This is a genomic window from Microbacterium pullorum (genome assembly GCF_014836535.1).
GTDB lineage: Bacteria > Actinomycetota > Actinomycetes > Actinomycetales > Microbacteriaceae > Microbacterium > Microbacterium pullorum.
In genome coordinates, this window is sequence record NZ_JACSQP010000005.1 from 115,343 (window position 1) to 341,449 (window position 226,107).

The window sequence follows — 226,107 nt, forward strand, 5'->3', positions numbered from 1 at the left end:
AGTACCTCGTCGAATCGAACAAAGCCGTCGCGGGTGATCAGGTTCCCAACCAGATCAGCGCGCAGGGCAAGCACGTCATCGTGATCGGCGGCGGTGACACCGGCGCCGACTGCATCGGCACCGCACACCGCCAGGGCGCACTGAGCGTGACCAACCTCGCCATCGGCGTGCAGCCGCCCACCGCCCGCCCCGACCACCAGCCGTGGCCCATGACGCCGACGATCTTCGAAGTCACCTCGGCGCACGAAGAGGGTGGCGAACGCGCCTACCTCGCCTCGACGGTCGAGTTCCTCGGCAACGACGTGGGAGAGGTGCGTGCCCTCCGCGTCGCCGAGACGGAGTTCGTCGACGGTCGCCGTGTGCCCAAGAGCGGCACGGAGCGCGAGATCCCCGCCGACCTCGTGCTCATCGCGATGGGCTTCACCGGTCCGGAACGCACCGCACTCGAGACGCAGCTGCAGGCGCAGTTCACGCCACGCGGCATCCTCACCCGCGACGACGAATATCAGGCGACACACCCGGGCGTCTTCGTCGCCGGTGATGCCGGGCGTGGTCAGTCGCTCATCGTGTGGGCGATCGCCGAAGGCCGAGCTGCGGCCGCCTCGGTCGACCGTCACCTCATGGGCTCGACCGAGCTTCCTGCTTTCGTACGGCCCACTGACATCGCCATCGGGCTGCAGCCCGCGTAGGCTTGACCCGACGGCACTCGACCGCCATCCCCCAAAGACCGGAGCACATCACACGATGAGACGAGCGAAAATCGTCGCCACTCTCGGCCCCGCCACGTCGTCTTACGAGATGGTCCGCGCGATCATCGACGCGGGCGTGGACGTAGCCCGATTCAACCTGAGCCACGGCGACTACTCGGTGCACGAGAACAACTTCGCCAACGTGCGCAAGGCAGCACAGGACGCCGGCCGTGCCGTCGCCGCGCTGGTGGATCTCCAGGGCCCCAAGATCCGTCTCGGCAAGTTCGCCGACGGGCCTCATGACCTCGCCGTGGGCGACGTCTTCAAGATCACCGCCGAAGACATCGTGGGCACCAAGGAGATCGTTTCGACGACCTTCAAGGGGCTTCCCGACGACGTCAAGCCGGGCGACTTCCTGCTGATCGACGACGGCAAGGTGCGCGTCGAGGTCACGAGCGTCGACGGCCCCGTCGTCACGACGAAGGTCATCGTGGGCGGGCCGGTGTCCAACAACAAGGGCATCAACCTGCCGGGTGTCGCCGTCAACGTCCCGGCACTGTCGGAGAAGGACGAAGCCGACCTCCGCTGGGGTCTGCGCGCCGGCGCCGACCTCATCGCCCTGTCGTTCGTGCGCAGCGCGCAGGACGTGCAGCGCGTCCACGTGATCATGGCTGAAGAGGGCCGCCGCGTCCCCGTCATCGCCAAGATCGAGAAGCCGCAGGCCGTGGACAACCTCGAGGAGATCATCGACGCCTTCGACGGCATCATGGTCGCCCGCGGTGACCTGGGCGTCGAGCTGCCGCTCGAGGCCGTGCCGATCGTGCAGAAGCGCGCCGTGGAGCTGTGCCGTCGCATGGCCAAGCCCGTCATCGTCGCGACGCAGATGCTCGAGTCGATGATCAACAACCCGGTGCCCACCCGTGCCGAGACCAGCGACGTCGCCAACGCGGTGCTCGACGGTGCCGACGCGGTCATGCTCTCGGGCGAGACCAGCGTGGGCGACTACCCGGTCGTCGTCGTGCAGACGATGGCGCGCATCATCGAGTCCACCGAGGAGCACGGGCTCGAGCGCATCGCACCGCTGAACACCCGGCCCCGCACACAGGGCGGCGCCATCACCCTCGCGGCGATGGAGGTGGCCGAGTTCGTCGAGGCCAAGTACGTCTGCATCTTCACGGAGTCCGGCGACACGGCGCGGCGCATGTCGCGGTTGCGTCCGAAGTTCCCGATGATCGCGTTCGCCCCCGACCCGTCGATCCGGCGGCGCATGGCGATCACGTGGGGCGTGCAGTCGACCCTCGTCGAGCACGTGGCCCACACGGACCTCATGTTCATGCAGGTCGACGACTACCTGCTCTCCAACAACCTGGCCGAGGTGGGTGACCGCGTCGTGGTGATCTCCGGATCGCCTCCCGGAATCATCGGGTCGACCAACGACATCCGCATCCACAAGGTGGGCGACGCCGTGCACGGCAAGGCGCCGATCTACAAGGCCGAGCTCTAAGGCCGGATGCGAACAGAAGAGGGATGCCGCGGTGCGGCATCCCTCTTCTGTCGTTTCTGTACCGGTGGTGGGAGTCGAACCCACACGTCCGAAGACAACCGAGTTTGAGTCGGTCGCGTCTGCCATTCCGCCACACCGGCAGGGTGACTCAACGACGATACCGCAGGGAACCGCGTCGGCTGTCCTAGAATGGTGTTGTGACTGAGCTCGACGAAACCGCCACCCCCATGGCCACAGCCCCCCGACGCGTCGTCGTCGCCGAGGATGAGTCGCTGATCCGCCTCGACATCGTCGAGATCCTCCGCGACAACGGATTCGATGTCGTGGGCGAGGCCGGTGACGGCGAGACGGCCGTTCAGCTGGCGACGGAGCTGCGACCCGACCTGGTGATCATGGACGTGAAGATGCCCGTCCTCGACGGCATCTCCGCCGCCGAGAAGCTCAGCAAGGCGCACATCGCGCCGGTCGTGCTGCTGACGGCGTTCAGCCAGAAGGAGCTCGTCGAGCGCGCGACCGAGGCCGGCGCGCTGGCCTACGTCGTGAAGCCCTTCACCCCCAACGACCTGCTGCCGGCGATCGAGATCGCCCTGGCACGCTACGAGCAGATCATCACGCTCGAAGCCGAGGTCGCCGACATGGTCGAGCGCTTCGAGACCCGCAAGCTCGTCGACCGGGCCAAGGGTCTGCTCAACGAGAAGATGGGCCTCAGCGAGCCCGAGGCGTTCCGCTGGATCCAGAAGGCATCGATGGACCGCCGCCTCACGATGCAGGACGTCGCCAAGGCGATCATCGAGCAGCTGGCCCCCAAGAAGTAACCACACACCACTATTCGGCTGAGACCCCTCGCATCGCGGGGGGTCTCAGCCGTTTTGTGGTTTCTCGGGCGGCGGATGCCGCGGGGCGGTCAGCGGTCCTTGATGAGGTTCGTGATGCGCACGGTCGAGCAGCGCCGCCCGGACTCGTCGGTGACGACGATCTCGTGCACCGTCATCGAGCGGCCGAGGTGGATGGGGGTGCAGACCCCGGTCACCAGCCCGCCGGTGGCTGCGCGGGTGTGGGTGGCGTTGATGTCGGTGCCCACCGCCAGGCGTCCCTCGCCGGCGTGCAGGTTCGCCGCCATCGAGCCGAGCGACTCACCCAGCACGACGTAGGCACCACCGTGGAGCAGCCCCACAGGCTGCGTGTTGCCTTCGACGGGCATGGTGGCGACGCAGCGCTCGATGGTGAACTCGGTGAATTCGATGCCCATCTTCTCTGCCAAGGCGCCCATGCCGCGGCGGGCGACCCACTCGAGTCCGTTCTCGGTCACGGCATCCTGCTTCGTCATATCCTGCTCTCGGTTCGGGCTGTCCCACCCGCTCGTTAGGCTGGATGGGTGACGGATGCCGCAAAGCCTACCCTTCTGATCGTCGACGGCCACTCGCTGGCATACCGGGCGTTCTTCGCCCTCCCGGTCGACAACTTCACCACCAAGGACGGCCAGCACACCAACGGTGTCTACGGCTTCCTTTCGATGTTCGTGAACCTGCTGAAGGCGGAGAAGCCCACGCACGTCGCCGTCGCCTTCGACACGTCGCGGCAGTCGTTCCGCACCCGCGAGTACGCCGAGTACAAGGCGAACCGCTCCGAGTCGCCGGCGGAGTTCAAGGGGCAGATCCCACTGCTGCAGGACTGCCTGGCGGCGATGAACATCACGGTGCTGCAGAAAGAGGACTTCGAGGCCGACGACATCCTCGCCACCCTCGCCACCGAGGGGTCGGCAGCGGGATTCGAGGTGCTGGTGTGCTCGGGGGACCGCGACACCATCCAGCTCGTCAACGACGACATCACGCTGCTGTACCCGAGTGTGCAGGGTGTGTCACAGCTCAAGCGCTACGACCCCGCCGCCGTCATGGAGAAGTACGGTGTGCCGCCGGAGAACTACCCCGACATCGCCGCGCTCGTGGGCGAGACCAGCGACAACCTGCCGGGTGTGCCGAAGGTGGGGGAGAAGACCGCCGTGAAGTGGCTCACCCAGTACGGCTCGCTCGACGAACTGCTGGAGCGCTCGGGCGAGATCAAGGGCGTCGTGGGCGGCAACCTGCGCGATCATCTCGACGACGTACGCCGCAACCGCCGGCTCAACCGCCTGCTGCGTGACGTGGAGCTCCCCGTCACGCCCGACGACCTCGCGGTCAAGCCGATCGACGCCCAGGCCGTGCGCGACATCTTCGCCCGGCTCGAATTCCGCACCCTGCTGCCGCGAGTGTTCGAAGCGGCCGGCGCGATCGACCCGGGTCCCGGGCCCGATGCCGCTCCCGCCGTCGCCGCGCCCACCCCTGCGCAGCCCGATGCCGCGGGGCTGACTGCGTGGCTCGGCGAGGCAGAAGGCGAAGTCGCGGTGACGGTGGCCGTGAGCGGCGGGCTGCCCGAACGCGTCGGGCTCGCTACCGCCGATGCCGCGGTCGAAGTCGACTGGACCGACGAGACCGGCGCCGTACTGTCGGGCTGGTTTGCCTCGGCCACACCGAAGGTGTTCTCCGACGCCAAACCTCAGATCAAGGCGCTCCGCCGCGCGGGGGTCGTCGTCGACGCGCTGGTATTCGATGCGATCATCGCCGGCTGGCTGCTGCGCCCGAGCTTCCCCGACAAGAGCCTGGCCGACCTCGTCGACCGCTACCTCGGCGAGAAGCTGCCCGAGGCCGACCCCAGCCAGCTCGTCCCAGAGACCGAGGGGGCGACCCCCGGGCAGGTGGCGTGGTTCACACTGCGCGTGGCCGATGCGCTACGCGAGGAACTGCCCGAGGGCGTGGCATCCGTGCTCACCGACATCGAGCTGCCCACCCTCATCACCCTCGCCGACATGGAGCTGGCCGGTGTGAGCGTCTCGCACGAGAAGCTGTCGGGCTTCTCTACCGAGCTCGCCGAGCGTGCCGACGCCATCGCCCAGCAGGCCTACGCCACCATCGAGCGAGAGGTGAACCTCGGCTCGCCCAAGCAGCTGCAGGAGGTGCTGTTCGAGCAGCTGCAGCTGCCGAAGACCCGCAAGACCAAGACCGGGTACTCCACCGATGCCGCGGTGCTGGCCGATCTGCAGGAATCCCACCCGCACCCCTTCCTCGACCAGCTGCTGCAGCACCGCGAGGCCACGAAGCTGCGCCAGATCATCGAATCCCTCGACACCGCGATCGCCGCGGACGGCCGCATCCACACGACCTACGTGCAGACCGGCAGCCAGACCGGGCGCCTGTCGAGCACCGACCCCAACCTGCAGAACATCCCGATCCGCACCACCGAGAGCCGCCGCATCCGCGCCGCGTTCCAAGTGGGCGAGGGGTACGAGACGCTGCTCACGGCGGACTACTCACAGATCGAGATGCGCATCATGGCGCATCTGTCGGGTGACCCGGGGCTCATCGAGGCGTTCAACTCCGGTGAGGACCTGCACCGCTTCGTCGGCGCCCGCGTGTTCGGCGTCACGCCGGAGGAGGTCACCTCCGCGATGCGCACGAAGGTGAAGGCCATGTCGTACGGCCTCGTCTACGGTCTGTCGGCGTTCGGCCTGTCCAAGCAGCTGCGCATCGAGCAGTCCGAAGCCAAGGGCCTCATGCTGGAGTACTTCGCCCGCTTCGGCGCCGTGCGCGACTACCTGCGCTCCTCGGTCGAGCAGGCGAAGATCGACGGCTACACCGAGACGATCTTCGGTCGCCGGCGCCCGTTCCCCGACCTGTCCAGCCCCAACCGGGTGCTGCGCGAGAACGCCGAGCGGGCGGCGCTGAACGCCCCCATCCAGGGGAGCGCGGCCGACATCATGAAGATCGCGCTGTTCCGCATCCACGCGGAGTTCGCCCAGCAGCAGCTGCGCTCGCGCGTGCTGCTGCAGATCCACGACGAACTGGTCGTCGAGGTGGCGCCGGGGGAGTGGGACGCTGCGGAACGCATCGTGCGCGAGCGCATGGGCGACGCCGCCGACCTCTCGGTGCCGCTCGACGTGCAGATCGGCCGCGGCGCCGACTGGGACGAAGCCGGGCACTGAGCGGCGTCGCGCTTCGCGTCGGCGCGCGCGGGTTCTAGGCTCGAAGGATGACTGACACCTCTCGTCCCACGACCCCGATCGATGCGATCGCGGACGCCTGGGTGGACACCGCCGCCGAGCTGTCCCCGATCCTGGCGACCTACATCGGGCGCACCGAGCACAACGGGCGCTTCGACGACCTGTCACCGGCCGGTGCCGACCGTGCCGCAGAGGCCGCGCGGCAGACCCTCGCGGCGCTGGAGTCGGCAGAGCCCGTCGACGAGATCGACGCCGTCACGAAGGAAGACCTCACCCGCGAGCTGCGTCTTGACCTGGAGCTGCACGAGGCGAAGGCCCACCTGCGCGACCTCAACGTCATCGCCTCGCCCGCGCAGGACCTGCGCTCCGCGTTCGACCTCATGCCCACCGACACCGTCGAGGACTGGGGCGTCGTCTCAGAACGGCTCCGCGCCCTCCCCGCCGCGCTCTCGGGGTACATCGAGACGTTGCGCGAAGGCATCGCACAGGGCGTCGTGCCCGCGCGTCGCCAGGTGCTCGAAGTGGTCACGCAGATCGGCCGCTACACCAGCGATGTGGGCTTCTTCGCCGGCTTCGCTGCCGAAGCCGCGCCCGCCGAGGGGCACCTCCCGGCATCGCTCGCGCGCGACCTGACCGACAACAGCAACGCCGCCCGTGTCGCCTACGACGAATTGGCGTCGTTCCTGGCCACCGAGCTCGCCCCCGAGGCGTCCGAGACGGATGCCGTGGGCCGTGAGCTCTATGCGCTGCACTCCCGTCGCTTCCTGGGGGCCGAGATCGACCTCGACGAGACCTACGAGTGGGGCATCGAGGAGCTCGCCCGCATGGTGGCAGAGCAGGAGACGATCGCCCAGCAGATCTCTCCCGGCGCCACGGTCGAAGAGGCCGTCGCCCTGCTCGAGGCCGATCCGTCCCGTCAGCTGCAGGGCACCGAGGTGCTGCAGCGCTGGATGCAGGAGACCAGCGACCGCGCCGTCGAGGAGCTCGGCCGCACCCACTTCGACATCGCGGAGCCGATCCGCCGGCTCGAGTGCATGATCGCGCCCACGAACGAGGGCGGCATCTACTACACCGGCCCCACCGACGATTTCTCCCGCCCCGGCCGCATGTGGTGGTCGGTGCCCGAGGGCGTGGACACCTTCGACACGTGGCGCGAGCTCACGACCGTGTACCACGAAGGCGTTCCGGGTCACCACCTGCAGATCGCGCAGGCGGTGTACAACCGCGCGCAGCTGAACTCGTGGCGGCGTCTCCTCGCGGGGACGAGCGGTCACGCCGAGGGGTGGGCGCTGTATGCCGAGCGCCTCATGGAGCAGCTGGGCTATCTCGACGATCCGGCCGACCGCCTCGGCATGCTCGACGGCCAGCGTATGCGCGCCGCCCGCGTGGTGCTCGACATCGGCGTGCACCTGCAGAAGCCGCGCCTGGACGGCACCGGCACGTGGGACTACGACTACGCGTTGGAGTTCATGCGCCGCAACGTCAACATGCCCGACGAGTTCGTGCGCTTCGAGGTGAACCGCTACTTCGGGTGGCCGGGTCAGGCGCCCGCGTACAAGGTGGGTCAGCGCATCTGGGAGCAGCTGCGCGACGAGGTCGCCGAGCGCGAGGGTGCGGACTTCTCCATCAAGGCGTTCCACAAGCGGGCGCTGGACATCGGCGGTGTCGGACTCGACACCCTGCGCACCGCGCTGCAGGGCTGAGACCGGTTCAGCGACGGGGAGCGTCGCGGAGAAGCTCCACGACCTCCTCGTCGCTGGTCTGTCGGAAGTCGTCGTAGCACGATCCGACGGCCCAGAAGTCCCGCACCGGGTTCGGGCAGACCCACTCGTCAGCGGCATCCGTCGGCGGCCGCCAGTGCGCCGGCGCGACGGGGACCGCCAGCACGACGTGCTCCGCCCCCGCGGCCCGCACGGCGCGGCAGGCGGCGGTCGCCGTCGCGCCGGTGGCCACGCCGTCGTCCACGACGATCGCCGTGCGACCAGCGAGGTCGAGGCCGACGAGACCGTAGCGCACCGCCCGCCGCTGCAGCTCGGCGCGTTCCCGGCGCTCCACCTCGGCCAGTTGCGCGGCGCTCACCCAGCGTGGGTCCGTCGCCTCGTCGTTGAGTACGCGCACGTCCTGCGCGATGGCCCCCGCGGCCACCTCGGCGTGCGAGGGGATGCCGAGCTTGCGCACCGCGACCGCCGTGAGCGGCAGGGCGAGCGCGCGCGCGACCGCGGCGGCCACCAGGACTCCGCCCCGCGGAATCCCCACCACGACCGCCTCGGTGCCGCGCCATGGTGCGAGGGCCGCCGCCAGAGCGACGCCCGCCGCGACCCGGTCGGCGTAGACCGTCATCCCTTCACCGTACGCTCGAGGCATCCGCGAGGGAATGCGCGTGGCCCGTCCCCTGTTTCATGCGAATGAATGGAAAGGAGCCGCGATGACCGGCACGGCACTGCAACTCGGACTCGACACGTTCGGCGACATCACCCGGGGACCGGACGGAGAGCTGCTCAGCGCGGCCCAGACCATCCGTCACCTCGTCGACCAGGCGGTACTCGCCGACGAACTGGGGCTGGCCGCCTTCAACGTGGGGGAGCACCATCGCCGCGAGTTCGCCGTCTCGAGCCCCGAGGTCGTGCTCGCCGCCATCGCGGCGCGCACCCGCGGCATCCGGCTCGGCACCGCCGTCACCGTGCTCTCCAGCGATGACCCGGTGCGGGTGTTCGAGCGGTTCGCGACGCTCGACGCGCTGTCGTCGGGGCGTGCCGAAGTCATCCTCGGTCGCGGCTCGTTCATCGAGTCGTTCCCGCTGTTCGGCTTCGACCTGGCCGACTACGAGGTGCTGTTCGAAGAGAAGCTCGCGCTGTTCTCCGAGCTACTCACCGAGCGCCCGGTCACCTGGCAGGGGACGACACGGGCGGCGCTGACCGACGCCGATGTGTTCCCGAAGACCGAGAACGGACTCACCGCGTGGGTCGGCGTGGGCGGCAGCCCCGAGTCGGTCGTGCGCACGGCCCGCTACGGCTACGGCCTCATGCTCGCGATCATCGGCGGCCCGGCTCACCGGTTCCGCCCGTTCGTCGACCTGTTCCACCGCTCGCTCGAGGGCTTCGGCCACGACACCCGCCCGGTGGGCGTGCACTCTCCCGGTTACATCGCCGACACCGACCAGCAGGCGTGGGACGAGGCGTACGAGCACTTCGCCGCCATGAACAACACCATCGGCCGCGAACGCGGCTGGCCGCCCTACAACCGGCTGCGCTTCCAGCACGACGTCGGCCCGGAGGGGTCGACGTACGTCGGATCTCCCGAGACCGTCGCCCGCAAGATCGTCGACACCGTCACGACGCTCGGCGCCGACAGATTCGACCTGAAGTACTCCACGGGCACGCTGCCGCACGAGAAGATGATGCGCTCGATCGAGCTGTACGGCTCCACCGTCGCCCCGCTCGTGCACGACATGCTCGCGTCGCGCTGATCCGGCACGGCGACCGCTCCCGGCATCCGTACGATGACGGTATGCCTGAAGCCGCCACCGCACCCGCGAACGCGCCCGACACCACGTCGGAACGCCTGGACCGCCTGCCGTTCACGAAGCGCCACCTGCGGGTGCTGACGGGGTCCGGCATCGGCTGGGCGCTGGATGCCATGGACGTCGGGCTCATCTCGTTCATCATCGCGGCGCTGGCCGCGGAATGGTCGCTGCAGCCGCACGAGACGGCGTGGATCGCCTCGATCGGCTTCGTCGGCATGGCGATCGGGGCGAGTCTGGGCGGGCTCCTGGCCGATCGGTTCGGGCGACGGCAGGTGTTCGCGCTGACCCTGCTGGTCTACGGCATCGCCACCGGTGCGAGCGCGCTCGTGGGTGGCCTCGCACTGCTGCTCGTGCTGCGGTTCTTCGTGGGCCTCGGCCTCGGCGCCGAGCTGCCGGTCGCCAGCACGTACGTCAGCGAGTTCGCTCCGGCGCGCATGCGCGGCCGACTCATCGTGATCCTCGAGGCGTTCTGGGCCGTCGGGTGGACCGCCGCCGCCCTCATCGGCTACTTCGTGGTGCCGTCGTCGGACGACGGCTGGCGGTGGGCGTTCGCGCTGGGCGCGATCCCGGCGGTGTACGCCCTCATCGTGCGGTGGGGGCTGCCCGAATCCGCGCGCTGGCTCGAGCGACGGGGACGCACCGCCGACGCCGACGCGGTGACCCGCTCGTTCGAGGATGCCGCGGGCGTCGCCGCGGTGCCCTCGGCCGCGGGCGGGGCATCCGGCGGCGCGGGCGCCGCGGTCGCGCCGACCGCGCCACCCGCAGCCGTGCGCTCCCGCGACCGCCTCGCCGCGCTGTGGTCGACGGAGTTCCGCATGCGCACCGCGTGCCTGTGGCTGGTGTGGTTCTGCGTGAACTTCTCCTACTACGGGGCATTCATCTGGATCCCCACGATCCTCGTCGCCCAGGGCTACGACCTCGTGCGCTCGTTCGGATTCACCCTCATCATCACGCTCGCCCAGTTGCCGGGCTACGCGGTCGCTGCATGGCTGATCGAAGTGTGGGGGCGGCGCCCCACCCTCTCGGTGTTCCTCGTCGGCTCCGCCGTCGCCGCGGTGTTCTTCGGCACGGCGACGGGCGAGGGTCAGATCATCGCCGCCGGCATGGCACTGTCGTTCTTCAACCTCGGCGCCTGGGGCGCGCTCTACGCCGTGACCCCGGAGATGTACCCCACGTCGCTGCGTGCCACCGGGTCGGGCTGGGCGGCCGGCGTCGGCCGCATCGCGTCGATCGTCGCCCCGCTCACGGTGCCGGCGCTGCTGGCCGGCGGGGGAGCACCGCTGCTGTTCGTCATCTTCGCGGGGTTCTTCGCCCTCGCCGCCGCCGCCACGTGGGGGCTCGCCGACCGGCGGGGCCAGGCGCTCGACGACAGGTGACCGACGCGTAGGCTGTCCCGGTGGCATCCGTTCGTTACGTCGCCCTCGGCGACAGCTTCACCGAGGGCATCGGCGACGACCTGCCCGACGGCCGTGAACGCGGCTGGGCCGACCTGGTCGCGCAGGGGTGGGCCGATGACACCGGCGCACCCATCGAGTACGCCAACCTCGCCGTCCGCAGCAAGCTGATCGCGCCGATCATCGCCGAGCAGCTCGAAGCCGCGCTCGCGCTTCGTCCCACCCACCTGTCGTTCAACGGCGGGGGCAACGACATGCTGCGCCCCCGCACCTCCATCTCGCAGATCGTGGATGCCTTCTCGCACGTGCTGCGCCGCTGCGACGAGGAAGGCGTGACGCTCATCCTGCTGTCGGGCGCCAACCCGTCGGGGCAGCTGCCGCTCAGTCGCGTCATCCAGCGCCGCGGCGACCTGCTGTCGGCCGCGGTCGCGCAGCGCATATGTGAGCGACCCGACGTGGTCACGGCCTTCAACTGGCCCGACCGCGAGCTCTCGACGCCGCCGTACTGGTCCCAGGACCGTCTGCACATGAATGCCCGCGGTCACCACCGCGTGGCGGCCCGCGTGCTCGACGCGCTGGGCCTCGCCGTGCCGGCGGGCTGGTGGTCGCTGCCGGAACTCCCCGCCGCGGGCCTGCGCGGCGCGGCCTACTACCGCACGCACGTCGGGCCGTGGGTGCGCCGCCGGCTCACCGGCACGTCATCGGGCGACGGTCGCGAGCCGAAGCATCCCACCTGGGTGCGGATCGACCCTCGTCAGGGCCGCACCGAGTAGACCAGTTCGGCGAACTGCCCATTGCGGCGCGCGTCGACGAGCGACAGCCGGTCGGAACCGAGGCGGCGGGGGAGCAACGGTTTACCCGCGCCGAGCGTCGCAGGTGCGATCGACACACGGATCTCATCGAGCAGCCCGGCGTCGGCGAACTGCCCCGCGAGGTCGCCGCCGCCGACGACCCACACATCGAGGTCGCCCGCGGCGTCGCGGATCTCCGCCCAGGTGTCGGTGACGGCGCCCGAGGCGAAGCGCACGTCGGCGCCGGCGACGGTGGGCAGCTGCCGTGTCGTGAACACCCAGGTGGGTCGCGGCCCGTAGAACGACGGCCACTTGTCAGGGTGCGCGATGAGGTCCTCGTGCTCGAGCACCCACTCGTAGGTCGACGAGCCCTGCACGAGCACGCCGATGCCGTCGAGGAAGGCGTGGAAGTCGGCATCCCCACCCTCACCGCCGGGGACCGCGAAGAGCCAGTCCAACGAATCGGACTCGTCTGCGAGGTAGCCGTCGAGCGTCGTCGCCGTGTAGAAGATCACGCGTGCCATGCGCGCCACGCTATCGCTGACCGCCGGCACGGCACAGTCGGGGCCAGGGTGTCAACCCCTCCCATCGCAGCGACGTGTCACGAGAGGATTCCGGAGCTACCCGAACCGAAAGGAATCATCATGAGCATCGGAGCCGGAATCGCGCTCTTCGTCATCGGAGCGATCCTCGTCTTCGCGGTCAACTTCGAGGTGGAGTGGGTCAACCTCGACATGATCGGCTACATCCTGATGGGCGCGGGGGCACTCGTGTTCCTCATCGGCATCGTGCTGGTGGTGCGCCGTCGGTCCACCGAGACCGTCTCGCGCACCGCCGTCGACCCCGCTGCCGGCGAGCAGGTCACGCGCCGTTCGACGACCACTTCGGGCGACGACACCATCTGAATCCGTGCGGGCCGCACGGCCCGCACGCTGAGCGACGCACGACCGGTGCCGCCGCGACCGACGCTAGAGTCCTGGAGTGAAGGATCTCGAAATGGCGCGGATCGCCGGCGGCACCGTCATGCTGCACGACGGCCGACGCGAACGTCGCTGGCAGGTCTCGCTCGAGCCGTTCGAGATCGGCGTGTATCCGCTCACGCAGGAGCAGCTCGGGGAGCTGCTGGGTGAGCCGGCGCCGCACCCGCGGCGACCGGCGAGCGATATGAGCTGGTTGCGGGCGGCGCGGGTGTGCAACGCGGCATCCGAGTGGGAGGGTCTGGACCCCGCCTACACGTTCGACGGCGAAGAGGTCACCTGGCACGTCGACTCCGACGGCTACCGGCTGCCGACCGAGGCGGAGTGGGAGTTCGCGTGCCGCGCGGGGTCGACCGGCGCCCACTACGGACCCCTCGACCAGGTGGCGTGGACCGCCGCCGACGGCGGCACGGCGCCCCATGATGTCGGCGGGAAGCTCCCGAACCTCAACGGCCTGTTCGACACGCTCGGCAACGTCTGGGAGTGGTGCTGGGATCTGCTGGATCCCGCCCGCTACGGCGACTACCGGGTGTTCCGCGGCGGCGGCTTCGCCGACGATGCCTGGAGCGTGCGGGCATCCACCCGCCGCGGGGGAGCACCGCGCATGCATCACGACGACGTCGGGGTGCGTCTCGCACGCGGCGGTTTCGACGCCGTCGATGCCGCGCAGGGCTGGTCGGCCGCCGCCGACCGCGAGCGCGCGATGGGGGACGACCCCCGCCCCGCCGGCTGGACCCCGCGCCGCTGACCGCTGACCCGGTTGGCCAGGTGGCCCGGTGACCGCTGGCCCGCTGACCCGGCGGCCCGGTGGCCCGGTGGCCCGGCGGCCCGGTGACCGCTGCCCACTGACCGCTGGCCGCTGGCCGCTGTCCCGCCCGCCGTCGGGCGCCGCCGTTCCCTTCCGCGCCCACACCCGACGGAATTCAGGCTGTGCCTCGAATCCGGCCGGTTCGGACCCGCGGGCAGGCTGCCAGCCTGAATTCCGACAGCCGCACCGCGCCGCGGCCCGCCGGCCACCCCGTCGGAGTTCAGGCTGCGCGGCGGACGGCCGCGCGCGACGTGCCGGCCACCCCGTCGGAATTCAGGCTGCGCGGCGGCCCGCCGCCCGCGACGCGCCGGCACCGAGGTCACAGCCTGAATTCCGACCGGGTGGCGCGGGACCGCCAGCCGGGGTGTGCCAGCATGGGCGCCATGACAGCAGTCACCGTGCGGCCGATGACACCGGCCGAGTACGAGCAGTGGCAGGCCGCCCTCGCGACGGAGTACGCCGCCGAGCAGGTCGCCGCCGGGCGTTGGGCGGCGGACGGCGCGGTGCAGCGCGCCCTCGACGAGAACGCGCGGCTGCTGCCGCAGGGCCTGGAGACGCCGCGCACGCTTCTGCTCACCGCGGTGGATGCCGCGGGCGTGCCGGTCGGCCGCGCCTGGGTCGCCCTCGACCACCCCCGCGACGCACCCGACGTCGCGTTCCTGTACGACATCGAGATCGCCGAGCCCCACCGCGGCCAGGGCTACGGCCGCGCCCTGCTCGCCGCCGTGGAGCATGCCACCCGGGAGACCGGCGTCGGGGCGCTCGAGCTCAACGTGTTCGGCAGCAACACCACCGCGATCGGACTGTACGACTCCGCCGGCTACGACGTGGTGACCCAGCAGATGCGCAAAGCCCTCTGACCAACGCAGGCACACCGCCCGACCCACACTCGACAGGGCAGCCACAGCCCACGCACCCGCGGTGCCGAAGCCCGCGGCGCGCTCGGGCACGCGAGACCAGTGAGAGTCCGGGCCCGCAACCGGCGGCCGATCTGCTCCGAGCGGTGAAGCGCCGTCGCGATCGCCTTCGTGGCCGCTGTCAGCTGCCACGGGGGCCGCTGCGCCGCGTCGTCCTGAGCCGACGGCGCGCCGCCCTCACGGCACGACGACGTCGACGGACATCCCCACCTCGGCGCTCAATTCCTGCAGCCCGGCGAGCCCGAACCCCTGGACCGGGCCCTGCACGCCGACGGCAGCGGGAGCGGATGCCCGCAGTCGCTCCGCCGCCCTCGCCACGAGTTCGGCGGTGAGCGTGTACGGGCTGGGGCCGGAGAGGTGCGCCTCGGCCACCATCGCGCCGGTCGCGTCACTCGCGGTCGCCACGACGCGGGTGCGGGTGCGGGCGCGCGTCGCGGCGTCGGGTCCGGGGGAGGAGCCGCCACCGGAGCCGGCGATCCGCTCGATCAGCCGGCGCCCCACCGGAACCCTGCCGATGCCACGGGCGACCCGGGTGACCGCCGGCATCAGCCGCGCGGTGCGGGGGAACCAGCCGTTGTAGTCCTCGACGGTGCGCACCGTCGGGTACAGCGCCGGCAGGAAGAGCACCTCGGTCCCTGAGACGAGGATGCCGGTACTCCGCGAGCCGCGCAGGTTGAACGTGTGCGTGCTCCCGGCAGTCCGGTCCTGCTGCAGTCGACCGTCGCGCCAGACGGGGCTCGGCTGCAGGATGCCGGCGGCGAGGGTGGCCCGCGTGCCCTTGCTGAGACCGCCGCGCAGTGATCCGGCGGCGAAATAGCCGATGCGCAGGGTCGTGGCATCCGACCCGGCGCGTTCCAGGGCGAGGGCACCGGCGAGCATCCCTGGCACGTAGTCGTAGCCGAAAGCGGGCAGCATGACGATGCCGGCAGCACGGGCGGCGGCATCGTGACGGTTCTGCAACCCCTGCACGAAGCCCACCTCGCCGGTCGTGTCGAGATAGTGCGCACGCGCGCGCACGGCGGCCTCGGCACCGGCCCAGCCCACCTTCTCGAACGGCCCCACGGTACTGATCAGCACGTCGCCGGGGGAGAGGATGCCGGCGACGGCGGCAGCGTCGGTCGCGTCGACCACCTGCGTGGGCATGCCCGCATGGCGCGCCGAAGCCGCCGCGAGCTTCTGCGGGTTGCGTCCGGCGAGCACGGCTGAGACGCCCCGGCTCGCAAGCGCCTCGACGATCAAGTCGCCGGTGTAGCCGGTCGCTCCCAGCACCACGATCTTCGGGGGCATCGTCTCTCCTCGCTCGGTGTGCCGGTCATCCTCGCAGACCACCGACCCCAGGCGCGGACCGCACGCTCAGGGGGCCTGACTTACGCTGGATGAATGAGTACCCACATTGCCGCCGCCCCCGGGCAGATCGCCCCCATCGTGCTGTTCCCCGGCGACCCGTTGCGCGCGAAGTGGATCGCCGAAACCTTCCTCGAGGGCGCCGAGCTGTACAGCCAGACGCGCGGGATGCTCGGTTACACGGGCACCTGGCAGGGCACGCGCGTCTCGGTACAGGGGTCGGGCATGGGTCAGCCCTCGATGGCGATCTACGCCAACGAGATGTTCGAGGCGTACGACGTGCAGACCGTCGTGCGGGTCGGCTCGTGCGGAGCACTCACCGAGAACCTCGCGATGCGCGACATCATCATCGCCAACGGTGCGTGCACCGACTCCGGCATCAACCGCATCCGCTTCCACGGGCTCGACTACGCACCGGTCGCCGACTTCTCACTGCTGCGCGCGGCGGTCGAGGCGAGTGAACGGGAGCCGGTGGCATCCGCCGTTCATGTCGGACTGCTGCTGTCGAGTGACCAGTTCTACAGCACGCGGCCCGAGCTCAACGAGCCGTTCGTGCGGCACGGTGTGCTCGGCGTCGAGATGGAGACGAGTGGCCTGTACACGCTGGCGGCCTACTACGGACGCCGCGCGCTGAGCATCTGCACCGTGTCTGACAACCTCGTCACGGGCGAGGAGACGACCGCTCAGGAGCGCGAGCAGACGTTCGGCGACATGATCCGCATCGCCCTGCAGGCCGCAACCGCCTGAGCGCGGCGCGGCGTCACGCGACAGCGGGCGGCACGGTGATGCGCATCACGGTCTTGCGCTTGCCGATATCGCGCTCGAAGGTGAAGCCCGCCTTCTCGAACATGGCCCGCGTACCGTTGTGCAGAAAAGAGGACGACGTCTTCTTGTCGGGCACGAGCTCGTTCGGGAACGAGACCACCTCGCCGCCACCGGCCTGCGCGATCAACGCGAGTGCGCCGTCCAGCGCCTCGCGGGCGACTCCGGAGCGCCGGTGGTCGCGGTCGACGAAGAAGCAGGTGATGCGCAACGGCGCCTGGTGCGCCTCGCCGGCGTCGAACTCTTTGCGGTGGTAGATGCCGGGGAGCTCGTGCGGGCTGCCGTACTCGCACCACGCGATGGCCGCGTCACCGTCGAAGACCAGCGCGGCATGCGCGACGCCCTCGGTCACGAGGCGTTGCTTGAACGTCGGCCCATCGTACTCCCGCTTGATCGTCTGTTCCGTGTCGCCGTGGAAGTACGAGCAGTAGCATCCGCCCCACACGCCGTTGTGTTTCTGCGCGAGCGCCAGCCAAGCCGGGAAGGTCTCGGGCGTGAGGGCCTTGATGTCGTGCGACGTCGTCATGGTCGCCTCCTGACGTGGGTGGTGGTGCTGTCAGTGTGCCCGTGGGCTCCGACACCAGCCAGACCACCACCCACATCGGCGGCGACGAGGTCGCGTCAGAAGGCGACGAACCGCACGGTGTTGCCCCACGGGTCGGCCGCGACGACGGTGTCGTCGTGCACGTCATGGGCGACGCCGGCATCCGCCAGGCGGGCAGCGACGGCATCGAGGTCGGATGCCGCGGGCACGGCGACCGTGAGGCTGCGCAGCCCCGCGGCGGAGTCGTCGCGTGCACCCGCTCCGGCACTCTGCCAGGTGTTCGTCGCGAGGTGGTGGTGGTACCCGCCCGCGGAGTAGAACAGCGCACCCTCGGACTCGGCCGTCACGTCGAACCCGAGCACGTCGGCGTAGAAGGCGCGTGCCTCTTGCAGGTCACCGACGCGCAGGTGCACATGTCCCATCGTCGCCGCGCCGGATGCGTCGCCGTCGAGATGCTCCTGCATGAAGGCGTTCGGATCCAGCGGCGCGCTGCCCATGGTCACCTGACCGTCTTCCCACACCCACTCATCGGCCGGACGGTCCATGTAGAGCTCCACGCCGTTTCCTTCGGGGTCCCCGACGTAGAACGCGAGGCTCACCGAGTGATCGGCGCTGCCTTGGAAAGACTGCGGCGCGACCTGGGCGACCCGCATCAGGGTCTGCGCGAGCGAGGGGGCGTCTGCGTAGAGAATCGCTGAGTGATACAGCCCCGCGGCGCGAGGATCGTCGGCGCTGCTCGCCGTGGCATCCAGGCGAATGAGGGGTGCGTCGAGACCGAGCCAGACCGAGCCCTCCGACTCCTGCATCACGTCGAGCCCGATCACGTCGCGGTAGTACGCCGTCATCGTGTCGAGGTCTTGCACCGTGAGTTCGACGACACCCAACTGCGTATCGGACGGCAGCACTCCCGAGCCCGCCGCGGGGTCACCGGAGCCGGCTGACCCCTCAGCGTCGGCACGGTCGGCCAGGAACCATGCGGTGCCGCCGACGATGATGAGTATGGCGGCGAGGATGGCGCCGCCGAGGATCCAGCGTTTCCCGGGGGAGGGCGACGAAGTCGAATGAGTCACACCAATGATAAGCGCATTCAAATGCATATGATTCCCCGCAGGGCGGGACTGACCGCAGCGCCAGCCCGGTCGCTAGGGTGGCGCCATGCCTTCGGTGACGGACTGGATCTCGAGCATCGGCTCTCTGGTGGGCGCCCTGACCGGCGTGGGCGCGCTGGTCGTCGCCGTCCTCAGCTATCGCAAGTCGACGAGGGCGCTGGCCGCCGACGCGCAGACCAGGGGAGCGGTCGCCTCGACCGTGGACGCGGTCGAGGCGTTGGGGCTGGCGGGAGGTTTCAACACCCGACCGGGCGGCCCGGGCTATGCCCTCCGCCCGGAAGAACCCGATCGCGAGCAGGCGGAAGCGTACGAGGCCGCGTTGCAGGCGGCTCGACGCGGACTCGGGCCCGCCTAGGACCCGGCGCGGGGCTCACCGGGCGGGCGCGTCGCCGGCCGGACGATCGACGGGGGAGTCGGTGCGCCGCTGACGCCGGGAACGCCACGCGCGCCACGCACCGGTGCACCAGAGCGCCCAGATCACGAGCAGAGGCTGAAAGAGCAGGCGGATGCCGCGGGAGAGATCGGTGTCCAGCCCGAAGGCATCCGTGCCGCTGACGAACTGTTCGACGTTTCCGGGGAAGATCGCCACGAAGAACGCCGCGGTGACCCACCCGACCAGCACGCGCTGCCGCGCCCAGACCAGCAGCGCGAGCCCCAGCGCGATCTCGACGACCCCTGACGCGAGCACCACGAAGTCGACCGGCAGGGGGAGCCACGCGGGGACCTGCGCGACGAAGGACGCGCGCGCGAACGTGAGATGCCCGATGCCTGTGAACAGGAGAAAGGCACCCAGCACCCAGCGGGCGATCGCGCGCGGGACGCTCACACCCGCGCGCCCGCCGGCGCGTGGGGCGGACCCGCGATCGGCGCGATCTGGGTTTCCACTCATGTCCTGTCCTGTCCTGTCGATTCGGGCGATATCAGGCTGGTGCGGCCAACATATGCCGTGAGCTAGGGAAGAGGGAGGGGCCGCGGCCGTTGACGTTGATCTCGCTGGCGGTCGACGTTGCTTCCTCCACAGGTGGATGCCGGCGTGAGTTATCCACAATCCTTCTTTTGGCCTGGGGTTTGCCTGCGGTGAATGTCGGTGGCCCTCGTCAGAATAGGGGGTATGAACAAGCCGCCGGCAGCCACCACGAGGCGCGATACGCGCTCGCGTGGTGCGGTGCTGGGGGAGTTGGAGCGCACCCGGGCGGGGATCGCGGCGCTGCAGGCCGAGGAGTTGGGGTTGCTGGCGCGTGCGGATGCGATCGCGGCGGAGCACACGGCGCGGGTGCCGTCTGGGGCGGGCCGGGAGCGGGAGATCCCGTTGCAGGAGATGGCCGCCGAGGTCGCCGCCGTGCTGCGCCGCTCGGATCGGGTGATCCAGGATCGGCTGCATGACGCGACCGTCCTGGTGACCGGGTTCACCGCGACCGTCGCCGCGCTGCGGGCCGGGATCATCGACGCCGCGCACGTGCGGCTGATTCAGGATGCCGGCGCCCGCATCACCGACCCCGACGCCCGAGCCCGGTTCGAACAAGCCGCGCTGGTGGTCTGCGAGCGGGAGACCCCCGGACGGGCGAAACCGATCATCGCGATGATCGCGCAGAAACTGCACCCCGTGCCCCTCGAGGAGCGGCACGCCGAGGCCGCCGCCGGGCGGCGGGTATGGGTGCGGGATTTGGACGACGGGATGGCGGAACTCGCCGCGGCGCTGCCAGCCGCGCTGGCATACGCGATCCACGACCGCCTCACCCAACACGCCCGCGAGGTCGCGGCTGCCCGGCACGCCGGGCGAGCCGCGGAGCCTGCAGCGTCCGACCCTCCGCCGACGGCGTCGGCGGGCGCTGACCCAGCGGGCACCGACGCCGCGGGCACCGATACCCGTACCGCCGACCAGATGCGCGCGGATGTCCTCACCGACCTGCTGCTCACCGGGCATGCCAGCTCCCCGATCTCCTCCGCCAGCACCCCCGGTGCGCGGGCGATCACCGCGCGGGTGCAGATCGTCATCCCCGCCGCGACCCTCACCGGCGAAGGCACCGCACCGGCCGAACTCCTCGGATACGGACCCATCGACCCCGACACCGCCCGCCGACTCGCCGGCACCGCCGACCTCTGGGAACGCGTCTTCACCTCACCTACCACCGGCGCCGTCCAACACGTCGACACCTACCGACCCAACCGGGCACAACGCCGACACCTCGACACCCGCGACGAACACTGCCGATTCCCCGGCTGCCGCCGACCCGTCCACTACTGCGACCACGACCACACCATCGACCACGCCAGGGGCGGGGCGACCGCCGTCTGCAACCTCGCCAACCTCTGCGTCCGCCACCACACCCTCAAACACGCCAGCGCCTGGACGGTCATCCAGAAACCCCGCGGCATCCTCGAATGGACCAGCCCCACCGGCCGGACCTACACCGACATCCCCAGACGCGTCCTCGAATTCACCGCCCTGGCCGCCGCCGAAGCCCCACCACCGTTCTGAGCACGAGTGCGCGTCTCAGTCTCGAACGGCGTGGCTCGTCGCCATGGTTCGTCCGGACGTCGTAGGCAGATCCGGGGGAGCAGTGAGCTGACCCGGCTGCGAAGACGGCATCACCCTCAACGTGGTGGCGAACACCTGACTGGATAGCGGGGTTATCTAGGGGCGGGTGTATTCAGAGGTGGGTGTCTTCAGTAGACGTGCCTGCAGTTGCCGCAGCGGCGTGCACCTAGGTTGACGTGGCTCCCCCGCGGAATCGAGAGGGCCGGCTGACTACCCGTCCGAAGTGCTCGCACCGCCCGGCATCTCAATCGCCACTAGTCGGTGGCCCCACTAGTTCGGCTTTCCAGCCAGAGGTGCTTTCGAGGTACACGGTTAGTTGGCCTTCGACACCTCGAGCCGGGTACCGGCCTTCATAGAGGGGAACCCAGCCATGGTCCTCGCAATTCTCGAAGATCTCGAGCAGCAGTTGATCAGTTGGTACGTTGAGCGCGACGTGATTCATTCCGGCGTTACGTCGGTTGAGGCTACCGGAAGTAAGTGCGGGTGCCTCTGTGAGGACAATGTAGACAGACTTCGCATTCCAAGCGCGGCCCCCCGACCAAGGCTCGCTCGGCTCCCATCCGATCGCGCTGAGGAGCCAGTCCCACTCAGGGATGTCCGTTTCGACGTCGTTGACCCACAACTCGAGATGATGGATCACGGGTGCCCCCCGCTACTTTTGCTGAGGTCTTTCTGGAAGCGCGTGACGATCTGTGCGGGTGTCAGCGGAATCGCCGCGGGTGCGTCATCTTGGATTGCCGTCGATATGACCGCCAGTCGCAGGCCTGGTTCTGAAAGCCAGTTGGAGATCGTGTGTGGCGACGAAGTGTCGAATCGTCGCGAGACGGAGATGCCGCAACCCTTGGACACCTTGACGATGTCAGTTACCGACGCTGTCGCGGACCTTTGGCCACCAGTCGTTGCATAGGAGCCATTGTCGAGGATGATTAGCTTCAGATTCTTAGGCGAATGACTCGCTGCCGTTGATAGAGTCCCCAGGGCCATGAGTATTCCTCCGTCTCCTTCGATCGCGATGACTGTCTGCGAGTTTGCAAGACTGAGTCCGAGAGCGAACGGAATGACCCCACCCATTGACCCGAGCATATAGAAGTTGTTCGGCGCATCGGCCTGGTTGAACATCGTCGTGGACGTGTTCCCGAGATGCGTTACGAAAAGCGCCTCGGGATTGAGGTTACGAAGAGCGGGGAGGAGTGTGCGCGGGTCAAGCATCGCGAGCTCCGTAAAGGACGACAAGCGGCCCGGTGGCCCACGTTCGGTCATCCGTGACGGAGTGCGCGAGGCCGACTATCTTCGTGGGGTCATCGCAGTGTCGCGTGGGAACTCCCAGAGACGCGCAGATCTGTTTAGTGGCCCGCCCGAAGGGCATCTGGGCGGGGTTCTCATCGGAGACGCCGCCGCGGAGCGTCACCACGATGGGGACTCGCAGGCTGTATGCCATGAGTAACGATCCGAGCGTGTTGAGCGAGTTCGCGAAGCCGGAGTTCTGCATCATCACCAGGGGCTGTCCGCCACCAATATGGATACCCGCGGCGATCGCGAGCGCTTCGTCCTCCCGCGAGGCGATGATGCTGTTGCTCGGATCTAGCGGAAAGGAAAGCCCCGTGAGGATGGAGGAGGGCACGTATACGTAGCGATCGATCATGCTGAGCTCACGATCTGCTGAGCTAACCTCGGGTGGATCTGACCGAGACGCTCGGAGACGATCGTCTCAGTGGTCGAAAGTCGGCGCGCGAGATCGCCGACCGCGACCGTCATTTCAGCCTCGGCTGGCTGACGCTCAAACCACACATCGTTGACCTGCAGCACGCCCTTGTTGGTTTTCACGTCGGCACGGCCGCGGATCGCATTGTTCGCGAGCAGCAAGAGCGTGTAATAGCCGTATGTTCGATTGGCGGGAGGCTTGTAGGCCTCGAACCGATAATCAATGTTGAACAGCCACTTGAGCCGAGGACGATGCCACACCAGATTGTCGAATGGATTGACCAACACTGGCGACGCCGCGATCGTCGGTTCTGCGCCGGCCAGGGGAGAGACCCACAGCGAGCCCTCAACGCTAGGCAGTTGAACTCGCTCGAACTCGAGGTCCAGCAAGACCTGTTCGACCTGGGCCTCGCGGAGTCGTAGGTAGTCTGCAACATCCTGCGTCGTTCCGATCCCCAGACATGTCAAGGCGTCTCGGACGACGCGTTTGAGCCCGTCGCCCGGGGAAAGCTCTGCACGCAGCAGATCAGCTGGGATGGCGCGCTCCGGGAGATCGAAGACGCGATTCCAGTTTGTTCGTCGGACACAGACCACGTCGCCGGTCCACACCATGTGCTCCAGCGCTTCCTTCACTGGCCCCCAGGACCAGCCGCTCCCGGGGGCTTGTGCCCCCCGAAGTGCTTTCATAGTGAGCGGTCCTTCGGTATCCAACCGATGCAGTATGTCGCGCCGCATAGAGTCAGAGGGCGCCCAGTCGAGGTGTTGGTCGCGTATGGCATCGCGCCGGAAGCCCCAGTTCGGCCAGGTGTCGATCGCCGCGAGAGACGCGGCGTGGATCGGGGCTTCGAAAACCATGGGTCTCTCAGAGTTCCAGAGATCGCGATCGACCTCAGACCCAGAATGTTCAGTCAGCCGAGTGGAGAGTGTCATTGCGTGAGCGCGACCGGCCACTGTTATCGAGTCGAGCTGGATGACCCCCAGGTGACGAACAGCGGCATCGACCGTTGCAAGGCGCGCTCCGATCCCGGACGCGTGCACGGCTAGCGCGCGTGCATCGACGAGCGACTCTATGGTCATGCTGATTGCCGACGTCGACGAAGGTACGCCACGGTGAACATCGTGATCAGAAGAACCCCGCATGCTACGACGGAAGCGCTGATCACGAGACGGGAGGTTTGCCAATCCTGGTTCGCGACCGCTCCGCCGATCGCGATGGCCATGGCGCCGTTCGCGAGATCCGTGCTCGCTCCAAGCCAGAGGTTCGCTTCGTGGCGATACTGATGTTCGACATCACGATCGACCAAGAGGTACGCATTGATGTAAAGCGGAGTCACCGCGAGCCCGCCCAGTGCGAGCAGGGCGCACAGAACGATGAGGTTGTCGGCGAAGGCCACGAATGTCACCGGCGCCAGGAACGCGAGAGTCAGGAGGGCGTACTTGGTCCACAGGGTTGCAGACCAGTTCACGGTGGCATAGAGCATCCCGCCGATGACTCCGCCGACGCTGATCATCGCGAGAACGATACCTGCGAGCCCTACCTCGCCGAGGGCTGTCGCGTACGCCGGCGCGTAGACATCGATTCCACCGAAGACGAAGCCCATACCAATCAGCGGTGCGAGGATCGCGAGCAGCTTTCGGGACGCCAATGCGCCGAGGATCCGGGATCCGCGAACATCGAAATCGTATCCTTCGAGGTCGTTCACCTTGCTGCCGTCGATACGACGGAAGAAGTGCACTAGATAGAGAGCCCCTACGAGCGCGGTTAGCATCGCTGCCGCGGTGTACGCCCAGATTCCGCCCAACACAGTGAGCGCGAGGCCGGCGAGGAGCGGACCGGCGATGAAGGACGCCTCTTCGATGATCGAATCTGCGGAGTGAACAGCTTTGAGTTTCTCCGGATCGCCTTCAACGATCCGCGTCCATTCCACACGGATTGCAGCGTTGATCGGTGGTGCAGAAAGGCTCGAGACGACAACCAGCGAGAGCGTGAGGGGCCATGGTGCAGCGAACTGGATTGAGGCGACGATAGCGAATAGTCCGAGAGTCGACAGGACTGTCATCGGTACGAGGGCGCGGCGTGCGCCCACTGTGTCGACGATTCTGCCTCTCAGGGGAGCGGCCACCGCCAGAAGGATGGTGTAGACGCCGTCGATAATTGCGGCCAACAGGAACCCGTATTGGTCGGCCAGCGCGATGAGGAGAGCGAGTGGCACGGCGGCTGCTGCGATTCTCGCCAGCGCCGCGACGACGAGTAGGGACCTCACACCGGGGGCCCAAACAGTCTCTCCCAACGTCTTCACTGGTTCACGGACGCTCAATAGACGGCTTTCGCTTGTAGGGAATCGCCGTGGAGGAGGACGATCCTCGCGACAACGTCTCCGCGGGAGATTGTCAGAGGCCGAGTCGGTTCGCAGGCGAGGCTGAAACCCTGAGCATGAGCCATCGCTCGCTCACCGATCACACCGAGCGGGACCTCAAGTCCGTGCACGCCGGCGGGGAACGTCGCCAGGAAGTATGGTGACGTCCCGCTGAGTGGTGGAGTTTCTCAACACGTGCGAGATCAGCTGATTGGGATTATGCCGCGGTCAGTTCGGGGATCGCTACCTCCTCGGTTTCGGTGTTCAGGAGCTTCATGGAGTGCTCGCTGAAGTAGCGGCGGTCGGCGCCGTCCCACTCGTCGTGTTGCTCGATCAGGACGTGCCCGGCCAGGCGCAACAGCGCGGCGGGGTTGGGGAAGGTGCCGACCACGTCGGTGCGGCGCTTGATCTCCTTGTTGACCCGCTCGAGGGGGTTCGTGGACCAGATCTGACGCCAGTGCGGGTAGGGGAACTCCGCGAAGGCGAGCAGGTCGGTGCGGGCGGTCTCGAGCATCTCCGCGATCTTCGGGTGTGACCGGGTGAGCATCCGCACGACCTCATCGAACTGGGCGTAGACGTGTTCCGGGTCCGGTTGGGTGAAGATGGTGCGGATGATCGACGCGACCATCGGCCCGGCCGTCTTCGGCACGTTCGCGAGCACGTTGCGCATGAAGTGAACCCGACACCGCTGCCAGCTGGAGCCTTGGAACACGGTCTCGACTGCGGCGATCAGCCCGGTGTGAGCGTCGGAGATCACCAGCTTCACCCCGTCCAGCCCGCGGGCCTTCAGAGAGCGCAGGAACGTCGTCCAAAACGGTTGCGACTCGGTGTCTCCAACCTCGAAGCCGAGCACCTCGCGCCGCCCGTCCGCGGCGACGCCGACCGCGACGACCACAGCCTGGGAGACCACCCGCCGGCCAACGCGGGCTTTGCAGTACGTCGCGTCGAGGAACACGTACGGGTAGGTGGTATCGGCGAGCGGTCGGTCCCGGAACGCGGCGACGTCCTCGTCCAGGTTCGCGCAGATCCGCGACACCTCGCTCTTGGAGATCCCCGTGTCGGCGCCGAGCGCTTTCACGAGATCGTCGACCTTGCGCGTGCTCACGCCGTGGACGTATGCCTCCATTACGACCGCGAACAGTGCTTGATCGACCCTCCGGCGGCGTTCCAGCAGCGACGGGAAAAACGAACCCTGCCGCAGTTTCGGGATCCGCAACTCCAGCTCCCCGGCCGTGGTGGTGAGGGTGCGCAGCCGGGTCCCGTTGCGCTGCGTCACCCGATCCGGGGTGCGCTCAAACGGAGCAGCACCGATGAACGCGGCCGCTTCCGCGTCGATCAGCTCCTGATAGAGCGTCTCGGTCGCGACCCGGATCCGGTCGGTGACGTCAGTGAGTTTCAGTTCCCCGAGGAGCTCGAGGAGGGCAGACTGGTCTAGAGCCATCGTGCGTTGTGTCCTTCTGTGAGTAGCTTTGATCGGTTCTCACTGACCATCGCACGGTGGCTCACCAACGTCTACGACGCCGGCGCCACCGCCGAGAACTACACCACTCCAGGGGACGTCACCGGAAGTATCCCTTCGGAACCTCCACGGACCATCCAAGGTGCCACTCGATCGTCCCGCGACCATTGGGAAGGAACATCGCCTGCCAGCCGGTCTCAGCGCGGAAGTCATACATTTGTAACCACGAACCGTTTGTGGTCGCGACCCAACCCGTTTCGCGGGACACACCTCATCGGATGCAAATCTTGCATAAGAGATGCAAATTCTGCAAGTCCGTGTCCAAGAACCGCAGATCAGATGGACATCTAACTGGGGTGAATCCTCGGAGGACCGCGGACGGTGGCGTGCGCGATGCTTGTGAAATCACCTGGTCAAGGTTGAATCGGCGCCCTCCGAGCGAGTTATCAGGGAGGGTGTATCTGCAAAAACTGCGAGTACACCCGATACGGATTGACATAATGTGCATTATCGGCGTTCACTGATTCACCTGCCTTCGCCCGTTCCGCGAGGAGCTCGGGCTCGCTCACGCCGACTGGAGCTCCCCAGCGCTCACCAACGAACGCGTTGTTCGTCGCGACATCGACGTCTTCATCGAAGGAGTGTCGGTGACGGGTGCGCAGATCGACACCGATCCCTTCGTCTACGCGCTCGGCGCCAGACTGCCGAGTGGCGGAATCCTGAGTGCAGTCATTCCTCGGGAGCATCTCCCGTACGTCACGCTCGAGTTCCGCATTCGCCGCTGACCGCCTGATCACAGCCGCGCCTCAGCGGGGCGGGATCAGCCCTCGGCGCGAGGATCCCGACGGGCGAACGGCCCGGGCTCGTCGGCGTCGTCCACGCCTTCCCGCTCGGCGGCCCGCACGGCGATCGGCGGGACACCCAGAATGAGCGCCACGAGCTTTCCCCACCAGCCCGACCTGCCTGCCGTCGCCTCAGCCACACCAGCTTTTTCGCCGTCCATTCGCCGAAAAGCTAGCACGGTCGCGGCGTCCGAGCGCGGCGGCCACCCCTAGGCTCATAGCGTGCTGGATGTCGCCACCGGATTCGTCGTCGTCGGCGTCGCGATCCTGATCGGCTACATCATCGGCCGCATCGACCTGCTCGGCCCGCACGGGCGTCACGTGCTCAACCGGCTCACGTTCTTCGTCCTGTCGCCGTTCCTGCTGTTCGTGGTGCTGGCGCAGGCCGACGTGCAGACGCTCTTCTCGGCACTGCTGCCGGTCTCGGCGATCGCCGCAGTCGCGGTGATCGCGCTCCAGGCGGTGTTCTCGCGGTTCGTGTGGCATCGCTCGGCCGGCGAGACGACCATCGCGGCACTGTCGGCCGGACAGGTCAACTCCAACAACATGGGCATCCCGCTGTCGCTGTACCTGCTCGGCAGTGCCGCCTTCCCGGCGCCGGTGATCCTGCTGCAGCTGCTCATTTTCACGCCGATCTCGATGGCGATCCTCGATGCCGCGACCAGCGGCCAGCGCTCCGCACGCCGCATCCTGCGCCGCACGGCGACCAATCCGATCGTGATCGGCTCCGTGCTCGGCGTCGCGGTGTCGCTCAGCGGCTGGGATCTGCCGTCGTTGCTCCTCGATCCGGCGCAGTCGGTGGCGAACGCCTGCGTGCCGGTTCTGCTCATCAGCTACGGAATGTCGCTGCACGGTCAGCGCGTGCTCGGCACGGCGGGCCGACGACGCGACATCATCCTCGCCACGGGCCTCAAGCTGCTCGTGATGCCGGTGATCGCGTGGGCCACAGCGGCGCTTGTGTTTCACCTCTCCCCCGCCGAGATCCTCATCGTAACGGTGCTCGCCGCGCTCCCCACGGCGCAGAACATCTTCACCTACTCGCAGCACTACGACGTCGGGGAAACGATTTCCCGCGACACGATCTTCCTCACCACCGTCGGCTGCGTGCCCGTTCTGCTGATCGTCATTCTCCTTCTGGGATAGCCCACGCCGCCGTGTCGACTCCCCCACTCGTCATCCGCGGGGGCTATGATGGCGCCGTCCTCACAGGGGATTCTCAGAAAGGACAGACCATGACCACCGAATCCATCGACAGGCCGGTTATCAACGGCATCCGCACGACCCTCGGCATCAGCGGTGTGCTCGCTCTGCTCCTGGGCATCCTCATCCTCGTCTGGCCGGATCGCACCGCCATGGTCGCCGTCGCGATCGTCGCGGTGTACGCGATCGCCGCGGGCCTCGTCTACGCGGGACTCGGCATCTTCAGTGCACAGAAGGGCGGCTGGGCACGCATCGGCCACATCGTGCTCGGCGTGCTGTTCATCATCGCGGGCATCGTGGCGTTCATCAATCTGCCCGCCGCGACCGCCTGGTTCGGCGTCTTCGTCGGCGTGCTGGTCGGCATCATGTGGATCATCGAGGGCATCGTCTCACTCACGACCCTCGAACTGGCGGCCTCCAAGGGCTGGACGATCTTCTTCGCCATCCTCTCGATCGTCGCCGGCATCGTGCTGCTGTTCGCGCCGCTGTGGGGAGCGGTGACGCTCTGGTGGCTGCTGGGCATCTCGGCGATCGTCCTCGGCATCGTGCAGATCATCCGCGCGTTCAGCTTCGGCAAGTAGCCCACACCTGCAAACGACGAAGGGCCCCGGATATCCGGGGCCCTTCGTCATGCGTGCGGTAGGGGTCACTCCCCCGCGAAGGCGCTGGTGTCGCCGATCAGACGGGTGTTGTCAGCGGGCACGTCCTCGACCGCCGCGCGGGCGACCTCGGCGGCGAACTCCGACACGTTGTAGAGCTTGCCGGCCGACTCACGACGCGAGGCGATCGCGCCGGGGTTGGCCCGCTCCAGCAGGGTCGCCGTGATCGTGCCCTCGATCATGTCGCCGGAGACGACGACGAAGCCGATGCCGCGCTCGTCGAGGTCGCCGACGCGCTCGCGCAAGGCATCCTCGCCGGCGCGCTTGGACAGCGCGACGACCTCGTACTCGGCCATCGTGGGTGTGGTGCGGATGAAGTGCGCCTGGTGGCTGGTGACGAAAACGACGCGCGAGCCGTCGTGCAGCAGCGGCAGCGCCGCCTCGAGCACGCCCACCTGCGCGTCGCGGTTGAGCTTCAGCGCGTAGTCCTCTGCCATGCCCGACTCCATGCCTCCGGATGCATTGAGCACGAGGATGTCGAGCCCGCCGAACGCGCTCTTCACCTCGGCGAACATCGCGGCGACGGCGTCGGCATCGGTGAGATCGGCGCCGACGACGAGCACCTCCACGCCGAGCTCGCGCAGCTGGGCGGCGAGCTTCTCGGCACGCGGGGCCTTGTTGCGGAAGTTGATGACGACGTTCGCGCCGGCTTCGGCGAAATAGCGCACGGTGTCGGCGCCGATGCCGCGCGACGAACCGGTGACGAGGGCCGTCTTTCCGGTGAGTGAACCGGCGGGCAGGATCTGTGACATGGGGGCGGAGCTCCTGTTCGGGGCCCGAAGCGGGCATCGCCCGGGCGCTCCGAGCCTATCAACCGTGCGTCGGCCGACCGGTGTTAGTGTTCCGTCAACAGACCGATGGAGGGGCGGGGATGCTGCCAGATCTCACGCAGTACCTGTGGATCGCGTGGATCGTGCTCGCCCTGCTGTTCATCATCATCGAGCTCGTGACCCTCGAGTTCACGTTCCTCATGCTCGGGGCCGGCACGCTCATCGGCGGTCTCGGGGTGAACCTGCTCGGCGGCCCCTGGTGGCTGCAGGTGGCCGCGGCCGCCGCCGTCTCGGCGCTGCTGCTGTTCACGATCCGACCCCTGCTCCTGCGCCTGCTGCATCGCGGCAAGCAACGCGCGCTCACCAACGTCGATGCCCTCTACGGCATGGGTGCGCGCGTCGTGGCGCCCTTCGTCGACGATCTGGGGGCTGTGCGACTCGACAACGGCGAGACGTGGACGGCGCGGCTGAGCCCCGACGCACCTGCCGTCGACATCGGCGCCCGGGTTCGGGTCGTCACCGTGCTCGGCTCCGCGGTCGAAGTGACCGCCTCACCTCTACCGGAAAGGACCTCGGACGATGGTTGATGTCGGAGCGTTCGTCGGACAGATCTTCGTGATCGTCCTGCTCGTGGTGCTCGCGATCTTCGTGGTCGTGGTGATCTTCCGCTCCATCCGCATCATCCCGCAGGCATACGCCGGGGTCGTGGAGCGTCTCGGCCGTTACCAGCGCACCCTGAGCCCGGGCCTGAACCTGCTCGTGCCGTTCGTGGACCGGCTGCGTCCGCTCGTGGACATGCGCGAGCAGGTGGTGTCGTTCCCGCCGCAGCCGGTGATCACCGAGGACAACCTCGTCGTCTCGATCGACACCGTCGTCTACTTCCAGGTGACCGACGCCCGTGCGGCGACGTACGAGATCGCGAACTACCTCGGGGCCGTCGAACAGCTCACCACCACGACGCTGCGCAACGTGGTCGGCGGGCTCAATCTCGAAGAGGCCCTCACCAGCCGCGACAACATCAACAGCCAGCTGCGCATCGTGCTCGATGAGGCCACCGGCAAGTGGGGGCTGCGCGTCTCGCGCGTGGAGTTGAAAGCCATCGACCCGCCGGTGTCGATCCAGGACTCGATGGAGAAGCAGATGCGCGCCGAGCGGGAACGCCGCGCGACCATCCTCACCGCCGAGGGCTCCAAGCAAGCCCAGATCCTCGAGGCCGAGGGACGCCGCCAGGGTGAGATCCTGCGCGCCGAGGGTGACAAGCAGGCCGCGGTGCTCCGCGCCCAGGGTGAGGCCGAGGCGATCGAGACGGTCTTCCAGGCCATCCACCGGGGAGACGCCGACGAGAAGCTGCTGGCGTACCAGTACCTGCAGACCCTGCCGAAGATCGCCGACAGCGCCTCCAACAAGCTCTGGATCATCCCGAGCGAGTTCACCGAGGCACTCAAAGGCGTGAGCGGTGCCTTCGCGGCGAAGGCGACGGATGCCGCGGCGCGCCGCCCCGGCAACCCCACCGCACCGTGAGTCACCCGTGGTTCGCGCGGCCGCGGCCGCGCGTACTCGCCCACCGCGGGCTGCTGCCCGCCGATGCCGACGGAATCGCCGAGAACAGCTTCGCCGCCGTCGCGGCCGCCCACGCCGCCGGCGCGGCCTACGTCGAATCCGACTGCCATCTCACCTCCGACGGCGAGGTGGTCCTCTTCCACGACGCCGACCTCTCCCGGGTGACCGGCGATCCGCGCCCGGTGGCCGAGGTCCCCCTGGTCGAACTCGAACGGCTCATGGGCGCACGAGGCGGCCTCATCACGCTCCGCCAGGCGCTCGAGGCCTTCCCCGACCTGCGCTTCAACCTCGACGTCAAGGCTCAGGCGGCCGCTGTGCCCGTGGGACGCATCGTGGCCCGGCACGCCGAGCGGGTGCTGCTGGCGAGCTTCTCCGATGCGCGCCGGCGAACGGCACTCGATGCCGCCGAGCGCTTCGGTCGCGGCATCCGTCCCGCCACCTCGGCCGGCACGGCCACGATCGGCCGCACGCTGTCGGCACTGGCGGTGCGCTCGATGCCGCTCGTGCGCCGGGCGCTCGCCGGCGTAGACGCGCTGCAGGTGCCGGAGCGCCAGGGTCGGGTGCGCGTGGTCACGCCGCGGCTCATCGAGGCCGCGCACGCCTGCGGAGTAGAGGTGCACGTCTGGACCGTGAACGACGCACCGCACATGACGCGACTGCTCGATCTGGGGGTCGATGGGATCGTCACCGACCGCGCAGATGTGGCGTTGCGCCTGGTCGCCGAGCGACGCTGAGACCCCACGCGCACTCGGCTGAGGATCGGCTGTGAATGGCTTCCCTCGCGCGCCCGTTCGGAGTATGCGCACAGGTCACAGCGTTATACCTGTACAGGCGACGAGAGGACCACACAATGGCAGACCGCAGTTTGCGCGGCATCCGACTCGGCGCGTCCAGCTTGCAGAGCGAGGACGGCGTCGTGTTCCATGACCGCACCACACACACATACGTGTGCACCACGTGCGGAAAAGAGACCACCCTGCCCTTCGCGGTCGACGCCGAGGCGCCGGAGACCTGGGAATGCCGCACCTGCGGCGCCGAGGCTCTGCTGCGCGTCGGCGACAAGACCGTCGAGGTCGATCACAGCGGTGACAAGATCCCGCGCACGCACTGGGACATGCTGCTGGAGCGCCGCACCCTCCCCGAACTCGAGGAGCTTCTGGAGGACCGTCTCGCGTTCATCCGGGAGCGTCGCGGTGCCGGCCAGGACGTGACCGCGGCCAAGAAGAGCGCCTGACGCGCTGACCCACGTCGAGACGCCGGCCCCTCAGGGGGTCGGCGTCTTCGTCGTTGCCGCGGCACGGCGCCGGCGCGCCAGGTGCGCACCGGCGAGGAGCGCGAGGGCGAGGATGCTGCCCCAGCCGAGCACGAGCTTCACCGCGGCGCCCACGATGACGGCGGGCGTGAGGCCGGTGCGCAAGGGCACATCGGTCACCATGGCTCCGGCCACACCGGCCGGCAGCCCGTCGATGACGGAGCCATCGGGGGCGATCACCTGACTGGTGCCCACGGTGGAGAGGTTCACGACCGAGCGACCCGTCTCGATGGCACGCATGCGCGCGAAAGCGAGCTGCTGCAGATTCTCGTCGGTGTCGCGGAAGTCGGCGTTGTTGGTCTGCAGCATGTACACCTGGGCGCCGTCGCGGGCTCCCTCCCAGATGACGTCGTCGTAGATCACGTCGAAGCAGATCGCCAGGCCCACACCGACCCCGTCGACGTCGAACAGCGGCGGATTGGTCCCGGGGGTGTACTCCCGCTGGATCAGCCCCACGAGATCGGGTGCGATCGCTTCGAAGAACCACCGATCGGGCACGTACTCCCCCATCGGCACCGGATTGCGCTTGTCGTGGAGGGCGACCGGGTTGTCCTCGCCGGGCAGCCACAGCATCGAGGTGTTGTACCCCGCCTCGTCGCGGGTGGTCGCCGCATTGACGATGAGCGGCGCGTCGAGCCTGCGCGCGAGCCGGTCGAGCACGACGGCGACCGAGGTGTTCTGCAGCGGGTCGGCGTCGATGCCGCCCTCGGGCCACAGCAGCACGTCGAGGTCTTCGTCCAGCAGCGGCTCGGTGGCATCCAGCTGCGACTGCAGCACGGCGTAGGGCTCGCGCTCGTCGAAGTAGCCGGTGGGACCGTTGCCCTGCACCGCGCCGACCCGCATCGTGCCGGCGGGCGTGGTGGGGAACGCGGGGGTCAGCAGCAGCACGACGATCGCCACGACGCTCGGCAACACTGTGCGCCATGCCCGCCAGCGCCCCAGGCGCACCCACTCGATGACGGCGGCCACGGCGAAGACCATGAGGAAGGTGAGCCCGGCCACACCCAGCCACGAGGCGATGTGGGCCAGCGGGCTCTCGGACTGACTCATCCCCAACCGCGCCCAGGGGAACCCGGTGTAAGGCCAGGAGCCCATGAACAGCTCCCGGGCGGTCCAGAGCCCCGCGACGAGGGCGGGGAGTGCCAGCAGCCGCCCCCACGTGCCACCGCGCAGCTGCGGCATCCACCGGTACGCGAGCATGATCGGCACCGATCCGACCGCCCAGAAGATCGTCTCGAGGCCCGCGAGGGCGAACCAGGGCACGGCCCCGAGATAGCGGGTGATCCAGACGATGTGGGTGAAGTAGAACGAGGCGCCGAACACCGCACCCACCAGCAGCGCGCCGCCGCCGGAGCGGCCGATGAGCGCGAGCAGCGAGAAGGCGACACCGACGAAGGCCAGCGGCCACCACCCGATGTCGGGATAGGCGAGATCGAGTACCGGTCCGCCCACGAGCGCGGCCAGCAGCGCCACCCACAACGGCAGCAAGGGGCGCGGCAACGGCGCGTGGCGGCGGCGGGCGCTCATACGCCGCTGTAGGCGACGATGCCGCGCCGCACCGCGTCGAGTGCCTTGCGCGCCGTCGTCGCGACCGGCGCGTCGGCGACGAGCGACAGCTGGTCGAGCAGGTCGATGGTCTGCTTCGCCCACCGCACGAAGTCGCCGGCGGCGAGGTCTGCCTCGGTCAGCACGCGGTCGAGCATGCCCCCGCGCGCCCACGTGTGCATCGCCTGGGCGAGGCCCGTGGCCACAGGTTCGGTGCCGGGCAGGTGGTGCTCGCGCTCCAGGTCATCCAGCTGCGCCCACAGCAGCTGGGTCTCGGTCAGCGCCGACCGGAACGCGCCGCGCGGCAGGCCGTACTCCCCCGGGCCTTCGGAGTCGCGACGCGGTTCGTAGACCAGACAGCAGGCGAGGGCGGCGAGCGAGGCGGCATCCAGGTTCTTCCAGATGCCGCGGCGCAGCGCTTCGGCCACGAGCAGGTCGCGGTCGCCGTAGATGCGGCGCATCGTGCGGCCGGCGGCGGTGAGGGTGGTCTTGCCCGCCGGGTCGACCTCGACGTAGTCCAGGGCCGTCAGCACGTCCACGACGCGGTCGAACACCCGCGCGACCGTGCCGGTGCGCGTCTGGATCTCGCGCCGCATCTTGTCGGTGCGGCGCTTGAGCTTGTAGTAGCGCTCACCCCAGCGCGCGTGGTGCTCGCGGTCGGGGCAGCTGTGGCACGGATGCCGCTGCAGGCGTCGGCGCAACGACTCCATCTCCTGCTGTCGCTGGCGACGGAGCTTTGCCGGCGCGGTGCGATCGGCGCGGCCCAGCTTCTCGAGGTCAGTGAGCTCGCGGCGCAGCCCCGCGTACTCGACGAAGTCGCCGCGGTCGCACGTCTGCGCCTTCCGATAGCCGGCAAGCGATTCCTCGGCCTCCCGCACCTGCCGAGCCAGGCCCACCACCGAGCGGTCGGCCTGGAACTGGGCGAAGGAGGACTCCAGGATCTCGCGGGCCTCGGCGCGGCCGAACCGGTCGATGAGGTTCACCGCCATGTTGTAGGTGGGCCGGAAGCTGGAGTTGAGCGGGTAGGTGCGGCGTGAGGCGAGGGCGGCGACCGCCTGCGGGTCGACGCTCTCAGTCCACTGGATGACCGCGTGGCCCTCGACGTCGATGCCGCGACGGCCGGCGCGTCCGGTGAGCTGGGTGTACTCCCCCGACGTGATCGCCACCCGCGCCTCGCCGTTGAACTTCTCGAGCTTCTCCAGCACGACGGTGCGGGCCGGCATGTTGATGCCGAGGGCGAGCGTCTCGGTCGCGAAGACGACCTTCACGAGTTTGCGCCGGAAGAGTTCTTCGACCACTTCTTTGAAGGTCGGCAGCATGCCGGCGTGGTGCGCCGCGATGCCGCGCTCGAGGTTCTCGCGCCACTCCCAGAACCCCAGCACGCCGAGGTCCTCATCATCGAGCGTGTGCGTGCGCTCCTCGACGACGCGGCGGATCTCGGCGCGTTCGTCGGCATCGGTCAGCCGCAGCCCCGACCGGCGCACCTGCTGCACGGCGCCGTCGCAGCCGGCGCGGCTGAAGATGAAGAAGATGGCCGGCAGCAGGTTTGCGCGCTGCAGCAGCTGCACGACCTGGGGGCGGTCCAGCCTCTCGACCCGCTGCACGTTGCCGGGGCGCACGGGGCGTCGCCCGCCGCGCTGCGGCCGACGACGGGTGGGCTCGTACCCGCCGTGTCGCGCGCTGTTCATCGACTGCGCGCGGCGGTTCTCCTCGAACGTGGCACCCTTGGCGGAGCGGATGCGCATGAGCTCCTGGTTGACCTGCGCGGTGGCGATGCCCGCGCGGTCGTCGAACAGCGGCAGCAGGTCGCCGCGCACGAGCATGTGCTGCTCCAGCGGCACGGGCCTGGTCTCGGAGACGATCACCTCGGTGTCGCCGCGCACCGTGTCGAGCCAGTCGCCGAACTCCTCGGCGTTGGACACCGTGGCCGACAGCGACACCAGGCGCACGCTCGGCGGCAGGTGGATGATGACCTCTTCCCACACCGCGCCGCGGAAGCGGTCGGCCAGGTAGTGCACCTCGTCCATCACGACGAAGCGCAGGCCCCGCAGCGCCGGCGAATCGGCGTAGAGCATGTTTCGCAGCACCTCGGTGGTCATCACGACCACGCGCGCGTTGCCGTTGATGTTGGTGTCGCCGGTGAGCAGGCCCACCTCGTCCTCGCCGTACACCTCCTGGAGCTCGCGGAACTTCTGGTTCGACAGCGCCTTCATCGGAGTCGTGTAGAACGCCTTGTCGCCGGGCTCACGCATCGCCAGATGCACCGCGAACTCGCCGACGATCGTCTTGCCGGCGCCGGTGGGCGCGGCAACCAGAACGCTGCGCCCGTCTTCGAGGGCGTGGCATCCCGCGATCTGGAACGGATCGAGGGTGAACCGCTGCGCCTCGGCGAAGTCGGTGGTCAGCGGATGCCGGCGCGCCTCGTCGGCAGCGGCGAACCGGTCTGCCGGGCTCAGCGCACTCACAGCACGGACCCCGGGGACAGCAGCGCCGCTTCGCGCTTGCGACGGCGACGGTCGAACAGCAGCGAGAGACCCGCTGCGGCGAAGAACAGCACGACCAGGATGCCGGCCAGCAGCAGCATGCTGACGGCGTCGGCGGCGGGCGTGGCGATGGCCGCGAAGATCGTCGCGATCAGCACGGCGGCGCGCCAGCCCTTGAGGATCGCGCGGCCCGACATGATGCCGGCGATGTTGAGTGCGACGAGGAACACCGGAAGCACGAACGAGATGCCGATGACGATCATCAGCTTGAAGACGAAGTCGTAATACTCCGCGGCGTTGTAGAAGTTGACCCCGCCCTCGGGCGTGAACGACCACATCACCTCGATGACGTGCGGAACGACGAGCATGCCGACGTAACAGCCGGCGAAGAACAGCGGAATGGCGGCCGCGACGAAGCCGACGGTGTAGCGGATCTCCTTGCGCGTGAGCCCCGGCATGATGAACGCCCAGACCTGCCAGAGCCACACCGGCGCCGACAGGAACAGACCGATCGAGAACGCGATCCGCATGCGCAGGTCGAACGCCGAGGTCACGGTGCCGAAGTTGAGCGCCGAGAAGTCGTCGCCGCGCTGCTCGGCGATCACGCGGATGGGTCCCGTGATCCACTCGATGACGGGGCCCGTCACGAAGAACGCGACCACCATGCCCACGACCAGGGCGGCGGCGGCGATCATCAGACGTCGACGCAGCTCCAGCAGGTGGGCCCCGAGGGACATCCGCTTCTCGCGGCGTGGCGGGTCGGGCTCATCGACCCGCTGCTGTTCGGCCGTGGCCACCTCGGGCTACGGCTTTGGTTCGGAGGGCCCGCTGGTGCTGTCGGGAACCGTGGGGGAAGCGGTGGAATTGGCGGTGCCGGCGGCAGGAGGCGTCGCGGCGGCGGCAGGAGTCGTCGCGGCGGTGGCGCCGTCCTCTTCCTTCATCGCCTTCATCTCACCCTTGAAGACGCGCGCCGACTGGCCGACGCTCTTCGCCAGTGCGGGAAGCTTCGCTGCGCCGAACAGAAGCAGAATGACCGCGAGGATGATCAGCAGGTGCGGCCATCCGAATGCGTTGCCCATGGAGGTCTCCTCGGATCGGGGTTCGAAACAGTCTAACCCGGTGGGGTGCGGGGCGGTTCAGCGGTACTGCGCGAGTCCGGCAGCCGCCCACGCGGCCGTTGCGCGCCGCGCCACGGCGGGCGCGAGCACCTCCACGTCACCGCCGAGGCGGGCGGCCAGGCGCTTGAGGCTCTGTTCGTCGGCGACCCGCATGGTCGCGGTCTCGCAATCACCCTCGGCGGCGATGTCGGCACGGGCGAGGTAGTCGCCCAGCAGCGGCGCGATCTGGCGCGGGTACCGCACGCGCGCCGTGACGTCGCCCGCACCCGGTTCGAACAGGTCGGGCACGGGTTCGCCGCCATGGGAGATGGGGATGCCGGTGGGGCCGACGTCGCTGACGCGCTCGAGATGGAAGGTGCGCATACCCTGGCGCAGGTGGCACCATCCCTGCAGGTACCACTGGCCGTCGGCGATGTGCACCTTGACCGGATCCACCGTGCGGGTGGTGGGCGCGGCATCCGGGGCCTGGTAGGTGAACGACACCGCCACTCCTTCGCGGAGCGCGTCGGCGACGGTCACGCGCACGTCGTCGACGGGACCGGGGGCGACGATGACGTCGGCGGGGGCGCTGGCTGCTCCCCGGGCGAGCTTGGTGAGCAGGCTCTGCACGACGCCGCGGTCGCCGACGCCGGGCAGCGTCGCGGTCAGCTGCAGACCCGCCAGCAGCGCGGCTGCCTCGCGGGCGGTGAGTCGGGGCGAGCGCTCGAGCCCGACCGAGTTGGTGATGACGATGAGGTCGCGTTCGTCCAGCAGATCCCAGTCGATGTCGAACAGGTCGTTGGGCAGCTGCCAGTAGCCGCCCTCGCCGGGGCGACCGATGACAGTGAGCTTCTGCACCATCTCGCGCATCTGCTCGGGGGTCACCTCGAACTCGTCGGCGGCTTCGGCGACCGACACCTCGCCCTTGCCGAGGAGGTACGGCACGAGTTGCAGGATGAGGGCGGCGCGCTCGGTGGCGTGCAGCGGCCGGGCGGCGCTCATGCGGGCTCCCCGTCATGGTCGGCGTGGAGTGCGAGGGTGGCCTGCAGCCGGCGGATGACCTCATCGCGCAGCGCCGCCGGCTCGACGACCCGCACCTCAGGACCGTAGGAGGCCAGCTCGTCGGCGAGCACGTGCACGTCGACGTAGGGCACGAAGATGCCCTGCTCGGCAGGCTGAGCGCGGCGGCGCAGCCGCAGCGAGGCCTCGGTGCCGGGGTTCACCTCCAGCAGCGCCCGCTGGCGGGCGGCGAGTTCATCGAGCCCCGCGACGGCGCGGTCGCCGGCACCGTCGCGCAGGGCGGGGTCGAACGTCTCCCGGGTGATGGTGACGTCGCCGACGATGCGCGAGAGCAGAAAGGTGCGCTCGGCATGCTGATCGAGATCGAACCCGAACACATGCCAGCGCGACTCGTAGTCGACCAGCGCGAGCGGGCGGATGCGACGGACGAGCGGTCGCTCCTCCCCCGGTTTCAGGTAGGGGAATGACACGACCCGTGACTGCTCCATCGCCCGTTGCAGCGGGGCGAAGGCGGGGGTGCGCACGCTCAGCCGCGGTGAGAACCCCAGGATGGGCTCGTCGACGTCGTTGCCGAGCGCGCGGATCTTGCGCAGGCCGCTGCGGGCCTCGGCCGACAGCGACCGTTCGCTCCACACGCCGCCGGCCACCGCGAGCACGGCGAGTTCGGCGGGCGTGAAGGAGATGTCCTCGGGCAGGCCGTACTCGTCGTTGGGCACCCGGTAGCGCGCCTCGCGCAGATCATCGGGGTCGGCGTAGTCGCCGATCGTCTCGATCGGCACGCCGAGCCCGCGCAGGCTCTCCTTGTCGCGCTCGAACATCTTCTCCAGCGCGTCCTTGGACGCACCGGACTCGGACTGCTCCCGGTAACCCGCGACGGACGCGAGGATCGTGTCCTTGGTCAGTCCCTGATCGGTCGCCATGAGGGCGACCAGCAGGTTGACCAGGCGCTCCTCGGGCGCGCTGCGGGTCGGGGCGGCCATTGCAGCTACTCAGCCACCTCGTCGAGACCGAGGATGTCGATCACGAAGACGAGCGTCGCGCCCGGCGGCACGGCACCTTGGCCGGCATCGCCGTAAGCCTGGTCGGGCGGGATCACCGCGAGGATCTGCGAGCCGACGGTCTGGCCTTCGAGCGCCGCCGCGAAACCGGGCACCACCTGGTCCAGTGACAGCGCCGCCGACGTGCCGGCCTCCCAGGTCGAGTCGAACACTTCGCGCTCGTCCCAGGTGACGCCGGTGTAGTGCAGGCGCACGGACTGGTCGCCCGTGACGACCGGACCGTCGCCCTTCTTCAGCACCTGCACGACCAGTTCGTCGGGTGCGTCGGCGTCGGGGATGATGACGCCCGGCGTCCCGTCGGGCGCGAGCACGACGCTGGGCATGCCGCGACGGTCGTTGTACTGGTCGGCACCGTCGGCCTTGGCCAGGTACACCTTCTGCAGGTCGATGACGAACACGGCGGAATCGCCCTCGCCGAGCCCGAGGCTCGCTGCGGCCTCCGGGGCGAGGTCCTCGGGCGCGACGGCGCCGGCGATGAGCGAACCCTCGGTCGCGCAGTCGAGCATGGTCGCGATGCCGGCGTAGAACTCGCCCCACTGCGACACCGGCGCGACCTGGGTGCCGCTCTGGACGAGCGTCTCGCCCGTGGTGCCGTTGACGATGGTGATGTCGAAGACGACGTCCTGCGCGTCGGAGGTGACGGTGGGCCCCTCCCCGACGGTGAGGTCTTCGAACACGGTCTCGTCCACGCGCACGGGAGCGGACAGCTCCACGGTGTCGCCGGAGACGGTGATCAGGTCGAGGACGGACGCGTCGGAGACGGCGCGCTCGCACGACGCCTCGGTCGATGCGGGCGAACAGCCGACGAGGGCCAGAGTGGATATGCCGACGACGGCGGCGATTGCGGGGATCCTGCGCACCGGTACAGCCTAATCGGTGGCGGCGTCGGTCTCTGTCGCTGCGGCGATGCGCGCGCCGTCGGCGATGCGCTGGGCCTCGCGCACGCGCTTTCGCAGGTTCTTGTCGGTGATCTCGCGATCTCCGACCGCGCCGGGGGTCCAGATCTCCACGTCCTCGTCGGCGTAGCTGGGTTTCTTCAGCGCGCGCTTGCGCACATCGGGCGGCACCGCGCCCGGCGCCAGACGCCGTGCGGTGAGCAAGAACCCGGTGTGGGCGACCATGCGGTGGTCGGGGCGCACCGCGAGCCCCTCGACGTGCCAGCCGCGCACCATCGTCTCGTTGGCCTCGGGGTCGGTGAACAGGCCTGTGCCGCGGATGAACTCCGCCACCCGGCTCAACTGCGTCGCAGTGGCGACGTAGCAGAGCACCACCCCACCGGGGGTGAGCGCGTCGGCGACGGCATCGATGCACTCCCACGGAGCGAGCATGTCGAGCACGACCCGGTCGACGGATGCCGGGGCCACGGCGCCCGGCAGCGACTCGACGAGATCGCCCACGACGACTTCCCAGTTCGCCGGCGGGGTGCCCAGATACGTCTCGACGTTGGCGCGGGCGACCTCCGCGAACTCCTCGCGACGCTCGAACGACACCAGGCGCCCGGTGGCGCCGATGGCGCGCAGCAGCCACAGCGACAGCGCGCCCGACCCGACGCCGGCTTCGACGACCGTCGCCCCGGGGAAGATGTCGGCCGACGCGAGGATCTGCGCGGCATCCTTCGGGTAGACGATCGCCGCACCACGCGGCATCGACATGACGAAATCGCGCAGCAGCGGCCGCAGGGCCAGATACTCGTGTCCACCGCTGCCGGTGACGACGGAGCCGTCGGGGAGCCCCACCAGTTGCGCATGACGCAGCACGCCGTGGTGGGTGTGCAGCTCACCCTTCTCGCGGAGGGTGATGGTGTGCAGGCGGCCCTTGGGACCGGTCAGCTGCACCCGGTCGCCGTAGCGGAACGGGCCGGTGGGACGGGTGAGATCGACGGTCATGACGACTCCTTCGGGCGGTGGTCGGCATGGAGTCGGGTGAGGTCGGCAGCGGTGCGGCCTTCGAGGGTGGGCCAGAGCGCATGCGCGCCGACCCCCGTGAGGGACACCATGAGCGGGACGCCCAGGCTCGTCGCCCCCGAGGCGATCGCCGAGCGCAGCCCGTTGGGCGAGTCCTCGATGGCGACGACTTCGGACGGCTGCACCCCGAGCGCCTCGCATGCCTGCAGATACGGATCGGGGAAGGGCTTGGGGCGGATGGCGTCGTCACCGGCGATGATCACATCGAACGCCTCGAACGGGATCTGCGCCACGACGGTCTCGGCCATGCGGCGCAGCGACATCGTCACCAGCCCCGTCTTGATCCCGGCTTCGCGGAGGCTCTCGAGGAGCTCGCGGGCGCCGGGGCGGAACGGGTTGCCGAGATCGCGCAGCTGCGTCATCACCTGGGAGGTGAGGTGGTCGACGATGGCGTCTTCCTGCATGCGCACACCGGCGTCCTGCAGGATGCGGGCGGAGTCGTGCAGGCCGAGGCCCACCAGCCCCAGCGCCTGCTCGTGCGTCCAGGTGCCCCCGTAGCTCTCCACGAGCGGCGTCTCGGCGGCCATCCAGTACGGCTCGGTGTCGACCAGGGTGCCGTCCATGTCCCACAGCACGGCACGAAGGGTGGGAACGGGGGCTGTCACCTCCCCATGGTACCGAGGCGGCCGGCGCCCCCCGCCCGCCCCGGCAGCACGCGGCCTATCCTGGGAAGGACGAAGGGAGTCGTGTGGAGGGACTGGGACGCCGCGTTCTCGTGGCGGCATTCGACGGATGGAACGATGCCGGCGAGGCCGCATCGGCAGCCGCCGCACTGCTGCGCGAGGAAGGATCGTACGAGCCGGTCTTCTCCGTCGACCCCGAACTGTACTTCGACTACCAGTACACCCGGCCGCAGATCCGCTTCGACGCCGAAGGCCGCCGCGTGCTGACCTGGCCGGAGACGACACTGTGGCGGCCGGCGCGACGCTCGCGCGGCACGCAGCTGTGGCTGCTGACCGGCGTGGAGCCGGCGCGGGCGTGGCAGGCGTTCGCGGGCGAGATCATCGACGTGGCGCTGCGCGAGGACATCACCGGCCTCGTCTCCCTCGGCTCGATGATGTCGGATGTGCCCCACACCCGCCCCATCTCGGTGTTCGCGGGCAGCCACAACGAAGAGCTGCGCGCCAAGCTCGAGCTGGAGAAGTCCACCTACGAGGGCCCCGTCGGCATCCTGAGCGTGCTCGACCAGGCAGCGGATGCCGCCGGCATCCCCGCCGCGTCGCTGTGGGCGAACGTGCCGCACTACGTCGCCGGGCACACCCCGTCACCCAAGGCGACGCTCGCACTGCTGGACAAGCTCGAAGACCTCACCGGGGCACGCGTGCCGCGTGGACAGCTGGCGGCCGAGGCCGCCGCGTGGGAGGCGACGATCGACGCCGCGGCGGCGGACGACGAGGAGATGACCGAGTACATCCGCCAGCTCGAGCACACCCGGGACACGTGGGACTCCCCCGAAGCGTCCGGAGACGCGATCGCGCAGGAGTTCGAGAAGTACCTGCGCCGCGGCGGCGACGGCCCGAGCAAGCCCGGACGCGACGACCCGCCGCGGCGCTGACCTGCCGGGTCAGGGCTGCAGCACGCCCATCGACAGCAGCACGATCAGCACCGTGCCCAGCGCGATGCGGTAGATCACGAACGGCAGGAAGCTGCGCTTGGAGATCCAGTTCATGAAGAACGCGATCACACCGAGGGCGACCGCGAAGGCGATGACGGTGGCCACGAGCGTCTCGGGCAGACTGAACGGTCCCTGCACGTCCCAGCTCTTGAACAGCTGGTAGAAGCCGCTGCCGAAGACGGCGGGGATCGCCAGCAGGAACGCGTAGCGGGCGGCATCCGCCCGCTTGTAGCCGAGGAAGAGCCCCATCGTGATGGTGCCGCCCGAGCGTGAGACACCGGGGACGAGCGCGAGGGCCTGCGCGAACCCGAACGCCACGCCGTGCCCGACGGTGAGGTCCTTCAGCTCGCGGCGCTTGGCGCCCACCATGTCGGCGATGCCCAGCAGCACGCCGAAGACGATGAGCATGATGGCGACGATCCACATCGAGCGGAACACGGTCTCGATCTGGTCCTGGAAGAGCAGCCCCAGCACGACGATCGGGATGCTGCCGATGATGATCAGCCACCCCATGCGGGCATCGGGGTCGTTGCGGGGCGCCTTGCCCACGAGCGAGCGGAACCACTGCCCGATGATGCGCACGATGTCGCGCCAGAAGAACACCACGACGGCGGCCTCGGTGCCGATCTGGGTGATGGCGGTGAACGCCGCTCCCGGGTCCTCAGCACCCGGGAGGAGCTCCCCCAGGATGCGCAGGTGGGCACTGGAGGACACCGGGAGGAACTCGGTGAGCCCCTGCACCAGGCCCAGGATGATGGCCTCGAAGAAATGCATGCGCGCCTTTCGGTGACTGCGTCAGTAGCTGCGGAGGAGGTCCGTGAGCACGGCCTGCCCGAACACCAGGGCATCGAGGGGCACGCGTTCGTCGACCCCGTGGAACATACCGGTGAAATCGAGATCGGCCGGCAGGCGCAGCGGTGCGAACCCGTAGCCGGCGATGCCGAGGTACGCGAGCGCCTTGTTGTCGGTGCCGCCGCCCATGAGATACGGGATGACGGGGACACCCGGGTCATGGCGGCCGAGGGCTGCGACCATCTCGGTGACGAGGTCACCCGCGAAGGGGACCTCGAGCCCGATGTCGCGGTGGACGATCTCGATCTCGACGTCGGCGCCCACGATCGCGGCGATGTCGGCCAGCACGGCGTCTTCGGTGCCGGGGATCGTGCGCACGTCGATGAGCGCCTCCGCCGTGTCGGGGATGACGTTGTGCTTGTAGCCCGCGGTCAGCCCGGTCGGGTTGGTCGTGGTGCGGAAGGTCGATCGCAGGAAGCCGGCGGCGGCGCCGAAGCGCTCGGCGACGGCATCCGGATGCTGTGGGTCGCCGCCGACGAGGCGGGCGAGGCCCTCGACGAGCCGGCGGGACGTCTCGGTCATCGCCACCGGCCAGGCGGTGCGCCCGAGCGCGGCGACGGCCTCGGCGAGGCGGGTGACGGCGTTGTCGGGGTGCAGGCTGCTGCCGTGCGCTGCGCGGCCGCGGGCGCGCAAGCGGATCCACAGCAGGGCCTTCTCTCCCGTCTGCAGCAGGTAGGCGCGGCGGTCGCCGGAGGCGATCGAGTAGCCGCCGACTTCGCTGATGGCCTCGGTCGCGCCGGCGAACCACTCGGGGTGGTTCTGCACGACCGGCGCGGACCCCTCCACCCCACCGTTCTCCTCGTCGGCGAAGAAGGCCACGATGATGTCGCGGGCGGGCTGCTCGCCTGAGCGCAGCAGATCGGCGACGGACGTGAGGATCATGGCATCCATGTCCTTCATGTCCACCGCACCCCGGCCCCACAGCATGCCGTCGCGGATCTCGCCGGCGAACGGGTCGACGCTCCAGTCCTCGGCGACGGCGGGCACGACGTCGAGGTGACCGTGCAGCACGAGGGCGGGCTTGTCGCGGTCGCGGCCCGGCACGCGGGCCATGAGGCTCGTGCGGCGCGGAACGGGCTCGTAGTACTCGGGCTCGAGGCCGAGGGTCTCGAGGTAGGCGCCGACGTACTCGGCGGCCTCGCGCTCGCCGCGGGCGTCGCCTCCCCCGAAGTTCGACGTGTCGAACCGGATGAGGTCGCGGGCGATGCGCACGACCTCGGGCAGGTCGGCTTCGGACTCGGGCATGCGAACTACGCTACCGCCGTCGCGGACCGTCGCCGTGCGGTGCTGGTTCGAAGTCGCCCCGCGATCATGCTAGGCTCGACCCTCGGTTGCGAAAGCAATTTTCACCCAATGCGCGGGTGGCGGAATAGGTAGACGCGCTAGCTTGAGGTGCTAGTGCCCGTATAGGGCGTGGGGGTTCAAGTCCCCCCTCGCGCACAGTGAAGAAGGCCCCCGGAAGGGGGCCTTCTTTCGTTTCCGGGTGGTTTGCGGCATCCGCCACGCGTTCGCGCCGTGCGGGGGCGCCGCCCTGGTGCCCGATTCGGGGCGCGCACTGGGCACCGGGCCCCCCGACACCCCGGTTCGGGGCGCGTCCTGGGTACCAAACCCACGGATGCCGCGGTTCGGGGCGCGTACTGGGCAACGAGCGGCCGCGGGGCTACGCCACCGACACCCCGAACACCAGACCGAGAGCGTACGTGATCGCGGCGGCGCCCAGACCGATCGCGAGCTGACGCAGCGCGCGGCGCAGCGGCGGGCCACCCGACAGCACGCCCACCATCGCGCCGGTGGCCAGCAGCGCGATGCCGACGAGCGCGAGCGCGAGCACGACGGCGGCGACGCCCTCGAGCCCGAAGATCCACGGCAGCACCGGGATGACGGCGCCGGAGGCGAAGAACAGGAAGCTCGACGTCGCCGCGCCCCACGCCCCACCGACGACGTCGTGCTCCTCCACGGGATCGACCGGGCGCCGGTAGGGCTGCGAGCGATCCGCGGCGCGCGCTGCCTCAACGACGCGGCGGGCGCGAACCAGGGCCTCGTCGGCGCCCATCCCCCGGGCGCGGTACACCAGCGCCATCTCGTTGGCGTCGAGATCGAGGTCGGGCAGCGACGCGTCGACGAAGTCGCTGTGCCCGGTGGACTCCAGCATCTCTCGCTGGGAGCGCACCGACACGAACTCCCCCGCCGCCATCGAGAGCGCACCGGCGAGCAACCCAGCCAGGCCGCTGAGCAGCACGAAGGGTGCGCCGACACCGGTCGCGCCGATGCCCATCACGAGCGCGAGGTTCGACACCAGGCCGTCGTTCGCCCCGAATACGGCAGCGCGGAACGTTCCCGACAGCCGCCGTCGGCCGCGGGCGGCGAGCCCACGCACCACCTCGTGGTGCACCTTCTCGTCGGCGACCATGGCGGGCGTGGCATACGGCTCGTTGTCGTAGGGCGAACGCGCCTCGGCGTTCTGCGCCAGCGCGAGCACGAAGATCATGCCGAACCGCCGTGCCATCCAGCCGAGCAGACGGGTGTCGAGGCTCGGCTGCGGCAGCCGCTTCGGCTCGCCGCCCAGCAGGCCCACCCAGTGCGCCTCGTGTCGCCCTTCGGCGTCGGCGAGTTCCCGCAGGATCTCCCGCTCCTCCCCCGTGCGCCGCGCCGCCAGGTTGCGGTAGACACGGGCCTCGGCACGCTCGTCGACGAGGTACTGCGCCCACCGCCGTCGATCTCGTGGGGTGGGGTGGGCGACGGGCGCGCTCATCGTTCCTCCGGTGGGAGTGGTGCTCAAAGGGGACCTCTCCACGGTACTGACGCCACTCACGCCGATCCGCCCGAAACCAGTGATTGCCAGTATTTCGGGGTTCCGAAGCGCGCGCACGCCGAAGCGGCGGATGCCGCGAACCGGCGCCCTACGAGTGCACGCGGCGGCGCAGCAGCTCGATGCGCGCCTGCAGTTGGGCGACGGTCGCGTGCGAGACGGCGGGGCCGCCGCAGAGGCGTCGGAGCTCGGCGTGCACGACCCCGTGCGGCTCGCCGCTCTGCCGTGCGTAGACGCCGACGAGGCTGTTGAGCAGCTGCCGCTGCTCCTTGAGCGTGCGGTGCAGCGCCGGGGGAAGAGTCGTCGCGGCATCGCTGCCGGTGGCATCCGCCTGCTGGGCCTCGCCGGTCTCGCGCACCTTGCGATGCCGTGACTGACGGGCCTGGCGCTGCATGAGCAGCTCGTGCACGTGTTCGGGCTCGAGAAGACCCGGGAGTCCCAGGAACTCCTCCTCCTCGGGCGTGCCGGGAACGGCGAGCTGGCCGAACTCCTTGCCGTCGAACAGCACCCGGTCGAAGTGGGCGACCGACCCGAGCGCCTGGTAGCTGAACTCCTCGGTGAGCGCGTCGGACGCCTTGTCCTCGCGCTCGGCCTCGGCCAGCAGGGTGTCTTCGAGCCCGTCGTCGTCGCCGGCCTCGCGGTCGAGCGCGTGGTCGCGCTCGCGCTCCATCTCGTTCGCCAGGGCGAGCAGCTGCGGCACGTGCGGGAGGAACACGCTCGCCGACTCGCCGCGACGACGGGCGCGCACGAAGCGCCCGATCGCCTGCGCGAAGAACAACGGCGTCGAGGCGCTCGTGGCGTACACCCCGACCGACAGCCGGGGGACGTCGACGCCTTCTGACACCATGCGCACCGCCACCATCCAGCGCGAGGTGCCGTTGGCGAACTCCTCGATGCGACCGGACGCGGCGGGGTCGTCCGAGAGCACCACGGTCGTCGGCTCCCCCGTGATCTCCTTCAGAATCGCGGCGTATGCGCGCGCCGCCGTCTGGTCCGTCGCGATGACGAGGCCACCGGCATCCGGCACCTCCTGCCGCACCTCGCTGAGACGGCGGTCGGCGCTGCGCAGCACCGCGGGGATCCAGTCGCCCTGCGGGTCGAGCGCCGTGCGCCACGCCTGGGAGTTGATGTCCTTGGTGTTGTCCTGACCCAGGTGTGCTTCGTACTCGTCGCCGGTCTTGGTGCGCCAGCGCATCTGTCCGGCGTAGACGAGGAAGAGCACCGGGCGCACGACGCCGTCGGCGAGGGCGCGCCCGTAGCCGTAGTTGTAATCGGTGCGGGAGAGCCGGATGCCTTTCTCGTTCGGGTGGTATTCCACGAACGGAATGGGCGCGGTGTCACTGCGGAACGGCGTACCCGACAGCAGCAGTCGGCGCGTCGCACGCTGGTAGGCCTCGCGCAGCGCGTCACCCCAGCTGAGGGCGTCGCCGCCGTGGTGCACCTCGTCGAGGATCACCAGCGTGCGGGCATCCTCGGTGAGCCGCTGGTGCACGGATGCCTTCACCGCGACCTGCGCGTACGTCACCGCGACGCCGTGATAGTGCCGGGCCGGCGCGACGTGGCGGTTGCTGAAGTTCGGGTCGAGCCGGATGGACACGCGCGCCGCGGCATCCGCCCACTGGGTCTTGAGGTGCTCGGTCGGGGCGACCACGACGATGCGGTCCACCACGCGGCGACGTAGCAGCTCGGTGGCCAGACGCAGGGCGAACGTCGTCTTTCCGGCGCCCGGCGTTGCGGCGGCGAGGAAGTCGCGGGGTCCCTTGCCGACCCCGTCGGGCCCGTCCATCGCGAAGTACTGGTCCAGCGCTTCGGCCTGCCAGGCACGCAGTCGCTGAGCCGTTCCCCAGGGGGCTCGCTGCGGGAACGCCGGCGACAGGTGCTCGGCAGCGAAACTGCCGAAATGCTCCTGCTGCTGCTCATCCACGACGGTCCAGCCTAAGTCAGTCCGCGAAGGGCTAACCTCGGAGTCGGTCACAAAGCCGAGGAGGAATCATGCGGCCCGACGATCCCAACCCCGAAGATCAGCATCTCGCCCACATCCCGCACCCCGTCACCCACCCCTGGCGGCGGATGGTGTCGATCGGGGATTCCTTCACCGAAGGCATCGGCGATCCCGACCCGTCCTCCCCCGGCGGCCACCGTGGCTGGGCCGACCGCGTCGCCGAGGTGCTGGGCTCGCACGTCGACGATTTCGCCTACGCGAACCTCGCCGTGCGTGGAAAACTCATCGGCCAGATCGTGGCCACCCAGATCGAGCCGGCGATCGCGCTCAAGCCCGATCTCATCACCTTCTCCGCCGGCGGCAACGACGTGATCCGCCCCGGAGCCGATCCCGACGCGGTGGCCGCCCAGTTCGAGGATGCGGTCGTGCGCCTCACCTCCGACGGCGCCACGGTCGTGGTGTTCACCGGGATCGACACCAACTTCACCCCGGTGTTCCGTGGCATCCGCGGGCGCGTGGCGATCTACAACGAGAACATCCGCGCGATCGCCGAGCGCTACGACTGCATCGTGGCCGACCAGTGGGCGCTGAAGGAAGTGCAGGACATGCGCTTCTTCGACGACGACCGCCTGCACTACAACACCCTCGGCCACCACGAGGTGGCGCGCATGGTGCTGCGGGCGCTGAACGTGCCCAACGACCTCAAGCCCATGCAGCCCGACCCGCTGCCGGCGCGCACGTGGCGGGAGGCCCGCGCGAACGACCTGGTGTGGGCGCGCGCGCACCTCGTGCCGTGGGTGCTGCGCCGGGTGCGCAACGAGTCGTCGGGTGATGCCATCACCGCCAAGCGCCCCGAGGCGCTGCCGGTCGTCACTCTGGCGCCGGGGCCGGATGCCGCGGCGACGCCGGGAGACCCGGCTTAGGCGGTCTCGTCTGCGCCGCCCTCGGGCGTCGCATGCGTGAGTGACCACAGCGCCACCGCGCCGGCGGCGGCGACGTTGAGCGAATCGACGCCGCCGCGCATCGGGATGGTGACGACCGTGTCGGCCGCCTCCAGCGCGCGGCGCGAGAGCCCGTCGCCCTCGGCGCCGAGCACGAGCGCCACGCGGTCGGGGCGGCCGGCGGCGAACGCGTCGAGCGACACGGCGTCGTCGGCGAGGGCGAGGGCGGCGATGTGGAAACCGGCGTCGTGCAGCATGTCGCGGGCTGCCGGCCACGGCGGCATCCGGGTCCACGGCACCTGGAACACGGTGCCCATGCTCACGCGCACGCTGCGACGGTAGAGCGGGTCGGCGCAGCGCGGCGAGATGAGCACGGCGTCCGCCCCGAGAGCTGCGGCACTGCGGAAGGCGGCGCCGACATTGGTGTGGTCGACGATGTCCTCGAGTACGACCACGAGACGCGCGCCCGCGACGACGTCGGCGACGGCGGGTTCGACCGGGCGGTGCATCGCGGCGAGGGCCCCCCTGTGCACGGCGTACCCGGTGAGCTGCTCGGCCACCTCGGCGGGGACGACGTAGACCGGCGCGTCGCCCGCGATGTCGGCGACGTCGTCGACCCATTTCTCCTGCACGAGCACCGAGCGCGGGCGGTGCCCGGCGGCGATGGCGCGCGCGATCACCTTGGCGGACTCGGCGATGTAGAGCCCGCCCGCCGGTTCCAGCACGCGCCGCAGCGCCACATCGGTGAGATCGCGGTAGTCGGCGAGTCGGGGATCGGTGGGGTCGTCGACGCGCTCGATGGGCATGGTTCCATGCTCGCACGCGGGCCGCGGGCCGCCTGCCCCGCGGGACCTCGGCCGTCGCGGCGCTCCCGAGATGCGGGGATCTGCCCGGATGCGGATGGAGGCCGCACCGGCATCAGCATTCCGGCAGATCCCCGCAGCTCGGCCACGCTCGCCCCCGAAGCTCGGCAACGCGCGACGCCGCGAGGGCGGCCGCCGTAACCTGCCGGCAAACTGCGACGCCTAGAATCGGCGGGTGACCTCGGTGCGGCAACTCGATGCACCGACCATGCAACTGGTCGGGCAGGCCGCCGACGCGTTCGCGGGCAGGCGCGTCGCCGTGCTCACCGGCGCGGGAGTGTCCACCGACTCCGGAATCCCCGACTACCGCGGCGAGGGTGCCCCCGCGCGCACCCCGATGACCGCGCAGCAGTTCCTCGGCAGCGAGGCCGCACGCCGGCGCTACTGGATCGGCAGCCACCTGGGCTGGCGGGCGTTCGCGAGCGCGAACCCCAACCCCGGCCACACCGCCCTCGCCGACCTCGAGCACGCCGGCATCGCCACCGGCGTCGTGACGCAGAACGTCGACGGTCTGCACCTGCGCGCCGGCAGCCGCCGCGTCGTGGAGCTGCACGGCACCATGCGTCGGGTGTTCTGCACCCACTGCGGCCAGGTGTTCGACCGCCGCGACCTCGCCCGCCGCGTCGAGGCCGACAATCCGTGGCTCGACGTGCCCGACGACGTGCTGCTGGGGCCCGACGGCGACGTGCTGCCCGACACGGCCGACGGCTTCCGCGTGCCCGACTGCAGCGTCTGCGGCGGCATGCTCAAGCCCGACGTGGTCTTCTTCGGCGAGTTCGTGCCCGTCGAACGCTTCCGCGAGGCCGAACAGCTCGTCCGCACGAGCGAAGCGCTGCTGGTGGCCGGGTCATCGCTCGTGGTCAACTCCGGCATCCGCCTCGTCGAACGGGCGCGCCGTCGCAGACTTCCCGTGGTGATCGTCAATCGCGGCGAGACGCGCGCCGACCGCCACGCCACGGTCAAGATCGACGCCGGCACGAGCCCCGTGCTCACGGCTCTCACCGAGGCCCTCGACGCCGCACGCTGAGCGTTCTTACGGATGCCGCGGCTAGGCTCGAAGGGTGACTCTGCTGACCCTCGTGCGCCACGGTGAGACCGACTGGAACCGCGCCCGCCGCATCCAGGGATCCACCGACATCCCCCTCAACGACACCGGCCGCGCCCAGGCGCGCGCGACGGCGGAGCGCCTGCGCGCCCGCCTCACCCCCGACGCCCCCGTCGTGGTCGTCAGCAGCGACCTGTCCCGCGCCCACGAGACCGCAGAGATCATCGCGGCGACCCTCGGCGTCGCCGGCCCCCGGGTCTACCCGCAGCTGCGCGAGCGCGCCTACGGCGAGGCCGAGGGCGTGGATTCGGCAGAGTTCCTGGAGCGCTGGGGCGACTGGCACTCCGCCGAGATCCCCAGCGCCGAGCCGTGGCCCGAGGTGCGCGCCCGCGCCCTGTCGGCGCTGCGGCAGATCGCCGTCGACGTGCGCCGCACGACCGCCCCGGCCGCGGCATCGGTCATCGCCGTCGCACACGGCGCACTCATCCGCGAGATCATCCGTCACGCGACCGGCGGTCAGCTGCCGCCCACGGGCTTCCGGCTGCCGAACGGGTCGACCTACGACATCCTGCTCGAACGCGACCGCCTGCGCCTGCTGTCGGACGTGGGCCCGGATGCCGCCACTGACGACGCCGCCCCGGCCGAGGCCCCGGCGACCGCGCGCTAAGCCCCCGCGCCGGCTCGGTGCAGCAGCATGCGCGCGTGGCGCAGCACCGGCTCGTCGACCATGCGCCCGCGGTGCGTGAACACCCCGCGCGCGCCTTCGGCCGCCGCCAGCACGTCCCGTGCCCACGCGAGTTCGTGCTCGCCGGGCCGGTACGCCTCACGGATCACCGCGACCTGCGAGGGGTGGATGCAGGCGGTGGCCGCGAAGCCGCTCGCTGCGGCATCCTCCGCCTCCCGCGCCAACCCCTTCACATCGGCGATGTCGAGGTGCACCGCGTCGATCGCCGCCTTGCCGCGGGCACCCGCGGCCAGCAGCACGCGCGAGCGGGCGTAGCGGGCGACGTCGCGGTAGCGGCCGCCGGGCTTGCGGCTCGACGTGCCGCCGAGCGAGGCCACGAGGTCTTCGGCGCCCCACATGAGCCCCGCGACGTTCTCGAGCGCGGCGATGCGCTCGGCAGCGGCCACACCCCGGGCCGTCTCGCACAGAGCGATCACCCGGTAGCGGGGATCGATGCGGCCGATGCGCTTGGCCGACTCGGACTTGGCGACCATGATCGTGCGCACGTCGGTCTGCGACAGGGTGGCCAGGTCCGCATCGAACTCGGCCGTGCCGACCGGATTCACCCGCACGATCACCCGCGCCGGGTCGAGTTCGGCGTCGATGAGGGCGCCGCGGGCGGCGGTCTTCGCGTGGGGCGCGACGGCGTCTTCGAGGTCGATGATCACGCCGTCGGCGCGTGCGAGCGCCGATGCGTACCGCTCGGGGCGGTCGGCGGGGCAGAACAGCAGGGCGGGGCCGGCGTGCAACGCGGTCACGTCTCGTCCTTCTCGTGGGAACGGCACCACACCAGTGCCGTGCGGGTGGCCGTGGCGACGACGACGTCGTCCTGGTTGCGCCCGGTGTGGCGCATGATCACGATCCCCTGACCGGGGCGGGATGCCGATGGTCGCGCACTCACGATCTCGGTGTCGCAGTACAGCGTGTCGCCGGGGAAGAGCGGCGCGGGGAAGCCGACCTCGTCCAGCCCGAGCTGGGCGACGAGGGTGCCCTGCGTCAACTGCGGGACCGAGGAGCCGATGAGGGTCGCGAGCGTCCACATGGAGTTGATGAGGGGGCGGCCGAACGGCTGGGTCTGCGCGTACGCCTCGTCGACGTGCAGCGCCTGCGGGTTCATCGTGAGGGCCGAGAACAGCTGATTGTCGGCCTGGGTGACGGTGCGGCCCGGGCGGTGCACGTAGCGCGCGCCGACCTCGAACTCCTCGAACCACAGCCCGCGCTGCATGATCGTGCGCGCAGCGCTCGGGGTGTCCGCCATGTCGTTCACGCTACCCCGAGCGCCCGCGCGATGACGAGCAGCTGCACCTCGGTGGTCCCCTCCCCGATCTCGAGGATCTTGCTGTCGCGGTAGTGCCGGGCGACGGGGTACTCGTTCATGAAGCCGTTGCCGCCGAAGATCTGCGTCGCGTCGCGGGCGTTGTCCATCGCGGCGTCGCCGGACACGAGCTTGGCGATGGCCGCCTCCGTCTTGAACGGCCGGCCTGCGTCGCGCAGGTGCGCCGCGCGCACCCAGGCGAGCCGCGCGGTGTGCACGCGTGCCTGCATGCGGGCGAGGGTGAATTGGATGCCCTGGCGGGTCGCCAGCGGCGCCCCGAAGACGACCCGCGACCGGGCGTAGTCCAGCGCTGCCTCCAGGCATCCCTCGGCCGCCCCGGTCGCCAGCGCGGCGATCGCGATGCGGCCCTCGTCGAGGATGTGCAGGAAGTTCGCGAACCCTCGGCCCTCTTCGCCCAGCAGGTTGCCCTCCGGCACCCGGCAGCCGTCGAAGCTCAGCGGGTGGGTGTCGGACGCGCGCCACCCCACCTTGTCGTAGGCGGGTCCGACGGTGAACCCCGGGGTGCCCGAGGGCACGATGATCGTGGAGATCTGCGGCCGATCGCCCTCGCGGCCGGTCACCGCCGTGACGGTGACGAACCGGGTGAGGGGTGTGCCGGAGTTGGTGATGAACTGCTTGCTGCCCTCGATCACCCACTCGCCGTCGTCGCGGCGGGCGGTGGTGCGGGTCGCGCCGGCATCGGACCCCGCCTCGGGCTCGGTGAGCCCGAACCCGGCGAGCGCGCGCCCCGCGAGGAGGTCGGGGAGCAATTCGTCGCGCTGCGCGTCGGTGCCGAAACGGAACACCGGCATGGCGCCGAGGCTCACCGCCGCCTCGAGGGTGATGGCGATGGACTGGTCGGCGCGGGCGAGCGCCTCGATGGCGAGTCCGAGGGCGAGGTAGGTGCCGCCCTGTCCGCCGACCTTCTCGGGGAACGGCAGCCCGAACAGGCCCAGCTCCCCCATCTGCGCGACGACGTCCAGTGGCAGCGTGTGCGTGCGGTCGGCCTCGTACGCCCGCGGGGCGACCACCTCGTCGGCGAAGGCCCGCACCATGCGGGCGAGCTCGATCTCGTCGTCTTCCAGCGCGTAGGAGCGCAGGTCGATGGGTCCGGTCATGGGGTCTCCTCCTCGGGGGTGTCGTGCACCTCGGCGAGCACATCGTCGCGGCGCACCTGCGCGCCGATCGCGACGAGGATGCGTGCCACGCCCTCGTGGGGCGCGGTCACGGTGTGCTCCATCTTCATGGCTTCGATCGTGGCCAGGCGTGCGCCGGATGCCACGCGCGCGCCGTCCGGCACGTGCACGGCGACGACGGTGCCGGGCAGCGGCGCGCGCACGTGCGGCGGGGCCGCGGCGTCGACGCGCTCGCGGGCGGAGCGCCGCCGCCGAGACGCCTCGCGACGCGACAGCGGGCGCAGTCGCTGGGTGACGCCGTCGAGATGCACCCACACGTCGCCGTCGGCGTCGCGGGCGACGGCGACGCCGTCGACGACGCCCGCGGATGCCGCGGCGACCTCGCCCGCGTCGGTCTCGAACGTCCACGCGCGCGGCTCGGCGCGACCGCTCAGGCGCCAGCCGTCGCTCCGATGCCACGGCGAGCCGTCGGCGGGTGGGGCGTCACTCTGGAGCGCACCGGCGGCCGCGGCGAGCGCGCGCTCGCCAGGTGCGGGCACGGCGACCGGCGGCATGCGACCGATGATGCCGGTCTCCAGTTCGCCGCTGCGCACGGCCGGCACGGCCAGCAGGGTACGCAGGAACGCGATGTTGGTGTCGACGCCGAGCACGACGGTCTCGGCCAGAGCGGCATCGAGCAGCGCGAGCGCGGCGGCCCGGTCGGCGGCGTGCGCGATGACCTTCGCGATCATGGGGTCGTAGTGGCTCGTCACGGCGGTGCCGGTCTCCACGGCGCTGTCCACGCGCACCCCGCGCGGGGCCCGCCAGGCGATCACGTCGCCCGTGGCGGGGAGGAAGCCGCGCGCCGGACTCTCGGCGTAGACGCGCGCCTCGATCGCGTGGCCGTCCAGGTGCACGTCGTCCTGGGCGAACCCGAGCGGGCGACCGGCGGCGATGCGCAGCTGCTCGGCAACGAGATCGATCCCCGTGACGAGCTCGGTCACCGGGTGCTCCACCTGCAGCCGGGTGTTCATCTCGATGAAGAAGAACTCGTCCGGCCGGTCCCCGGACACGAGGAACTCCACCGTCCCGGCACCCCGGTACCCGACACTGGCGGCGGCCCGGCACGCGGCCTCGCCGAGGCGCTCCCGCGTCGCCGCATCGACCGCCGGCGAGGGAGCCTCCTCGATGACCTTCTGATGCCGCCGCTGCAGGGAGCATTCGCGCTCGCCGAGGTGCACGACACCGCCGTGCGCGTCGGCGAGCACCTGCACCTCGATGTGACGGGGGCGGGTGACGAGCCGCTCGAGCAGCAGGGTGTCGTCGCCGAAGGCGGCGGCGGCCACCCGCCGGGCCGCGGCGAGCGCGTCGGCGAGCGCCTCGGGGCCGGCGACGATCTGCATCCCCTTGCCCCCACCACCCGCTGACGGCTTCACCAGCAGCGGGTACCCGTGCTCTGCGGCGGCCTCGGCGATGGCGGCATCGGTCAGGCCCGCCGCACTGAACCCCGGCACCACCGGCACGCCGTGCCCCGCCACGTGCTCCTTGGAACGGATCTTGTCGCCCATCACCCGCAGCGCCTCATCGCCCGGGCCGACGAACACGAGTCCCGCGTCGGTGCAGGCGCGCGCGAAATCGGCGTTCTCGGAGAGGAACCCGTATCCGGGGTGCACCGCCTCGGCTCCGGTGTCGCGGGCGGCGGCGACGACGGCGGCGATGTCGAGGTACGACTCGGCCGCGGCGGCACCGCCGATGCGCACTGCGATGTCGGCTTCGCGCACGTGGGGGGACGCGGCATCCGCGTCGCTGTAGACGGCCACCGAGCGCATGCCGAGGCGGCGGAGGGTGCGGATGATGCGGCGGGCGATCTCGCCGCGGTTGGCGACGAGCACGGTGTGGAAGGGCGAGGTGGTCATGTCACATCCGGAACAGGCCGAAGCCCGGGTCGGCGAGCGGGACGCGGGAGATGACGTCGAGGGCGAGCCCCAGCACATCGCGGGTGTCGACGGGGTCGATCACGCCGTCGTCCCAGAGCCGCGCGGTGGCGTAGTACGGGTCGCTCTGCCGTTCGAACTGCTCACGCACGGGCGCTTCGAACGCGTCGCGCTGCTCGGCCGTCCACTCCCCGCCGCGGCGCGCCACCTGGTCGGCCTTGACGGTGCCGAGCACCGATGCCGCCTGCGCGCCCCCCATCACCGAGATACGACTGCCCGGCCAGCTCCACAGGAACCGCGGCCCGTAGGCACGCCCGCACATCGCGTAGTTGCCGGCGCCGAACGATCCCCCCACCACGACGGTGAGCTTGGGCACCCGGGTGGTGGAGACGGCGGTGACCATCTTCGCCCCGTCCTTGGCGATGCCGGCCGCCTCGGCGTCGCGGCCCACCATGAATCCGGAGATGTTCTGCAGGAACAGCAGCGGGAGGCCGCGCTGATCGCACAGCTCGATGAAGTGGGCGCCCTTGAGAGCCGATTCCCCGAACAGCACCCCGTTGTTGGCGACGATGCCGACGGGATGCCCGTGGATGCGGGCGAACGTGGTGATGAGCGTGGTGCCGTACTCCCGCTTGAACTCGTGCCGGCTGTCGGCGTCGACGAGGCGTGAAATCACCTCGTGCGGGTCGTAGGGCTGCGCGACGTCGACCGGCACCACGTCGTAGAGGCCTTCGGGGTCGAGGCACGGCGGCACCGCGGCGTGCACGGTCCAGGCCGGGGAGGCCGGGGCGGGCAGGGTCAGCACGATGTCGCGCATGATCTCCAGCGCGTGCTCGTCGTCGTCGGCGAGGTGGTCGGCGACGCCGGAGCGGCGCGCGTGCAGTTCGCCGCCGCCGAGCTCCTCCGCCGTGACCACCTCTCCGATCGCCGCCTTCACCAGTGGCGGACCCCCGAGGAAGATCGTGCCCTGCCCCCGCACGATGATCGTCTCGTCGCTCATCGCCGGCACATACGCCCCGCCGGCGGTGCACGACCCGAGCACTGCGGCCAGCTGCGGGATGCCGGCGGCGGAGAGCCGCGCCTGGTTGTAGAAGATGCGGCCGAAGTGGTCGCGGTCGGGGAAGACCTCATCCTGCATCGGCAGGTAGGCGCCGCCGGAGTCCACGAGATACAGGCAGGGCAGCCGGTTCTCCAGCGCGATCTCCTGCGCGCGCAGGTGCTTCTTCACCGTCAGCGGATAGTACGTGCCCCCTTTGACGGTCGCGTCGTTGCAGATGACCATCACGTGCCTGCCGTGCACCAGGCCGATGCCGGCGACCACACCGGCGGCGGGCGCCTGCCCGTCGTAGAGGCCCTCGGCGGCCAGCGGGGCGATCTCGAGGAACGGGCTCCCCTCGTCCAGCAGTCGTGTCACGCGCTCCCGTGGCAGCAGTTTGCCGCGCGAGCGGTGGCGCTCCCGTGCGACCTCTCCCCCGCCCACGGCCGCCCGCTCCAGCCGCTCCCGCAGCTCGGCGGCGAGCGCGCGCTGGGTGGGCGCGAGGGGTGGGGCGGTGGCCGCTGCACTCATGCTGTCTCCGTCGACGTCACGATCGCGTCACACCGGGTTGTCGCCCGGACGGCGCGCATGGTTAATTGGCATTAACCGAGACTTCAGGTTAGCGAGGATTAACTGATATGACAACGGGAACGACCGACCGCAGCCGTGCGAAGGCCGGCCGCCAGGCGTCACTCATGCGGGAGGCCGCTCGCCTGTTCGCCGACCGCGGGTTCGCGGGAGTGAGCCTGGAGGACATCGGCACGGCGGTGGGCATCACCGGCCCCGCCGTCTACCGGCACTTCCCCAACAAGCGCGCCCTGCTGGATGCGATCCTCGTCGGCGTCAGCCACACCCTGCGCGACGGCGGTCGCGACGTCGTCGAGGCCGGTGGCGACCCCGACGACGTGCTCGACGCCCTCATCGCCTTCCACGTCGACTTCGCCCTCGCCTCCGCCGACGTCATCCGCGTGCAGGACCGCGAGCTGGGCAACCTCAGCGATGCCGACCGGCACACCGTGCGCCGCCTGCAGCGCGAGTACGTCGAACTGTGGGTGCAGGTGCTCTCCGCGCGTCGCCCGACGCTCACGGCGGGCGAGCAGCGGGTGCGCGCACACGCGTGCTTCGGGCTCATCAACTCCACGCCCCACAGCCTGCGCGTCGCCCGCGACACCGCCGCCGACGTCGACGTGCGCGGGATCCTCCGCACCATGGCGCGGGCGAGCCTCACGGCCTGAACGACCGGCCCGACCTGCCGCACGCGGCGTCCGATCAGGCGACCAGCAGCGCGCGGGCCGGCTGGCGCAGCAGCGCGGCCACGTCGGCGAGGAACCGCGCGCCCTGCTCGCCGTCGACGAGCCGATGGTCGAACGACAGGCTGAGGGTCAGCACGTCCCGCAACGCCACCTGACCCTCGTGCTCCCACGGCGTGGGCCGCACTGTGCCGAGTGCGAGGATGCCCGCCTCCCCCGGGTTGAGGATCGGCGTGCCGGCGTCCACCCCGAAGACCCCCACGTTGGTGATCGTGAACGTGCCGCCCGCGAGCGCGTCGGGCTGGGAGCGCCCCGCCCGTGCGGTCTCGGCGAGCGCGGCGATCGCGTCGGCGAGTGCGGGGAGCGCCAGCGCACCGGCATCCTTCACGTTGGGGACGACCAGCCCCCGATCGGTCGCCGCGGCGATGCCGAGGTTCACCCGGCCGAACTGCACGATCTCCTCCCCCTCCCATCGGGAATTGAGCATCGGATGCCGCGGCAGCGTGAGGCACACCGCCTTCGCGGCGACCGCGAGGATGCCGATGCGGTGAGCGGCGAGCGCGCGGTCCTCGCGCAGCGACGCGACGAGGCGCGTGGTCTCGGTGACGTCGACGGTGAGGAAGACCGTCGCGTGCGGTGCCGTGAAGGCGCTGTGCACCATCGCCTGGGCGGTGACCTTGCGTACTCCCCGCACCGGGATGCGGGTGTCGGAGGGGTCGGTCGACGTGATGGGCGTCAGCGTCGCCGCGGGCGCTGCGGCGCGGCCCGCGGCGAACGACCCCACATCGGCGCGCGTGACCCGGGAGTCGTGGCCGGTGGCGGTCACGAGCGCGAGGTCCACCCCGAGCTCCTTCGAGAGGCGGCGGACCGGCGGCGTGGATCGCGGCCGGTCGGTGGGTGCCGGCTCGGGCTCGAGGGTGCGCGCGGCATCGTGCGGTGCGGCCTGCCGCACGTGGGTGTCGCCGGCGGCTCCCGCGCTCGCCGTGCGGCGGCGGCGCTGCGGACGCGCGCCCGATGCCGGTGCGGCACCGTAGCCGACCAGGTTCGGCCGCGGAGCGTCACCGGCCGTCGCGGGCACGGCGGGAGCTGCGGCTGCGGCGGGCGTGGCATCCGTGTTCGTGTGGACGTCGGCGTCATCGCCGGCGCCCACGACGTCGACGGACATGATCACGCTCCCCACCGCGATCACATCCCCCGCCGCCGCGTGCAGCATCGTGATGCGCCCCGCGTGCGGCGAGGGCAGCTCGACGATGGCCTTGGCGGTCTCGACCTCGGCGATGGTCTGGTTGAGGGCCACCTCGTCACCTTCGGTGACCAGCCACTGCACGAGCTCGGCTTCAGGCAGCCCCTCGCCGAGATCGGGCAGGCAGAACTCGGCGATCACAGCTGCACCCCCGAGAGACTGTGCGGACGATCGAGCACGCGGTCGACGGCGTCGAGGATGCGGTCGAGGTCGGGCAGGTGGTGCCGTTCGAGCTTGGCGGGCGGGTACGGGATGTCGTGCCCGGTGACCCGCACCGGCGCCGCCTCGAGATGATCGAAGCAGCGCTCGGTGATGCTCGCGGCGACCTCCGCCCCGACGCCCGCCTCCCCCGGCGCCTCGTGGGTGATCACGACGCGTCCGGTCTTGCGCACGGAGGCGGCCACGGTGTCGTAGTCCACCGGAGACAGCGAGCGCAGGTCGATGACCTCCACGGACAATCCGTCATCCTCGGCGGCGGTGGCCGCCTGCAGTGCCGTCACCACCTGGGCCCCGTAGGTGACGATCGTGGCGTCCACCCCCTCCCGTACGACCCGCGCGAGCCCCATCGGCGCCGTGTCGGCGAGGTCGGTCTCGAGGTCCACAGTCCCCTTGGCGTGGTAGAGCAGCTTCGGTTCGAAGAACACGACGGGATCGTCGGAGGCGATCGCCTGGCGCAGCATGATGTGGGCGTCGGCGGGGTTCGACACCGCGACGACCCGCAGGCCCGAGGTGTGCACGAAATAGGCCTCGGGCGACTCGGAGTGGTGCTCGGCGGCGCCGACGCCACCCGCCCACGGCACCCGGATGGTCAGGGGCATGCGCACCGCGCCGCGCGTGCGGTAGTGCAGCTTCGCGACCTGGCAGACGATCTGGTCGAAGGCGGGGTAGATGAAGCCGTCGAACTGGATCTCCACGACCGGGCGGAAGCCATGGAAGGCCAATCCCACCGCCGCTCCCACGATTCCCGACTCCGCCAGTGGGGTGTCGATCACCCGACTCTTGCCGTACGCGGCCAGCAGGCCGTCGGTCACGCGGAAGACGCCGCCGAGGGTGCCCACGTCCTCCCCCATCACCACGACCGTGGGGTCGTCGGCGAGGGCGCGGTGCAGGGCCGCGTTGAGCGAGCGCGCCATCGTGAGTTCGGTCATCGCGCTTCCTCCTCGAAGCCGTCGAGGTAGGCCGCGTAGGCGCGACGCTGTCGGTCGAGCCCTGTGTGCGGCGCCGCATACACCTCGTCGAAGATCGTGAGCGGATCGCGGGTGCGCGCCGACAGGCAGGCCGTGCGCATCTGGGCGGCCAGGCGGTCGGCGTCGGCGGCGATCTCCGCGACGAGGTCGTCGTCGAGCGCGCCCCGGCCGCGCAGCAGGGTCTCGACGCGGGTGATCGGATCGCGCCCACGCCACCGCTCCAGCTCGGCGGGGTCGCGGTAGCGGGTGGGGTCGTCCGCGGTGGTATGGGCCCCCATGCGGTAGGTGACCGCCTCGATGTAGGCGGGACCGGCACCCGAACGCGCCCGCTCCAGCGCCCAGCGCATGGCCGCGAAGCCGGCGAGCACGTCGTTCCCGTCGATGCGCAGGCTCGGGATGCCGAAGGCGGGCGCCCGCGCGGCCAGCGGCGTGCGCGACTGCACGGCGACCGGTTCCGAGATCGCCCACTGGTTGTTGGAGCACACGAACACGACGGGGGCGCCGAAGGATGCCGCGAACACCATCGCCTCGTTGACGTCGCCCTGGCTCGATGCGCCGTCACCGAAGTACGCCACTGCCACGTCGTCCGACGGCTGCCCGTCGGCCCCGGGCGTGCGCTGGATCCCCATCGCGTAGCCGACGGCGTGGAGGGTCTGCGCGCCGATGATGATCTGCGGGCCCGCGGTGTTGCGCGTGAACGGATCGCCCATCGACTGCTCCTCGCCGCGCCACACCTCCACCAGCTGTGCCGGGGTCGCGCCGCGCACGAGCTGCACGCCGAGTTCCCGGTAGCTGGGGAAGACGAAGTCGCTCTCGCGCAGCGCGCGCGCCGTACCCACCTGCGCCGCCTCCTGACCGAGGCACGGCGCCCAGAGGCCCAGCTGGCCCTGGCGCTGCAGCGCGACACCCTCGGTGTCGAGCCGGCGGGTGCGCACCATGTCGCGATACAGGTCGACCAGCAGGGCGTCGTCGACGTCGCCTGCCCAGGGATCGAGCGTGGAGTCGGCCACGCGCTCGCCGGTGGGCGTGATGAGCCGGGCCACCGGCCCGACATCGGTCGCGGGTTCAGCCGCGGTGCTCGGGGAATACGTCATCGTCGCCCTCCGTCCGGCGGTCCTCGTGAGACCGCCGTCGCGCGTGCGCCGGCCTCGTCGCCGACTCCGGTGAGCGTACGTCGCGCGAGCACCTAGCTCAAGCATCCCGGAACCAACTGAGCAACTTGCGCAAATAGCACAGTTTGCAGCGTGCTATCGTTTGGCACTATGACATCCCTCGACCACGTCGACCTCGCCCTCCTGGACGCTCTCGCCGAGGATCCGCGCGCCACCGTCGTGGCACTCGCCGACCGGCTCGGGATGTCGCGCAACACCGTGCAGGCACGCATGTCGAAGCTCGACCGTGCCGGGGTGTTCCTCTCTTACGAACGCGCCATCGCCCCCGGCGCCCTGGGCTACCCGCTCGAGGCGATGGTCGAAGTCGTCGTGACCCAGGCCGATCTGCCGCAGATCACGCAGCGCATCGCCGAGATCCCCGAGGTGATCCAGGCGCACGGCGTGAGCGGTCAGGTCGATCTCGTCGTGCGGGTCGCCGCCCGCGACACGCAGCACCTGTTCGACATCGACGCGCGGATCCTCGGCATCGACGGCGTCGAGCGCACCGAGACATCGCTGGTGATGGGCGAAGTGATCGGCTACCGGGTGCGCCCGCTCATGACACTGGCCTCACGGGAGCGCTGAGCGCCGCAGCCGGCTGCCCTGCGACCACCCGGGACGCGCGGGGCAGGGGCGCCGCGGCATCCAGGCGAACCAGCACGACACCGATGAGGATGAGCGCGCCACCGGCGAACTGGATCGGCGCGGGGGCCTCGCCCAGCACCAGCCACGCCACCATCAGGGTGAACAGCACTTCCGACAGTCCCACGAACGAGGCCAGCCGCGCGCCCGTGCGCGGCACCGCCATGACGCCCAGCGCGTAGCCGAGCGTCGTGCCGACCGCTCCGACCCAGCCGAGGGGGACGTACCAGGGCAGCGTCATGCCGGCGAGCTCCACCGTGACGGCGGGAGCGTGGAAGGGCAGCACGCCCACGAGCATCAGCACCGCGACGAACACGGCACCGACGAGCAGTCCGCCTGCGGCGAGGGCGAGAGGCGGCATCCGGTCGCCGGCGCGCTCGGCGATGACGAAGTAGCCCGCCGCGCAGACGGCCGCACCGAGCGCGAGCAGCGTGCCGAGCAGGTCGAACCGGGCCCCCGTGAGGTCGACGACGAGCACGAGACCGCCCATGGCGAGCACCGTCCCGGCCACCACGAGCAGGGAGGGCGCACGTCGGGTGCGCAGCCACACCCAGAGCACCAGCAGCACCGGCGCGACGTACTGGATGAGCAGGGCCACCGCCACCGGCATCCGTTGCATGGCCGCGAAGTAGAACAGCTGGCAGCCGGCGACGGCGGTCAGCCCGAACGCGACGATGAGGAGGCCGTGCCGTCGCAGGAATCCGCGCTCGCGGCGCAGCGCCCGCACGAGCGCGGGCGAGAGGATGAGCCCGGCGAGCGACATGCGCACCAGCAGTGCCGCGCCGAGTGACCAGCCCGCTTCCAGGAGCGGTTTGATGAACGGCCCGCTCGCCGAGAACGCCAGCGCCGAGGCGACGGCCATGACGAGTCCCGAGGTCGCGACGCGGCGGGGCGCAGCGACGGGCGAAGGGGTGGGAGCGGTCTGCGTGGCCATGCGGTCGCCGGTCTGTCAGGAGTGTCGTGTAGGTTCACTCGTGACAGTACGCCCCGCCGATGTCAGGAGTCAATGTGGTCTTTGCTCGTGACACTCGCCGGTCCCTCGCGGCGGCCGTCGACCTCGTCAACACCCTCCCCGCGACAGACGTCGACCGGGTCGACCGCCTCGTCACGCCGGACGATCTGCGTGCCTACCTCGCCGTGCACCCCTACACCGGATCCTTCACGCGCGACCAGGCCGAGGTCGATGCCGTGCGCGCGATCCGGCCGCGGCTGCGCGGCCTGTGGCTGACCGATCGCGAGGGCGCGGTTCCGCTCGTGAACGCGATGCTCCGCGACGCCGACGCACTCCCGCAGCTGGTCATCCACGAGGGCTACGACTGGCACATCCACGCGACCGGCGACGACGAGGGCCTGGCCACCCGCATCCTCGTCGAGACGGCGATGGCGTTCGTCGACGTCATCCGCTCCGACCAGTACGACCGCCTCAGGGTCTGCGCCGCCGATGACTGCCTGTCGGTGTACGTCGACTACTCCAAGAACGGCTCGAAGCGGTACTGCGACACCGGCAACTGCGGCAACCGCATGAACGTCAACGCGTACCGTCGCCGGAAGGCTGCAGAAACGACCTGATCGCCTCGGCCGCGGGTTGCGGGGTCTCGTAGTGGATGAGGTGGCCGACGCCGTCGATCTCGACCAGCCGCGCATCGGGGAAGAGCGTCACGAGATGACGCTCCGCCTCGATCGGGGTGATGTCGTCCTGCACCGCGGCGATCAGCAGGGTCGGCTGGGCGATGGCCGGCGCGTGCGCGCGGATGTCGTTGGACACCGAGGCGAGGAACGCGTCGTGCAGCACGTCCCGGTCGGCGAAGCGGGAGAAGTAGGTGTCGTGCTGATCGTGCACGAAGCGACGCAGTTCGCGGTCGCGCGTCTTGGTCATCGAGACACTCATGACCCGCACGATCAGGCGGCTGCGCAGCACGGCGTCGCCGAGCGGCCGGGGCAGGCGCGCGCCCGCCCAGTAGTAGAACACCGCAAGACGGGTGAGGATGCCGCGGGGTCCCTCCAACGCCGGGGCGCCGATCGGGTTCACCAGGATCACCCGCGGGCTCTGCAGTCCCCCGGCGACGGCCGCAGCGACCACTATCGAGCCGAACGAGTGGCCGAGGATGACCGCTCCGGGCGCGGTGGCGGCGACGAAATCGGTGAGCCACTGCGCGTAGGCGCCCAGATCGTGACGGCGGCCGGGGAGCGGCGCGGTCTCGCCGAAGCCCGGCAGGTCGGGCATGATCACGCGGATGCCGTCGAGGTGGGCGACCACGGGCTCGAGCCCGTGGTGCTCGCCGCGGAAGCCGTGCACCGCGACGATCGTCTCGGTGGCGTCGTCGGGCCCGTACTCCCAATAGGCGGTCGCCGCGCCCTGCACCGCGACCTCGCGGCGACGCACCGGGATGCGCGCGAGAGAGGGGGCATACGGGTGCGCGACGGTCATCCTCCGAGTCTACGAGCCGGGCGCCGGTGTGCCTGCCCGGCGATGTCGCCGACCGGCTCTAGCGTTGTCGATATGACGACGTGGCAACCCGAGCCGCTCCTCGACTTCCCCGAGCCCGAGCGCATTCCGGCGTGGACGCGCCTGGTGGGCGTGTTCGACCTCGAGACCACCGGTGTCGAGGTCGAGACCGACCGCATCGTCACCGCGCACGTCGGCGTCATCGACGGCTCCGGTGCCGTGGTGCACGCGCGCGACTGGCTCGCCGACCCGGGCGTGGAGATCCCCGAGGGCGCGACGGCGGTGCACGGCATCACGACCGCGCATGCGCGGGCCGAGGGGCGCGCGGCGGCCGAGGTGGTCGCCGACGTCGTGGCGGCATTGCGGGGTCTGTTCGCCGCCGGCATCCCCGTCGTCGCCTACAACGCCTGCTACGACTTCTCGCTGCTCAAGCACGAGGCCGTGCGTCACGGCATCGCACCGCTGCGCAACCCGGCGCCCATCATCGACCCGCTCGTGCTCGACAAGGCGCACGATCGGTTCCGGCGCGGCAAGCGCACGCTCGAGGCCGTCGCCGCGCACTACGCCGTGCCGCTGGAGGGCGCGCACGATGCGTGCGCCGATGCGGTCGCCGCGGGCCGGGTCGCGCAGGCGCTGGCCGAGCGGTTCGGCGCGGAGCTGCCGCCGACCGCGGAGGAGCTGCACGCGCGGCAGATCGGCTGGGCGCGCGCTCAGGCGGCGAGTCTGACGGAGTACTTCATCAAGATCGGGCGGCTCGACGCCGACGACGCGCTCGACGGCAACTGGCCGGTGCGCTGACATTCCCCGCCAACGGAAGAAGGCCCCGCCGAAGCGGGGCCTTCTTTCGCGGCGACTTACTTGGTGCCGAAGTTCTTGAAGCGCTGGTTGAACTTCTCGACACGACCGGCCGAGTCCATGATGCGCTGCTTGCCCGTGTAGAACGGGTGCGAAGCCGACGAGATCTCCACGTCGATGACGGGGTACTCGGTGCCCTCGAATTCGACGGTCTTGTCGCTGGTGACCGTGGAACGGGTGAGGAACAGTTCTCCCGAGCCGAGGTCGCGGAACACGATGGGCCGGTAGTCGGGGTGGATGTCAGTCTTCATGAGATGTCCTTGAGGTGGTGATCTGGATTTTGCCAGAACGGTCAAAGTCTGAGGTGCGAATGCACCAAGGAACAACTCTACCAGCCCTGTACCGCACTCGACGACCTCGCGGCTCCCGCGCATCGGCCGCACAATGTCGCTGATCCGGAGCTCAGGCGGGCCGGAAGGCCTCTTCCCGGTGCGAACCGGGGTGGATTGGCGACGTTGTGCGTGCGGCGCGGGCGCGCGGGCGCGCGGTCAGGCTGAGGCGGATTCGGCGCGTGCGGAGTAACGGCCGTGCTCGACGTGCAGGGCGATCGGCATGCCGAACGTCTCACCGAGGTTCTCGGCCGTCAGGGTATCGGCGATGGGGCCGGCGGCGACCACGGTGCCCTCGCGCAGCAGCAGCACGTGGGTGAAGCCCACCGGGATCTCCTCCACGTGGTGGGTCACCATGACCATCGCGGGGGTCGTCGGCGCCTGCGCGTAACCACTGAGCAGGGCCAGCAGCTCCTCGCGGGCACCCAGGTCGAGGCTCGCGGTCGGTTCGTCCAGCAGCAGCAGCTCGGGGTCGGTCATGACCGCACGGGCGATCTGCACCCGCTTCTGCTCGCCGTCCGACAGCGTGCCGAACGTACGGTCGGCGAGGTGATCGAGCTTCCACTCGGCGAGCACCCGCAGCGCGCGGCGCTCGTCGATGTCCTCATACGCCTCGTTCCAGCGTCCGAGCACCGAGAACGCCGCGGTCAGCACGACGTTGAGCACGGTCTCTTCCGGCGGCACACGGCGGGCCATCGCCGATGAGGCGAAGCCGATGCGCGGACGCAGTTCGAACACGTCGGTGCGACCGAGCCGTTCGCCGAGGATCGTCGCCACACCAGAGGTCGGGTGCAGCAGCGACGCCGCCAGCTGCAGGACGGTGGTCTTGCCGGCGCCGTTGGGGCCGAGGATCACCCACCGTTGGTCGTCGGTGACGGTCCAGTCGACATGATCGACGATGTTCCGGGCGTTCCGGCGAACGACGACGTCGGAGAACTCGAGAACTTCAGCCATGACTCCAGCCTATCGGCCGGCGCCGGCGACCTCCGCGTACAGCGCGGCCGTCGTGTCGGCGATCGCCTGCCAGCTGAAGTCCTCCGCGGCACGGGTGCGACCCGCGCGTCCGTACGCGGCGGCGCGCTCCGGGTCGGTGACGACCTCGGTGAGCACGGCCGCGAGGTCGGCGACGTAGCGCTCAGGGTCGACGGGCGTGCCGGTGCCGTCCTGCACCTGGTCGATGGGGACGAGGCGCCCCGTGACGCCGTCGACGACGACCTCGGGGATGCCGCCGGTCGCCGTTCCCACGACGGCCGCGCCGCAGGCCATCGCCTCGAGGTTCACGATGCCCAGCGGCTCGTAGACCGACGGGCAGACGAACGTCGTCGCGGCCGAGAGCAGCGTGCACAGCTCGTGACGCGACAGGTGGCGGTCGATCCAGACGACGCCCGACCGTGTCTCCTGCAGGCCGCGCACCAGCTCCTGCACCTCGGCCATGATCTGCGGGGTGTCGGGGGCGCCGGCGCAGAGCACCAGCTGCACCTCCGGCGGCAGCAGGGCAGCCGCCCGCAGCAGGTACGGCAGCCCCTTCTGGCGGGTGATGCGGCCGACGAACACGACACTCGGGCGCGTGGCATCCACCCCCAGCTGTTCCAGCAGCTCGGGGTCTGACACCGGATGCCACGCCTCGGTGTCGATGCCGTTGTAGATGACACGGACCTTCTCGGGGTCAAGCGCCGGGTAGCTGCGCAGGATGTCCTGACGCATGCCCTCGCTCACCGCGACGATCGCCGCAGCCCCCTCGTAGGCGGTCTTCTCGATGTAGCTCGACACCGCGTAGCCGCCGCCGAGCTGCTCGGCCTTCCACGGACGCAGCGGCTCGAGAGAGTGCGCCGTGACGATGTGCGGGATGCCGTGCAGGAGCGAAGCCAGATGACCGGCGAAATTGGCATACCAGGTGTGGCTGTGCACGACGTCGGCGCCGGCGATGTCGCCCACGATCTCGAGGTCGGTGCCGAGGGTCTGCACCGCGCCGTTCGCGGTGGCCAGTTCCGCCGGAACGCCGTAGGACGTGGTGCCTTCCTCCTCACGGTCGGCGCCGAACGCGCGCACTCGCACGTCGAGCTGCGTGCGAAGCGCCGCGACGAGTTCGGTCACGTGGACCCCCGCGCCTCCGTAGATCTCCGGCGGGTATTCCTTCGTGACGATGTCGACGCGCATGCCACGAACGCTAGTACACGCGCAACCCGTCGCGCCGTGCTGGCCCGGCATGGGGACGGGGCCATAGTGTGGAGCCATGCCTGCGACCCCGAAGGTTTTCGGAATCATCCTCGCTGGAGGCGAGGGCAAACGTCTCATGCCGCTCACGGCGGACAGAGCCAAGCCCGCGGTGCCGTTCGGAGGCCAGTACCGCCTGATCGACTTCGCGATCTCCAACCTGATCAACTCGGGATTGCGCCAGATCGTCGTGCTCACGCAGTACAAGTCGCACAGCCTCGACCGTCACATCTCACAGACGTGGCGCATGTCGCCGCTGCTGGATTCCTACGTCGCCTCGGTGCCCGCCCAGCAGCGTCTGGGCAAGCGCTGGTTCTCCGGTTCGGCCGACGCGATCCTGCAGAGCCTCAACCTCATCAACGACGAGAAGCCCGACATCGTCGCCGTGGTCGGCGCCGACCACGTGTACCGCATGGACTTCCGGCAGATGCTCGACGCGCACATCGACTCGGGTCTTCCCGCCACCGTCGCCGGCATCCGCCAGCCGATCGCCATGGCGAACCAGTTCGGTGTCATCGAGGTCAACGACTCCGACCCGACCAAGATCAACCGGTTCCTCGAGAAGCCACAGGATCCCGCGGGCCTTCCGGACGCTCCGCACGAGGTGCTCGCCTCGATGGGCAACTACATCTTCACCACCGATGCACTCATCGCCGCGGTCGAGGACGACGGCGAGGTGTCGACCTCGAACCACGACATGGGCGGCGACATCATCCCCTACTTCGTGGATCGGGGTGAAGCGGGCGTCTACGACTTCAAGCGCAACGAAGTGCCCGGCTCCAACGATCGCGACCGCGACTACTGGCGCGACGTCGGAACGATCGACTCGTTCTTCGACGCCCACATGGACCTCATTTCCACCCTCCCGGTGTTCAACCTGTACAACACCGACTGGCCAATCCACTCGCAGACCGTCAACTCGCCCCCGGCGAAGTTCGTGCGCGACTCGGTGGGGCGCATGGGCAACGCGATCGACTCAATCGTCTCGCTCGGGTCGGTGCTGTCCGGCACCCACCTCGAACGCAGCGTCGTGGGACCGTGGGCGCTCACCGGCGGCGGGTCGACCATCACCGACTCCGTGCTGTTCGATCACGTCGACATCGGCGCCGGCGCCCGGGTGCACCGGGCGATCCTCGACAAGAACGTGCGGCTGCTCGACGGCGCGACCGTCGGTGTCGACCGGGCGCGCGACCTGTCGCGAGGATTCACCGTCACAGACTCCGGCATCACGATCGTCGGCAAGAACGTCATCGTCGAGCGTTAGCACCACGCCGCGGGCGATAGCGTGGAGGCGTGATGCCTGCCCGGTTCCTCGTCGTGTTCGACGCCGATTCCACACTCCTGCGCAACGAGGTCATCGAGCTCATCGCCGACGAAGCCGGGCGCGGCGCCGAGGTGGCCGCGGCCACCGAGGCCGCGATGCGGGGCGAAGTGGACTTCGCCGCGAGCCTGCGCTCGCGCGTCGCGACGCTCGAGGGCGTACCGGTGGCCTCCTTCGCGCGCGTCCTGGCGCGAGTGGAACCCACGCCGGGTGCGCGGGAACTCATCGACGCGATCCATGCGCGCGGCGGTGTCGCGGCCGTCGTCTCGGGCGGCTTCCACGAGATCCTCGACACCGTCGCGCCCGATCTCGGCGTGGATGTCTGGCGCGCGAACCGGTTGAGCACGACGGCGGACGCGCTCACCGGCCTCGTCGAAGGGGCGATCGTGGACGCCGCCGGCAAGGCGGCCGCGCTGCGCGAGTGGGCCGCCGCCCACGGTGTGCCCCTGTGCCGCACCATCGCGATCGGCGACGGTGCGAACGACCTGCAGATGATGGCCGTCGCCGGGCTCGGCATCGCGTTCAACGCGAAGCCCGCCGTGCGCGCGCAGGCCGACCTCGTGATCGAGGCCGTCGATCTGCGGCAGGTCATCCCGCTCCTGCCCTGAGCGGGTGCGGGTGTCGGATGCCGGTCCTACCCTGACCGCATGGACATCATCCTCATCCCCGGCCTCTGGCTCGATGCGTCATCGTGGGATGCCGTCGTCCCGATTCTCGTCGAGGCCGGCCACTCCCCTCGTCCACTGACGCTCCCGGGCGTGGGCGCTTCCGGGGCGGACAGCGCCGACATCGGCATCGCCGACTGGGTCGAGGCGGTCGTCGCCGAGATCGACCGGTCGGCCCATCCCGTCGTCCTCGTCGGGCACAGCGGTGGCGGCAATGTCGCGTGGGGCGCGGCCGACGCCCGCCCCGACCGGGTGGCGCGCGTCGTGTTCGTCGACACCGTGCCGCCGCCGGACGGCGCAGACATCTCGGAGTTCCCGGTGGTCGACGGGGTCGCCGGCTTTCCCGGCTGGGACTTCTTCGACCACGACGACGTCGCCGACCTCGACGACGAGGTGCGTGCGGCGACCGCGCCACGCACGCGCAGCGTGCCCGCCCGGGTGCCCACCGATGCGCTGTCGTTGCACGATCCGCGACGCCACGACGTGCCGGTGACGATCCTGTCGGGCGGCATGGATGCGCAGTCGCTGCCCGCCATGCTCGCGCAGTGGCCGGCGTTCGACGCCGAGTTCACCGCGATCCGCGACGCGCAGATCGTGCGCCTCGGGTCGGGTCACTGGCCGCAGTTCTCGCAGCCGCGTGCCTTGGGCGACGCGATCGTCGCGGCGGTGTGACCGCGGCAGCCGATGGGGCCTAGTGCCCCATCCCGAGGCCACCGTCGACGGGGATCACAGCGCCGGAGATGTAGGCGGCATCGTCGGAGGCGAGCCACGTGACCACGCCCGCCACCTCGTCGGCGGTCGCGAAGCGGCCGGCGGGGATGTTGCGCTTGTATTCGGCCTGCGTGGCCTCGGGCAGCGACGCGGTCATCTCGGTCTCGATGAAACCGGGGGCGACGACGTTCGTGGTGATGCCGCGACCACCGAGTTCACGGGTGAGCGAGCGGGCGAATCCGACGAGGCCGCTCTTGGAGGCCGCGTAGTTGGTCTGGCCGGCCGAGCCGTAGAGCCCCACGACGCTGGAGATGAGGATCACCCGACCCCAGCGCGCCCGCAGCATCCCCTTCGACGCCCGCTTGACGACGCGGAAGGCGCCACCGAGGTTGGTGGCGACGACGGAGTCGAAGTCGTCCTCCGACATGCGCATGAGCAGCGTGTCCTTCGTGATACCGGCGTTGGCGACGACGACCTCCACAGGGCCGAGCTGCTGCTCGACCTCGGTGAACGCGGCATCCACCGACGCGGCGTCGGTCACATCGGCGCGCACCGTCAGCGTGCCCTCGGGGCCCTCGCCCGATCGTGCCGTCACCGCGACGCGGTGCCCCTCCGCCACGAAACGCTCGGCGATGGAGCGGCCGATGCCGCGGTTGCCTCCGGTGACGAGGACGACGCGTGCAGTGGTCATGAACAGGCTCCCTGGAATGCGCGGACGTGAAACCGCCCCAGCCTACCGCCGCCCCCGTTTGACACCCGCCGATCGCACTGGGACGCTGGGACCAGGTTCTAGGAAAGGCACGTCGTTGAGCACTTCGGACAGCACTCCCCCCGCTGAGGGCGCGAACGAGCCGGCCGCGCCGACTCCGCCTTCCACGCCGCCGGCCTACACGCCGCCGCCCGAGTACACCGCACCGCCGGCGTACTCGCCGCCCGCCTACTCGCCGCCGCCCGCCGCACCCCCGTATGGGGCGCAGCCGCCCTATGGTGCACCGCCCGCGCAGCCCGCCTACGGTCAGCCCGCAGAGCAGCCCTACGGCCAGCCCGCGGAGCAGCCCGCCTACGGCGCCCCCGCCGCGCAGCCGGGTGCCTACCCCGCCTACGGACAGCCCGCCTACGGACAGCCCGCCTACGGCGCGTACGGCTACGGCGAAGTGAAGACCAACGTGCTGGCGCTCATCTCGATGATCGCCAGCATCGCGGGCGTCACGTTCGTCCCCGTCCTCGGGTCGCTCGCCGGTGCCATCATGGGCCACATCGCGCTGCGGCAGATCGCGACGACCGGCGAGAAGGGCCGCGGCATGGCTCTGACCGGTGTGATCCTCGGCTGGGTGGGCCTGGCGCTGCTCATCCTGCTGATCGTGGGGTTCGTGCTCTTCTTCGTCGCGGCATCGTCTTCGCGCATCTACTACTGAGCCTGCGCACGGCACCGCCCCGCCGCATGCGGCGTAGGCTTGACGCACCGTGAAGAAGTCCACCAGAGCACAGTCTGCGACCTCGCTCCCGCCCGCACCGCGGGACGAAGCGGGATCGCGCATGACGGCGTATCTCATCACGATGACCGTGCGTGCCACGTGCTTCGTGCTGATGGTGGTCATCACGCCCTACGGGTGGCATACGGCGCTGCTGGCGATCGGTGCGATCGTGCTGCCGTACTTCGCGGTCGTCCTGGCGAACGTCGGCACGGACACCCGGCCGACGCGAGCGGTGAACCCGGAGCGCGCCCTGCCTGCGGCCCCCACCACGCCGCCCCCGCCGCCCGTCGAGCGGCCGCAGGTCATCCGCCTCGACGAACAGCCGCCGCCCGAACCAGGAGCCCCCGAGAAGTGAACGAGACCATCTGCTCCCGAGCCGGCTGCCGGGCAGAGGCTCGTTGGCTCGTGGTGTGGCGCAACCCCCGCATCCACCCCGCCGATCGCCGCAAAACGTGGGCGGCGTGCGACGAGCACGTGGGCTACCTCCGCGATTACCTCGCGGCGCGGGACTTCCCGGTCGCCGTCGAGACTCTCGCCGAAGCGGGCACCTCGTGAGCCGCCGGCCCGCGCCCGCCGCCGTCCGCTGGTCGGGATACGTCGTCGTGGCGATCCTCTTCGCCGTGGCCTGCGCCTACCTCTCGCAATGGCAGTTCGCCCGCAACGAGGAGCGCAGCACACAGCTGGACCTCGTGGCGCAGAACTACGATGCCGACCCGGTTCCGCTGACCGAACTGCTCCCCGCCGGCGGCGAGTTCGACCCGGGCGACCAATGGCATCCGGTCACCCTCGTCGGCGAATACGACAACGACTCCCAGCTGCTGGTGCGCAACCGACCGCACGGCGGCACCTCGGCGTTCGAGGTGCTCGTGCCGTTCCACACCGACGACGGCCGCGTCGTGATCGTCGACCGCGGCTGGGTGCCGCCGGGTGCCGACGGGCCCGACCCCGATGTCGTGCCGGCCGCCCCCGAGGGACCGGCCACGGTCGTCGTGCGTCTGAAGGCCGGCGAGGCGCTGCCCAACTCGGGACGCTCCGCGCCCGCCGGACAGGTCCCCACCATCCACCTGCCGCTCATCGCCGACGCGATCGACGGCGGCGACGACGTCGTGCTCGACGCCTACGGCCTGATGGTGTCCGAGGCCCCGGCACCGGCGACGACGCCGAATGCCATCGACTCGCCCTCCGAGGACCCGGGCCCACACCTGTCATACGCGATCCAGTGGATCCTGTTCGCGATCATGGGCTTCGTGTTCATCGCGTACATGATCCGCTCCGAGCTGCGCCACCGGCGTGAGGACGCCGCCGACCGCGCCGACGCTGCGGCCGCCCTGGCGTCCGGAGACGCGGATGCCGCCGCTCGCCGTGCTGCACGGCGGCCGCGACCGGTGAAGGTGCGACGCGACCGCGATGCCGAGGACGAGGACGCCCTGCTCGACAGCGCGGGTCGCTGAGCGCCGCACTGTCACGCGCCGGCGGACGCCCGCGGCTCAGGCGAGGGTGATGAGGTCGGCGTAGTCGCGACCCCAGATGTCCTCGACGCCGTCGGGGAGGATCAGCACCCGCTCCGGGTTGAGCGCGTGCACCGCGCCCTCGTCGTGCGAGACGAGCACGACCGCGCCCTCGTAGTGCGACAGCGCGTCGAGGATCTCCTCGCGCGACGCGGGGTCGAGGTTGTTGGTGGGCTCGTCGAGCAGCAGCATGTTGGCGCTGGAGACCACGAGCGTCGCGAGCGACAGCCGGGTCTTCTCGCCACCGGAAAGGACTGCGGCGGGCTTGAGCACGTCGTCGCCGGTGAACAGGAACGAGCCCAGCACCTTGCGCGCCTCGGTGGCGGTGATGTCGGGAGCGGCGGACATCATGTTCTCCAGCACCGACCGGTTGACGTCGAGGTTCTCGTGCTCCTGAGCGTAGTAGCCGATCTTCAGGCCGTGTCCGGGCTGCAGCTCCCCGGTGTCGGGCTTGTCGACGCCGGCGAGGATGCGCAGCAGCGTCGTCTTGCCGGCACCGTTGAGTCCGAGCACCACGACCTTGGATCCGCGGTCGATCGCGAGGTCGACGTCGGTGAAGATCTCCAGCGATCCGTACGACTTCGACAGTCCGGTCGCCATGAGCGGCGTCTTGCCGCACGGAGCGGGCTTGGGGAAGCGGAGCTTGGCGACGCGATCTTCCTGACGCACGTCATCGAGACCGGCGAGCATCTTCTCGGCGCGCGCGACCATCTGGTGCGCCGCGGCCGCCTTGGACGCCTTCGCCCCGAACCGGGCCGCCTGCATCTGCAGCACGGTGGCCTTCTTCTCGACGTTGGCGCGCTCCTTCTTGCGGCGCTCCTCGTCGGCCACGCGCTGGCGCAGGTAGTTCTTCCAGTTCATGTTGTAGACGTCGATGACCTGGCGGTTCGCGTCGAGGTAGAACACGCGGTTGACCGTCTCACCGACCAGCTCCACATCGTGCGAGATGACGATGAGGCCGCCCTTGTAGTTCTTCAGGAACTCCCGCAGCCACACGACACTGTCGGCGTCGAGGTGGTTCGTCGGCTCGTCGAGGATCATCGTCTCGGCGTCGGAAAACAGGATGCGCGCCAGCTCGATGCGTCGGCGCTGACCACCCGAGAGGGTCGACAGCGGCTGATCGAGGATGCGGTCGGGAAGCGAGAGGTTGTGCGCGATGGTCGCCGCCTCCGCCTCGGCCGTGTACCCGCCGAGGGCTTCGAAGCGCTCGGTGAGGTTGGCGTAGCGTCGCATCGCCTTCGCGGCGACGGCGGGGTCGTCCGAGCCCATGGCGACGGATGCCTCGTGCATGCCGATCGCGAGGGTGCCCAGTCCACGCGCATCGAGGATGCGGGTGCGGGCGAGCATGGCGGGGTCCCCCGAACGCGGGTCCTGCGGCAGGTAGCCGAGTTCGCCGGAGCGGTCGACGCGTCCCTCGGCGGGCAGCAGGTCGCCGGCGAGCACCTTGGTGAGCGTGGTCTTGCCCGCACCGTTGCGGCCGACGAGTCCGATCTTGTCTCCGTCGGACACGCGGAAGGAGACGTCCGACATGAGCACGCGGGCGCCCACGCGGATCTCGAGGTCGTGCACGGCGAGCACAGCGAACGTCCGTTCTTAGAAGGGGGTGGTGGAATCAGGCACAGGGCCAGCCCCCCAGTATAGGTCGCGCCACCTGTGCGCCCGCTCGGGACGCAAGACACCCCCACAGAGTGAGGCGGGTGCTACCTCAGAGGGATGTGCGCGCCGACGGCCGTTCGTAGCGTCGAGGGGTGGACGTCATCAACGATCTCATCCTGCTGACCGTGGCCTCGCCGTGGCTGTACCTCGTCATGCTCATCGTCGCCATCGTGGACGGGTTCTTCCCGCCGGTGCCGAGCGAGACCGTGCTCGTCGCGGCGGCGGCGGTGGCCGTCTCGTCCGGCGGGCCGAATCTGATCGTGCTGGGCATCGCGGCGGCGCTCGGCGCCATGATCGGCGACAACCTGGCGTATGCAATCGGCCGCCGCGTCGGTACGCGCCGGTGGGGGTGGATGCGACGCCCGCGGGTGGCGGCCGCGTTCACGCGGGCGGCCGCGACGCTGGATCGTCGTGCCGCCGCGCTCATCATCGGCGCCCGCTACGTCCCGGTCGGCCGTGTCGCGGTCAACATGTCCGCGGGCGCTCTCGCCTACCTATGGCGCCGGTTCCTGCCGCTCAGCGCGATCGCGGCCGTCTCGTGGACGCTCTACAGCACAGGGCTCGGCGTGCTCGCCGGCCACTGGATGGCCGACCAGCCCTTCCTCAGCGCACTCGTCGGCATCGTGCTGGCCCTCGCGATCGGCATCGTGATCGACCGTGTCGCGGCGATGCGGCGAGCGCGGCAGGCGCGGGCGACGGTCGCGGCATCCGCTCCTTCGCGGAATCCGGAGATGGCAGGTTGCTGACGCAGCCGGATTCGGTTCGGCATACGGGCTCGCCAGGAAGTAAAGTAAGCCTGCCCTAATCTCTTGGGGCCCCGCCACACACGGAGGATGCCATGCCCCGCACACGATTCACCGCCGCCGCCGCGTCACTCGCGGCCGCCGCGCTGCTGCTCTCCGGCTGCGCCGGTGGGACGGCCGCAGATGCCGGCTCCGCCGGATCGTCGGATGCCGAGTTCGAAGCGATCACGATCCAGCATGCGCTGGGCGAGACCACGATCACCGAGAAGCCCGAGCGTGTCGCGACGATCGCGTGGGCGAACCACGAGGTGCCCCTCGCGCTCGGCGTCGTGCCGGTCGGCATGAGCAAGGCCACGTGGGGCGACGATGACGGCGACGGTGTGCTGCCGTGGGTCGAGGAGCGGCTGGAAGAACTCGACGCCGAGACCCCCGTGCTGTTCGATGAGACCGACGGCATCGATTTCGAGGCCGTGGCCGACACCCAGCCCGATGTGATCCTCGCCGCCTACTCCGGGCTGACGCCCGAGGAGTACGAGACGCTGTCGAAGATCGCGCCTGTCGTCGCCTACCCCGACATCGCGTGGGCCACGTCCTACGAGGACATGATCCGCCTCAACTCCGCAGTCCTCGGACTCGCCGACGAAGGCGAGCAGTTGATCGAGGACCTGCACGCCGAGGTCGACACGGCCCTGGCCGCCCAGCCCGCGCTGGCCGACGCGAAGGTGCTGTTCTCCTACCTCGACCCCGCCGACTTCAGCACGGTGGGCTTCTACACCAGCCACGACACCCGGCCCGGCTTCCTCGAGAGCCTCGGTCTTCCCACGCCGGCCGTGGTGACGGAGGAGTCCGAGGGCACCGATGCGTTCTACCTCACCATCAGCTCCGAAGAAGCCGACCGCTTCTCCGACGTCGACGTGTTCGTCACGTACGGCACCGCCGACGGCGCGATCATCGAGCAGCTGCAGGCCGACCCCCTGCTCTCGCAGATCCCCGCCATCGCCGAGGGCCGCATCGCGATCCTCGAGGAGTCGAGCCCGCTCGCGGCATCGGCGAACCCGTCGCCGCTGTCGATCGGCTGGGGCATCGACGAGTACTTCGCCGTGCTCGCCGGCGCTCTGAACTGAGTCGGGTGATCGACCAGAGCACTCCCGCGCCGCTGCCGGACACCGCCGCTCTGCGGCGCCCGGCAGCGGTGCGTCTGGCGTGGATCGGCGCGGGCGTGGCCGCGCTGGGGCTGCTGGTCGTGGCATCCGTCGCCTTCGGCGTGCGCGACGTGTCGATCGCCGAGATCCTGCGTGGCCTGAGCGGTGACACCGACGGCATCGCCGAGGCCGCCGTCGTCGCCCGCATCCCGCGCACCGTCCTGGCGCTGCTCGTCGGGGCGGCGCTGGCGATGTCGGGGGCGACCATGCAGGCCGTCACGCGCAACCCGCTGGCCGATCCCGGCATCCTCGGGGTCTCCGGCGGCGCGAGTCTCGCCGTCGTCATCGGCATCGCGTTCTTCGGCCTCTCCGCCCCCTACGCCGTCATGGGCGTCGCCATCGCCGGCGCGGCCGTCGCGGCCGTCTTCGTCTACGCGGTCGGTTCGCTCGGCCGCGGCGGCGCGACCCCGCTGAAGCTCACCCTCGCCGGCGCCGCCAGCTCCGCCGCCTTCATGTCCCTGGTCAGCGCCGTCCTGCTGCCCCGCGTGGACGTGCTGGAGACCTTCCGCTTCTGGCAGATCGGCGGCGTCGGCGGTGCCACGTGGGACCGCATCATCGCCCTCCTCCCCGTGCTCGGCATCGGCGCACTCATCTGTCTCGCCACCGCCCGCGGGATGAACTCGCTCGCCCTCGGCGACGACCTCGCCGCGGGTCTCGGCGAGAACGTCGCCCGCACGCGCCTCGTCTCCTCCGCCGGGGCCATCGTGCTGTGCGGGGCCGCCACCGCGGTCGCCGGACCCATCGCCTTCGTCGGCCTCGTGATCCCGCACCTGTGCCGACTGCTGATCGGCACCGACCATCGCTGGCTGCTGCCGCTGTCGGCACTCGCGGGAGCCGCGCTGCTCGTGGCCGCCGACGTCGTCGGGCGGGTCATCGCCCGACCGTCCGAGATCGAGGTCGGCATCATCACGGCGCTCATCGGCGCGCCGGTGTTCATCTGGATCGTGCGACGCCAGCGGGTGAGGGAACTGTGAGCGTGCAGCAGATCGTCGCGGGCAGGCGGCATCGTCAACGCCGTCATGCGCTCGTGACGGGCGTGCTCGTGGCGTTGATCGCGGTCGTCTACGCGGTCACGCTCATGGTCGGGAAGACCTTCTACTCCCCCGCCGAGGTGCTCGCCGTGGTCTTCGGCGAAACCGTCCCGGGAGCGTCATTCACGGTCGGCGAGCTGCGCCTGCCGCGCGCGACGCTCGCCCTGTTCGCCGGCTTCGCCTTCGGCATCGCGGGCGCCACCTTCCAGACGCTGCTGCGCAACCCGCTCGCCTCCCCCGACATCATCGGCATCTCCTCGGGCGCCAGCGCCGCCGCTGTGTTCGGCATCATCGTGCTGTCGCTCGACGAGACGGCGGTCTCGCTGCTGGCCCTCGGCGGGGCGCTGCTGACGGCCGCGGCGATCTACCTGCTCTCCAACCGCGGTGGGTTCGCCGGCACCCGGTTGATCCTCATCGGCATCGGCGTCGCCGCGATGCTCGACAGCGCTGTGACCTATGTGCTGTCGCGGGCGGCGGCCTGGGACCTGCAGACGGCGATGCAGTGGCTCGCCGGCAGCCTCAACGGCGCGACCTGGCCGGGCGTGCTGCCTGTCGCGCTGTCGTGCCTGCTGCTGGTACCCGTCATGCTCAGCCAGAACCGCAGCCTGGGCGCGCTGCGCCTGGGCGACGACTCCGCCGCGGGCCTCGGGGTCGACGTCCGTCGCACCCGCGTGCTGCTGATCGTGGGCGCGGTCACCCTTCTCGCCTTCGCCACCGCCGCCGCCGGCCCCATCGCCTTCGTCGCGTTCATGGCCGGACCCATCGCCGCCCGCATCGTCGGCGCCGGGGCGTCACCGCTGCTGCCCGCCGGGCTCGTCGGGGCGCTCCTCGTGCTCGCGGCCGACCTCATCGGCCAGTTCGCGTTCGACAACCGCTACCCGGTCGGCGTGGTGACGGGCGTGCTCGGCGCTCCGTACCTCATCTACCTCCTCATCAGGACCAACCGCTCGGGAGGCTCACTGTGAGCACCACCCACACCCTCGCCGCCGACGGCCTCACTCTCGCGTACGGTGACCGCGTCGTGATCGAGGGTCTCGACCTCGAGATCCCGCCGGGACGCATCACCGCGATCGTCGGGGCGAACGGCTGCGGCAAGTCCACGCTGCTGCGCGCGCTCGCCCGGCTGGTCGCGCCCCGGTCGGGTCAGGTGCTGCTGGACGGCCAGTCGCTGCGCGGCAGGCCGACGAAGGAGATCGCCCGCACCCTCGGACTCCTCCCGCAGAGTCCCACCGCGCCCGAGGGCATCGCGGTGGCCGACCTCGTCGGCCGCGGGCGGCATCCGCATCAGAAGATGCTCGCGCGGTGGAGCGAGCGCGACTACGCCGTCGTCGCGCAGGCCCTGGCGGACACCGGCATCGCCGACCTCGCTGACCGGGCCGTCGACGAACTGTCGGGCGGTCAGCGACAGCGCGTGTGGATCGCGATGGCGCTCGCGCAGGAGACCGACGTGCTGCTGCTGGACGAGCCGACCACGTTCCTCGACGTCGCCCACCAGATCGAGGTGCTCGACCTGCTCACCGATCTCAACCGCGACCGCGGCACGACGATCGTCATGGTGCTGCACGACATCAACCTCGCCGCCCGCTACGCCGACCACGTCTTCGCGGTGCGCGCGGGACGGATCGTCGCGAGTGGCGCGCCGAGCGAGGTCATCACCGACGCGCTCATTCGCGAGGTCTTCGACCTCGATTGCGTCGTGGTCCCCGACCCCGTCTCGGGCGCACCCATCGTGCTCCCCCGCGGCCGCCACCACGTGCGGCCGCTCGCGGGCAGCCTCGACGACGCCCCCGATCCCACTGACCCCCGGAGTCCCCGATGAGCGCGCCCGCCGACACCTCCCGCTTCTTCCGCGCTCGGGTGAGCTCGATCACCGATCTGACCCCGAGTTTCCGCCGCTTCACCTTCACGGGCGACGACCTGGCCGAGTACGGCGACACCGGCTTCGACCAGCGGGTGAAGGTGGTCTTCCCGACCCCGACGGTGTCGTTGGATGCCATGCCCACCGGTTCCGACTGGTATCTGCAGTGGCGGGAGCTGCCCGAAGACGACCGACCGCCGTTTCGCACCTACACCACCCGCGCCGTGCGGCCCGAGTCCCGCGAGGTCGACATCGACATGGTCGCGCACGATGTGATCGGACCGGCATCCGCCTGGATCGACCGTGCCGTCATCGGCGACGAGGTGCTCATCTACGCACCCACCACCGCCCACACCGGGGTGAGCTTCGGCATCGACTTCGTCCCGCCCGCGCAGACCGACGCCATGCTGCTCGTGGGCGACGAAACAGCCGCGCCCGCCCTTGCGGTGATCCTCGAGCAGCTGCCGGCCGAGGCGCGTGGCGTCGTGGTGCTCGAGGTGCCCGACGAAGCGGATGCCGCTTACCTCCCCCGCCACCGCGGTTTCGAGTACCACGTGAGCGCCCGCAGCGGCGACCGGCACGAGCACCTGCTGTCGTCTGTCGCGACGGCCGCGTCGCGCCTGGCGCCGGCGGGCCGCGGCGCCGAGGTCGAAGAGATCGACGTCGACACCGAGATCCTGTGGGAGGTCCCCCGCACCGCGAAGGGCGGCGCCGCCCTCAAGAGTGCGCCGCTGTACGCGTGGCTTGCGGGCGAGTCTGGTGTCATCAAGACCCTGCGCCGCCAGCTCGTGTCGGAGCAGGGCGTCGACCGTCGCGCGGTCGCGTTCATGGGCTACTGGCGACAGGGCAAAGCCGAGAACTGAGCCTGGTCGGGCGCGCGGTCACGCCCACGGCGCGGCGCCGCGCGCCCCACTGGTCGCGTGTTCGCCACGGCTTCGGAGAAAGCCACCGCATCGGACCGAAACCCCCGATCGGATCCGAAGCACGGTCGATCCCCGAAGAACCGGCGACGCGGATGCCACAGCACCCCCGCCCCGTCACCGCAACTTCGGAGATAGCCACCGCATCGGACCGAAACCCCCGATTCGCTCCGAAATACGGTCGATCCCCGAAGAACCGGCGAACACGGATGCCACCTCACGCGGCTCGCACGCCAGCAGACCCCCTGCACGGGGAGCGACGCGAGGCGGCGGCATCCGATCCCCTCCATCGCCACAGCCTCGGATATCGCCACAGCGTCGGACCGAAACCCCCCGTCCGCTCCGAAGAACCGCAGATCCCCGAAGAACCGGCGAACACGGATGCCACCACACGCGGCTCGCGCCCCGGCAGACCGCCGCACGGCGCGCGACGCTGCGCCACGGCATCCCCCCACCCCGTCACCGCCACTTCGGAGATAGCCACACCCTCGGGCCGAAGCTCCCGATCCCCTCCGAGGAACCGTCGAACTCCGAAGAACCGGCAATGACGGATGCCGCAGCGACCGACACCGCAGCGACCGACACCGCGGCCGCCGCAGGCCGCGACACGCCCAGCCTCAGCCGCGCGCGGCCTCCTGCGCGTGCCCGAGGCGCAGCCCGGGAACGAGAGCGAGCACCGACAGCCCGGCGGCGATCGCGAAGACGACCGGGAAGCCCGCCCCGGTGCCGGCCAGCGCGGTGAATGCGATGCCCATGGTCGCGATCACCACGGCCGCACCGACCGAGTCCGAGATCGACAGGGCGGAGGAGTTGAAGCCCTGGTTCTGCGGCGTCGAGTAGGCCAGCGTCAGCACCGTGAGCCGCGGGTACATCAGTCCCATGCCCGCGCCCGCCAGCGACCAGCCCGCCACCAGGACGAACGGGTCGAGGTGCCAGAGCGCGGTCGCCCCGGCGATCGTGACCGCGGCGAACAGCAGCGCCGTGCCGATCATCGTGATGCGGGCGTTGCCGAGCAGGTCGCCCCAGCGCCCCTGAACCCACGCGCCCAGCGCCCACAGCAGCGCGGCGGCGGTCAGGCCGAATCCCGCCCACACCGGCGAGAAGCCGTACTCGTCGATCAGCAGCTTCGGCACGTAGATCTCGGCCCCGAACAGCGCGCCGGCGATGAGCGCGCGCATCAGCACGACGCTCGGCAGGCCGCGTCCGCCGGTGAGCGTCCGCCGCGGCAGCAGCGGGCGCACCGTGGCGACGACGACCACCACGGATGCCACGACCACCAGCGGCGTGAACCGGCCGGCCTCCCCGGCGAGGCTGAGTGCGAGCGCCCCCGCAGCGACCAGGGTCGCCCACGCCAGGCGTCGCGCGACCGGTGAGCGGTCGGGATGCGTCGTGGTCAGGTCGCTCCCGCGCAGCCGCGCCCAGACCAGGGCGAACGCGACGAAGGTGAGCGCGGCCACGCCGAGGAACACCCACCGCCAGTGCAGGTACTCCGCGACGGCACCGGCCAGCACCGGCCCGATCAGCGAGGGCACCACCCAGGCGGCGGAGAAGGCCGCGAACACGCGTCCGTGCAGCGTCGCGGGGTAGATGCGCGCCACCACGACGTACAGGGCGACGGTCTGCCCGCCGGTGCCGAGTCCCTGCAGCAGCCTGCCCGCGACGAGCACCTCCATGGTGGGCGCGAGCCCGGCGACCACCAAGCCCGCGGCGAACAGCACGACGGCGGTCGTGAGCGGCCCCACCGGGTTGGAGCGGTCGCACCAGGCACCGACGGCGACCATGCCGATGACGCTCGTCGCGAGCGTCGCGGAGAAGGCGACGGCGTACAAAGCCTCCCCGTCGAGGTCGGCGCTGACGACCGGCATCACGGTGGTGACGGCGAGGGCCTGTGTCGCGGCGAGGAAGATCATTGCGACCGCCCCGAGCGTCACCCACACATAGCGCGGCGCCCAGATGCCGCCGCCCGAGGCTCCCGAACCGGGTACACCGGATGCCGCGGCATCCGTCCCCGGCGTGCCGGACCTGCCGTTCACGTGCGCACGAGGGCGCCGATGCGCTCGATCGCCTCGCGCAGCACATCGGGCGAGCAGCCGAAGTTGATGCGTACGTGACCGACACCCTCGGCGCCGAACGCGGGCCCGTAGTGCAGCGCCACCTTCGCCTCGCGCAGGATCTTCACGGCCGGGTTGTCACCCCATCCGAGGGCACTCAGGTCGACCCACGCGAGAAAGCCCGCGTCAGGCATGCGGTAGCGAGCGCCCGGCACGTGTTCTTCGAGCAGGTCCGCCAGCAGCCGACGGTTCTCGTCGAGAGCCGCCAGCAGACTCCCGAGCCACGCATCGCTCTCCGGCGCGAACGCCGCGACGTTGGAGAGGGCGCCGAACAGGCCGGTGCGCCACTCCACCTCGGCGGGGAGCGCATCGACGACCGCGGCGGTCTCCTCGGCCGCCGTCACCATCACGGCGCATTTGAGACCGGCGAGGTTGTAGGTCTTGCTCGCGCTGGTCACGGCGTAGCCGGTGCGCGCCGCGGCGGGCGACGACGCCAGGTACGGCGTGAAGCGGATGCCGGGCTGCGTCAGCGGCGCGTGGATCTCGTCGCTGATGACGACGGCTCCGTACTCGGCGGCGAGGCCGGCCAGGGCCGCGAGCGTGTCACCGGAGTGCACGGTGCCGGTGGGGTTGTGCGGGTTGCACAGCAGCATCGCCCGCGCTCCCCCGGCGAAGGCGGCTTCGATGCCCGCCAGATCCAGCATCCAGCCGTCGCCGGTGTCCGCCAGGGCGACGCGTTCGACGGTGCCGCCAGCCTCGGTGATGCAGTCCGCGAACGGCGGGTAGACCGGCGGGGTGATGACGACGCGGTCGCCCGGGGCGATCGTGGCGCGCAGCAGCTCGACGACGCCCGTCATGACGTCGGTCGTCGACCGCACGCGCGCGGGGGCGACGTCCCACTCCCACCGGCGCCGCGCATAGGCGCTGAAGGCGGCGCGGATGCCCGGGTCGGGCGGGGTGTACCCGGTGTCGCCGAGGGCGACCGCCCGAGCGAGCACGTCGGTGATGGCCGGCGCGAGGGGGAAGTCCAGTTCCGCCACGAACAGCGGCAGCACCTCGTCGGAGTAGGTGCGCCACTTGGTGCTGCTGCGCCGGCGAAGCTCGGCCAGGGGTGGGGCCTGCAGGGGGATGTGGGTCACGCTGTCGCCGTTCCATCGGGGATCGATGCGCGTGTGGCGCGCGTCTCCACTGTGACATGCCGACGGGCCAACACCGTTGTGCGGTGTTGGCCCGTCGCCGGTCAGATCGCGAAGCCGAGGGCTCGCATCATGTCCCGACCGTCGTCGGTGATGCGCTCAGGACCCCACGGCGGCATCCACACCCAGTTGATGCGGAAGCGCTGCACGACCTGGTCCAGCGACTGCGCGGTCTGCTCTTCGAGCACGTCGGTCAGCGGGCACCCGGCGGAGGTGAGCGTCATGTGGATGACGAGAGCGTCGTTCTCGTCATCCCAGGCCAGATCGTAGATGAGGCCGAGGTCCACGACGTTGATCCCGAGTTCCGGGTCCATCACGTCCTTGAGGGCTTCGATCACCTCTTCATACTTCTCCGGGGCGAGCGTGGCGGTCATGAGGCGATCCTATGCATCGGTGGCGTCGGCGGGCTCGAGGTAGCGGTCGTAGCCTTCGCTCTCGAGACGGTCGGCCAGTTCGGGGCCGCCCTCTTCCGCGATGCGTCCCGCGACCATGACGTGCACGAAGTCGGGGCGGATGTAGCGGAGGATGCGGGTGTAGTGGGTGATGAGCAGCACACCCAGGCCGGTGGCTTCCTTGGCGCGGTTGACGCCCTCGGACACGATCTTGAGCGCGTCGACGTCGAGGCCGGAGTCGGTCTCGTCGAGCACGGCGATCTTCGGCTTCAGCAGCTCGAGCTGAAGGATCTCGTGACGCTTCTTCTCGCCGCCCGAGAAGCCCTCGTTGACGTTGCGCTGGGCGAACTTCGAGTCCATGCGCAGGTTCTTCATGGCCTCCTTGACGTCCTTCGTCCAGGTGCGCAGCGCCGGAGCCTCGCCCTCGATCGCCGTCTTGGCGGTACGCAGGAAGTTCGTCACGGTGACGCCGGGGATCTCCACCGGGTACTGCATCGCGAGGAACACGCCGGCGCGGGCGCGCTCGTCGACGGTCATCGCCAGCACATCCTGGCCGTCGAAGGTGATGGAGCCCTCGGTGACGGTGTACTTCGGGTGGCCGGCGATCGTGTAGGCGAGCGTCGACTTGCCGGAGCCGTTGGGGCCCATGATGGCGTGGGTCTCACCGGTGCGGATGGTGAGGGTCACGCCGTTGAGGATGGGGGTCGTTCCCTCATCGGTCTCGACCGTCACGTGCAGGTCGCGGATCTCGAGGACAGACATTGTCAGACTTCCTTCTTCAGGTTCGGGTCGATGAGCACATCGTCGCCGTCGATCTGGACGACGTAGACGGGGACGGGCTCGTAAGCGGGGAGGTTGAGGGGGCGGCCGGTGCGCAGCGAGAACGCCGAGCCGTGAGCCCAGCATTCCAGGGTCTCGCCCTCGACGAAGCCCTCCGACAGCGAGATGTCGCCGTGCGTGCAGGTATCGCCGATCGCGTGCACTTCGCCGTTCGAGTCGAGCACGACCGCGATCGGCACGCCCTCCACCTCGACGCGACGGGCGGTGTCCTGCTCCAGCTCACTCAGCGCACATACGCGGGTCGCGGTCATGCCCGCTCCCCTGCTTCGAGCTCGTCGAGGATGGCTGCGGCGAGTTCCTCTTCGAGGGAGGGGATGCCGGTCTTCTGCACGATCTCGCCGAGGAAGCCGACCACCACGAGGCGACGGGCCTCCTGCTCGTCGATGCCACGAGCCTGCAGGTAGAACAGCTGCTCGTCGTCGAAGCGTCCGGTGGCGCTGGCGTGGCCGGCGCCCTGGATGTCCCCGGTCTCGATCTCGAGGTTCGGGATCGACTCGGCACGGGCGCCGTCGGTGAGCACCAGGTTGCGGTTGGCCTCGTAGGAGTTGGTGCCGGTGGCATCGGGCCCGATGAGCACGTCGCCGATCCAGACGCTGCGGGCGCTCTCACCCTGCAGCGCTCCCTTGTAGAGAACATCACCGGTGGTGTGCGGGCCCTTGTGGTGCATGAACACCTGGCTCTCCAGGTGCTGTCCGGCGTCGGAGAACGAGACGCCGTAGAGCTTGCACTCGGAACCGGACCCGGCCAGCTCCACCGACGGGTTCACGCGCACGACGCCGCCGCCGAGGCTGACCACGACGTGGGTGAGGCTGGCGTCGCGGTCGACGCGCGCCTGGTGGGATGCCACGTGCACGGCATCCTCCTCCCAGCGCTGCACCGACACGAGGTTCAGTCGAGCGCCGTCACGTACGATGATCTCGACGTTCTGCGCGTAGTGGGCGGCACCGGAGTGGTACAGCAGCACGGAGGCGGCGGAGTTCGGCATGGCCTCGACGATCAGGTGCGCCTGCGCGTGGCGCGGTGCGCCGTCAGCGCCACGCACGCCGGCCAGATCGATGCGGATCGTCTCTTCGACGACCGCGTCGCCGGGGATGCGCACGTGCAGCGCGTCGGTGCCGTTCTTCCACGCGAGGGCGGCGGGAAGGTCCTCCGGGCGGAAGAACTCGCCGCGCACCGGTGCATCGTGCCCGTGGGACGGGATGTGCATCCCGTCCGGGATCGACGCGACGTCGTAGGCGATCGCGTTGTCGGGGCCGGATTCGGTGTCCTCGTCGAGGAACACCGTGGCCAGGCGCGCGACCGGGGTGTGCTTCCAGTTGACCTCGCGGCCGGTGGGCACGCCGAAGTCGGCCGGGTCGAACGACGTGGGTCGCTCGGAACGGGTCTGCACCGGCACGAACGCGGCGGCAGGGTCGATATGGCCCTCCGCACGAACGGCGGGGGCCTGAGTCGCTGTCGTCATCAGCCGACGGATCCTTCCATGCCCATCTCGATGAGCTTGTTCAGCTCGAGGGCGTATTCCATGGGCAGTTCACGGGCGATCGGCTCGATGAAGCCGCGGACGATCATCGCCATGGCCTCGTCTTCCGGCATGCCACGCGACTGCAGGTAGAACAGCTGCTCTTCACTCACCTTCGACACCGTGGCCTCGTGACCGAGCTGCACGTCGTCGACGCGGATGTCGATGGCGGGGTAGGTGTCCGACCGAGACTTGGTGTCCACCAGCAGCGCGTCGCAGCGCACCGTGTTGGCGGAGTGGTGGGCGTTGGCATCCACCCGCACCTCACCGCGGTAGCCGGCGCGACCACCGCCGCGGGCGATGGACTTGGAGATGATCGACGACTGCGTGTAGGGCGCCATGTGGATCATCTTGGCGCCGGCATCCTGATGCTGGCCGGGGCCGGCGAAGGCGACCGAGAGGGTCTCACCCTTGGCGTGCTCGCCCACGAGGAAGATCGAGGGGTACTTCATCGTCACCTTGGAGCCGATGTTGCCGTCGACCCATTCCATGGTCGCGCCTTCGTGGGCGATGGCCCGCTTGGTGACCAGGTTGTAGACGTTGGTCGACCAGTTCTGGATCGTCGTGTACCGCACGCGGGCGTTCTTCTTCACGATGATCTCGACGACCGCGGAGTGCAGCGAGTCGGACTGGTAGATCGGGGCGGTGCAGCCCTCGATGTAGTGCACGTAGGAGTCTTCGTCCGCGATGATCAGGGTCCGCTCGAACTGACCCATGTTCTCGGTGTTGATGCGGAAGTACGCCTGCAGCGGGATGTCGACGTGCACGCCCTTGGGGACGTACACGAACGAGCCGCCCGACCAGACAGCCGTGTTCAGCGCGGCGAACTTGTTGTCGCCGGAGGGGATGACGGTGCCGAAGTACTCCTCGAAGAACTCCGGGTGCTCGCGCAGCGCCGTATCGGTGTCCATGAAGATGACACCCTGGGCCTCGAGGTCCTCGCGGATCTGGTGGTACACCACCTCGGACTCGTACTGCGCGGCGACGCCGGCGACCAGGCGCTGGCGCTCCGCCTCGGGGATGCCGAGGCGCTCGTACGTGTTCTTGATGTCATCCGGGAGGTCTTCCCAGGTCTGCGCCTGCTTCTCGGTGGAGCGCACGAAGTACTTGATGTTGTCGAAGTCGATGTCGCTGAGGTCGGCACCCCAGGTCGGCATGGGCTTGCGATCGAACAGCTGCAGCGCCTTCAGGCGGTTCTTGAGCATCCACTCGGGCTCAGCCTTGAGAGCGGAGATGTCACGCACCACCGCTTCACTGAGGCCTCGCCTGGCGGTGGCGCCGGCGGCGTCGGGATCGTGCCAGCCGAACTCGTACACCCCCAGCCCATCGAGCTCGGGACGGTCGATCAGCACATCCGACATGGTGTTTCCTCCTCTGGGCCGCAACGGTGTCATCCGTCCCGACATTCCCAGCTCCCCCGTGGAGTTCCGAGGGTGGGATGTCGCTTGCGGGCCCGCTTAACCGGCGCGAAATCGCGCCTAGACTATGGGTGATGTCGTCGCTCGCACGCGGCATCCCTACCCCCCGAGTCTACAGGCAACGCCGGCACCACGGCATGGCCACGGCGCCCGGCCGATCCGGATCCGGAGCGCTCTCCCAGGAGGCGACGAAATGTCCCATACGGCCGCGACGACCACCGGACCCTCCCGGTTCTACAACTGGCTGCCCCGCACGATCGATCGGCGTGTGCGGGTGTTCGCCTGGCTCTCATTCCTGGCCGAGGTGCTCATCATCGCCACCGGCGGTGCCGTGCGCCTCACGGGCTCCGGGCTCGGCTGCCCCACGTGGCCCACGTGCACGGCCGAATCGCTCGTGAACACGCCGGAGATGGGGATCCACGGCGTCATCGAGTTCGGCAACCGCACGCTGACGGGACTCGTCGGCATCCTGGCGCTCATCGTCGTCGTGCTCGTGTGGCGCATGCGCGCCGAGCGCCGCGATCTGTTCACGCTGGCGCTCATCGTGCTGGGCGGCGTCGTCGCGCAGGCGCTCGTCGGCGGCGTCACGGTGCTCACCGGGCTCAACCCCTTCATCGTGGGCTTCCACTACGTGTCTTCGCTCACGCTCGTGTGCGTGTGCGCCGCATTCCTGGTGCGCATGAATGCCGCTCCCGGCCCGCGCGAGCGCGCCGTGCCTCGCTGGTATGCCATCACGGCACACGTCACGACCCTCGCCCTCGGCGTCACGATCGTCTTCGGCGTGCTCACCACCGGCGCCGGCCCCCACTCGGGCGATGCGGATGCCGGGCGCAACGGTTTCAACGCGGAGGTGCTCGAGCATGTGCACGCCTGGCCCGGCTACATCCTCTTCGCTCTCGTGTTGACCCTCACCGTCGTGGCATGGCTGCGCCACCTCCCCACCCGCACCTGGACCACCACGCTGCTGGGTGTCGTGCTGGTGCAGGTCGCGGTGGGCCTCTACCAAGCACGCAACGGCCTGCCGGAGCTGGCCGTGGGCGTGCACATGGTGCTCGCCGCGCTGGCTGCGGCCACCATGACCGCCGTCGTCCTGCATCTGAAGGCGCCCCGTACCGCGAGCCTGGGAGGCGGTGCCGGAGCGTCGGACCCGGCCTTCGCCGCGCGCACAGCACACTCATAGGCCGCACATCGCGTGCACCAGGGTGACTGGTGCAGGGTGTTAGACCGTGGCGGAATGCGCCGCGTCCCCGAGTCAAGGAGCAGAATGTCCTCTCGTCCCCGCCTCGTCCGCAGCATCCCCTTCTGGGGTCTGATCGCAGGATCGCTGGCCAGCGGCATCGCCGGCACCATGATCTTGACGGACCGGCTCGGCACCATGGCGTCGGCTCTGACCGATGGCACCGCGACCGGCATCGAGGTCTACGTGGGCCAGATCGAGGCCGTCTTCGGCGCGATCCTCGTCGGCGCCGGCATCGTCGGGCTGGCTCTGGCTCTCACCGTCGCCTCCCTGCGTTCGTTCGTGCCCTCGGCTCCCGCCGCTGTGCCGGTGGAATCGGCCGCGCCCGTCGCGGCCGCCGCGCCGGGTACTTCGTCCGCGCTGGTGGAGTCGACCGAGTCGGCCACGCCGTCCGCCCCGGTTGAGTCGGCTGCGCCGGTGGAGTCCGCCGCCCCGGTTGAGTCCGCCGCCCCGGTCGAGTCGGCCGCGCCGGTGGCTCCGGCCGCGTCGCCCGACGGCACCGCCGCGCCGGCGAGCCCGACCGCCGACGACGCCGAGCCCGCCACCGACGAGCCGCGCAACTGATCCCCGCGCCACGTCTTCGGAGATCGCCCTATTCTCGGACCCGGGTTCCCGGTGGCATCCGAGCGAGGGCTGATCTCCGAAGACGTGGCGTGGTCTTGTTCTCACGCTGCACGGTGGAGCCCCTGCCCGACGGCACGTGAGATGAGGTCCTGGACGGCCGGCCAGTCATCGAGCACCTGCTCGTACGTCACCCGGATGACGTGATAGCCCTGCAGCATCAGCGCCGCGTCGTGCGCGACGTCGCTCGCGCGCTGACCGCCGATGTGCTGTCGCCCGTCGATCTGCACCACCAGTCGTCGCCCGATCAGAAAGTCGACGCGGTGGCCCAGAATCCACGCCTGCGGCACGATACGCACCCGCAGCCAGCGCAACCGCACCGAGAAGATCGTCTCCAGCCCTGAACCGGCATAGCTCTGCGCCGCATCCAGCAGCCGCCGCGCCGTCGTGTCCAGCGGCAGGCGGGTGAGCTCATCCCGCACAGCGCGTCCCTGCGCGAGAGCCGATTCCCACACCGCCAGCGCCACCTCGTGCGGTTGGCAGTGCGCCACGAGCGTCAGCACGTTCTCGATCGGATCCACGAGGGCATCCGGATGCCGCGGCACGAGCGGCGCCGCCCAATGCACGTGCGCCCGCGCGGACTTGCGTCCCGATGCATGCGGGTCGGCCGCCACGTGCGGTCGGTCTTCGCGCAGCACCCACAGTCCCAGGCGTCGTGCCTGCGTGAGACACGACAGCACGACACCGCCACGTGCCGCCGCGACGAGCTCGGCATCGGCGCCGGGCAACGCCACCCAATCGCGCCGCACGGGCACGAGCAGTCCGCGCTCCGCCGCCACCCGGATGCAGTACCGCGACCAACCCGCCCTCCGCAGCGCGGCTACACGAGCGACGCCGCCCTGCGCACCGATGTGCGCGCACAGCGCCCGCAGCCCCCTCTCGACCCGCATCGTCGTCGCCATGCCCCCACCCTGCCCCGAGGCGACGCTCCCCCGCGGCGACGAACACCCGATCCGTGGACGATCCGGCGCTACTCGCACCCTGTGGAGGAGACATCCACGGCGCGGCCGCGCGAGCCGCCATCCGATCCCCCGTCGCCACAACATCGGGGATCGCCACGATCTCGGAGGCGAACCGGCATCCCGATCCGGAATACCGCCGATCCCCGAAGAACCGGCGACGGGATGCCGCGGCAAGGGAGCCCGGATACCGGAGCCACAGAAGCCCGGCGACGGTATGCCGCCCGCTACCAGGGAGCGGGCCGCGCCCCCACGGCGCGGCCGCGCGAGCAGCGTGCGGCCGCGCGAGCGGGCATCCGATCCCCGTCACCAGAACACCGGGGATCGCCACCATCTCGGAGGCGAACCGGCATCCCGGTCCGGAATACCGCCGATCCCCGAAGAACCGGCGACGGATGCCCGGCGAAGGCGCCCGGATGCCGGCGCCCGAATGCCGGCGACGGATGCCCGGCGACGGATGCCCGGCGAAGGCGCGCGGGTGCCGGCGCCCGAATGCCGGCGACGGAGGCCCGGCGACGGATGCCCGGATGCCGAGGCCCGGATGCCGGGCCCGGCTGAGGCGCCCGGAATGCGGCGACCGCCGCGCGGGTCGGACTCTAGAAGGGAAGCAGCGGGTCGACCGCGATCGCGAGGAACAGCAGCGTCAGGTATGTGATGGAGGCGTGGAACACGCGCATCGGCTTGGGCTCGGTGCCGCGCACCGCACGGTTGTAGAGCACGTGCGACTCGTACACGAACCAGCCGCCGAAGACGAGGGCGGACACTGTGTAGACCAGGCCCATCCCGGCGACGGGGATCAGCAGCAGCGAGCAGGCGACCGTGGCCCACGCGTACAGGATCACCTGCAAGCCCACCTGTGTGCCGTTGCGGGTCGCGCCGAGCATCGGCACCTCGACCCCGGCGTAGTCGCCCTTGTACTTCATCGACAGTGGCCAGTAGTGCGGCGGCGTCCACAGGAACACCAGCGCGAACAGGATGATCGGGCTCCACCCGATCGAACCGGTGACCGCAGACCAGCCGATGAGCACGGGGAAGCACCCCGCGATGCCGCCCCACACGATGTTCTGCTCGGTGCGGCGCTTGAGGATCATCGTGTAGATCACGACGTAGAAGAAGATCGCAACGGCCGACAGCGCTGCGGCCACCCAGTTCGTCGTGAACAGCAGCCAGACGGTGGATACCACCGCCAGCGTCCACGAGAAGATGAGGGCCGCGCGGGGCGTGATCTCGCCGGTGACGAGGGGGCGACCGGCGGTGCGCTTCATGTGCGCGTCCATGTCGCGGTCGAGGTACATGTTGAACGCGGCGGCGGAACCGGCGCTCATCGAGCCGCCGATCACGGTGGCGAGCACCAGCCAGATGTCGGGAAAACCGCCGGCCGCGAGGATCATGACCGGCACGGTCGTCACCAGAAGCAGCTCGAGCACGCGCGGCTTGGTCAACGCGACGTAGGCGCGGAGGGTGCTGCCGAACGAGCGTGCCGTCGTACGCACACCGCTCGACGTCGTCGTGATGTTCATTTCCCCCGCCATCGCCTTCTGCTGCCGCCCCAGTCTATGCCATGACCTTCAGCCGCCGATCGGCTCGCGCGCGTGCGCGTCGGTCACGCGACGACCTCTATGACGCCCCGTCGGACACCACTTCGGTATGCTGGGCAGACACGCGCGCCAGTGCCGTCGACCCCCTCACCCTCTGCTTATCGCGGGCTGCGGACGGGCTTTCGCACCACGCGCATCCCCTCGAGAAAGGCGACCGAGTGTCGGAGTTGCAGTGGGACGAGATCGATCGGCGCGCGGTGGATACCGCTCGTGTGCTGGCAGCAGACGCCGTCGAGAAGGTAGGCAACGGCCACCCCGGCACCGCGATGAGCCTCGCGCCGGCGGCGTACCTGCTCTACCAGCGGGTGATGCGCCACGACCCGACCGACGCCGACTGGCTCGGCCGTGACCGTTTCATCCTGTCGGTGGGGCACTCCTCGCTCACGCAGTATGTACAGCTCTACCTCGGCGGGTTCGGTCTCGAACTCGACGACCTGAAGTCGCTGCGCACGTGGGGATCGAAGACCCCCGGCCACCCCGAGTACGGTCACACCGCGGGCGTGGAGATCACCACCGGCCCGCTCGGCCAGGGCCTGGCATCGGCCGTGGGTTTCGCGTACGCCGCTCGCTACGAGCGCGGCCTGTTCGACCCCGAAGCACCCGCCGGACAGTCACCGTTCGACCACTTCGTGTACGTGATCGCCGGCGACGGCGACCTGCAGGAGGGGGTCACCAGCGAGGCGTCGTCGCTCGCCGGACACCAGCAGCTGGGCAACCTGATCGCGATCTACGACTCCAACCAGATCTCGATCGAGGACGACACCAACGTCGCCTTCACCGAAGACGTCGCCGCGCGCTACGAGGCGTACGGCTGGCACGTGCAGACGGTCGACTGGAAGCGCACCGGGGAGTACGTCGAGGACGTCGCCGAACTGTACGCCGCGATCGAGGCGGCCAAGGGCGAGACCGACAAGCCGTCGCTGATCATCCTCAAGACGATCATCGGGTGGCCGGCCCCCGGCAAGCAGAACACCGGCAAGATCCACGGCTCCGCCCTCGGCGCCGACGAGCTGGCCGCGACCAAGAAGGTGCTCGGCTTCGACCCCGAGCAGTCCTTCGTGGTGGCCGACGACGTCATCGAGCGCACCCGCTCGCTCGCTGAGCGCGCCGCCACCGAGCGCGCCGCCTGGCAGCAGGCGTTCGACGCATGGGCCGAGGCCAACCCCGAGCGCAAGGCGCTGCTGGACCGCCTCGAGGCTCACGAACTCCCCGCCGACATCGCCGATGCCCTCCCCTCGTTCGAGGCCGGCAAGGACGTCTCCACCCGCGCGGCATCGGGACTGGTCATCAACGCCCTCGCCGCCGAGCTCCCCGAGCTCTGGGGCGGATCGGCCGACCTCGCCGAGTCGAACCTCACCACCATCAAGAAGGCGAAGAGCTTCATCCCCGCCGAGTGGTCCACCCACGAGTGGTCCGGCTCGCCCTACGGCCGCGTGCTGCACTTCGGCATCCGCGAGCACGCCATGGGCGCGATCATCAACGGCATCAAGCTGCACGGTCCCACCCGGCCGTTCGGCGGCACGTTCCTCATCTTCAGCGACTACATGCGCCCCGCGGTGCGTCTGGCCGCACTGATGGACGTGCCCTCGATCTTCGTGTGGACCCATGACTCCGTCGCCCTCGGTGAGGACGGCCCCACCCACCAGCCGATCGAGCAGCTGGCGACGCTTCGCGCCATCCCCAACTTCACGGTCGTGCGCCCGGCGGATGCCAACGAGACCGCCGCGGCGTGGCTCGAGATCCTGCGCCGCCAGGGCGGCCCCACAGGCATCGCGCTGACCCGTCAGAACATCCCGGTGTTCGACCGCGGCACCGGCGACGCCGAGGGCGATGTGTTCGCCTCGGCCGATGGCGTCGCCAAGGGGGCGTACATCCTCGCGGAGGCGCCGGGCGGCACGCCCGACGTCATCCTCGTCGCCACCGGCTCCGAGGTGCAGCTGGCCGTCGCCGCCCGCGAGACGCTCGCCGCCGACGGCATCAACGCGCGCGTCGTGTCGGCCCCGTCGCTGGAGTGGTTCGCCGAGCAGGATGCCGCCTACCGCGAGCACGTGCTGCCGGCCGCCGTGAAGGCCCGCGTCTCGGTGGAGGCCGGTTCCGCCCTCACCTGGCGCGGCATCGTCGGTGACGCCGGCCGGTCGGTCGCGATCGACCACTTCGGCGCCTCCGCCGACTACAAGACCCTGTTCGAGAAGTTCGGCATCACCGCCGAGGCCGTCGTCAACGCGGCGCGCGAGACGCTCAAGGAGACCCACGCATGACCACCCCCACCGCCCGACTGTCCGCGGCCGGCGTCAGCATCTGGCTCGATGACCTCTCCCGCCAGCGCATCACCACCGGAAACCTGCAGGCTCTGATCGAGTCCCGTGACGTCGTCGGGGTCACCACGAACCCGACGATCTTCCAGGGCGCGATCTCGGCCGGCATCGGCTACGAAGAGGCCATCGCCGCGCAGGCCGCCGCCGGCGCGTCGGCTGACGACACGATCTTCGCGCTCACCACCACCGACGTGCGCGATGCGTGCGACATCTTCCGCCCGATCTACGACGCGACCCGGGGCGTCGACGGTCGCGTGTCGATCGAGGTCTCCCCCGAGCTCGCACACGACACCGCGGCGACCGTGGCGCAGGCCAAGGAACTGCACGCGGCCGTCGACCGCCCGAACGTGCTCATCAAGATCCCCGCCACCAAGGCGGGGCTGCCCGCCATCACCGAGGCCATCGCGGCGGGCATCTCGGTCAACGTGACGCTGATCTTCTCGCTCGAGCGCTACAACGACGTCATCGACGCGTACCTCGCGGGGCTCGAGCAGGCGCGCGCCGCCGGTATCGACCTGTCCGGCATCCACTCGGTCGCCTCGTTCTTCGTCTCACGCGTGGACACCGAGGTCGACAAGCGTCTCACCGACATCGGCTCCGACGCGGCCCTCGCACTGAAGTCGAAGGCCGCCATCGCCAACGCGCGCCTGGCGTACGAGCTGTTCGAGAAGAAGTTCGCCGAGCAGCGCGCGCAGGACCTGGTGGCCCTCGGCGCCAACGTGCAGCGGCCGCTGTGGGCCTCGACCGGCGTGAAGGACCCGGCACTGCCGGACACCCTCTACGTCACCGAGCTCGTCGCTTCCGGCACCGTGAACACCATGCCCGAGAAGACGCTGCAGGCGACGTTCGACCACGCCGAGGTCACCGGCGACACCATCACCGGCGCCTACGCCGACGCGCACCGCGTGTTCGACGAGCTCGCCGCGATCGGCATCGACCTGGTCGATGTCACCCAGGTGCTCGAAGACGAAGGCGTGGAGAAGTTCATCGCCTCGTGGCACGACCTTCAGGGCACGGTCGCCGCGGCGCTCGAAGGGGCGAAGGCGCGGGCATGAGCTTCGACATCCGGGTCACCGGGCACGCCAAGGCCACGGTCGAGCAGACCCTTCCCGATCTCGTCGGCAGCCTCATCGCCAGCGGCATCACCGCCGGCGACGGGAGCCTGTGGGGTCCGGATGCCGAAGCCGAAGCATCCCGGCGCCTCGGGTGGGTGCAGGCGGTCACCGTCTCACGCCCGCTCGTCCCCGAGATCCTGGCGCTCCGCGACGAGCTCACCGCCCGCGGCATCACGCGCGTGGTGCTCGCCGGCATGGGCGGGTCGTCGCTGGCTCCCGAGGTGATCGCGCAGACCAGCGGCGTGCCGCTGGTGATCCTCGACTCCACCGCGCCCGGCCAGGTGCTGGCCGCGATCGACGGCGACAGCGAGACCGGGGGTCTGGCCGAGACGGTGCTCGTGGTGTCGTCCAAGTCCGGCTCCACCGTAGAGACCGACTCCGCCAAGCGCGCCTTCGAGGCGGCGTGGCGGGATCTCGGCATCGACCCCGCGGAGCACATCGTCGTCGTCACCGATCCCGGTTCGCCGCTGGATCGGTCGGCCCGCGCCGACGGCTACCGTGTCTTCAACGCCGACCCCACCGTCGGCGGCCGCTACTCGGCGCTCACCGCTTTCGGCCTGGTCCCCACGGGCCTGGCCGGGGTCGACATCGAGGAGCTGCTCACCGAGGCCGAGGCGACGCTGCTGGAAGTGGCGATCGACAGCCCGGAGAACCCGGCCCTGGTGCTGGCCGCGGCGATCGCCGGCGGTACCCCGCTCCGCGACAAGCTCGGCCTCATCAGCGACGGCACCCACATCGTGGGCCTGCCGGACTGGATCGAGCAGCTGGTCGCCGAGTCCACCGGCAAGAACGGCACCGGCATCCTGCCCGTCGTGCTGCTGCCGGTCTCCCCCGAGCTCGAGGCCAAGCCCGCCGATCTGCAGATCCTGCGACTCGTCGACGAAGCCCATCAGTTCCATCTGTTCGAGCAGCACGAGGGCGAGATCCTCGTGTCGGGCTCGCTCGGGGCGCAGCTGGTGGTCTGGGAGTACGCGACGGCGATCGCGGGCCGCATCCTCGGCATCGACCCGTTCGACCAGCCCGACGTCGAATCGGCCAAGGCCGCCGCGCGCGGTCTGCTCGATGCCCGCCCCGAACAGGCGGCACCCGCCTTCGTGCAGGACGGCGTCGAGGTACGCGTCTCCGACCCCGCTCTCGCTGCATCCGGCACCATCGCCGGCGTCCTCGAGGCGCTGTGGGCGCGCGTCCCCGCCGACGGCTACGTCTCGGTGCAGGCCTACGTCGACCGCCTCGCGCTGTCGACCCTGTCGGGACTGCGCGAAATGGTCGCCGCCGACAGCGGTCGCCCGACGACCTTCGGGTGGGGTCCGCGCTTCCTGCACTCCGCGGGGCAGTTCCACAAGGGCGGCCCCGCCAACGGCGTGTTCCTGCAGATCCTCGACGGCGGCGAGATCGACCTCGAGATCCCCGGGCGACCGTTCACCTTCGGTCAGCTCATCCGCGCGCAGGCCGCCGGCGATGCCGCTGTGCTCGCCCAGACCCACGGGCGCCCCGTCGTCACACTCACTCTCACCGAACCGCAGGCAGAAGTGCTGACGCTGTTCGAAGCCGTCCTGGAGGACTGATACCACCGATGACCGTCGAGATCCAGCGCGGCCGCAATCCGCTGCGCGATCCGGACGACCGTCGCCTGAACCGCATCGCCGGTCCGAGCGCGCTCGTCATCTTCGGCGTGACAGGGGACCTGTCACGCAAGAAGCTCATGCCCGCCGTCTACGACCTCGCCAACCGCGGGCTCCTGCCTCCTGGGTTCGCCCTGGTCGGCTTCGCCCGGCGCGACTGGGATGACGAGGACTTCGCGCGCGTCGTCTACGACGCCGTGAAGCAGCATGCCCGCACGCCGTTCCGCGAGGAGACCTGGAAGCAGCTGCTGCAGGGCATCCGGTTCGTGTCGGGCGAGTTCGGCGACGCCGAGGCATTCCAGCGCCTGCGCGACACCGTGCACGCCCTCGACGTCGAACGCGGCACGATGGGCAACCACGCGTACTACCTGTCGATCCCGCCCAAGGACTTCCCCCTCGTCGCGAAGCAGCTGAAGGCGTCGGGCCTGGTGGACGACACCGCCGCCGGCGACTCGAGCTGGCGCCGTGTCGTCATCGAGAAGCCGTTCGGCAGCGACCTGCAGACCGCGCGCGCGCTCAACGAGGCGCTGGAGGTGGCGTTCCCCGCCGACTCGATCTTCCGCATCGACCACTACCTCGGCAAAGAGACGGTGCAGAACATCATGGCGCTGCGCTTCGCCAATGAGCTGTTCGAGCCGCTGTGGAACCGCAACTACGTCGACCACGTGCAGATCACGATGGCCGAGGACATCGGCGTGGGCGGCCGTGCCGGCTACTACGACGGCATCGGCGCCGCCCGCGACGTCATCCAGAACCACCTGCTGCAGCTGCTCGCGCTCACCGCGATGGAGGAGCCGATCTCGCTGGATGCCACGCATCTGCGCGCCGAGAAGGAGAAGGTCCTCGCTGCAGTGCAGCTGCCCGCCGACCTGTCCACGGCGACCGCCCGCGGCCAGTACGCCGGCGGCTGGCAGGGCGGCGAGAAGGTCACCGGCTTCCTCGACGAGGAGGGCATGGACCCGGCGTCCACCACCGAGACGTACGCCGCGGTGAAACTCGAGATCGCCACCCGCCGCTGGGCGGGGGTGCCGTTCTACCTGCGCACCGGCAAGCGTCTGGGCCGGCGTGTCACCGAGATCGCGGTCGTGTTCAAGCGCGCGCCGCAGCACCTGTTCCTGCGCAACCAGACCACCGAGCAGGGTCAGAACGCGCTCGTGATCCGCGTGCAGCCCGACGAGGGCGTCACGATCCGCTTCGGATCCAAGGTGCCGGGGGCTGCCACCGAGGTGCGCGACGTCACGATGGACTTCGGCTATGGGCACGCCTTCACCGAGTCGAGCCCCGAGGCGTACGAGCGCCTCATCCTCGACGTGCTGCTGGGCGACCCGCCGCTGTTCCCCCGCCACGAGGAGGTCGAGCTGAGCTGGCGCATCCTCGATCCCATCGAGCAGTTCTGGGCCGAGCAGGGCGGACCGCTCGAACAATACTCCCCTGGTTCGTGGGGACCCCCGTCGGCTGATGAGCTGCTGGCCCGCGACGGCCGCGTCTGGAGGCGTCCATGATCGTCGATCTGCCCGACACCACCGTGTCCCAGGTGGCGCGGTCCCTCGTCAAGGTGCGCGAGGAGGGCGGCGCTGTGGCACTCGGCCGCGTGCTGACCCTCGTCATCGCCACGTCGCACGGTCTCGAGGAAGACGCGATCGATGCGGCCAACGACGCCTCCCGCGAACACCCCATGCGCGTCATCGTGCTGATCAGCCACCACGACGGCGATGCCCGCCTCGACGCGCAGATCCGCGTCGGCGGCGACGCGGGGGCGAGCGAGGTCATCGTGCTGCGTGCTCATGGGGATGCCACGAGCAACCCCGACAGTCTCATCACGGGTCTGCTGCTGCCCGACGCGCCGGTCGTGGCGTGGTGGCCCGACCACCCACCGGCGATTCCCGCCGAGTCCGGCATCGGACGCATCGCGCAGCGGCGCATCACCGATGCCGCGACGAAGCCGTTCACGACCGACCGGCTGTCCGTTCTCGGGAGCACCTACGCACCCGGCGACACCGATCTGGCGTGGACGCGACTGACCCATTGGCGCGAGCAGCTGGCCGCCGTGCTCGACCAGCCGCCCTACGAGCCGGTCACCGCCGTCGAGGTGCTCGGCGCCGGCAGCTCGCCGTCCACGGCGCTGCTCGCCGCGTGGCTGCGCCTCAAGCTCGAGGTGCCCGTCACGTGGCGTTACACGTCCCCCGAGGAATGGGACCACGGCATCCGCTCGGTGCGTCTCACCCGCGCCTCCGGCGACATCCTGCTGGAGCGCACCAACGACATCGACGCGCACCTCGCGCAGCCGCAGCAGCCGGGCCATGAGATCGTGCTCCCCCGTCGCACGCTGCGCGAGTGCCTCGCCGAGGAGCTGCGCCGGCTCGATCCGGACGTCCTGTATGGTCGTGTCATCACGGAGGGCTGGGATCTGCTCGGTCCCGCAGTGGTACAGGAGTCGCATGGCTGAGTTCACCACCGAGAAGCGGGTGGTGGTCCGCCCCGACCCCGCCCACGTCGCACGGTCCGTGGCCACCCGGGTGCTGTCCCGATTGGGCAAGCGGGGCCGCGCGGGACTCGTCAGCCACGTGTCGCTCACCGGCGGCGTGATGGGTGGCGTCGTGCTGCGCGCGATCGCCGACCATCCCAAGCGCGACGACGTCGACTGGTCGCTCGTGCATTTCTGGTGGAGCGACGAGCGGTTCCTCCCCCGCGAGCACCGTGACCGCAACGAGCGCGTCGGGCGCACCACGCTGTTCGACCACATCGATGTCCCGGCCGAGAACATCCACCCGATCCCCGCGTCCGACGCGGGCATCGACATGGATGCCGCCGCGGAGGCGTACGAGCGGGAGCTCGCCCGGTTCGCCGACGAGGAGACCGGCAACCCGTGGCCGTCGTTCCAGATCACCTTCCTGGGTGTCGGACCCGACGGGCACATCGCGTCGCTGTTCCCCGACCGCCCCGAGATCCAGGTCACCGACCGCGCGGTGGTCGCGGTGCGGGACTCGCCCAAGCCGCCTTCCGAGCGCATCACCATGACGCGCCCGGTCATCAACTCGGCGGTGCGCGTGTGGATGGTGCTCGCCGGTGCCGACAAGGCCGCGGCGCTCGGACTCGTACTCGCCGGCGCCAGCTACGACAGTGTGCCGGCGGCCGGGGCCAAGGGCCGGCGGCGGACGATCATCTTCGTCGATGAGGCGGCCGCGTCACAGGTGCCACCCGAGCTCATCGACGGCGAGTACTGACCGCCCGACAGACGAAGAAGGGGATGCCATCGGCATCCCCTTCTTCGTATGTGTCGACCGACGTGCGGTCTCAGATCACAGGCCGCGGCGCTCGCGCAGCTGCGTGAGGGCGTCGTCGAGGAGGGTCGCCGCCTCTTCTTCGGTGCGGCGCTCCTTCACGTAGGCCAGGTGGGTCTTGTACGGCTCGGGCTTGGCCAGGGCCGGCGGGTTCTGCTGGTCGCGCCCCGCGGGAAGACCGGAGTGGGGGGAGTCGATCGTCTCGGGGATCTCGTCCTCGGCGATGCCGGCGGCGAAGAAGCGCACCGTCTCGTTGCCGAGGGCGTCCCAGTACGACACCGACACGCGGTCGGCGTGGAAGCCGTGGTCCTGCTCACCCATCGGGCCGGCACCCACACGAGTGCCGCGGATCGCGTTGCCGCCTGTAGCCATGTCAGATTCCCTGGAACTTGGTGATCAGGCCCAGGGCCACGATCGAGACGAACCACGCGAGAGCGAGGATGACGGTGAATCGGTTGAGGTTGCGTTCGGCCAGGCCCGAAGAGCCCATCGCCGACGTCATGCCACCGCCGAACATGTCGGAAAGCCCGCCGCCCCGCCCCTTGTGGAGCAGGATCAGAAGGGTCAGCAGCAGGCTGGTGATGCCCAGCAGCACCTGCAGAGAGAACTCGAGGATTGGCACAGTCGTAGAAGCCTTTCGCTGCGATCCCTGCGGACCGCACAAAGATCGAGTATACCGATGCTGCTCGGTCTCAGCGTATCCCCCGCCCGGTGACCGCGGATCGCGCGGCCGCCGGGCGGGAGGATTTCGCTGAACGCAGCGGAAACGCGTCGGTCAGACGCCGACGTGCTTCTGGTAACGGATGATCGCCGCGAACTCATCCACCAGCAGGCTGGCGCCGCCGACGAGCGCGCCGTCGACGTCGGGCTCACGCATGAAGCTCGCGATGTTTCCCGACTTCACGGAGCCGCCGTAGAGCACACGGGTGCGCTCCGCCGCGTCGGCGCCGAGCTTTGCAGCCACGACGTCGCGAAGCTTCGCGCACACGTCCTGTGCCTGTTCGGGCGTGGCTGCCTGACCCGAGCCGATGGCCCAGACCGGCTCGTAGGCCACGACGATGTCGGCATCGGCGGGGACCGACTCGAGGGCGACCTCGAGCTGGCCCACCGGCACCGCGCTGGCGCCGTGGGTCTCGAGATCCTCGGCGGTCTCGCCCACGCAGATCACCGGAACCAGCCCGTGCCGCAGCGCCGCCTGCACCTTCGCCGCCACGACCTCATCGGTCTCGGCGTGGTACTGACGACGTTCGGAGTGCCCGATGATGACGTATGCGCAGTCGAGCTTGGACAGGAACGCACCGGAGATCTCGCCGGTGTAGGCACCGGAGTCGTGTGCCGACAGGTCCTGCGCACCGAGCGCGAAGGCGATCTTGTCGGCATCCAGCAGCGTCTGCACGGCACGCAGGTCGGTGTACGGCGGGAAGACCGCCACCTCGACACTGCCGTCCTCGTGCTTGGCGTCCTTGAGCGTCCACGCGAGCTTCTGGACGAACGCGATCGCCTGCAGGTGATCGAGGTTCATCTTCCAGTTGCCGGCGATGAGCGGCGTGCGGTTCACTCCCATCCGAGCACCTCCAGTCCGGGCAGACGCTTGCCTTCGAGGAACTCCAGGCTCGCGCCACCGCCGGTGGAGATGTGACCGAACTGGTCGTCGGCGAAGCCCAGCTGACGCACCGCGGCGGCGGAGTCGCCACCGCCGACGACGGACAGTCCGTCGACCTCGGTGAGGGCCTGCGCGACGGCCTTCGTGCCGGCGGCGAACGCGTCCATCTCGAACACGCCCATCGGGCCGTTCCAGAAGACCGTCTTGCTGCCACGGATCGCGTCGGCGAAGTGCTCGGCGGTCTTGGGTCCGATGTCCAGCCCCATTCCGTCGGCGCCGAACGGCGTCGCTTCGATCGCGTCGGCATCGGCCACGACGTGGTCGGCGTCGGCGGCGAACGATGCCGCCACCACCACGTCCACGGGCAGCACCAGCTCCACGCCCAGCTCTTGCGCCTTGGCGATGTAGCCGCGAACCGTCTCGAGCTGATCCTGCTCGAGCAGGCTCGTGCCGACCTTGTGGCCCTGGGCCGCGAGGAAGGTGTACATCATGCCGCCGCCGATGCAGATCTTCTGCACCCGCGGGAGCAGATGCGCGATGACGCCCAGCTTGTCGCTGACCTTCGACCCGCCCAGCACGACCGTGTACGGCCGCTCCGGCTTCTCGGTGAGGCGGTCGAGCACGTCGACCTCCTTCTCGATGAGGTACCCGGCCGCTGAGGGCAGGATCTCGGCGAGATCGAAGACCGACGCCTGCTTGCGGTGCACGACGCCGAACCCGTCGGAGACGAGCACGTCCCCGAGTTCTGCGAGCTGCTCGGCGAACGCGCGACGCTCGGCCGCATCCTTCGCCGTCTCGCCCGCGTTGAACCGCAGGTTCTCGATGATGGCGATGTCACCGTCTTCCAGGGCCGCCACGGCGTCGTGCGCCGAGGGACCCACGGTGTCGCGGGCGAACGCGACCGGCTTGCCGAGCAGCTCCGACAGCCGCTGCGCCACGGGGGCCAGCGTGTACTTCTCGTCGGGGGCGCCGGCGGGCCGGCCCAGGTGCGAGCACGCGATGACACGCGCTCCCTGGTTGATGAGGTGATTCAGCGTGGGGAGCGCGGCCCGCACGCGGCCATCGTCCGTGATGACGCCGTCCTTGAGGGGGACGTTGAAGTCAGCACGGACGATGACGCGCTTGCCGGCCAGCGAACCCAGCGATTCGAGGGTGCGCAGGGCCATGGCCGTCAGAGCTTGCTTGCGACGAGCTCGGTGAGGTCGACGAGGCGGTTCGAGTAGCCCCACTCGTTGTCGTACCAGCCGACGATCTTGACCTGGTTGCCCATCACACGGATGAGGCCGGCGTCGAAGATGCACGAGTGCGGGTCGGTGACGATGTCGCTCGAGACGATGTCGTCCTCGGTGTACTTGAGGATGCCCTTGAGGGGACCCTCGGCGGCAGCCTTGTACGCGGCCTTGATCTCCTCGACCGTGACGCCTTCGCGGGTCTCGATGGTGAGGTCGGTGGCAGAGCCGGTGGGAACCGGCACGCGCAGCGCGAAGCCGTCGAGCTTGCCCTTGAGCTCGGGCAGCACCAGGCCGATGGCCTTGGCGGCACCGGTCGAGGTGGGGACGATGTTCAGGGCGGCGGCGCGCGCGCGACGCAGGTCCTTGTGCGGGCCGTCCTGCAGGTTCTGGTCCGCGGTGTAGGCGTGCACCGTGGTCATGAGGCCACGCTCGATGCCGAAGTGGTCGTTGAAGACCTTGGCCATGGGGGCCAGGCAGTTCGTGGTGCACGACGCGTTCGAGATGATGTGGTGCTTCTCGGGGTCGTAGTCGCCCTCGTTGACACCGAGGACGAACGTGGCGTCCTCACCGGTGGCGGGGGCCGAGATCAGCACCTTCTTGGCGCCGCCGGCGATGTGCTTGCGGGCGTCCTCGGCCTTCGTGAAGCGACCGGTGGACTCGATGACGATGTCCACGCCCAGCTCACCCCAGGGGAGGTTCGCGGGGTCGCGCTCTTCGAAGACCTTGATCTTCTTGTCACCGACCGTGATCGAATCTGCGTCGTACGAGACCTCGGCGTCCAGCCGGCCGAGGATCGAGTCGTACTTCAGCAGGTGAGCAAGGGTCTTGTTGTCGGTGAGGTCGTTCACCGCCACGATTTCGAGGTCCGCACCCTGCGCGAGTGCCGCGCGAAGGTAGTTCCGTCCGATGCGGCCGAAGCCGTTGATTCCGATCTTGACAGACACGATGTCTCCCGTTTCCGTCGCGCCGGTCGCGCCTGTCCGGCGCTCCAGTCACGATCTTCTCTCGATAGAGAGGATGTCCTCTCCAGACAGAGAGGATGCCGGAACCCCGCCCCGTTCCCGGGAGGATTCAGGCATCCTCACCTGTCTTCGACCCTACAGCAGACCGGCCGTCTTCTCACGGGCAGACGCGAACCGGTCACCCACATTTTCCCAGTTGGCGATGTTCCAGAACGCCTTGACGTAGTCGGCGCGCACGTTCTGGTAGTCGAGGTAGTACGCGTGCTCCCAGACGTCGAGGAGCAGCAGCGGGACGGTGCCCGCGGCGAACTGCGACTGCTGGTCGAAGAACTGCTGGATGATGAGGTTCTCACCCAGCGAATCCCAGAACAGCCCGGCCCAGCCGGAGCCCTGCACGCCCAGCGCGGCGGCGGAGAAGTGGGCCTGGAACTTGTCGAACGAGCCGAAGTGGTCGTCGATGGCCGAGGCCAGGTCGCCGACGGGCTTGTCGCCGCCGTTGGGCGAAAGGTTCGTCCAGAAGATCGAGTGGTTGACGTGACCGCCGAGGTTGAAGGCGAGGTCCTTCTCGAGCTTGTTCACGTTCGCGAAGTTGCCGGTCTCGCGCGCTTCGGCGAGCTGTTCGAGCGCCGTGTTGGCACCGGTCACGTAGGCCTGGTGGTGCTTGTCGTGGTGCAGCTGCATGATCTTGCCGCTGATGCTGGGCTCCAGCGCCGCGTAGTCATAAGGCAGCTCGGGCAGGGTGTATTTCGCCATGTTCGCTTCTTCCTGTCGGCGCCGCGCCGAAGTCCTCGGTGCGGCGAGGGGACCTGATCATCCTAATGAGCGACAACACCCGCGGCACGAGGTTGCTTCCCGATGCCCGACCCGCTATCCCCGCCCCCGTCCCCGCTCGCGGGGCGCCCCGATCGCTGAGACGACATCTGGTGGCCGAGACGAAGGGAAACGACCGTCGTCTCGGCCGTCAGGAGTCGTTTCACCGTGGCGCGCGGCGCGGCGCGGCGCGGCGCGGGGAGGCGCGGCGCGGGGCGCGGCGCGCGCGCGGCGGAGGGCGTCAGTCGTCGTCGCCGGCGGGAACGGCGGATTCGGTGTCGGGGACACCGTCGAGTTCCGCCTTCTTGTCGGCCATCGCGAGCAGTCGTCGGATGCGACCGGCGACGGCGTCCTTCGTGAGCGGCGGCTCGGCGTGGTGACCGAGTTCGTCCAGGCTCGCGTCGCGGTGCGCGAGGCGCAGCTCCCCCGCCTGACGCAGGTGCGGCGGCACCTCGTCACCGAGGATCTCGAGCGCCCGCTCGACACGCGCGCACGCGGCGACGGCGGCCTGGGCCGAGCGACGCAGGTTCGCGTCGTCGAAGTTCACAAGTCGGTTCACCCCGGCACGCACCTCGCGGCGCTGGCGCAGCTGCTCCCACTCGGCCGCGGTGCGCACCGCACCCATCTCGGCGAGGGTCGCCCGGATCGCCTCGCCGTCGCGCACGACGACGCGCGGGACGCCCCGCACCTCCCGCGCCTTGGCGGCGATTCCGAGCCGGTGCGCGGCGCCGACGAGCGCCATGGCCGCCTCGCCCGAGGGGCACGAGATCTCCAGCGCTGCAGAGCGGCCGGGGTCACTCAGGCTGCCGGCGGCGAGGAACGCACCACGCCAGATGGCGGCGAGGTCGGGACGCGCGCCGGTGGTGAGCTTGTTCGGCAGCCCGCGCACGGGTCGGCGACGCTGGTCGAGCAGGCCGGTCTGGCGGGCGAGCGTCTCGCCGCCGTCGATCACCCGCACGGCGAAGTGACCGCCGGCGCGGCCGCCGGAGGCCTGCACGTGGGCGAGCTCGGGGCGCACCCCGTAGATCTCCATGAGGTCACGCGCCACGCGCCGGGCAAGGCCGTCGGACTCGAGTTCGGCCTCGACCGCGACACGGCCGGCGATGGAGTGCAGTCCGCCCGAGAAGCGCAGCAGGGCTGTCAGCTCGGCGACCCGCGCCGTCGGGCGAGGGTCGCGGATGGCGGCCAGCTCGGCCTTCACGTCAGCGGTCAGCGGCACGGGAATCCTTCCAAGAGGGCGCGGGGGACAATCGTCCAGCTTACTCCCGACCGTGATGGGCGTTTACTCCCGACCGAGGTCCCGGTGCTTCACCCGCACAGCGACGCCGGGCAACGATGCCAGCCGCCGTGCCAGTTCCTCGGTGGTCGCCACGGAGCGGTGCTTGCCTCCGGTGCAGCCGATGGCGATCGTCGAATGGGGCTTGTTCTCGCGTTGGTAGCCGGCGATCACCGGGGTCAGCGCCGCCACGTAGGCGTCGAGGAACTCCGTGGCGCCCTCCTGCGAGAAGACGTAGTCGCGCACCGCTTCGTCCTTGCCGGTGAACTGCTTGAGCTCCGGCACCCAGTAGGGGTTCGGCAGGAACCGCATGTCGGCGACGATGTCGGCGTCGGGTGGCATCCCGTATTTGAAACCGAAGCTCATGACGGTCAGGGTGTGGCGGGCAGACCCTTCGGCGGCGAAGAGATCGACGACCCGGGTGGCGAGCTGGTGGATGTTGTCCTGGGAGGTGTCGATGATGACGTCGGCGCTCTCGCGCACCCGCGCCAGGCGCACTCGTTCACGGTGGATGCCGTCCAGCAGCGTGCCGTCGCCCTGCAGCGGGTGGGGACGACGCACCGATTCGAACCGGCGCACCAGCACCTCGTCGGAGGCGTCGAGGAACAGCACGCGCAGGTGGCGTCCATCGCGCAACGCCTGGGTGATGCGCGGGAGCTCGGCGAAGAGGTCGCGTCCTCGCACGTCGACGACGGCGGCGACCTTGGGCAGCGAGCTGCCGGCGAGTTCGCTGAGATCCAGCAGCGGCCGAAGCATCTGCGGCGGCAGGTTGTCCACGACGTACCAGCCGAGGTCTTCCAGCGCGTTCGCGGCGGTGGTGCGCCCGGCTCCGGACATGCCGGTGACGATGAGGACCTCGCCCGCGTCCTTCGTACCTGCCATCCAGCGACCTCCGTCGTCGGATGCCAGCCTATCGGCGCGCGAGGTGCTCGTGGACCGTGGTGGCGAGCTTCGGGCCGATGCCGGGAAGCTCGGCGATCTGCTCGGGGGTCGCTTCGCCGAGCGCCGCCACCGAACCGAAGTGGCGCAGCAGCGCCTTGATGCGCACGGCGCCCAGGCCCGGCACCTCGCTGAGCACGCTCTGGATGTCGCGGCGACGGCGCTTGCGCTGATGCGTGATGGCGAACCGGTGGGCTTCGTCGCGCAGACGCTGCAGCAGGTAGAGCGCCTCGGAGGTGCGCGGCAGGATCACCGGGTACTCCTCTCCCGGCAGCCAGACCTCCTCGAGTCGCTTGGCGATGCCGCACAGCGCGATCTCCTCGTGCCCGGCGTCGGCCAGCGCCCGCGCGGCGGCTTCCACCTGGGGCTTTCCCCCGTCGACGACGAGCAGCTGCGGCGGATAGGCGAATCGGGGCTTCTTGCGCACCGGGGCGACCACCTCACCGTCGACCTGCGACGTCGTGGGCTCCTCCTGCTCCTCCGGCCGGTCGAGGTAGGCGACGCGCCGTGTGAGCACCTGGTAGATCGAGTCGGTGTCGTCCGTCGTCTCGGGCACACCGAACGTGCGGTATTGGTCCTTGCGCGGCAGGCCGTCCTCGAACACGACCATCGAGGCGACGACGTTCGTCCCGCCCAGATGCGAGACGTCGAAGCACTCGATGCGCAGCGGCGCCTCGCTGAGCCCGAGTGCCTCCTGCAGGTCGGTCAGCGCCTGCGTGCGGGCGACGTAATCGCTCGTCCGGCGCGTCTTGTAGAGCACGAGCGCCTGCTGGGCGTTGAGGGTCGCCGTCTTCATCAGATCGGCCTTGCGCCCTCGCTGGGCCACCTGGATCGTCACGCGTTTGCCGCGCCGGTCCCGCAGCCACTCCTCGAGGTCTGCTGCGGCCTCCGGCAGCGCCGGAACCAGCACCTGTCGCGGGATGTCAGCGGCGGCGGCGTCGCCGTAGGTGCGCTGCAGCACCTGATCGACGAGGTCAGCGCCCGAGATGTCGATCTCCTTCTCGATCGTGGTGGCCCGCACGCCGCGGACGCGCCCGCCACGGATGACGAAGTGCTGCACGGTGGCGGCGAGCTCGTCTTCGGCGATGCCGAACAGGTCGGCGTCGGTGTCGTCGGACAGCACCAGGGCGCTCTTGCCGAGCACCGCGTCGATGGCCTGCAGCTTGTCGCGGTAGACCGCCGCGGTCTCGTAGTCCATCGCCGCAGCCGCCTCGCGCATGCGGGCGGTCAACTCCCGGGCGAAGCGCTGGTCGCCGCCGGACATGAACGCCACGAAGTCGTTCACCATGGCACGGTGCTCTTCGATCGTCACCTTCATCGAGCAGGGACCGCCGCACCGGCCGATCTGCCCGGGGAAGCACGGGCGGCCGGTGGCCATCGCCTTCTTGTACGACGAGTCCGAGCAGGTGCGGATCGGGAAGACCTTGATCATCAGGTCGATCGTGTCGTGCACCGCCCACACCTTCGGGTACGGCCCGAAGTACTTCGCCCCCGGGATGCGGCGGTTGCGCGTCACGATGACGCGCGGGGCCTCATCGGCCAGCGTGACGGCCAGGAACGGGTAGGACTTGTCGTCTTTGTAGCGCACGTTGAACGGCGGATCGAACTCCTTGATCCACATGTACTCCAACTGCAGCGCGTCGACGTCGCTCGCGACGACCGTCCACTCCACCGACGCGGCGGAGGTGACCATGCGGCGCGTCCGCTCGTGGAGGGTGTGCAGCGGGGCGAAGTAATTCGACAGCCGCGCCCGCAGATTCTTCGCCTTGCCGACGTAGAGCACCCTCCCGGCGGCATCGCGGAAGCGATACACCCCCGGGTTGGTGGGGATCTCCCCCGGCTTGGGTTTGTAGGCGACGGTCGGGGCGGAGCGGGCCATCCGCTCAGCCCGCCTTGCGGACCGCCTGCGCGTCGCCCAGCACCTCGGCCAGGAACGCGCCGGTGTGACTGCCCGCGACACGGGCCACCTTCTCGGGCGTCCCGGCGGCGACGATCTGGCCGCCGCCCGACCCGCCCTCCGGGCCGAGATCGATGATCCAGTCGGCCGACTTGATGACGTCGAGGTTGTGCTCGATGACGATGACGGTGTTGCCCTTGTCGACGAGGCCGTTCAGCACCTCGAGCAGCTTGCTGACGTCTTCGAAGTGCAGACCGGTCGTCGGCTCGTCGAGCACGTAGATGCTGCGGCCGCTGGAGCGACGCTGCAGTTCGGTGGCGAGCTTCACGCGCTGCGCCTCGCCGCCCGAGAGCGTCGTGGCCGACTGTCCCAGTCGGACGTATCCGAGGCCCACGTCCACGAGCGTCTTCAGGTACCGGTGGATCGCCTGGATCGGCTCGAAGAACTCCGCGGCCTCGGCGATCGGCATCTCGAGCACCTCGGCGATGTTCTTGCCCTTGTAGTGCACCGCGAGCGTGTCGCGGTTGTAGCGCTTGCCGTGGCAGACCTCGCAGTCGACGTACACGTCGGGCAGGAAGTTCATCTCGATCTTGATCGTGCCGTCACCCGAGCAGGCCTCGCAGCGGCCGCCCTTGACGTTGAAGCTGAAGCGCCCGGGCAGGTAGCCGCGCACCTTTGCCTCGGGGGTCTCACTGAACAGCGTGCGGATGCGGTCGAAGACACCGGTGTAGGTCGCCGGGTTCGACCGGGGGGTGCGACCGATGGGCGCCTGGTCGACGTGCACGACCTTGTCGAGGTTGTCGAGCCCCGTGACGCGGGTGTGCTTGCCGGCCACGCGCCGTGCGCCGTTCAGGCGCGTCGCGAGCACTTCGTACAGGATGCCGTTGACGAGCGTCGACTTGCCAGAACCGCTCACCCCGGTGACGGCGGTGAGCACCCCGAGGGGGAACTCCGCCGTGACGTTCTTGAGGTTGTTCTCGCGAGCGCCCACGACGGAGAGCATGCGCTTCTTGTCGATGGGGCGGCGCTTCGCCGGCACCGGGATCGACCGGCGCCCCGAGAGGTACTCCCCCGTCAGCGAGCTGCGGTCCTCCAGCAGCGACGCGAGCGGCCCGGAGTGCACGACGTGCCCGCCGTCGACGCCGGCGCGCGGGCCGATGTCGACGACCCAGTCGGCGGCGTGGATCGTCTCCTCGTCGTGCTCGACGACGATGAGGGTGTTGCCGAGGGCCTTCAGCTTCAGCAGGGTGTCGATGAGCCGACGGTTGTCACGCTGGTGCAGACCGATCGACGGCTCATCGAGCACGTACAGCACGCCCGTGAGTCCCGAGCCGATCTGCGTCGCCAGGCGGATGCGCTGCGCCTCGCCGCCCGAGAGCGACCCGGCCGCCCGGGACAGGGTGAGGTAGTTCAGCCCCACCTGGATGAGGAAGTCCAGACGCGCCCGGATTTCGCGCAGCACCGCCGCGGCGATCTGCGCCTCGCGGTCGGTGAGCTCGAGTTCGGCGAAGTACTGCTGCGCCTCGGCCAGGCTCAGGCGCGACGCGTCGGCGATGGAGTGCCCGTGCACGAGCACGGCGAGCACCTCGGGCTTCAGCCGGTCGCCGTTGCACACCTGACACGGCACTTCGCGCAGGTATTCCGACCACCGCTGACGCTGGGTGTCGGTCTCGGCCTGGGCGTACTGACGCTCGATGTAGGGAACGACTCCCTCGAAGCCGGACGCGTAACGCATCTCACGGCCGTAGCGGTTCTTCCACTTGACCGTGACCTTGTAGTTCTCGCCGCGCAGCACCGCATCTTTCACGTCCTGCGGGAGCTTGCGCCACGGGGTGTCGAGCGAGAAGTTCAGGTCGCGGGCGAGGCCCTCCAGCAGCCGCTCGTAGTACTGGTAGAGCCCCTTGCCCTGTGTCGTCCACGGGATGAGCACCCCCTCGCTGATCGAGAGGTCCTCGTCGCCGACCATGAGGTCGACATCGACCGACATCTTGGTCCCGAGGCCCGAGCACGCCGGGCACGCGCCGAAGGGGGCGTTGAACGAGAACGTGCGCGGCTCGATCTCGGTGAGCTGCAGCGGGTGACCGTTGGGGCAGGACAGCTTTTCGGAGAACGACTGCCAGGCGTCGTCGCCGGTCTCATCGACGAAGTTCACCTGCATGATGCCGCCGGCAAGCCCCAGCGCCGTCTCGACGGAGTCGGTGACGCGGCTGAGGATGTCGGGGCCGGCGACCAGACGGTCCACGACAACCGCGATGTCGTGTTTGTAGCTCTTCTTCAGCGTCGGCGGCTCCGCCAGCTGCACCATGTCACCGTCGACGACGGCGCGCGCGTAGCCTTTCGCGCTGAGCTCCTTGAACAGGTCGGCGAACTCGCCCTTCTTCTGCGTGACGACGGGGGCGACGACCTGATAGCGGGTGCCGTCGGGCAGCTCCATCAGCTGGTCGGCGATCTGCTGCACCGTCTGCCGCTGGATGCGCTCCCCGCACTGCGGGCAGTGCGGCACCCCGATGCGGGCCCACAGCAGACGCATGTAGTCGTGGATCTCGGTGATCGTGCCGACGGTGGAGCGCGGGTTGCGGTTGGTCGACTTCTGGTCGATCGAGACGGCCGGACTCAGGCCCTCGATGAAGTCGACGTCGGGTCTGTCGACCTGCCCGAGGAACTGACGGGCGTAGGAGCTCAGCGACTCGACGTAGCGGCGCTGCCCCTCCGCGAAGATCGTGTCGAATGCGAGGCTCGACTTGCCCGAGCCCGACAGACCCGTGAACACGACGAGCGAATCCCGCGGGATATCGAGGTCGACGTTCTTCAGATTGTGGACGCGGGCGCCGCGGACGCTGAGCGTTCCGCTGGAGTTTGCGGGCGCGGGGACAGAGACGATGGGCACTGATCAAGTCTAGATCCGGCCTCCGACACCGGCTCGGAATCGCCTGCAAGCCCGCCGCGTAGATCACGTTCGGCGCGACGTCAAGCCGCCTGGCCCCGGCGGTGCGGCGTCATAGCCTGCCGGGACCGCGACCGCAATCGACCATGGAGGATCGACATGACCGACGACCACCAGACCGACCAAGGCGACATCGTGATCCCCGGGGCACCCGCCCCGGTTCCCCCGCCGCTCGACGAACCGACCGAGCCCCGCGAGCCGCTGCCCGCGGCGCCCGACCAGGCCGCCCCCGCCACCGTGACGCCCACCGGTGCGCAGACGGGGATCCCCGCTGCGAGCCGGGCACAGCAGGGCGCGTACCTCACGACGGCCCAGGGTGCGCGGCTGCGCGACACCGACCACTCGCTCAAGGCCGGCCCGCGCGGTCCGGTGCTGCTGCAGGATCACCACCTGCGCGAGAAGATCACCCACTTCGATCACGAGCGCATTCCCGAGCGCGCTGTCCACGCACGCGGCGCGGCGGCGCACGGCACCTTCGTCGCCAACGGCGCAGCGGCCTCGGTGACGCATGCCCAGTTCCTGCAGCAGGGAGTCACCACCCCGGTGTTCGTGCGGTTCTCCACGGTGCTGGGCTCGCGCGGCTCGGCCGACACCGTGCGCGACACCCGCGGCTTCGCGACGAAGTTCTACACCGAGCAGGGCGTCTACGACCTCGTGGGCAACAACATCCCGGTGTTCTTCATCCAGGACGCCATCAAGTTCCCCGACGTCATCCACGCCGGCAAGCCCCACCCCGACCGCGAGATCCCCCAGGCGCAGTCGGCGCACGACACCTTCTGGGACTTCGTGTCGCTGCACACCGAGGCGCAGGCACACGCGATGTGGAACATGTCCGACCGCGGCATCCCCCGTTCGTACCGCATGATGCAGGGGTTCGGCGTGCACACCTTCCGCATGGTCAACGCCCGCGGTGAGACGTCGCTGGTGAAGTTCCACTGGCGCCCGAAGCTCGGCACCCATGCCCTCACGTGGGAAGAGGCGCAGCTCGCCGCCGGCAAGGACCCCGACTTCCACCGTCGCGACCTCGCCGACGCCATCGAGGCGGGCGCCCACCCGCAATGGGACCTGGCCCTGCAGGTCATGCCCGACACCGAGGACGAGACGTTCGAGGGGATCGATCTGCTCGACCCCACCAAGTTCGTCCCCGAGGAGCTTGCGCCGCTGCAGGTCGTGGGCACGATGACCCTCACCGCCAACCCGACGAACTACTTCGCCGAGACGGAGCAGGTCGCCTTCCACCCCGGTCACCTCGTGCCCGGGATCGACGTGACCAACGACCCCCTCCTGCAGGGGCGACTGTTCTCGTACATCGACACGCAGATCTCGCGCCTGGGAGGGCCGAACTTCGCTCAGCTGCCGATCAACCGGCCGCACAGCGATGTCAACGACATGCTCCGCGACGGCATGCACCAGACGGCGGTGCACACGGGTGTCGCCCCGTACAAGCCGAACTCACTCGACGGCGGATGCCCGTTCCACGCCGGGTCGGCGGAGTCGGCGTTCACGGACCTGCCGGTCGCCGTCACGCCGTCGGTCAAGGAGCGCGCGCAGCCGGCGAGCTTCGATGACCACTACTCGCAGGCATCGCTGTTCTACCGGTCACTGACCCCGATCGAGCAGCAGCACGTCGCCGAGGCCTACGCCTTCGAACTGGGCAAGTGCTACGAGCAGTCCATCAAGGAGCGGCAGCTGCAGGCGCTGGCGAACATCGATGCCGGCCTGTGCGCGACCGTCGCCGATGCCCTGGGGCTGCCCGCGCCCGAGCCGACCGTTCGTCCCGGCGGTGCACCGCCGAGCCCTGCGGTGGCGATGATCGGAGAGCGCTGGCCTGTCGAGGGCCGCGTCGTCGGCATCGTCGCGGACGAGCGCACCGATCAGGGCGACCTCGCCCGCACGCGCGCTGCGATCCACGCCGTGGGCGCGGTGCCGCTGGTGATCGCGCCGCGCGGCGGCAAGCTCGGCGCGGTTCCGGTGCAGCGCACGGCCCACACCGCTGCAAGCATCGAGTTCGACGCGCTCATCGCCCTCGCGACCTCCGCCGACCCGCGCACGGCGCGGCTGTTCGACGAGGCGTTCCGCCACGGCAAGGCGCTCGGGGTGGCGGATGCCGCGCGCGGTGTACTCGCCGACGCGCGGATCCCCGACGACGCACCCGGCGTGGTCACCGGTGCGGCCGACGAGGTCGTCGCCGAACTGCTGGAGCTCATGCCCGACCACCGGGTGTGGGAGCGCTGGGCGGCGCCGCTGCGCTGACGGTCAGGCTCGCCCCGTCGTCGTCGCGGCGAACGGGGCGAGCCCGTCGCGCACGGCGGCGACCTGCGCGGCATCCATCCCGACCCGCGCCATGATCTGCTCGGGCACGCGCCGCGCCTCCTCGCGAAGGGCGTGCCCCTGCGGCGTGAGGGTGATGTCGAGAACCCGTTCGTCGTCACGGCGGCGGGTGCGGGCGACCCGCCCCTGGGCCTCGAGTCGCTTGACGATCGGCGACAGGGTCGCCGGCTCGACAGCCAGCTGCTCGGCCAGCTCGCTGAGCGACTGCGGGTCGCGCTCCCACAGCGCCAGCAGCACGAGGTACTGCGGGTGGGTGAGCCCCAGCGGCTCCAGCACCGGGCGGTAGATCGCCACGATGTTGCGCGCGGCGGTCACGATGGCGAAGCACAGCTGGTTCTCCAGCTTGAGCAGATCGTCGGCGTCGTCCATGCCTGCAGTCTACTTATCGATTAGTACACTAATCATCATGACGCGAAACGATCCGGACCGACCTCCCCTGCGCGACCGCGTGCGAGCGGCGGGTGGATGGTACGCGTACTGGAACTCGCGTCTGATCAGGTTCGCCGGTCCCGCCTCGGTCGGCCCCTACGACACCGAGCCCGAGCCCTCGCGCGTCGAACGGGCCTGCCCGCTGTGCGGCGAGCCGATGTCCCAGCACACGTTCGACCGCAGCGGCCCGAAGCCGCTCATGACCTGCCCCTGAGCCGGCGGCACGCCGCCCATCACGCCAGGCGGACCGACCCGTCCGGCCGTAACGGCCAGCCCGGATTGACCGCGATCTCCCACGGGTGCCCGTCCGGATCGGCGAAGACCCCGCAGTAGCCACCCCACGGCGTCGCGGCCGCCGCGCGGACGACGGCGCCTCCCGCCTCCTGCGCGGCGCGCAGGACGGCGTCGACCTCCGCTTCCTCCCGCACGTTGTGCGCGAGCGTGATCCCGCCCCAGCCACCGGCATCGGCCCTGCCGGAGTCCCGCGCCAGCTCGTCGCGCGACCACAGCCCCAGCACCATGCCGCCGGCCTCGTAGAACACGATCTCCCCAGGTACCGACGAGGGGTGCGGCTCCCAGCCGAGCGCCCGGTAAAAGGCCACGGAGCGGTCGAGGTCGACGACCCCCAGCGTCACCAGTGAGATCCGCTGCTGCATGACACTCCTCCGTCGCAGGGGTTCAGGCGTGCCCGGCGCGCTCCATGGCACGCAGTTCCTTCTTCAGATCCTGCACTTCGTCACGCAGCCGCGCGGCGAGCTCGAACTTCAGCTCACCGGCAGCGGCGAGCATCTGGTTCGAGAGGTCCTCGATGGTCGCCTCGAGCTGCATCGCGCCCTCGGCGGCGATGCCCTCACGTCGCAGCTGCGGCGTCGGGCTCTTGCCCTTGCCGCTCTTGGTGGCCTGCGACCGCTTCTTCGACAGCATCTCGCGGGTGTCCGATGCCTCGCGGTTGAGCACCTCGGTGATGTCGGCGATGCGCTTGCGCAGCGGCTGCGGGTCGATGCCGTGCGCGACGTTGTAGGCGATCTGCTTCTCGCGACGGCGGTCGGTCTCATCGATCGCCTTGCGCATGGAATCGGTCATGTTGTCGGCGTACATGTGCACCTCGCCCGACACGTTGCGCGCCGCGCGGCCGATGGTCTGGATGAGCGAGGTGCCCGAGCGCAGGAACCCCTCCTTGTCGGCGTCGAGGATCGCCACGAGTGACACCTCGGGCAGGTCGAGACCCTCCCGCAGCAGGTTGATGCCCACCAGCACGTCGTAGACGCCCGCGCGCAGCTCGCTGAGCAGCTCGACGCGGCGGAGGGTGTCGACGTCGGAGTGCAGGTACCGCACGCGCACGCCGTGCTCGGCGAGGAAGTCGGTGAGCTCCTCGGCCATCTTCTTGGTGAGCGTCGTCACCAGCACCCGCTCGTCGCGCGCCACCCGCAGCCGGATCTGCTCGAGCAGATCATCGATCTGCCCCTTCGACGGCTTCACCACGATCTCGGGATCGACGAGTCCGGTGGGGCGGATGATCTGCTCCACGATGCCGTCGGCGATGCCCATCTCATACCGGCCGGGGGTGGCCGACAGGTACACCGTCTGACCCACACGCTGCTTGAACTCATCCCACCGCAGCGGGCGGTTGTCGAGGGCACTGGGCAGGCGGAACCCGTGGTCGACGAGCGTGCGCTTGCGCGACGCGTCGCCCTCGTACATCGCACCGATCTGCGGCACCGTCACGTGGGACTCGTCGATGACCATGAGGAAGTCGTCGGGGAAGAAATCCAGCAGCGTGTGCGGGGGCTCCCCCGGCATCCGTCCGTCGAGGTGACGGGAGTAGTTCTCGATGCCGGAGCAGAAGCCCAGCTGCTGCAGCATCTCGAGGTCGAAGGTGGTGCGCATGCGCAGGCGCTGCGCCTCGAGCAGCTTGCCCTGACCCTCGAGCTCCTTGAGCCGTTCGGCCAGCTCGTGCTCGATCGTGCCGATGGCGCGCTGCACGGTGTCGGTGCCGGCCACGTAGTGGGACGCCGGGAAGATCGGCACGCTGTCCATCTTCTGCACGATGTCGCCGGTGAGCGGATGCAGCATGTACAGCGCCTCGATCTCGTCGCCGAACAGCTCGATGCGGATCGCGTACTCCTCGTACACCGGGATGATCTCGATCGTGTCGCCGCGCACCCGGAAGTTGCCGCGGGAGAAGTCGACGTCATTGCGGTTGTACTGCATCGCGATCAGCTTGCGGATGAGCGCGTCGCGGTCGTACCGCTCCCCCACCTGCAGCGCGACCATGGCACGCAGGTACTCCTCGGGCGATCCGAGACCGTAGATGCACGAGACGGTGGACACCACGACGACGTCGCGGCGGCTCAGCAGCGAGTTGGTCGTGGAGTGGCGCAGGCGCTCGACCTCGGCGTTGATCGACGAGTCCTTCTCGATGAACGTATCGGTCTGGGGGACGTAGGCCTCGGGCTGGTAGTAGTCGTAGTAGCTCACGAAGTACTCGACCGCGTTGTTCGGCATGAGCTCGCGGAACTCGTTGGCCAGCTGCGCGGCGAGGGTCTTGTTGTGCGCGAGCACGAGGGTGGGTCGCTGCACCTGCTCGATGAGCCAGGCCGTCGTCGCCGACTTGCCGGTACCGGTCGCACCCAGCAGCACGACGTCGGTCTCGCCCGCGTTGATTCTGGAGGCGAGCTGGGCGATCGCCTGCGGCTGATCGCCGCTGGGCGAGTACTCGCTGATGACCTCGAAGGGCCGGACGGCGCGCGTGGTCTGCATCCATCCAGCGTAGGCCGCCCCGCCGACACCGGGCCGGGAGTTCGCCCCCGGCATACGCGCGCGCAACGCGCCCCGCGGCGCTCGAACGCCTCCCGGCGGCGGTCGCGTACGATTGGCGCGAGAGCGAGGCGACAGCGTGCGACGTACGGCAGTGGTGCTTGAGGACGAAGAAGACATCAGGTCACTGATCACAACGGTGCTCTCCGGGGCCGGCTATGAGGTCTTCGAGACCGCCAACGGCCTGGACGCCGTGGAGCTCGTCAGCGCGCACGACCCGCACCTCACGACCCTCGACGTCAACGTTCCGGGCATCGACGGCTTCGAAGCGGCCCGCCGCATCCGTGCCGTCAGCGACACCTACGTCATCATGATCTCGGCCTTCGTCGAAGAGGCCGATGCCGAACGCGGCCGTCTCGCCGGCGCTGACGAGTACCTCGGCAAGCCGTTCCGCCCGCGGGAGCTGCGCGCGCGCCTCGAGATGGTTCCCGACCGCCGCCGCACCGCCGACTAGCTCGGATCTGCCACCAGCACCGCGGATGCCACGCTCGACGCCGCCCGAGCAGCGGCCCCGCGTGCGTCGGCCAGCAGCGCATCGGCATCCTGCCGGTACGCAGAACTCACCGCGATCCCGACGCCCAGCGAAGGGAGCACGCCGCCGCTGATCGAATTGAACGCGTCGAACAGTTCGCGGTACAGCGCCATGCCCAGCCGGCGCGCCTCACCGGCGGAGCGCACCGTGGTGACCACGGCCAGGCGTTCGTCGCCGTCCTCACCCACCACGGCGAGGGGCGGCGCCCCGCGGCGGACCGCACCACGCCCGGCCGCGATGAGCTCGTCGGCCAGTTCGAGCCCGAACGCGGTCGCGATGTAGTCGAGCTCCTCGAGCCGGATGATCAGCACCGCCACCTGGTCGCCGTGACGACGGGCCGCGCGCACGACCTCGGCGAGGGTCTGTGCGAACATCGGCGCGGTCTGGATGTCCAGCGCCGATCCCCCCTCCGCAGCGATCGCGGTGCGTCCGCGCAGTCCGGTGCGGGTGGCGCGCAGCACCGAGGTGGCCACGACCGACGTGATCGTCAGCACCACCGTCAGTGCCGATGCCGGCACCGTGCCGAACCACACGGCGAAGAGGGTGTCCTCGGGGCCGACAGCGATGAACACCACGATGCGGCACAGGTAGAACAGCGATTGCAGCGCGAAGACGAGCGCGAGCATGGTCGCGTTGGTCGCCCGGCGCATCGCCGCGCGGCGGGTCTCCACGGCTGCGGCCAGCGCGAACACGCACAGCGGGGCGAACATCCACAGTGCCCCCGCCCAGCCGCCGGCATCGGGCCCCGCGACCAGAACCCCCACCGCGGCGGCGACCGCCGCGGCGGCGACCAGCACGATGGACCAGCGCATCGGTCGTTCGTTGAAGCGGCGGCAGCCGAGCCACATGAAGCCGGTGCCCGCGACGAACGTGGCGTTGCCGAGCGCGACGGCCCAGTGCGCGTCGGCGTCGTTGGCCCACGCGGCATAGGCGAGCGTGGTGAGCATGGCGCTGAGGAACCCCAGGGCCCACAGGCGCCCGGCGGGGTCGTCGCGGCGAAGGAACGTCTCTGCGATGAACAGCACACCGCAGACGACCACCACGAGCGCCGTGATGGCCGCGAGTGTCGTGTCGTGGATCATGCCGTGCCGCCTCCCCCCGTGGTGCGTGCGGGGCCGGCCACCTGCGTGGGAGCGCCGGGGCGCACCGACGGCACCGACACGGTGAAGGTCGACCCGACGCCGAGCGTGCTGTTGACGTAGATGTCGCCGCCGAGTCGGCGGACGATGTCGCGGCTGATCGACAGACCCAGACCGCTCCCCTCCACGCCTTCACGCCTCACCGCGGCGCCACGGTAGTACCGCTGGAAGATGTTCGCGAGGTCCTCCTCGTCGAGGCCGACGCCGGTGTCTTCGACGAGGATCAGTGTCTTGCGGTCGCGGGTCGCGGTCATCAGCGACACCCGGCCGCCCTCGCGGTTGTACTTGATCGCATTGGACAGCAGGTTGTCCAGCACCTGACGCAACCGGAAGGGATCGACGTATGCCCGCGCGGGCACAACACGGGAGAGATCGATGGTCACGTTGCGGCTGCTCTCGCCGGTGACGACCGACTGGGCGGAGGCCTTGACGATCTCGAGCACGTCGACGTCCTCGGGTGTCACCGGCACGGTCGCCGCGTGGCTGGATGCGGCCAGCACGTCACCGACCAGGGACAGCAGCCGATCGGCGTTGCGGTCGGCGATCGCGAGGCTCGATGCCGCGGCCTGGGGCAGCCCCGGATCGTCGAGCGCGAGCTCGATGTGCCCGATGATCGAGGTGAGCGGCGTCCGCAGCTCGTGTGACACCGACGACACCAGCAGATCGCGCGCCTGGAGCGCAGACATCTCCGCGGTGACGTCATGGCACACCAGCACGGCGGCCGCATCCGGGTCGGCGTCGGCGCTCGCCAGGCGGTGCACGGTGATGCTGAGCGCACGCCGCTCCCCGACGACCGGCTCGATCCACACCCGTTCGTCGTCGAACTCCTCACCACGCAGAGCGCGGGCGAGGGGAAGCTCGTCCCCGAGGATGCGGGTGCGCCCGTCTCTGGCGTAGACGGGCGGCGACGCGCCATCGGCATCGGTCAGCAGGTGCTGCAGATGCCCCTGCGCGTCGTTCATCACCGAGATCCCGCCGTCGTTCTCGATGTGCAGCACGCCGAGGTCGGCGGTGTCGAGCACCTCGGACAGCAGCTGCTCCTGGTGGCGGGAGCGTTCCAGCGCCTGTGCGAGGATCTCCGCCTGCCGACGCAGCAGGCGACGCTGCGCCGCCGCCCGCCGCGCACCGGTGTACGACGTCGCGCCGATGGCGATGAGCATGACCGGCAGCAGGAAGATGGCGAAGTTGGTGAGCTGCCGAGGATCCATCGCGGTGGAGATCGCGAAGCCGACGATGGCGAGCCCGACCCCGCCGAGGAACCCGGGCAGGGCGAAGCTCGAGGCCAGCCACAACACCGGGAACGCGAAGAGCAGACCGGTGCCCGCGACCGGATCGGCGAGGCGCATCAGCGAGATCGCGATGATGTCCCCGAGTGGGACGACCACCGTCCACGCGAACGGAATCCTGCCCCACGGCGCGGCTATGGCCACCGCCGTGAGCACGAAGACGATGACCACACCCGCGAAGTACACCGGGATGTTCCCGGTGAAACCGTGATGGAACATGAGGAACGTGAGCACGAGCACGACGCCGGCCAGCACCAGTTGGTTCAGCGCGGCGTTGCGTATGGCCGTGCGGTCGACGACCGCGGCATCCTGCCGGGCACGTCGACGCGGTCGCTGGTCCACGCCGCGTGGACGGGACTCGGGCGATTGCATGTATCGACGTTATCGCGGCTGCGCACCGGTGCCGTGACGGCCGACCGCGTCGTCGGGCGATGTCGCGGTCACTCGCCTCCAGAGGTCGTCTGTCTGGGCCAGGGTGGCCGCCAGCGTGCCGGCGGTGTCGACGACGACATCGGCGATCTCGAGGCGGCGCTCGTCGGGCACCTGTGAGGCGATCCGCGCCCGCGCGTCGGCCTCGGCCATGCCGCGCAGTTCCACGAGCCGCGTCAGGCGCAGCGATGCCGGTGCGTGGGCGAGGACGACGAGGTCCCACGGGTCATCGACCCGGGCCTCGACGAGCAGGGGCACGTCGTAGACCACGACGGTGCGTGGGTCGGCCGCCAGCGCGGCCGCGAAGCGACGGGCGGACTCCGCCCGCACGGCGGGGTGGACGATCGCGTTGAGCCGCGTCACGGCGTCATCGTCGCCGAAGACGAGGGATGCCAGGCGCGCCCGGTCCAGCGCGCCGTCGGTCGTGATCACCTCGTCGCCGAAGGCCGCAGCGATGTCGGCGAGCACCGGCGAGCCGGGCGACTGGACTTCCCGCACGATGCGGTCCGCGTCCACGATGACCGCGCCGTGCTCGGCGAGGCGACCGGCGATGGTGGACTTGCCCGACGCGATACCGCCGGTGAGTGCGATGAGGGGCATCTGTCGAGCATGTCAGATCGCCACCCGGGTGTGCACGCCGGCAACGACGAAGGGCCGCCACTGCGAACAGTGACGGCCCTTCGTGGTGGATCAGCGACCCGAGAGCTTCTCGCGCAGAGCCGCGAGTGCCTCGTCGTCGGCCAGCGTGCCGAGCGAACCGCTGTCGGACGAGTACGTTCCCGCACCCGCGTCGACACCGGCGGCAGCCTCGGCCTCGAGGGCCTTGGCGACGGCGGCCTTGTGAGCCTCCCAGCGACCCTGAGCGGCGGCGTACTCGGCCTCCCAGGCCAGACGCTGCTCGTCGAAGCCTTCCTTCCACTGGTTGGTCTCGGCGTCGAAGCCCTCGGGGTACTTGTACTCCCCGTTCTCGTCGTACTCCGTGACCATGCCGTAGAGGGCCGGGTCGAACTCGGTGCCGTTGGGGTCGACCGACTCGTTGGCCTGCTTGAGCGACAGCGAGATGCGACGACGCTCCAGGTCGATGTCGATGATCTTCACGAAGACCTCTTCACCGACCGAGACGACCTGCTCGGCGAGCTCGACGTGCTTGCCCGACAGCTCGGAGATGTGCACGAGGCCCTCGATGCCGTCGGCGACGCGAACGAACGCACCGAACGGAACCAGCTTGGTGACCTTGCCCGGTGCGACCTGACCGATCGCGTGCGTGCGGGCGAAGACCTGCCACGGGTCCTCCTGCGTCGCCTTGAGCGACAGCGAGACGCGCTCGCGGTCGAGGTCGACCTCGAGGATCTCGACGGTGACCTCCTGGCCCACCTCGACGACCTCGGAGGCGTGCTCGATGTGCTTCCACGACAGCTCGGAGACGTGCACGAGGCCGTCCACGCCGCCGAGGTCCACGAACGCACCGAAGTTGACGATCGACGAGACCGTACCCTTGCGGACCTGGCCCTTGTGGAGGTTGTTGAGGAACGTGGTGCGCGACTCGGACTGCGTCTGCTCGAGCAGGGCGCGGCGCGAGAGCACGACGTTGTTGCGGTTCTTGTCGAGCTCGAGGATCTTGGCCTCGATCTCCTGGCCGAGGTAGGGCGTGAGATCACGGACGCGGCGCAGCTCGATGAGCGATGCCGGCAGGAAGCCACGCAGCCCGATGTCGACGATGAGACCGCCCTTGACGACCTCGATCACCTGACCGGTGACGACGCCGTCGCTTTCCTTGATCTTCTCCACATCGCCCCAGGCACGCTCGTACTGCGCGCGCTTCTTGGACAGGATGAGTCGGCCTTCCTTGTCCTCCTTCTGGAGAACGAGGGCCTCGACGTGGTCGCCGACGTTGACGACCTCATTGGGGTCGACGTCGTGCTTGATCGAGAGCTCGCGCGAGGGGATGACGCCCTCGGTCTTGTAACCGACGTCGAGGAGCACCTCGTCACGGTCGATCTTGACCACGGTGCCTTCGATGAGGTCGCCGTCGTTGAAGAACTTCAGGGTCTTCTCGACCGCGGCCAGGAAGTCCTCGGCAGATCCGATGTCGTTGATCGCGACCTGCTTGGTGGCCGGGGCGGTCGTTGCGGTAGTCATGTAGTGGGTTGTCCTTGTTGGGTGTGGTATCGGGCCCCGAGCTGTCGTCGGCGTCCGTCCGCACAGGGGCGGACGGAAGCCTCCAGCAGAGGCGAAGCGGATTGTGTCGTGCGATGTCGCCCGCGCATGCCGATGTATCGGCCATACGGATGACACTTCAGGATACCAGAGAGGTGGCCTCTCACGCGAGGCAGGGCGTCACTGCGACCGGCCGCCGGCGCACGTGACGCAGCGGTCGGCCGCGGGTCGCGCCTGCAGGCGTTCGACGGGGATCGGGCGGCCGCACTCGAGGCAGATTCCGTAGGTGCCGTCGGCCACGCGCACGAGCGCGGCATCCAGTTCCTGGCGTTCGCTGCGCGCAGCCCGGCGCAGCGCCTCGACCTGCAGCCATTCCCCGCTGAGCGTGGAGCCCTCGGGGTCGTGCTCGTCGTCGGCGGTGCCGTCGGCGCGATCGCGGCGCAGCACCGCGTCATCCCGGTCGAGACGGGCGATGCGTTCGTCGATCTCGCACCGGCGCCGCTCGAGATCACGTGCCAGCGCGGTCAGCGCCGCCCCGCTGTCGCTCAACCGGCGCGCAGCGCGTCGGCGATGGCGACGTCACCGCTGCCGAAGCGGAGCGTGCGTCCGACGGTGCCGTCGTCGGCGAGCGCCGCGGCGATGACCGCCGCGACGTCGCCGCGGGGCACCGCGCCCTCACCCTGCGGGTCGAGCGCGATACGGCCGGTGGGTTCGTCGAGGGTCAGTGTGCCCGGTGCGATGATGGTCCACTTCAGGTCGCTCGTGTGCAGGTGCTCATCGGCGGCCCACTTGGCATCGGCGTAGGCGAAGAATCCGTCGTCGGGCGCGATTGCGTGGTCGGCGCGCGAGCCGATCCACGACACCATCACGAAACGGGGGACGCCCGCCGCGACAGCCGCATCGACGGCACGGATGGCGGCGTCGCGGTCGATCGCGTAGGTGCGGGCCGCCTCGCCCCCACCGGCACCGGCCGCCCACACGACGGCATCGTTGCCCGCCACCAGGTTCTCGAGCTGATCGACGTCGAGCGAGGCGATGTCGGCGACGAGGGGTGTCGCTCCCGTCGCTGCGACGTCGGCTTCGTGCTCGGGGTTGCGGATCACGGCGGTCACCGTGTCACCGCGCTCCACCAGGAGCGGTTCCAGACGCAGCGCGACCTTGCCGTGTCCACCGATGATGAGGATGCGGGCCATGGACGACTCCTTTCGAAAGACGTCCATCCACGCTACCCCGCAGTCGATGCCCTCGGGTCAGTCGGCGCCGACCTCGTCGCGGCGCTCCGCCGTCGCCAGCGCGCTGTGACGCCGACCCCACAGCAGGTAGAACACCAGCACGACGGCGATCCAGACGCCGAACCAGACGTAGGTCGACCAGCCGAGGCCGGTGATGAGGTAGATGCACGCCGCGATCGACAGCACGGGCGTCACCGGGTAGCCGGGCACGCGGAAGCCGCGCGGCAGGTCGGGGCGCGTACGACGCAGCACCATCACGCCCACCGACACCACGATGAAGGCCACGAGGGTGCCCATCGAGACGAGGTCCCACAGGCTCGTCAGCGGCACGAGCCCCGCCAGCAGCGCCACCGCCAGCGCCACCACGACGGTGGAGAACACGGGTGTCTGCGTGCGCGGGTCGACGCGCGCGAACGCCTTGGGGATGAGACCGTCGCGACCGATCGAGTAGAGGATGCGGGTCTGCCCGAACATGATCACGAGCGTCACCGAGAAGATCGACACCACCGCGCCGGCCGCCAGCAGCGTCGCCGGCCACGAGGCCCCCAGGACGTCGGCGAGGATCACGGCGAGGCCGGCGCTCTGCTGCTCCGGATCGGCGAAGTCCTGCCAGGGCTGCGCGCCGACGGCGGCGATCGCGACGAACAGGTACACCGCGACGACGACCGCGAGCGCGATGAGGATCGCGCGCGGAAGGGCGCGCTGCGGGTCCTTGACCTCGTCGCCGGCCGTGGAGACGGCATCCAGCCCGATGAAGGTGAAGAAGATGGTCCCGGCGGCCGCGGTCACCCCGGCGGTGCCGAACGGGGCGAACTGCGCGAAGTTGTCCACGGCGAACGCCGTGATCGCGATCGCGGCGAACATCAGAAGCACGGCGACCTTGATGACGACCATGATCGTGTTGACCATGGCCGACTCGCGCGTGCCGCGCACGAGCAGCACCGCGCACATCGCCACCAGCACCACGGCGGGGAGGTTGATGATGCCACCCTCCATCGGACCTGCCATGAGCTCGGGCGGCAGGGTCAACCCGAACAGCGCGCCGACGAGGTGGTCGAGGTAGCCGCTCCAGCCCGAGGCGACCGCGGCGGCCGACACCCCGTACTCCAGCACGAGACATGCCGCCACACCCATCGCGACGATCTCGCCGAGGGTCACGTAGGCATAGGAGTAGGTCGATCCCGAGATCGGAACGGCAGAGGCCATCTCGGCGTAGCAGACCGCTGAGAGCCCGGCGGCGATGGCCGCGATGAGGAACGAGAGCATGACGGCGGGGCCGGCCAACGGCACCGCTTCGTGCATGACGAAGAAGACGCCGGTGCCGATGGTGGCGCCGACGCCGAGCATCGCCAGTTGGAAGGTGCCCAGACGCCGCGGCAGCGCATTGTCGCTGTCAGCCGCCGACGTGATCGGCTTTCGCCGGAAAAGCGTGCGTGCCGCGCTCATGCGAGGCGGCATCCGAGATTCTCATTGCAGCAGACCACTGATCGATTGTACGATCCACGCCCGCTGGCCACGCACCGGACGCCCGTCATTTCCATTCATTGGAATGCAACACCGCGCGCGACGTTGCATTCAGGGACCGCACGCACCGCAGGAGCCCTCATGACCACCCAGACGAACGACCGCCACCTTCACACCGACACCTCGATGGGAGCGGTGACGCTGCGCGTCGGTGACCTCGAATCGATGAGCGGCTACTACTCCGCGGCGTTCGCCATGGTCCCGCTCGAGGAGCGCACCCGCGGACGCGAGGTGCACCGCGTGCTCGGCCGCGGCGCGACCCCCCTCGTGCGAATCGTGCACACCCCCGGCCTCCCCACCGCAGACCCCCGCGGCGCCGGACTCTTCCACACCGCATTCCTGTTCGACGACGCCGCGGCGCTGGCGGCCACCGTGTACCGAGCGGCGCAGGACCCGCGCAGCCGTTTCGCCGGCTCCGCCGACCACCTCGTGAGCGAGGCGTTCTACTTCACCGACCCCGAGGGCAACGGGGTGGAGCTGTACACCGACCGCTCCCGCGATCAGTGGGTGCGCCGGGACGGGCAGATCGAGATGGCGACGCTCGCGCTCGACCCCAACGACTACCTGCGTCAGCACCTCACCCAAGACGCGCTGGATGCCGGTGCGACACGCGCCGGCGCGGTCGGCCACGTGCATCTGCAGGTGGGCGACGTCGACGTCGCGCGCGCGTTCTACGTCGACGCGCTGGGGTTCGAGACGACGCAGGCCACGTATCCGGGGGCACTCTTCGCCGCCGCGGGCGGGTATCACCATCACGTCGCGATGAACAGCTGGAACAGCCGCGGTGCCGGCCCCCGCGCCGCCGCACTCGGCCTCGGCGACGTGTCGGTCACCGTCCCCGGGCGCGACGACCTCGACGCGCTCATCGTGCGGCTGCGCGAGCACGACATCCACTACGACGCCGACGGCCGGTCGGTGCGCGCGACAGACCCGTGGGGGACGCAGGTCACCGTCACCCTCCCCGACCTGTCCCCCGACGAGCTCCTCACGCGCTGACCACGGGGGTCTTTCCCGGCCGACGCGCTGACGCCGCGGCATCACGAGGCCTAGCGTGGAGGCATGGCTCTCACCGCTGCTCTGCGCGTCGACCGCCGCCTGCCGCTGCTGCAGGTCGCGAAGTCCGCGCTCGCCACGGTGCTCGCGTGGCTCGCCGCTGCGTGGCTCATGCCGGGACCGCCCCCGGTCTTCGCGGCCATCGCCGCGCTGCTCGTGGTGCAGCCGAGCCTCAACCAGTCGGCGACCAAGGCCCTCGAGCGCACCGTCGGAGTGATCGCGGGCGTCGCCATCGCTTCGGCGCTGGGTCTCGCGTTCGGCACGGCCACGTGGGTCGCGCTCACCGCGATCGTGGTGTCTCTGGTGGTCGCGTGGGCACTGCGCATGACCACCGGTGTCAGCAACCAGATGGTGATCAGCGCGCTGCTGGTCCTCGCGCTCGGCGTCACCACCCCCGGGTACGCCGGCGCCCGCATCGTCGAGACGATCATCGGCGCCGCCGTGGGCCTCGCGATCAGCGTGCTGCTCGCACCTCCCGTGCTCGTCACCCCGGCTCGACAGCGCGTGGACGCGCTCGGCCTCGAGACCGCCGCGACGCTCGACCGGCTGGCGGGCGCCTTTGTGGAGCCGCGCACCCGCCCCGAGCTGGAGGAGCTGCTGCTGACGGCCCGCCTGCTCCGGCCCATGCGCGACGCCGCCGAGACGGCCCTGTCCGCCTCGAACGACTCGCTCGCCCTCAACCCGCGCGCGCCCCGCTACCGCCCGCAGATCGACGAGTTGAGCAAGCGGCTGGAGCGGTTCGGCGGCATCGTCACGCAGGTGGTCGGCATGACGCGCGCCGTGCACGACTTCGGCACCGATGAGCTGATCGACGAGCCGTCGGCACCCGAGATCGCCGAGCAGCTGCGCCGAGCGGCCCACGACCTGCGTCTGCTCACCGGGCCCGCTGCCGACCAGGGTCAGGGGCCGGTCGACGATGAGCCGGCACTCACGCGACCGTTGGAACTGCATGCGCCGTCATCGATGAACTGGATGCTGATCGGCTCGATCGTCGTCGATCTGCGGCGCGTGCACGAAGCCATCACCGCGCCGTTGTGACCTGCGGGTCGATCACGCCGTCGAGGTACCACCACCGGCCGCTCTGACGCACGAACCGGCTGCGCTCGTGCAGCACGCCCCGCGTGCGCCCGGCGGTCCAATGCGCGCGGAACTCCACCGTGCCGCGCTTGTCGCCTCCGTCCGCCGCGACGATCTCCAGTCCCGTCCATCGCAGCCCCGGCTCGAGCTCGACGTGCTCGGGGCGGGTGCCCGGATGCCAGGTCTGCTCCAGATACCGCGCGTCACCCAACGCGAACGCGGTGTAGCGCGAGCGCATGAGCGCCTCGGGCGTGGGCGCCGACGCGCCCGCCAGGTACGGGCCGCAGCAGGCGGTGAGCGGCGAGGTGCTCCCGCAGGGGCAGATGGGGTGATCGGCCATGGTCGTTCCAGTCTTCCACCGCTTTGACACCTCCCCGCGGCCGATCTAGCGTTCAGGGGCCGTGAGAGAGGAACGAGATGGCCGCCGCACCCCGTGCCCGGGTCGCCACCACCGTGCAGTTCTGGTGGCGCGTCGCGATCGTCGTGGTGTGCGTGCTGGGGCTCGCGAGCGGCAACCACCGGCTCATCTTCTTCACGACGCAGAGCAACGTGATCGTCTTCGCCTACTTCGCCGGGGCGCTGTACTGGATGCTCCGCCGCCGCACACCCGACGCGCCCGCGCCGCGGCTGCGCGGCGCCGTGACGGCCTGGATCCTCACGACGGCGCTCGTCTCGCACGTGCTGCTCAACTTCGGCGCGAGCCCGCTGCCGGGACTGTTCGTCGCCGATCCGGCGGATGCCCTGGCCAACCGGTCGCTGTTCATCTTGCATTACGTCGTTCCCGGCATGGTGCTCGTCGATTGGCTGGCGTTCGGGCCGCGGCGGGTGGTGCGGTGGCGCGACGGGTTGCTGTGGCTCGTGTATCCGCTGGTCTACGGCATCATCACGCTCGCCCGCGCCGTCGCCTTCCCGACGATCGCCGACCGCTTCCCCTATCCCTTCCTCAACATCGACGAACTCGGCATCGGCGGGGCGCTGCTGGGCCTCGTCCAGGTGGTCACGGCCATCGCCGTGGTCGCCGCCATCGTGATCGGCCTGGACCGCGCCGTCGCGGCGTTGGCCGATCGCGTGCGCCGAGGCGGGCAGACACCGGGCTGACTCCGCCGCACGGCCGGTTGTGGATAACCGGATGCCGCGGGGATGCCGCGCGGTAGCGTGTGCGCATGATGCCACGGCGGGCGGTCGCGGCCGCCGCGGCGGCGCTGCTCATCACGACCGCGCTCGGCCTGGCCGGATGCGCGCCCGAGCCGGAACCGACGCCGACCCCCACCGGGTTCGCCTCGGAAGCGGAGGCGTTCGCCGCCGCCGAGGAGACGTACCGCGCCTACGTCGAGGCCCTCAACCAGGTGGATCTGAGCGACCCCGACACGTTCGAACCCGTGTTCGCCTGGACCACGGGTGAACTCAACGCGAATGACAGAGAAGGCTTATCCAGCTACCACGCATCAGGAGTCGAGGTGTCAGGAACAAGCACAATCGAGCTCCTCGAACCAAATGACACCGACCTCGTCTCCTTCACGGATCTAGCAGTCTGTCTGGATGTCTCCGCGATCGCCCTCCAGGATCCAGACGGCAACTCATTGGTCTCCCCCGACAGAAGCCCGATCCAGACGTTGTTGGTCTATCTCGTCCCAGATTCGGAAAGCCCGACCGAGCTGCTTATTGCTTCGATCGGCGGCAGAGCTGGCGCCCCCTCATGCTCCTAGTTTCCTTGGCGCTGGTCTCCACCGCCTGGCTCGCAGCGGCACCCCAGGACTGCGACGACGTTGGATCCTGGTCGGCGACTTGCCAGACGGTAAACACGGGATCGTCCATCGAGATCGGCGCGGACTACACAGCGCCCGGAACCAGCGGCGGCGGTAGTGGCAGCGGCGGCGGCGATCGTGGCCCCGGCCGCGGCCCGCAGGTCGATCAGCCCGTCGCCGGCGCCGACGAGGAGTGCAACCCGGTCGTCGGCTGCCGCGGCAACTACGAGGTGTGGATGCTGCCGGAGGTCACCCTCGCCGATCTCGCTTCGTTCACGCCGGCGCGCCCGAGCATCGCCGGCGAGCCCGACGGCGTGGCGGTCGTCGGCATGCCGGCGAACTTCGTCGCCGCCGCGACCGAGCAGCAGATCGCGGGCGAGCTGTTCGACCTGCCGGTCGTGGTGCGATTCACCCCCACCCAGTACGTCTTCCACTACGGCGACGGCTCCAGCCGCACCACCACGACCGGTGGCGCCACCTGGCCCGCGCTCGGCCAGGCGCAGTTCACCGCCACCGCGACGAGCCATGCCTACGGCGCGCGGGGCACCTACGGCGCCGCGGTCACGGTGCGATACGCGGCATCCGTCGACTTCGGCACCGGTGCGTGGCGCAACGTGCCCGGCTTCGTCGAGGCCACCGCGGGCGGCTACAGCGTGCGTGTGGTCGAGGTGCGCACCGCGCTGGTCGACCGCACCTGCCTCGAAGACCCGGGAGGCCCCGGCTGCTGACCGGAGCGAATGGCAGGATGAACGCGTGACCGACCGCCTCATGCTCCTCGACACCGCGTCGCTGTACTTCCGCGCCTTCTACGGCGTGCCCGACACGGTGCGCTCCCCCGACGGCACGCCCGTCAACGCCGTGCGCGGCCTGCTCGACATCATCGCGAAGCTCGTGACCACCTACGAGCCGACCGATCTGGTGGCCTGCTGGGACGACGACTGGCGCCCGCAGTGGCGGGTCGATCTCATCCCCACGTACAAGACCCACCGCGTCGCGGAGGTCGTGCCCGGTGGCTCCGACATCGAGGTGGTTCCCGATCCGCTCGAGACTCAGATCCCGCTCATCCGCGAGGCCCTCGCGCTCCTCGACATCGCGGTCGTGGGCCGCGCCGACCACGAGGCCGACGACGTCATCGGCACGCTCGCAACCCACGCCGCCATGCCGGTCGACATCGTCACGGGCGACCGCGATCTGTTCCAGCTCGTCGACGACGCACGCGACGTGCGTGTCATCTACACGGCACGCGGCATGAGCAACCTCGACGTCGTGACCGATGCCACGGTCGTCGCCAAGTACGGCGTGCTGCCGGCGCAGTACGCCGATTTCGCCACGATGCGCGGTGACGCCTCCGATGGTCTGCCGGGGGTCCCCGGTGTCGGCGAGAAGACGGCCGCCTCGCTGCTGGCCGCCCACGGCGACCTCGCCGGCATCCTCGCCGCCGCGGAGTCGGGCGAGGGCATCGCCGCGTCGGCGCGCGCCAAGATCCTCGCCGCCCGCGACTACCTCGCCGTCGCGCCCACCGTCGTCGCCGTGGTCACCGACCTCGACATCACCCCACCGGCATCCCGGCTGAGCGCGCCGGATGCCGCCGCCGCGCAGGCGTTCGCCGAGCGCTGGGGTCTCGGCACGTCGATGCAGCGCGCCCTCGACGCGCTGACCGCCCGCGGCTGACAAACCACTTCCCGGTCGAGACGCACCGCAATGCGTGGTGTCCCACCCGAGAAGTGGTGTCTCACGACCGCGCGCGTCAGCGGCGGCGCTCGGTCCACTCCCGCAGCCGCGCGAGCGGCCACGTCGTCACGATCCGCTCCGGCGGCACCCCGGCCCGTTCGGCGCGTGCGGCGCCGTGGTCGAGCAGCGACAGCTGCCCCGGCGCGTGCGCGTCGGAGTCGATCGAGAAGAGGCATCCGGCCTCGAGCGCGAGGGCGATGAGTTCGTCGGGCGGATCCTGTCGCTCGGGGCGCGAATTGATCTCGACCGCGACCCCGTGCTCGGCGCACGCGGCGAAGACCTCGCCGGCGTCGAACTGCGACGGCGGGCGCGTGCCGCGCGCCCCCTCGACCAGACGCCCGGTCACGTGCCCCAGCACATGCACGTGCGGGTTCGACACGGCCGCCACGAGCCGGCGGGTCATGGGCCGGCGTTCCATACGCAGCTTCGAGTGGGCGGATGCCACGACGACGTCGAGCCGGGTGAGCAGCTCTTCCCGCTGGTCGAGGGCTCCGTCGTCGAGGATGTCGACCTCGATGCCGCTGAGCAGCGTGAACCCGTCGCCGCTGAACGGCGGCAGCATCGTGAGCTGCTCGCGCAGCCGCTCGGCGGACAAGCCGTTGGCCACCCGCAGTCGCGGTGAGTGGTCGGTCAGCGCCAGGTACTCGTGGCCCAAGGCACGGCCCGCCTGGGCCATGAGGTCGATCGATGTCAGCCCGTCCGACCAGTCGGAGTGGCTGTGCAGGTCTCCACGCAGCAGCGCGCGCAGGCCCGATCCGACCGGCGCGACGCCGGCGCTCTCCCGCAGCTCGGCGAGGTACGCGGGCGTGTCACCGGCGACAGCCTGCTGGATGACACCCAAGGTGGAGTCGCCGATGCCCTTGCGACGCCGCAATGCGGCCGTGTCGCGCAGCTGCGCCTCGTCGAGGCCCTCGATCGCGGCCGCCGCAGCGCGGAACGCCTTCGACCGATACCGGGAGGCACGCTCGCGCTCGAGCAGCGACGCGATCTCGCTCAGTGCGTCAGAGGGATGCATGGCGACAGAGTACGGGCCCGCACCGAAGCGGTGCGGGCCCGTACTGCAGAAACGTCAGACCGTGGTGAGCGTGGACCGCTTCACGACGACCGGCACCGACGCGAGTCGGTTGATGGCCCATCCGAAGATGATCGACAGGATGCCGACGCCCATCGCGAAGGCCGCGACGCCGAACGACACGACCGAGGTGAACAGCGACGCCCGCAGGAACGACGCGTTCATCATGGTGGCCCGCACCGGGTCGTCCTGAGCGAGCTCGGCGTAGGTCTTGCCCTCCGAGGCGTGCAGCGCGTGCTGCTGGATGATGTCTGCCTGCACGAAGGCGGTGAAGGGGCCGGCGACGGTCTGCCCCTGGAAGGCCATGGCGTCATCGGGGACGGTGATGTTCTCGGCGCGCAGCTGCGACGAAACCATCACCCAGACCACGATTCCGACGATGATCAGGGCGATGCCGCCGAGGATGCCGATGATTCCGGCCGCCTTGATGAGGCCCACCTTGCGTGCGGGGGGTTCGATGGTGTCGGCCGTGGTGGCCGGTGTTTCCGACATGAGATGTCGCTCCTTGAGATCGCTTGACAGTGGTCTCAACCTAGCGGGGCGCCGCTACGGCCCAGGAGTGGCCCGCCGTGTAAAAGAAAACGACAGCGCACTCAGCGTGAGAGCTGCCGCGTCGCCTCGACCCACGAGGTCAGCGTCGCCGCCGCCGCACCGCTGTCGATCGTCGCCGCAGCGGCATCCTTCGCCTCGGCGAGCCTCTCCAGAATGGGGCGCTGCACCTGCGACGGATCCTGCGACAACCGGTAGGCGACGATCCCGGCGGCGGTGTTCAGCAGCACGATGTCGCGCACCGGACCAGCCTCGCCGTCGAGCACCCGGCGGACGACGTCGGCGTTGTGCTCCGGCTCGCCGCCGAGCAGGTCGCCGATGTCGGCGAACGGGATGCCGAGGTCACGCGGATCGATGTCGTGCTCGTGCACGTCGCCCAGGCTGATCTCCCACATCCGGCTGTGGCCGGTGGTGGTGAGCTCGTCCAGACCGTCATCACCGCGGAAGACGAGCGCCGTCGCCCCCCGCGTGCGGAACACGCCGGTGATGAGCGGGACGCGGTCGAGGTGAGCGACGCCGACGGCGTTGGCCTCGGCACGGGCGGGGTTGCACAGCGGACCGAGGAAGTTGAAGACGGTCGGCACGCCGAGTTCGGCGCGTGTGGGCCCCGCGTGACGGAAACCGGGATGGAAAGCCGACGCGAAAGCGAACGTGATGCCGGTGCGCCGCAGCGTCTGTGCAACCGCCTCGGGCGAGAGCGTGAGATCGACGCCGAGGGCGCGCAGCACGTCGGACGAGCCCGACTTGGAGCTGGCGGCCTTGTTGCCGTGCTTGACGACGGGAACCCCGGATGCCGCGGCGACGATCGCCGACATCGTCGAGACGTTGACGGTGCCGAACCGATCGCCTCCCGTACCGACGATGTCGAGCACATCGGCCGGCACCGGCAGCGGAACCGCGGCCTCGAGGATCGCGTCGCGGAAGCCGACGATCTCGTCGATGGTCTCCCCCTTGGCCCGCAGCGCGACCAGGAATCCGGCCAACTGCGACGGGGTCGCCGAGCCCGACATCACCTGCCGCATCGCCCAGGTCGACTCCGACACGCTGAGATCACGCGCGTCGAGGAGTGTTGTGAGGATTTCGGGCCACGAAGTGAGCTCAGCCATAAGGAGCAAGCCTATCGCTGGCCAACCTGCAGATTCCCTTGCCCTAGTTAGGGTCGCCTAACCAACACTCGAACGATTCGCGGCAGCCTGATGCGAAAATCACGGCCAACTTTCAGCCATAATGAATGTGTGACGAGCTCTCCAACGACCTATCCCCAGGCCATGCGGTCGGTCAAGCGACCCGACCCGGTCGCTGTCGGAACCATTGTCTGGCTCGGCAGCGAGGTCATGTTCTTCGCCGGCCTGTTCGCGATCTTCTTCACGCTGCGCAGCACCTCGCCCGAGCTGTTCGCGGAGCGTTCCGAACTGCTGAACGTGCCCTTCGCGTCGGTCAACACGCTGATCCTGGTCCTGTCCTCCGTGACCTGCCAGGCCGGCGTCTTCGCCGCCGAGCGATTCCAGCCCTACCGCACCGGGAGCATCTGGAACGTGCGCAAGTGGGGCATGGTCGAGTGGCTGTTCCTCACGTTCGCCATGGGCGCGGTGTTCGTCTCGGGCCAGGTCTGGGAGTACGCGACGCTCGTCGCCGAGGGCCTGCCCATCAGCGCTGACTCCTACGGGTCGGCGTTCTACATCACCACCGGCTTCCACGCCCTGCACGTGACCGGTGGCCTCATCGCATTCCTCATGGTCATCGGCCGCGCCTTCGCGGTCAAGAACTTCGGCCGCAAGGAGATGACCACGGCGATCGTGGTCTCGTACTACTGGCACTTCGTCGACGTCGTCTGGATCGTGCTGTTCGCCGTCATCTACTTGCTGCCCTTCGTTAGCTGAGAGCGGAGCTGAAACCCGATATGGCACGACACACCCCTCGCCGCTCGAACGGACGCCGGAGCCCCTGGGCCGCGGCCGCCCTGATCGGCATCGGCCTGCTGGTGACCGGCGGCGTCTACGCCGGCGCATCCGCAGCCGTTGCCGCTTCTGAGCCCCAGACGGTCGCTTCGGCGCTCACCGTCGAAGACGGCAAGAAGCTCTTCCAGGCCAACTGCGCCACCTGTCACGGCCTCGACCTGCAGGGCACCGAGAACGGCCCGTCGCTCTACGGCGTCGGCGAGCTCTCGGTCGAGTTCCAGGTCTCCACCGGCCGCATGCCGCTGCAGATGCAGGGACCCCAGGCACCGCAGAAGCCCGTGCAGTTCACGCAGGAGCAGATCGACGCCCTCGCGGCCTACACCCAGTCGGTGGCCCCCGGTCCGTCGTTCCCCGACGCCCACGTGCTCGACGGTGAAGGCGACGTCTCCGCCGGCGCCGAGCTCTTCCGCATCAACTGCGCGATGTGCCACAACGTGGCCGCCGCCGGTGGTGCCCTCACCGAAGGCAAGTACGCCCCCGCTCTGACTAACACCAGCGCGCTGCACATGTATGCCGCGATGGTCACGGGCCCGCAGAACATGCCCGTCTTCAACGACTTGACCCTCACCACCGAAGAGAAGCGCGACATCATCTCCGCGCTGCTCTACATGCAGAACACCGAGTCGCCCGGCGGATTCTCGCTCGGCTCGCTCGGCCCGGTTTCAGAGGGTCTGTTCATCTGGATCTTCGGTATCGGCAGCCTCATCGCCCTCACCGTGTGGATCACGGCGAAGTCGAACTGATCGATCACTGACACAGCATCACGGAACGTACGAGGAGCACCATGACACACGAGGACGACGCGCTCGAGCACGAGAGGGCTTCTTGGAAGCCCTCGCCGGGGCTCGCAGTCGCGGTATCCGACCCCGTGGAGAATCCGGGCCTGCCGCCGCATCGCGCGCGCGTGACGGATTCGGACCCCGCGGCGATGAAGCGTGCCGTGCGTACGGTCTACACGCTGTTCTACCTGTCGCTCGCGGGCAGCATCTGGGCGGTCGCCGCCTACATGATCTTCCCGATCGAGAGCGGGCGGATCGTAGACATCCGCAACAACAACCTCTTCATCGGACTCGGCATCGCACTCGCGCTGCTGGCCATCGGCATCGGTGCGATCCACTGGTCGAAGGCCATCATGTCCGACAAGGAGTTCATCGAGCCCCGTCATGCGACCCGCGGTCGCGACGCGACGCGTGAAGCCGCCGTTCAGGGCTTCCGTGACGCGAACGAGGAGTCCGGCTTCGGGCGCCGCACGATGATCCGCAACTCGCTGTTCGCCGCGCTCGTGGCATCGGTGATCCCCGGCATCACGCTGTTCCGCGGTCTCGCCCCCGAGAGCACGCCCGAGAACCCGCACGCCGGCGACCCGGTCTACCTGCTCAGCCACACCATGTGGAAGGAAGGCGAGCGTCTCGCGCACGACCCCAGCGGTCTGCCCATCCGCGCGGCAGACCTCACCCTCGGCTCGGTCGTGCAGGTCATCCCCGAGTCCCTCGCCTCGCTCAGCCACCATGACGGCTATCTCGAGGAGAAGGCGAAGGCCATCGTGCTGGCCGTGCGGCTGCTCCCCGAGCAGCTCAAGGAGGCCGACGAGCGCAAGGACTGGTCGTACGACGGCATCGTCGCGTACTCCAAGGTCTGCACGCACGTCGGTTGCCCGGTGGCCCTGTACGAGCAGCAGACCCACCATCTGCTGTGCCCCTGCCACCAGTCGCAGTTCGACGTGTCGGACGGCGCAGCGGTGATCTTCGGACCCGCAGCCCGCCCGCTGCCTCAGCTGCCCATCACCGTTGATGACGAGGGCTACCTCGTCGCACGCAGCGACTTCACCGAGCCGGTCGGCCCGAGTTTCTGGGAGCGCCATTGAGCACCGCAACTGTCACCGAGCCGACGACCGAGCCATCGGCGTCGTCCAACGAGAAGCCGCTCGGCGGGAAGTTCGTCGCGGGTGCGGCCAACTACATCGATGAGCGCACCAGCATCTCGGGCTTCGTCAAGGAGCTCGGACGCAAGATCTTCCCCGACCACTGGTCGTTCATGCTGGGCGAGATCGCACTGTGGAGCTTCGTCGTCGTGCTGCTGTCCGGCACGTTCCTGACGTTCTTCTTCGAGGCGTCGATGGTGGAGACCCACTACTACGGCGCCTACGAGCCCATGCGCGGCATCCCGATGTCCGCAGCAATGGAGTCGACGCTGCGGCTGTCGTTCGACATCCGCGGTGGCCTGCTCGTGCGCCAGATCCACCACTGGGCGGCGCTCGTGTTCGTCGCCGGCATCGGCGTGCACATGCTGCGCGTGTTCTTCACCGGCGCGTTCCGCAAGCCGCGTGAGCTGAACTGGGTGATCGGCTTCGTGCTGTTCATCCTCGCGATGGGTGAGGGCTTCACCGGCTACTCGCTCCCCGATGACCTGCTCTCGGGCAACGGTCTGCGCATCATCGACGGCATGGTCAAGGGCATCCCCCTGGTCGGCACGTGGATCTCCTTCCTCCTCTTCGGCGGAGAGTTCCCCGGAACCGACATCGTCGGTCGGCTCTACACGCTGCACATCCTGCTTCTGCCCGCGATCCTCGTGGCGCTGCTGGCCGTGCACCTCATGCTCATGATCGTCAACAAGCACACGCAGTTCGCCGGCCCCGGCCGCACGAACAGCAACGTCGTGGGCTACCCGATGATGCCGGTCTACATGTCGAAGATGGGTGGCTTCTTCTTCATCACCTTCGGCGTGCTCGTGCTGATCGCGTCGCTGTTCACGATCAACCCGATCTGGAACTACGGCCCCTACGACCCGTCGCCGGTGTCGGCAGGTACGCAGCCCGACTGGTACATCGGCTTCGCCGACGGCGCGCTGCGCCTGGTCCCCCCGCACCTGGAGACGGTCTTCCTCGACCGCACCTGGTCGTGGAACATCCTGCTGCCGCTGGGCATCATCGGCGTGTTCATCGTGCTCGTGCTGATCTACCCCTTCATCGAAGCGTGGATCACCGGCGACAAGCGCGAGCACCACATCGCGCAGCGCCCGCGCAACGCGGCGACCCGCACCGCCATCGGCGCGGCCGGTGTCACCTTCTACGCCGTCCTCTGGGCTGCCGCATCGTCTGACCTCATCGCCACGCATTTCCATCTCACGATGGAGGGTGTCATCCACGCCCTGCAGGCGCTGCTGATCGTCGGCCCGGTGTTCGCCTACTTCGTCACCAAGCGCATCTGCATCGCGCTGCAGAAGAAGGACCGCGAGATCGTGCTGCACGGTTACGAGTCCGGGCGCATCGTCCGCCTCCCCGGTGGCGAGTACATCGAGGTCCACCAGCCGGTCGACGAGTACGAGCGCGTCAAGCTCGTCCCCACCGAGACCGAAGCTCCCCTCGTGGTGCGTCCCAACGCCAACGGGCGCATCCCGTGGCACCAGAACCTGCGTGCGTCGCTGTCGCGCTGGTTCTTCGAGGACCGCCTCACCCCGCTCACTCAGGCCGAGCTCGACGCGGCCCTGGCCCACCAGCACCACGCGCTGGACCACACGACCGAGGAAGAGGCAGCCGAGCTGCGGGGCGCTCACGAGCGCGCGGGGGTCCCTGACGCCCCCCTGCACCCGATCGACGACGGTCACCGCACCGAGACGGCCAACCGCCCCTCGAACGTGATCATCCCCGACGAAGGCGACGACAAGAAGACCTCGAAGGACTGAGTCCCTCGTGACACGCAGGCCCCGGCGGATTCCGCCGGGGCCTGCGGCATGTTCCGCGACCTTCGGCAGGATTGCGTCGTCGTCCGACCGCGCTGCCGTCGCGCCGGCAGCGCTCCCCCGCATAGCGTGAGGCCCATGACCGACGCGCTCGACTATCTCTCCGCCAAGCTCCGCCACGAAACCGACCCGTCCGACGTGTACGCGTCGCAGCAGGCGGGAGATTCCTTCGTGCTGGTCGACGTGCGCAGCGACGAGGCGTGGGCTCAGGGGCGCATTCCCGGCGCCCTGCACATGCCCTACCGCGACATCGTCCGCCGTGCTCCCCTGGAGCTCGACCCGACGGTCCCCGTCGTGGTCTACTGCTGGAGCCCCGGATGCAACGCCGCCACCAAGGGCGCCCGTGAGTTCGCCACTGCCGGCTTCACGGTGCGGGAGATGATCGGCGGCTACGAGTACTGGGGCCGGGAGGGCCAGCCGCTCGAGAATGATGACGGCCCGCTCCCCCGCACCTTCGACCCACTCGTCATGGTCGTGCGCTGAGCCGGCGGCGCGGGGCGTCAGGCGCTCTCGAGGCCTTCGGCGAAACGGTCGACGGCGGCGCCGACGAACACCGGCCGGTCGCTCAGCACACCGCCTTCGACGATGTCGCAGACCACCGCCGTGGCATTGTCGCGGGTGCCGGCGTCGAGTGCCACGCGCACGACCCAATCAGCGGCCCGCTCGGGCGACGGAGCGAGCTGCAGCAGCCGCTCGAGCTCGTCGTGGGGCACGTAGTCGCTGACGCCGTCGCTGCACAGCAGCCACCGGTCGCCGAGGGCGGGCTGCAGCTCGGCGACGGCGACCACGTCTTCGTCGTGTCCACCCAGGGAGGCGGTGATCACGTTGCGACGCGGGTGCACCGCGGCCTCTTCGGGACTCAGCAGGCCCTGGTCGACCATTGCCTGCACGAGGGAGTCATCCCGGGTCTGACGGCTCAGGGCGTTGTTGCGCAGCAGGTAGGCACGCGAGTCGCCGGCGTGCGCGAGCAGCAGCACACCGGCCTGCGTCAGCCACAGGCCGGTGTAGGTCGTCGCCATGCCCGCCAGCGCGGGATCGCGCCGGGTGTGCGCTCCGATGTCCCAGTTGGCCCACCGCATGCGGGCGGCCAGCTGCTCGGCGTCACGCATCGCGGGCAGGCCCGAGGCCACCCGGTGCACGAGTGCCGCCGAGGCCAGATCGCCCGCGGGTCCACCGCCGACCCCGTCGGCTACGGCCGCAGCCCAGGATGCCGCGAACGCGGCATCCTGGTTGATCCTGCGGAACTCGCCGACGTTCGAAACGGCGGCGGCTCTCAAGCGAGCCGGCATCGGATCAGCGGGCGAAGTACCCGCGGTAGTACTCGAACACCCAGCCGACGATCGCGATCACGAACACACCCAGACCGATGGGGATCATGAAGGTTCCGACCGCGAGGCCGATCATGGCGAGCGCCGCGGAGAAGGCCAGCACGAGCGGCCACCACGACCACGGGCTGAACTCGCCCACCTCGGGGTCGCCGTCATCGATGTCGGCGGTGAGCATGTCTTCCGGCAGCTCCCCGCCCTGCGCCTTGTGCACGCGGTCGACGTAGAAGCCGATGAGACCCGACATGAAGACCGAGAAGAACAGGGCGACGGTGCCGACCCACTCGATCGCGTGGAACCACTCGAGCTCCGGGTGGGCGATGATGTTCCACCACGTGTAGACGACGGCGACGATCAGGAAGAAGACGCCGAGGATCCACCACAGGTTGACGTTGGTCTTCAACTTACTTCACCTCTCCTTCGGCCATGTCGACGACCGGGGCATCGGGAGCGTCCTTGGCCGGACCGACACCCACGGGCACGGCGGCCTCGGGGTGGTTCAGGTCGAAGGCGGGGCGCTCGCTGCGGATGCGCGGGATCGACGTGAAGTTGTGACGCGGCGGCGGGCAGCTGGTCGCCCACTCGAGCGAACCGCCGTAGCCCCACGGGTCGTTGACGGTGATCGTCGCGGGCTTGCGCGAGGTGATCCACACGTTCAGGAAGAACGGCAGCATCGAGGCGCCCAGAATGATGGCGCCCACGGTGGAGAGCTGGTTGCCCCAGGTCCAGCCGTCAGCGGCCGAGTAATCGGCGTAGCGGCGCACCATGCCGTCCACGCCCAGCCAGTGCTGCACGAGGAAGGTCATGTGGAACCCGATGAACAGCATCCAGAAGTGCACGTAGCCCAGGCGCTCGTTGAGCATGCGGCCGGTCCACTTCGGCCACCAGAAGTAGAAGCCGGCGAACATCGCGAACACGACGGTGCCGAACACGACGTAGTGGAAGTGCGCGACCACGAAGTACGAGTCGGACAGGTGGAAGTCCAGCGGCGGCGAGGCGAGGATCACGCCCGTCAGTCCACCGAAGACGAACGAGACGAGGAAGCCGAGGGCGAAGACCATCGGGGTCTCGAAGGTGATCGACCCGCGCCACATCGTGCCGATCCAGTTGAAGATCTTCACGCCCGTCGGCACCGCGATGAGCATCGTCATGAGCGCGAAGAAGGGCAGCAACACGGCACCGGTGACGTACATGTGGTGCGCCCAGACGGCCACCGAGAGCGCCGCGATCGCGATGGTGGCGTAGACCAGCGTCTTGTAACCGAAGATCGGCTTGCGGCTGAACACCGGGAAGATCTCCGAGACGATGCCGAAGAACGGCAGCGCGATGATGTACACCTCGGGGTGACCGAAGAACCAGAACAGGTGCTGCCACAGCAGCACACCGCCGTTCTGCGGATCGAAGATGTGCGAACCCAGCACGCGGTCGGAGGCGGCCGAGAGGATCGCGGCGGCCAGCACCGGGAACGCCATCAGGATCAGGATGCTCGTGATGAGCGTGTTCCAGGTGAAGATCGGCATGCGCCACATCGTCATACCGGGCGCGCGCATCGTGATGATGGTGGTGATGAAGTTCACCGCACCGAGGATCGTGCCGAAACCGCTCATGCCGAGACCCAGCATCCAGAGGTTGCCACCGGCACCGGGAGAGAAGGTCGCGTTGGCCAGCGGCTGATACGCGAACCAGCCGAAGGAGGCGGCACCCTGCGGCGTGAGGAAGCCGGAGATGGCGATGATCGAGCCGAACAGGAACAGCCAGAAGGCGAACGCGTTCAGACGCGGGAATGCCACGTCGGGCGCACCGATCTGCAGCGGGAGGATCGCGTTGGCGAACCCGGCGAACAGCGGCGTCGCGAACATCAGCAGCATGATCGTGCCGTGCATCGTGAACAGCTGGTTGTACTGCTCCTTCGTCGGCACCACCTGCATGCCGGGCTCGAACAGCTCGGCGCGGATGATGAGTGCCATCACACCGCCCAGCAGGAAGAACAGCACCGAGGCGATCAGGTACATGTACCCGATGGTCTTGTGGTCAGTGGAGGTGATCCACTTGACGATCAGGTTGCCCTTCTGCTCGACGCGCGACGAGCTCATGAGCGCTGCCTGTCGCGGCGGAAGGGTGGTGGGGCGCGGGGCGCCCTCCAGCGTGCTCGTCATATTCAGCGGTCTCCCTCAGACTCGGCCGCACCCGTGCCCGGCAGGTTCTGCAGCCGGTCGTAGGCGTCGTTGATGTCACCCGTCTGGCCGGCGGCGCGCAGCGACTCGACGTACTGGTCGTACTCCGCCTCGCTGACGACCTCGACGTTGAAGAGCATCATCGAGTGGTACTCGCCGCACAGCTCGGCGCACTTGCCGGCGTACGTGCCCTCACGGGTGGGGGTGAAGGACCAGTAGTTGTCCTTACCGATGTACATGTCCTTCTTGTACAGGAAGTCGATGATCCAGAAGGAGTGGATGACATCGCGCGACTGCAGCTGGATCTTCACCGTCTTGTCGACGGGCAGCACCAGCGTGGGAAGCTCGGCCTGGTCGATGTCGCCGTTGGCCGCGGGCTGGGCCTGGATGCCCATGGTCCAGACGGTGTCGTCCTCGTCTCCGGCGTTGTACTGGAAGTCCCAGGCCCACTGCTTGCCGATTGCGGTGATCGACACGTCGGGGTCGTCGTACTGGGTCTCGAGGATCGACTGGTCACGCGCGGTGAAGGCGAAGAAACCGATCACGAGGATCAGCGGCACGACCGTGTAGAAGATCTCGATCGGCATGTTGTAGCGCATCTGCACCGGCAGGCCGGTCTGGCCGCGGCGGCGGCGGTAGACGATCGCCGCCCAGCCCATGAGGCCCCAGGTGATCAATCCGACCGCGAGGAGCACGATCCAGGAGTTGACCCAGAGACCCGACACCATTTCGGTGCGGTCGGTCGTCGGGGTTCCGTCCTCGACGAAGCCGGGGAGAAAGCCGTTCAATTCCGTCGGGGTGCAGGCGGCAAGGGTGGCTGCCGTGGCGATCCCCAGAGGGATGATTGCCCAGCGGATGCGGCGTTTCGATCGCACGGTGGACCTTTCCGGGACGCGGATATGACAACCGCCAGTCTAGGGCAAGGTCACACCGCATTCAGGCCATCTACTCAGCTATGAAAACGCGTCGTCCGGCGGTTTTCCGGTGCTGATCTGCACTGGAGCCGCCGGACGATGGACCGCAAAACCTTCAGATCAGTGGAAGCTGTCTCCGCATGCGCAGCTGCCTGCGGCATTCGGATTGTCAATCGTGAAACCCTGCTCCGAGATCGTGTCCTTGAAGTCGATCTTCGCGCCGTCGAGGTACGGCACGCTCATGTCGTCGACGATCACCTCGACGCCGTCGAAATCGACGGCCTTGTCGCCGTCGAGGAAGCGCTCGTCGAAGTAGAGCTGGTAGATCAGGCCCGAGCATCCGCCGGGCTGCACGGCGACGCGCAGGCGCAGGTCGTCGCGCCCTTCCTGCTCGAGCAGGCTCTTGACCTTGGCTGCGGCCGCGTCGCTGAGCGCGACGCCGTGCTCGCGGACGCTCTCGGTGACGGGCAGTGCGGTGTCAGTCATGGAGTCTCCCGTGGTTCGGGCCGCCATAAGACGGCTGGATGCCACGATTCTACGCGCGACGCCCGGCAATCGGCTCGGTTCAGAGCGTTCTGGCGTCGAGGCGTTCCAGCAGGAGCGCTTCGGAGACGAGCGCATTTCGGAACGTCTCGATGTGCAGCGACTCGTTGGGGCTGTGGGCGCGGGCGTGCGGATCCTCCACACCGGTGACCAGGATCTGCGCGGCGGGGAACTCGTCCACGAGATCGGCGATGAACGGGATCGACCCGCCGACGCCGATGTCCACCGGGTCGACGCCGTAGCCGTCGGCGAGTGCCGCCCGGGCGTCGGTCACCGCCCAGCCGCTGGTGTCCACGAGGAAGCCGTCGCCGCAGTCGACGGCCGAGAACGTCAGTTCGGCGCCGAAGGGCGCGTGCGCGCGCAGGTGCGCCTCGAGCGCTTCGTAGGCTTCGCGGGCCGACTGCCCCGGGGCGACGCGCGCGCTGATGACGACCGACACCTCGGGGCTGAGGGTGTTCGAGGCGTTCGCGACGCTCGGGGCGTCGATGCCGGTGACGGTGATGGACGGCTTGTTCCAGATGCGGCTGAGGATCGTGCCGGTGCCGACGGGGGCGACCTCGTCGGGCAGACCCGCCTCGTCGCGCAGGGTCTCCTCGCTGTAGGGCGGTGTGTCGGCGTCGCGCTGGGCGAGTCCGGCGACCGCCGGTGCGCCATCGGCATCCCACAGCGTCGACAGGAGCTTGATCGTCGCCATCATCGCGTCGGGCACGGCACCCCCGAACATCCCCGAATGCGAGGCGTGCTCGAGCGTGCGCACCGTGAGTGTGAACCGTGCGTTGCCGCGCAGCGACACCGTGACGGCGGGCGTCGTGGCATCCCAGTTGCCGGAGTCGGCGACGACGATCACGTCGGCACGCAGAGCGTCGGCGTTCTCACGCAGGAACGGGGCGAACGACCGGGAGCCCGCCTCCTCCTCCCCCTCGATGAACAGCGCCACGCCGAGATCGAAGTCGGGGCCGAGCGCCTCGGTGAGCGCGCGCAGCGCCCCGATGTGGGCCATGACGCCCGCCTTGTCATCCGCGGCGCCGCGGCCGTAGATGCGCCCATCGCGCACGGTCGGCTCGAAGGGGGGCGAATCCCACAGCGTCTCGTCGCCGACCGGCTGCACATCGTGATGGGCGTACAGCAGGATCGTCGGGCGGCCGTTGCGGGGGGCTCGGGTCGCGAGCACCGCGGGCATGCCGCGCTCGGTGTCGTCGATGGCCGCATCGCGGATCTCGACACGATCGAAGATGCCGAGCCCTTCGGCCAGCTCCTTGACCGCGGCGGCGCTGCGCGCCACCTCAGCGGGGTCGAAGCCGGGGAAGGCGATCGAGGGGATGCGCACGAGGGTGCCGAGATCGGCGAGGGCGGCGGGGACGGCGGCGAGGGCGGCGGCGCGCACCGTCTGGGGGCGGGACAGCTCGGAGGTCATGCGGGTAATCTTAGATCGAACCCGATTTCCGCTATCCAGAGGATCCTCCCGTGGCCAACACACCCGCTTCCGCGCCGAAGGAAACGTCGACGACGACGCCCGCCGAGCAGGTGGGACGGGGCAAGGGCCGCCCGACCCCCTCGCGGGCCGAGCGCGAAGCCGCCCGCAAGCGCCCCCTCGTCGCCGACACCAAAGAGGCCCGCGCCCGCGCGAAAGCCGAGCTGGCCAGTGCCCGCGAGAAGGCGCGCATCGGCATGGCCAACGGCGACGAGCGCTACCTGCCGGTGCGCGACAAGGGTCCGCAGCGCAAGTTCGCCCGCGACTTCGTCGACGCCGGCTGGCACCTCGGCGAGGTGGTCATGCCGATGATGCTGCTGGTGATCATGCTCACGTTCGTGCCGATCCCCGCGATCACCTACTGGTCGTTCATCGGCCTGTGGATCTTCATCCTGTTCGTCATCGGCGACATGATCCTCACCTCGATCCGCGTGAAGAAGGCGGCCAAGGCGCGCTTCGGCGACACGCGCATGGAGAAGGGCCTCGGCTGGTACGCCGCGATGCGCACCATCCAGATGCGCTTCATGCGTCTGCCCAAGCCCCAGGTCAAGCGCGGCCAGCACCCCTGAGCCGCGGCTCCCGCGCGGCGGCGGTGCCGCCCGGACGCGGCGTGGTCAGCGACCGGCAGCGAGGCCGCGGTTGATCTGCCGTGCCCAGAGCGGACCGCGGTAGAGGAACCCGGTGTAGCCCTGCACGAGGTTCGCTCCGGCATCGAGCCGCTCGCGCACGTCGGCAGCGGTCTCCACTCCCCCGGCGGAGACGACGCAGAACTCCGCCGGCACGACGGCGCGCACGATACGCAGCACCGCGAGCGAGCGCTCCTTCAGCGGCGCGCCCGACATCCCGCCCGCACCGGCGTCGGCGACGACCGCGGCATCCGTCACGAGAGCGTCGCGCGAGATCGTCGTGTTCGTGGCGACGATGCCCGCCAGGCCCACATCGACCGCGAGCCGGGCGACGGCCTCGATCTCGTCGTCGGCGAGATCCGGGGCGATCTTCACCAGCAACGGGGTGGCGCCCGCCGCGTCGCGCACCGCCTCGAGCAGCGGGCGGAGGGTCTCGACGGCCTGCAGCCCCCGCAGCCCCGGTGTGTTGGGCGAAGAGACGTTGACGACGAGGTAGTCCGCCAGCGGCGCGAGCAGGCGCGTGCTGGTGACGTAGTCGGCGGTGGCCTCGGCGACGTCGACGACGCGACTCTTGCCGATGTTGACGCCCACGACGGGGCGTGTCGCCCGTCGGCGCGCGGTCCGCAGACGTTCGGCCGCAGCAGCGGCACCGCGGTTGTTGAATCCCATGCGGTTGATCACCGCTCGGTCGCGCACCAGGCGGAACAAACGCGGGCGCGGGTTGCCGTCCTGCGGGATCGCGGTGAGGGTGCCCACCTCGACGTGGCCGAAACCGAGCGCGCCGAGGCCGGCGACACCGGTGACGTCCTTGTCGAAGCCGGCGGCCACGCCGAAGGGCGAGTCGAACGTGAGCCCGAGCGCGCGGGTGCGCAGCGACGGATCGGGTCGGGTGAACCGGCGGACGAGGGGCGCGAGGGGCCGCACGCCCAGGCCGCGGATCACGAGCATCGCCGCGTGGTGCGCCGTCTCGGGGTCCATGCGGGTGAGCACGGTGCGGAAGAGGAAGGGATACATCCCCTCCAGCCTACGGCGGTGAGCCGGGGCGCTCAGTCCGCGTCGGCGGTCGCCACCGCCGCGGCGTGATCGGCGCGCAGCTGTGCGATGGCGGCGTCGAAGTCGTCGAGGGAGTCGAACGCCTGGTACACGCTCGCGAAGCGCAGATAGGCCACCTCGTCGAGGTGGCGCAGCGGCCCGAGGATCGCCAGACCGATGTCGTTCGTGTCGATCTGCGACGACCCGGTCTGGCGGATGGACTCTTCCACCGACTGCGCGAGCATCGCGAGGTCGCCCTCGGTGACGGGGCGTCCCTGGCACGCCTTGCGCACGCCCGACATGACCTTCTCTCGGCTGAACGGCTCGATGACACCCGACCGCTTGATGACATTGAGGCTTGCGGTCTCGATCGTCGAGAACCGTCCCCCGCACTGCGGGCACTGCCGTCGACGGCGGATGCTCAGGCCGTCGTCGCTCGTGCGCGAGTCGACGACGCGGGAATCGGGGTGGCGGCAGAAAGGACAGTGCATGGCCTCGCCAGACTATCCCGCGAAACGCGCAGTGACGGCTTCGCCGTGCGCGGGCAGCGCCTCGGCGTTCGCCAGGGCGACGATGTCGTCGGCGACGGCGGCGAGGGCCCCGCGGTCGTACGCGATGATCTGCTGCGGGCGCAGGAACGTCGACGCCGACAGCCCGGCCGCATAGCGCGCCTGGCCACCGGTGGGCAGCACGTGGTTGCTGCCGGCAAGGTAGTCCCCCAGGCTCACCGGCGAGGAGTCGCCGACGAACACCGCACCGGCGTTGACGAAATCGTCGACGCGCGGATCGGCGAGGTGCAGTTCGAGGTGCTCGGGTGCATAGGCATTACTGAACGCGGTGGCCTGCGCGATGTCGTCGACGAGGACGATGGCCGACTGCGGGCCCGCCAGCGCCTCGGCGATGCGGTCGGCGTGGAGGGTGCGTGCGGCGCGGTCCGCGACGGCGTGGGCGACGGCGTCCGCGAGGGATGCCGAGGGGGTGACGAGCACGGCGGATGCCTGTTCGTCGTGCTCGGCCTGGCTGATGAGGTCGGCGGCCACGAGCACCGGGTCGGCTCCGGCGTCGGCGACGATGAGGATCTCGGTCGCGCCGGCTTCGGAGTCGGTGCCGACGACCCCCGCGACGGCGCGCTTCGCCGCGGCGACGAAGTTGTTGCCGGGTCCGGTGACGACATCGACGGGCGCGAGGTCGACCGACGGCACCCCGTAGGCGAGGGCGCCGATCGCGCCGGCACCGCCCATCGCGTAGACCTCGGTCACGCCCACGAGCCGTGCGGCCGCGAGGATCACAGGGTGCACCCGCCCACCGTGCTCGCGCTGCGGCGGCGAGGCCAGCGCGACCTCGCCGACACCGGCGACCTGCGCGGGCACGACGTTCATCACGACGCTCGAGGGGTAGACCGCCTTGCCGCCGGGCACGTACACCCCGGCGCGACGCACGGGGCGCCAGCGCTGCTCGACGCGGGCACCGGGCGCGAGCTCGACGACGGCCGGCGGGGGCACCTGCGCGGCGGAGGCTTCGCGCACGCGCCTGATCGCCTCCTCCAGCGCCGCCCGCACGGTCGGGTCGAGGCCGGCGAGGGCCTCGTCGAGGTGTGCGTCGGGAACGCGGATCGCGTGGCCGGTGGCGCCGTCGAAGCGGGTCGCCTGCTCGCGCAGCGCATCCTCGCCTCGAGTCGCGACGTCCTGCACCAGCTGCGCGGCGATGGCCAGCGCCTCTGCGCGGGCGGCTTGAGCGCGCGGCACGGATGCCAGGAGTTCTGCTGCGGAGAGCGCGCGGCCGCGCAGGTCGATGGTGCGGAGCATGCTCCCAGATTAGCGCCCGCGGGCTTCCCGGCCGTCCGTGGACGGCCGGGAAGGGCTCAGCCGCGGGTGACGCCGGAGACGTCGTTGAGGTAGCCGACGCGGCCGTCCTCGTGACGCACGACGAAGACGTCGACGCGGTCCTCGATGACGAGCGCCCAGGCGTCGGGGCCCACGCGGAACAGCGGCACACCGTACTCATCGACGACGTCACGTTCCACCGGCACGAGCGCCCAGAAGGCCTGACCGCCGACGGGGCTCGCCGTGGTGGCGGCGTCGGTCTGCTCGGCGGGGGTCTGCTCGATCACGCCGGTCTCGGCAAACGGCTGGTCATCGAGCGAGCGCTCCATGTCGGGGTTCTCCCCGAAGGCGGCGGCGTCGTAGGCCGGCTCACCGTAGGCCGGCTCACCGTAGGCGGGCTCACCGTAGGCGGGCTCACCGTAGGCGGGCTGGCCGGTGGCTGCACCGTAGACGGGGGCGCCGTGTGCGGGCGCGCCGTAGGCGGCGCCAGAGGCGGGGTCCGCCGCGGGGGTGGCGGTCGCGGTGTGGTCCGCCGCGGCGGGACGCGAGGCGGTGGGACGGGCCGTCACGGGGCGCAACGGCCGGGCGTTGCGGTGGGCCACCACTTCGCGGCGGTGCTGGAAGTCCTCGGACAGCGGCGGGATGACCGCCGCGAACACCGTGAGCACCACACCGACGAGCATGAGGAAGAACTCGACCCAGACGACCCAGCTGCTCACCCAGATGCCGGTCTGCACGCCGCGGGCGACGTTGGTCCACAGTGCGGAGAGCCAGACGACGGCCGAGACCGAGAAAGCCACCGAGGCGAACTGGTCGATTCCGAGCGACCCGACCCGACGGATGCCGTCGGGCGAGAACCTGCGCAGCACCACCAGGAACACCGCCACCGTCGGCACGCCGATCGTGAGGATCCATTCGAGACCGGAACTCCACACCGATGCGCCGAGGCCCAGCGCGGCGCCGATGCGCCCGTCGTTGTAGAGGGAGAAGAACGAGACCACGAACGCGACCGCCCAGACGCCGATGAGCGCCACTTCCCGCACCGAGAACGGTCCGACGCCGTACTGCGGCGGCACCGCATCACTCTCTCCGGCGGCGTGCGACGCCGGTGCGTCGGCCATCTGGTCTGCGCCACTGCCGGGTTCGGGGTCGGTGGTGACACCGGCGGCCGTGGCATCCGTCTCCGGCTGGTCGCCTGCGGTGTTCACGGTGCTCTCGTCGATTCGATCGTCGGTCACGTTGCTCCCTTCGTCGTCGCGCCGGGGCGCGTGGTCCGATGCTACCCGCCTCATCCGAGGCAGTGGGGGCCGAGCAGCCCTTTCAGCTCGCCGTAGAGGTCGGCGGTGACCTGCACGTGCAAGGGCACGTCGAACACCTTCGCGACGCCACCCTTGTGCACCTTCAGCGTCACCTCGGTGTCGCCATGGTGGCGTTCCAGCACCTGCGCGAGCTCGCCGATGAGGCTCTCGGTCGCGCGGTGCTCGGGCAGGGTGAGCGTCAACGGTCCGGCGGCATCGGTGGTCCCGAGATCGGGCGAGAAGGCGGACTGGCCGTGCAGGTTCAATCCGTCGTCGCGTCGCGAGACCCGGCCGCGCACGACGAGGATCGAGTCGGCGACGAGCATCGACTGGAACTCGGTGTAGGTCTTGCCCATGAACATCACGGTGACCTCACCGTTGAAGTCCTCGACGGTGATCATGCCGTACGGGTTGCCGCTCTGCTTGGCGACGCGGTGCTGCACACTCGTGACGAGGCCGGCGACGGTGACCTGGTCGCCGTCCTGGATGTCCTCGGATGCCAGCAGGTCATGGATCGAGATCGACGCGTGCTTGGCGAGCGGGATCTCGAGACCGGCCAGCGGGTGGTCCGAGACGTAGAGGCCGAGCATCTCGCGCTCGAAGGCGAGCTTGTCCTTCTTCGTCCATTCCGGGCGCTCGGGCACCTTGGCCGGCGCGACCTCCTCGGCCTCGTCGTACAGACTGTCGAAGTCGAACCCGATCGCACCGGTGGCGGCTTTGCGCTTCGCATCGACGGCGGCCTCGACCGCATCTTCGTGGATCTCCATGAGCGCGCGCCGCGTGGAACCGAGCGAGTCGAACGCACCCGCCTTGATGAGCGATTCCACGGTGCGCTTGTTCGCCACGTGCATCGGCACCTTGGTGAGGAAGTCATGGAAGCTCACGAAGTTGTCGTCGGCGCGCGCGCTGACGATGCCGTCGACCACGTTGGTGCCGACGTTGCGCACCGCGCCCAGGCCGAAGCGGATGTCCTCGCCGACGGCGGCGAAGTACCGGATCGACTCGCGCACATCCGGCGGGAGCACCCTGATGCCCATGCGGCGGCACTCGTTGAGGTAGACCGCGAGCTTGTCCTTCGCGTCGCCGACGCTCGTCAACAGCGCCGCCATGTACTCGGCCGGGTAATGGGCCTTGAGGTAGGCGGTCCAGTACGACACCATGCCGTACGCGGCGGAGTGGGCCTTGTTGAAGGCGTAGTCGGAGAACGGAAGGAGGATGTCCCACAGCTTCTGCACGGCCGCGTCGGAGAAGCCGTTGGCGTGCATGCCGGCTTGGAAGCCCGCGTACTGCTTGTCGAGCTCGGACTTCTTCTTCTTGCCCATCGCGCGGCGCAGGATGTCGGCCTGACCGAGGCTGAACCCGGCGACCCGCTGGGCGATCGCCATCACCTGCTCCTGGTAGATGATGAGGCCGTAGCTGGTGCTGAGGATCTCGGCGAGCGGCTCTTCGAGCTCGGGATGGATCGGCGTGATCTCCTGCAGCCCGTTCTTGCGCAACGCATAGTTGGTGTGGGAGTTCGCGCCCATCGGGCCCGGTCGGTACAGCGCGATGACGGCGGAGATGTCTTCGAAGTTGTCGGGCTTGAGCAGCCGCAGCAGCGACCGCATGGGTCCGCCGTCGAGCTGGAACACGCCCAGCGTGTCACCGCGGGCGAGCAGGTCGTAGGCGGCCTGGTCGTCGAGGGGGAGGTCTTCGAGCACGACCTTCTCGCCGCGGTTGGCCTCGATGTTGTCCAGCGCATCGTCGATGATCGTGAGGTTGCGCAGCCCCAGGAAGTCCATCTTGATGAGGCCGAGCGACTCGCACGCCGGGTAGTCGAACTGCGTGACGATCTGGCCGTCCTGCTCGCGCTTCATGATCGGGATGATGTCGATCAGCGGCTCGCTGGACATGATGACGCCGGCGGCGTGCACGCCCCACTGACGCTTCAGGTTCTCCAGGCCCACGGCCGTGTCGAACACGGTCTTGGCCTCGGGATCGCTCTCGATGACGGTGCGGAACTCGGATGCCTCTTTGTAGCGGGGGTGCTTCGGGTCGAACATGCCGCCCAGCGGCATGTCTTTGCCCATGACCGCCGGGGGCATGGCCTTGGTGAGCTTCTCCCCCATGCTGAAGGGGAATCCGAGCACGCGCCCGGCATCCTTCAGCGCCTGCTTGGCCTTGATGGTGCCGTACGTGACGATCTGCGCGACACGCTCGTCGCCGTACTTCTCGGTCACGTACTGGATGACCTCGCCGCGGCGGCGATCGTCGAAGTCGACGTCGAAGTCGGGCATGGAGACGCGGTCGGGGTTGAGGAAGCGCTCGAAGATGAGGCCGTGCTGCAGCGGGTCGAGGTCGGTGATGCCCATCGCGTAAGCGGCCATGGAGCCGGCACCGGAGCCACGGCCGGGGCCCACGCGGATGCCGTTGCGCTTGGCCCAGTTGATGAAGTCGGCGACGACGAGGAAGTAGCCCGGGAACCCCATCTGCAGGATCACGCCCGTCTCGTACTCGGCCTGCTTGCGCACCGCGTCGGGGATGCCGGCCGGGTAGCGCATCTGCAGGCCGTTCTCGACCTCTTTGACGAACCAGCTCTCCTCGGTCTCCCCGTCGGGCACCGGGTAGCGCGGCATGTAGTTGGCGGAGGTGTTGAACTCGACGTTGCAGCGTTCGGCGATGAGCAGCGTGTTGTCGCAGGCGATCTCGTGGTCGCGGAAGATCTGGCGCATCTCGGCCGGGGTCTTGACGTAGTAGCCGTCGCCGTCGAACTTGAACCGGTTCGGGTCGTCGAGGGTGGACCCCGACTGCACGCACAGCAGCGCCGCGTGGCTGTTCGCGTCGTGCTGATGGGTGTAGTGCAGGTCGTTGGTGGCCAGCAGCGGAATGTCGAGGTCCTTGGCGAGCCGATGCAGGTCGGTCATGACCCGACGCTCGATGGAGAGCCCGTGGTCCATGATCTCGGCGAAGTAGTTCTCCTTGCCGAAGATGTCCTGGAACTCCGCCGCCGCGGCGCGCGCGGCATCGTACTGGCCCAGTCGCAGCCGGGTCTGCACTTCGCCCGACGGGCAGCCGGTGGTCGCGATGAGGCCCTTGCTGTAGGTCTGCAGCAGCTCGCGATCCATGCGCGGCTTGAAGTAGTAGCCCTCGATCGACGCCTTGCTCGAGAGTCGGAAGAGGTTGTGCATTCCCTCCGTCGTCTCCGACAGCAGGGTCATGTGGGTGTAGGCGCCCGAACCCGACACGTCGTCGCTGCTCTGGTCGGGCGTGCCCCAGCGCACGCGCGACTTGTCGCTGCGGTGCGTACCGGGGGTGACGTACGCCTCGATGCCGATGATCGGCTTGATGCCGGCATCCTTCGCGGTCTTGTAGAACTCGTACGCCGCGAAGGTGTTGCCGTGGTCGGTGACGGCGATGGCCGGCATGTCGAGGCGGGACGCCTCTTGCACCATGTCGGTGATGCGGGCCGCACCGTCGAGCATCGAGTACTCGCTGTGCACGTGAAGATGAGCGAAGGAGTCGGATGCCACGGGCTCCAGTCTACGAGGGGCTCCCGACAACGCCGGTCGACCGGGGGGCGCGCCGCCTAGGCTGGGAGCATGGCCACACCCGAGTTCGTCCTGGCGCTGCGCGAGCAGATCGGACACGCCCCGCTCCCCCTCGTCGGGGTCACCGCGATCGTCTTCCGCGACGAGAAGGTGCTGCTGGGCAAGCGAGCCGACAACGGCTCCTGGCAGCCGGTGTCGGGCATCGTCGACCCCGGTGAGGAGCCGGCGGATGCCGCCGTGCGCGAGTGCCTCGAGGAGGCCGGCGTCGTGGTGAAGGCGACCCGCCTGGCCCTCGTGCACCAGGTCCCCCGCATCACCTACGACAACGGCGACCAGGTCGACTATCTCGACCTGGTATTCCGCTGTGAGTGGGTGTCGGGTGACCCGCACCCCGCCGACGGCGAGCTCACCGAGGTCGGTTTCTCCGGCCTGGGCGAGCTGACCGACGTCGCCCCCGAGCACGTGCGCAAGATCGCCCTTGCCATGGCCGAGGACGACCCGGCGACCTTCCGCGGCGGGCGTTGAGGGCGCGCAGCAGCACGGCGACACCTCCCGAGAACAGGCGATCCACCCGCAACAGGAGCAATCCGACGGAATCGTCCTGTTCCGGTGAGATCTCCTGTGGTGGGCACGCCGAACACCGGGGACGACGGATGCTGCGCCGGCGGATGCCGCGCCGGCGTCAGTCGCCGCGCAGGATGTCCAGCGCGTGCTGGAGATCGGCGGGGTAGGGAGAGGTGAACGTCACCCAGTCGGTCGTCGCGGGGTGCGCGAACGACAGTTCGCGCGCGTGCAGCCACTGGCGGGTGAGCCCGAGCCGCGCCGACATGGTGGGATCGGCGCCGTACAGCGGATCCCCGACGCACGGATGACGGTGCGCGGCCATGTGCACGCGGATCTGGTGCGTGCGCCCCGTCTCGAGGTGGATCTCCAGCAGCGAGGCCCCCGGGAACGCCTCGATCGTCTCGTAGTGGGTGATGGAGTCCTTGCCGTCGGGGACGACGGCGAACTTCCACGAGTGCGACGGATGCCGGCCGATCGGCGCGTCGATGGTGCCGACCAGCGGGTCGGGGTGCCCCTGCACGACCGCGTGATAGATCTTCTCCACCGTTCGCTCTTTGAACGCCCGCTTCAGCGCGGTGTAGGCGGCCTCGGTCTTGGCGACGACCATGAGCCCGCTCGTGCCGACGTCCAGGCGGTGCACGATCCCCTGCCGCTCGGCTGCGCCGGTGGTGGCGACCCGGAACCCGGCCGCTGCGAGGGCACCGAGCACGGTCGGACCCTCCCACCCGACAGAGGGGTGGGCGGCGACGCCGACGGGCTTGTCGACCACGATGATGTCGTCGTCGTCGTAGACGATGCCGAGGTCGGGGACGGCGACGGGCACGACCCGCGGCGGCTCCTTCTCGGCCCACGAGACCTCGAGCCAACCGCCGGCGCGGAGCTTGTCGGACTTGCCGAGCGTGCGGCCGTCGAGCACGACACCGCCGGCTTCGGCGACCTCCGCGGCGAACGTGCGTGAGAAGCCGAGGAGCTTGGCGAGGGCGGCATCCACCCGCACCCCGTCGAGCCCGTCGGGAACGGGAACCGAGCGACTGTCCATGTCAGGCCTTCGCGGCCTCGTCGGGCGCGGCGGACGTGCCGTCGTCGGCGGAGGAACCCGCGGCATGATCCTTCTCGCGGGTGCCGTCGAAGCGCAGGCCGATGAGCACCAGGATCGCGACGGTGATCATCATCGTCACGATGAGCATGTCGGCGATGTTGTAGATCGCCGGCGGCATCCCGAGCCAGAGCCACGGGGTGTTGATGAAATCGATGACGTGCCCGACGAGGAAGCCGGGTTCGCGCAGCAGGCGGTCGGTGAGGTTGCCGAGGATGCCGCCGAGGAGGAGTCCGAGCACGACGGCCCACAGCCGTGAGCGCACGGCCCTCACCGTCAGCACGACGATCGTCACCGCAGCCGCGGCGAGCACGATCGTGAAGATCCAGGTGACGCCCTCGCCGAGCGAGAACGCCGCACCGGGGTTGCGGGTGAGGTAGAACTGCAGCGCATCCCCGAGAACGGGCACCGGCTCCTGATAGGGCAGGTTCTCGAGCGCGAGATGCTTGGTGAACTGGTCGGCGGCCAGCACCAAGGCCGCGAGAATCGCGGTGATGGTGCCGGCCGCCGCCGTACGCAGGGGGGTCCGGCCGGTCAAGAACCGGGCCTAGTGGCCGACTGCCGAGATGGGCGTCGAGCCGGACGACGTGCCCGTGCTGTCGAGGTCGCGCAGGTGGCTCTCGATGTAGGTGCGCAGCTGCGAGCGGTAGTCGCGCTCGAACTGACGCAGCTCCGAGATGCGGGACTCGAGCGAGCCGCGCTCCTTCTCGAGGCGGGCGATCTCGTCGCGACCGCGGGCCTCGGCCTCGGCGACGATCGACGCGGCCTGCGACTGGGCTTCGGCGATGAGCTTGTCGCGCTGGGCCTGGCCCTCGGCGACGTGCTCGTCGTGCAGACGCTGGGCGAGCTCGATGATGCCCGCGCTGGCAGCGGCGGGAGCCGCCGCGTCCGCGGCCGGAGCCTCGGCGACGACCTCGACCGCTTCGACCTCGACCTCGGCCGGAGCCTCGGCGGCGGGTGCGGCGGGTGCTGCCGGGGTCTCGCCCGACTCGTAGGCGGCGAGCTTCGCCTTCAGCTCGTCGTTCTCAGCAATCGTCTTGCGCCACTCGACCACGATCTCGTCCAGGAAGTCATCGACCTCATCCGGGTCGAATCCCTCCTTGAATCGCACGTGCTGAAACTGCTTGGTGACGACGTCATCGGGGGTCAAAGCCATTGTCTGGTCCTCTTTCGGAGCTCACGTCGCGGGCCGATCGGGAGCGGCCCGCAGTTGCGGGCCGACCCTCTCAGCATAGTGCGACCCGTCACGGGCCGCGAGGCAAGGGTTCAGGGTCCTGCGATGGACCGGGTGATCGACAGCAGCACGAAGCACAGCAGCATCGTGAGCGGGAAGGCGATGTCGATGGCCACGACGCCGAGGCGCAGCGGCGGGATGAAGCGGCGGAAGAGCTTGATCGGCGGATCGGTGACCGTGTAGACGATCTCCGCCGCGATCAGCCCGGCACCGCGCGGGCGCCACGATCGGTTGAACATCGGGATGTACTCCAGGACCAGCCGCACGAGCAGCAGCAGGACATAGAGGAGTATCAGCGAGTTGAGGATCGAGGCGACGAGCCTGAGCACATCCACGGCGGGTTACTGCGCGAAGGAGGGAGCCTCGGGGTCGGCCTGCGCCACTGCGCCATCACCCGACACCGCGACGTTCTCGGGCGACAGCAGGAACACCTTGCTGGTGACCCGCTCGATGCGTCCGAAGAGTCCCAGCGACAGACCGCTCGCGAAGTCGATGAGGCGGCGCGCGTCGGCGTCGCTCATCTGCGAGAGGTTGATGATCACGGGGATGCCGTCGCGGAAGTTCTCGGCGATGATCTGTGCATCGCGGTACTGCTTGGGGTGCACCGTGAGGATCTCGCTGATCGCGCTGGGCGCGGGCTGGCGGACGACGGCGGGGCGGTGGATCGGAGTCACGGGCGCCGGCGCCTTCTCGATCTGCTTCTCGCGGCGCGTCGGCTGGGCGGCGGCCTCTTCGTAGATCTCTTCTTCGTCAGCGAGACCCAGGTACACCATGGTCTTCTTGAGCGGGTTCGACATCGCAATCCTCCGTGGTTCGCTCGTGTGTTCCGAGGCTATCCGTGCACGGGCCTCGGGCCCGTGATTGCCGAACCGATCCGCAGGTGTGTCGCACCCGCCGCGATCGCCTCGGGAAAGTCGCCGGTCATGCCGGCGGAGATCCAGCCGGCATCCGGCACGACCGTGCGTACGCGCTCGCCCGCGGCGGCCAGGCGCGCGAAGGCCGACGCCGCGGGTTCGTCCAGCGGGGCGACCCCCATCACGCCGCGCAGCCGCAGCGTGGGGCACGATGCCGCGATGTGCTCGGCCAGACGCGTGACCTCGGTCGGCTCCACGCCGCCGCGGCCGGCGTCGGCGGTGAGGTTGACCTGTACGAACACGTCCAGCGGCGAGGCGTCGGGCGCGGGGGCGGCATCCAATGCGTCGGCGAGGCGAGCGCGGTCGACCGAGTGCACAACGGATGCCGCGGCGCGGATCGCCCGCGCCTTGTTGGTCTGCGCCTGGCCGATGAAGTGCCACCGCAGATCGTCGAGATCGGCGACCTCGGCGGCCTTGGCGCTGAACTCCTGCTGCCGGTTCTCCCCCATGTCCCGCACGCCCAGGGCGTACAGGTCGCGGACGAGGGAGGCGGGGTGGAACTTGGTGACGACGATGCGAGTGATCTCCGTCGCTGCACGACCCGCCGACACCGCGGCATCGCTGATGCGCGCGTCGATGTCGGCGAGCCGTGTCTGAAGATCCACCGTTACTTCAGGAAGTCGGGGATGTCCAGGTCGTCGTCGCCGAAAGCCGACTCGTAGGAGTCGGTCGACGGGGCGGCCGTGACCGACACCGACTCGCGTTCGCGGGCGGGTTCTGCGGGCACCGACACGTCGCGCGCGGCGTCGGCGGCGGGGATCGCGGGCAGCACCGGTGCGGCTGCCGGCGTCGAGCGCAGCGTGCTCACCGGGTCGATCCGCAGCGACGGTTCGCCGCCGTCGAAGCCGGCCGCGATCACCGTCACGCGCACCTCGTCGCCGAGGGTGTCGTCGATGACCGTTCCGAAGATGATGTTCGCCTCCGGGTGGGCGGCTTCCTTCACCAGCTGCGCGGCGTCGTTGATCTCGAAGATGCCGAGGTTCGACCCGCCCTGGATCGACAGCAGCACACCGTGCGCGCCCTCGATGGAGGCTTCGAGCAGCGGCGATTCGACGGCGAGCTCGGCGGCCTTGATGGCGCGATCGGCGCCGCGGGCGGAGCCGATGCCCATGAGCGCGGAGCCGGCGCCCTGCATCACCGACTTGACGTCGGCGAAGTCGAGGTTGATGAGACCGGGCGTCGTGATGAGGTCGGTGATGCCCTGCACACCGGCGAGCAGCACCTGGTCCGCCGTGGCGAAGGCCTCGATCATCGAGATGCCACGGTCGCTGATCTCCAGCAGACGGTCGTTGGGCACCACGATGAGGGTGTCGACCTCTTCCTTCAGCTTCGACACGCCCGACTCGGCCTGGCTCTGCCGGCGACGACCCTCGAACGAGAACGGCTTCGTGACGACACCGATGGTCAGCGCGCCGATCGACTTCGCGATGCGGGCGACGACGGGCGCGCCACCGGTGCCGGTCCCACCACCCTCTCCCGCGGTCACGAAGACCATGTCGGCGCCGGTGAGGGCCTCTTCGATCTCTTCGGCGTGGTCCTCGGCGGCACGACGGCCGACCTCGGGGTCGGCGCCTGCGCCGAGTCCACGGGTGAGCTCACGGCCCACATCGAGTTTGACGTCCGCGTCACTCATCAACAGCGCCTGGGCGTCGGTGTTCACCGCGATGAACTCCACGCCGCGCAGGCCCAGCTCGATCATGCGGTTGACGGCGTTCACGCCGCCGCCTCCCACACCCACGACCTTGATCACCGCGAGGTAGTTCTGGTTCTGGCTCATTGCGCCGGCCTCCGTATCGTCCCGAACCCTAAACCTTCAACCTCATGTAGAGGTTTAAAGAATTGCTGGGTATGCAATTCCCGCTGAGTCCGAAGGTATGCGGATGCCCGCCTGCGACGTGCAGCGACGCGGGCGTGTCGCGAGATGCGCGGGCAAGACCGGGCGCGTCGTGTCAGCGGACGACGATCGCGTTGGGCGAGGACACGTCGTACGCGCCGACCGACTCGGGGGGCCGCGTGCGCATGATCGACTCGAGCGCCAGCGCCTTCATGGCCGATTCGTCGGCACCGCCCCACACGATCTGGGTTCCGGTGCCGCCGAGGGTGAGCGTGACGTCGTTGGGTGTCGTCGCGGTCACGGTCGTGACCTGCGGCCGGATCGCGGCAGGCAGCGAGCGCACGACGTGGCCGACGGCCTCGAACGCATCCGAGGCGACACCGCCGGTGACCTCCAGCACGGGCTCCCCCGGCGGTGGCGCACTCGTGGTCGACAGTCCCACGCCTGCGGCATCCACCAGCGTGAATCCGGCAGCCGAGGAGACCACCCCGATCGGCGTGCGCTCGACCACCCGAACCACGAGATCGTGCGGTGGCCGCGCCTCGAGCGCATACGTCTCCACGAGCGGAAACGCCACGAGCGCCGCCTTGACCTCGTTGGAGTCGATCAGCGGCATGGGCGTGCCCAGTTGCTCGGCCAGCGCCTCCTCGACCAGGGCGGGGTCCAGCCGGGTCGTGCCTTCCACCGTGATGGTCTCGACGGCGAACAGCGGACTGTAGGCAGCCCCGAGCGTGCCGAGCACGAGCACCAGCACGGCGGCCGCGGCGCCTATCCAGGCCATCCGGCGGCGGCGCTGCCGCGCGGTGAAGCGGCGCACTTCGGCGCGCAACGCACGCCGCCGGGCGCGGGCTGCGCGCAGCACATCGCCGAAGCCGACGTCTGCGCCGGGCGCGGCGTCAGCCGACGCATCGGGTGCGGGCTGCGCCACTGCGGCATCGGGGCGCTGAGGGTAAGCGGGTGCGGCGGGATCGGCGGCGGCCGGGTGGTCGTCACGGAACTGGAACGGGATCACCGGCGCGAGCGGTGTCGTCTCGCCGTCATCGGGCGCCGTGGGTACGACGCCATCACCGGTCGTCGTCGTGGCATCGCGCGTGGCCTCGGCAGACCGGGGTGCCTGCGGCTCCTCGCGACGCCGCGGCGGCTCGACCGATCGCGGGGGCTCGAGCGGCCGCGACGGCGTCGCGTCGCCGTCGCCGCCGCTGTCGGGGCCCGACCGGCTCGGCGGCGGCAGGGGGCTCGGCCGACGCACGCGGGCTACTCCCCCGACCGAGCGGGTGTGGCGGCGAGGGCGGCGAGCACCTGCGGGATGATGAGGTTCACGTTGCCGCACCCGAGGGTGACGATGTAGTCGCCCTCACGGGCGACGGAGGCCGTGTAGTCGGCGGCCTGCTGCCAGTCGGCGACGAAGTGCACGCGCTCCGGGTCGGCGAACGCGCCGCTGACGAGCTCGCCCGTCACGCCGGGAACCGGGTCCTCGCGCGCGCCGTAGACGTCGAGCACGACGGTGTGGTCGGCGAGCTTCTCGAGCACCTCGGCGAACTCGCCGAACATCTCCCGCGTGCGCGAATAGGTGTGCGGCTGGTGCAGGGCGATGATGCGGCCGGAACCCACGACCGTGCGCGCGGCCGACAGCGCCGCGGCCACCTCGGTGGGGTGGTGGGCGTAGTCGTCGTAGACGCTCACTCCGCGCGTCACACCGTGCAGCTCGAACCGTCGCGCCGTCCCGCCGAACCCTTCGACGGCGCGCAGTGACTCTTCGAGGCCGTACCCGAGGGTCAGCAGCACCGCGACGGCGCCGGCGGCGTTGATCGCATTGTGGGCGCCGGGCACCGTGAGCCGCCCTTCGACAGAGACTCCCTCGTGCGTGAGCGTGAAGGCGACCGGGCCGTCGGTGCGGATGCCGGTGACGCGCACGTCGGCATCGGCGCGTTCCCCGAAGGTCACGATGTTCGAGTGCGTGAGGGCTGCCGCCACGCGCTGGGCGCCGCGGTCGTCGCTGGAGATCACGACGGCCTCGCGCGCGCCGTCGGCGAAGCGGACGAACCCGTCGTAGAACGCGTCGCGGGTCCCCCAGTGGTCGAGGTGATCGGGGTCGACGTTGGTGATGAGGGCGACCGCGGTGTCGTAGAGCAGGAAGGTGCCGTCGGACTCGTCGGCCTCGATGACGACCAGGTCGTCTGATCCGGTCCCGCTGGAGGCGCCGAGCTGGGCGATGACACCGCCGTTGACGAAGGTGGGGTCGGCGTGCAGCGCCTGCAGCGCGGTGACGATCATGCCCGTGGACGTGGTCTTGCCGTGCGCTCCGGCGACCGAGACGAGCCGGCTCGAGCCGATGAGCCAGTGCAGCGCCTGCGAGCGGTGGATGACGTGCAGGCCACGCTCCTTCGCGAGCAGGAACTCGGGGTTCTCGGGCCAGATCGCGCCGGTGTGCACGACGGTGTCGACGCCGTCGGCGAGATTCGTCGCGTCGTGACCGACGTAGACGGTCGCACCGCGAGCCGCGAGGGCGCGCAGGGTGGGACTGTCGGTGCGGTCGGATCCGGACACGCGGATGCCGCGGTCGAGGAACATCCCGGCGAGTCCGGACATGCCCGACCCGCCGATGCCGATGAAGTGCGCGGCGGTGATGTCGGCGGGGAGGGGAAGACTCAGGTCGGGTCGGATCATGGCCCGACAAGTCTAGGTCGGGTGCGCCCTGGGTCGGCTGTGCGGCGCGCGGCGTCAACGACCGAGCGCGGCATCGATCATCGCGATGACGTCCTCGGTGCCGGTGCGGCTGCCGACGGCGGCTGCGGCCTCCCGCATGCGCGCGAGCGCGTCGGCATCGCCCAGCAGCGGCACGATCTCGCCGCGCACGCGGTCAGGAGTGAATTCGGCATCCGGGATGAGCCTCGCCGCTCCCGCCCGCACCGCCGACGAGGCGTTGAGCGCCTGCTCGCCGTTGCCGACGGCGTACGGCACGTACACCGCGGGAATGCCGAGCGCACTGATCTCGCTCACCGTGGCCGCCCCTGCCCGTGAGACGATCGCGTCGGCCAGCGCGAGGGCGAGGTCCATGCGATCGATGTAGGGCAGCACCGTGTAGCCGGCGACGCCGGGGTCGGCGAGCTCGTTCTTCTCCCCCACCGCGTGCAGCAGCTGCCAGCCGGCATCCAAGACGTCCTGCCACGCACCCGCGAAGGCCTCGTTCAGGCGGCGCGCGCCGAGCGAGCCGCCGAAGACGAGCAGGGTCGGCCGGGCCGGGTCGAGGCCGAAGTGGGCGGCGGCTGCGACCCGCAGCGCGTCGCGGTCGAGCTCGACGATCTCCCGGCGCAGCGGCATTCCCACGACGCGCGAGCGCTTGAGCGGCGTGCCGGCGAAGGCGACGCCCACCCCCGCCGCCCGGCGGGCGCCCAGCACATTGGCCAGCCCCGGCCGGGCGTTGGCCTCATGTACGACGAAGGGGATGCGCTCGCGCGCCGCGGCGACATAGGCGGGCGCCGAGGCATAACCGCCGAACCCGATGACGACGTCGACACCGTGCCGCCGCAGGTGGGCGCGCACCTGCGAGATGGCGCGGGGGAAGCGGGCGGGGAAGGCCGCGGCGGCGCGGTCGGGGCGACGCGGGAACGGCACCTTGTCCACGAACAGCAACTCGTACCCGCGCTCGGGCACCAGGCGGGTCTCGAGCCCCTCGCGGGTGCCGAGCACCAGCACGGTCGCTTCGGGATCGCGGGCGCGCAGAGCGTCGGCCACGGCCAGCAGCGGGTTCACATGCCCGGCGGTGCCACCGCCGGCGAGGAGGTAGGTCGTCACCACACGACCCTAACCTGCGGGGTCAGGGCAGCACGTAGGCGGCGGGCTTGACCGGCAGCGTGCGCGCGAACGACAGCAGCACGCCACACGCGATGAGCACCGACAGCAGCGCCGTCCCGCCCTGCGACATGAACGGCAGCGGCACGCCGAGCACGGGGAAGACCCGCAGCACGACGCCGATGTTGATGAGCGCCTGGCCGACGATCCACACCGTGATGGCGCCGGCGGCGATGCGTACGAACGCGTCGTCGGTCTTGCGCACCACGTGGAAGGCTCCGACGGCGAACAGTGCGAACAGGCCGAGCGCGACCGCGCAGCCGATGAGTCCGAGCTCCTCGCCGACGATCGCGAAGATGTAGTCGTGGGCCGCGGCGGGCAGCCACGCGTACTTCTCACGTGAGTTGCCGAGCCCCAGCCCGAACACGCCGCCGCTGGCGAGACTCCACACGCCGTGCAGCGGCTGGTAGCACGTCTCGAGGTAGTCCGAGATGCAGTCCGCGTCGAGGAAGCTCATGATGCGACGCATGCGGTTCGGGCTGCCGATGGCCAGCGCCGCGACTGCCACCACGGCGCCGATCAGCGGAATGACGAACAGACGCAGCTTCACGCCGGAGAAGAACAGCGCCGCCAGCAGGATCAGCACGAGGATCATCGCGGTACCGAGGTCGCTGCCGGCCAGCACCGTCGCGATGACGAGACCGCCGACCGGGACCACCGGGATGAAGACGTGCTGCCACTTCGTCAGCAGCGAACGCTTGCGGTAGAGCACGAGACCGAGCCACAGGGCGAGGGTGACCTTGAGGAACTCCGACGGCTGCGCCTGCACACCGGCGATGCCGATCCAGTTGCGGTTTCCGTCGTTCGAGATGCCGATGCCGGGGACGAACACGAGCAGCTGCAGCGCGGTCGCGGCGATGAGCGCCGGCCAGGCCACGCGCTTCCAGAACGTCACCGGGAACCGGCTGAGCACGAACATCAGCGGGATGCCGATGGCGGCGAACACCGACTGCTTGATGAGTGTGTCGAAGGGGCCGAGACCTGCAGCGGTGGAGGTGGCGGAGGTCGCCGAGAGCACCATCACCAGCCCGAAGCCGGTCAGCAGGAGAGCTGCGGAGGAGATCAGGACGAATTCGCTCGGCACCGGCGTGAACACCTTGCCGAGCGAGACACGTGCAGCCAGACCCCGACGGGGCTCGCCGTCAGGGGCGGTCGTCGGGGGTGTCGCTCGGCTGTGCGTCGTGCCGGCCATCCGTCCCCCTCCCGAGCCGTGCGCGCACCGCTTCGGCGAAGCGGCGGCCACGGTCCTCATATGACGCGAACTGATCGAAGGATGCCGCGGCGGGGGCCAGCAGAACCACGTCCCCGTCACGGGCGATCCCCGCCGCCAGTTCGACGACGCTCGCCATGACCCCTTCAGTGTCGGTGTCGTCCACCTCGAAAACCGGCACCGCCGGCGCGTGTCGCTCGAACGCTTCGACGATCGCGGTGCGGTCGGCGCCGATGACGATCGCCGCTTTGGCCCGGGAGCCGCGCCCGGCGACGAGTTCGGTGACGTCCACACCCTTGAACAGTCCCCCGACGACCCAGACGGCACCGGGGTACGCGGCCAGCGACGAGGCGGCGGCGTGGGGGTTGGTGGCCTTGGAGTCGTCGACCCACGTGATGCCGCCGGCGACGGCGACGACCTCGATGCGATGCGGGTCGAGACGGAAGTGCTGCAGCGCCGCGGCGACCGCCTCCGGCGGCACGTCGAGGGCGCGGGCGAGGGCGGCGGCGGCGAGGATGTTGGCCACGACGTGCGGTGCGGCAAGACCCCGTTCGGCCAGCGCCGCGACGGTCGACAGTTCCAGCGCGCTCGTGCGCCGCTCGTCCAGGAAGGCACGGTCGACGAGGATGCCGTCGACGACGCCGAGGTCGCTCGGACCGGGCACGCCCAGGTCGAACCCGATCGCGCGGCATCCCTCGACCACCTCGGCCTGCTCCACCATCTCGCGGGTCGCGACGTCGGCCTTGTTGTAGACGCAGGCGATGCGGGTGTTCTCGTACACGACCGCCTTCGCATCGCGGTAGGCCGCGAACGATCCGTGCCACTGCAGGTGGTCGTCGGCGAGGTTGAGGCACACCGAAGCGGCGGGCGCCAGCGGCGAGGGGCTCTGCTGCAGGCTCAGATACCAGAGCTGGTGGCTGGAGAGCTCCACGACGATCACGTCGAAGCCCGCGGGGTCGCGCACGGCATCGAGCACCGGCACGCCGATGTTGCCGCAGGGCGCGGCGCGCAGGCCCGCCTCGGCCATCATGGTGGCCGCCAGGCGCGTCGTCGTGGTCTTGCCGTTCGTGCCGGTGATCAGCACCCAGTCGGCCGGGCGGCCGTCGGGACGCACCACCTTGTCGCGCACCCGCCAGGCGAGCTCCACGTCGCCCCACAGCGCGATGCCGGCATCCTGCGCCCAGCGGATGAGGGGGTGATGGGGCGCGAATCCCGGCGAGGCCACGATGACTTCGGGAGCGAAGGCGGTGAGCGCTTCGGGCACCTCGTCGAGCGGCCCTGTCCACAGGTCCGCACCGATCACCGGCAGCAGCCGCGCGTACTCCTCGGCGGCCGTCTCGGTCACGACGAGCACCCGGGCACCGAGCTCGGCGAGCGTGTCGGCGACGGAGAAACCCGTGACCGACAGTCCGAGCACGGCCACCCGCAGGCCCCGCCAATCGGCGTGCCAGCTGGTCAGCGCGTCGAGCCGGTCGCTCATTGCGCTGCGAGCCACTCGACGTAGAAGAGACCGACGCCGGTGACGGCGAGCATGCCGGCGATGATCCACATGCGCACCACGATCGTGATCTCCGGCCAGCCGCGCAGCTCCAGGTGGTGGTGGAACGGGCTCATCAGGAAGATGCGCTTGCCTCCCGTCGCCTTGAAGTAATACCGCTGCAGCACGACCGATCCGGGGGCGATGACGAAGACGCCGGCGATGAGGAGCGACAGCAGTTCGGTGTGGGTGAGTACCGCCATCGCCACGACGACGCCGCCGATGGCCATCGAGCCCACGTCGCCCATGAAGATCCTCGCCTTGGGGGCGTTCCACCAGAGGAACCCGACGAGGGCTCCCACGAACGATGCCGCCACGATCGTGAGGTCCAGCGGATCCCGGGTGTTGTAGCAGGCCTCCGCGTAGGCGGGGACGAGTGCGCCGCTGGTGCAGCGCTGCTGGAACTGCCAGAACGCCACGAGGCTGTACGCGGAGATCGTGAAGATGCCCGCGCCGGTGGCGAGACCGTCCAGACCGTCGGTGAGGTTCGTGGCGTTGGACCACGCGACCGACAGGAAAGAGACCCACGCCAGGTACAGGATCCAGCCGACGATCGCGCCGAGGGCCATGAACGACAGCACCGGGATGTCGCGGAACAGCGAGATGTAGGCCGAGCCGGGCGTGAGCCCGTGGGAGTTGGGGAAGTTCAGCGCGAGCACGGCGAACGGCACCGCCACGATGACCTGGCCGAGCACCTTGCGCCATCCGGAGAGGCCGAGGCTGCGCTGACTGCGCACCTTCATCATGTCGTCGATGAGGCCGACGACGCCCAGGCCCACCATCATCCAGAGCACGAGCAGGCCCGACGGGGTGGGCGGGCTGCCACCGGTGTAGGTGCCGACGAAGTAGCCGATGACGGCGCCGAGGATGAAGATGATGCCGCCCATCGTGGGCGTGCCGCGCTTGGCTGCGTGCTGCGGGTTGTTGCCGTCCTCGGGCGTGCGGATGACCTGACCCCATCCGAGCTTGTCGAACAGCCGGATGAACAGGGGCGTGAGGAAGAGCGTGAACGCGAGTGAGATCGTCGCGGCTACCAGGAGTGATCTCACGAGAACGATTCTCCCAGACGATCACCCAGATGCCGAAGACCGGCGGCGTTGGAGGACTTCACCAGCACCCGGTCACCGTCGCGGAGCTCGGACATCAGGTAGTCGTACGCCTCGTCGGCGGTGGCGAAGAACACCGCCTCACCATCCCAGGATCCCTCGGAGATCACCGAGATGAACAGGCGGCGCGCTTCGGCGCCCACCACCACGATGCGCCGGATGTTCAGGCGCACGGCCAGCAGGCCGATGCGGTCGTGCTCCTCGCCGGAGAACTCGCCCAGCTCGCTCATGGCGCCGAGCACCGCGACGGTGCGCTCGGTGGGCTGGGCGATCTGCGCGAGGGTGCGCAGCGCCGCGGCCATCGAGTCGGGGCTGGCGTTGTAGGCGTCGTTGATGATGCGCACGCGCGAGGAGCCGAGCGGCTGCATGCGCCACCGCTCCGCGAGCTCCAGGGTCTGCAGCCGGGCGATCGCGACGTCGGCGGCCACGCCCAGCGCGGTCGCCGCGGCGAGGGCGGCGAGGGCGTTCATGACGTGGTGCTCCCCCAGCACGCGCAGCCGCAGCGGCAGCCGCGCGCCATCGACGATGACCGTGCACGTCGTGCCGTCGGCATCGACGTCGACATCTTCGGCACGCACGTCAGCGGTCGGGCCGCGGCCGAACCAGCGCACCGCCTGCTCACGTGCCTGGGCGATCTGCGCCATGGTCGCCACGCGCGCGTCGTCGGCGTTGAGCACCGCGATGCCGCCGGGGCGTACCGCGTGGATCAGCTCGGACTTCGCGCGGAGGGTCGCCTCCACACCGCCGAAGCCGCCTGCGTGGGCCATTCCCACCATCAGCACGACACCGAGGTCGGGTTCGACCAGGCCCGCCAGCCGGGCGATCTCGCCCGGCCCGCTCGCCCCGAACTCGCTCACGAGGAAACGGGTGTCCTCGGTCACGCGCAGCATCGTCAGCGGCGCACCGACCTCGTTGTTGAACGAGGCGCGCGGGGCGACGGTCTCGCCCTCTCCCTCGAGGATGCGCGCGAGCATGTTCTTGGTCGTCGTCTTGCCGTTGGAGCCGGTGATGCCGACGATGCGCAGGTCGCCGCGCGCGCGCACGCGGCCGACGACCTCGCGTGCGAGGTCGGCCAGGGCGGTCACGACGTCGGCGACGACGATCTGCGAGACGTCCGCGGAGACGGGCCGCTCGACGATCGCGAGCACGGCGCCGCGCTCGACGGCGGCATCGACGAACTCATGTCCGTCGGCGGTCTCGCCGGGCTTGGCGACGAACACGCCTCCCGGCTCGATGAGCCGCGAGTCGGTGTCGACCGCGCCCGACACGACCGTCTCGGCGTCGGCGCCCGCAGCCGGGCGCAGGTCGCCCGCGACTGCTCGGGCCACCTCGGCGAACGTCAAGGAGATCATGGGTGTCCGTTCTCGATCACGCGTCCGCACGCCCGCATCGGGGCGGCGGTCACAGTGTCTTGGGAAGAAGAGGCGTCTGCGAATCGGAGGGCAGGACGCGGTAGTTCTTGAGCACCTGCGTCATCGCCTTCTGGAACGCCTGGCGGTTGGCTGCAGACGACTTAATGGTAGTCGGCTCGTCGAGGGTGGTCAGCACGATGTACTGGGGGTCGTCGGCGGGAACGATGCCGATGAGCGAGGTGAAGTACACGCCCGACTTGTAGCCGCCGGTGCTCCCGGCGACCTGCGCCGTTCCGGTCTTGGCGGCGATGCGGTAGCCGTCGACGGCGATGTAATCGGCCATCTGCGCCTGCACGGCGACGTTCTCGAGCATGAGCGTGACGGCGTCGGCCGCTTCCTTCGAGACGACCTGCTCGGGCTCGGGCAGGTCGGGCTCGACGACGGTGCCGTCGGCGAGGGTGCAGGACTCCACGAGTGACAGCGGCATCTTCAATCCGCCGTTCGCGAGGGCCTGGTAGGCGCTGGCGACCTGCGGGGAGGTCATCGTGTAGCCCTGCCCGAACGTGGTGGCGTAGAAGGTCTGGTTGTCCCATTCCGCTGCCGGGTGCAGAACGCCCTGCGGCTCGCTCGGCCAGCCGATGGCCGTCCCCCGGCCGACGCCGAAACGCTCCAGGTAGTCGTGGCGCACGTCGGCAGACAGCATCTCGCCGAACTTCGACAGCGCGACGTTGGACGAATCGATGAGCGCACCGGTGAGGGTGTAGTTGAGCACCGGGTGAGACTCGAAGTCGCCGACGCGCGCGCCGTTGGGGAAGGTCTCGTAGTCACCGGCCGACACCGTCGTGTCGGGGGTGGCGACGCCGGCGTCGATGACGCTCGCGGCGGTGATGGCCTTCAGCGTCGACCCCGGCTCGTAGGAGGCCAGGAACAGCCGCGAGCCACGGTCGGACGCGGCGGAGGCGTCGACGTTGTTCGGATCGACGGTCGGGTACTCCGCGGCCGCGCGGATCTTTCCGGTGGCGACCTCCACCACGAGGATCGCGCCGCTGTTGGCCTGCTTGTTCTGCACTTCTTCGGCGATGAGCTGCTGCAGGTACCACTGCAGATCGCGGTCGATGGTCAGCTGCAGGGTGCCGCCGTCGACGGCGGGGGTCTCCACCTCGGTGCCGGGGATCACGACGCCGTCGGCACCGCGCATGTAGGTCACCTGGCCGTTCGCGGAGGCCAAGCAGGTGTTCTCGATCTGCTCGATACCCGCCAGCGGCTCCCCGTCGGAGCCGACGAAGCCGACGACGTTGCCCGCGACGGCGCCGTCGGGATAGGTGCGCTGCGGGTGCATGTCGAACGTGAGGAACGGGGCGCGGAGGTCGGCGAGGGCGCGGTACTGCTCGGTCGTGAGCCCGCGCTGCAGGTAGGCGAACCGGCTGCCGGCGTCCGCCGCCAGCGCATCGTCGACGATCTGCATGATCTCGGCGGCGGGCTGGCCGGTGATGGCGCCCATCTCGGCGGCGACCTGGTCCCAGGGCACCTCCACCTCGACACCGTCGACCTCGCGCTCGATCGGGCCGACGTTGGCGGGGTCGAGCTTTCCGTCGTACATCAGGATGCTGGTGGCCAGCGCCTCGCCGTCGGCGTCGACGATCTCGCCGCGCGTGCCGTAGAGGTCGGTCACCGCCCCGAACGCCAGCTCCTGCGAGTCGGCGATGTGCCCTTCGGCGTTGACGACCTGGATGTCCACGAGGCGGATGATGAACCCGCAGAGCACCGCCAGGACGACGGCGAGGGCGGCGACGGTGCGCCGGCGCGGGCTGCGGGTGGCTCGTGTCGTCATGGCTCTCAGTGTGTCCGGGGTACGGGGAGACCGTCGGTGACGGGCGGGGGTGTCGGGGTTTCGGTCGCGGCACCGGGGGTCGCGGCATCGGCGACAGGCGGCTCGGCCACGACGGCCTCGCCCTCGATCGTCGCGGTCGGGGCGGTGACCAGCGGCGCGTCGGAGATGAGGGCGTTGGGGACGGAGGGTCGGCCGAGGGCGTCGATCGTCGAGGCGCCGGGCGCCGCCTCTCCGGTGCCGAGCACGACGCCGTCGCTCAGTCGCAGGTAGTTCGGCGACTCGGCGATGACCATGCCCAGCGCCGACGCGTTGGCGGCGAGGAACTGCGGGGAGTTCAGCCCCGCGACGTCGTCGATGAGGATCTGCTTCTGGTAGGTCAGGTCACGCTGCTCGCGCGTGAGCTGCGACACCTCGTAGGACCCCTGCGTCGTGAGGATCGACAGTCCCATCTGGGCGGCGCCGATCGTGAGGGCGCCGGCGACCGCGACGATGCCGTACAGCAGCCGCGGGCGGCGACGCGGCTGTGGCGCGGCGACGACCTGGAGGCGACGTGCGGGTCGCTCAGTGGGGCGGGGCAGCGCGGCGGCGGTCGCCACGGCGGAGGAGTAGGGCAGCGTGCTCATGCGTCCTCCCGCAGTCGCTCGGCGGCGCGCAGTCGCACCGGCGTGGCGCGCGGGTTGACGGCGCGCTCCTCATCGGATGCCAGTTCGGCGCCGCGCACCAGCAGCTTGAGCCGCGGGGCGTGCTCGGGAAGCTCCACGGGGAGCCCCGCGGGCGCGGTGGATGCGGAGGCCGCAGCAAGTTCTCGCTTGACCAGACGGTCTTCGAGCGACTGGTAGGACAGCACCACGATGCGCCCACCGACGGGGAGGAGGCCGAGGGCTGCGGGGATGGCGCGTTCGAGGGCGGCCAGTTCTGCGTTGACCTCGACGCGCAGAGCCTGGAACACGCGCTTGGCGGGGTGCCCGGCGGCCTTGAGCGCTGCGGGCGTGGCGTCCTGGAGGATGTCCACGAGACGTCCGGAGCGCTCGATCGGCTCGGTTCGGCGTGCCTCGATGATGGCGCGGGCGTAGCGGCCGGCGAGCTTCTCCTCGCCGTAGCGCTCGAAGATGCGGCGCAGGTCGCCTTCGCCGTAGGTCGCCAGGATGTCGGCGGCGGTCGTGCCGCCGCTCTGGTCCATGCGCATGTCCAGCGGCGCGTCCTTGGCATATGCGAAGCCTCGATCGGCCTCGTCGAGCTGCAGCGACGAGACTCCGAGGTCGAAGAGGATCGCGTCGGCCTTCGTGGCGCCGGTGGTGGCGACCGCGTCGGCGATGCCGTCGTACACGGTGTGCACGAGCGTCACGCGGTCACCGAAGCGGGAGAGGCGCTCCCCCGCGATGCGCAGCGCGTCGAGGTCGCGGTCGAGCCCGATCAGCCGTGCGTGGGGGAAGCGTTCCAGCAGCGCTTCGGAGTGACCGCCCATGCCGAGGGTGGCGTCGACGAAGAGCGCGCCCTCGTGTTGCAGGGCGGGGCCGAGCAGGTCGAGGCAGCGCTCGAGCATGACGGGGGTGTGAATGTCACGGGCTTCCATGATGTGAGGGCCGTGGCCCTCGATCCTGATCCCCATCCGCTCCGACCTGGCACCGGGGAAGTGTGCCAGGGCAAGCGGCTGGGAGTCACGATCGAGGGTCAGAAGAGTCCCGGGATCACCTCCTGCTCCATATCCGAGTAGCTGTCTTCGTTTCCTTCGGCGTACGCGTTCCACGCATCCGCATCCCAGATCTCCGCGTGGGCCCCGACACCGGTGACCACGAGTTCCCGGCCGAGGCTGGCGTAGGTGCGCAGCGGCGGCGGGATGGTGATGCGGTTCTGACTGTCGGGCTTCTCGGCGCTCGCTCCCGAGAGGAACATGCGCTGGAAGTCGCGGGCCTGCTTGTTGGTGAGGGGCGCTTCCCGGATGCGCTCGTACACGCGCTCGAACTCGGCGGTGCTGAACACATAGAGGCAACGCTCCTGACCGCGGGTGATCACGACGCCGCTTCCGAGGTCGTCACGGAACTTCGCCGGCAGGATCACCCGACCCTTGTCGTCGAGCTTGGGAGTGTGCGTGCCCAAGAGCATCGCCACCACCCCCTTTGTCCGGCCCCGTCAGGTAGCGCCACTTTACTCCACTTCCCTCCACTCCACTACAGAAACGGGCAAATGCGTTCCCGTTCCCCTCCCCCGCGCCCGGAGCGTACAAAAAAAGAGCACCGACCCGGAGGTCGGTGCTCTTGTCTTCTTGCGGGTCAGCGGCCGTCTTGGCGGCGATCCCAGCGATCGTTCATGCGATCCATGAAGGAGGTGGAGGAAGGTGGAGTGGTCGAGCGGGGGCGACGATCGTCGGCCGGCGTGCGAGCGGCTCCGCGGGTCGGGGTGACGGCCAGCATCACTCCACCGAGCATCACGACGAACGCGATGACGCCGATCACCACGAGTCCCGTCGAGACACCGGCGATGAGTCCACCGATGCCGAGGAGCACGAGAATCGTGCCGTAGACGATATTGCGGTAGCTCAGCGTCCGCCCGTCACGAGGTGCGCTGACCACGTCGGCGTCGTTCCGCATGAGATGGCGCTCCATCTCATCGAGCAGGCGCTGCTCCTGTTCGGACAGTGGCATGCATCCCCCCTTTTCCCGTGGTCCCGATAGGGGACGATTCTACCCGTCCCGGTCAGAACTAGGCTAGGCCCGTGTCGCCCTTCCCGGATCCCATCGAGGCTGTTTCACAGCGACTGATCGCGTTCTTCGCAGAACGCCGTCTCGCCGCGGAGGTGGAGGGGCCTGAAGCGGTCTCCTTCGTCGATGCAGCGATCGGCGCGGTAGGCGGTGGAAAGCGATTGCGGGCACGGTTCTGCCTCACCGGATGGCGGGCTGTGGCCGAGGCCGGCGGACGCCGCCCCGGCGCGGTGCCGGACGAGGTGATCGCCGCCGCCGCGTCACTGGAGGTCTTCCAAGCGGCGGCCCTCGTCCACGACGACCTCATCGACAACTCCGACACCCGCCGGGGCCGGCCCGCCGCCCACCGGGCGCTGGAGGCGTCGCATCGGGACGCCCGCTGGCTCGGCGACGCCGCGGCGTTCGGCCGCTCGGCGGCGATCCTCGTGGGCGACCTGCTGGTGGCCTGGAGCGACGACCTGCTGGAAGAGGGGCTCGCCACCGCGACCCACGCTCCCGCCGCCCGTCGCGAGTACGCACTCATGCGCCGCGACGTCACGGTGGGCCAGTTCCTCGACATCGCCGAGGAGGCTGCCTTCCGGCAGGCACCCGATGACGAACACGCCGCACGGGCGCTGCGCGTGGCATCCCTGAAGTCGGCGCGCTACAGCGTGCAGCAGCCGCTGCTCGTGGGCGCGGCACTCGCGGGTGCCGATGCCGACCAGCGCGCCTCGCTCGCCGGCTTCGGACACCCGGTCGGCCTCGCCTTCCAGCTGCGCGACGATGTGCTCGGTGTGTTCGGGGATGCCGCCGTCACCGGCAAGCCTTCCGGCGACGATCTGCGCGAGGGTAAGCGCACCGTGCTCATCGCCTATGCCCGTGAGGCTCTGCCCGCCGGCGCGCGACGCACCCTCGACGAGCTCGTCGGCGATCCGCTGCTCGACGAAGAACAGGTCGCGGCGCTGCAGCGGACCATCGTCGAATCCGGCGCGCTCGCTCGCGTGGAGGAGCTCATCACCCGCTACGCCGCAGAGGCCGATCAGGCGCTGCGCGGTGCGCGGCTGGGCGATGCGGCCGTGGGAGAGCTGCGGGATCTCACCCGCGCGGCCATCAGCCGCTCGTCCTGATCAGGCCAGGGTCTGCGCCACGCGGCGCACTTCGCTCTTGCGCCCCTGGCGCAGCGCCTCGATGGGCGGCATGCCGATCGATTCGTCATGCTCGAGCAGCCAGTCGATGGTCTCGTCGTCGGTGAAGCCGGCGTCGTGCAACACGATGGCGGTGCCGCGCAGCGACGAGAGCGGGTGCCCGTCGAGGATGAACACCTCGGGCACGGCGAGCTTGCCGGTGCGGCGGGACGCGACGAGGTGCTTCTCGTCGAGCAGGCGCCGCACCCGCCCCAGAGGTTCGTCGAGAACCTCGACGAGGTCGGGGAGGGTCAGCCAGGTGGTCTCGATACGCGCAGGGGTGGTCTCGCCGGTCACCCTTCCATGATGACATCGATGCACCGGCGGGCAGACCCGATCATGAGAATCTCATCATTCACAGGGGTCACTTCCGTCACTCGCGTTGACCTCTGTCTCGCACTCATGACAGCGTGGTGGAGGTCGAGAGGGAGGCACCGTCATGCGACGACACCGCGCACTCGCGCCGGCATCCGCCGCCGCCACCGCCCTCGCGCCCGCCACGGCGAGGCTCGCGACCACCATCGCGAAGAACTGGCCCGCCGCCGTCGCCGGGTCCCTCGCGCTGCTGCTGTCGTCGGCTCCGGGCGCGCACGCCGCCGAACCCCTGCCCGGCACGCGCGACCGGCTGCAGCCGCAGGCGCACCCGGCCGGACCGGCGCTGGGCCGGGTCTTGCCGGCATCCACCGCCGCCGCCACGACGCACGTCGTGCAGCCTGGCGACACGATCAGCGCCATCGCCGCCGCGCACGGGCTGCGCGTGACCGAGGTGCTCGCCCTGAACGGGCTGGGCTGGTCGTCGGTCATCCAGCCGGGACAGACCATCCAGCTCAGCGCGACCGCTCCGGCCGCGACCGCTCCCGCCGCGCCGGCTCCTGCGCCGGCCGCCGCGGGATACACGATCGTCGCGGGCGACACCATGAGCGCCGTCGCATCGCGCCACGGGGTGACCACCGACGCGCTGCTCGCCGCCAACGGCATGGACCGCTCCTCGGTCATCTACCCCGGCCAGACGGTCGCGATCCCCGGAGCCGGCATGGAGCTCGCGGCATCCGTCGCGCCGACCGCCGCAGCCCCGGTCCCCGCCGCGGCCGCGGCGTCAGCCGGCTCGTACGTCATCGCCGCCGGCGACACCATGACGGCCGTCGCCGCCCGGCACGACCTGTCGCTGGATGCGCTGCTCGCCGCCAACGGCATGGACCGCTCCTCGGTCATCTACCCCGGTCAGACGGTCGCGATCCCCGTGGCGACGGTCGCCGGACTCGACGCCGAGCAGGTGGACAACGCCCGCACGATCATCGGCGTCGGACGCGAACTCGGGGTCTCGGAGCGGGGCATCGCCATCGCGCTCGCGACGGGCATGGTCGAGTCGTGGCTGCGCAACCTCGACTGGGGCGACCGCGATTCGCTCGGTGTCTTCCAGCAGCGGCCGAGCCAGGGATGGGGCACGCCCGAACAGGTGCGCGACGTCGACCGCGCGACCCGCGTGTTCTTCGGCGGCGCCGGCGACCCCAACGGCACCACCAGTCGTGGGCTGCTCGACGTGAACGGCTGGGAGTCGCTCGGCTTCAGCGAAGCAGCCCAGGCCGTGCAGATCTCGGCCTACCCCGACCGCTACGGCGAGTGGGAAGAAGAGGCCCACGCGTGGCTGGCCGCGCTCGGCTGAGCGCACTCCGATGGCGGTGGGGGTGAGCCGCTACCCGATGAGTCGCGGCGGCGTCCGTAGACTCTCAGCGTGAGCACGAGCCAGCAGACGGACCCGCTGATCGGCCGTCTGGTCGACGGCCGGTATCGCGTGCGTGCTCGCATCGCCCGTGGCGGCATGGCGACGGTGTACGTCGCGACCGACCTTCGCCTCGAGCGGCGCATCGCCCTGAAGGTGATGCACGGCCACCTCTCGGACGACTCGATCTTCCAGAGCCGGTTCATCCAGGAGGCCCGGGCTGCCGCGCGCCTGGCCGATCCGCACGTGGTGAACGTGTTCGATCAGGGCCAGGACGGCGACATGGCCTACCTCGTCATGGAGTACCTGCCCGGCATCACGCTGCGGGAGCTGCTGCGCGAACAGCGCCGCCTCACCGTTCCCCAGACCATCACGATCATGGATGCTGTGCTGTCGGGGCTGGCCGCGGCGCACCGTGCGCACATCGTGCACCGCGATGTGAAGCCCGAGAACGTGCTGCTGGCCGAGGACGGCCGCATCAAGATCGGCGACTTCGGGCTCGCCCGCGCGACGACCGCCAACACCGCCACCGGCCAGATGCTGCTGGGCACCATCGCCTACCTCGCGCCGGAGCTGGTCACCCGCGGCAGCGCCGATGCCCGCAGCGACATCTACGCGCTCGGCATCATGCTGTACGAGATGCTCACCGGCGAGCAGCCCTACAAGGGCGAGCAGCCGATGCAGATCGCCTACCAGCACGCGACCGACTCGGTCCCCCGCCCCAGTGCGAAGAACCCCGGCGTGCCCGAGCCCCTCGACGAGCTCGTGCTCTGGGCCACCGAACGCGATCCCGACGAACGCCCCGCTGACGCGAAGGTGATGCTCGAGCGGCTGCGTGAGATCGAACGCGAACTGGGCGTCAGCCCGCAGGTCGTGCGCACCGCGCCCATCGGCATCGTCCCCGAGGACGAGGGTATGGATTCCGGGGAGATGACCAAGGTGCTCCCCGGCGCCTTCACCGCCCCCACCGTCACACCGCCCGTCGACAACACCACGCGGCTGCGCCGGCGCACCAAGCGCAACGCCGCGAAGGGCGGGTGGCTCATCGCGCTCGTGCTGCTGCTGGCCGGGCTCGCCGGCGGCACCGGCTGGTGGTTCGGCTCCGGCCCCGGTTCACAGGTCGCCGTCGCCGATGTGTCGGGCATGACGTTCGCCGACGCCCAGGCGGAGCTGGCCGTGCTGTCGCTGCAGGCCGTGGAGCAGGGCGAGAACAACCTCGAGGTGCCGACGGGAACCGTCATCCGCACCGAACCGTCGTCAGGCACCCGCGTCGACCAGGACGCGACCGTCACGGTGTTCGTGTCGCTCGGTCCGGCCGAGGTGTCGCTCACCCCACTGGCGGGCATGTCCGAGGCGCAGGCGCGGGAGTACCTCGAGCAGAACATCGTCAACGTGCAGGGCGATGCCGCGCGGGAATTCCGCGACGACGTCGAGCGCGACGTCGTGATCTCGGCTTCGGTCACCCCGCGCGACGGCGGCGACGCGATCGACTGCACGAACGGCTGCACCGTACGTCAGGACGACGACGCGAGCCTGCTGGTGTCCGCCGGCGCGGTGCCCGACGTGAGCGGACGCGGTGTCGACAGTGCGACGTCCGAACTGAACGCGGTGGACCTCCAGGTCTCCGGCGAGACGATCCAGGAGTACAGCAGCGACTTCTCCAACGGCGAGGTCATCGGCATCGCGGCGCGCGGCGAGGGCGGCAACTGGCGGCCCGGCGAGACCGTGACTCTGATCGTGTCCAAGGGTCCCGCGCCGATCGAGGTGCCGGATGTCGAGGGGCTCACGGTGGCCGAGGCGATGACCGTTCTCTCGGAAGCCGGATTCGAGCCGGGCACGGCGCTGCCGCAGATCGTCTGGGGCATCTTCACCGTGAGCAGCACGTCCCCCGGAGCGGGCTCGTGGGAGCTGCCCGGCACCCAGGTGACCGTCCGCTCCACCGGCTGAGCCCCGCCGCGGGGCATCCACCCCTCGCCGAAACGAGTGAATCTGCCCGAACAAGGACCGGATGCGGACAAACCATCCGCATCCCGGCAGATCACCGCGTCTCGGCGACGGTGCCGACGCACGTGTGCCCCGCGACACGGCGCGGGGCACACGGTGAGGGTCAGCGCTTCTCGAGCTCCTCGGCCACGAGGAACGCCAGCTCCAGGCTCTGCATGTGGTTCAGGCGCGGGTCGCACAGCGACTCGTAGCGCGTGGCGAGGGTGGCCTCGTCGATCTTCTCCGACCCGCCCAGGCACTCGGTCACGTCGTCGCCGGTGAGCTCGACGTGGATGCCGCCGGGGAAGGTGCCGACGGCCCGGTGCGCCTCGAAGAAGCCACGCACCTCGTCGACGACGTCGTCGAAGCGACGCGTCTTGTAGCCGGTGGGCGTGGTGATGCCGTTGCCGTGCATCGGGTCGGTGACCCACAGCGGGGTCGCTCCGGAGTCCTTGACGGCCGCCAGCAGCGGCGGCAGCGCGTCGCGGATCTTGCCCGCCCCCATGCGGGTGATGAAGGTGAGCCGGCCGGGCTCGCGGTCGGGGTCGAGCTTGTCGATGAGCGCCAGCGCGGTGTCGGGCGACGTCGAGGGGCCGAGCTTCACGCCGATGGGGTTGCGGATCTTGGAGAAATAGTCGATGTGCGCGCCGTCGAGGTCGCGCGTGCGCTCCCCCACCCACAGGAAGTGCGCCGACGTGTTGTAGGGCGTGCCGGTGCGCGAATCGATGCGCGTCATCGGCCGCTCGTAGTCCATGAGCAGGCCCTCGTGGCCGGTGTAGAACTCCACCCGGCGCAGCTCGTCGAAGTCTGCGCCCGCGGCCTCCATGAACTTGATGGCCCGGTCGATCTCGCCCGCCAGGCGTTCGTAGCGCTGGTTGGCCGGGTTCGAGGCGAACCCCTTGTTCCAGCTGTGCACCTCACGCAGATCCGCGAAGCCACCCTGGGTGAACGCACGGATGAGATTCAGGGTGGATGCCGCCGTGTGGTAGCCCTTCAGCAGCCGCTGCGGGTCGGGCTGACGCGAACGCTCGGTGAAGTCGTAGCCGTTGACGATGTCGCCGCGGTAGGCCGGCAGCGTCACGTCCCCCCGCGTCTCGGTGTCACTGGAGCGGGGCTTGGCGAACTGCCCCGCCATGCGCCCCATCTTCACGACCGGCATCGAGGCGCCGTAGGTGAGCACGACGGCCATCTGCAGCACCGTCTTGATGCGGTTGCGGATCTGCTCGGCGGTCGCCCCGGCGAACGTCTCGGCGCAGTCCCCGCCCTGCAGCAGGAACGCCTGCCCGGATGCCGCGCGCGCGAGGCGCTCACGCAGGTTGTCCACCTCACCGGCGAACACCAGCGGTGGCATCGACGCGATCTCGGCGGACACGGCGGCGACGGCATCCGCGTCGGTCCAGATCGGCTGCTGCTTGATGGGCAGGGCACGCCATGCGTCGAGGGGGTCGGTGTGCTGGAGCATCATGCCAGTCTATCGACGGCGGGGGCCTCTCGGCGCCGCGTGACGGCGGGCGAGGCGGCGGCCTCAGGATGCCGCGGTGCGGTCTTTCACGGTCGAGGCGTAGACGTCGTCGTACCGCTGTTCACCGAGGCGCTGCAGGGCCACCATGATCTCGTCGGTGACCGACCGCAGCACGTAGCGGTCGCTCTCCATGCCGCGGAAGCGGGAGAAATCCAGCGGCTCGCCGATGACCATGCCCACCCGCCCGACGCGCGGGATCGTGCGACCGATCGGCATGACGGCATCGGTGTCGACCATGACCACGGGCACGACCGGTACGTGCGCCTCCAGCGCCATGCGGGCGATGCCGGTGCGGCCGCGGTACAGCTTGCCGTCGGGGCTGCGGGTGCCCTCGGGGTAGATCCCCAGCAGGTCGCCCCGGCCGAGCACCTGCAGACCCGTGTTGAGCGATGCCTCGGACGCCTTGCCCCCGGTGCGGTCGATCGCGATCTGACCGGTGCCCTTCATGAACATGCGGGTCGCCCAGCCCTTGACGCCCTTGCCGGTGAAGTAATCGCTCTTCGCGAGGAACGACATGCGGCGGTCGATCATCAGCGGCAGGAACACCGAATCGCTCACCGACAGGTGGTTGCTCGCGAGGATCGCGGCTCCCTCGGTGGGGATGTTCGAACGGCCCACGATCCAGGGGCGGAAGATCGCCTTCACGATCGGTCCGACCACGACGTACTTCATGAGCCAGTAGAACACCGTTACAGTCTCCTGCCGGCGAGGTCGGCGACGCCGATGAGACCCGCGTCGTTGCCGAGTTGCGCGATGGCGAACTCGGCGATGGGGCGGTCGCCGAAGCCGGGCAGCGCCGTCTCGTAGGCGAGGCGCACGGGCTCGAGCAGGGTCTCCCCCAGCTGCGCGACGCCACCGCCGATGACGAAGACCTCGGGGTCGAGCACGGCCTGGAACCCGCCGCAGGCCTCACCGAGGGCGGTCGCCACCCGGCGCAGCGCCTCGACGGCGCCGGGGTCGTCGGCGAGGATCAGGCGCGAGATCGCCGGCCCGGGGATCTCCCCCTTCTCGGCGCGCACCTGCGCGAGGGCCGCGCCGATGCCGCCGTGGTCGGCGATGTCGTTCGCCTCACGCTGCAGGGCACGACCGGAGGCGTACTGCTCGAGGCATCCGTGCTGCCCGCAGCCGCACGGGCGTCCCTCGCGGGTGAAGCGGGTGTGGCCGAGTTCCGCGGCGATGCCGTGCCCGCCGTGGGCGAGCTCGCCGGCGGTGACGATCGCCCCGCCGACGCCCGTGCCGAGGGTGAGCATGACCATGTCGCCGACACCTCGACCGGCACCGAAGCGGTATTCGCCCCAGCCGGCGGCGTTCGCGTCGTTCTCGATCGCGACGGGGCGGCCGATGCGGGATTCGAGATTCTCGCGCAGCGGCTCGTTTCGCCAGGCGATGTTGGGCGCGTGGATGACGACCGAGCGCGACTTGTCGATGAAGCCGGCGGCAGCGACGCCCACGGCGGCGATGTCATGCGACTCGGCGAAGTGGCGGGCCATGTCGGCGACGGCATCCGCCAACTCTGCCGTGTCGACGGGGGTGTCCACGCGCAGCTTCTCGAGCACCCCACCGTCGTCGTCGACGACGCCTCCGGCGATCTTCGTCCCGCCGATATCGATTCCGACCTTGAGCACGCGGCATCCTTCCCGCCGCTGCGAGGCGCAGGGCCGCATCGAAGTCTAGTGCGACCTCTGCGACACCACGGGCGGGGACGCCGCGTTCGCTACACTCGGTTTCGACGCAATAACCCGATTCCCCGTCCGGTACCAAAGGAGTTGCCGTGGTCCAATTCGAAGTGCCCGCGATCGTCCCCGCCGATCCGCAGGCGAACATCACCGACCTGCTGGCCTCGCGTGTCAAGCAGACCCCGACTCTCGCACTGTTCGCCGTGCCCGACGGCTCGGGCGGGTGGCGCGACATCACCGCCGCCGACTTCGAGCGCGAGGTCATCCGCCTCGCCAAGGGGTTCGTCGCCGCCGGCATCGAGCCAGGCGACAAGGTGGGATTCCTCGCCCGCACGACCTACGAGTGGTCGCTGGTCGACTTCGCGCTGTTCTATGCCGGCGCGATCATGGTGCCCGTCTACGAGACCAGCTCCCCGAAGCAGATCCAGTGGATCCTCTCCGACTCGGGGGCCATCGCGTGCCTCGTCGAGTCGGCGGAGCACGTCGACCGCCTCGCCGAGGTGCGAGACGAGGTCCCGCTCGTGCGGAAGACCTGGTCGATGGCCGCAGGTGACCTCGACACGCTTCGCGCCGACGGCGCATCGGTGTCGGACGAGGAGATCCAGCGCCGCCGCAACCTCGCGATCGGCGCCGACATCGCCACACTCATCTACACGTCGGGGTCGACCGGCCGCCCGAAGGGATGCGTGCTCACGCACAGCAACTTCGTCGAGCTGTGCCGCAACTCCGCCAAGGCACTGAGCGAGGTCGTGGCGACGCCGGGCGCCTCGACGCTGCTGTTCATCACGACGGCGCACGTGTTCGCGCGGTTCATCTCGATCCTCAACGTGCACGGGGGTGTGAAGACCGGGCACGAGCCCGACACGCGACAGCTGCTGCCGGCACTGGGAAGCTTCAAGCCCACCTACCTGCTGGCTGTGCCGCGCGTGTTCGAGAAGGTCTACAACTCCGCAGAGCAGAAGGCCGAGGCCGGGGGCAAGGGCAAGATCTTCCGCGCCGCCGCGCACGCCGCGGTCGAGCACTCCACGCTGCTGCAGGACGGCAAGAAGGTGCCCCTCGGGCTGAAGCTCAAGTTCCGACTGTTCGACAGGCTCGTCTACAGCAAGCTGCGCACCGCCATGGGCGGCAACGTCCAGTACGCCGTCTCGGGCTCCGCACCGCTCGGTCCCCGGCTCGGCCACTTCTTCCACAGCCTGGGGGTGACGATCCTCGAGGGCTACGGCCTCACCGAGACGACGGCCCCGGCGACGGTCAACCTCGCCACCAAGTCGAAGATCGGCACCGTCGGTCCCGTGCTGCCGGGTGTCGGCATCCGTCTCGGTGAAGACGGCGAGATCGAGGTGCGCGGCATCAACGTGTTCAAGGAGTACTGGCGCAATCCCGAGGCCACCGCCGAGGCGTTCAACGACGGCTGGTTCCGCACCGGCGACATCGGGTCGTTCGACAGCGAGGGCTTCCTCACGATCACCGGTCGCAAGAAGGAGATCCTCGTCACCGCCGGCGGCAAGAACGTCGCCCCCGCGGCGCTGGAGGACCCCATCCGCGCGAACCCGATCGTCGGTCAGGTCGTCGTCGTCGGCGACCAGAAGCCGTTCATCGCGGCGCTCGTCACGCTCGACTCCGAGATGCTGCCCACGTGGCTCGCGAACAACGACATGCCCGCGGATCTCTCACTCAGCGACGCCGCGAAGGACCCGAGGGTGCGTGCCGAGGTGCAGAAGGCGATCGACACCGCGAACGCCGCCGTGTCGCGGGCGGAATCCATCCGCAAGTTCACGATCCTGAGCACGGAGTGGACCGAGGCCAGCGGTCACCTGACGCCGAAGATGTCGATCAAGCGCAACGTCATCCTCAGCGACTTCGCGGTGCACGTCGACGAGCTGTACTCGGTTCCCGTGACGACGACGAACGTCCCGCTGGGCGGCTGACCCCTCCCCCGCACGCCGAAGGCCCGGAGCTCCCGCTCCGGGCCTTCGGTCGTCACGGCCCACCCCACGCACGGTGAGACGAATGCGGACGGACGAGACCGTGGGTGACACCCAGGGTCTCGGCCGTCGGTATTCGTCTCAGCGCCGCGGGCGGGCGGGGGCGCGGGCGTCAGAACCAGGCGGACTCGCGCACTTCGCGCATCGCGGTGCGACGGTCCTCGGGCGAGAGGCGATCGAGGAACAGCCGGCCCTCGAGGTGATCGGTCTCGTGCTGCAGCGCCTGCGCGAGCAGGCCGTCACCTTCGAGCACGATCTGGTTGCCGTCCAGGTCCATGCCGATGACCTTCGCGTGCGGATGCCGGATGGCGTCGTGCCAGAGGCCGGGAACCGACAGGCATCCCTCCCCCATCGGCACCGGGTCACCCGAGACCTCCACCAGCTGCGGGTTGAGGATGTAGCCGACGTCGCCGTCGATGTTGTAGCTGAAGGCGCGCACACCGACACCGATCTGGTTGGCGGCGACGCCGGCGCGACCGGGCAGCTCCACCGTGTCGAGCAGGTCGCGCACGAGCGCGCGCACCCCGTCGTCGATCTCGACGATGGGGGCACAGACCGACCGCAGCACGGGGTCGCCGAAGAGGCGGATGTCGCGGACGCTCATCAGGCCACCGATGCCTGGCTGCGCAGCCGCTCGACGACCATGGCCGCCAGCTCACGCGCCGCCTGACGCGTCTCGGGCTGGAGCTCACGGAACGAGATCGCACTGCCGGTGGCGATGTGCGGGTCGTACGGCATGCGCACGACGGCGCGCACGCGCGTCTTGAAGTGCGCCTCGAGTTCCTCCGGGCGCACCAGCGGTGCACCGGGACGACTCGTGTTGAGCACGACGACGGCGTTGTGGGCCTTGTCGGCGTAGCCGTTGGACTCGAGCCACGTGAGGGTCTCGGATGCCAGTCGCGCCTCGTCGACGCTGAGACCGGTGACGACGACCAGCTCGTCGGCGAGCTCGAGGGTCGCCCCCATGACGGAGTGCACGATGCCGGTGCCGGTGTCGGTGAGGACCACCGAGTAGTAATGCGCGGCGAGCTGCGCGACGTCGCGGTAGTCCTCGTCGCTGAACGCCTCGGACACGTGCGGATCGGCGTCGGACGCGAGCACGTCCAGGCGGGTCTCGTCGCGCGCGACGATGGCCGACAGGTCGTGGTAGCCGGAGATCTCACCGCGGCGACGCACGAGGTCGCGCACGGTCTTGCCGCTGACACGGCCGATGCGCTCGGCGAGCGTGCCGCGGTCGGGGTTCGCGTCGACGGCGATGACGCGATCGTCACGGGCGTCGGCCAGCGCCATGCCCAGCAGCGTCGTGATCGTCGTCTTTCCGACGCCGCCCTTGCGCGAGAGCACCGGCACGAACTTGGCATTGCCGCTGAGCGGTGCCGCGATGCGACGGTCCAGCGACTTGCGCTCGCGGGCGCGGCGGTTGTCGCCGAGGTTGATGCGGCGTCCCGTGACCGTGTACACGAAGTGCTGCCATGCCCCTTCGGGCTCGGGCTTGACGACGTGGTGGGGATCGAGAAGGCGGTCGGCGGTGAGCAGGTCGGCCGTCTCTCGTCCCGACTCGAAGTCGTCCAGGCGGCGCGGAGCGAGCTCTCCCCCCTGCGTGCGACCGCGCTCGGTCGCGCGAGGGTGCAGATCGGCGACGGCGGGCGCGGTGCGGGCAGGGTCGGTGACGGGAGCGGTGCGGGCAGGGTCGGTGACGGGAGCGGTGCGCGCCGTGCCGGTGACGGGAGCGGCGGGCGACGCGGGCGTCGGCTCGTCGACCGGATCGCCGGCCCCGGGCGCGGCGGGCGCGATCTGGTCGTGCGCGGCGGGGACAGCGGCATCGGCCGGCTGCTCGTCGTCGTGGGGCATGTCTGCGACCTCCTCCGCGAACTCCTCACCGTGAGCCAGTTCGCCGGTGAGGTGGGGCACCTCACCGGTCTCATCATCCACGGTGACGTCCTCGGCGGCCACGACCTCCACGATCCCGGTGGACGCGGCGAAGCCGAGCGGCACGAAATCCTCGCCGACGACGCCGTCATCGACGGCCTCATCGTGCGCATCGTCATCGTCCTCGGACGCCAACGGAGGCAGGGCGACGTCGACCTGAGCGGTCGCACCACCGAGGATGCCGATGCCGGTCGTGTCGAGGCTTCCGCCGTCAGCGAGCACGCCGTTTTCGGGCTCGTCGTTGGTCGGTTCGTTGCGATCGGGCGTCACAGGGTTCACTCCACCTAGGTTCCGGGCGCCGCGCGCCCATCCCTTCAGGCTACTCGGAGGGGCGCACGACGGCCAAAAGGTCGCCGGCCTCCACCTGCTGCGTGCCCGTCACCGCGAGCCGCTCGACGACGCCGTCCACGGGTGAGGTGATGGCCGCCTCCATCTTCATGGCCTCGATCGACGCGACCGGCTGCCCGGCGGTGACGGTGTCGCCCACCCCGATCTTGACGGTCACGACTCCCGAGAACGGGGCCGCCACCTGGCCGGGCTTGGAGGTGTCGGCCTTCTCCGCCTGACGGTGCGCGACGTCGATCGCACAGTCGCGCACGAACACCGGCCGCAGCTGACCGTTGAGGGTCGTCATGACGGTGCGCATGCCCTTGTCGTCGGCCTCGCCGATCGCCTCGAGCCCGACATACAGCTGCACGCCCCGCTCGATCTCGACGACGTGCTCGGTGCCTGACGCGAGGCCGTAGAGGTAGTCGACGGTGTCGAGCACGCTCAGGTCGCCGTAGGTGTCGCGCACCTCCTGGAAAGCGCGCGTGGGGGCGGGGAAGAGCAGATGGTTGAGCGTGCGACGGCGGGTCGGGGAATCGGCCTCGAGAGCGGCGGCATCCGCGCCCGACAGGTCTGTCACCCCGACACGCACCTCGCGGCCCTGCAGCACCTTCGTGCGGAAGGGTTCGGGCCAGCCACCGGGCAGATCGCCCAGCTCGCCCGCCATGAAGCCGACGACCGAATCGGGCACATCGTACTTGTGGGGGTTGGCCTCGAAGTCGGCGGGGTCGGCCTTGACCGCCGCGAGGTGCAGGGCCAGGTCGCCCACGACCTTCGACGACGGCGTCACCTTGGGCACGCGGCCGAGGATGGCATCCGCCGCGGCGTACATGTCCTCGATGAGCTCGAAGTCGTCGGCCAGGCCCAGCGCGATCGCCTGCTGACGCAGGTTCGACAGCTGCCCACCGGGGATCTCGTGCCGGTAGACGCGTCCGGTGGGGCCGGGCAGGCCCGACTCGAACGGACGGTACAGCGCCCGCACCGCCTCCCAGTAGGGCTCCAGGTCCGACACCGCGGAGAGATCGAGGCCGGTGTCGCGGTCGGTGTGGGCCATTGCCGCCACCAGCGCCGACAGCGACGGCTGGCTCGTGGTGCCCGACATCGGCGCGGCCGCGGCATCCACGGCGTCCGCCCCGGCGGCGCTGGCCGCCAGCAGGGTCGCCAGCTGCCCGCCCGCGGTGTCGTGCGTGTGCACGTGCACCGGCAGGTCGAACCGATCGCGCAACGCCGAGACGAGACGCGCGGCGGCGGCGGGGCGCAACAGCCCTGCCATGTCCTTGATGGCGAGGACATGCGCGCCGGCATCGACCATCTGCTCGGCCAGGCGCAGGTAGTAGTCCAGCGTGTACAGGTCTTCGGCGGGGTTCAGCAGGTCGCCGGTGTAGCACAGCGCCACCTCGGCGACGGCGGTGCCGGTACCCAGCACCGCGTCGATCGCGGGGCGCATCTGCGACACGTCGTTGAGTGCGTCGAAGATGCGGAAGATGTCAACACCCGATGCCGCGGCCTCGCGCACGAACGCATCGGTGACCTGCGTCGGGTAGGGGGTGTAGCCGACGGTGTTGCGCCCGCGCAGCAGCATCTGGATCGCGACGTTGGGAAGCGCCGTGCGGAGGGAATCCAGGCGCTCCCACGGGTCCTCGCCGAGGAAGCGCAGCGCGACGTCGTAGGTCGCGCCACCCCACGCCTCGACCGACAGCAGCTGCGGTGTCAGGCGCGCGACGTACGGGGCGACGGTGACGAGGTCCTTCGTGCGCACGCGGGTGGCCAGCAGCGACTGGTGGGCGTCGCGGAAGGTGGTCTCGGTGACGGCGAGGGCGGTCTGCTCGCGCAGCGCCCGGGCGAAGCCGACGGGGCCGAGCTGCTGCAGCCGCTGGCGCGAACCGGCCGGCGGCGCGGCGCTGAGGTCGATCTCGGGCAGCTTCGATGCCGGGTCGACCGTGACCGGGTTGTCGCCGTTCGGGCGGTTGACGGTCGTGTCGGCCAGCCAGCCGAGGATCTTCGAGCCGCGGTCCTTGGACTCGCGGCCGCTGGCGAGTTCGGGACGCTCGTCGATGAACGCAGTCGACAGGTCGCCCGCGACGAACGCCGGGTCGTCGAGCACCTTCTGCAGGAACGGGATGTTGGTGGAGACGCCGCGGATGCGGAACTCCGCCAGCGCACGGCGGGAGCGCACGACCGCCGCCTCGAAGTCCCGACCGCGGCAGGTGAGCTTGGCGAGCATCGAGTCGAAATGCGGACTGATCTGCGAGCCCGCAGCCGTCGTGCCGCCGTCGAGGCGGATGCCGGCGCCGCCGGGCGAGCGGTAGGTGGTGATCTTGCCGGTGTCGGGACGGAACCCCTGCGAGGGGTCCTCCGTGGTGATGCGGCACTGCAGCGCCGCACCGCGCAGGTGGATGTTCTCCTGCTGCAGCCCGAGGTCCTCGAGGGTCTCCCCCGCGGCGATGCGCATCTGCGACTGCACGAGGTCGACGTCGGTGACCTCCTCGGTGACGGTGTGCTCCACCTGGATGCGCGGGTTCATCTCGATGAACACGACCTCGCCGGTGCGGGGCCCGGCCGTCTCGAGGAGGAACTCCACCGTGCCGGCGTTCTGGTAGCCGATCGACTCGGCGAAGGCCACGGCGTACCTGTGCAGCGCGTCACGCAGCTCGTCGTCGAGGTTCGGCGCCGGGGCGATCTCGACCACCTTCTGGTGGCGGCGCTGCACCGAGCAGTCCCGCTCGAACAGGTGCACGGTGTGCCCCGCCGTGTCGGCGAGGATCTGCACCTCGATGTGGCGCGGGCGCTGCACGGCCTGCTCGAGGAACACGCGGGCGTCGCCGAACGCGCTGGCGGCTTCGCGCATGGCCTCGGCCAGCGCCGGAGCGAGCTCTTCGGGGCGCTCGACGCGCCGCATGCCGCGCCCGCCGCCGCCGGCGACGGCCTTGACGAAGATCGGGAAGCCGATGTCCTCGGCCTGCGCGACGAGGGCATCGACGTCGTCGGATGCCTCGGTGGAGCGCAGCACCGGCACGCCGGCCGCCTCGGCGTGGTGCTTGGCGGTGACCTTGTTGCCGGCCATCTCGAGCACCTCGGCGGGCGGGCCGATGAACGCGATGCCCGCCGCAGCCGCCTTCGCCGCGAGCTCGGGGTTCTCCGAGAGGAACCCGTAGCCGGGGTAGATGGCATCGGCCCCGCTCTCGCTGGCGACCCGGATGATCTCGTCGACGTCGAGGTACGCACGCACCGGGTGCCCCTCGGTGCCGATGCGGTACGCCTCGTCGGCTTTCAGCCGGTGCAGGGAGTAGCGGTCCTCGTAGGGGAAGACCGCGACCGTCCGCGCGCCGAGTTCGAATGCGGCGCGGAAAGCCCGAATGGCGATTTCGCCTCGGTTCGCGACCAGGATCTTGCGGAACATGCTCACCTCACGTGGATGACCGGGGCGTGCATCTTCGGACGCCGGAAGTGCCTGAGTGTGCTCACAGCCTAGGGGAATGTAACGTAGAGCCTTGTGCACGTACTCTCCGTCAGCTCGCTCAAGGGCGGGGTCGGCAAGACAACGGTCACACTGGGGCTCGCATCCGCTGCGTTCGCTCGCGGTGTCCGCACCCTCGTCGTCGATCTCGACCCGCAGTCCGATGTGTCGACGGGTATGGACATCCAAGTCGCCGGCAGGCTGAACGTCGCCGACGTCCTCGCCAACCCCAAGGAGAAGGTCGTCCGTCAGGCGATCACCTCCAGCGGATGGGCCAAGGTGCACCCGGGCACGATCGACGTCATGATCGGCAGCCCGTCGGCCATCAACTTCGACGGTCCTCACCCGAGCGTGCGCGACGTCTGGAAGCTCGAAGAGGCCCTCGCGACAATCGAGGCGGACTACGACCTCGTGCTCATCGACTGCGCGCCGTCGCTGAACGCCCTCACGCGTACCGCGTGGGCCGCGTCCGACCGTGTGGTCGTGGTCACCGAGCCCGGACTGTTCTCGGTCGCCGCCGCTGACCGCGCGCTGCGCGCGATCGAGGAGATCCGTCGCGGGCTGTCGCCGCGGCTGCAGCCGCTCGGGATCGTCGTCAACCGGGTGCGGCCGCAGTCGATCGAGCATCAGTTCCGCATCAAGGAGCTGCGTGACATGTTCGGCCCGCTCGTGCTGTCGCCCCAGCTGCCCGAGCGCACGTCGCTGCAGCAGGCTCAGGGGGCCGCGAAGCCGCTGCACATCTGGCCCGGCGACTCGGCGCAGGAACTCGCCGCCGACTTCGACGCGCTGCTCGATCGCGTGATGCGCACCGGTCGCATCCCCGACCCCGCCGAGTCCCGCGCCTGACCCCCGCGAACAGCCCGCGAGTGAGCATTCGCCGCGCCGAGTGAGTACTCACGCTACCGAGTGAGTATTCGTCGCGCCGAGTGGATACTCACGAGGGCGCGGCGCACGCGCGGCATCCGCCCGCTCTGGACGTCGCGGATCGGCGGGTACTCACTCGAGACCACGAATACTCACTCAAGACAGCGAGTACTCACTCGCGAGCACGAATACTCACTCGGGAGCCCGCAGCTGCTCGCGGGCGGAGTCAGGCGGTGCGCTTGGCGCGGTGGGCGGCGAGGTCGTCCTGCGCCTCGGGCGACTGCGCGTCGAAGTCCACCAGCGTCGACTCGACCTCGCGCAGCACCTTGCCCACGGCGATGCCGAAGACACCCTGACCGCGACTGACGAGATCGATGACCTCGTCGTTCGACGTGCACAGATACACCGACGCGCCGTCGCTCATGAGCGTCGTGCCTGCCAGATCGCGGATGCCGGCGGCACGCAGCTGGTCGACGGCGGTGCGGATCTGCTGCAGCGAGATGCCGGTGTCGAGCAGGCGCTTCACGAGCTTGAGCACGAGGATGTCGCGGAAGCCGTACAGGCGCTGCGAACCGGAGCCGGAGGCCCCCCGCACGGTCGGCTCGACCAGTTCGGTGCGGGCCCAGTAGTCCAGCTGCCGGTACGTGATGCCGGCGGCACGCGCGGCCTGAGCCCCGCGGTAGCCCGCTTCGTCACCCATATCGGGGAGCCCGTCGGTGAACAGGAGTTCGGCGGAGAAAGGCTGACCGTCTGCCGGGTCACCAGCGATCATGCTCGCCTCCTCACTGTTCGGGTCGGTACTTCAACGCTAGATGAGCAAACGGGCAGCGGCAATGACATCCGCGTCTGCGATTCGGCGTGTCGCGCTAGGGGGTGATGCGCTCGAGCGCGGTCAGCACGAATGCCGCGCGCAGCTCATCCAGTCGGCGCACGAGTTCGGGCGCCAGTTCACCGGCACGCGCGCGTGCGGTGGCATCGGTGCGTCGCAGCATCGGGGCGAGCGCCGTCTCCACGAGGGCCACATCGCGCTCGGCGTTCTGTCGCAGCGACCGCACGTGACGAGGCTGGATGCCATGCTCCGCGAGCCCGGCAAGGGCCCGCAGCAACGCCAGCGACCGCTCGTCGTACGAGTCGGCGCCCGCCATGAGACCCGCAGTGATGGCGTCGCCGAGCAGGTTCGCGTCGGCACCGGCGGCGGCGATCAGTTCATCGCGGCGGTAGCGGCGCGGGGTGGCCATGATCGACGGCGGCATGAAAGCCCCGACCTCGTGACCGGCATCGCGCTCGTCGAGCACCTCACGGATGCGCTGCAGCGGCATGTAGTGGTCGCGCTGCAGCGACAGCGCCAGACGCAGCCGCTCGAGGTCACCGGGCGAGAACTTGCGGTAGCCCGACTCGGTGCGCGTGGGGGCGACGATGCCCTGCACCTCGAGGAAGCGCAGCTTGCTGCTGGTCAGCGAGGGGAATTCGGGGGCGAGGCGAGCCAGGACCTGACCGATGCTGAGATAGCCCGCCGGCGTGGAACGCCCGCGGGGTGCGACCTGCGCCATCAAGCCCCTGCCGTGCGATCGAGCGGGGAGATGAAGAAGTTGAGGCGGAACTTGCCGATGCGCACCTCGGCACCGTCGGTCAGCGCGGCGCGGTCGACGCGCTCTCCGTTGACGTAGGTGCCGTTGAGAGACCGCTGGTCGACGATCTCGAAGGCCATCCCGGTGCGGGTGACCTCGGCGTGACGGCGCGACACGGTCACGTCGTCGAAGAAGATGTCGGCCTCGGGGTGCCGACCGATGGTGGCCACGTCGTTGTCGAGCAGGTAGCGTGCGCCGGCGGTGGGACCCGACCGCACCATCAGCAGCGCCGAGCGCGACGGGAGTGAGGAGATGGCTTCCATCTCCTGTGTGGTCAGATCACTGCCGAACGGGATGAAGGAGAGATCGGAATCGTGCCCGAACGTCTGCGTCGTGTCTGATCCGCCCGCAGGCGTGTGCGCATCGCTCGCGTCGCGATGGATGCTCCCGTGGTCCCGGCGGCCGTTCTCGTCCACACTTCCTCCTTCGGTTCAGCCTAGTGGATGCGCCTGTCGATGCCAGTGCGGATCGGCGACCGGATGCATCGGCGTCGGCGTGTTTCGCCCCGTGTCATGACGGATGCGACGGTCGCGTGTCCCCACGTACCGTGGTCCCACCGTCTCACGAAAGGACTCCCCCGTGTCGACCCACCGCAGCCACAGCCGGCCCCTCGAGGTGCACGGGCAGACGCTGTGCATGTGCGTCCACGGTCGAGCCTGCACCGTCTTCGCCCCTGGGCACGCCGTGCACCTCGTGCAGGCGCGGCTGGCGTCGTCCACACCGCTGGAGTGGGCCGATGCGATCGTCGCCGAGGCCGATGCCGCGACCGGCGAACTCACGCTCCGCACCGTCTCGGACGGCGAGGAGATCCAGATCTGGAACGGTGCCGGTGCCGCGGCGGCGGCGCCCGCCGGCACGCCGGTCGCCGTGCACCGCCGCTACCGTGTGCTCGCGGTGGGCACGCGCTGGTTCAACGTCGCGCCGATGGCTGCGGCCGGGTAGCGGCGGCCGCAGACAGCCTCAGACCGCCATCGACTCCTTCAGCGCCTGGCAGGCGTCAGCGCAGGCGCGGCACGCCTGAGCGCTCATCTTGCAGACCTCGCTCGTCTCGGCGTGCGGCAGGCACATGTCCTCGCATGTTTCGCACATGGCGATGCAGGCGTCGAGCATCGCCATCATCGACGCCGGGGTCATGCCCTGCATGCGCAGCATCGAGCGCATCATCGTGTTGCACGTGTCCGCGCAGTTCATCGACGCCGGCGCACAGTCCATCCCCTGCACCGCACACACCGTGCACGACTGCTCGCACGCCGCGCACGCGTCCATACACGCCTGCATCAGCGCCATGTCCATCGACTGCATGCCCGGCATCGACATCATGTCCGCCGACACGGCATCCATCATCTTCGCGTCCATCCCGCACCTCTCTCCGTCCGAGTCGAGCGGGCAGGTGGCCCGCCTGCCGTCATGCTAGGTCTGCTGCTGCCGCCGCGGTACCCCCGGGTAGGCTCGGACGGGTGTTGTCACAAGGAATTCACCTGTCACTGACCCGACGTCTGGCCGCCGTCGCCGCCGCGATCGGCCTGGGCCTGGCCGCCGTGCTCGTCACCGCCGTGCCCGCGTCCGCCCACGACGAGCTGCTCGTCAGCGATCCCGCCGACGGAGCGTCGGTCGAGGCGCTGCCGGAGGAGATCACCCTCACCTTCTCGGCGTTCCCGCTGGACGAGCCCGGCGCGACGATCGTGGAGGTGACCGATGCCACCGGCACCGACCTCACCTCCGGCGACCCGATCGTCGACGGCACCCAGGTGACCCAGGCCCTGGAGGGCGCGGCGACCGGCGTCGTCAGTGTGCTGTGGAAGGTCGTCTCCAGCGACGGCCACCCCATCGACGGCGAGTTCACCTTCACCGTCGCCGGCGGCGATCCCACCCCCTCGGCGACCGCCCCCGCCGAACCGAGCGACACCGCCGAGCCCACGGCCGATGACAGCACCGCACCGACCGACGAGGTGACCGCGACCCCCGCGCCCGCCGCCGACGGCGACGAGTCCTCCCCCGCGCTCGTCTGGACGATCGCGGTCGTCGTGCTCGCCGCGCTCGTGGCGGCGGTCACCTATCTGATCGTCTCCCGTTCACGCCGCGACCGCCGCGAACGCGACCTCGCCCAGGGGCGTGCGAACGCCGCCACGGGCGGGGACCAGCGTCCGGACCAGGACTAGGCTGGTGGTCATGCCTCATTACGACGTCGTCATCCTCGGCGCGGGCCCCGGCGGGTATGTCGCAGCGGTCCGCAGCGCTCAGCTCGGCCTGTCTGTCGCCATCATCGAAGAGAAGTACTGGGGCGGTGTGTGCCTCAATGTGGGCTGCATCCCCTCCAAGGCCCTCCTTCGCAACGCCGACCTCGCGCACACGTTCCTGCACAAGGCCGACATGTTCGGCATCTCCGGTGATGTGCACTTCGACTTCGGCACCGCGTGGGACCGCAGCCGCAAGGTGGCGGAGACCCACGTCAAGGGCATCCACTACCTGATGAAGAAGAACAAGGTCACCGAATACGAGGGCCGCGGCACGTTCGCCGACGCCCACACGATCGATGTGGCCAAGGCCGACGGCTCCACCGAGCGCGTCACCTTCGACAACGCCATCATCTCCACCGGCGCGAAGGTGCGTCTGCTTCCCGGTGTGCAGCTGAGCAAGAACGTCGTGACGTACGAGGAGCAGATCCTCACGCGCGATCTGCCCGAGTCGATCGTCATCGTCGGCGCCGGCGCCATCGGCATGGAGTTCGCCTTCGTGCTGAGCAACTACGGCGTGAAGGTGACCATCATCGAGTTCCTCGACCGGGCGCTGCCCAACGAGGACGTCGAGGTGTCCAAGGAGCTGCAGAAGCAGTACAAGAAGTACGGCATCGACATCCTCACCTCCACCAAGGTGGAGTCGGTCACCGACGACGGGTCGAAGGTCACGGTCGCCTACAGCGCCAACGCCGACGGCACGAAGGGCTCGATCGAGGCCGACAAGGTCATGATGTCGATCGGCTTCGCCGCGAACGTCGAGGGCTACGGCCTGGAGAACACCGGCGTGAAGCTGACCGACCGCGGCGCCATCGACATCGACGACCACATGCGCACGAACGTCGAGGGCATCTACGCCATCGGCGACGTCACCGCCAAGCTGCAGCTGGCCCACGTGGCCGAGGCGCAGGGCGTCGTGGCCGCCGAGACGATCGCGAAGGCCGAGACCCAGACGCTGGGCGACTACCGCATGATGCCGCGCGCGACGTTCTGCTCGCCGCAGGTGGCCTCGTTCGGTCTCACCGAGCAGCAGGCGCGCGACGCCGGTTACGACGTGAAGGTCGCGAAGTTCCCGTTCAGCGCGAACGGCAAGGCGAACGGCCTCGGCGAGCCGATCGGCTTCGTCAAGCTCATCGCCGACGCCGAGCACCTGGAGCTGCTGGGTGGCCACCTCATCGGCCCCGACGTGTCGGAGCTGCTGCCCGAGCTGACCCTCGCGCAGAAGTGGGACCTCACCGCTCTCGAAGCCGCCCGCAACGTGCACACCCACCCGACGCTGTCGGAGGCGCTGCAGGAGGCCTTCCACGGCCTCGCGGGTCACATGATCAACATCTGACGCCCGCCGTCACGAACCACTGACGCCGCTCCCGTACCCGGGGGCGGCGTCAGTGGTCTGCGGCGCGTTCGGTTTCGCTGCGCTCGTTCGATGGACGGGGGTCAGGCGCCGAGGACGCGGCCGAGCTTGGACTCGGATGCCGCCAGGCGGCCACCTGCGGCGGCCACGATGGCGTCGGCGGCGGCGAAGAGCGCCGCTCGGCCGTCTGCATCGACGGGGGCCGCCGGTCCGAGTTCGAGCTCCCACTCGCGCCACGACGCCTCCGTGCCCCGGCGCTCGTCGCGGGCGGTGACGTGGTCGTCGACGAACTCCGCCACGAGCGCACCGTCAGCGTCGCGCAGCGCGTAGGCCGCACGCTCGTTGCGGATGCGCGCCAACGCGGTGAACGGCGGCGTCGCCCACCGCGCCAGCGCGGCGATCACGGGGTCAGGAACCGGAAGTTCGGCGGCATCGTCATCGGGCTCGGCATCCAACGGCCACGCCCACTCGTGCTTGCCCTCGGGCGAGGAGATCTTGATGTGCCAGCCGGCGTCGGGACCACCGGTGCGCCGACGCACGGCCACGCGCGACCGGGCGAGGTGCGCCTCGGCGGTGTCGAGATATCGCGCGTCGAGCCGGCGATGCTCGGCGGCGCCGACGACGGCGACGCCGGGCAGCACCGTCCAATCGGGTACCGCCGCGGCGTCGTCGACGTCGTACTTGCGCTCAACCTCGATGGAGCGTTGCGGCTCCGCGGGATCTGCAGCGTGCTCAGCGATCCCTGCCACGGTGCTTACGGCTCGTCCTGATCGTCACGGTCGGGGTCGATGTCGTCCTGTGCCTCGACGTAGTGGAAGACCGCCTCGGTCGGACCGTCGTCGTCGCCGGTGTTCTCCGGGGCTCCGGCGCGCTCGTAGACGACCTGCGTCTCGCTGTACGGAAGGATGAGCCGGTCCATCTCCGGGTCGTCCAGGGGAAGCAGCTGCCCGTCGAGCGGACCGCCCTGCATTCGTGCAATAGCCATGAAATGACCTCCTGATCCGACCCTAACGCGACACGACGGCAGCCCCGACGCCGTTGCCCCGCGCGGCGCGGAGTGCTATTCGCGGGGGGCGGGGGTGTAGCCGCGCAGCGTGCCGTCGGGCGAGGCGTACTTCGCCACGAGCGTGCAGTCCTTGCCGCCCAGACCCTCCGCCGCCAGGCGCTCGAGCTGCTCGAGGGCGAGGCGGGCGGCGGGGAGGTTGACCCCCGTGGCCTCACCCGCCTGCACCGCCAGCCCGCAGTCCTTGCGGGCGAGATCGGCCGAGAAGGTGGCATCGAAATCGTGGTTGGCCGCGGCCGTCGGCACGACGCCCGGCACGGGGTACCAGGTGCGCTGGGCCCACGACTGGCCGGACGAGGCATCCACCACCTGCCAGAACACGTGCGGGTCGAGCCCCAGGTGCTCGGCGAGCTGCGAACCCTCCGACATCGCCATGACGCTGATGAAGAGCATCATGTTGTTGGCGAGCTTCGCGGCGATGCCGCTGGTGGCCTCGCCGCAGTCGATCACGGCGCGCGCCATCGGCTCGACGACCGTGCGCGCGCGGGCGAGGTGGTCGGGGTGCCCGCCGAGCATGACGGCGAGCGTGCCGGCCTCCGCTCCGGCGGTGCCACCGGAGATCGGCGAGTCGACGAACGCGAGACCTCTCGCTGCGGCTTCGTCGTGGCACCAGCGCGAGGTGCCGACGTCGACGGTGGAGGTGTCCAGCAGCAGGGTGCCGGCCACCGCGTGGGCGAAGACCCCGTCCCCTCCCCCGTACACCTGCCGCACCTGGTCGGGACCGGGCAGCGACGTGAGACACGCGTCGGCGCCCTGCAGCGCCTCGGCGACGGTATCGACGACCTGGATGCCACGGGTGGCGGCGGCGTCGCGGGCGGCGGGCACCGGGTCGACGCCGCGCACGGTGTGTCCGGCGGAGACGAGGTGGGCGGCCATGGGCGCGCCCATGTGGCCGAGACCGATCCAGGCGATGGTGGACATGGGGTTCTCCCTGCGACGTCGCTGTCGCGGCCGCGGGGTCTGCGGCCGTCACACTCACCCTAGGCCGCGCGGCGCGCGGGGCGAAGCATCATCTCCGGGACGACGGCGGGCGGCGGCACGCATAGACTCAGGCGCGATGAAGCCCTTCCTGCTGCTGGCCACCCGACCCGAAGACGTCCCCGCCGACGAGGAATACGCACTCTTCCTGCGGTACACCGGGCTCGATGAGAAAGACCTCCGTCGCGTGCGGCTCGAAGCAGCGCCGTTGGGGGATGTCGATCTGGATGCCGTCTCGGGGATCTTCGTCGGCGGCGGACCTTTCAACGCCTCCGACCCCGTGGCGCAGAAGTCCGCCGTGCAGCGGCGAGCCGAAGCCGACGTTGCGCGGCTGCTCGATGAGGTGGTGCCGCGGGACTTCCCCTTCTTCGGTGCCTGCTACGGCATCGGGACCCTCGGTGCGCACCAGGGCGCGGTGATCGACCGCACGTACCGCGAACCCATCAGCGTGGTGACGGTGCAGCGCACCGCGGCCGGTGCCGCCGATCCGCTGCTGGCCGACCTCCCCGACGAGTTCGCGGCATTCGTCGGCCACAAGGAGGCCATCACGCGGCTGCCACCGTCGGCGACGCTGCTGGCGACCTCGGCGGCGTGCCCCGTGCAGATGTTCCGCGTGGGGCAGAACGTCTACGCCACCCAGTTCCACCCGGAGTGCGACGTCGAAGGCATGACCACCCGCATCCGCACGTACGCCCGGCACGGGTACTTCGCCCCTGAGGAGCTCGACCTCACCCTCGCCGCGGTACGACGCGAGCCGGTGACGCACACCGGTGGCATTCTGCGGGCCTTCGTCGAGCGCTACGCCCGCTGAGTCACATCGCCAGCGGGGTGTGCCAGATGCGGTCGATGTAGTCGCGCATCGACCGATCGGACGAGAAGAACCCGCACCGCCCGACGTTGAGGATCGCCGAGCGCGTCCACGCATCACGGTCGGCGTAGGCGGTATCCACCTTCGCTTGCTCGTCGATGTACGAGCGGTAGTCGGCGAGCACCATGAAGCGATCGTCGTAGAGCAGGTTCGACACGACGGGTTCGAACACCGAGCGGTCACCGTCGGAGAAGGTCCCCGACGCGATGAGGTCGATGCTGCGGCGCAGGTCCTCGTCGGCGGCGTAGAAGTCGCTCGGGCGGTATCCGCGCGCCCACAGCGCCTCCACCTCGGGCTCGGCCATGCCGAACAGGAAGAAATTCTCGTCGCCGACGAGCTCGCGGATCTCGACGTTCGCGCCGTCGTCGGTGCCGATGGTGAGCGCGCCGTTGAGCGCGAACTTCATGTTGCCCGTCCCCGATGCCTCCTTGCCGGCGAGCGAGATCTGCTCCGACAGGTCGGCGGCGGGGACGACCCGCTCGGCGAGGGTGACGTTGTAGTTCGGCGGGAACAGCACCTGCAGCCGGCCCTCGACGCGCGGGTCGGCGTTGACGACCGAGCCGACGGCGTTGATGAGGTGGATGATGCGCTTGGCCATGACGTAGCCGGGCGCGGCCTTGGCGCCGAAGAGGAACGTGCGCGGCTGCACATCGGCGACGGCGACCCTGCCCGAGACGATGTTCTCGTAGGTCGTCACGATGTGCAGGAGTTTGAGCATCTGCCGCTTGTACTCGTGCAGGCGCTTGACCATGACGTCGAGCATGTGACCCTCGCCGACCTCGAAGCCGTCGCGGGCGCGCAGCACGTCGCTGAGGTGACGCTTGTTGGCCGCCTTCACCTGCGCGAACGCGGAGCGGAAGTCGGCGTCGTCGGCATAGGGCTCGAGCTCGCGAAGTCGCTCGAGGTCGGTGACCCAGCCCTCCCCGATCGCCTCGGTGATGAGTGCGGAGAGGTCGGGGTTCGCCAGCCGCAGGAAGCGGCGGGGCGTGACGCCGTTGGTGACGTTGATGAACCGGCCCGGGAAGAACTCGTCGAAGTCGGGCAGCACCTTCTCGCGCAGCAGCTGCGAGTGCAGCTCGGCGACGCCGTTGACCTTCGCGGCGGCGACCGTCGCGAGGTACGCCATGCGCACCGAGCGCTCGGGGAACTCGGCGATGATCGACATGTCGCGGATGCGCATCTCATCGTCGCCGAAACGCTCCCGCACGGCCGCGAGGAACTCATCGTTGATGCGGTAGATGATCTCCAGATGCCGCGGCAGCAGCCGGCCCATCAGCTCCACCGACCACACTTCGAGGGCTTCGGGCAGCAGCGTGTGGCACGTGTAGGCGAAGCACTGGCGGGTGATGTCCCACGCGGCATCCCACGTCATACCCTTCTCATCGACGAGCACACGCATGAGCTCGGGCACCGCGATGACGGGGTGGGTGTCGTTGAGCTGGAAGATGACCTTGTCGGGAAGGGTCGCAAGGTCGGCGCCGTCTGCCAGCTGCGTGTCGATGAAATCGGCGATGGATGCCGAGACGAAGAAGTACTGCTGCTGCAGGCGCAGTTCCTTGCCCTGCGGCGTGGAGTCCTCGGGGTAGAGCACCTTGGAGATGTTCTCGGCATACGTCTGCGCGCGCACGGCTTCTTCGTAGTCACCGGAGTTGAAGATGCGCAGGTCGAATGCGTCGGTGGCCTGGGCGCTCCACAGCCGCAGCGTGTTGACGCGGCCGTTGTGGTAACCGGGCACCATGTAGTTGTAGGGCACGGCTCGCACGCGCCAGTCGGGCACCCAGCGCGCACGGGTGACGCCCTCGTCGTCCACATACGACTCGGTGCGGCCACCGAAGCCGATGGTCTGCGCGGCCTCGGGGTGGGGGAACTCCCACGGCGAGCCGAGGGCGAGCCACGCGTCGGGCTGCTCGCTCTGCTGCCCGTCGTCGAAGGTCTGCCGGAAGATGCCGTACTCGTAGCGGATGCCGTAGCCGATGTTGGGCACGCTCATGGTGGCCAGGGAGTCGATGAAGCACGCCGCGAGGCGGCCGAGGCCGCCGTTGCCGAGACCCGGTTCCACCTCGAGGTCGCGCAGCTCGTCGAGGTCGACCCCGCACTGCGCGAGCGCCTCGGTGGCGATCGCGGTGAGGTCGGTCGCGAGCAGGTTGTTCTGGAGCTGGCGGCCGAGCAGGTACTCCGCCGACAGGTAGCAGACGGTCTTGGCCTGCGTCTCGCGCAGGTGGCGGCGGTCTTCGAGCCACCGCGCGATGAGGTAGTCGCGCACCGTGTAGGCCAGCGCGACGTAGCGGTCGTTGGGGCTGGAGGCGGTGAGCGTCACCCCCCGCTCGAGGTTGAGGTTCTGCAGGAACTCCGCCACGAACCCGTCGACCGTCGCGGCGGGGGCCGTCACCGGCGCGAGGGCGAGCGGATGCGTCGCCTGGAGCGGATGGGAGGCTGCGGTGTCGTTGTCTCGCTGAATGGCCACACTACGACGCTACCGACTGTCAGTGGATGCCGGAGCCACTCGGACGCGGATCGCCCCGTCTGCGCGCAGATGGCAACGCGATCTTCACGCGCCCGTCACGGATGCCGGACGATGTCGACCTCGCCGGCATCCACTGCCTCGTCGGCGGGGAGAGCCAGCCCCAGGTCCACCAGCAGGACGCGGCCTGTCAGGCGCGGTCCGGCGCCGCGCACGAGACCCGCTTTGAGCGCGCCGAAGGTGACGGTCACCGACGCGGGCAGCACGATGTCGTCGGCGACCGTGCCCAGGTCGGGCTGCAGTCCACTCGGGAGGTCGACGGCGACCACGCGACTGTCGCCTGCGGCGAAGAGGGCGTCGCCGCCGTTGTCACCGCGACCGGCCAGCACGAGCAGCCGGCCACCCCGCGGCAGCTCCTGCCACAGCACGTCGGCCAGCGCGGCCGCGGCACGCCGCATGAGCGGCTGGCCCACCGCAAGCAGCGGCGCTTCGGCGGCGCGTACCTGCGCCGCCGTGTACGCGGGCACCCGGGTCATGCCTCGGCCTTCTCGAGCGCCTTTTCGCGTTCCTCGGCTTCCGCCTCCCGTGCCCGCGTGAGCTCGTCCGACGCCACCAGCACGGCGTTCTCGGCTCGACGCACGCGCCGCTGCGCGAAGGTCTGGGCGCCGTAGCGGGCGCGCACCCGGTCGGCTTCCTCCTCGACGCCGGTGACGATGTAGGCGCTGGCGATGAGGATCACCTGCGCCGAGAGGTTGAACCACAGCAGCAGCGCGATGAGCGAGGCGAACGAGGCCAAGAGCGGATTCGACGACGCCCCACCGACGAACAGGCCCGACAGCTGCTGCAGCACGCTGAGCCCCACCGCCCCCAGCAGCGCCCCGCTCCACAGCGACCGGGCCGAGGGCCGCAGCCCCGAGAGCATCCGGAAGGCGCCGGCGATGATGACGGCATCGAGCGCGAAGACCGCGACGATCGTGATGACGCGGCCGCCGAGGACCAGCAGCGGTGAGTCCTGCGGCATCCCGAGCCAGTCGCCGACGATGCCGAGGCCGGCCGTGCCCAAGAAGCTGATCGCCGCCGAGGCACCGAGCCCGACGCCGATGCCGATCGCCAGGCCCAGGTTGCGCAGCAGCACCCACACGAACATGACATCGTCGGCGACGCGGTCGGCGATGACGCGCATCGCGATGCGGAGGCTGCCGATGGCGCCGATCGCGGCGCCGACGAGGGCGACGAGCGAGAGGATGCCGGCGATGGTGAGTCCGGCGGGAATGGCGATGTCCTGCGGATCCTCGATGATGCCGCCCTCACCGACGATGCCGGGGATGGCGCTGTCGACGGCGGCGATGAGGGCGTCGAACGCGGCAGGGTTGCCCCCGAGCCAGAGCCCGGCGAGTGAGAAGCCGAGCAGCACGCCCGCGAAGACGCTGAACAGGGTGCGGTAGGTGACGCTGTCGGCGAGTACCGGTCCGCGGTGCTCGGTGTAGAGCAGGAACGCCCGCACCGGCTTGGTCGACAGCGCCCAGGCGATGGTCCGGTGCATCACATTCGGTTCGCTCATGCCGTCACCCTAACGGCGCGGATGACGGCGTTTCGTGGGCTTGACGGCCCGCGCGACGGGCGCAAACGGCGCGGCGAGACTGAATGAGAGAGTTCTCACAATTCAGTGGCGGCGGGGCATGCGGGCGCCCTAGGATGAGCCACCTGGGGAAGGTTGTCGCATGAGAGGGCTTGCAGAATCGCTGGTGAGATCGGGCATGGTCCGTGCGGAGGACATGTCGAGTCTCGTCGCGGACATCGGTGATGGGCCGCAGCTGCGCGAAGGGATCGTGACGGCACGGTTGGCCACCGAGACGCAGATCGCGCAGGGCATCGCCGCGGAGTCCGGCTACGCGTTCGTCGACCTGGGAGCGGTGTCGCTCGACGCCGACGTGGTCGCCCTCGTGCCGGCCTCCCTGTGCCGGCGATACCAGCTGATTCCGCTCGAGCGGGGACGGCGGAGCCTGACGATCGGCATGCTCGACCCGAGCGACCTCATCGCCCTCGATGACGTCGGCACGGCCACCGAGATGAACGTGCGCCCCGTCGTGGTCGCCGCCGACGCACTGAAGAACGCGTTCACCCGCTTCCTGCGCTCCGATGAGGAGCTCAGCGACCTCTCGGAGCAGATCGGCGAGATCGCGGCATCCGAGAGCTCCTCCGGCACCGAGTCGCTCGAGGACCAGGTCGACGATGCCCCGATCGTGCGCTTCGTCAACCTGCTCATCACGCAGGCGATCAGCGACCGGGCCAGCGACATCCACATCGAGCCCGGTGAGCGCCAGCTGACGGTGCGGTACCGCATCGACGGCGTGCTGCACGAGATGCAGAAGGCCGACCGCGCCATTCAGGACGGCGTGATCTCGCGGCTGAAGATCATGGCATCCATCGACATCGCCGAGCGCCGCAAGCCGCAGGATGGGCGACTGTCGGTGCATCACGACGGCCGACAGGTCGACCTGCGCCTGGCGACCCTGCCGACGGTGTGGGGCGAGAAGATCGTCATGCGCATCCTCGACAACTCCGGGCAGACCCTGTCGATGGGCGACCTGAAGTTCTCGCTGATCAACCACAAGCGCTTCACCGAGTCGATCGGGCGCCCCCACGGCATGGTGCTGGTCACCGGCCCCACCGGGTCGGGCAAATCCACCACCCTCTATACCGCGCTCAACGCCGTCGCCAGCCCGCGGGTGAACGTCATCACGGTCGAAGACCCGGTGGAGTACCGCATGGCGGGCATCAACCAGGTGCAGGTCAACGCCCGCGCGGGCATGACGTTCCAGGCGGCGCTGCGCTCGATCCTGCGGTCGGACCCCGACGTCGTGCTGGTCGGCGAGATCCGCGACAAGGAGACCGCGACGATCTCGATCGAAGCCGCGCTCACGGGCCACCTGGTGCTGTCGACCCTGCACACCAACGACGCGCCCAGCGCCCTGACGCGTCTGACCGAGATCGGGTGCGAGCCGTTCCTGGTCGGCACCGCTCTCACCGCCGTCGTCGCCCAGCGCCTGGCGCGCAGGTTGTGCATGAACTGCCGCGAGACCTACACCGAGTCGCGCGACGTGCTCGACTCGGTGCACTTCCCGCACAACCCCGCCGATCCCCCGGTGCTCTACCGCACGGTGGGCTGCGCCGCCTGCTCGGGCACCGGCTACCGCGGCCGCGTGGCGCTGCACGAGGTCATGACCGTCAGCGAGGATCTCGAGAAGCTCGTCGTCGCCCACGCGACCGGCACCGAGCTGCGTGCCGTCGCGATCAAGCAGGGCATGGTGTCGCTGCGCGAAGACGGCTTCAGCAAGGTCGCCCAGGGCATCACCACGATCGAAGAGGTGCTGCGCGTCTCGATCTGAGCGCGCAGCCCCTCACCCGCCGATCTCGCCGTAGATCGAGAAGATCGGCATGTAGAGCGAGATCACCATGCCGCCGATGATGATGCCGATGCCCACGATGAGGATCGGCTCGATCGAGGATGTCAGCTGCTCGGTGGCCGCCTCCACCTCGCTCTCGTAGTAGTCGGCGATCGACGACAGCATGTCGGCGAGCGTGCCCGATTCCTCACCCACGGCGACCATCTGGGCGACCATCGGCGGGAACACCTCGGCTTTCGCCAGCGGCGCCGCGAACGACCGGCCCTGCTTGACCGACTCCTGCACCTCGCGCACGGCCTGCTCGATCTTCCAGTTGTTCGACGCCTCCCCCACGATCGACAGCGCCTGCACCAGCGGCACGCCGGCGTCGAGCATCATCGCGAGGCTGCGGGCGAAGCGTGCGACCGCGATCTTGGTGGCGAGGGGACCGAAGACCGGCACTTTCAGCTTCAGCGGATCGACGACACGGCGCACGCGATCCTTCCGCTTGTTCTGCATCCACCAGATCCACCCGCCGATCGCGATCACGGCGAGCAGCGGCACACCCCAGGCGGCGTTCGCCGACATGGCGACGAGGATCTGGGTGGGGAGGGGCAGCTCGGATCCCAGGCTTTCGAACATGCCCTTGAAGATCGGGACGATGAAGGCGATCATCGCGACGACACCGACGATGGCGATGCCGAACACGATCGCGGGGTAGGTGGTGGCGGACTTGATCTTGCCGTGAAGCTCGGCCTCGCTCTCATACGTCTTCGCCACCGTCGTCAGCGCCTGGCCGAGGAAGCCGCCGATCTCGCCGACCTTCACCATGCTCACCATGAGCGGCGGGAAGATGTCGGGATGCTGGGCGAGCGCGACAGAGAAGGCCGATCCCGACTCGATCGCCGCCTGCACCGCGACGAGCGCCCGCTGCAGCTTCTTGTCCTCCGTCTGCTCGATGAGGATGCTGAGGGTGCGCATCAGCGGCAGGCCGGCATTCATGAGGCCGGCCATCTGCTTGGCGAACACCGCCAAGGTGGCGACGCTGACGCGCTTCTCGAACCCGGGGATCGAGATCTCCTGGTTGAGCCCTGTCTTGGCCGTCAGCGACACCTCGAGCGGCGTGAGACCCTGGGCGCGCAGCTTGGCGGCGACGGCGTTCTCGCTGGCGGCTTCCAGCGCACCCTTGACCACCTTGCCGTTGGTGACGTCGACCGCACGGTAGGTGTACTCCTCGATGAGTGCCATCAGTGAGCCCAGCCGGCATCCTGCGGGCGCGTCGAATGCAGCGCCCAGGACTCGACGTCGAGGTCGCGCGGGCGCACCCGGGCGTCGTCGAGCGAAGCGGCATCCGAGGCGAACGACCTCGCCAGTGCCATCGTGATGCTGCCGTTCTCGACCAGGCGGCGCAGGTCCTGATCGAGCGTGTGCATGCCGATGCCGCCGCCGGCCTGCAGCATCGAGTAGATCTGACTGACCTGCCCCTCGCGGATGAGGTTGGCGATGGCGGGGGTGTTCACCAGCACCTCGGTGGCGATGACCCGGCCGTCGTCCTGCGCGCGCGGCAGCAGGGTCTGGCTGATGATGCCCTGCAGGGTGTCACCCAGTTGGGTGCGCACCTGGGTCTGCTGGTCGGGCGGGAAGGCGTCGACGATGCGGTTGATCGACTTCGCCGCACTCTGGGTGTGCAGAGTCGACAGCACGAGGTGGCCGGTCTCGGCCGCCGAAAGCGCGGTCGAGATCGACTCGGGGTCACGCAGCTCGCCGATGAGGATCACGTCGGGGTCCTGACGCAGCACACGACGCAGGGCCTCGGCGAACGACGCGGTGTCGCTGCCGATCTCGCGCTGGTGGATGAGCGAGCGCTTGCTGGTGTGCTGGAACTCGACCGGGTCTTCGACCGTGACGATGTGCGCCGGCAGCGTCTGGTTGACGATGTCGAGCATGGCCGCGAGCGTGGTGGACTTGCCCGAACCGGTCGGCCCCGTCACCAGCACGAGGCCGCGGGGCTTGAGCACCAGATCGCGGGCGATCGCGGGCACCCCCAGCTGGTCGAGACTGAGTGCGGTGTCGGGGATGAAACGCAGCGCGACGGCCACGGCGCCGAGCTGGCGGAAGACGTTGACGCGGAACCGGGCCACCTGCGGCACCGACAGCGCGAGGTCGACCTCGCCGGCGCGGCGGAAGTCGGCGACCTGCTCGTCGGTCATGATGCCGCCCACGGCGCGCTCCAGCCAGTTCGTGCCGGTGGGCTCGGTGTAGCCGGGGATCGGGGCGAGGTCGCCCTTGACCCGCATGAGCGGCGGGTGATTGGCGGTGAGGTGCACGTCGGAGGCCTTGGCCCGGTGGGCCGCAGCGAGCATGCCGGTGAGGGTGGTGTCGTCGTCGGTCATGAGGGGTCCTCTGTGCGGATGAAGGTCTGAACGGTCACGGTGAGGGTGAGCTCGTTGTTCTCGCCGGCCACCACGGCGGACTCCACACCGATCAGGCGCGGCCCTCTCCCCAGCGCATCGACGAACGCGGCGGCCTGCTGCGTATCGGCGACCTCGACCGAGATCGTCACGCGCACCTGCTGCTGCGGCGAGACCGCGTCGGGGACGGGCGGCGGCGCCGGTTCGGCTGCGGCATCGTCGGTCTCCGCCTCCTCCTCGTCGGAGGCGTTGACGTCGACGACGGCGGGTGCCGCCGGTGCGGTCTGCTCCCCCAGTGACGGGCGGGCGGTCCACGGCACGGGCTCGACGGCCACGACGCTGACGATGCGCGCGCCGACGTCGGCGGCGGCGCCCACCACGATCTCGTGCAGATCGTCGAGCTGCGGGCGGGCCGGAATCTCGGCGCGCAGCGCCGCGACGTTCGCGTCGATCTCGGCGATACGCACCGCGTCGGCGGTGAGCTGCTGCAGCTGGATGTCGTAGATGTCGTTGGTCTGCGCGACGGAACGGGTCGACTCGTCGTTCGCCTGCGCGTTGCCGTAGAGCGGCAGTGCACCCAGGGTCACGCCTGCGACGACGACGCCGGCCACGAACACCGCGCCGAGCAGGTTGACGATCTGTTTGGGGGCGTTCACGGGGTGTCCTCCGTCACGTAGGTGCCGGTGTAGAACGTCTGGTCGACGCTCACCCGCAGCGTGTAGGTGTGGATGTCGTTGTCGTCGACGACCAGCTCCCACCCGTCGGCGTCGAGCACGCTCTCGAGCGAGCGCACGGCTCGGGTGAGGGAGACCATCTCGATCGGCACCGCGGTGGTGAAGGTGACGGTGCCACTCGCCCCCGGCTCCGCCGAAGGGTCGTCCCCCACCGTGGCGCCACCGACGGCGAGGTCGAACCCGGCCATCGCGACGTCGGGTGGCATCGTGTCGCGCAGGGCACCGATGACCTTGGACCAGGCGAGTTCCGCGGCCATCGCGGTGCCGCGGAAGTCGGTCAGCTCGCCTTCGAGCGCGACCGCCGCGCGCACGTCCGAAAGCGCGGCGATGCGCGTGAGCAGGTCGCTGGTGCGGGCGTCCTCGGCCGCCGCGCGCTGTTCCGAGGTCAGCTGCAGGAAGAAGGCGCCGCCCATCGCGATCGCGACCACTCCCATCGCTCCGACGAGGGCGAGCGACCAGCGCCGGATCAGCGCGTTGTTCGCACGCCGCTCGGTCTCGGCGCGCGGCATGAGGTTGACGCGGGGCGCGGAGCCCACCGCGATCACGTGAGCGGAGCCGCTCATCGCCGCACCTCCCCGAGTGCGAGACCGACGGTGGCGAGCAGGTCGAGGGCGTCGTCGCCTTCAGGTGGGTCGCCCTTGACATCGACGATCTGGCTTGCCGGCACCGACTCGACTTCCAGCGGCAGGCTCCCCGCCAGCGCCTCGGCGATGCCCGGGACAGCCGCCCCGGCACCGGTGAGCAGCACGCGTGTGACGGGCTGCTCACCGGAGCGGTCGGCGTAGAAGGTGAGGGTGCTGCGCAGCCGCGCCACCAGGTCGGCGATCGCGACGTCGGACATGGCGCTGGGGCGTTGCGTGACACGCGCGCCGGCACGACGGCGCGTGAGGGGGCCGTCGCCGCTCGGCACGACGGCCAGGGGCTCGTCGGCGGGCGCTGCGAGGTCTGCACTGTCACCGAGGGCCGCCGACTCACGGTTGCGCACCGCCTGCGTGGTGATGTCGATCGGGATCATGCGCACGAATCGCGGCACGCCGTCGCGCAGCACGACGACGAAGCTGGTGTGGTCGCCCAGGTGGAAGGCGGCGACGGTCTCGCCGGGGCGCGCGACGCGGCTGACCGCCCGGGCCAGACCGAACGGTGCGAGGTCGACCACATCGACGGTGAGCTTGGCCTTCGCGACCGTGGCGATGAGGTCCTCCACGGTCTCGGCCACCGTGGCCACCAGCAGACCCGTGACCTGGTCGCTCTGCTGGGCGAGCGGATAGAAGTCGAGCACCGCCTGCTCGGGCGGCACGGGCAGCAGGTCCTGCACCTGGAACGGCAGCGCCTGACGCAGCAGGTCGGGTCGCATCGCCGTGGTCGTGTACTCCCGCACGAGGATGCGCCGGCTGCCGAGGCCCAGCACCACGCGGCGGTTCTTGATGCCGGTGCGGCTCCAGAGCTGCCGAAGCGCCAGCGCCACCGCGTCGCGATCGAACACCTCGGAGTCCTTGGCGGCGCCCGGCGGCAACGGCACGGAGCCGCCGGCGACGAGCACGGGACGCCGACCCACCGTCACTTCGGCAGCCCGCACGCCTTCTTCGGTGATCTCCAGACCGACGATCGTCTTCGCCATATCCCTGCCTTTCCTATGGGACGAGAAGTCCGACGTAACCTTCGGCGAGCGGAACGCCCACCAAAATGCCCACCCACGCGCCCGCGATCATCCACGGACCGAACGGAATCGCCGTGGACCGGCCGGCGCGACGGCTGATCATGAGGGCGACGCCGAAGACGCCGCCGAGCACGAAAGCCGCGAACCCGCCCACGACGAGCGGTCCCCAGCCGAGCCACCCGAGGTAGATCCCCACCACGCCCGCGAGCTTGACGTCTCCCCCGCCCATGGCGCCCGGCCGCACCGAGCGCAGCACCAGGTAGAAGGCGAAGAGCGCGGCGCCGCCGACGGCGGCACGCCCGAGCGAGACCCACGGCGCACCCAGCAGGCACGCGAGCGTGAACAGCCCGAGGGCCACCCCGTAGGAGGGCAGCACGATCGCGTTCGGCAGCCGATGCACGTCGAGGTCGATGAGGGTGAGCGCGATGGAGATCGCCGCGAAGTACAGCAGCGCGGCGGCGACCGTCACCGCGGCGCCGGTGGCCGGGACGCCGGCGATCGCGCGGTCGGCGTCGAGCGCGATCCAGGCCACCAGCACGAAGGCGGCGGCGGTGGCGGCTTCTACGAGCGGGTAGCGGCGCGAGATGGGCAGTCCGCAGGCCGCGCAGCGGCCGCGCAGCGCGAGCCACGACACGACGGGGACGTTCTGCCAGGGGCGCACCGGTGCGTCGCACCGCGGGCAGCTGCTCGCACGGGTGAGCGGGATGCCGGCGGGCACCCGGTGGATCACGACGTTGAGGAACGAGCCGATGACGAGCCCGAACAGGCCCGCGAGGGCGAGGAGGTAGATCGAGAGCGGGTTCATGTGTCGCGCAATCGGATGAGGTCGCCCAGCACCGAGGCGGCACCGCCTGCACCACCACCGCCGCCGCCGCCCGCGACCGCGAAGCCCGGTACCGTCACCTCTCGGTAGTCGAGCTGCATGCGGGGCGAGCTGTTGCCTCCCCAGGTCACCTTGCCGGCGTACACCTGGCCGTTCCAGCGCCCGCCGCCCGTGGACTGGCCGATGTGCACGGTGCACGGCGAGTACGCCAACCCGGTGATGCGGGCATCCATCACGACGTCACCGATGTCGATCGTGCCGGGGGTGGCGAAGCCCGAGACCGGGGCACAGGTGGGCGTGTGGTCGGGGGTGCCGTCGGGGGTGATGATGTTGAAGGCGTGGGGGGCACCGTCGGCGGATGTGACCTTGAGCTTCTGCGCCTGCACCGACGAGACGAGGAAGGTCACGTTCGTCTTCACCGCGAACGCCACGTCGTAGAGCTTCAGCGTCGAGCAGGTGCGGGCGTCGACGATGGTCGGCGCGGTCAACGCGTTGATCATCGCGCGGTCTGCCGGGCTGTTCTGGTAGTCGCACCCCGGCGTCGCGATGCGCGTGTAGCCCGGCCACCCGGTGGCAGGGAAGGCCAGGTCGACCCATTCGAACGCTCCGGGAGTCAACGCCCACGGCGTGTCGACGGTCGGTGCCGTCGGGGCCACCAGCCCCCCGACGTTCTGCCGCACGGTGCCGTGGACGGTGGGGCCGGAGCTCCACGTGGAATACGTACCGGCCAGGGTGAGGCTGCCGGTGATCGTCGTCCCCGGCGCGATGGAGTGTGCCACGCCGGGACGGGATGAGGTCACGTCGCCGTTGATCCTGGCACCCTGCATCTGGCTGATCTTGCCCGCCACCCGCACCGAGCCCGTGGTGCTGTTGAAGAAGTCCGCGTCGCCGGATCCGGCGGCGGTCACCGAGCCCGACACGGTGGCGGCGTTCACCGAGACCGCTCCGCCCGCCCACACGCCGCCGCCGAGGTGGGTCGTCGGCCCGCCGATCGCCGCGTCGCCGACGGCGGTCACCGAACCGACGACGCGACCGCCGCTGTTGACCGTGGCCTTGCCGCGCGTGTACACGCTGCCGCCGATCGTCGCGCTGGTGGTGAGCGTGAAGTCGCCCATCGCGTGCACGTCGCCGTCGACGCCGACCGCGTTGTTCTGGATCTGCACCGAGCGCGACGCGATCACGTCACCGTGGATGCGGCACTGGTTGGAGAGGTTCACCGCGCCGTCGCGCACGATCAGGTCGCCGAAGATCTCCATCGAGTTGTTGCAGTCGAAGTCGCCACTGTCCAGCACGATGTCGCCGTCGATCGCCGGTGCCGTGATGTTGATGGACGAGACGTTGAGTGACCCGGAGGCGGAGATGACGGCACCCTTGAGGGATTGGGTGCTGAGGTTGCGCTGGTAGGTCGCTTCGGTGACGGTGGAGCCGCCGTCGGCACCACGGCCGGCGCTGCGCAGCAGCACCCTGCTCGAGTCGCACAGCACCTCGACCGTGAACCGCGGAGCGACGGTGGAGACGTACGATGCCGCGGAGCAGATGTCCTCTCCTCGCTGGCCGCGGGCGACCACCTCGGCGAGACCGGCGTCGGCCGCGGCGCGGGACTGCACGCTCTCGCGCCCCTCCACGAGCATCGCCGAGGTGTTGACGACGATCGACGACAGCACGAGCCCGCCGATGCTGAGCACGAGCATGACGATCAGCATCGACACGAGGGTCGATCCGGCGTCATCGTCGCACCTCCCGCTGCCGATCGGGCGGGGCCGAAGTCTCATCAGCACGGGGGTCCTCCTGCAGCATCGTCCTGGGCCTGCGCGGTCGCCCCGTCGGTGATGATCGCGGTCTGTCGGTCGTGGGTGATGCGCAGGCCGATGCTCACTCCGCGGTTCCCTTCCGGCGCGAACGCGGCGTCGCCGGGGAGCGTCGCGGTGACGCCCGTCGCGATCGGCTTCCACGTGTTCGTGGCGGCCGAGCGGGGCGTCGGCCCGGCGCTGTAGCGGAGGTCTGCTCCCACCATCGCCCAGGCTCGGCACTCGGCCGTCCCGGTGTCCGTGAGCACCCGGGCGTCCAGACGCGTGCCGCCGAGGCTCACCCGCAGCATCGTGGCGTTGCGGATCGACTGTGTGAGTGAGGCGCTGGCGACATTCGCCGAGCCGGTGGCACGGTCGCGGGCGGCGGCCTGCTGCTGCGCCGTCAGCCCGTTGATGAGCACGAGGGCGACCATGCCGGCCACGAGCGAGGCGACCACGACGGCCACGATGATCTCCACCAGGCTCATGCCTGCGTCGTCGCTGCGGCGGGTCATGGCGCCGACACCCGTACGCGGGTGGGGATGGTGACGAGCAGGTCCCCCTGCGCGTCGCGCACCGTGACGCTGACCTGCAGCGACGCGGGGTAGTCGTTGGCTGCGGGCGGGCACCCGTCGAGCACCGCGATCGAGGCCCGCATGCCGGTGCCCGCCGCATCGGGCAGCGGCGCGTGCGCGGGCGTGGCGCGTGCCTGCAGGCCTGCGCAGCTCGTGGGGTTCAGCGGCGCGAGCGGAAAAGCGTCTCGCACGACGGCCAGCTGGGAATTGCCGAACGCGGTGGCAGCCACGAGGTCTTTGTTGTCCACGCTGAGACGCACCGCGCCCACCACCATCGGCAGGACGGCGAGGGAGATGACCGCGAGCAGGAACAGCGCGATGATCACTTCCACGAGGCTGAAGCCGTCGTCGTCACCCACCATCTCTCCCCCTTGCGCTCCATCGTGCTGCCGGCAGCGCGGGACCGACCGTCGGGTCGGTCGGTCCCGCGCTGGAGTGGTGTCAGCCGCCGGTAGGAGGGGTGGTGGCGGCGGGACCGCAGCCGGGGCCGGACTTAACTGCGTTCGTGATCCCATCGGCGGTACCGGTGACGCAGAATCCATCGATCGTGTCGGCGTCGGAGACGCTTAGGGCGATACCGGTCAGCTGATCCTCGCTCTGGTCAGCGAGGTCGTTCAGGGCCGTGTTGATTTCGGTTGCCGTCTTGCCCTGGGCGATGTCCGACGCGGTCTGCGAGGCGCCGTTGGCGGTGATCGACTCGAGGGCGCTCTCCTTGGCCTGGTCCTGCAGGCCCATGAAGACGGGAACGGCGATGGCGGCGAGGACGCCGAGGATCACGACGACGACGATGAGCTCGATGAGCGAGAAGCCCTCATCGCCGTTCTCCTCGCGACGAGCCTTCTCGGCCTGGACGTAGTTGCGGATGGTGCTGCGCATGGTGGCGTGCCTCCTGGTATGGGGATGTTGCAGGACGACTCGGCACGCCCGATGACGCCTCCGTTTGGGGCGTTGGCGCACTTCGGGGGTCGAGCACACAGGGCTGCGACAAGTGCTGAGCGAGGGTTCGGGGTACGCCACGCGGCGTAACCCTCCCCCCTGTGACAATCATTAGAGGATTCTCATAGAGGTGTCAAGGAAAACTCTGAACGTGCCGTCAATTACGCGCGGCGCGCGCGATCCGACCTCCCACGACCGGTGGCACCGCTGTTCCCGTCGACGACCTCGGCCCGCCGGAACTCACTCCGATGCGGAGTAGTACGCGATCTTGTCGTCGAGCACGCCGATCGCCGCGGCGATGGCCGCGGTGCGCTCCTCGAGGTTCGACCGATGGCGCCGGAGGAACGACACGCGGTCGGCGGCCTCGCCGCTCCCCCGCAACAGCCCCGTGAACTCGCGCAGGTCGGCGATGCGCGACGAAGCGATCGAGGACCGCGAAGGCGCGGTCGGCGTCGATGCGGGTACCGAAGTCCATCGCGCCCAGCACGGGGCTCGGAATCGAGGTCGTCATGTCCATGACGGCGACGATCGCACCTGGAGCGCGCTCCAGGTCAAGCCCCGACGCGGGGCGGCCTACCAGAGCGGGTGGATGTCCGCCCGCAGCATCCGGTCGTACACGTCGCGGACGACGGCGTCGAAAGCGTCGAGGTCGAACCCGCTGCCCGGTTCGAGCAGCGCCGCAGCCTGGGCGTTGGTCGTGGCCTGCGCGACGGTGCGCGCTCCCGGAATCACGGTCGTCACGCCCCGGAGCGACGCACCCCAGGCCAGCGACGCCGCCGGCAGGGAGACACCCTCGGGAAGCGCTGCGGCGAGCTCCGCCGCGGCGGCGAGACCTGTCTCGTAGTCCACGCCCGAGAACGTCTCGCCGCGGTCGAAGGCCTCGCCGTGGCGGTTGAACGACCGGTGGTCATCGCCGGCGAACGTGGTGGCCGTGGTGTACTTGCCGCTCAGCAGCCCCGACGCCAGCGGCACCCGCGCGAAGATCGCGACACCGGCATCCACTGCCGCCGGCAGCACCTCATCGAGGGGCTTCAGCCGGAACGGGTTGACGATGATCTGCACGTTGGTCACGTGCGGGTGGGCGATGGCGGCGAGCGCCTGTGCGCACGTCTCCACCGACACGCCGTAGGCGCCGATCGTGCCGTCGGCCACCAGGGCGTCGAGCGCGTCGTAGGTCGCATCGGCCTCGATCACCTCGGTGGGCGGGCAGTGCAGCTGCACGAGGTCGAGGGTGTCCACACCCAGGTTGCGGCGTGAGCGGTCGGTCCACGCGCGGAAGTTCTCGGGCGAGTAGTTGGCGGGCTCCTGCGCCATGCGGCGCCCCATCTTGGTCGCCACGGTGATGCCGTGCCCGGGGTGCTCGGCGAGGAATCCGCCGATGATCGTCTCGCTGCGGCCGTCGCCGTAGACGTCCGCGGTGTCGAACAGGGTGACGCCCTGGTCGAGGGATGCCGCGAGAACGGCGCGCGCGTCGGCTTCGTCGACGGCACCCCAGTCGGCGCCGAGCTGCCAGGTGCCGAGGCCGATGGCCGAGACGGCGCGGCCGGTGCGGCCGAGGGGACGATGCTGCATGGGGGAACTCCTTCGTAGGACACCAGGATCCCACGTCGGCCACTGCCGAGGCGCCGCCTCCGGCCGGGACTATGCGACCGGGCGGCGCTCCCTCGCCCGTCGCCCGGCTGCCACGAACGCGGCGTCGAGCGCCGTGGCCGCGGCGACGGCCGCGACGTACACGACCAGGTCGCGCGGATCGAAGACGGTGCCGAGCAGCAGCATGGCGGGGCCGAAGGCCGCGCCGACGCGCTCGGGCAGGCCGGTGAGCTGGAACAGTTCCACCCCGACGCACCAGGTCGCCGCAGCGACCCCCACGACCCACGGCCGTGGGCGCGGCACCAGCAACACGAGCCCGGCGTAGGCGGCGAGCGCGTAGAGCAGGTCGCCCGCGATGTCGGATGCCGCACCGTCGGGTGCCCACCGGTGCACCGCGAGCCCCGCGGCGATCGTCATCGCGAGCACCAGGGCTGCGGCGAGGCGACGGCGGGTGGGACGCGGCATCCGGTCACTGTACCGACCGCCACACCACACCCCGGTGACCCCGCCCGGGCGATGCGAGAGGATCGGAAGATGGATGACGCGCTCACTGCTTTGACCACCATGCCGTCGCCGCAGTTCGTGATGACCCCCGACGGCGACCGCATCGCGACCTACACGTGGGGTGACGAGGCGGCGCCGACGGTGCTGTGTGTGCACGGGTTCGGCTCGAGCACGCGCGACAACTGGGTGAACACCGGGTGGGTGCGCGACCTGCAGCGGGCGGGGCTGCGGGTGCTCGCCGTGGATCAGCGCGGTCACGGCGCCAGCGACAAGCCGCGCCGGCCCGGCGCGTACGAGATGACGAGTCTCGTCGGCGACCTCGTGAACGTGCTCGACACGTATCTGCTCGACACGGTCCGGTATCTCGGGTACTCGCTCGGCGGCCGGGTGGGCTGGCAGGTGGCGGTGGATGTGCCGACGCGCATCGAGCGGGCCGTGCTCGGTGGCATCCCCGACGGGCGGCCGCTCGAGCGGATGCAGATCGACCAGGTGCACGCCTACCTCGAGGAGGGGCGTGCGGTGGAGGATGCCGTCACGCGCCGCTACGTCGCGCTGGCCGAACGGGTGTCGACGAACGACCTGCACGCCCTGGTCGCGCTGGCGGAGGGCATGCGACTGGGTGACAGCGACCCCGACCCGGCATCCCCTCCCCCGCAGCCCGTGCTCTTCGCCACCGGCGAGGACGATCCGATCCTGGAACAGTCACGGCGGCTGGCCGCCACCGCCCCGCACGGCACGTTCGTGGAGATCCCGGGTCGGGACCACGTCAACGCACCGGGGTCGCGGGACTTCCGCCAGGCGGGGGTGCGGTTCTTGCAAGGGTGAGGGCGGGCGGCCGCGGGGCCCTACGCTCGGAACGATGCGTCCCCGATGGGAGCTCGCACGGGCGGGCCTGCTGTGACGACTTCCCGCGGCATCGTCATACCAGCGGACCGACGACGGCTCGCTCGTCGGGGATGCCCGCGCTCACGTCGCGGGTGACCCCGCGCTGTGGACCCCACTGCCGATACCGGGTGAACACGATCGGCACGCCGCGGGCCACGGCGAGGTCCACGCTGTCCATCGCCTGCACGTGCACGTGCGGCTGGGTCGAGTTGCCGGAGTTGCCGCACTCGCCGAGTGGGCTGCCGGCCCGCACGGTGTCACCCACGCCGACGCGCAGCGACGCGACGCGCAGGTGGACCAGGGCGACGAACATGCCGCCGGCGGCATCCTGCACGATCACATGGTTGCCGGCGACCGCGCCGATGCCCTGCCGCAGCCGCCCCGCCTGTCCGGCGGCGTACCCGAGCAGCGCGAACGGCGAGCGCCGTGCCTCGTGGTCGGGCTCGCCGTCGTGCACCGCCACGACGGTGCCGTCGACCGGGGAGACGATCATGCGACCGAACGCGACGAACCGTTCGGGCGACTCGGTCGCGAGAGCGGTGCGCCAGTCGCGCGTGGTCGCGGTGCTCCCCCGGTCATCGACGCCGACGAAGTCGATGGCATACCGCTGCCCGAGCACATCGACCCCGTGGCTCGGCACCCGGCGCGCGGGACTGTTCTGCACGAGCCAGCGGCCCGCGAAGGGCAGCGCAAGGGCGACCGACGACTCCATGGCGCCCCTCCCCGTCAGCGTGGCGCGCGGCACCGACGGCGACGCCCGAAAACGACGATGGCAGGGATCGTGCCCTGCCATGTCCAGGATATCGGGCGACCCGGGGCTTGCGGCAAGACCCCCGTCACGAGGGAGGATGGGCGGTCGCGGCGCGGGGTGCCGCGGAACGGGGCCACATGATCGACGTCGTCATCATCGGAGCAGGACCGACGGGCATGATGCTCGCCGCCGAGCTGCGCCTGCAGGGCGTGGATGTGCTCGTCATCGAGCGCGAGGCGCAGCCACACGGACAGGTGAGGGCGCTGGGGCTGCACGTGCGCACCATCGAGATCCTCGACCAGCGGGGTCTCGGCGACGCGCTGCAGGCGCACGGCACGCAGTACCGGGTGGGCGGCTTCTTCGGCGGCATCGACAAGCCGTGGCCCGACGACCTCGACACCGCGCACGGCTACGTTCTCGGCATCCCGCAGCCGGTCACCGAGCGACTGCTCACCGAGCACGCGCTCGCGCTGGGCGCGCAGGTCCGCCGCGCCACCGAGGCGGTCGGGATCGAGCAGGATGCCGGGGGCGTCACCGTGCGTCTGAGCGACGGCGCCGAGCTGCGCGCCCGGTACGTCGTGGGCTGCGACGGCGGCCGCAGCACGGTGCGCTCACTCGCGGGCATCGGCTTCGCGGGCGAGGCGGCGACGGCGGAGTGGCTGCTGGGCGAGGTCGAGCTCACCGCCGCACCCGACGAGGTGGCAGCCGTCGTCGCCCGGGCGCGACAGACCCAGCGCGGCTTCGGTGTCGGTCCCGCCGGCGAGGGTCGCTTCCGCGCCGTCGTGCCCGCGGCATCCGTCACCGAGGACCGCACCGAGCCGCCGGCGTTCGAGGAGTTCACGCGCCAGCTGCGCGCGCACGCCGGCACCGATTTCGGTGCCCACTCGCCCCGCTGGCTCTCGCGCTTCACCGACGCCACCCGCCTCGCCGATCACTACCGGGTGGGACGCGTGCTGCTGGCCGGCGACGCCGCGCACGTGCACCCGCCGCAGGGTGGGCAGGGGCTCAACCTCGGCATCCAGGACGCCGTCAACCTCGGGTTCAAGCTGGCCGCCGACATCGCCGGGTGGGCGCCGCCGGGCCTGCTCGACACGTACGAGGCCGAGCGGCGGCCGGTCGCCGACGACGTGCTCAACACCACGCGCGTGCAGAGCGAGCTGCAGTCCACCGCGCCGGGTCCGCGGGCCGTGCGCCGGCTGATCACCGAACTGATGGACCTCGACGGGGTCAACCGGTACCTCATCGAGAAGATCACCGGCATCGGCATCCGGTACGACCTCGGCCCCGGCTCGCACCTCGTCGGGCGTCGGCTGCGCGACGTGACGTTGCCCGGCGGGCGGCTCTACGAGCTCCTGCGCACCGGTCGCGGTCTGCTGCTCGATCAGACCGGTCGCCTGTCGACCGCGGGATGGGGCGAGCGCGTCGGCCATGTGGTGGCGACGAGTGACGAGGTGGATGCCGCGGGCGTGCTGCTGCGGCCCGACGGCTACGTGGCGTGGAGCGGGGACGACGCGACCGGCCTGCGGGAGGCGCTGGAGCGGTGGTTCGGGGCGCCGGTCGCGTGAGGCGCGCCGCGCGGTCGTTGCGAGAGGGGGCGGAGCGGCCGAGACGGAACGCGCCTAGGGAACGATGATCTCGAACGCCGGGTCCCCCTGGTCGAGGACTCCGAGGAGCCGGCTCAGCACGCTCATGTCGCCGGTGGCCTCGATGCCTTCGGAGTCGAGGTCGCCGCCGGCCAGCCGGATCAGCCGGGGCTTGGAGAGCACCAGGTGAAGCGGCGTACCGGCATCCGCCTGCTTCTCGACATAGACCAGCACGCCGTTGCGCACCGTCACGTGAAAGCTGCGGCCGAGGTCGGTGAGCGTGACGTCCATCGCGAGGTCCAGATCCCACGCCTTCGGACCATCGATGCGGATGGCGACGGCGTCGAAGAGCTGCTCCGGCGTGAGCTGCGCGAGGATCAGCGGTGCGCTGGTGAGCGCGGGGGTGCCGAAGTTGCCCTCGCGCAGCTCCGTCGCCCCGGAGAGGAAGAAGTTGCGCCAGGTGCCGTTCTCGGCACCGTACGCCAGTTGCTCGAGGGTGTCGGCATAGAGGGCGCGCGCGGCGGCGTGGTCGGGATCGGCGAAGACGGCGTGATCGAGTAGCGTCGCCGCCCACCGGAAATCGCCCTCGTCGAAGGCGACCTGCGCGAGTTCGATGACGCGATCCACCCCGCCGATCGCCGCGACGTAGCGTTCGGCGAGAGGCTGGGGCGGGTGCGGCCACAGCCGTGCCGGGTTGCCGTCGAACCACCCCATGTAGCGCTGGTAGATCGCCTTGACGTTGTGGCTGACCGAGCCGTAATAGCCGTGCGTGCTCCAAGATGCCTGGAGCGCCGGCGGCATCTCGAGCATCTCGGCGATCTCCGAGCCGGTGTAGCCCCGGTTGAGCAGACGCAGCGTCTGGTCGTGCAGATAGCCGTACAGATCCCGCTGGATGCCGAGGAACGCGCGGATCTCCTCGTTTCCCCAGGTGGGCCAGTGGTGCGATGCGAAGACGACCTCGACATCGCCGCCGAAGCGCTCGATCGCCTCGGTGAGGTACTGCGACCACACGTGCGGGTCACGCACCAGGGCCCCGCGCAGCGTCAGCAGGTTGTGCAGCGTGTGCGTGGCGTTCTCCGCCATGCACAGCGCCTTGTAGCGCGGGATGTGGAAGTGCATCTCCGACGGCGCTTCGGTGCCCGGCGCCATCTGGAACTCGAAATCCACCCCGTCGATCGTGTGGGTCTCGCCCGTCGTCATCACTTCGAGCGTCGGGGTGAGGATCGTCACCTCACCCGTGGAGGTCGTCTGCCCGAGTCCCGCACCCACCGCCCCGCGCGGGCCGCGAGCGAGTGCCGCACCGTACATGTAGCCGGCACGACGCCCCATCGCGGTCCCGGCGTAGACGTTCTCTGCGATGGCATGTTCGAGGAACCCCTCGGGCGCGATGATCTGCACCTTCTTCGCATCGACGTCGTGCTGCGTGACGATGCCGAGCACGCCGCCGAAGTGGTCGAGGTGACTGTGCGTGTAGATGACCGCGTGGATCTGCCGGTCGCCGCGGTGCCTCCGATACAGCCCGAACGCGGCAGCCGCGGTCTCGGTGGAGATCAACGGATCCACCACGATCACCCCGGTGTCGCCCTCGATGACCGACATCACCGAGAGATCGAGACCGCGCACCTGGTAAACGCCGGGGACCACTTCATAGAGGCCGTGCTTCGCGACGAGCTGCGACTGGCGCCAGAGGCTGGGGTTCACCGAGTCGGGCGCGTCCCCGTCGAGGAAGTCGTAGGCGGCGGCATCCCACACGACTTCGCCGTTGCGCCCGAGGATCTTGGGGTCATCCAGGGTTCCCAGGTACCCGCGATCCGCCGCGGCGAAGTCGCTCGTGTCCGCGAACGGCAGCGTGCGCCGGAGGCCTGCGTGCGCCGCGGGGATCGAAGGCTCGGGGTCGCGCTGGTGCATCGGGTTCCTTCGGTCGAGGACGGCATGGGAAGCATCGTGGATGCGGCGGTCGGGTTCAGTTTGGCGAGGCGCATTGCCGTTGTCGAGAGGGGTCGGTGGTCCCGTCGGGGCGACGGGGGCATTGGCCACGCTTCCTCCTCAGGCGGGCGTTCTACGAGTTCTCCACAGATTCGTCCTATTTCTCTCTTGGTCTGGGTTTTGCCTCGGTTCAATGTCGGAGGGGGGCGGCAGGATTGGGGGCATGAAGACCTCGTCGGTCAGCCCTCGCAGCGACACCCGGTCGCCGGGTGCGGTGCTGTCCGACCTCGCCGCGACGCGACGGCGCATGGCCGCTCTCCAGGCCGACGAACTGCAACTGCTGGCCCGGATGAATGCGATCGCGGCCGAGCAGACCGCCCGGGTGCCGTCGTCGGCGGGTCGGGAACGGGAGATGCCGTTGCGGGCGATCGCGGCCGAGGTCGGCGCCGTGCTGCAGCGATCCGACCGGGTGATGCAGGACCGCCTGCACCACGCCACGGTGCTGGTGACCGGGTTCGCGGCGACCGTCGGTGCGTTGCGGGCGGGGCGGATCGACATGGGGCATGTGCGGTTGATTCAGGATGCCGGGGCCCGCATCGACGACCCCGACGCCCGCGCCCGGTTCGAACAGGCCGCTCTGGTGGTGTGCGAGCGGGAAACCCCCGGGCGGGCGCGACCGATCGTCGCGATGATCGCCCAGAAACTGCACCCCGTCCCGCTCGAGGAACGCCACACCGATGCCGCCGCGGGCCGGCGGGTGTGGGTGCGGGACCTCGACGACGGGATGGCGGAACTCGCAGCCGTGCTGCCGGCGGTGCTGGCGTACGCGATCCGGGACCGGTTGACCGCGTACGCGCGGGAGATCACGACCGCGCGGCGGAAAGCGGCCGCGGAGGCGGTTCGGGAGGACGCGACGAGCGCGGACGGTGCGACCGACGCAGAAGCCGCGGGCTCTGACACCGCTGACCCCACCACACCCGACCCTGCCGAGGTCGTCGCGACCGACACCCGCACCATCGACCAGGTCCGCGCGGATGTCCTCACCGACCTGCTCCTCACCGGATGCGCGACCGCACCGGCCGCGACCGGTGCCATCGCCGACGGCGGCGCGATCACCGCCCAGGTGCAGGTCATCATCCCCCTCGACACCCTCACCGGCAACGGCACCGCACCCGCAGAACTGGTCGGTTACGGGCCCATCGACCCGGAAACCGCCCGCCGGCTCGCCGCGACCGCGGAACTGTGGGAACGGATCTTCGTCTCACCCACCACCGGCGCCGTGCAGTCGGTCGACACCTACCGGCCCAGCGCCGCGCAACGCCGACACCTCGACGCCCGCGATGAACACTGCCGATTCATCGGGTGTCGAAGACCCGCGAGGCATTGCGACCACGACCACACCCACGACGCCGCGCACGGCGGACCGACCGCGCTATGCAACCTCGCCAACCTCTGCACAAGGCACCACCCGATGAAACACGCCACCGCATGGTGCGTGATCCAGAAACTCCACGGCATCCTCGAATGGACCAGCCCCACCGGCCGGGTCTACCCCGACATCCCCCGACGCGTCCTCGAATTCACCGCCCTCGCCACCGCCGCCGCCTTCGACCCCGCCCCGTTCTAGTAGCCATCTGGTGAGGACCGTCTCGCCAGAAACCGTTCCGCTCTACAACGCGCTCAGGCTCAGCGCGGGTAGGGCCCCCGCACGCGCGGAGGCAGGAACCAAGTCGCCGGCAAGCCGAGCGTGCGTCTCCACGTCGTACCGATCGTTGCCGTAGCGGAGCTTCTGCCGCTCGATGCCCTCCACCCGGAAGCCGGCAGCGGTCGCCACGCGACATGAGGCCGGATTGTTCACCCGGTGTCCGAGCTCGAGCCGATACAGACCGCCCTCGAAGGCCCAGTCCGACACCGCCAGCAGCGCGGCCGTCGCGTATCCCTTACCGCGCGCAGCGGCCGAGAGCCAGTAAGAGACCCACGCCGTCTCGTGGCGATACTCGATCGCCGACGCACCGACGTTGCCGACGGCGACGCCGTCCTCGACGATGGCCCAGTTCTTCACGTGCGCGTCGAATCGCAGCGACTGCTCGATGAACGCTTCCGCGGTTGCCGCGCTCCTCAGATCGGCCCCGCTGAACTGAGGAGCGAGATCCGATGCGCTCTCCGCCGCCGCCAGCAATGCCACAGCATCCCGACCGTCCCAGGGACGAAGGACCACGCTCATCTGATCCATCCTTCCTCAGCGACCGCGCACGCCAGCCCCTCAGACATCGAGCAACCGCAGCCGCGCGGTGACCGGCCCGTGCTCGACGAGACCCTCCGCCTCACGCACGGCGCGCTTGAGCGGCAGCCAGTACCGCCCAGACGAATTCGGGAAGATCGACGTGCGCCACGTCGTCGCGCCGACAGTCGCCTCCACGCGCACCGACCCGAACCCCCGCGCGAAAGGTGCCGTGAGCTCGCGGATGTCTTCGCTCAGTTCCTCGGGCACATCGGCGAACAGCAACACCTCGGTTCGCGCCGCCCAGCGGAACACGACCGACTCGAACTCGATCTCCATGCCATCCACTCTCGCGCACCCCTGCGACGCCGGCATCCCACCGCCCGGCGCCGCTCCACCGGTGGCCGCGTCCATCTCGCCCTTGTCCGCACCGAGCACCCTCGGGATGATGGGGCCATGCAGCCGCCCCTCGGGAGATACCAGGAGATCGCCGACACCCTCGCCCGACACGGGCTCGGCTTCCTGGCCGGAGAGCTGGGCATCACAAGACGCATCGTCGCCCGACGCGGCACCGCCGCCGGCGGTGGCGCCGCCCCGCGACCATTGCCCAACGCGCCCGAGCGACTGCGCCTCGTGCTCGAGGACCTGGGCCCCACCTTCGTCAAGCTCGGCCAGCTGCTCTCGACCCGCCCCGACCTGCTGCCCCCGGCCTACATCACCGAGATGGCGAAGCTGCAGGATGCCGCTCCCCCGATCCCCCGAGACCAGGTGCGCGCGACGATCCGCGCCGAGCTCGGCGCCGAGCCCGAAGACCTCTTCGCCACGTTCGAGTGGACGCCCATGGCATCCGCATCGATCGGGCAGGCGCACACCGCGACCCTCGCCGACGGCACCGCCGTGGTGGTCAAGGTGCGCCGCCCCGACGTCGTGCGACAGGTGCAGGAAGACCTCGACATCCTCAGCAACATCGCCACCCGCGCGGCACGCGTGTGGGAGACCGCGCGCACCTATGACATCCCCGGCATCATGCGCGAGTTCGGCGACACGCTGCGCGCAGAGCTGGACTACCTGCGCGAGGCCCGCAACGCCGAACGCTTCGCCGCCAACTTCGCCGACCGGCCCGATGTCATCATCCCGCGGGTCTACTGGGACACCACCACCTCGCGCGTGCTCACGCTCGAACGCATGACCGGCATCAAGGTCAGCGACCGTGACGCACTGGATGCCGCGGGCCTGGACCCCCGCCAGATCGCGGTGGCCGGGGCGAACATCGTGCTGACGATGATCTTCGACGACCGGTTCTTCCACGCCGATCTGCACCCCGGCAACCTGTTCATCCACCCGCATGGCCGCGTCGCACTGATCGACTTCGGCATGGTGGGCGAGATCAGCGAAGAACTCAGCGACAAACTCGCCGGCGTCTTCATCGCCTCGGCCACCCGCAACACCGACGCGCTCGCGAGCGCCCTCATCGACCTTTCCATCGCGCAGACCTCCATCGACCGGCGCGCGCTGCGCGCCTCGCTGTCGTCGCTGTTCGCGCAGTACTCCGACCGGGCCCTGGGCGACATCCACTTCACCCGGCTCGCCACCGACCTGCTGCGCGTGCTGCGCGAACACCGACTGCAGCTGCCGCAGGAGATCTCGCTGGTCGTGCGGGCGTTGCTCGTGACCGAGGGCGTGGGCGTGCAGCTCGACCCGCGCTTCGAACTCAACTCCGTGATCACGCCGTTCGCGCGGCGCCTCATCCGCGAGAGGTTCTCGCCGGCGGCGATCGCCAAACGGGTGGGCCGAGCGTCGATCGATGCCGGTTCGCTGTTGCTCGAGCTGCCCACGCGGCTGCGCCGGCTCACCGAGGTCATGGACCAGAGCGGCATCGAGGTGCACTTGCGCGCGGCCGAACTCGATCCGCTCATGGG

The 226,107-nt window shown here is 69.9% G+C and carries 220 protein-coding genes and 2 tRNA genes (2 of these 222 only partly in view); 81 read left to right on the forward strand and 141 right to left on the reverse strand.

The annotated features are described in order from the left end of the window. A protein-coding gene (locus H9651_RS09550) for a glutamate synthase subunit beta (protein WP_191719079.1) crosses the window boundary here: on the forward strand, positions 1–689 show its end. 778 nt of this gene lie to the left of the window's left edge; the window shows 689 of its 1,467 coding nt (coding positions 779–1,467); its start codon lies beyond the left edge, outside the window; the stop codon is at positions 687–689. Positions 690–744: 55 nt separating this feature from the next. Then, positions 745–2,193: a pyruvate kinase gene (gene pyk / locus H9651_RS09555; RefSeq protein ID WP_191719080.1), complete on the forward strand. Its 1,449-nt coding sequence runs from the start codon at positions 745–747 to the stop codon at positions 2,191–2,193. A 59-nt stretch (positions 2,194–2,252) separates the two neighbouring features. Here pyk and H9651_RS09560 read toward each other — a convergent pair. Further along, positions 2,253–2,333: transfer RNA gene (locus tag H9651_RS09560), tRNA-Leu, on the reverse strand. Positions 2,334–2,420: 87 nt separating this feature from the next. On the opposite strand from H9651_RS09560, the gene H9651_RS09565 reads away from it, so the two are divergent. Further along, complete coding sequence (locus tag H9651_RS09565; RefSeq protein WP_191719304.1) at positions 2,421–3,008, forward strand: ANTAR domain-containing response regulator; 588 nt, start codon at positions 2,421–2,423, stop codon at positions 3,006–3,008. 89 nt (positions 3,009–3,097) lie between these two features. Here H9651_RS09565 and H9651_RS09570 read toward each other — a convergent pair whose 3' ends face one another. Continuing rightward, the gene (locus tag H9651_RS09570) at positions 3,098–3,520 is read right to left on the reverse strand and encodes a hotdog fold thioesterase (RefSeq protein ID WP_191719081.1); all 423 of its coding nucleotides are present in this window, start codon (positions 3,518–3,520) and stop codon (positions 3,098–3,100) included. 48 nt (positions 3,521–3,568) lie between these two features. Between H9651_RS09570 and polA the strand changes: the two genes are divergently transcribed. Further along, entirely contained in the window at positions 3,569–6,208 is a 2,640-nt protein-coding gene (polA, locus tag H9651_RS09575) for a DNA polymerase I (RefSeq protein WP_191719082.1), read from the forward strand. Positions 6,209–6,255: 47 nt separating this feature from the next. Further along, positions 6,256–7,929, forward strand: coding sequence for a DUF885 domain-containing protein (locus H9651_RS09580; protein WP_191719083.1), 1,674 nt, complete (start codon positions 6,256–6,258; stop codon positions 7,927–7,929). 7 nt (positions 7,930–7,936) lie between these two features. On the opposite strand, the gene H9651_RS09585 is transcribed toward H9651_RS09580, so the two are convergent. Then, the gene (locus H9651_RS09585; RefSeq protein WP_191719084.1) at positions 7,937–8,566 is read right to left on the reverse strand and encodes a phosphoribosyltransferase; all 630 of its coding nucleotides are present in this window, start codon (positions 8,564–8,566) and stop codon (positions 7,937–7,939) included. An 85-nt stretch (positions 8,567–8,651) separates the two neighbouring features. Between H9651_RS09585 and H9651_RS09590 the strand changes: the two genes are divergently transcribed. The 3 genes from H9651_RS09590 to H9651_RS09600 are packed head-to-tail and all read left to right on the forward strand — an operon-like array spanning position 8,652 to position 11,916. After that, on the forward strand, positions 8,652–9,692 hold the full coding sequence (locus H9651_RS09590) for an LLM class flavin-dependent oxidoreductase (protein ID WP_191719085.1): 1,041 nt from the start codon (positions 8,652–8,654) through the stop codon (positions 9,690–9,692). A 41-nt stretch (positions 9,693–9,733) separates the two neighbouring features. Continuing rightward, positions 9,734–11,125, forward strand: coding sequence for an MFS transporter (locus H9651_RS09595; protein ID WP_191719086.1), 1,392 nt, complete (start codon positions 9,734–9,736; stop codon positions 11,123–11,125). Positions 11,126–11,145: 20 nt separating this feature from the next. Further along, positions 11,146–11,916 carry an SGNH/GDSL hydrolase family protein gene (locus tag H9651_RS09600; RefSeq protein ID WP_191719087.1) on the forward strand — a complete coding sequence of 257 codons (771 nt, stop codon included), beginning with the start codon at positions 11,146–11,148 and terminating at the stop codon, positions 11,914–11,916. On the opposite strand, the gene H9651_RS09605 is transcribed toward H9651_RS09600, so the two are convergent. After that, on the reverse strand, positions 11,898–12,458 hold the full coding sequence (locus tag H9651_RS09605) for a dihydrofolate reductase family protein (RefSeq protein ID WP_191719088.1): 561 nt from the start codon (positions 12,456–12,458) through the stop codon (positions 11,898–11,900). The two genes, H9651_RS09600 and H9651_RS09605, sit on opposite strands and share 19 nt — an antisense overlap. A 120-nt stretch (positions 12,459–12,578) precedes the next feature. On the opposite strand from H9651_RS09605, the gene H9651_RS09610 reads away from it, so the two are divergent. The 3 genes from H9651_RS09610 to H9651_RS09620 all read left to right on the forward strand — a co-directional run bounded on the left by H9651_RS09610 (position 12,579) and on the right by H9651_RS09620 (position 14,579). Further along, positions 12,579–12,839, forward strand: a complete 261-nt coding sequence (locus tag H9651_RS09610; protein ID WP_191719089.1) for a DUF6458 family protein — start codon at positions 12,579–12,581, stop codon at positions 12,837–12,839. Positions 12,840–12,915: 76 nt separating this feature from the next. Continuing rightward, positions 12,916–13,659, forward strand: a complete 744-nt coding sequence (locus H9651_RS09615; RefSeq protein WP_191719090.1) for a formylglycine-generating enzyme family protein — start codon at positions 12,916–12,918, stop codon at positions 13,657–13,659. Between the two features lie 443 nt (positions 13,660–14,102). Next, positions 14,103–14,579, forward strand: coding sequence for a GNAT family N-acetyltransferase (locus H9651_RS09620; protein ID WP_191719091.1), 477 nt, complete (start codon positions 14,103–14,105; stop codon positions 14,577–14,579). A 234-nt stretch (positions 14,580–14,813) separates the two neighbouring features. On the opposite strand, the gene H9651_RS09625 is transcribed toward H9651_RS09620, so the two are convergent. Beyond that, positions 14,814–15,923, reverse strand: a complete 1,110-nt coding sequence (locus tag H9651_RS09625; RefSeq protein ID WP_191719092.1) for a saccharopine dehydrogenase family protein — start codon at positions 15,921–15,923, stop codon at positions 14,814–14,816. 93 nt (positions 15,924–16,016) lie between these two features. On the opposite strand from H9651_RS09625, the gene deoD reads away from it, so the two are divergent. Beyond that, on the forward strand, positions 16,017–16,727 hold the full coding sequence (gene deoD / locus H9651_RS09630; RefSeq protein ID WP_191719093.1) for a purine-nucleoside phosphorylase: 711 nt from the start codon (positions 16,017–16,019) through the stop codon (positions 16,725–16,727). Between the two features lie 13 nt (positions 16,728–16,740). On the opposite strand, the gene H9651_RS09635 is transcribed toward deoD, so the two are convergent. Together H9651_RS09635 and H9651_RS09640 are read right to left on the reverse strand one after the other, a co-directional pair. Then, positions 16,741–17,328 carry a GNAT family N-acetyltransferase gene (locus H9651_RS09635; protein WP_191719094.1) on the reverse strand — a complete coding sequence of 196 codons (588 nt, stop codon included), beginning with the start codon at positions 17,326–17,328 and terminating at the stop codon, positions 16,741–16,743. 95 nt (positions 17,329–17,423) lie between these two features. Then, entirely contained in the window at positions 17,424–18,416 is a 993-nt protein-coding gene (locus H9651_RS09640; RefSeq protein ID WP_318244832.1) for a VOC family protein, read from the reverse strand. A gap of 85 nt (positions 18,417–18,501) precedes the next feature. Between H9651_RS09640 and H9651_RS09645 the strand changes: the two genes are divergently transcribed. After that, positions 18,502–18,810 (forward strand): hypothetical protein, encoded by a 309-nt coding sequence (locus H9651_RS09645; RefSeq protein WP_191719095.1) that lies wholly within the window; start codon positions 18,502–18,504, stop codon positions 18,808–18,810. A gap of 15 nt (positions 18,811–18,825) precedes the next feature. Here H9651_RS09645 and H9651_RS09650 read toward each other — a convergent pair whose 3' ends face one another. Then, entirely contained in the window at positions 18,826–19,281 is a 456-nt protein-coding gene (locus tag H9651_RS09650) for a DoxX family protein (protein ID WP_191719096.1), read from the reverse strand. Positions 19,282–19,566: 285 nt separating this feature from the next. On the opposite strand from H9651_RS09650, the gene H9651_RS09655 reads away from it, so the two are divergent. Then, positions 19,567–20,934: an HNH endonuclease signature motif containing protein gene (locus H9651_RS09655; protein ID WP_191719097.1), complete on the forward strand. Its 1,368-nt coding sequence runs from the start codon at positions 19,567–19,569 to the stop codon at positions 20,932–20,934. A gap of 696 nt (positions 20,935–21,630) precedes the next feature. Here the strand turns inward: H9651_RS09655 and H9651_RS09660 are convergent. The 5 genes from H9651_RS09660 to H9651_RS09680 form a co-directional block, all read right to left on the reverse strand. Continuing rightward, a complete protein-coding gene (locus H9651_RS09660; RefSeq protein ID WP_191719098.1) occupies positions 21,631–22,203 on the reverse strand; it encodes a thiamine pyrophosphate-dependent enzyme in 573 nt (190 codons plus the stop codon). Then, on the reverse strand, positions 22,196–22,636 hold the full coding sequence (locus H9651_RS09665) for a hypothetical protein (protein WP_191719099.1): 441 nt from the start codon (positions 22,634–22,636) through the stop codon (positions 22,196–22,198). The genes H9651_RS09660 and H9651_RS09665 overlap by 8 nt, the downstream gene beginning before the upstream one ends. Then, a complete protein-coding gene (locus tag H9651_RS09670; protein WP_318244833.1) occupies positions 22,633–23,835 on the reverse strand; it encodes a DNA glycosylase AlkZ-like family protein in 1,203 nt (400 codons plus the stop codon). The genes H9651_RS09665 and H9651_RS09670 overlap by 4 nt, the downstream gene beginning before the upstream one ends. Beyond that, positions 23,769–24,995 (reverse strand): MFS transporter, encoded by a 1,227-nt coding sequence (locus tag H9651_RS09675; protein ID WP_318244834.1) that lies wholly within the window; start codon positions 24,993–24,995, stop codon positions 23,769–23,771. Before H9651_RS09675 ends, H9651_RS09670 begins: the two co-directional genes overlap by 67 nt. A 274-nt stretch (positions 24,996–25,269) precedes the next feature. Continuing rightward, entirely contained in the window at positions 25,270–26,493 is a 1,224-nt protein-coding gene (locus H9651_RS09680) for an IS256 family transposase (RefSeq protein WP_191719102.1), read from the reverse strand. Positions 26,494–27,158: 665 nt separating this feature from the next. Between H9651_RS09680 and H9651_RS09685 the strand changes: the two genes are divergently transcribed. Further along, positions 27,159–27,296: a hypothetical protein gene (locus H9651_RS09685; protein WP_191719103.1), complete on the forward strand. Its 138-nt coding sequence runs from the start codon at positions 27,159–27,161 to the stop codon at positions 27,294–27,296. A 35-nt stretch (positions 27,297–27,331) separates the two neighbouring features. Here the strand turns inward: H9651_RS09685 and H9651_RS09690 are convergent, their stop codons facing one another. Next, positions 27,332–27,493, reverse strand: coding sequence for a hypothetical protein (locus H9651_RS09690; protein ID WP_191719104.1), 162 nt, complete (start codon positions 27,491–27,493; stop codon positions 27,332–27,334). A gap of 82 nt (positions 27,494–27,575) precedes the next feature. On the opposite strand from H9651_RS09690, the gene H9651_RS09695 reads away from it, so the two are divergent. Further along, positions 27,576–28,496: an AEC family transporter gene (locus H9651_RS09695; protein WP_191719105.1), complete on the forward strand. Its 921-nt coding sequence runs from the start codon at positions 27,576–27,578 to the stop codon at positions 28,494–28,496. Positions 28,497–28,585: 89 nt separating this feature from the next. Then, positions 28,586–29,134, forward strand: a complete 549-nt coding sequence (locus H9651_RS09700; RefSeq protein WP_191719106.1) for an HdeD family acid-resistance protein — start codon at positions 28,586–28,588, stop codon at positions 29,132–29,134. 65 nt (positions 29,135–29,199) lie between these two features. Here the strand turns inward: H9651_RS09700 and H9651_RS09705 are convergent, their stop codons facing one another. Next, entirely contained in the window at positions 29,200–29,964 is a 765-nt protein-coding gene (locus H9651_RS09705; RefSeq protein WP_191719107.1) for an SDR family oxidoreductase, read from the reverse strand. 119 nt (positions 29,965–30,083) lie between these two features. On the opposite strand from H9651_RS09705, the gene H9651_RS09710 reads away from it, so the two are divergent. The 4 genes from H9651_RS09710 to H9651_RS09725 all read left to right on the forward strand — a co-directional run bounded on the left by H9651_RS09710 (position 30,084) and on the right by H9651_RS09725 (position 32,776). Beyond that, positions 30,084–30,569, forward strand: coding sequence for an NfeD family protein (locus H9651_RS09710; protein ID WP_191719108.1), 486 nt, complete (start codon positions 30,084–30,086; stop codon positions 30,567–30,569). Then, complete coding sequence (locus H9651_RS09715) at positions 30,562–31,503, forward strand: SPFH domain-containing protein (RefSeq protein WP_191719109.1); 942 nt, start codon at positions 30,562–30,564, stop codon at positions 31,501–31,503. The genes H9651_RS09710 and H9651_RS09715 overlap by 8 nt, the downstream gene beginning before the upstream one ends. Next, positions 31,500–32,276 carry a glycerophosphodiester phosphodiesterase family protein gene (locus tag H9651_RS09720; RefSeq protein ID WP_191719110.1) on the forward strand — a complete coding sequence of 259 codons (777 nt, stop codon included), beginning with the start codon at positions 31,500–31,502 and terminating at the stop codon, positions 32,274–32,276. The genes H9651_RS09715 and H9651_RS09720 overlap by 4 nt, the downstream gene beginning before the upstream one ends. Before the next feature lie 116 nt (positions 32,277–32,392). Continuing rightward, the gene (locus H9651_RS09725; RefSeq protein ID WP_191719111.1) at positions 32,393–32,776 is read left to right on the forward strand and encodes an RNA polymerase-binding protein RbpA; all 384 of its coding nucleotides are present in this window, start codon (positions 32,393–32,395) and stop codon (positions 32,774–32,776) included. 30 nt (positions 32,777–32,806) lie between these two features. On the opposite strand, the gene lnt is transcribed toward H9651_RS09725, so the two are convergent. The 9 genes from lnt to H9651_RS09770 form a co-directional block, all read right to left on the reverse strand. Continuing rightward, complete coding sequence (lnt, locus tag H9651_RS09730) at positions 32,807–34,381, reverse strand: apolipoprotein N-acyltransferase (protein WP_191719112.1); 1,575 nt, start codon at positions 34,379–34,381, stop codon at positions 32,807–32,809. Next, positions 34,378–36,864, reverse strand: coding sequence for a DEAD/DEAH box helicase (locus H9651_RS09735; protein ID WP_191719113.1), 2,487 nt, complete (start codon positions 36,862–36,864; stop codon positions 34,378–34,380). The genes lnt and H9651_RS09735 overlap by 4 nt, the downstream gene beginning before the upstream one ends. Then, positions 36,861–37,619, reverse strand: a complete 759-nt coding sequence (gene tatC / locus H9651_RS09740; RefSeq protein ID WP_191719306.1) for a twin-arginine translocase subunit TatC — start codon at positions 37,617–37,619, stop codon at positions 36,861–36,863. Before tatC ends, H9651_RS09735 begins: the two co-directional genes overlap by 4 nt. Positions 37,620–37,685: 66 nt before the next feature. Continuing rightward, complete coding sequence (gene tatA, locus H9651_RS09745; protein ID WP_191719114.1) at positions 37,686–37,961, reverse strand: twin-arginine translocase TatA/TatE family subunit; 276 nt, start codon at positions 37,959–37,961, stop codon at positions 37,686–37,688. 57 nt (positions 37,962–38,018) lie between these two features. Then, positions 38,019–38,981, reverse strand: a complete 963-nt coding sequence (locus H9651_RS09750) for a helix-turn-helix transcriptional regulator (RefSeq protein ID WP_191719115.1) — start codon at positions 38,979–38,981, stop codon at positions 38,019–38,021. After that, positions 38,978–39,979, reverse strand: a complete 1,002-nt coding sequence (locus tag H9651_RS09755; RefSeq protein ID WP_191719116.1) for a helix-turn-helix transcriptional regulator — start codon at positions 39,977–39,979, stop codon at positions 38,978–38,980. The genes H9651_RS09750 and H9651_RS09755 overlap by 4 nt, the downstream gene beginning before the upstream one ends. A 5-nt stretch (positions 39,980–39,984) precedes the next feature. Beyond that, on the reverse strand, positions 39,985–40,917 hold the full coding sequence (locus H9651_RS09760) for an FKBP-type peptidyl-prolyl cis-trans isomerase (RefSeq protein ID WP_191719117.1): 933 nt from the start codon (positions 40,915–40,917) through the stop codon (positions 39,985–39,987). Between the two features lie 9 nt (positions 40,918–40,926). Then, positions 40,927–41,943, reverse strand: coding sequence for a tRNA (adenine-N1)-methyltransferase (locus H9651_RS09765; RefSeq protein WP_191719118.1), 1,017 nt, complete (start codon positions 41,941–41,943; stop codon positions 40,927–40,929). Further along, the gene (locus tag H9651_RS09770) at positions 41,940–42,626 is read right to left on the reverse strand and encodes an HAD family hydrolase (protein ID WP_404803007.1); all 687 of its coding nucleotides are present in this window, start codon (positions 42,624–42,626) and stop codon (positions 41,940–41,942) included. The genes H9651_RS09765 and H9651_RS09770 overlap by 4 nt, the downstream gene beginning before the upstream one ends. Positions 42,627–42,709: 83 nt before the next feature. On the opposite strand from H9651_RS09770, the gene H9651_RS09775 reads away from it, so the two are divergent. Continuing rightward, positions 42,710–43,576 (forward strand): PAC2 family protein, encoded by an 867-nt coding sequence (locus tag H9651_RS09775; RefSeq protein ID WP_191719119.1) that lies wholly within the window; start codon positions 42,710–42,712, stop codon positions 43,574–43,576. A gap of 9 nt (positions 43,577–43,585) precedes the next feature. Here the strand turns inward: H9651_RS09775 and H9651_RS09780 are convergent, their stop codons facing one another. Together H9651_RS09780 and H9651_RS09785 are read right to left on the reverse strand one after the other, a co-directional pair. Continuing rightward, on the reverse strand, positions 43,586–44,410 hold the full coding sequence (locus H9651_RS09780) for an undecaprenyl-diphosphate phosphatase (protein WP_191719120.1): 825 nt from the start codon (positions 44,408–44,410) through the stop codon (positions 43,586–43,588). A gap of 21 nt (positions 44,411–44,431) precedes the next feature. Further along, a complete protein-coding gene (locus H9651_RS09785; RefSeq protein ID WP_191719121.1) occupies positions 44,432–45,733 on the reverse strand; it encodes a M20/M25/M40 family metallo-hydrolase in 1,302 nt (433 codons plus the stop codon). A gap of 110 nt (positions 45,734–45,843) precedes the next feature. Here H9651_RS09785 and H9651_RS09790 point away from each other — a divergent pair. Next, positions 45,844–45,928 (forward strand) — tRNA-Leu (locus H9651_RS09790). 220 nt (positions 45,929–46,148) lie between these two features. Here the strand turns inward: H9651_RS09790 and H9651_RS09795 are convergent. Next, positions 46,149–47,240 carry a VIT1/CCC1 transporter family protein gene (locus H9651_RS09795; RefSeq protein WP_191719308.1) on the reverse strand — a complete coding sequence of 364 codons (1,092 nt, stop codon included), beginning with the start codon at positions 47,238–47,240 and terminating at the stop codon, positions 46,149–46,151. Positions 47,241–47,388: 148 nt separating this feature from the next. Beyond that, positions 47,389–49,221, reverse strand: a complete 1,833-nt coding sequence (locus H9651_RS09800; protein WP_191719122.1) for a DEAD/DEAH box helicase — start codon at positions 49,219–49,221, stop codon at positions 47,389–47,391. Positions 49,222–49,289: 68 nt separating this feature from the next. Here H9651_RS09800 and H9651_RS09805 point away from each other — a divergent pair, with 68 nt between their 5' ends. Next, positions 49,290–50,162, forward strand: coding sequence for an SGNH/GDSL hydrolase family protein (locus tag H9651_RS09805; protein ID WP_191719123.1), 873 nt, complete (start codon positions 49,290–49,292; stop codon positions 50,160–50,162). Here H9651_RS09805 and H9651_RS09810 read toward each other — a convergent pair. After that, positions 50,159–50,986 (reverse strand): TrmH family RNA methyltransferase, encoded by an 828-nt coding sequence (locus H9651_RS09810; protein WP_191719124.1) that lies wholly within the window; start codon positions 50,984–50,986, stop codon positions 50,159–50,161. The genes H9651_RS09805 and H9651_RS09810 overlap by 4 nt on opposite strands. Positions 50,987–51,251: 265 nt before the next feature. Here H9651_RS09810 and H9651_RS09815 point away from each other — a divergent pair, with 265 nt between their 5' ends. Next, positions 51,252–52,070 (forward strand): Sir2 family NAD-dependent protein deacetylase, encoded by an 819-nt coding sequence (locus H9651_RS09815; RefSeq protein ID WP_191719309.1) that lies wholly within the window; start codon positions 51,252–51,254, stop codon positions 52,068–52,070. Positions 52,071–52,104: 34 nt separating this feature from the next. Next, positions 52,105–52,755: a histidine phosphatase family protein gene (locus H9651_RS09820; protein ID WP_191719125.1), complete on the forward strand. Its 651-nt coding sequence runs from the start codon at positions 52,105–52,107 to the stop codon at positions 52,753–52,755. On the opposite strand, the gene H9651_RS09825 is transcribed toward H9651_RS09820, so the two are convergent. Genes H9651_RS09825 through H9651_RS09845 form a run of 5 tightly spaced genes read right to left on the reverse strand, consistent with a single transcriptional unit; the run spans position 52,752 to position 58,743 of the window. Further along, on the reverse strand, positions 52,752–53,570 hold the full coding sequence (locus H9651_RS09825; RefSeq protein ID WP_191719126.1) for an HpcH/HpaI aldolase/citrate lyase family protein: 819 nt from the start codon (positions 53,568–53,570) through the stop codon (positions 52,752–52,754). The two genes, H9651_RS09820 and H9651_RS09825, sit on opposite strands and share 4 nt — an antisense overlap. Then, the gene (locus tag H9651_RS09830; RefSeq protein ID WP_191719127.1) at positions 53,567–54,070 is read right to left on the reverse strand and encodes a MaoC family dehydratase; all 504 of its coding nucleotides are present in this window, start codon (positions 54,068–54,070) and stop codon (positions 53,567–53,569) included. Before H9651_RS09830 ends, H9651_RS09825 begins: the two co-directional genes overlap by 4 nt. A gap of 5 nt (positions 54,071–54,075) precedes the next feature. Then, entirely contained in the window at positions 54,076–55,245 is a 1,170-nt protein-coding gene (locus tag H9651_RS09835) for an acyl-CoA dehydrogenase family protein (protein ID WP_191719128.1), read from the reverse strand. Then, entirely contained in the window at positions 55,242–57,158 is a 1,917-nt protein-coding gene (locus tag H9651_RS09840) for an acetyl/propionyl/methylcrotonyl-CoA carboxylase subunit alpha (RefSeq protein ID WP_191719129.1), read from the reverse strand. Before H9651_RS09840 ends, H9651_RS09835 begins: the two co-directional genes overlap by 4 nt. A 1-nt stretch (position 57,159) precedes the next feature. Continuing rightward, complete coding sequence (locus tag H9651_RS09845) at positions 57,160–58,743, reverse strand: carboxyl transferase domain-containing protein (protein WP_191719130.1); 1,584 nt, start codon at positions 58,741–58,743, stop codon at positions 57,160–57,162. 107 nt (positions 58,744–58,850) lie between these two features. Here H9651_RS09845 and H9651_RS09850 point away from each other — a divergent pair, with 107 nt between their 5' ends. After that, positions 58,851–59,447: a TetR/AcrR family transcriptional regulator gene (locus H9651_RS09850; protein ID WP_191719131.1), complete on the forward strand. Its 597-nt coding sequence runs from the start codon at positions 58,851–58,853 to the stop codon at positions 59,445–59,447. Positions 59,448–59,481: 34 nt separating this feature from the next. On the opposite strand, the gene H9651_RS09855 is transcribed toward H9651_RS09850, so the two are convergent. The 3 genes from H9651_RS09855 to pdhA are packed head-to-tail and all read right to left on the reverse strand — an operon-like array spanning position 59,482 to position 62,986. Then, positions 59,482–60,846: a dihydrolipoamide acetyltransferase family protein gene (locus tag H9651_RS09855; RefSeq protein ID WP_191719132.1), complete on the reverse strand. Its 1,365-nt coding sequence runs from the start codon at positions 60,844–60,846 to the stop codon at positions 59,482–59,484. Beyond that, positions 60,843–61,853: an alpha-ketoacid dehydrogenase subunit beta gene (locus H9651_RS09860; RefSeq protein WP_191719133.1), complete on the reverse strand. Its 1,011-nt coding sequence runs from the start codon at positions 61,851–61,853 to the stop codon at positions 60,843–60,845. Before H9651_RS09860 ends, H9651_RS09855 begins: the two co-directional genes overlap by 4 nt. Next, positions 61,850–62,986, reverse strand: a complete 1,137-nt coding sequence (pdhA, locus tag H9651_RS09865; protein ID WP_191719134.1) for a pyruvate dehydrogenase (acetyl-transferring) E1 component subunit alpha — start codon at positions 62,984–62,986, stop codon at positions 61,850–61,852. Before pdhA ends, H9651_RS09860 begins: the two co-directional genes overlap by 4 nt. 168 nt (positions 62,987–63,154) lie before the next feature. Between pdhA and H9651_RS09870 the strand changes: the two genes are divergently transcribed. Further along, positions 63,155–63,628: an Lrp/AsnC family transcriptional regulator gene (locus tag H9651_RS09870; protein WP_191719135.1), complete on the forward strand. Its 474-nt coding sequence runs from the start codon at positions 63,155–63,157 to the stop codon at positions 63,626–63,628. Here H9651_RS09870 and H9651_RS09875 read toward each other — a convergent pair. Then, on the reverse strand, positions 63,600–64,619 hold the full coding sequence (locus H9651_RS09875; protein ID WP_225216601.1) for a DMT family transporter: 1,020 nt from the start codon (positions 64,617–64,619) through the stop codon (positions 63,600–63,602). The genes H9651_RS09870 and H9651_RS09875 overlap by 29 nt on opposite strands. A 74-nt stretch (positions 64,620–64,693) precedes the next feature. Here H9651_RS09875 and H9651_RS09880 point away from each other — a divergent pair, with 74 nt between their 5' ends. Beyond that, the gene (locus H9651_RS09880; RefSeq protein ID WP_191719136.1) at positions 64,694–65,254 is read left to right on the forward strand and encodes a CGNR zinc finger domain-containing protein; all 561 of its coding nucleotides are present in this window, start codon (positions 64,694–64,696) and stop codon (positions 65,252–65,254) included. On the opposite strand, the gene H9651_RS09885 is transcribed toward H9651_RS09880, so the two are convergent. Then, the gene (locus H9651_RS09885; RefSeq protein WP_191719137.1) at positions 65,214–66,113 is read right to left on the reverse strand and encodes an alpha/beta fold hydrolase; all 900 of its coding nucleotides are present in this window, start codon (positions 66,111–66,113) and stop codon (positions 65,214–65,216) included. The two genes, H9651_RS09880 and H9651_RS09885, sit on opposite strands and share 41 nt — an antisense overlap. Positions 66,114–66,185: 72 nt before the next feature. Here H9651_RS09885 and H9651_RS09890 point away from each other — a divergent pair, with 72 nt between their 5' ends. Further along, positions 66,186–66,929, forward strand: coding sequence for an exonuclease domain-containing protein (locus tag H9651_RS09890; RefSeq protein WP_191719138.1), 744 nt, complete (start codon positions 66,186–66,188; stop codon positions 66,927–66,929). A 56-nt stretch (positions 66,930–66,985) separates the two neighbouring features. On the opposite strand, the gene H9651_RS09895 is transcribed toward H9651_RS09890, so the two are convergent. The 3 genes from H9651_RS09895 to glgA all read right to left on the reverse strand — a co-directional run bounded on the left by H9651_RS09895 (position 66,986) and on the right by glgA (position 69,472). Then, complete coding sequence (locus H9651_RS09895; RefSeq protein ID WP_191719139.1) at positions 66,986–67,237, reverse strand: type B 50S ribosomal protein L31; 252 nt, start codon at positions 67,235–67,237, stop codon at positions 66,986–66,988. A gap of 237 nt (positions 67,238–67,474) precedes the next feature. Next, complete coding sequence (locus H9651_RS09900; protein ID WP_191719140.1) at positions 67,475–68,269, reverse strand: ABC transporter ATP-binding protein; 795 nt, start codon at positions 68,267–68,269, stop codon at positions 67,475–67,477. Between the two features lie 9 nt (positions 68,270–68,278). Beyond that, positions 68,279–69,472 (reverse strand): glycogen synthase, encoded by a 1,194-nt coding sequence (gene glgA, locus H9651_RS09905; RefSeq protein ID WP_191719141.1) that lies wholly within the window; start codon positions 69,470–69,472, stop codon positions 68,279–68,281. 76 nt (positions 69,473–69,548) lie between these two features. On the opposite strand from glgA, the gene glgC reads away from it, so the two are divergent. From glgC to H9651_RS09920, 3 genes are read left to right on the forward strand one after another with little or no spacing between them, the layout of a single operon-like run. Continuing rightward, positions 69,549–70,793, forward strand: coding sequence for a glucose-1-phosphate adenylyltransferase (gene glgC / locus H9651_RS09910; RefSeq protein WP_191719142.1), 1,245 nt, complete (start codon positions 69,549–69,551; stop codon positions 70,791–70,793). A gap of 32 nt (positions 70,794–70,825) precedes the next feature. Further along, positions 70,826–71,458: a phosphoserine phosphatase SerB gene (gene serB / locus H9651_RS09915; protein WP_191719143.1), complete on the forward strand. Its 633-nt coding sequence runs from the start codon at positions 70,826–70,828 to the stop codon at positions 71,456–71,458. A 39-nt stretch (positions 71,459–71,497) separates the two neighbouring features. Next, positions 71,498–72,187, forward strand: coding sequence for an alpha/beta fold hydrolase (locus H9651_RS09920; protein ID WP_191719144.1), 690 nt, complete (start codon positions 71,498–71,500; stop codon positions 72,185–72,187). Positions 72,188–72,206: 19 nt separating this feature from the next. Here the strand turns inward: H9651_RS09920 and fabG are convergent, their stop codons facing one another. Next, positions 72,207–72,917, reverse strand: coding sequence for a beta-ketoacyl-ACP reductase (gene fabG, locus H9651_RS09925; RefSeq protein ID WP_191719145.1), 711 nt, complete (start codon positions 72,915–72,917; stop codon positions 72,207–72,209). Between the two features lie 115 nt (positions 72,918–73,032). Between fabG and H9651_RS14910 the strand changes: the two genes are divergently transcribed. Genes H9651_RS14910 through H9651_RS09945 form a run of 4 tightly spaced genes read left to right on the forward strand, consistent with a single transcriptional unit; the run spans position 73,033 to position 75,152 of the window. Further along, the gene (locus H9651_RS14910; RefSeq protein WP_263598650.1) at positions 73,033–73,641 is read left to right on the forward strand and encodes a DUF4190 domain-containing protein; all 609 of its coding nucleotides are present in this window, start codon (positions 73,033–73,035) and stop codon (positions 73,639–73,641) included. A gap of 49 nt (positions 73,642–73,690) precedes the next feature. Next, positions 73,691–74,056 carry a DUF3099 domain-containing protein gene (locus H9651_RS09935; protein ID WP_191719147.1) on the forward strand — a complete coding sequence of 122 codons (366 nt, stop codon included), beginning with the start codon at positions 73,691–73,693 and terminating at the stop codon, positions 74,054–74,056. Beyond that, positions 74,053–74,256: a hypothetical protein gene (locus H9651_RS09940; protein ID WP_191719148.1), complete on the forward strand. Its 204-nt coding sequence runs from the start codon at positions 74,053–74,055 to the stop codon at positions 74,254–74,256. The genes H9651_RS09935 and H9651_RS09940 overlap by 4 nt, the downstream gene beginning before the upstream one ends. Then, positions 74,253–75,152, forward strand: a complete 900-nt coding sequence (locus H9651_RS09945; RefSeq protein WP_191719149.1) for an SURF1 family cytochrome oxidase biogenesis protein — start codon at positions 74,253–74,255, stop codon at positions 75,150–75,152. Before H9651_RS09940 ends, H9651_RS09945 begins: the two co-directional genes overlap by 4 nt. A 36-nt stretch (positions 75,153–75,188) precedes the next feature. On the opposite strand, the gene H9651_RS09950 is transcribed toward H9651_RS09945, so the two are convergent. Further along, entirely contained in the window at positions 75,189–76,787 is a 1,599-nt protein-coding gene (locus H9651_RS09950) for an ABC-F family ATP-binding cassette domain-containing protein (RefSeq protein WP_191719150.1), read from the reverse strand. A gap of 170 nt (positions 76,788–76,957) precedes the next feature. Here H9651_RS09950 and H9651_RS09955 point away from each other — a divergent pair, with 170 nt between their 5' ends. The 6 genes from H9651_RS09955 (at position 76,958) to H9651_RS09980 (ending at position 82,562) form a co-directional block, all read left to right on the forward strand. Beyond that, positions 76,958–77,611, forward strand: coding sequence for a DedA family protein (locus H9651_RS09955; RefSeq protein ID WP_191719151.1), 654 nt, complete (start codon positions 76,958–76,960; stop codon positions 77,609–77,611). A 92-nt stretch (positions 77,612–77,703) separates the two neighbouring features. After that, positions 77,704–78,732 (forward strand): iron-siderophore ABC transporter substrate-binding protein, encoded by a 1,029-nt coding sequence (locus H9651_RS09960; RefSeq protein ID WP_191719152.1) that lies wholly within the window; start codon positions 77,704–77,706, stop codon positions 78,730–78,732. Positions 78,733–78,740: 8 nt separating this feature from the next. Further along, positions 78,741–79,784, forward strand: a complete 1,044-nt coding sequence (locus tag H9651_RS09965; RefSeq protein ID WP_404803009.1) for a FecCD family ABC transporter permease — start codon at positions 78,741–78,743, stop codon at positions 79,782–79,784. Continuing rightward, complete coding sequence (locus tag H9651_RS09970) at positions 79,781–80,806, forward strand: FecCD family ABC transporter permease (RefSeq protein WP_318244836.1); 1,026 nt, start codon at positions 79,781–79,783, stop codon at positions 80,804–80,806. The genes H9651_RS09965 and H9651_RS09970 overlap by 4 nt, the downstream gene beginning before the upstream one ends. Beyond that, a complete protein-coding gene (locus H9651_RS09975; protein ID WP_191719153.1) occupies positions 80,803–81,660 on the forward strand; it encodes an ABC transporter ATP-binding protein in 858 nt (285 codons plus the stop codon). The genes H9651_RS09970 and H9651_RS09975 overlap by 4 nt, the downstream gene beginning before the upstream one ends. Further along, positions 81,657–82,562 (forward strand): siderophore-interacting protein, encoded by a 906-nt coding sequence (locus H9651_RS09980; protein ID WP_191719154.1) that lies wholly within the window; start codon positions 81,657–81,659, stop codon positions 82,560–82,562. The genes H9651_RS09975 and H9651_RS09980 overlap by 4 nt, the downstream gene beginning before the upstream one ends. Positions 82,563–83,236: 674 nt before the next feature. Here H9651_RS09980 and H9651_RS09985 read toward each other — a convergent pair. From H9651_RS09985 to sufB, 7 genes are all read right to left on the reverse strand, one after another. Next, a complete protein-coding gene (locus H9651_RS09985; protein ID WP_318244837.1) occupies positions 83,237–84,652 on the reverse strand; it encodes an MFS transporter in 1,416 nt (471 codons plus the stop codon). Beyond that, positions 84,649–85,800, reverse strand: coding sequence for a MalY/PatB family protein (locus H9651_RS09990; protein WP_404803010.1), 1,152 nt, complete (start codon positions 85,798–85,800; stop codon positions 84,649–84,651). Before H9651_RS09990 ends, H9651_RS09985 begins: the two co-directional genes overlap by 4 nt. Before the next feature lie 110 nt (positions 85,801–85,910). Continuing rightward, positions 85,911–86,240 (reverse strand): metal-sulfur cluster assembly factor, encoded by a 330-nt coding sequence (locus H9651_RS09995; protein ID WP_191719156.1) that lies wholly within the window; start codon positions 86,238–86,240, stop codon positions 85,911–85,913. A 9-nt stretch (positions 86,241–86,249) separates the two neighbouring features. After that, positions 86,250–87,020: a Fe-S cluster assembly ATPase SufC gene (gene sufC / locus H9651_RS10000; protein WP_191719157.1), complete on the reverse strand. Its 771-nt coding sequence runs from the start codon at positions 87,018–87,020 to the stop codon at positions 86,250–86,252. A gap of 2 nt (positions 87,021–87,022) precedes the next feature. After that, positions 87,023–87,349, reverse strand: a complete 327-nt coding sequence (locus H9651_RS10005; RefSeq protein ID WP_191719158.1) for a non-heme iron oxygenase ferredoxin subunit — start codon at positions 87,347–87,349, stop codon at positions 87,023–87,025. Continuing rightward, positions 87,346–88,560 carry a Fe-S cluster assembly protein SufD gene (sufD, locus tag H9651_RS10010; protein WP_191719159.1) on the reverse strand — a complete coding sequence of 405 codons (1,215 nt, stop codon included), beginning with the start codon at positions 88,558–88,560 and terminating at the stop codon, positions 87,346–87,348. The genes H9651_RS10005 and sufD overlap by 4 nt, the downstream gene beginning before the upstream one ends. Continuing rightward, entirely contained in the window at positions 88,560–89,978 is a 1,419-nt protein-coding gene (sufB, locus tag H9651_RS10015; protein ID WP_191719160.1) for a Fe-S cluster assembly protein SufB, read from the reverse strand. Before sufB ends, sufD begins: the two co-directional genes overlap by 1 nt. Positions 89,979–90,228: 250 nt before the next feature. On the opposite strand from sufB, the gene H9651_RS10020 reads away from it, so the two are divergent. Beyond that, positions 90,229–91,215 (forward strand): COX15/CtaA family protein, encoded by a 987-nt coding sequence (locus H9651_RS10020; RefSeq protein ID WP_191719161.1) that lies wholly within the window; start codon positions 90,229–90,231, stop codon positions 91,213–91,215. Between the two features lie 84 nt (positions 91,216–91,299). Continuing rightward, positions 91,300–91,836: a dinucleotide-utilizing enzyme gene (locus H9651_RS10025; protein WP_191719162.1), complete on the forward strand. Its 537-nt coding sequence runs from the start codon at positions 91,300–91,302 to the stop codon at positions 91,834–91,836. A gap of 101 nt (positions 91,837–91,937) precedes the next feature. Here H9651_RS10025 and H9651_RS10030 read toward each other — a convergent pair whose 3' ends face one another. Next, positions 91,938–92,795, reverse strand: coding sequence for an endonuclease domain-containing protein (locus H9651_RS10030; RefSeq protein WP_225216604.1), 858 nt, complete (start codon positions 92,793–92,795; stop codon positions 91,938–91,940). A 653-nt stretch (positions 92,796–93,448) separates the two neighbouring features. Next, complete coding sequence (locus H9651_RS10035; protein WP_191719163.1) at positions 93,449–94,372, reverse strand: heme o synthase; 924 nt, start codon at positions 94,370–94,372, stop codon at positions 93,449–93,451. 236 nt (positions 94,373–94,608) lie between these two features. Between H9651_RS10035 and tkt the strand changes: the two genes are divergently transcribed. The 6 genes from tkt to pgl are packed head-to-tail and all read left to right on the forward strand — an operon-like array spanning position 94,609 to position 102,726. Next, entirely contained in the window at positions 94,609–96,708 is a 2,100-nt protein-coding gene (gene tkt / locus H9651_RS10040; protein ID WP_191719164.1) for a transketolase, read from the forward strand. Then, entirely contained in the window at positions 96,705–97,820 is a 1,116-nt protein-coding gene (gene tal, locus H9651_RS10045; RefSeq protein WP_191719165.1) for a transaldolase, read from the forward strand. Before tkt ends, tal begins: the two co-directional genes overlap by 4 nt. Continuing rightward, positions 97,817–99,445 carry a glucose-6-phosphate isomerase gene (locus H9651_RS10050; protein ID WP_191719166.1) on the forward strand — a complete coding sequence of 543 codons (1,629 nt, stop codon included), beginning with the start codon at positions 97,817–97,819 and terminating at the stop codon, positions 99,443–99,445. Before tal ends, H9651_RS10050 begins: the two co-directional genes overlap by 4 nt. Positions 99,446–99,453: 8 nt before the next feature. Beyond that, entirely contained in the window at positions 99,454–101,004 is a 1,551-nt protein-coding gene (zwf, locus tag H9651_RS10055; RefSeq protein WP_191719167.1) for a glucose-6-phosphate dehydrogenase, read from the forward strand. Then, on the forward strand, positions 101,001–101,948 hold the full coding sequence (locus tag H9651_RS10060) for a glucose-6-phosphate dehydrogenase assembly protein OpcA (protein WP_191719168.1): 948 nt from the start codon (positions 101,001–101,003) through the stop codon (positions 101,946–101,948). Before zwf ends, H9651_RS10060 begins: the two co-directional genes overlap by 4 nt. Then, positions 101,941–102,726, forward strand: a complete 786-nt coding sequence (gene pgl / locus H9651_RS10065) for a 6-phosphogluconolactonase (protein WP_191719169.1) — start codon at positions 101,941–101,943, stop codon at positions 102,724–102,726. Before H9651_RS10060 ends, pgl begins: the two co-directional genes overlap by 8 nt. A 75-nt stretch (positions 102,727–102,801) precedes the next feature. Here the strand turns inward: pgl and H9651_RS10070 are convergent, their stop codons facing one another. The 10 genes from H9651_RS10070 to uvrA form a co-directional block, all read right to left on the reverse strand. Further along, the gene (locus H9651_RS10070; RefSeq protein WP_191719170.1) at positions 102,802–103,155 is read right to left on the reverse strand and encodes an RNA polymerase-binding protein RbpA; all 354 of its coding nucleotides are present in this window, start codon (positions 103,153–103,155) and stop codon (positions 102,802–102,804) included. A 1-nt stretch (position 103,156) separates the two neighbouring features. Beyond that, the gene (gene secG / locus H9651_RS10075; RefSeq protein ID WP_191719171.1) at positions 103,157–103,405 is read right to left on the reverse strand and encodes a preprotein translocase subunit SecG; all 249 of its coding nucleotides are present in this window, start codon (positions 103,403–103,405) and stop codon (positions 103,157–103,159) included. 153 nt (positions 103,406–103,558) lie between these two features. Continuing rightward, a complete protein-coding gene (tpiA, locus tag H9651_RS10080; RefSeq protein ID WP_191719172.1) occupies positions 103,559–104,347 on the reverse strand; it encodes a triose-phosphate isomerase in 789 nt (262 codons plus the stop codon). Then, positions 104,338–105,552 (reverse strand): phosphoglycerate kinase, encoded by a 1,215-nt coding sequence (locus tag H9651_RS10085; RefSeq protein ID WP_191719173.1) that lies wholly within the window; start codon positions 105,550–105,552, stop codon positions 104,338–104,340. Before H9651_RS10085 ends, tpiA begins: the two co-directional genes overlap by 10 nt. Before the next feature lie 5 nt (positions 105,553–105,557). Beyond that, positions 105,558–106,562: a type I glyceraldehyde-3-phosphate dehydrogenase gene (gene gap, locus H9651_RS10090; protein ID WP_191719174.1), complete on the reverse strand. Its 1,005-nt coding sequence runs from the start codon at positions 106,560–106,562 to the stop codon at positions 105,558–105,560. A gap of 153 nt (positions 106,563–106,715) precedes the next feature. Next, complete coding sequence (locus tag H9651_RS10095) at positions 106,716–107,333, reverse strand: superoxide dismutase (protein WP_191719175.1); 618 nt, start codon at positions 107,331–107,333, stop codon at positions 106,716–106,718. Positions 107,334–107,631: 298 nt separating this feature from the next. Beyond that, positions 107,632–108,609, reverse strand: a complete 978-nt coding sequence (gene whiA, locus H9651_RS10100) for a DNA-binding protein WhiA (protein ID WP_191719176.1) — start codon at positions 108,607–108,609, stop codon at positions 107,632–107,634. A gap of 63 nt (positions 108,610–108,672) precedes the next feature. After that, positions 108,673–109,548 carry an RNase adapter RapZ gene (gene rapZ / locus H9651_RS10105; protein ID WP_191719177.1) on the reverse strand — a complete coding sequence of 292 codons (876 nt, stop codon included), beginning with the start codon at positions 109,546–109,548 and terminating at the stop codon, positions 108,673–108,675. A 28-nt stretch (positions 109,549–109,576) separates the two neighbouring features. After that, the gene (gene uvrC / locus H9651_RS10110; protein ID WP_191719178.1) at positions 109,577–111,484 is read right to left on the reverse strand and encodes an excinuclease ABC subunit UvrC; all 1,908 of its coding nucleotides are present in this window, start codon (positions 111,482–111,484) and stop codon (positions 109,577–109,579) included. A 4-nt stretch (positions 111,485–111,488) separates the two neighbouring features. Then, the gene (gene uvrA, locus H9651_RS10115) at positions 111,489–114,389 is read right to left on the reverse strand and encodes an excinuclease ABC subunit UvrA (protein ID WP_191719179.1); all 2,901 of its coding nucleotides are present in this window, start codon (positions 114,387–114,389) and stop codon (positions 111,489–111,491) included. Positions 114,390–114,545: 156 nt separating this feature from the next. Between uvrA and H9651_RS10120 the strand changes: the two genes are divergently transcribed. Beyond that, a complete protein-coding gene (locus H9651_RS10120; RefSeq protein ID WP_191719180.1) occupies positions 114,546–116,699 on the forward strand; it encodes a catalase in 2,154 nt (717 codons plus the stop codon). Positions 116,700–116,702: 3 nt separating this feature from the next. Here the strand turns inward: H9651_RS10120 and H9651_RS10125 are convergent, their stop codons facing one another. Further along, on the reverse strand, positions 116,703–117,146 hold the full coding sequence (locus H9651_RS10125; protein ID WP_191719181.1) for a MarR family winged helix-turn-helix transcriptional regulator: 444 nt from the start codon (positions 117,144–117,146) through the stop codon (positions 116,703–116,705). A gap of 37 nt (positions 117,147–117,183) precedes the next feature. Between H9651_RS10125 and H9651_RS10130 the strand changes: the two genes are divergently transcribed. Continuing rightward, complete coding sequence (locus H9651_RS10130; protein ID WP_191719182.1) at positions 117,184–117,420, forward strand: hypothetical protein; 237 nt, start codon at positions 117,184–117,186, stop codon at positions 117,418–117,420. Positions 117,421–117,439: 19 nt separating this feature from the next. Here the strand turns inward: H9651_RS10130 and H9651_RS10135 are convergent, their stop codons facing one another. Both H9651_RS10135 and uvrB read right to left on the reverse strand, forming a co-directional pair. Beyond that, entirely contained in the window at positions 117,440–117,862 is a 423-nt protein-coding gene (locus H9651_RS10135) for a VOC family protein (RefSeq protein ID WP_191719183.1), read from the reverse strand. Positions 117,863–117,884: 22 nt separating this feature from the next. After that, a complete protein-coding gene (gene uvrB, locus H9651_RS10140; RefSeq protein WP_191719184.1) occupies positions 117,885–119,966 on the reverse strand; it encodes an excinuclease ABC subunit UvrB in 2,082 nt (693 codons plus the stop codon). Between the two features lie 136 nt (positions 119,967–120,102). On the opposite strand from uvrB, the gene H9651_RS10145 reads away from it, so the two are divergent. Next, on the forward strand, positions 120,103–120,477 hold the full coding sequence (locus H9651_RS10145) for a response regulator transcription factor (RefSeq protein WP_191719185.1): 375 nt from the start codon (positions 120,103–120,105) through the stop codon (positions 120,475–120,477). Here H9651_RS10145 and H9651_RS10150 read toward each other — a convergent pair. The 7 genes from H9651_RS10150 to H9651_RS10180 all read right to left on the reverse strand — a co-directional run bounded on the left by H9651_RS10150 (position 120,474) and on the right by H9651_RS10180 (position 128,244). Next, positions 120,474–121,637 carry a diguanylate cyclase domain-containing protein gene (locus tag H9651_RS10150; RefSeq protein ID WP_191719186.1) on the reverse strand — a complete coding sequence of 388 codons (1,164 nt, stop codon included), beginning with the start codon at positions 121,635–121,637 and terminating at the stop codon, positions 120,474–120,476. The genes H9651_RS10145 and H9651_RS10150 overlap by 4 nt on opposite strands. Next, the gene (locus H9651_RS10155; protein ID WP_191719187.1) at positions 121,634–123,352 is read right to left on the reverse strand and encodes a sensor histidine kinase; all 1,719 of its coding nucleotides are present in this window, start codon (positions 123,350–123,352) and stop codon (positions 121,634–121,636) included. The genes H9651_RS10150 and H9651_RS10155 overlap by 4 nt, the downstream gene beginning before the upstream one ends. 9 nt (positions 123,353–123,361) lie before the next feature. Then, positions 123,362–124,009: a dephospho-CoA kinase gene (gene coaE / locus H9651_RS10160; RefSeq protein WP_191719188.1), complete on the reverse strand. Its 648-nt coding sequence runs from the start codon at positions 124,007–124,009 to the stop codon at positions 123,362–123,364. 90 nt (positions 124,010–124,099) lie between these two features. Continuing rightward, positions 124,100–125,548, reverse strand: a complete 1,449-nt coding sequence (gene rpsA / locus H9651_RS10165; RefSeq protein ID WP_191719189.1) for a 30S ribosomal protein S1 — start codon at positions 125,546–125,548, stop codon at positions 124,100–124,102. A 198-nt stretch (positions 125,549–125,746) separates the two neighbouring features. Continuing rightward, positions 125,747–126,115, reverse strand: a complete 369-nt coding sequence (locus H9651_RS10170) for a TraR/DksA family transcriptional regulator (protein ID WP_225216607.1) — start codon at positions 126,113–126,115, stop codon at positions 125,747–125,749. Further along, positions 126,112–126,759, reverse strand: a complete 648-nt coding sequence (locus H9651_RS10175; protein WP_191719190.1) for an NAD(P)H-binding protein — start codon at positions 126,757–126,759, stop codon at positions 126,112–126,114. The genes H9651_RS10170 and H9651_RS10175 overlap by 4 nt, the downstream gene beginning before the upstream one ends. Before the next feature lie 57 nt (positions 126,760–126,816). Further along, entirely contained in the window at positions 126,817–128,244 is a 1,428-nt protein-coding gene (locus H9651_RS10180) for an APC family permease (protein WP_225216608.1), read from the reverse strand. Between the two features lie 159 nt (positions 128,245–128,403). Between H9651_RS10180 and H9651_RS10185 the strand changes: the two genes are divergently transcribed. Both H9651_RS10185 and H9651_RS10190 read left to right on the forward strand, forming a co-directional pair. Next, positions 128,404–129,318 carry a VOC family protein gene (locus tag H9651_RS10185; protein WP_191719192.1) on the forward strand — a complete coding sequence of 305 codons (915 nt, stop codon included), beginning with the start codon at positions 128,404–128,406 and terminating at the stop codon, positions 129,316–129,318. A gap of 63 nt (positions 129,319–129,381) precedes the next feature. Then, the gene (locus H9651_RS10190; RefSeq protein WP_191719193.1) at positions 129,382–130,413 is read left to right on the forward strand and encodes an FUSC family protein; all 1,032 of its coding nucleotides are present in this window, start codon (positions 129,382–129,384) and stop codon (positions 130,411–130,413) included. Here H9651_RS10190 and H9651_RS10195 read toward each other — a convergent pair. Beyond that, entirely contained in the window at positions 130,397–130,792 is a 396-nt protein-coding gene (locus H9651_RS10195; protein WP_191719194.1) for a YchJ family protein, read from the reverse strand. The genes H9651_RS10190 and H9651_RS10195 overlap by 17 nt on opposite strands. A gap of 77 nt (positions 130,793–130,869) precedes the next feature. Here H9651_RS10195 and H9651_RS10200 point away from each other — a divergent pair, with 77 nt between their 5' ends. The 4 genes from H9651_RS10200 to H9651_RS10215 all read left to right on the forward strand — a co-directional run bounded on the left by H9651_RS10200 (position 130,870) and on the right by H9651_RS10215 (position 133,868). Beyond that, positions 130,870–131,550, forward strand: coding sequence for a Pr6Pr family membrane protein (locus tag H9651_RS10200; RefSeq protein ID WP_191719195.1), 681 nt, complete (start codon positions 130,870–130,872; stop codon positions 131,548–131,550). A gap of 65 nt (positions 131,551–131,615) precedes the next feature. Beyond that, on the forward strand, positions 131,616–132,158 hold the full coding sequence (locus H9651_RS10205; protein WP_191719196.1) for a hypothetical protein: 543 nt from the start codon (positions 131,616–131,618) through the stop codon (positions 132,156–132,158). Beyond that, positions 132,149–132,925, forward strand: a complete 777-nt coding sequence (locus H9651_RS10210; protein ID WP_191719197.1) for a hypothetical protein — start codon at positions 132,149–132,151, stop codon at positions 132,923–132,925. The genes H9651_RS10205 and H9651_RS10210 overlap by 10 nt, the downstream gene beginning before the upstream one ends. Before the next feature lie 25 nt (positions 132,926–132,950). After that, entirely contained in the window at positions 132,951–133,868 is a 918-nt protein-coding gene (locus tag H9651_RS10215; RefSeq protein ID WP_191719198.1) for a 5'-3' exonuclease, read from the forward strand. A gap of 76 nt (positions 133,869–133,944) precedes the next feature. Here H9651_RS10215 and H9651_RS10220 read toward each other — a convergent pair whose 3' ends face one another. The 3 genes from H9651_RS10220 to trpD form a co-directional block, all read right to left on the reverse strand. After that, positions 133,945–134,943, reverse strand: a complete 999-nt coding sequence (locus tag H9651_RS10220; protein ID WP_191719199.1) for a PHP domain-containing protein — start codon at positions 134,941–134,943, stop codon at positions 133,945–133,947. Between the two features lie 54 nt (positions 134,944–134,997). Further along, positions 134,998–135,492, reverse strand: coding sequence for an aromatic ring-opening dioxygenase LigA (locus H9651_RS10225; RefSeq protein WP_191719200.1), 495 nt, complete (start codon positions 135,490–135,492; stop codon positions 134,998–135,000). 101 nt (positions 135,493–135,593) lie between these two features. Then, positions 135,594–136,655, reverse strand: a complete 1,062-nt coding sequence (gene trpD, locus H9651_RS10230; protein WP_191719201.1) for an anthranilate phosphoribosyltransferase — start codon at positions 136,653–136,655, stop codon at positions 135,594–135,596. Positions 136,656–136,817: 162 nt separating this feature from the next. Between trpD and ctaE the strand changes: the two genes are divergently transcribed. The 5 genes from ctaE to H9651_RS10255 all read left to right on the forward strand — a co-directional run bounded on the left by ctaE (position 136,818) and on the right by H9651_RS10255 (position 141,728). Then, entirely contained in the window at positions 136,818–137,429 is a 612-nt protein-coding gene (ctaE, locus tag H9651_RS10235; RefSeq protein WP_191719316.1) for an aa3-type cytochrome oxidase subunit III, read from the forward strand. Positions 137,430–137,449: 20 nt separating this feature from the next. Next, positions 137,450–138,250, forward strand: coding sequence for a cytochrome bc1 complex diheme cytochrome c subunit (gene qcrC / locus H9651_RS10240; protein ID WP_191719202.1), 801 nt, complete (start codon positions 137,450–137,452; stop codon positions 138,248–138,250). A 41-nt stretch (positions 138,251–138,291) separates the two neighbouring features. Beyond that, positions 138,292–139,371: a cytochrome bc1 complex Rieske iron-sulfur subunit gene (qcrA, locus tag H9651_RS10245; RefSeq protein ID WP_191719203.1), complete on the forward strand. Its 1,080-nt coding sequence runs from the start codon at positions 138,292–138,294 to the stop codon at positions 139,369–139,371. Further along, positions 139,368–141,188, forward strand: a complete 1,821-nt coding sequence (qcrB, locus tag H9651_RS10250; protein ID WP_191719204.1) for a cytochrome bc1 complex cytochrome b subunit — start codon at positions 139,368–139,370, stop codon at positions 141,186–141,188. Before qcrA ends, qcrB begins: the two co-directional genes overlap by 4 nt. 135 nt (positions 141,189–141,323) lie before the next feature. Further along, positions 141,324–141,728, forward strand: a complete 405-nt coding sequence (locus H9651_RS10255; protein WP_191719205.1) for a rhodanese-like domain-containing protein — start codon at positions 141,324–141,326, stop codon at positions 141,726–141,728. A gap of 17 nt (positions 141,729–141,745) precedes the next feature. Here the strand turns inward: H9651_RS10255 and H9651_RS10260 are convergent, their stop codons facing one another. The 6 genes from H9651_RS10260 to H9651_RS10285 all read right to left on the reverse strand — a co-directional run bounded on the left by H9651_RS10260 (position 141,746) and on the right by H9651_RS10285 (position 147,615). Continuing rightward, complete coding sequence (locus H9651_RS10260) at positions 141,746–142,522, reverse strand: PP2C family protein-serine/threonine phosphatase (protein ID WP_225216609.1); 777 nt, start codon at positions 142,520–142,522, stop codon at positions 141,746–141,748. 16 nt (positions 142,523–142,538) lie between these two features. After that, on the reverse strand, positions 142,539–142,973 hold the full coding sequence (locus H9651_RS10265; RefSeq protein WP_191719207.1) for a cytochrome c oxidase subunit 4: 435 nt from the start codon (positions 142,971–142,973) through the stop codon (positions 142,539–142,541). A 1-nt stretch (position 142,974) separates the two neighbouring features. Continuing rightward, the gene (ctaD, locus tag H9651_RS10270) at positions 142,975–144,726 is read right to left on the reverse strand and encodes an aa3-type cytochrome oxidase subunit I (protein WP_191719208.1); all 1,752 of its coding nucleotides are present in this window, start codon (positions 144,724–144,726) and stop codon (positions 142,975–142,977) included. A 2-nt stretch (positions 144,727–144,728) separates the two neighbouring features. After that, on the reverse strand, positions 144,729–145,619 hold the full coding sequence (gene ctaC / locus H9651_RS10275) for an aa3-type cytochrome oxidase subunit II (protein ID WP_191719209.1): 891 nt from the start codon (positions 145,617–145,619) through the stop codon (positions 144,729–144,731). A 159-nt stretch (positions 145,620–145,778) separates the two neighbouring features. Further along, positions 145,779–146,144 carry an iron-sulfur cluster insertion protein ErpA gene (gene erpA, locus H9651_RS10280; RefSeq protein WP_191719210.1) on the reverse strand — a complete coding sequence of 122 codons (366 nt, stop codon included), beginning with the start codon at positions 146,142–146,144 and terminating at the stop codon, positions 145,779–145,781. 79 nt (positions 146,145–146,223) lie between these two features. Then, positions 146,224–147,615 carry a dipeptidase gene (locus tag H9651_RS10285; protein ID WP_191719211.1) on the reverse strand — a complete coding sequence of 464 codons (1,392 nt, stop codon included), beginning with the start codon at positions 147,613–147,615 and terminating at the stop codon, positions 146,224–146,226. A gap of 50 nt (positions 147,616–147,665) precedes the next feature. Here H9651_RS10285 and H9651_RS10290 point away from each other — a divergent pair, with 50 nt between their 5' ends. Then, entirely contained in the window at positions 147,666–148,241 is a 576-nt protein-coding gene (locus tag H9651_RS10290; protein ID WP_191719212.1) for a DUF3043 domain-containing protein, read from the forward strand. Between the two features lie 45 nt (positions 148,242–148,286). On the opposite strand, the gene H9651_RS10295 is transcribed toward H9651_RS10290, so the two are convergent. From H9651_RS10295 to dnaE, 5 genes are read right to left on the reverse strand one after another with little or no spacing between them, the layout of a single operon-like run. Beyond that, a complete protein-coding gene (locus H9651_RS10295; RefSeq protein WP_191719213.1) occupies positions 148,287–149,312 on the reverse strand; it encodes a quinone-dependent dihydroorotate dehydrogenase in 1,026 nt (341 codons plus the stop codon). 32 nt (positions 149,313–149,344) lie between these two features. Continuing rightward, positions 149,345–149,821 carry a transcriptional regulator NrdR gene (gene nrdR, locus H9651_RS10300; protein ID WP_191719214.1) on the reverse strand — a complete coding sequence of 159 codons (477 nt, stop codon included), beginning with the start codon at positions 149,819–149,821 and terminating at the stop codon, positions 149,345–149,347. A gap of 12 nt (positions 149,822–149,833) precedes the next feature. Beyond that, positions 149,834–151,135, reverse strand: coding sequence for a histidinol dehydrogenase (hisD, locus tag H9651_RS10305; RefSeq protein ID WP_191719215.1), 1,302 nt, complete (start codon positions 151,133–151,135; stop codon positions 149,834–149,836). A 56-nt stretch (positions 151,136–151,191) separates the two neighbouring features. After that, positions 151,192–152,391, reverse strand: coding sequence for a hypothetical protein (locus tag H9651_RS10310; protein WP_318244838.1), 1,200 nt, complete (start codon positions 152,389–152,391; stop codon positions 151,192–151,194). A 50-nt stretch (positions 152,392–152,441) separates the two neighbouring features. Continuing rightward, positions 152,442–155,912, reverse strand: coding sequence for a DNA polymerase III subunit alpha (dnaE, locus tag H9651_RS10315; protein ID WP_225216655.1), 3,471 nt, complete (start codon positions 155,910–155,912; stop codon positions 152,442–152,444). 117 nt (positions 155,913–156,029) lie between these two features. Between dnaE and H9651_RS10320 the strand changes: the two genes are divergently transcribed. Next, positions 156,030–156,503, forward strand: coding sequence for an NUDIX hydrolase (locus H9651_RS10320; protein ID WP_191719217.1), 474 nt, complete (start codon positions 156,030–156,032; stop codon positions 156,501–156,503). Positions 156,504–156,660: 157 nt separating this feature from the next. On the opposite strand, the gene H9651_RS10325 is transcribed toward H9651_RS10320, so the two are convergent. The 19 genes from H9651_RS10325 to H9651_RS10415 all read right to left on the reverse strand — a co-directional run bounded on the left by H9651_RS10325 (position 156,661) and on the right by H9651_RS10415 (position 175,150). Then, positions 156,661–157,581, reverse strand: coding sequence for an RluA family pseudouridine synthase (locus H9651_RS10325; RefSeq protein ID WP_191719218.1), 921 nt, complete (start codon positions 157,579–157,581; stop codon positions 156,661–156,663). 1 nt (position 157,582) lies between these two features. Further along, positions 157,583–158,176, reverse strand: coding sequence for a signal peptidase II (gene lspA, locus H9651_RS10330; protein WP_191719219.1), 594 nt, complete (start codon positions 158,174–158,176; stop codon positions 157,583–157,585). Between the two features lie 9 nt (positions 158,177–158,185). Next, complete coding sequence (locus tag H9651_RS10335) at positions 158,186–158,794, reverse strand: DivIVA domain-containing protein (protein WP_191719220.1); 609 nt, start codon at positions 158,792–158,794, stop codon at positions 158,186–158,188. A gap of 110 nt (positions 158,795–158,904) precedes the next feature. After that, positions 158,905–159,207, reverse strand: coding sequence for a YggT family protein (locus H9651_RS10340; RefSeq protein WP_191719221.1), 303 nt, complete (start codon positions 159,205–159,207; stop codon positions 158,905–158,907). Positions 159,208–159,213: 6 nt separating this feature from the next. Further along, complete coding sequence (locus H9651_RS10345) at positions 159,214–159,669, reverse strand: cell division protein SepF (RefSeq protein WP_191719222.1); 456 nt, start codon at positions 159,667–159,669, stop codon at positions 159,214–159,216. 35 nt (positions 159,670–159,704) lie between these two features. Then, complete coding sequence (locus tag H9651_RS10350; RefSeq protein ID WP_191719223.1) at positions 159,705–160,391, reverse strand: YggS family pyridoxal phosphate-dependent enzyme; 687 nt, start codon at positions 160,389–160,391, stop codon at positions 159,705–159,707. Between the two features lie 2 nt (positions 160,392–160,393). Continuing rightward, positions 160,394–161,563: a cell division protein FtsZ gene (gene ftsZ, locus H9651_RS10355; protein WP_191719224.1), complete on the reverse strand. Its 1,170-nt coding sequence runs from the start codon at positions 161,561–161,563 to the stop codon at positions 160,394–160,396. A gap of 172 nt (positions 161,564–161,735) precedes the next feature. Beyond that, positions 161,736–162,869 carry an FtsQ-type POTRA domain-containing protein gene (locus H9651_RS10360; RefSeq protein ID WP_191719225.1) on the reverse strand — a complete coding sequence of 378 codons (1,134 nt, stop codon included), beginning with the start codon at positions 162,867–162,869 and terminating at the stop codon, positions 161,736–161,738. A 5-nt stretch (positions 162,870–162,874) separates the two neighbouring features. Further along, positions 162,875–164,287, reverse strand: coding sequence for a UDP-N-acetylmuramate--L-alanine ligase (gene murC / locus H9651_RS10365; protein WP_191719226.1), 1,413 nt, complete (start codon positions 164,285–164,287; stop codon positions 162,875–162,877). 54 nt (positions 164,288–164,341) lie between these two features. Then, entirely contained in the window at positions 164,342–165,415 is a 1,074-nt protein-coding gene (locus H9651_RS10370; RefSeq protein ID WP_191719227.1) for a UDP-N-acetylglucosamine--N-acetylmuramyl-(pentapeptide) pyrophosphoryl-undecaprenol N-acetylglucosamine transferase, read from the reverse strand. Between the two features lie 22 nt (positions 165,416–165,437). Continuing rightward, on the reverse strand, positions 165,438–166,664 hold the full coding sequence (ftsW, locus tag H9651_RS10375) for a putative lipid II flippase FtsW (protein ID WP_191719228.1): 1,227 nt from the start codon (positions 166,662–166,664) through the stop codon (positions 165,438–165,440). Further along, complete coding sequence (murD, locus tag H9651_RS10380; RefSeq protein WP_191719229.1) at positions 166,615–168,162, reverse strand: UDP-N-acetylmuramoyl-L-alanine--D-glutamate ligase; 1,548 nt, start codon at positions 168,160–168,162, stop codon at positions 166,615–166,617. Before murD ends, ftsW begins: the two co-directional genes overlap by 50 nt. Continuing rightward, complete coding sequence (gene mraY, locus H9651_RS10385; RefSeq protein ID WP_191719230.1) at positions 168,159–169,268, reverse strand: phospho-N-acetylmuramoyl-pentapeptide-transferase; 1,110 nt, start codon at positions 169,266–169,268, stop codon at positions 168,159–168,161. The genes murD and mraY overlap by 4 nt, the downstream gene beginning before the upstream one ends. Then, complete coding sequence (locus H9651_RS10390) at positions 169,265–170,677, reverse strand: UDP-N-acetylmuramoyl-tripeptide--D-alanyl-D-alanine ligase (RefSeq protein ID WP_191719231.1); 1,413 nt, start codon at positions 170,675–170,677, stop codon at positions 169,265–169,267. Before H9651_RS10390 ends, mraY begins: the two co-directional genes overlap by 4 nt. A 49-nt stretch (positions 170,678–170,726) precedes the next feature. Further along, positions 170,727–172,508, reverse strand: coding sequence for a peptidoglycan D,D-transpeptidase FtsI family protein (locus tag H9651_RS10395; RefSeq protein ID WP_191719232.1), 1,782 nt, complete (start codon positions 172,506–172,508; stop codon positions 170,727–170,729). A 5-nt stretch (positions 172,509–172,513) separates the two neighbouring features. Then, positions 172,514–173,131, reverse strand: a complete 618-nt coding sequence (locus H9651_RS10400) for a hypothetical protein (protein WP_191719233.1) — start codon at positions 173,129–173,131, stop codon at positions 172,514–172,516. Further along, the gene (rsmH, locus tag H9651_RS10405) at positions 173,128–174,081 is read right to left on the reverse strand and encodes a 16S rRNA (cytosine(1402)-N(4))-methyltransferase RsmH (RefSeq protein WP_191719318.1); all 954 of its coding nucleotides are present in this window, start codon (positions 174,079–174,081) and stop codon (positions 173,128–173,130) included. Before rsmH ends, H9651_RS10400 begins: the two co-directional genes overlap by 4 nt. A 98-nt stretch (positions 174,082–174,179) precedes the next feature. Continuing rightward, positions 174,180–174,611, reverse strand: a complete 432-nt coding sequence (gene mraZ / locus H9651_RS10410; protein ID WP_191719319.1) for a division/cell wall cluster transcriptional repressor MraZ — start codon at positions 174,609–174,611, stop codon at positions 174,180–174,182. Between the two features lie 167 nt (positions 174,612–174,778). After that, a complete protein-coding gene (locus H9651_RS10415; protein ID WP_191719234.1) occupies positions 174,779–175,150 on the reverse strand; it encodes a DUF3040 domain-containing protein in 372 nt (123 codons plus the stop codon). A 71-nt stretch (positions 175,151–175,221) separates the two neighbouring features. Between H9651_RS10415 and H9651_RS10420 the strand changes: the two genes are divergently transcribed. Continuing rightward, positions 175,222–176,313, forward strand: coding sequence for a polyprenyl synthetase family protein (locus tag H9651_RS10420; RefSeq protein WP_191719235.1), 1,092 nt, complete (start codon positions 175,222–175,224; stop codon positions 176,311–176,313). Here H9651_RS10420 and H9651_RS10425 read toward each other — a convergent pair whose 3' ends face one another. Next, positions 176,314–176,640, reverse strand: coding sequence for an Rv2175c family DNA-binding protein (locus H9651_RS10425; RefSeq protein WP_191719320.1), 327 nt, complete (start codon positions 176,638–176,640; stop codon positions 176,314–176,316). Positions 176,641–176,809: 169 nt separating this feature from the next. On the opposite strand from H9651_RS10425, the gene H9651_RS10430 reads away from it, so the two are divergent. Both H9651_RS10430 and pknB read left to right on the forward strand, forming a co-directional pair. Further along, positions 176,810–178,033 carry a muramidase family protein gene (locus H9651_RS10430; RefSeq protein ID WP_191719236.1) on the forward strand — a complete coding sequence of 408 codons (1,224 nt, stop codon included), beginning with the start codon at positions 176,810–176,812 and terminating at the stop codon, positions 178,031–178,033. A gap of 69 nt (positions 178,034–178,102) precedes the next feature. Beyond that, positions 178,103–180,037, forward strand: a complete 1,935-nt coding sequence (gene pknB, locus H9651_RS10435; RefSeq protein ID WP_191719237.1) for a Stk1 family PASTA domain-containing Ser/Thr kinase — start codon at positions 178,103–178,105, stop codon at positions 180,035–180,037. A gap of 160 nt (positions 180,038–180,197) precedes the next feature. Here pknB and H9651_RS10440 read toward each other — a convergent pair whose 3' ends face one another. The 3 genes from H9651_RS10440 to H9651_RS10450 form a co-directional block, all read right to left on the reverse strand. Next, on the reverse strand, positions 180,198–181,535 hold the full coding sequence (locus tag H9651_RS10440) for a class II 3-deoxy-7-phosphoheptulonate synthase (RefSeq protein ID WP_404803008.1): 1,338 nt from the start codon (positions 181,533–181,535) through the stop codon (positions 180,198–180,200). A gap of 63 nt (positions 181,536–181,598) precedes the next feature. After that, a complete protein-coding gene (locus tag H9651_RS10445) occupies positions 181,599–182,282 on the reverse strand; it encodes a lysophospholipid acyltransferase family protein (RefSeq protein ID WP_191719239.1) in 684 nt (227 codons plus the stop codon). 2 nt (positions 182,283–182,284) lie between these two features. After that, positions 182,285–183,220, reverse strand: a complete 936-nt coding sequence (locus H9651_RS10450; protein ID WP_191719240.1) for an ROK family glucokinase — start codon at positions 183,218–183,220, stop codon at positions 182,285–182,287. A gap of 146 nt (positions 183,221–183,366) precedes the next feature. On the opposite strand from H9651_RS10450, the gene H9651_RS10455 reads away from it, so the two are divergent. Further along, positions 183,367–185,199 carry an AMP-dependent synthetase/ligase gene (locus H9651_RS10455; protein WP_191719241.1) on the forward strand — a complete coding sequence of 611 codons (1,833 nt, stop codon included), beginning with the start codon at positions 183,367–183,369 and terminating at the stop codon, positions 185,197–185,199. Between the two features lie 169 nt (positions 185,200–185,368). Here the strand turns inward: H9651_RS10455 and def are convergent, their stop codons facing one another. Genes def through H9651_RS10470 form a run of 3 tightly spaced genes read right to left on the reverse strand, consistent with a single transcriptional unit; the run spans position 185,369 to position 190,912 of the window. Further along, positions 185,369–185,860 (reverse strand): peptide deformylase, encoded by a 492-nt coding sequence (gene def, locus H9651_RS10460; RefSeq protein ID WP_191719242.1) that lies wholly within the window; start codon positions 185,858–185,860, stop codon positions 185,369–185,371. After that, positions 185,860–187,455, reverse strand: a complete 1,596-nt coding sequence (locus H9651_RS10465; RefSeq protein ID WP_191719243.1) for a MinD/ParA family ATP-binding protein — start codon at positions 187,453–187,455, stop codon at positions 185,860–185,862. The genes def and H9651_RS10465 overlap by 1 nt, the downstream gene beginning before the upstream one ends. Before the next feature lie 49 nt (positions 187,456–187,504). After that, positions 187,505–190,912: a pyruvate carboxylase gene (locus H9651_RS10470; protein WP_191719321.1), complete on the reverse strand. Its 3,408-nt coding sequence runs from the start codon at positions 190,910–190,912 to the stop codon at positions 187,505–187,507. Positions 190,913–191,005: 93 nt separating this feature from the next. Between H9651_RS10470 and H9651_RS10475 the strand changes: the two genes are divergently transcribed. Next, a complete protein-coding gene (locus tag H9651_RS10475) occupies positions 191,006–191,815 on the forward strand; it encodes a ParA family protein (RefSeq protein ID WP_191719244.1) in 810 nt (269 codons plus the stop codon). Between the two features lie 244 nt (positions 191,816–192,059). Here H9651_RS10475 and H9651_RS10480 read toward each other — a convergent pair whose 3' ends face one another. The 3 genes from H9651_RS10480 to H9651_RS10490 form a co-directional block, all read right to left on the reverse strand. Next, entirely contained in the window at positions 192,060–192,605 is a 546-nt protein-coding gene (locus tag H9651_RS10480; RefSeq protein ID WP_191719245.1) for a MerR family transcriptional regulator, read from the reverse strand. A 94-nt stretch (positions 192,606–192,699) separates the two neighbouring features. Beyond that, positions 192,700–193,383 carry a transcriptional regulator FtsR gene (gene ftsR / locus H9651_RS10485; RefSeq protein ID WP_191719246.1) on the reverse strand — a complete coding sequence of 228 codons (684 nt, stop codon included), beginning with the start codon at positions 193,381–193,383 and terminating at the stop codon, positions 192,700–192,702. Further along, positions 193,383–193,877 (reverse strand): FHA domain-containing protein, encoded by a 495-nt coding sequence (locus H9651_RS10490; protein ID WP_318244839.1) that lies wholly within the window; start codon positions 193,875–193,877, stop codon positions 193,383–193,385. The genes ftsR and H9651_RS10490 overlap by 1 nt, the downstream gene beginning before the upstream one ends. 163 nt (positions 193,878–194,040) lie before the next feature. Between H9651_RS10490 and H9651_RS10495 the strand changes: the two genes are divergently transcribed. After that, on the forward strand, positions 194,041–194,403 hold the full coding sequence (locus H9651_RS10495; protein WP_318244840.1) for a hypothetical protein: 363 nt from the start codon (positions 194,041–194,043) through the stop codon (positions 194,401–194,403). A gap of 18 nt (positions 194,404–194,421) precedes the next feature. On the opposite strand, the gene H9651_RS10500 is transcribed toward H9651_RS10495, so the two are convergent. After that, positions 194,422–194,817, reverse strand: coding sequence for a hypothetical protein (locus H9651_RS10500; RefSeq protein WP_191719247.1), 396 nt, complete (start codon positions 194,815–194,817; stop codon positions 194,422–194,424). 101 nt (positions 194,818–194,918) lie between these two features. Between H9651_RS10500 and H9651_RS10505 the strand changes: the two genes are divergently transcribed. Together H9651_RS10505 and lpdA are read left to right on the forward strand one after the other, a co-directional pair. Beyond that, the gene (locus H9651_RS10505; protein WP_318244841.1) at positions 194,919–195,620 is read left to right on the forward strand and encodes a copper resistance CopC family protein; all 702 of its coding nucleotides are present in this window, start codon (positions 194,919–194,921) and stop codon (positions 195,618–195,620) included. A 10-nt stretch (positions 195,621–195,630) separates the two neighbouring features. After that, a complete protein-coding gene (gene lpdA, locus H9651_RS10510; RefSeq protein ID WP_191719248.1) occupies positions 195,631–197,031 on the forward strand; it encodes a dihydrolipoyl dehydrogenase in 1,401 nt (466 codons plus the stop codon). A gap of 101 nt (positions 197,032–197,132) precedes the next feature. Here the strand turns inward: lpdA and H9651_RS10515 are convergent, their stop codons facing one another. The 3 genes from H9651_RS10515 to H9651_RS10525 all read right to left on the reverse strand — a co-directional run bounded on the left by H9651_RS10515 (position 197,133) and on the right by H9651_RS10525 (position 199,033). After that, positions 197,133–197,798, reverse strand: coding sequence for a CYTH domain-containing protein (locus H9651_RS10515; protein WP_318244842.1), 666 nt, complete (start codon positions 197,796–197,798; stop codon positions 197,133–197,135). Positions 197,799–197,803: 5 nt separating this feature from the next. Beyond that, positions 197,804–198,034, reverse strand: a complete 231-nt coding sequence (locus H9651_RS10520) for a response regulator (protein ID WP_191719249.1) — start codon at positions 198,032–198,034, stop codon at positions 197,804–197,806. Between the two features lie 75 nt (positions 198,035–198,109). Then, positions 198,110–199,033: an NAD(P)-dependent oxidoreductase gene (locus tag H9651_RS10525; protein WP_191719250.1), complete on the reverse strand. Its 924-nt coding sequence runs from the start codon at positions 199,031–199,033 to the stop codon at positions 198,110–198,112. Positions 199,034–199,169: 136 nt separating this feature from the next. Here H9651_RS10525 and H9651_RS10530 point away from each other — a divergent pair, with 136 nt between their 5' ends. Then, positions 199,170–199,901 carry a glutamine amidotransferase gene (locus H9651_RS10530; RefSeq protein ID WP_191719251.1) on the forward strand — a complete coding sequence of 244 codons (732 nt, stop codon included), beginning with the start codon at positions 199,170–199,172 and terminating at the stop codon, positions 199,899–199,901. 1 nt (position 199,902) lies between these two features. Here the strand turns inward: H9651_RS10530 and H9651_RS10535 are convergent, their stop codons facing one another. The 3 genes from H9651_RS10535 to H9651_RS10545 all read right to left on the reverse strand — a co-directional run bounded on the left by H9651_RS10535 (position 199,903) and on the right by H9651_RS10545 (position 203,980). After that, positions 199,903–202,347, reverse strand: a complete 2,445-nt coding sequence (locus tag H9651_RS10535; RefSeq protein ID WP_191719326.1) for a glycogen/starch/alpha-glucan phosphorylase — start codon at positions 202,345–202,347, stop codon at positions 199,903–199,905. 170 nt (positions 202,348–202,517) lie between these two features. Then, on the reverse strand, positions 202,518–202,955 hold the full coding sequence (locus tag H9651_RS10540) for an NAD(P)H-hydrate epimerase (protein ID WP_191719252.1): 438 nt from the start codon (positions 202,953–202,955) through the stop codon (positions 202,518–202,520). Then, positions 202,952–203,980, reverse strand: a complete 1,029-nt coding sequence (locus H9651_RS10545) for a YihY/virulence factor BrkB family protein (protein ID WP_191719253.1) — start codon at positions 203,978–203,980, stop codon at positions 202,952–202,954. Before H9651_RS10545 ends, H9651_RS10540 begins: the two co-directional genes overlap by 4 nt. 160 nt (positions 203,981–204,140) lie before the next feature. On the opposite strand from H9651_RS10545, the gene H9651_RS10550 reads away from it, so the two are divergent. Then, positions 204,141–205,808 (forward strand): GspE/PulE family protein, encoded by a 1,668-nt coding sequence (locus H9651_RS10550; RefSeq protein WP_191719254.1) that lies wholly within the window; start codon positions 204,141–204,143, stop codon positions 205,806–205,808. Positions 205,809–205,820: 12 nt separating this feature from the next. On the opposite strand, the gene H9651_RS10555 is transcribed toward H9651_RS10550, so the two are convergent. The 13 genes from H9651_RS10555 to H9651_RS10615 form a co-directional block, all read right to left on the reverse strand. Beyond that, positions 205,821–207,053, reverse strand: coding sequence for a type II secretion system F family protein (locus H9651_RS10555; RefSeq protein ID WP_191719255.1), 1,233 nt, complete (start codon positions 207,051–207,053; stop codon positions 205,821–205,823). Next, positions 207,053–208,198 carry a type IV pilus twitching motility protein PilT gene (locus H9651_RS10560; protein WP_191719256.1) on the reverse strand — a complete coding sequence of 382 codons (1,146 nt, stop codon included), beginning with the start codon at positions 208,196–208,198 and terminating at the stop codon, positions 207,053–207,055. The genes H9651_RS10555 and H9651_RS10560 overlap by 1 nt, the downstream gene beginning before the upstream one ends. Next, positions 208,195–208,872: a hypothetical protein gene (locus H9651_RS10565; RefSeq protein WP_191719257.1), complete on the reverse strand. Its 678-nt coding sequence runs from the start codon at positions 208,870–208,872 to the stop codon at positions 208,195–208,197. The genes H9651_RS10560 and H9651_RS10565 overlap by 4 nt, the downstream gene beginning before the upstream one ends. Further along, positions 208,869–209,513: a hypothetical protein gene (locus H9651_RS10570; protein ID WP_191719258.1), complete on the reverse strand. Its 645-nt coding sequence runs from the start codon at positions 209,511–209,513 to the stop codon at positions 208,869–208,871. The genes H9651_RS10565 and H9651_RS10570 overlap by 4 nt, the downstream gene beginning before the upstream one ends. Then, positions 209,510–210,568 carry a pilus assembly protein PilM gene (pilM, locus tag H9651_RS10575; RefSeq protein WP_191719259.1) on the reverse strand — a complete coding sequence of 353 codons (1,059 nt, stop codon included), beginning with the start codon at positions 210,566–210,568 and terminating at the stop codon, positions 209,510–209,512. Before pilM ends, H9651_RS10570 begins: the two co-directional genes overlap by 4 nt. Positions 210,569–210,581: 13 nt before the next feature. Continuing rightward, a complete protein-coding gene (locus tag H9651_RS10580) occupies positions 210,582–211,412 on the reverse strand; it encodes a prepilin peptidase (protein WP_191719260.1) in 831 nt (276 codons plus the stop codon). Further along, a complete protein-coding gene (locus H9651_RS10585) occupies positions 211,409–213,202 on the reverse strand; it encodes a bactofilin family protein (protein WP_191719261.1) in 1,794 nt (597 codons plus the stop codon). Before H9651_RS10585 ends, H9651_RS10580 begins: the two co-directional genes overlap by 4 nt. Further along, positions 213,202–213,732 carry a hypothetical protein gene (locus tag H9651_RS10590; RefSeq protein ID WP_191719262.1) on the reverse strand — a complete coding sequence of 177 codons (531 nt, stop codon included), beginning with the start codon at positions 213,730–213,732 and terminating at the stop codon, positions 213,202–213,204. The genes H9651_RS10585 and H9651_RS10590 overlap by 1 nt, the downstream gene beginning before the upstream one ends. After that, positions 213,729–214,154, reverse strand: a complete 426-nt coding sequence (locus H9651_RS10595) for a type IV pilus modification PilV family protein (RefSeq protein WP_191719263.1) — start codon at positions 214,152–214,154, stop codon at positions 213,729–213,731. Before H9651_RS10595 ends, H9651_RS10590 begins: the two co-directional genes overlap by 4 nt. A gap of 79 nt (positions 214,155–214,233) precedes the next feature. Then, positions 214,234–214,668, reverse strand: coding sequence for a prepilin-type N-terminal cleavage/methylation domain-containing protein (locus H9651_RS15040; RefSeq protein ID WP_191719264.1), 435 nt, complete (start codon positions 214,666–214,668; stop codon positions 214,234–214,236). Between the two features lie 300 nt (positions 214,669–214,968). Then, positions 214,969–215,109: a MerR family transcriptional regulator gene (locus H9651_RS10605; protein WP_191719265.1), complete on the reverse strand. Its 141-nt coding sequence runs from the start codon at positions 215,107–215,109 to the stop codon at positions 214,969–214,971. A 192-nt stretch (positions 215,110–215,301) separates the two neighbouring features. Further along, positions 215,302–216,300, reverse strand: coding sequence for an aldo/keto reductase (locus H9651_RS10610; protein ID WP_191719266.1), 999 nt, complete (start codon positions 216,298–216,300; stop codon positions 215,302–215,304). A 69-nt stretch (positions 216,301–216,369) separates the two neighbouring features. Then, positions 216,370–216,783 (reverse strand): ribosomal maturation YjgA family protein, encoded by a 414-nt coding sequence (locus tag H9651_RS10615; protein WP_191719267.1) that lies wholly within the window; start codon positions 216,781–216,783, stop codon positions 216,370–216,372. A gap of 69 nt (positions 216,784–216,852) precedes the next feature. Here H9651_RS10615 and H9651_RS10620 point away from each other — a divergent pair, with 69 nt between their 5' ends. After that, positions 216,853–217,647 carry an alpha/beta fold hydrolase gene (locus H9651_RS10620; protein ID WP_191719268.1) on the forward strand — a complete coding sequence of 265 codons (795 nt, stop codon included), beginning with the start codon at positions 216,853–216,855 and terminating at the stop codon, positions 217,645–217,647. Between the two features lie 94 nt (positions 217,648–217,741). Here the strand turns inward: H9651_RS10620 and H9651_RS10625 are convergent, their stop codons facing one another. Continuing rightward, positions 217,742–218,419: a M23 family metallopeptidase gene (locus H9651_RS10625; protein ID WP_191719269.1), complete on the reverse strand. Its 678-nt coding sequence runs from the start codon at positions 218,417–218,419 to the stop codon at positions 217,742–217,744. A gap of 176 nt (positions 218,420–218,595) precedes the next feature. Between H9651_RS10625 and H9651_RS10630 the strand changes: the two genes are divergently transcribed. Then, complete coding sequence (locus H9651_RS10630; RefSeq protein ID WP_191719270.1) at positions 218,596–220,023, forward strand: FAD-dependent monooxygenase; 1,428 nt, start codon at positions 218,596–218,598, stop codon at positions 220,021–220,023. Positions 220,024–220,077: 54 nt separating this feature from the next. Here H9651_RS10630 and H9651_RS10635 read toward each other — a convergent pair whose 3' ends face one another. Continuing rightward, positions 220,078–221,949: an alkyl/aryl-sulfatase gene (locus H9651_RS10635; RefSeq protein WP_191719271.1), complete on the reverse strand. Its 1,872-nt coding sequence runs from the start codon at positions 221,947–221,949 to the stop codon at positions 220,078–220,080. Between the two features lie 241 nt (positions 221,950–222,190). On the opposite strand from H9651_RS10635, the gene H9651_RS10640 reads away from it, so the two are divergent. Beyond that, complete coding sequence (locus tag H9651_RS10640; RefSeq protein WP_191719272.1) at positions 222,191–223,594, forward strand: HNH endonuclease signature motif containing protein; 1,404 nt, start codon at positions 222,191–222,193, stop codon at positions 223,592–223,594. Positions 223,595–223,636: 42 nt separating this feature from the next. On the opposite strand, the gene H9651_RS10645 is transcribed toward H9651_RS10640, so the two are convergent. Together H9651_RS10645 and H9651_RS10650 are read right to left on the reverse strand one after the other, a co-directional pair. Next, entirely contained in the window at positions 223,637–224,191 is a 555-nt protein-coding gene (locus H9651_RS10645; protein ID WP_191719273.1) for a GNAT family N-acetyltransferase, read from the reverse strand. A gap of 39 nt (positions 224,192–224,230) precedes the next feature. Beyond that, entirely contained in the window at positions 224,231–224,527 is a 297-nt protein-coding gene (locus tag H9651_RS10650; protein ID WP_191719274.1) for a DUF1905 domain-containing protein, read from the reverse strand. A 117-nt stretch (positions 224,528–224,644) separates the two neighbouring features. On the opposite strand from H9651_RS10650, the gene H9651_RS10655 reads away from it, so the two are divergent. Further along, a protein-coding gene (locus tag H9651_RS10655) for an ABC1 kinase family protein (RefSeq protein WP_191719275.1) crosses the window boundary here: on the forward strand, positions 224,645–226,107 show its 5' portion. 190 nt of this gene lie beyond the right edge of the window; the window shows 1,463 of its 1,653 coding nt (coding positions 1–1,463); its start codon is at positions 224,645–224,647; its stop codon lies off the right edge, out of view.

What these genes read in the sequence shown, in the direction of transcription:
- ctaE (WP_191719316.1), top strand. Translation starts at nt 136,818, where the DNA reads ATGCGGTCGGTCAAGCGACCCGACCCGGTCGCTGTCGGAACCATTGTC.
- sufD (WP_191719159.1), bottom strand. Translation starts at nt 88,560, where the DNA reads ATGACGACAGCGACTCAGGCCCCCGCCGTTCGTGCGGAGGGCCATATC.
- H9651_RS10630 (WP_191719270.1), top strand. Translation starts at nt 218,596, where the DNA reads ATGATCGACGTCGTCATCATCGGAGCAGGACCGACGGGCATGATGCTC.
- H9651_RS10555 (WP_191719255.1), bottom strand. Translation starts at nt 207,053, where the DNA reads ATGGCACTCATCGAGGAGTACACCTACCGTGCGGTCGACGTCACCAAC.
- H9651_RS10545 (WP_191719253.1), bottom strand. Translation starts at nt 203,980, where the DNA reads ATGAGCGAACCGAATGTGATGCACCGGACCATCGCCTGGGCGCTGTCG.
- H9651_RS10220 (WP_191719199.1), bottom strand. Translation starts at nt 134,943, where the DNA reads ATGCATCCCTCTGACGCACTGAGCGAGATCGCGTCGCTGCTCGAGCGC.
- H9651_RS10095 (WP_191719175.1), bottom strand. Translation starts at nt 107,333, where the DNA reads ATGGCGAAATACACCCTGCCCGAGCTGCCTTATGACTACGCGGCGCTG.
- H9651_RS09850 (WP_191719131.1), top strand. Translation starts at nt 58,851, where the DNA reads ATGACAACGGGAACGACCGACCGCAGCCGTGCGAAGGCCGGCCGCCAG.
- H9651_RS10620 (WP_191719268.1), top strand. Translation starts at nt 216,853, where the DNA reads ATGGATGACGCGCTCACTGCTTTGACCACCATGCCGTCGCCGCAGTTC.
- H9651_RS10325 (WP_191719218.1), bottom strand. Translation starts at nt 157,581, where the DNA reads ATGGACAGTCGCTCGGTTCCCGTTCCCGACGGGCTCGACGGGGTGCGG.
- H9651_RS10205 (WP_191719196.1), top strand. Translation starts at nt 131,616, where the DNA reads ATGATGCCACGGCGGGCGGTCGCGGCCGCCGCGGCGGCGCTGCTCATC.
- rpsA (WP_191719189.1), bottom strand. Translation starts at nt 125,548, where the DNA reads ATGACTACCGCAACGACCGCCCCGGCCACCAAGCAGGTCGCGATCAAC.
- H9651_RS09890 (WP_191719138.1), top strand. Translation starts at nt 66,186, where the DNA reads ATGACGACGTGGCAACCCGAGCCGCTCCTCGACTTCCCCGAGCCCGAG.
- H9651_RS10595 (WP_191719263.1), bottom strand. Translation starts at nt 214,154, where the DNA reads ATGGTGGGTGACGACGACGGCTTCAGCCTCGTGGAAGTGATCATCGCG.
- H9651_RS10500 (WP_191719247.1), bottom strand. Translation starts at nt 194,817, where the DNA reads ATGGACGCGAAGATGATGGATGCCGTGTCGGCGGACATGATGTCGATG.
- uvrB (WP_191719184.1), bottom strand. Translation starts at nt 119,966, where the DNA reads ATGCAGACCACGCGCGCCGTCCGGCCCTTCGAGGTCATCAGCGAGTAC.
- H9651_RS09710 (WP_191719108.1), top strand. Translation starts at nt 30,084, where the DNA reads ATGCTGCCAGATCTCACGCAGTACCTGTGGATCGCGTGGATCGTGCTC.
- tal (WP_191719165.1), top strand. Translation starts at nt 96,705, where the DNA reads ATGACCACCCCCACCGCCCGACTGTCCGCGGCCGGCGTCAGCATCTGG.
- H9651_RS10175 (WP_191719190.1), bottom strand. Translation starts at nt 126,759, where the DNA reads ATGGCCCGCATCCTCATCATCGGTGGACACGGCAAGGTCGCGCTGCGT.
- H9651_RS10550 (WP_191719254.1), top strand. Translation starts at nt 204,141, where the DNA reads ATGAGAGGGCTTGCAGAATCGCTGGTGAGATCGGGCATGGTCCGTGCG.
- H9651_RS10610 (WP_191719266.1), bottom strand. Translation starts at nt 216,300, where the DNA reads ATGCAGCATCGTCCCCTCGGCCGCACCGGCCGCGCCGTCTCGGCCATC.
- H9651_RS10415 (WP_191719234.1), bottom strand. Translation starts at nt 175,150, where the DNA reads ATGCCACTGTCCGAACAGGAGCAGCGCCTGCTCGATGAGATGGAGCGC.
- H9651_RS09840 (WP_191719129.1), bottom strand. Translation starts at nt 57,158, where the DNA reads ATGACCACCTCGCCCTTCCACACCGTGCTCGTCGCCAACCGCGGCGAG.
- H9651_RS10295 (WP_191719213.1), bottom strand. Translation starts at nt 149,312, where the DNA reads ATGTATCCCTTCCTCTTCCGCACCGTGCTCACCCGCATGGACCCCGAG.
- H9651_RS09815 (WP_191719309.1), top strand. Translation starts at nt 51,252, where the DNA reads ATGCAACTGGTCGGGCAGGCCGCCGACGCGTTCGCGGGCAGGCGCGTC.
- H9651_RS09565 (WP_191719304.1), top strand. Translation starts at nt 2,421, where the DNA reads ATGGCCACAGCCCCCCGACGCGTCGTCGTCGCCGAGGATGAGTCGCTG.
- H9651_RS10625 (WP_191719269.1), bottom strand. Translation starts at nt 218,419, where the DNA reads ATGGAGTCGTCGGTCGCCCTTGCGCTGCCCTTCGCGGGCCGCTGGCTC.
- H9651_RS10005 (WP_191719158.1), bottom strand. Translation starts at nt 87,349, where the DNA reads ATGACCGCGACCCGCGTATGTGCGCTGAGTGAGCTGGAGCAGGACACC.
- H9651_RS09980 (WP_191719154.1), top strand. Translation starts at nt 81,657, where the DNA reads ATGAGCGCGCCCGCCGACACCTCCCGCTTCTTCCGCGCTCGGGTGAGC.
- H9651_RS10525 (WP_191719250.1), bottom strand. Translation starts at nt 199,033, where the DNA reads ATGTCCACCATCGCCTGGATCGGTCTCGGCCACATGGGCGCGCCCATG.
- H9651_RS10210 (WP_191719197.1), top strand. Translation starts at nt 132,149, where the DNA reads ATGCTCCTAGTTTCCTTGGCGCTGGTCTCCACCGCCTGGCTCGCAGCG.
- H9651_RS10060 (WP_191719168.1), top strand. Translation starts at nt 101,001, where the DNA reads ATGATCGTCGATCTGCCCGACACCACCGTGTCCCAGGTGGCGCGGTCC.
- H9651_RS09635 (WP_191719094.1), bottom strand. Translation starts at nt 17,328, where the DNA reads ATGACGACGTCGCACGACATCAAGGCCCTCACGCCCGAGACCTTCCCG.
- H9651_RS09795 (WP_191719308.1), bottom strand. Translation starts at nt 47,240, where the DNA reads ATGAGCGCGCCCGTCGCCCACCCCACCCCACGAGATCGACGGCGGTGG.
- H9651_RS10530 (WP_191719251.1), top strand. Translation starts at nt 199,170, where the DNA reads ATGAAGCCCTTCCTGCTGCTGGCCACCCGACCCGAAGACGTCCCCGCC.
- sufB (WP_191719160.1), bottom strand. Translation starts at nt 89,978, where the DNA reads ATGTCGGATGTGCTGATCGACCGTCCCGAGCTCGATGGGCTGGGGGTG.
- glgA (WP_191719141.1), bottom strand. Translation starts at nt 69,472, where the DNA reads ATGCGCGTCGACATCGTCACGAAGGAATACCCGCCGGAGATCTACGGA.
- deoD (WP_191719093.1), top strand. Translation starts at nt 16,017, where the DNA reads ATGAGTACCCACATTGCCGCCGCCCCCGGGCAGATCGCCCCCATCGTG.
- H9651_RS10590 (WP_191719262.1), bottom strand. Translation starts at nt 213,732, where the DNA reads ATGACCCGCCGCAGCGACGACGCAGGCATGAGCCTGGTGGAGATCATC.
- H9651_RS09755 (WP_191719116.1), bottom strand. Translation starts at nt 39,979, where the DNA reads ATGGCCGCCCCGACCCGCAGCGCGCCCGAGGAGCGCCTGGTCAACCTG.
- ctaD (WP_191719208.1), bottom strand. Translation starts at nt 144,726, where the DNA reads ATGACGAGCACGCTGGAGGGCGCCCCGCGCCCCACCACCCTTCCGCCG.
- H9651_RS09900 (WP_191719140.1), bottom strand. Translation starts at nt 68,269, where the DNA reads ATGGCTGAAGTTCTCGAGTTCTCCGACGTCGTCGTTCGCCGGAACGCC.
- H9651_RS10130 (WP_191719182.1), top strand. Translation starts at nt 117,184, where the DNA reads ATGACGCGAAACGATCCGGACCGACCTCCCCTGCGCGACCGCGTGCGA.
- nrdR (WP_191719214.1), bottom strand. Translation starts at nt 149,821, where the DNA reads ATGCACTGTCCTTTCTGCCGCCACCCCGATTCCCGCGTCGTCGACTCG.
- H9651_RS10120 (WP_191719180.1), top strand. Translation starts at nt 114,546, where the DNA reads ATGACCGACGACCACCAGACCGACCAAGGCGACATCGTGATCCCCGGG.
- H9651_RS10390 (WP_191719231.1), bottom strand. Translation starts at nt 170,677, where the DNA reads ATGATCTCCTTGACGTTCGCCGAGGTGGCCCGAGCAGTCGCGGGCGAC.
- H9651_RS10150 (WP_191719186.1), bottom strand. Translation starts at nt 121,637, where the DNA reads ATGATCCACGACACGACACTCGCGGCCATCACGGCGCTCGTGGTGGTC.
- H9651_RS10585 (WP_191719261.1), bottom strand. Translation starts at nt 213,202, where the DNA reads ATGAGACTTCGGCCCCGCCCGATCGGCAGCGGGAGGTGCGACGATGAC.
- serB (WP_191719143.1), top strand. Translation starts at nt 70,826, where the DNA reads ATGCCTGCCCGGTTCCTCGTCGTGTTCGACGCCGATTCCACACTCCTG.
- H9651_RS09620 (WP_191719091.1), top strand. Translation starts at nt 14,103, where the DNA reads ATGACAGCAGTCACCGTGCGGCCGATGACACCGGCCGAGTACGAGCAG.
- H9651_RS10195 (WP_191719194.1), bottom strand. Translation starts at nt 130,792, where the DNA reads ATGGCCGATCACCCCATCTGCCCCTGCGGGAGCACCTCGCCGCTCACC.
- H9651_RS09655 (WP_191719097.1), top strand. Translation starts at nt 19,567, where the DNA reads ATGAACAAGCCGCCGGCAGCCACCACGAGGCGCGATACGCGCTCGCGT.
- H9651_RS10190 (WP_191719193.1), top strand. Translation starts at nt 129,382, where the DNA reads ATGGCTCTCACCGCTGCTCTGCGCGTCGACCGCCGCCTGCCGCTGCTG.
- H9651_RS10070 (WP_191719170.1), bottom strand. Translation starts at nt 103,155, where the DNA reads ATGGCTACAGGCGGCAACGCGATCCGCGGCACTCGTGTGGGTGCCGGC.
- def (WP_191719242.1), bottom strand. Translation starts at nt 185,860, where the DNA reads ATGAGCGTCCGCGACATCCGCCTCTTCGGCGACCCCGTGCTGCGGTCG.
- H9651_RS10085 (WP_191719173.1), bottom strand. Translation starts at nt 105,552, where the DNA reads ATGGCCCTGCGCACCCTCGAATCGCTGGGTTCGCTGGCCGGCAAGCGC.
- H9651_RS10125 (WP_191719181.1), bottom strand. Translation starts at nt 117,146, where the DNA reads ATGGACGACGCCGACGATCTGCTCAAGCTGGAGAACCAGCTGTGCTTC.
- H9651_RS10635 (WP_191719271.1), bottom strand. Translation starts at nt 221,949, where the DNA reads ATGCACCAGCGCGACCCCGAGCCTTCGATCCCCGCGGCGCACGCAGGC.
- H9651_RS10030 (WP_225216604.1), bottom strand. Translation starts at nt 92,795, where the DNA reads ATGGCGACGACGATGCGGGTCGAGAGGGGGCTGCGGGCGCTGTGCGCG.
- H9651_RS10650 (WP_191719274.1), bottom strand. Translation starts at nt 224,527, where the DNA reads ATGGAGATCGAGTTCGAGTCGGTCGTGTTCCGCTGGGCGGCGCGAACC.
- H9651_RS10580 (WP_191719260.1), bottom strand. Translation starts at nt 211,412, where the DNA reads ATGAACCCGCTCTCGATCTACCTCCTCGCCCTCGCGGGCCTGTTCGGG.
- H9651_RS09625 (WP_191719092.1), bottom strand. Translation starts at nt 15,923, where the DNA reads ATGCCCCCGAAGATCGTGGTGCTGGGAGCGACCGGCTACACCGGCGAC.
- H9651_RS10335 (WP_191719220.1), bottom strand. Translation starts at nt 158,794, where the DNA reads ATGGCTTTGACCCCCGATGACGTCGTCACCAAGCAGTTTCAGCACGTG.
- H9651_RS09830 (WP_191719127.1), bottom strand. Translation starts at nt 54,070, where the DNA reads ATGGCGGACACCCCGAGCGCTGCGCGCACGATCATGCAGCGCGGGCTG.
- H9651_RS10025 (WP_191719162.1), top strand. Translation starts at nt 91,300, where the DNA reads ATGTCCTCTCGTCCCCGCCTCGTCCGCAGCATCCCCTTCTGGGGTCTG.
- rsmH (WP_191719318.1), bottom strand. Translation starts at nt 174,081, where the DNA reads ATGGAAGCCCGTGACATTCACACCCCCGTCATGCTCGAGCGCTGCCTC.
- H9651_RS10020 (WP_191719161.1), top strand. Translation starts at nt 90,229, where the DNA reads ATGTCCCATACGGCCGCGACGACCACCGGACCCTCCCGGTTCTACAAC.
- H9651_RS10395 (WP_191719232.1), bottom strand. Translation starts at nt 172,508, where the DNA reads ATGACGACACGAGCCACCCGCAGCCCGCGCCGGCGCACCGTCGCCGCC.
- H9651_RS10430 (WP_191719236.1), top strand. Translation starts at nt 176,810, where the DNA reads ATGCGACGACACCGCGCACTCGCGCCGGCATCCGCCGCCGCCACCGCC.
- H9651_RS09610 (WP_191719089.1), top strand. Translation starts at nt 12,579, where the DNA reads ATGAGCATCGGAGCCGGAATCGCGCTCTTCGTCATCGGAGCGATCCTC.
- H9651_RS10180 (WP_225216608.1), bottom strand. Translation starts at nt 128,244, where the DNA reads ATGAGCGCGGCACGCACGCTTTTCCGGCGAAAGCCGATCACGTCGGCG.
- H9651_RS10480 (WP_191719245.1), bottom strand. Translation starts at nt 192,605, where the DNA reads ATGATCGCTGGTGACCCGGCAGACGGTCAGCCTTTCTCCGCCGAACTC.
- lnt (WP_191719112.1), bottom strand. Translation starts at nt 34,381, where the DNA reads ATGAGCGCCCGCCGCCGCCACGCGCCGTTGCCGCGCCCCTTGCTGCCG.
- H9651_RS10540 (WP_191719252.1), bottom strand. Translation starts at nt 202,955, where the DNA reads ATGACCCGGGTGCCCGCGTACACGGCGGCGCAGGTACGCGCCGCCGAA.
- H9651_RS09845 (WP_191719130.1), bottom strand. Translation starts at nt 58,743, where the DNA reads ATGAGTGCAGCGGCCACCGCCCCACCCCTCGCGCCCACCCAGCGCGCG.
- H9651_RS09995 (WP_191719156.1), bottom strand. Translation starts at nt 86,240, where the DNA reads ATGACCGCCACGCTCGCCCCGGAGAAGTATGAAGAGGTGATCGAAGCC.
- H9651_RS10345 (WP_191719222.1), bottom strand. Translation starts at nt 159,669, where the DNA reads ATGTCGAACCCGCTCAAGAAGACCATGGTGTACCTGGGTCTCGCTGAC.
- uvrC (WP_191719178.1), bottom strand. Translation starts at nt 111,484, where the DNA reads ATGGCCCGCTCCGCCCCGACCGTCGCCTACAAACCCAAGCCGGGGGAG.
- H9651_RS10640 (WP_191719272.1), top strand. Translation starts at nt 222,191, where the DNA reads ATGAAGACCTCGTCGGTCAGCCCTCGCAGCGACACCCGGTCGCCGGGT.
- lpdA (WP_191719248.1), top strand. Translation starts at nt 195,631, where the DNA reads ATGCCTCATTACGACGTCGTCATCCTCGGCGCGGGCCCCGGCGGGTAT.
- H9651_RS10645 (WP_191719273.1), bottom strand. Translation starts at nt 224,191, where the DNA reads ATGAGCGTGGTCCTTCGTCCCTGGGACGGTCGGGATGCTGTGGCATTG.
- tatA (WP_191719114.1), bottom strand. Translation starts at nt 37,961, where the DNA reads ATGGGCAACGCATTCGGATGGCCGCACCTGCTGATCATCCTCGCGGTC.
- murC (WP_191719226.1), bottom strand. Translation starts at nt 164,287, where the DNA reads ATGATCCGACCCGACCTGAGTCTTCCCCTCCCCGCCGACATCACCGCC.
- H9651_RS09645 (WP_191719095.1), top strand. Translation starts at nt 18,502, where the DNA reads ATGCCTTCGGTGACGGACTGGATCTCGAGCATCGGCTCTCTGGTGGGC.
- H9651_RS09665 (WP_191719099.1), bottom strand. Translation starts at nt 22,636, where the DNA reads ATGATCGATCGCTACGTATACGTGCCCTCCTCCATCCTCACGGGGCTT.
- H9651_RS09785 (WP_191719121.1), bottom strand. Translation starts at nt 45,733, where the DNA reads ATGCCCGAGTCCGAAGCCGACCTGCCCGAGGTCGTGCGCATCGCCCGC.
- H9651_RS09810 (WP_191719124.1), bottom strand. Translation starts at nt 50,986, where the DNA reads ATGCCCATCGAGCGCGTCGACGACCCCACCGATCCCCGACTCGCCGAC.
- erpA (WP_191719210.1), bottom strand. Translation starts at nt 146,144, where the DNA reads ATGACTGACACCGCACTGCCCGTCACCGAGAGCGTCCGCGAGCACGGC.
- pgl (WP_191719169.1), top strand. Translation starts at nt 101,941, where the DNA reads ATGGCTGAGTTCACCACCGAGAAGCGGGTGGTGGTCCGCCCCGACCCC.
- H9651_RS15040 (WP_191719264.1), bottom strand. Translation starts at nt 214,668, where the DNA reads ATGCGCAGCACCATCCGCAACTACGTCCAGGCCGAGAAGGCTCGTCGC.
- rapZ (WP_191719177.1), bottom strand. Translation starts at nt 109,548, where the DNA reads ATGGCAGGTACGAAGGACGCGGGCGAGGTCCTCATCGTCACCGGCATG.
- H9651_RS10615 (WP_191719267.1), bottom strand. Translation starts at nt 216,783, where the DNA reads ATGCCGCGTCCCACCCGCCGTCGCCTCGCCGCAGCCCTGGTGCTCGCG.
- H9651_RS09585 (WP_191719084.1), bottom strand. Translation starts at nt 8,566, where the DNA reads ATGACGGTCTACGCCGACCGGGTCGCGGCGGGCGTCGCTCTGGCGGCG.
- H9651_RS09580 (WP_191719083.1), top strand. Translation starts at nt 6,256, where the DNA reads ATGACTGACACCTCTCGTCCCACGACCCCGATCGATGCGATCGCGGAC.
- H9651_RS10135 (WP_191719183.1), bottom strand. Translation starts at nt 117,862, where the DNA reads ATGCAGCAGCGGATCTCACTGGTGACGCTGGGGGTCGTCGACCTCGAC.
- H9651_RS09750 (WP_191719115.1), bottom strand. Translation starts at nt 38,981, where the DNA reads ATGAGCGCCGCCCGGCCGCTGCACGCCACCGAGCGCGCCGCCCTCATC.
- H9651_RS10155 (WP_191719187.1), bottom strand. Translation starts at nt 123,352, where the DNA reads ATGCAATCGCCCGAGTCCCGTCCACGCGGCGTGGACCAGCGACCGCGT.
- qcrA (WP_191719203.1), top strand. Translation starts at nt 138,292, where the DNA reads ATGACACACGAGGACGACGCGCTCGAGCACGAGAGGGCTTCTTGGAAG.
- mraZ (WP_191719319.1), bottom strand. Translation starts at nt 174,611, where the DNA reads ATGCTCTTGGGCACGCACACTCCCAAGCTCGACGACAAGGGTCGGGTG.
- H9651_RS10320 (WP_191719217.1), top strand. Translation starts at nt 156,030, where the DNA reads ATGGCCACACCCGAGTTCGTCCTGGCGCTGCGCGAGCAGATCGGACAC.
- zwf (WP_191719167.1), top strand. Translation starts at nt 99,454, where the DNA reads ATGACCGTCGAGATCCAGCGCGGCCGCAATCCGCTGCGCGATCCGGAC.
- H9651_RS09805 (WP_191719123.1), top strand. Translation starts at nt 49,290, where the DNA reads ATGCGGCCCGACGATCCCAACCCCGAAGATCAGCATCTCGCCCACATC.
- H9651_RS10400 (WP_191719233.1), bottom strand. Translation starts at nt 173,131, where the DNA reads ATGAGCACGCTGCCCTACTCCTCCGCCGTGGCGACCGCCGCCGCGCTG.
- H9651_RS10255 (WP_191719205.1), top strand. Translation starts at nt 141,324, where the DNA reads ATGACCGACGCGCTCGACTATCTCTCCGCCAAGCTCCGCCACGAAACC.
- H9651_RS09595 (WP_191719086.1), top strand. Translation starts at nt 9,734, where the DNA reads ATGCCTGAAGCCGCCACCGCACCCGCGAACGCGCCCGACACCACGTCG.
- H9651_RS10225 (WP_191719200.1), bottom strand. Translation starts at nt 135,492, where the DNA reads ATGTCGGAAACACCGGCCACCACGGCCGACACCATCGAACCCCCCGCA.
- H9651_RS09870 (WP_191719135.1), top strand. Translation starts at nt 63,155, where the DNA reads ATGACATCCCTCGACCACGTCGACCTCGCCCTCCTGGACGCTCTCGCC.
- H9651_RS10050 (WP_191719166.1), top strand. Translation starts at nt 97,817, where the DNA reads ATGAGCTTCGACATCCGGGTCACCGGGCACGCCAAGGCCACGGTCGAG.
- H9651_RS10200 (WP_191719195.1), top strand. Translation starts at nt 130,870, where the DNA reads ATGGCCGCCGCACCCCGTGCCCGGGTCGCCACCACCGTGCAGTTCTGG.
- H9651_RS09715 (WP_191719109.1), top strand. Translation starts at nt 30,562, where the DNA reads ATGGTTGATGTCGGAGCGTTCGTCGGACAGATCTTCGTGATCGTCCTG.
- dnaE (WP_225216655.1), bottom strand. Translation starts at nt 155,912, where the DNA reads ATGCTCGACGGTGCGGCCCGCATCACCGACATGGTGCAAGAGGCGTCC.
- coaE (WP_191719188.1), bottom strand. Translation starts at nt 124,009, where the DNA reads ATGCCCCTCATCGCACTCACCGGCGGTATCGCGTCGGGCAAGTCCACC.
- H9651_RS09780 (WP_191719120.1), bottom strand. Translation starts at nt 44,410, where the DNA reads ATGCATTTCTTCGAGGCCATCATCCTGGGCCTGGTGCAGGGGCTCACC.
- tatC (WP_191719306.1), bottom strand. Translation starts at nt 37,619, where the DNA reads ATGTCCCTCGGGGCCCACCTGCTGGAGCTGCGTCGACGTCTGATGATC.
- H9651_RS09875 (WP_225216601.1), bottom strand. Translation starts at nt 64,619, where the DNA reads ATGGCCACGCAGACCGCTCCCACCCCTTCGCCCGTCGCTGCGCCCCGC.
- murD (WP_191719229.1), bottom strand. Translation starts at nt 168,162, where the DNA reads ATGAGCGACCGGCTCGACGCGCTGACCAGCTGGCACGCCGATTGGCGG.
- H9651_RS09765 (WP_191719118.1), bottom strand. Translation starts at nt 41,943, where the DNA reads ATGACCGTCGATCTCACCCGTCCCACCGGCCCGTTCCGCTACGGCGAC.
- H9651_RS10185 (WP_191719192.1), top strand. Translation starts at nt 128,404, where the DNA reads ATGACCACCCAGACGAACGACCGCCACCTTCACACCGACACCTCGATG.
- H9651_RS09860 (WP_191719133.1), bottom strand. Translation starts at nt 61,853, where the DNA reads ATGACCGAACTCACGATGGCGCGCTCGCTCAACGCGGCCCTGCACCGC.
- sufC (WP_191719157.1), bottom strand. Translation starts at nt 87,020, where the DNA reads ATGTCTGTCCTCGAGATCCGCGACCTGCACGTGACGGTCGAGACCGAT.
- H9651_RS09960 (WP_191719152.1), top strand. Translation starts at nt 77,704, where the DNA reads ATGCCCCGCACACGATTCACCGCCGCCGCCGCGTCACTCGCGGCCGCC.
- pilM (WP_191719259.1), bottom strand. Translation starts at nt 210,568, where the DNA reads ATGGCGAAGACGATCGTCGGTCTGGAGATCACCGAAGAAGGCGTGCGG.
- H9651_RS10570 (WP_191719258.1), bottom strand. Translation starts at nt 209,513, where the DNA reads ATGAGCGGCTCCGCTCACGTGATCGCGGTGGGCTCCGCGCCCCGCGTC.
- tpiA (WP_191719172.1), bottom strand. Translation starts at nt 104,347, where the DNA reads ATGGGAGTGAACCGCACGCCGCTCATCGCCGGCAACTGGAAGATGAAC.
- H9651_RS09590 (WP_191719085.1), top strand. Translation starts at nt 8,652, where the DNA reads ATGACCGGCACGGCACTGCAACTCGGACTCGACACGTTCGGCGACATC.
- H9651_RS09700 (WP_191719106.1), top strand. Translation starts at nt 28,586, where the DNA reads ATGACCACCGAATCCATCGACAGGCCGGTTATCAACGGCATCCGCACG.
- H9651_RS09835 (WP_191719128.1), bottom strand. Translation starts at nt 55,245, where the DNA reads ATGACCGGACCCATCGACCTGCGCTCCTACGCGCTGGAAGACGACGAG.
- pdhA (WP_191719134.1), bottom strand. Translation starts at nt 62,986, where the DNA reads ATGACGTATTCCCCGAGCACCGCGGCTGAACCCGCGACCGATGTCGGG.
- H9651_RS09605 (WP_191719088.1), bottom strand. Translation starts at nt 12,458, where the DNA reads ATGGCACGCGTGATCTTCTACACGGCGACGACGCTCGACGGCTACCTC.
- trpD (WP_191719201.1), bottom strand. Translation starts at nt 136,655, where the DNA reads ATGGCTGAGCTCACTTCGTGGCCCGAAATCCTCACAACACTCCTCGAC.
- H9651_RS10560 (WP_191719256.1), bottom strand. Translation starts at nt 208,198, where the DNA reads ATGACCGACGACGACACCACCCTCACCGGCATGCTCGCTGCGGCCCAC.
- fabG (WP_191719145.1), bottom strand. Translation starts at nt 72,917, where the DNA reads ATGACCACTGCACGCGTCGTCCTCGTCACCGGAGGCAACCGCGGCATC.
- ftsR (WP_191719246.1), bottom strand. Translation starts at nt 193,383, where the DNA reads ATGGCGCAGGTCGCACCCCGCGGGCGTTCCACGCCGGCGGGCTATCTC.
- qcrC (WP_191719202.1), top strand. Translation starts at nt 137,450, where the DNA reads ATGGCACGACACACCCCTCGCCGCTCGAACGGACGCCGGAGCCCCTGG.
- H9651_RS09680 (WP_191719102.1), bottom strand. Translation starts at nt 26,493, where the DNA reads ATGGCTCTAGACCAGTCTGCCCTCCTCGAGCTCCTCGGGGAACTGAAA.
- H9651_RS09660 (WP_191719098.1), bottom strand. Translation starts at nt 22,203, where the DNA reads ATGCTTGACCCGCGCACACTCCTCCCCGCTCTTCGTAACCTCAATCCC.
- H9651_RS10520 (WP_191719249.1), bottom strand. Translation starts at nt 198,034, where the DNA reads ATGGCTATTGCACGAATGCAGGGCGGTCCGCTCGACGGGCAGCTGCTT.
- H9651_RS09725 (WP_191719111.1), top strand. Translation starts at nt 32,393, where the DNA reads ATGGCAGACCGCAGTTTGCGCGGCATCCGACTCGGCGCGTCCAGCTTG.
- H9651_RS09895 (WP_191719139.1), bottom strand. Translation starts at nt 67,237, where the DNA reads ATGAAGACTGACATCCACCCCGACTACCGGCCCATCGTGTTCCGCGAC.
- pyk (WP_191719080.1), top strand. Translation starts at nt 745, where the DNA reads ATGAGACGAGCGAAAATCGTCGCCACTCTCGGCCCCGCCACGTCGTCT.
- H9651_RS09670 (WP_318244833.1), bottom strand. Translation starts at nt 23,835, where the DNA reads ATGCGGGGTTCTTCTGATCACGATGTTCACCGTGGCGTACCTTCGTCG.
- glgC (WP_191719142.1), top strand. Translation starts at nt 69,549, where the DNA reads ATGCCTGCGACCCCGAAGGTTTTCGGAATCATCCTCGCTGGAGGCGAG.
- H9651_RS09885 (WP_191719137.1), bottom strand. Translation starts at nt 66,113, where the DNA reads ATGACCGTCGCGCACCCGTATGCCCCCTCTCTCGCGCGCATCCCGGTG.
- hisD (WP_191719215.1), bottom strand. Translation starts at nt 151,135, where the DNA reads ATGCTCCGCACCATCGACCTGCGCGGCCGCGCGCTCTCCGCAGCAGAA.
- H9651_RS10470 (WP_191719321.1), bottom strand. Translation starts at nt 190,912, where the DNA reads ATGTTCCGCAAGATCCTGGTCGCGAACCGAGGCGAAATCGCCATTCGG.
- ftsZ (WP_191719224.1), bottom strand. Translation starts at nt 161,563, where the DNA reads ATGAGCCAGAACCAGAACTACCTCGCGGTGATCAAGGTCGTGGGTGTG.
- H9651_RS09920 (WP_191719144.1), top strand. Translation starts at nt 71,498, where the DNA reads ATGGACATCATCCTCATCCCCGGCCTCTGGCTCGATGCGTCATCGTGG.
- H9651_RS09705 (WP_191719107.1), bottom strand. Translation starts at nt 29,964, where the DNA reads ATGTCACAGATCCTGCCCGCCGGTTCACTCACCGGAAAGACGGCCCTC.
- ftsW (WP_191719228.1), bottom strand. Translation starts at nt 166,664, where the DNA reads ATGGCCGGCACGACGCACAGCCGAGCGACACCCCCGACGACCGCCCCT.
- H9651_RS10440 (WP_404803008.1), bottom strand. Translation starts at nt 181,535, where the DNA reads ATGCTCCAGCACACCGACCCCCTCGACGCATGGCGTGCCCTGCCCATC.
- H9651_RS10285 (WP_191719211.1), bottom strand. Translation starts at nt 147,615, where the DNA reads ATGACCTCCGAGCTGTCCCGCCCCCAGACGGTGCGCGCCGCCGCCCTC.
- H9651_RS09570 (WP_191719081.1), bottom strand. Translation starts at nt 3,520, where the DNA reads ATGACGAAGCAGGATGCCGTGACCGAGAACGGACTCGAGTGGGTCGCC.
- H9651_RS10035 (WP_191719163.1), bottom strand. Translation starts at nt 94,372, where the DNA reads ATGAACATCACGACGACGTCGAGCGGTGTGCGTACGACGGCACGCTCG.